Source organism: Paenibacillus sp. SJS-P3, assembly GCF_056711585.1.
Genome location: NZ_CM160043.1, coordinates 2,811,522 through 3,038,007 on the forward strand (window position 1 = coordinate 2,811,522; position 226,486 = coordinate 3,038,007).

General features: G+C 59.5%; 219 protein-coding genes, 4 tRNA genes, 3 pseudogenes and 1 riboswitch (2 of these 227 only partly in view). Of the genes and pseudogenes, 50 read left to right on the forward strand and 176 right to left on the reverse strand.

The window, feature by feature from the left end:
* Both AC06G8_RS12955 and AC06G8_RS12960 read left to right on the forward strand, forming a co-directional pair.
* Positions 1–1,076, forward strand: the 3' portion of a protein-coding gene (locus tag AC06G8_RS12955; protein WP_447661180.1) for a YifB family Mg chelatase-like AAA ATPase. Its footprint begins 475 nt before the window's first position; only the last 1,076 of its 1,551 coding nucleotides appear in the window; its start codon lies beyond the left edge, outside the window; its stop codon occupies positions 1,074–1,076.
* Between the two features lie 50 nt (positions 1,077–1,126).
* Positions 1,127–1,594 (forward strand): hypothetical protein, encoded by a 468-nt coding sequence (locus AC06G8_RS12960; RefSeq protein ID WP_447661181.1) that lies wholly within the window; start codon positions 1,127–1,129, stop codon positions 1,592–1,594.
* Between the two features lie 194 nt (positions 1,595–1,788).
* Here AC06G8_RS12960 and AC06G8_RS12965 read toward each other — a convergent pair whose 3' ends face one another.
* From AC06G8_RS12965 to AC06G8_RS13080, 24 genes are all read right to left on the reverse strand, one after another.
* The gene (locus tag AC06G8_RS12965) at positions 1,789–2,214 is read right to left on the reverse strand and encodes a YraN family protein (RefSeq protein ID WP_447661182.1); all 426 of its coding nucleotides are present in this window, start codon (positions 2,212–2,214) and stop codon (positions 1,789–1,791) included.
* Positions 2,211–2,531, reverse strand: coding sequence for an EscU/YscU/HrcU family type III secretion system export apparatus switch protein (locus tag AC06G8_RS12970; RefSeq protein WP_447661183.1), 321 nt, complete (start codon positions 2,529–2,531; stop codon positions 2,211–2,213). Before AC06G8_RS12970 ends, AC06G8_RS12965 begins: the two co-directional genes overlap by 4 nt.
* A complete protein-coding gene (locus tag AC06G8_RS12975; protein WP_447661184.1) occupies positions 2,528–4,822 on the reverse strand; it encodes a hypothetical protein in 2,295 nt (764 codons plus the stop codon). The genes AC06G8_RS12970 and AC06G8_RS12975 overlap by 4 nt, the downstream gene beginning before the upstream one ends.
* Before the next feature lie 579 nt (positions 4,823–5,401).
* Positions 5,402–6,016: a ribonuclease HII gene (locus AC06G8_RS12980; RefSeq protein WP_447661658.1), complete on the reverse strand. Its 615-nt coding sequence runs from the start codon at positions 6,014–6,016 to the stop codon at positions 5,402–5,404.
* A 110-nt stretch (positions 6,017–6,126) separates the two neighbouring features.
* The gene (ylqF, locus tag AC06G8_RS12985) at positions 6,127–7,002 is read right to left on the reverse strand and encodes a ribosome biogenesis GTPase YlqF (RefSeq protein WP_447661185.1); all 876 of its coding nucleotides are present in this window, start codon (positions 7,000–7,002) and stop codon (positions 6,127–6,129) included.
* Between the two features lie 55 nt (positions 7,003–7,057).
* Positions 7,058–7,675, reverse strand: coding sequence for a signal peptidase I (gene lepB, locus AC06G8_RS12990; RefSeq protein WP_447661186.1), 618 nt, complete (start codon positions 7,673–7,675; stop codon positions 7,058–7,060).
* 140 nt (positions 7,676–7,815) lie between these two features.
* Complete coding sequence (gene rplS, locus AC06G8_RS12995; RefSeq protein WP_447661187.1) at positions 7,816–8,160, reverse strand: 50S ribosomal protein L19; 345 nt, start codon at positions 8,158–8,160, stop codon at positions 7,816–7,818.
* Positions 8,161–8,327: 167 nt separating this feature from the next.
* Complete coding sequence (trmD, locus tag AC06G8_RS13000; RefSeq protein WP_447661188.1) at positions 8,328–9,116, reverse strand: tRNA (guanosine(37)-N1)-methyltransferase TrmD; 789 nt, start codon at positions 9,114–9,116, stop codon at positions 8,328–8,330.
* Between the two features lie 4 nt (positions 9,117–9,120).
* Entirely contained in the window at positions 9,121–9,639 is a 519-nt protein-coding gene (gene rimM / locus AC06G8_RS13005) for a ribosome maturation factor RimM (protein WP_447661189.1), read from the reverse strand.
* A 156-nt stretch (positions 9,640–9,795) separates the two neighbouring features.
* Positions 9,796–10,068, reverse strand: a complete 273-nt coding sequence (rpsP, locus tag AC06G8_RS13010) for a 30S ribosomal protein S16 (RefSeq protein WP_048748695.1) — start codon at positions 10,066–10,068, stop codon at positions 9,796–9,798.
* A 90-nt stretch (positions 10,069–10,158) separates the two neighbouring features.
* Positions 10,159–11,535 carry a signal recognition particle protein gene (gene ffh, locus AC06G8_RS13015; protein ID WP_447661190.1) on the reverse strand — a complete coding sequence of 459 codons (1,377 nt, stop codon included), beginning with the start codon at positions 11,533–11,535 and terminating at the stop codon, positions 10,159–10,161.
* Positions 11,536–11,605: 70 nt separating this feature from the next.
* A complete protein-coding gene (ylxM, locus tag AC06G8_RS13020; RefSeq protein WP_447661191.1) occupies positions 11,606–11,986 on the reverse strand; it encodes a YlxM family DNA-binding protein in 381 nt (126 codons plus the stop codon).
* A 119-nt stretch (positions 11,987–12,105) separates the two neighbouring features.
* Entirely contained in the window at positions 12,106–13,101 is a 996-nt protein-coding gene (gene ftsY / locus AC06G8_RS13025; RefSeq protein ID WP_447661192.1) for a signal recognition particle-docking protein FtsY, read from the reverse strand.
* Between the two features lie 75 nt (positions 13,102–13,176).
* The gene (gene smc / locus AC06G8_RS13030; RefSeq protein ID WP_447661193.1) at positions 13,177–16,755 is read right to left on the reverse strand and encodes a chromosome segregation protein SMC; all 3,579 of its coding nucleotides are present in this window, start codon (positions 16,753–16,755) and stop codon (positions 13,177–13,179) included.
* A 144-nt stretch (positions 16,756–16,899) separates the two neighbouring features.
* Entirely contained in the window at positions 16,900–17,604 is a 705-nt protein-coding gene (gene rnc / locus AC06G8_RS13035) for a ribonuclease III (protein WP_447661194.1), read from the reverse strand.
* Positions 17,594–18,835 carry a beta-ketoacyl-ACP synthase II gene (fabF, locus tag AC06G8_RS13040; protein WP_447661195.1) on the reverse strand — a complete coding sequence of 414 codons (1,242 nt, stop codon included), beginning with the start codon at positions 18,833–18,835 and terminating at the stop codon, positions 17,594–17,596. The genes rnc and fabF overlap by 11 nt, the downstream gene beginning before the upstream one ends.
* Positions 18,836–19,140: 305 nt before the next feature.
* Entirely contained in the window at positions 19,141–19,374 is a 234-nt protein-coding gene (gene acpP / locus AC06G8_RS13045) for an acyl carrier protein (RefSeq protein WP_021880976.1), read from the reverse strand.
* Between the two features lie 196 nt (positions 19,375–19,570).
* Positions 19,571–20,320, reverse strand: coding sequence for a 3-oxoacyl-[acyl-carrier-protein] reductase (gene fabG / locus AC06G8_RS13050; RefSeq protein ID WP_447661196.1), 750 nt, complete (start codon positions 20,318–20,320; stop codon positions 19,571–19,573).
* A 76-nt stretch (positions 20,321–20,396) separates the two neighbouring features.
* A complete protein-coding gene (gene fabD / locus AC06G8_RS13055) occupies positions 20,397–21,332 on the reverse strand; it encodes an ACP S-malonyltransferase (protein ID WP_447661197.1) in 936 nt (311 codons plus the stop codon).
* A gap of 54 nt (positions 21,333–21,386) precedes the next feature.
* Complete coding sequence (locus tag AC06G8_RS13060; RefSeq protein WP_480283053.1) at positions 21,387–22,373, reverse strand: beta-ketoacyl-ACP synthase III; 987 nt, start codon at positions 22,371–22,373, stop codon at positions 21,387–21,389.
* Positions 22,370–23,371 carry a phosphate acyltransferase PlsX gene (gene plsX / locus AC06G8_RS13065; RefSeq protein ID WP_480283054.1) on the reverse strand — a complete coding sequence of 334 codons (1,002 nt, stop codon included), beginning with the start codon at positions 23,369–23,371 and terminating at the stop codon, positions 22,370–22,372. Before plsX ends, AC06G8_RS13060 begins: the two co-directional genes overlap by 4 nt.
* A gap of 1 nt (position 23,372) precedes the next feature.
* Entirely contained in the window at positions 23,373–23,954 is a 582-nt protein-coding gene (fapR, locus tag AC06G8_RS13070; RefSeq protein ID WP_447661659.1) for a transcription factor FapR, read from the reverse strand.
* A gap of 215 nt (positions 23,955–24,169) precedes the next feature.
* Complete coding sequence (rpmF, locus tag AC06G8_RS13075; RefSeq protein ID WP_021880971.1) at positions 24,170–24,343, reverse strand: 50S ribosomal protein L32; 174 nt, start codon at positions 24,341–24,343, stop codon at positions 24,170–24,172.
* Positions 24,344–24,398: 55 nt separating this feature from the next.
* Positions 24,399–24,902 (reverse strand): YceD family protein, encoded by a 504-nt coding sequence (locus AC06G8_RS13080; RefSeq protein WP_480283055.1) that lies wholly within the window; start codon positions 24,900–24,902, stop codon positions 24,399–24,401.
* A 134-nt stretch (positions 24,903–25,036) separates the two neighbouring features.
* Here AC06G8_RS13080 and AC06G8_RS13085 point away from each other — a divergent pair, with 134 nt between their 5' ends.
* Positions 25,037–26,302, forward strand: coding sequence for a nucleotidyltransferase (locus AC06G8_RS13085; RefSeq protein ID WP_480283056.1), 1,266 nt, complete (start codon positions 25,037–25,039; stop codon positions 26,300–26,302).
* Positions 26,303–26,321: 19 nt separating this feature from the next.
* Here AC06G8_RS13085 and AC06G8_RS13090 read toward each other — a convergent pair whose 3' ends face one another.
* Complete coding sequence (locus AC06G8_RS13090; protein WP_480283057.1) at positions 26,322–27,452, reverse strand: S16 family serine protease; 1,131 nt, start codon at positions 27,450–27,452, stop codon at positions 26,322–26,324.
* Between the two features lie 185 nt (positions 27,453–27,637).
* Here AC06G8_RS13090 and AC06G8_RS13095 point away from each other — a divergent pair, with 185 nt between their 5' ends.
* Positions 27,638–28,834 (forward strand): hypothetical protein, encoded by a 1,197-nt coding sequence (locus AC06G8_RS13095; RefSeq protein ID WP_480283058.1) that lies wholly within the window; start codon positions 27,638–27,640, stop codon positions 28,832–28,834.
* A gap of 18 nt (positions 28,835–28,852) precedes the next feature.
* Here the strand turns inward: AC06G8_RS13095 and coaD are convergent, their stop codons facing one another.
* A complete protein-coding gene (coaD, locus tag AC06G8_RS13100; RefSeq protein WP_480283059.1) occupies positions 28,853–29,404 on the reverse strand; it encodes a pantetheine-phosphate adenylyltransferase in 552 nt (183 codons plus the stop codon).
* Entirely contained in the window at positions 29,394–29,981 is a 588-nt protein-coding gene (gene rsmD, locus AC06G8_RS13105) for a 16S rRNA (guanine(966)-N(2))-methyltransferase RsmD (RefSeq protein ID WP_480283060.1), read from the reverse strand. Before rsmD ends, coaD begins: the two co-directional genes overlap by 11 nt.
* Before the next feature lie 382 nt (positions 29,982–30,363).
* Here rsmD and AC06G8_RS13110 point away from each other — a divergent pair, with 382 nt between their 5' ends.
* Entirely contained in the window at positions 30,364–32,205 is a 1,842-nt protein-coding gene (locus tag AC06G8_RS13110) for a fibronectin type III domain-containing protein (protein WP_480283061.1), read from the forward strand.
* A gap of 148 nt (positions 32,206–32,353) precedes the next feature.
* Here the strand turns inward: AC06G8_RS13110 and pruA are convergent, their stop codons facing one another.
* Complete coding sequence (gene pruA / locus AC06G8_RS13115; RefSeq protein WP_447661205.1) at positions 32,354–33,901, reverse strand: L-glutamate gamma-semialdehyde dehydrogenase; 1,548 nt, start codon at positions 33,899–33,901, stop codon at positions 32,354–32,356.
* A 139-nt stretch (positions 33,902–34,040) separates the two neighbouring features.
* Between pruA and AC06G8_RS13120 the strand changes: the two genes are divergently transcribed.
* Both AC06G8_RS13120 and rocF read left to right on the forward strand, forming a co-directional pair.
* A complete protein-coding gene (locus AC06G8_RS13120; protein ID WP_447661206.1) occupies positions 34,041–34,973 on the forward strand; it encodes a proline dehydrogenase family protein in 933 nt (310 codons plus the stop codon).
* Between the two features lie 37 nt (positions 34,974–35,010).
* Entirely contained in the window at positions 35,011–35,913 is a 903-nt protein-coding gene (gene rocF, locus AC06G8_RS13125; protein ID WP_447661207.1) for an arginase, read from the forward strand.
* A gap of 10 nt (positions 35,914–35,923) precedes the next feature.
* Here rocF and AC06G8_RS13130 read toward each other — a convergent pair whose 3' ends face one another.
* The 4 genes from AC06G8_RS13130 to AC06G8_RS13145 all read right to left on the reverse strand — a co-directional run bounded on the left by AC06G8_RS13130 (position 35,924) and on the right by AC06G8_RS13145 (position 39,984).
* Positions 35,924–37,654 carry a ribonuclease J gene (locus tag AC06G8_RS13130; protein ID WP_447661208.1) on the reverse strand — a complete coding sequence of 577 codons (1,731 nt, stop codon included), beginning with the start codon at positions 37,652–37,654 and terminating at the stop codon, positions 35,924–35,926.
* Between the two features lie 324 nt (positions 37,655–37,978).
* Positions 37,979–38,461 (reverse strand): pyrophosphohydrolase domain-containing protein, encoded by a 483-nt coding sequence (locus AC06G8_RS13135; RefSeq protein WP_447661209.1) that lies wholly within the window; start codon positions 38,459–38,461, stop codon positions 37,979–37,981.
* A gap of 319 nt (positions 38,462–38,780) precedes the next feature.
* Positions 38,781–39,086: a hypothetical protein gene (locus tag AC06G8_RS13140; RefSeq protein ID WP_447661210.1), complete on the reverse strand. Its 306-nt coding sequence runs from the start codon at positions 39,084–39,086 to the stop codon at positions 38,781–38,783.
* A gap of 700 nt (positions 39,087–39,786) precedes the next feature.
* A complete protein-coding gene (locus tag AC06G8_RS13145) occupies positions 39,787–39,984 on the reverse strand; it encodes a helix-turn-helix domain-containing protein (protein ID WP_447661211.1) in 198 nt (65 codons plus the stop codon).
* Positions 39,985–40,138: 154 nt separating this feature from the next.
* Here AC06G8_RS13145 and AC06G8_RS13150 point away from each other — a divergent pair, with 154 nt between their 5' ends.
* The 4 genes and pseudogenes from AC06G8_RS13150 to AC06G8_RS13165 all read left to right on the forward strand — a co-directional run bounded on the left by AC06G8_RS13150 (position 40,139) and on the right by AC06G8_RS13165 (position 41,822).
* On the forward strand, positions 40,139–40,240 hold the full coding sequence (locus tag AC06G8_RS13150; protein WP_447661212.1) for a YjcZ family sporulation protein: 102 nt from the start codon (positions 40,139–40,141) through the stop codon (positions 40,238–40,240).
* 174 nt (positions 40,241–40,414) lie between these two features.
* Complete coding sequence (locus tag AC06G8_RS13155; RefSeq protein ID WP_447661213.1) at positions 40,415–40,528, forward strand: YjcZ family sporulation protein; 114 nt, start codon at positions 40,415–40,417, stop codon at positions 40,526–40,528.
* 234 nt (positions 40,529–40,762) lie between these two features.
* Positions 40,763–40,926: pseudogene (locus tag AC06G8_RS13160) on the forward strand (transposase); the annotation flags it as partial.
* A gap of 593 nt (positions 40,927–41,519) precedes the next feature.
* A complete protein-coding gene (locus AC06G8_RS13165; RefSeq protein ID WP_480285437.1) occupies positions 41,520–41,822 on the forward strand; it encodes a hypothetical protein in 303 nt (100 codons plus the stop codon).
* A gap of 217 nt (positions 41,823–42,039) precedes the next feature.
* On the opposite strand, the gene AC06G8_RS13170 is transcribed toward AC06G8_RS13165, so the two are convergent.
* Positions 42,040–42,861 (reverse strand): hypothetical protein, encoded by an 822-nt coding sequence (locus AC06G8_RS13170; protein ID WP_447661214.1) that lies wholly within the window; start codon positions 42,859–42,861, stop codon positions 42,040–42,042.
* Positions 42,862–43,052: 191 nt separating this feature from the next.
* On the opposite strand from AC06G8_RS13170, the gene AC06G8_RS13175 reads away from it, so the two are divergent.
* Positions 43,053–43,484, forward strand: coding sequence for a NucA/NucB deoxyribonuclease domain-containing protein (locus AC06G8_RS13175; RefSeq protein WP_447661215.1), 432 nt, complete (start codon positions 43,053–43,055; stop codon positions 43,482–43,484).
* A 64-nt stretch (positions 43,485–43,548) separates the two neighbouring features.
* On the opposite strand, the gene AC06G8_RS13180 is transcribed toward AC06G8_RS13175, so the two are convergent.
* The 3 genes from AC06G8_RS13180 to AC06G8_RS13190 all read right to left on the reverse strand — a co-directional run bounded on the left by AC06G8_RS13180 (position 43,549) and on the right by AC06G8_RS13190 (position 47,104).
* On the reverse strand, positions 43,549–44,277 hold the full coding sequence (locus AC06G8_RS13180) for an amino acid ABC transporter ATP-binding protein (RefSeq protein ID WP_447661216.1): 729 nt from the start codon (positions 44,275–44,277) through the stop codon (positions 43,549–43,551).
* On the reverse strand, positions 44,270–45,706 hold the full coding sequence (locus tag AC06G8_RS13185) for an amino acid ABC transporter substrate-binding protein/permease (protein WP_447661217.1): 1,437 nt from the start codon (positions 45,704–45,706) through the stop codon (positions 44,270–44,272). Before AC06G8_RS13185 ends, AC06G8_RS13180 begins: the two co-directional genes overlap by 8 nt.
* Positions 45,707–45,937: 231 nt before the next feature.
* Entirely contained in the window at positions 45,938–47,104 is a 1,167-nt protein-coding gene (locus AC06G8_RS13190) for a phosphodiester glycosidase family protein (RefSeq protein WP_447661218.1), read from the reverse strand.
* Between the two features lie 187 nt (positions 47,105–47,291).
* Between AC06G8_RS13190 and AC06G8_RS13195 the strand changes: the two genes are divergently transcribed.
* Positions 47,292–47,603, forward strand: a complete 312-nt coding sequence (locus AC06G8_RS13195) for a hypothetical protein (RefSeq protein WP_447661219.1) — start codon at positions 47,292–47,294, stop codon at positions 47,601–47,603.
* Between the two features lie 111 nt (positions 47,604–47,714).
* On the opposite strand, the gene AC06G8_RS13200 is transcribed toward AC06G8_RS13195, so the two are convergent.
* The 3 genes from AC06G8_RS13200 to AC06G8_RS13210 form a co-directional block, all read right to left on the reverse strand.
* Entirely contained in the window at positions 47,715–48,467 is a 753-nt protein-coding gene (locus AC06G8_RS13200) for a glycoside hydrolase domain-containing protein (protein ID WP_447661220.1), read from the reverse strand.
* 309 nt (positions 48,468–48,776) lie between these two features.
* Positions 48,777–50,270: a tRNA (N6-isopentenyl adenosine(37)-C2)-methylthiotransferase MiaB gene (gene miaB, locus AC06G8_RS13205; protein ID WP_447661661.1), complete on the reverse strand. Its 1,494-nt coding sequence runs from the start codon at positions 50,268–50,270 to the stop codon at positions 48,777–48,779.
* Between the two features lie 534 nt (positions 50,271–50,804).
* Positions 50,805–51,392 (reverse strand): hypothetical protein, encoded by a 588-nt coding sequence (locus AC06G8_RS13210; protein ID WP_480283062.1) that lies wholly within the window; start codon positions 51,390–51,392, stop codon positions 50,805–50,807.
* 619 nt (positions 51,393–52,011) lie between these two features.
* Here AC06G8_RS13210 and AC06G8_RS13215 point away from each other — a divergent pair.
* The gene (locus AC06G8_RS13215; RefSeq protein ID WP_447661222.1) at positions 52,012–53,283 is read left to right on the forward strand and encodes an IS110 family RNA-guided transposase; all 1,272 of its coding nucleotides are present in this window, start codon (positions 52,012–52,014) and stop codon (positions 53,281–53,283) included.
* A gap of 514 nt (positions 53,284–53,797) precedes the next feature.
* Here AC06G8_RS13215 and arr read toward each other — a convergent pair.
* The gene (gene arr, locus AC06G8_RS13220) at positions 53,798–54,244 is read right to left on the reverse strand and encodes an NAD(+)--rifampin ADP-ribosyltransferase (protein WP_447661223.1); all 447 of its coding nucleotides are present in this window, start codon (positions 54,242–54,244) and stop codon (positions 53,798–53,800) included.
* A 207-nt stretch (positions 54,245–54,451) separates the two neighbouring features.
* The gene (locus tag AC06G8_RS13225) at positions 54,452–55,882 is read right to left on the reverse strand and encodes a DHA2 family efflux MFS transporter permease subunit (RefSeq protein ID WP_447661662.1); all 1,431 of its coding nucleotides are present in this window, start codon (positions 55,880–55,882) and stop codon (positions 54,452–54,454) included.
* Positions 55,883–56,165: 283 nt separating this feature from the next.
* On the opposite strand from AC06G8_RS13225, the gene AC06G8_RS13230 reads away from it, so the two are divergent.
* Positions 56,166–56,765: a TetR/AcrR family transcriptional regulator gene (locus AC06G8_RS13230; RefSeq protein ID WP_447661224.1), complete on the forward strand. Its 600-nt coding sequence runs from the start codon at positions 56,166–56,168 to the stop codon at positions 56,763–56,765.
* A 68-nt stretch (positions 56,766–56,833) separates the two neighbouring features.
* Here the strand turns inward: AC06G8_RS13230 and def (AC06G8_RS13235) are convergent, their stop codons facing one another.
* From def (AC06G8_RS13235) to AC06G8_RS13250, 4 genes are all read right to left on the reverse strand, one after another.
* On the reverse strand, positions 56,834–57,349 hold the full coding sequence (gene def / locus AC06G8_RS13235; RefSeq protein WP_447661225.1) for a peptide deformylase: 516 nt from the start codon (positions 57,347–57,349) through the stop codon (positions 56,834–56,836).
* Between the two features lie 222 nt (positions 57,350–57,571).
* On the reverse strand, positions 57,572–57,886 hold the full coding sequence (locus tag AC06G8_RS13240) for a GrpB family protein (RefSeq protein ID WP_447661226.1): 315 nt from the start codon (positions 57,884–57,886) through the stop codon (positions 57,572–57,574).
* 36 nt (positions 57,887–57,922) lie between these two features.
* Positions 57,923–58,639 (reverse strand): class I SAM-dependent methyltransferase, encoded by a 717-nt coding sequence (locus AC06G8_RS13245; RefSeq protein ID WP_447661227.1) that lies wholly within the window; start codon positions 58,637–58,639, stop codon positions 57,923–57,925.
* A gap of 36 nt (positions 58,640–58,675) precedes the next feature.
* Positions 58,676–59,350: a TetR/AcrR family transcriptional regulator gene (locus AC06G8_RS13250; RefSeq protein WP_447661228.1), complete on the reverse strand. Its 675-nt coding sequence runs from the start codon at positions 59,348–59,350 to the stop codon at positions 58,676–58,678.
* Between the two features lie 175 nt (positions 59,351–59,525).
* Between AC06G8_RS13250 and AC06G8_RS13255 the strand changes: the two genes are divergently transcribed.
* From AC06G8_RS13255 to AC06G8_RS13265, 3 genes are all read left to right on the forward strand, one after another.
* A complete protein-coding gene (locus AC06G8_RS13255; protein WP_447661229.1) occupies positions 59,526–60,707 on the forward strand; it encodes a YhgE/Pip domain-containing protein in 1,182 nt (393 codons plus the stop codon).
* A gap of 269 nt (positions 60,708–60,976) precedes the next feature.
* Positions 60,977–61,714, forward strand: a complete 738-nt coding sequence (locus AC06G8_RS13260; RefSeq protein WP_447661230.1) for an MBL fold metallo-hydrolase — start codon at positions 60,977–60,979, stop codon at positions 61,712–61,714.
* Positions 61,692–62,261 (forward strand): TetR-like C-terminal domain-containing protein, encoded by a 570-nt coding sequence (locus tag AC06G8_RS13265; RefSeq protein WP_447661231.1) that lies wholly within the window; start codon positions 61,692–61,694, stop codon positions 62,259–62,261. Before AC06G8_RS13260 ends, AC06G8_RS13265 begins: the two co-directional genes overlap by 23 nt.
* Before the next feature lie 41 nt (positions 62,262–62,302).
* On the opposite strand, the gene AC06G8_RS13270 is transcribed toward AC06G8_RS13265, so the two are convergent.
* The 15 genes from AC06G8_RS13270 to AC06G8_RS13340 form a co-directional block, all read right to left on the reverse strand.
* Positions 62,303–63,256, reverse strand: coding sequence for a TatD family hydrolase (locus AC06G8_RS13270; RefSeq protein ID WP_447661232.1), 954 nt, complete (start codon positions 63,254–63,256; stop codon positions 62,303–62,305).
* Complete coding sequence (locus AC06G8_RS13275; RefSeq protein WP_447661233.1) at positions 63,253–64,032, reverse strand: ABC transporter ATP-binding protein; 780 nt, start codon at positions 64,030–64,032, stop codon at positions 63,253–63,255. The genes AC06G8_RS13270 and AC06G8_RS13275 overlap by 4 nt, the downstream gene beginning before the upstream one ends.
* On the reverse strand, positions 64,029–64,805 hold the full coding sequence (locus AC06G8_RS13280; RefSeq protein WP_447661234.1) for an ABC transporter permease: 777 nt from the start codon (positions 64,803–64,805) through the stop codon (positions 64,029–64,031). The genes AC06G8_RS13275 and AC06G8_RS13280 overlap by 4 nt, the downstream gene beginning before the upstream one ends.
* Positions 64,795–65,097 carry a thiamine-binding protein gene (locus AC06G8_RS13285; protein WP_447661235.1) on the reverse strand — a complete coding sequence of 101 codons (303 nt, stop codon included), beginning with the start codon at positions 65,095–65,097 and terminating at the stop codon, positions 64,795–64,797. The genes AC06G8_RS13280 and AC06G8_RS13285 overlap by 11 nt, the downstream gene beginning before the upstream one ends.
* Before the next feature lie 29 nt (positions 65,098–65,126).
* The gene (locus AC06G8_RS13290) at positions 65,127–66,203 is read right to left on the reverse strand and encodes an ABC transporter substrate-binding protein (protein WP_447661236.1); all 1,077 of its coding nucleotides are present in this window, start codon (positions 66,201–66,203) and stop codon (positions 65,127–65,129) included.
* 150 nt (positions 66,204–66,353) lie between these two features.
* Positions 66,354–66,462, reverse strand: a riboswitch (TPP riboswitch).
* Between the two features lie 249 nt (positions 66,463–66,711).
* Positions 66,712–68,007, reverse strand: a complete 1,296-nt coding sequence (locus AC06G8_RS13295) for a GerAB/ArcD/ProY family transporter (protein ID WP_447661237.1) — start codon at positions 68,005–68,007, stop codon at positions 66,712–66,714.
* Positions 68,008–68,011: 4 nt separating this feature from the next.
* A complete protein-coding gene (locus AC06G8_RS13300; protein ID WP_480283063.1) occupies positions 68,012–70,927 on the reverse strand; it encodes a Ger(x)C family spore germination protein in 2,916 nt (971 codons plus the stop codon).
* A gap of 268 nt (positions 70,928–71,195) precedes the next feature.
* Positions 71,196–71,384 carry a hypothetical protein gene (locus tag AC06G8_RS13305; RefSeq protein WP_447661240.1) on the reverse strand — a complete coding sequence of 63 codons (189 nt, stop codon included), beginning with the start codon at positions 71,382–71,384 and terminating at the stop codon, positions 71,196–71,198.
* A 50-nt stretch (positions 71,385–71,434) separates the two neighbouring features.
* Positions 71,435–71,656 carry a Gfo/Idh/MocA family protein gene (locus tag AC06G8_RS13310; RefSeq protein ID WP_447661241.1) on the reverse strand — a complete coding sequence of 74 codons (222 nt, stop codon included), beginning with the start codon at positions 71,654–71,656 and terminating at the stop codon, positions 71,435–71,437.
* 32 nt (positions 71,657–71,688) lie between these two features.
* A complete protein-coding gene (locus tag AC06G8_RS13315) occupies positions 71,689–71,856 on the reverse strand; it encodes a Gfo/Idh/MocA family oxidoreductase (protein WP_447661242.1) in 168 nt (55 codons plus the stop codon).
* 188 nt (positions 71,857–72,044) lie between these two features.
* On the reverse strand, positions 72,045–72,383 hold the full coding sequence (locus AC06G8_RS13320) for a cupin domain-containing protein (RefSeq protein WP_447661243.1): 339 nt from the start codon (positions 72,381–72,383) through the stop codon (positions 72,045–72,047).
* Between the two features lie 98 nt (positions 72,384–72,481).
* Positions 72,482–73,114: a pyroglutamyl-peptidase I gene (locus tag AC06G8_RS13325; RefSeq protein WP_447661244.1), complete on the reverse strand. Its 633-nt coding sequence runs from the start codon at positions 73,112–73,114 to the stop codon at positions 72,482–72,484.
* Positions 73,115–73,232: 118 nt separating this feature from the next.
* Positions 73,233–74,042: a phosphotransferase enzyme family protein gene (locus tag AC06G8_RS13330; protein ID WP_447661245.1), complete on the reverse strand. Its 810-nt coding sequence runs from the start codon at positions 74,040–74,042 to the stop codon at positions 73,233–73,235.
* 345 nt (positions 74,043–74,387) lie between these two features.
* Positions 74,388–74,864 carry a YhjD family protein gene (locus tag AC06G8_RS13335; RefSeq protein ID WP_447661246.1) on the reverse strand — a complete coding sequence of 159 codons (477 nt, stop codon included), beginning with the start codon at positions 74,862–74,864 and terminating at the stop codon, positions 74,388–74,390.
* On the reverse strand, positions 74,861–76,114 hold the full coding sequence (locus AC06G8_RS13340) for a DNA polymerase IV (protein WP_447661247.1): 1,254 nt from the start codon (positions 76,112–76,114) through the stop codon (positions 74,861–74,863). Before AC06G8_RS13340 ends, AC06G8_RS13335 begins: the two co-directional genes overlap by 4 nt.
* Positions 76,115–76,468: 354 nt before the next feature.
* On the opposite strand from AC06G8_RS13340, the gene AC06G8_RS13345 reads away from it, so the two are divergent.
* On the forward strand, positions 76,469–78,394 hold the full coding sequence (locus tag AC06G8_RS13345; protein WP_447661248.1) for a glycoside hydrolase family 13 protein: 1,926 nt from the start codon (positions 76,469–76,471) through the stop codon (positions 78,392–78,394).
* Between the two features lie 349 nt (positions 78,395–78,743).
* On the opposite strand, the gene AC06G8_RS13350 is transcribed toward AC06G8_RS13345, so the two are convergent.
* The 6 genes from AC06G8_RS13350 to AC06G8_RS13375 all read right to left on the reverse strand — a co-directional run bounded on the left by AC06G8_RS13350 (position 78,744) and on the right by AC06G8_RS13375 (position 86,107).
* Positions 78,744–79,259, reverse strand: a complete 516-nt coding sequence (locus AC06G8_RS13350; protein WP_447661249.1) for a hypothetical protein — start codon at positions 79,257–79,259, stop codon at positions 78,744–78,746.
* A gap of 256 nt (positions 79,260–79,515) precedes the next feature.
* Entirely contained in the window at positions 79,516–79,887 is a 372-nt protein-coding gene (locus AC06G8_RS13355; protein WP_447661250.1) for a hypothetical protein, read from the reverse strand.
* A gap of 146 nt (positions 79,888–80,033) precedes the next feature.
* Positions 80,034–82,460 carry a hypothetical protein gene (locus AC06G8_RS13360; protein ID WP_447661251.1) on the reverse strand — a complete coding sequence of 809 codons (2,427 nt, stop codon included), beginning with the start codon at positions 82,458–82,460 and terminating at the stop codon, positions 80,034–80,036.
* Positions 82,461–82,519: 59 nt separating this feature from the next.
* Positions 82,520–84,181 carry an extracellular solute-binding protein gene (locus AC06G8_RS13365; protein ID WP_447661252.1) on the reverse strand — a complete coding sequence of 554 codons (1,662 nt, stop codon included), beginning with the start codon at positions 84,179–84,181 and terminating at the stop codon, positions 82,520–82,522.
* Positions 84,182–84,272: 91 nt separating this feature from the next.
* Complete coding sequence (locus AC06G8_RS13370) at positions 84,273–85,169, reverse strand: carbohydrate ABC transporter permease (RefSeq protein ID WP_076355171.1); 897 nt, start codon at positions 85,167–85,169, stop codon at positions 84,273–84,275.
* A 20-nt stretch (positions 85,170–85,189) separates the two neighbouring features.
* Positions 85,190–86,107, reverse strand: coding sequence for an ABC transporter permease (locus AC06G8_RS13375; RefSeq protein ID WP_447661253.1), 918 nt, complete (start codon positions 86,105–86,107; stop codon positions 85,190–85,192).
* Between AC06G8_RS13375 and AC06G8_RS13380 the strand changes: the two genes are divergently transcribed.
* Entirely contained in the window at positions 86,106–86,300 is a 195-nt protein-coding gene (locus tag AC06G8_RS13380) for a hypothetical protein (RefSeq protein ID WP_447661254.1), read from the forward strand. The two genes, AC06G8_RS13375 and AC06G8_RS13380, sit on opposite strands and share 2 nt — an antisense overlap.
* On the opposite strand, the gene AC06G8_RS13385 is transcribed toward AC06G8_RS13380, so the two are convergent.
* A complete protein-coding gene (locus tag AC06G8_RS13385) occupies positions 86,278–89,400 on the reverse strand; it encodes an alpha-mannosidase (protein WP_447661255.1) in 3,123 nt (1,040 codons plus the stop codon). The two genes, AC06G8_RS13380 and AC06G8_RS13385, sit on opposite strands and share 23 nt — an antisense overlap.
* Before the next feature lie 266 nt (positions 89,401–89,666).
* Positions 89,667–90,827: a GntR family transcriptional regulator gene (locus AC06G8_RS13390; RefSeq protein WP_447661256.1), complete on the reverse strand. Its 1,161-nt coding sequence runs from the start codon at positions 90,825–90,827 to the stop codon at positions 89,667–89,669.
* 348 nt (positions 90,828–91,175) lie between these two features.
* Here AC06G8_RS13390 and AC06G8_RS13395 point away from each other — a divergent pair.
* Positions 91,176–91,700 (forward strand): annotated as a pseudogene (locus AC06G8_RS13395) (GxGYxYP domain-containing protein); the annotation flags it as partial.
* 26 nt (positions 91,701–91,726) lie between these two features.
* Here the strand turns inward: AC06G8_RS13395 and AC06G8_RS13400 are convergent.
* The gene (locus AC06G8_RS13400) at positions 91,727–91,888 is read right to left on the reverse strand and encodes a hypothetical protein (protein ID WP_480283064.1); all 162 of its coding nucleotides are present in this window, start codon (positions 91,886–91,888) and stop codon (positions 91,727–91,729) included.
* 95 nt (positions 91,889–91,983) lie between these two features.
* On the opposite strand from AC06G8_RS13400, the gene AC06G8_RS13405 reads away from it, so the two are divergent.
* Entirely contained in the window at positions 91,984–93,267 is a 1,284-nt protein-coding gene (locus tag AC06G8_RS13405) for a hypothetical protein (RefSeq protein ID WP_480283065.1), read from the forward strand.
* A gap of 643 nt (positions 93,268–93,910) precedes the next feature.
* Here the strand turns inward: AC06G8_RS13405 and AC06G8_RS13410 are convergent.
* The 6 genes from AC06G8_RS13410 to AC06G8_RS13435 all read right to left on the reverse strand — a co-directional run bounded on the left by AC06G8_RS13410 (position 93,911) and on the right by AC06G8_RS13435 (position 100,430).
* Entirely contained in the window at positions 93,911–94,720 is an 810-nt protein-coding gene (locus tag AC06G8_RS13410) for an ABC transporter ATP-binding protein (protein ID WP_447661258.1), read from the reverse strand.
* On the reverse strand, positions 94,701–95,762 hold the full coding sequence (locus AC06G8_RS13415) for an ABC transporter ATP-binding protein (RefSeq protein WP_447661259.1): 1,062 nt from the start codon (positions 95,760–95,762) through the stop codon (positions 94,701–94,703). Before AC06G8_RS13415 ends, AC06G8_RS13410 begins: the two co-directional genes overlap by 20 nt.
* Entirely contained in the window at positions 95,759–96,604 is an 846-nt protein-coding gene (locus AC06G8_RS13420) for an ABC transporter permease (RefSeq protein WP_447661260.1), read from the reverse strand. The genes AC06G8_RS13415 and AC06G8_RS13420 overlap by 4 nt, the downstream gene beginning before the upstream one ends.
* 1 nt (position 96,605) lies before the next feature.
* Entirely contained in the window at positions 96,606–97,616 is a 1,011-nt protein-coding gene (locus tag AC06G8_RS13425) for an ABC transporter permease (protein WP_447661261.1), read from the reverse strand.
* A gap of 603 nt (positions 97,617–98,219) precedes the next feature.
* Positions 98,220–100,064, reverse strand: a complete 1,845-nt coding sequence (locus AC06G8_RS13430; protein WP_447661262.1) for an ABC transporter substrate-binding protein — start codon at positions 100,062–100,064, stop codon at positions 98,220–98,222.
* An 18-nt stretch (positions 100,065–100,082) separates the two neighbouring features.
* Positions 100,083–100,430 carry a G1 family glutamic endopeptidase gene (locus AC06G8_RS13435; RefSeq protein ID WP_480283066.1) on the reverse strand — a complete coding sequence of 116 codons (348 nt, stop codon included), beginning with the start codon at positions 100,428–100,430 and terminating at the stop codon, positions 100,083–100,085.
* A gap of 748 nt (positions 100,431–101,178) precedes the next feature.
* On the opposite strand from AC06G8_RS13435, the gene AC06G8_RS13440 reads away from it, so the two are divergent.
* Positions 101,179–101,313 carry a YjcZ family sporulation protein gene (locus AC06G8_RS13440; protein WP_447661266.1) on the forward strand — a complete coding sequence of 45 codons (135 nt, stop codon included), beginning with the start codon at positions 101,179–101,181 and terminating at the stop codon, positions 101,311–101,313.
* A 110-nt stretch (positions 101,314–101,423) separates the two neighbouring features.
* Here the strand turns inward: AC06G8_RS13440 and AC06G8_RS13445 are convergent, their stop codons facing one another.
* From AC06G8_RS13445 to AC06G8_RS13465, 5 genes are all read right to left on the reverse strand, one after another.
* A complete protein-coding gene (locus AC06G8_RS13445) occupies positions 101,424–102,119 on the reverse strand; it encodes a GNAT family N-acetyltransferase (RefSeq protein WP_480283067.1) in 696 nt (231 codons plus the stop codon).
* A 24-nt stretch (positions 102,120–102,143) separates the two neighbouring features.
* A complete protein-coding gene (locus AC06G8_RS13450) occupies positions 102,144–103,496 on the reverse strand; it encodes an extracellular solute-binding protein (protein WP_480283068.1) in 1,353 nt (450 codons plus the stop codon).
* A 28-nt stretch (positions 103,497–103,524) separates the two neighbouring features.
* Entirely contained in the window at positions 103,525–104,865 is a 1,341-nt protein-coding gene (locus AC06G8_RS13455) for a response regulator (protein ID WP_480283069.1), read from the reverse strand.
* Positions 104,843–106,687, reverse strand: a complete 1,845-nt coding sequence (locus AC06G8_RS13460) for a sensor histidine kinase (protein ID WP_447661270.1) — start codon at positions 106,685–106,687, stop codon at positions 104,843–104,845. The genes AC06G8_RS13455 and AC06G8_RS13460 overlap by 23 nt, the downstream gene beginning before the upstream one ends.
* A gap of 132 nt (positions 106,688–106,819) precedes the next feature.
* A complete protein-coding gene (locus AC06G8_RS13465) occupies positions 106,820–108,397 on the reverse strand; it encodes a DUF2515 family protein (protein WP_480283070.1) in 1,578 nt (525 codons plus the stop codon).
* A gap of 300 nt (positions 108,398–108,697) precedes the next feature.
* Between AC06G8_RS13465 and AC06G8_RS13470 the strand changes: the two genes are divergently transcribed.
* Positions 108,698–109,372: an SOS response-associated peptidase gene (locus tag AC06G8_RS13470; RefSeq protein ID WP_480283071.1), complete on the forward strand. Its 675-nt coding sequence runs from the start codon at positions 108,698–108,700 to the stop codon at positions 109,370–109,372.
* A gap of 239 nt (positions 109,373–109,611) precedes the next feature.
* On the opposite strand, the gene AC06G8_RS13475 is transcribed toward AC06G8_RS13470, so the two are convergent.
* Both AC06G8_RS13475 and AC06G8_RS13480 read right to left on the reverse strand, forming a co-directional pair.
* The gene (locus tag AC06G8_RS13475) at positions 109,612–109,812 is read right to left on the reverse strand and encodes a DUF4177 domain-containing protein (RefSeq protein ID WP_447661273.1); all 201 of its coding nucleotides are present in this window, start codon (positions 109,810–109,812) and stop codon (positions 109,612–109,614) included.
* Positions 109,793–110,752 (reverse strand): GNAT family N-acetyltransferase, encoded by a 960-nt coding sequence (locus AC06G8_RS13480; protein ID WP_480283072.1) that lies wholly within the window; start codon positions 110,750–110,752, stop codon positions 109,793–109,795. Before AC06G8_RS13480 ends, AC06G8_RS13475 begins: the two co-directional genes overlap by 20 nt.
* A gap of 248 nt (positions 110,753–111,000) precedes the next feature.
* Between AC06G8_RS13480 and AC06G8_RS13485 the strand changes: the two genes are divergently transcribed.
* Positions 111,001–111,450, forward strand: coding sequence for a GNAT family N-acetyltransferase (locus tag AC06G8_RS13485; protein WP_480283073.1), 450 nt, complete (start codon positions 111,001–111,003; stop codon positions 111,448–111,450).
* A gap of 240 nt (positions 111,451–111,690) precedes the next feature.
* On the opposite strand, the gene AC06G8_RS13490 is transcribed toward AC06G8_RS13485, so the two are convergent.
* The 8 genes from AC06G8_RS13490 to AC06G8_RS13525 all read right to left on the reverse strand — a co-directional run bounded on the left by AC06G8_RS13490 (position 111,691) and on the right by AC06G8_RS13525 (position 119,866).
* Complete coding sequence (locus tag AC06G8_RS13490; protein WP_480283074.1) at positions 111,691–112,317, reverse strand: SGNH/GDSL hydrolase family protein; 627 nt, start codon at positions 112,315–112,317, stop codon at positions 111,691–111,693.
* Positions 112,318–112,486: 169 nt separating this feature from the next.
* Positions 112,487–113,521, reverse strand: coding sequence for a YeiH family protein (locus AC06G8_RS13495; RefSeq protein ID WP_480285438.1), 1,035 nt, complete (start codon positions 113,519–113,521; stop codon positions 112,487–112,489).
* A 313-nt stretch (positions 113,522–113,834) separates the two neighbouring features.
* Positions 113,835–114,068 carry a hypothetical protein gene (locus AC06G8_RS13500; protein WP_480283075.1) on the reverse strand — a complete coding sequence of 78 codons (234 nt, stop codon included), beginning with the start codon at positions 114,066–114,068 and terminating at the stop codon, positions 113,835–113,837.
* A gap of 55 nt (positions 114,069–114,123) precedes the next feature.
* Positions 114,124–114,411, reverse strand: coding sequence for a stage VI sporulation protein F (locus AC06G8_RS13505; protein WP_480283076.1), 288 nt, complete (start codon positions 114,409–114,411; stop codon positions 114,124–114,126).
* A gap of 268 nt (positions 114,412–114,679) precedes the next feature.
* The gene (gene recG / locus AC06G8_RS13510; RefSeq protein ID WP_480283077.1) at positions 114,680–116,746 is read right to left on the reverse strand and encodes an ATP-dependent DNA helicase RecG; all 2,067 of its coding nucleotides are present in this window, start codon (positions 116,744–116,746) and stop codon (positions 114,680–114,682) included.
* Positions 116,743–117,600 (reverse strand): DegV family protein, encoded by an 858-nt coding sequence (locus AC06G8_RS13515; RefSeq protein WP_447661279.1) that lies wholly within the window; start codon positions 117,598–117,600, stop codon positions 116,743–116,745. Before AC06G8_RS13515 ends, recG begins: the two co-directional genes overlap by 4 nt.
* Before the next feature lie 79 nt (positions 117,601–117,679).
* On the reverse strand, positions 117,680–119,488 hold the full coding sequence (locus tag AC06G8_RS13520) for a DAK2 domain-containing protein (RefSeq protein ID WP_480283078.1): 1,809 nt from the start codon (positions 119,486–119,488) through the stop codon (positions 117,680–117,682).
* A gap of 18 nt (positions 119,489–119,506) precedes the next feature.
* Entirely contained in the window at positions 119,507–119,866 is a 360-nt protein-coding gene (locus AC06G8_RS13525; protein ID WP_049867603.1) for an Asp23/Gls24 family envelope stress response protein, read from the reverse strand.
* Between the two features lie 300 nt (positions 119,867–120,166).
* On the opposite strand from AC06G8_RS13525, the gene rpmB reads away from it, so the two are divergent.
* The gene (gene rpmB / locus AC06G8_RS13530; protein ID WP_048748286.1) at positions 120,167–120,355 is read left to right on the forward strand and encodes a 50S ribosomal protein L28; all 189 of its coding nucleotides are present in this window, start codon (positions 120,167–120,169) and stop codon (positions 120,353–120,355) included.
* 133 nt (positions 120,356–120,488) lie between these two features.
* Here rpmB and spoVM read toward each other — a convergent pair whose 3' ends face one another.
* The 20 genes from spoVM to AC06G8_RS13630 form a co-directional block, all read right to left on the reverse strand.
* The gene (gene spoVM, locus AC06G8_RS13535; protein ID WP_040711006.1) at positions 120,489–120,569 is read right to left on the reverse strand and encodes a stage V sporulation protein SpoVM; all 81 of its coding nucleotides are present in this window, start codon (positions 120,567–120,569) and stop codon (positions 120,489–120,491) included.
* 219 nt (positions 120,570–120,788) lie between these two features.
* A complete protein-coding gene (locus tag AC06G8_RS13540) occupies positions 120,789–121,058 on the reverse strand; it encodes a hypothetical protein (protein ID WP_480283079.1) in 270 nt (89 codons plus the stop codon).
* 5 nt (positions 121,059–121,063) lie between these two features.
* Positions 121,064–121,708 (reverse strand): ribulose-phosphate 3-epimerase, encoded by a 645-nt coding sequence (rpe, locus tag AC06G8_RS13545; RefSeq protein WP_447661282.1) that lies wholly within the window; start codon positions 121,706–121,708, stop codon positions 121,064–121,066.
* 2 nt (positions 121,709–121,710) lie between these two features.
* The gene (gene rsgA / locus AC06G8_RS13550) at positions 121,711–122,658 is read right to left on the reverse strand and encodes a ribosome small subunit-dependent GTPase A (RefSeq protein WP_480283080.1); all 948 of its coding nucleotides are present in this window, start codon (positions 122,656–122,658) and stop codon (positions 121,711–121,713) included.
* A complete protein-coding gene (pknB, locus tag AC06G8_RS13555) occupies positions 122,655–124,853 on the reverse strand; it encodes a Stk1 family PASTA domain-containing Ser/Thr kinase (RefSeq protein ID WP_480283081.1) in 2,199 nt (732 codons plus the stop codon). Before pknB ends, rsgA begins: the two co-directional genes overlap by 4 nt.
* A 10-nt stretch (positions 124,854–124,863) precedes the next feature.
* Entirely contained in the window at positions 124,864–125,613 is a 750-nt protein-coding gene (locus AC06G8_RS13560) for a Stp1/IreP family PP2C-type Ser/Thr phosphatase (protein ID WP_447661285.1), read from the reverse strand.
* A 19-nt stretch (positions 125,614–125,632) separates the two neighbouring features.
* Positions 125,633–126,706, reverse strand: a complete 1,074-nt coding sequence (gene rlmN / locus AC06G8_RS13565; protein ID WP_480283082.1) for a dual-specificity RNA methyltransferase RlmN — start codon at positions 126,704–126,706, stop codon at positions 125,633–125,635.
* Positions 126,707–126,838: 132 nt separating this feature from the next.
* Positions 126,839–127,348 carry a hypothetical protein gene (locus AC06G8_RS13570; RefSeq protein ID WP_480283083.1) on the reverse strand — a complete coding sequence of 170 codons (510 nt, stop codon included), beginning with the start codon at positions 127,346–127,348 and terminating at the stop codon, positions 126,839–126,841.
* A 225-nt stretch (positions 127,349–127,573) separates the two neighbouring features.
* Complete coding sequence (locus tag AC06G8_RS13575; RefSeq protein WP_480283084.1) at positions 127,574–129,397, reverse strand: LTA synthase family protein; 1,824 nt, start codon at positions 129,395–129,397, stop codon at positions 127,574–127,576.
* A 366-nt stretch (positions 129,398–129,763) separates the two neighbouring features.
* Entirely contained in the window at positions 129,764–131,356 is a 1,593-nt protein-coding gene (rsmB, locus tag AC06G8_RS13580; protein ID WP_480285439.1) for a 16S rRNA (cytosine(967)-C(5))-methyltransferase RsmB, read from the reverse strand.
* A gap of 158 nt (positions 131,357–131,514) precedes the next feature.
* Positions 131,515–132,483 carry a methionyl-tRNA formyltransferase gene (gene fmt / locus AC06G8_RS13585; protein ID WP_480283085.1) on the reverse strand — a complete coding sequence of 323 codons (969 nt, stop codon included), beginning with the start codon at positions 132,481–132,483 and terminating at the stop codon, positions 131,515–131,517.
* 8 nt (positions 132,484–132,491) lie between these two features.
* Positions 132,492–132,980 (reverse strand): peptide deformylase, encoded by a 489-nt coding sequence (gene def, locus AC06G8_RS13590; RefSeq protein ID WP_076355101.1) that lies wholly within the window; start codon positions 132,978–132,980, stop codon positions 132,492–132,494.
* Positions 132,981–133,073: 93 nt separating this feature from the next.
* A complete protein-coding gene (gene priA, locus AC06G8_RS13595) occupies positions 133,074–135,707 on the reverse strand; it encodes a primosomal protein N' (RefSeq protein ID WP_480283086.1) in 2,634 nt (877 codons plus the stop codon).
* The gene (gene coaBC / locus AC06G8_RS13600) at positions 135,704–136,924 is read right to left on the reverse strand and encodes a bifunctional phosphopantothenoylcysteine decarboxylase/phosphopantothenate--cysteine ligase CoaBC (RefSeq protein WP_480283087.1); all 1,221 of its coding nucleotides are present in this window, start codon (positions 136,922–136,924) and stop codon (positions 135,704–135,706) included. The genes priA and coaBC overlap by 4 nt, the downstream gene beginning before the upstream one ends.
* 157 nt (positions 136,925–137,081) lie before the next feature.
* On the reverse strand, positions 137,082–137,285 hold the full coding sequence (gene rpoZ / locus AC06G8_RS13605; protein ID WP_048747187.1) for a DNA-directed RNA polymerase subunit omega: 204 nt from the start codon (positions 137,283–137,285) through the stop codon (positions 137,082–137,084).
* A gap of 15 nt (positions 137,286–137,300) precedes the next feature.
* Positions 137,301–137,921, reverse strand: coding sequence for a guanylate kinase (gene gmk, locus AC06G8_RS13610; protein ID WP_447661292.1), 621 nt, complete (start codon positions 137,919–137,921; stop codon positions 137,301–137,303).
* 14 nt (positions 137,922–137,935) lie between these two features.
* Complete coding sequence (gene remA / locus AC06G8_RS13615; RefSeq protein ID WP_006036475.1) at positions 137,936–138,196, reverse strand: extracellular matrix/biofilm regulator RemA; 261 nt, start codon at positions 138,194–138,196, stop codon at positions 137,936–137,938.
* A gap of 407 nt (positions 138,197–138,603) precedes the next feature.
* On the reverse strand, positions 138,604–139,434 hold the full coding sequence (dapF, locus tag AC06G8_RS13620; RefSeq protein ID WP_447661293.1) for a diaminopimelate epimerase: 831 nt from the start codon (positions 139,432–139,434) through the stop codon (positions 138,604–138,606).
* Between the two features lie 103 nt (positions 139,435–139,537).
* On the reverse strand, positions 139,538–139,684 hold the full coding sequence (locus tag AC06G8_RS13625; protein ID WP_480283088.1) for a hypothetical protein: 147 nt from the start codon (positions 139,682–139,684) through the stop codon (positions 139,538–139,540).
* A gap of 197 nt (positions 139,685–139,881) precedes the next feature.
* Positions 139,882–142,674, reverse strand: a complete 2,793-nt coding sequence (locus AC06G8_RS13630; RefSeq protein ID WP_480283089.1) for a calcium-translocating P-type ATPase, SERCA-type — start codon at positions 142,672–142,674, stop codon at positions 139,882–139,884.
* A 181-nt stretch (positions 142,675–142,855) separates the two neighbouring features.
* Here AC06G8_RS13630 and AC06G8_RS13635 point away from each other — a divergent pair, with 181 nt between their 5' ends.
* On the forward strand, positions 142,856–144,628 hold the full coding sequence (locus AC06G8_RS13635) for an Rqc2 family fibronectin-binding protein (RefSeq protein WP_480283090.1): 1,773 nt from the start codon (positions 142,856–142,858) through the stop codon (positions 144,626–144,628).
* A gap of 132 nt (positions 144,629–144,760) precedes the next feature.
* Complete coding sequence (locus AC06G8_RS13640) at positions 144,761–145,432, forward strand: phosphatase PAP2 family protein (RefSeq protein ID WP_480283091.1); 672 nt, start codon at positions 144,761–144,763, stop codon at positions 145,430–145,432.
* A 179-nt stretch (positions 145,433–145,611) separates the two neighbouring features.
* On the opposite strand, the gene AC06G8_RS13645 is transcribed toward AC06G8_RS13640, so the two are convergent.
* From AC06G8_RS13645 to AC06G8_RS13685, 9 genes are all read right to left on the reverse strand, one after another.
* Entirely contained in the window at positions 145,612–146,457 is an 846-nt protein-coding gene (locus AC06G8_RS13645) for a PHP domain-containing protein (RefSeq protein WP_480283092.1), read from the reverse strand.
* Positions 146,448–147,359 carry a selenium metabolism-associated LysR family transcriptional regulator gene (locus AC06G8_RS13650; protein ID WP_480285440.1) on the reverse strand — a complete coding sequence of 304 codons (912 nt, stop codon included), beginning with the start codon at positions 147,357–147,359 and terminating at the stop codon, positions 146,448–146,450. Before AC06G8_RS13650 ends, AC06G8_RS13645 begins: the two co-directional genes overlap by 10 nt.
* A gap of 207 nt (positions 147,360–147,566) precedes the next feature.
* Positions 147,567–148,004: a hypothetical protein gene (locus AC06G8_RS13655; RefSeq protein WP_447661298.1), complete on the reverse strand. Its 438-nt coding sequence runs from the start codon at positions 148,002–148,004 to the stop codon at positions 147,567–147,569.
* Positions 148,005–148,198: 194 nt separating this feature from the next.
* A complete protein-coding gene (locus AC06G8_RS13660; RefSeq protein WP_447661299.1) occupies positions 148,199–148,504 on the reverse strand; it encodes a YlbG family protein in 306 nt (101 codons plus the stop codon).
* On the reverse strand, positions 148,504–148,926 hold the full coding sequence (locus AC06G8_RS13665) for a YlbF/YmcA family competence regulator (protein WP_447661667.1): 423 nt from the start codon (positions 148,924–148,926) through the stop codon (positions 148,504–148,506). The genes AC06G8_RS13660 and AC06G8_RS13665 overlap by 1 nt, the downstream gene beginning before the upstream one ends.
* Before the next feature lie 124 nt (positions 148,927–149,050).
* On the reverse strand, positions 149,051–150,811 hold the full coding sequence (locus AC06G8_RS13670) for a hypothetical protein (RefSeq protein WP_480283093.1): 1,761 nt from the start codon (positions 150,809–150,811) through the stop codon (positions 149,051–149,053).
* Complete coding sequence (locus AC06G8_RS13675; RefSeq protein WP_480283094.1) at positions 150,808–152,466, reverse strand: DNA repair helicase XPB; 1,659 nt, start codon at positions 152,464–152,466, stop codon at positions 150,808–150,810. The genes AC06G8_RS13670 and AC06G8_RS13675 overlap by 4 nt, the downstream gene beginning before the upstream one ends.
* A 151-nt stretch (positions 152,467–152,617) precedes the next feature.
* The gene (locus tag AC06G8_RS13680; RefSeq protein ID WP_480283095.1) at positions 152,618–153,055 is read right to left on the reverse strand and encodes a CBS domain-containing protein; all 438 of its coding nucleotides are present in this window, start codon (positions 153,053–153,055) and stop codon (positions 152,618–152,620) included.
* A gap of 96 nt (positions 153,056–153,151) precedes the next feature.
* A complete protein-coding gene (locus AC06G8_RS13685) occupies positions 153,152–154,309 on the reverse strand; it encodes an amidohydrolase (RefSeq protein ID WP_480285441.1) in 1,158 nt (385 codons plus the stop codon).
* 268 nt (positions 154,310–154,577) lie between these two features.
* Between AC06G8_RS13685 and AC06G8_RS13690 the strand changes: the two genes are divergently transcribed.
* Entirely contained in the window at positions 154,578–154,925 is a 348-nt protein-coding gene (locus tag AC06G8_RS13690; RefSeq protein WP_447661303.1) for a YugN family protein, read from the forward strand.
* Between the two features lie 13 nt (positions 154,926–154,938).
* Positions 154,939–156,135: a putative lipid II flippase FtsW gene (gene ftsW / locus AC06G8_RS13695; protein ID WP_447661304.1), complete on the forward strand. Its 1,197-nt coding sequence runs from the start codon at positions 154,939–154,941 to the stop codon at positions 156,133–156,135.
* A gap of 56 nt (positions 156,136–156,191) precedes the next feature.
* On the opposite strand, the gene AC06G8_RS13700 is transcribed toward ftsW, so the two are convergent.
* Complete coding sequence (locus AC06G8_RS13700) at positions 156,192–156,581, reverse strand: Asp23/Gls24 family envelope stress response protein (protein WP_447661305.1); 390 nt, start codon at positions 156,579–156,581, stop codon at positions 156,192–156,194.
* A gap of 174 nt (positions 156,582–156,755) precedes the next feature.
* On the opposite strand from AC06G8_RS13700, the gene cax reads away from it, so the two are divergent.
* Entirely contained in the window at positions 156,756–157,832 is a 1,077-nt protein-coding gene (cax, locus tag AC06G8_RS13705) for a calcium/proton exchanger (protein WP_447661306.1), read from the forward strand.
* Positions 157,833–157,922: 90 nt separating this feature from the next.
* Here the strand turns inward: cax and AC06G8_RS13710 are convergent, their stop codons facing one another.
* From AC06G8_RS13710 to AC06G8_RS13725, 4 genes are all read right to left on the reverse strand, one after another.
* Complete coding sequence (locus AC06G8_RS13710; protein WP_076355061.1) at positions 157,923–158,219, reverse strand: Fpa/YlaN family protein; 297 nt, start codon at positions 158,217–158,219, stop codon at positions 157,923–157,925.
* Positions 158,220–158,382: 163 nt separating this feature from the next.
* Positions 158,383–158,625 (reverse strand): HPr family phosphocarrier protein, encoded by a 243-nt coding sequence (locus AC06G8_RS13715; protein ID WP_021878361.1) that lies wholly within the window; start codon positions 158,623–158,625, stop codon positions 158,383–158,385.
* Between the two features lie 126 nt (positions 158,626–158,751).
* Entirely contained in the window at positions 158,752–159,867 is a 1,116-nt protein-coding gene (locus AC06G8_RS13720; RefSeq protein WP_480283096.1) for an aminopeptidase, read from the reverse strand.
* A 93-nt stretch (positions 159,868–159,960) separates the two neighbouring features.
* Positions 159,961–160,707 carry a hypothetical protein gene (locus AC06G8_RS13725; protein WP_480283097.1) on the reverse strand — a complete coding sequence of 249 codons (747 nt, stop codon included), beginning with the start codon at positions 160,705–160,707 and terminating at the stop codon, positions 159,961–159,963.
* Positions 160,708–161,001: 294 nt separating this feature from the next.
* Between AC06G8_RS13725 and rpsD the strand changes: the two genes are divergently transcribed.
* The gene (rpsD, locus tag AC06G8_RS13730; RefSeq protein WP_447661309.1) at positions 161,002–161,607 is read left to right on the forward strand and encodes a 30S ribosomal protein S4; all 606 of its coding nucleotides are present in this window, start codon (positions 161,002–161,004) and stop codon (positions 161,605–161,607) included.
* 96 nt (positions 161,608–161,703) lie between these two features.
* On the opposite strand, the gene AC06G8_RS13735 is transcribed toward rpsD, so the two are convergent.
* The 3 genes and pseudogenes from AC06G8_RS13735 to tyrS all read right to left on the reverse strand — a co-directional run bounded on the left by AC06G8_RS13735 (position 161,704) and on the right by tyrS (position 165,205).
* On the reverse strand, positions 161,704–163,263 hold the full coding sequence (locus tag AC06G8_RS13735) for a flotillin family protein (protein WP_480283098.1): 1,560 nt from the start codon (positions 163,261–163,263) through the stop codon (positions 161,704–161,706).
* A gap of 10 nt (positions 163,264–163,273) precedes the next feature.
* Entirely contained in the window at positions 163,274–163,798 is a 525-nt protein-coding gene (locus tag AC06G8_RS13740) for an NfeD family membrane protein (protein ID WP_447661311.1), read from the reverse strand.
* A 113-nt stretch (positions 163,799–163,911) separates the two neighbouring features.
* Positions 163,912–165,205 (reverse strand): annotated as a pseudogene (gene tyrS, locus AC06G8_RS13745) (tyrosine--tRNA ligase).
* Positions 165,206–165,748: 543 nt separating this feature from the next.
* Here tyrS and AC06G8_RS13750 point away from each other — a divergent pair.
* Entirely contained in the window at positions 165,749–168,868 is a 3,120-nt protein-coding gene (locus AC06G8_RS13750) for a transglycosylase domain-containing protein (RefSeq protein WP_480283099.1), read from the forward strand.
* Positions 168,869–169,002: 134 nt separating this feature from the next.
* Here the strand turns inward: AC06G8_RS13750 and acsA are convergent, their stop codons facing one another.
* Entirely contained in the window at positions 169,003–170,724 is a 1,722-nt protein-coding gene (gene acsA, locus AC06G8_RS13755; protein WP_480283100.1) for an acetate--CoA ligase, read from the reverse strand.
* Positions 170,725–170,995: 271 nt separating this feature from the next.
* Here acsA and AC06G8_RS13760 point away from each other — a divergent pair, with 271 nt between their 5' ends.
* On the forward strand, positions 170,996–171,628 hold the full coding sequence (locus tag AC06G8_RS13760) for a GNAT family N-acetyltransferase (protein WP_480283101.1): 633 nt from the start codon (positions 170,996–170,998) through the stop codon (positions 171,626–171,628).
* A gap of 19 nt (positions 171,629–171,647) precedes the next feature.
* Positions 171,648–172,829: an acetoin utilization protein AcuC gene (locus tag AC06G8_RS13765; protein WP_480283102.1), complete on the forward strand. Its 1,182-nt coding sequence runs from the start codon at positions 171,648–171,650 to the stop codon at positions 172,827–172,829.
* 130 nt (positions 172,830–172,959) lie between these two features.
* Here AC06G8_RS13765 and AC06G8_RS13770 read toward each other — a convergent pair whose 3' ends face one another.
* The 4 genes from AC06G8_RS13770 to AC06G8_RS13785 form a co-directional block, all read right to left on the reverse strand.
* Complete coding sequence (locus AC06G8_RS13770) at positions 172,960–173,670, reverse strand: 5'-methylthioadenosine/adenosylhomocysteine nucleosidase (protein ID WP_447661317.1); 711 nt, start codon at positions 173,668–173,670, stop codon at positions 172,960–172,962.
* A complete protein-coding gene (gene ccpA / locus AC06G8_RS13775; RefSeq protein WP_447661318.1) occupies positions 173,667–174,677 on the reverse strand; it encodes a catabolite control protein A in 1,011 nt (336 codons plus the stop codon). The genes AC06G8_RS13770 and ccpA overlap by 4 nt, the downstream gene beginning before the upstream one ends.
* Before the next feature lie 92 nt (positions 174,678–174,769).
* Positions 174,770–175,108 carry a bacillithiol system redox-active protein YtxJ gene (ytxJ, locus tag AC06G8_RS13780; RefSeq protein ID WP_447661319.1) on the reverse strand — a complete coding sequence of 113 codons (339 nt, stop codon included), beginning with the start codon at positions 175,106–175,108 and terminating at the stop codon, positions 174,770–174,772.
* Between the two features lie 55 nt (positions 175,109–175,163).
* Positions 175,164–175,547 (reverse strand): hypothetical protein, encoded by a 384-nt coding sequence (locus AC06G8_RS13785; protein WP_447661320.1) that lies wholly within the window; start codon positions 175,545–175,547, stop codon positions 175,164–175,166.
* A gap of 330 nt (positions 175,548–175,877) precedes the next feature.
* Here AC06G8_RS13785 and AC06G8_RS13790 point away from each other — a divergent pair, with 330 nt between their 5' ends.
* Positions 175,878–176,405 (forward strand): type 1 glutamine amidotransferase domain-containing protein, encoded by a 528-nt coding sequence (locus AC06G8_RS13790; protein WP_447661321.1) that lies wholly within the window; start codon positions 175,878–175,880, stop codon positions 176,403–176,405.
* 132 nt (positions 176,406–176,537) lie between these two features.
* Here the strand turns inward: AC06G8_RS13790 and ptsP are convergent, their stop codons facing one another.
* The 5 genes from ptsP to AC06G8_RS13815 all read right to left on the reverse strand — a co-directional run bounded on the left by ptsP (position 176,538) and on the right by AC06G8_RS13815 (position 182,732).
* Entirely contained in the window at positions 176,538–178,295 is a 1,758-nt protein-coding gene (gene ptsP, locus AC06G8_RS13795) for a phosphoenolpyruvate--protein phosphotransferase (protein WP_447661322.1), read from the reverse strand.
* Positions 178,292–180,187, reverse strand: coding sequence for a glucose PTS transporter subunit IIA (locus tag AC06G8_RS13800; protein WP_447661323.1), 1,896 nt, complete (start codon positions 180,185–180,187; stop codon positions 178,292–178,294). Before AC06G8_RS13800 ends, ptsP begins: the two co-directional genes overlap by 4 nt.
* Before the next feature lie 182 nt (positions 180,188–180,369).
* Complete coding sequence (locus tag AC06G8_RS13805; protein WP_447661324.1) at positions 180,370–180,798, reverse strand: CoA-binding protein; 429 nt, start codon at positions 180,796–180,798, stop codon at positions 180,370–180,372.
* A gap of 44 nt (positions 180,799–180,842) precedes the next feature.
* On the reverse strand, positions 180,843–182,141 hold the full coding sequence (aroA, locus tag AC06G8_RS13810) for a 3-phosphoshikimate 1-carboxyvinyltransferase (RefSeq protein ID WP_447661325.1): 1,299 nt from the start codon (positions 182,139–182,141) through the stop codon (positions 180,843–180,845).
* A 36-nt stretch (positions 182,142–182,177) separates the two neighbouring features.
* On the reverse strand, positions 182,178–182,732 hold the full coding sequence (locus tag AC06G8_RS13815; protein WP_447661326.1) for a shikimate kinase: 555 nt from the start codon (positions 182,730–182,732) through the stop codon (positions 182,178–182,180).
* Positions 182,733–182,868: 136 nt separating this feature from the next.
* Between AC06G8_RS13815 and AC06G8_RS13820 the strand changes: the two genes are divergently transcribed.
* Positions 182,869–183,168 carry a hypothetical protein gene (locus tag AC06G8_RS13820; RefSeq protein WP_447661327.1) on the forward strand — a complete coding sequence of 100 codons (300 nt, stop codon included), beginning with the start codon at positions 182,869–182,871 and terminating at the stop codon, positions 183,166–183,168.
* Between the two features lie 48 nt (positions 183,169–183,216).
* Here the strand turns inward: AC06G8_RS13820 and gndA are convergent, their stop codons facing one another.
* Positions 183,217–184,638 carry an NADP-dependent phosphogluconate dehydrogenase gene (gene gndA / locus AC06G8_RS13825; RefSeq protein WP_076356906.1) on the reverse strand — a complete coding sequence of 474 codons (1,422 nt, stop codon included), beginning with the start codon at positions 184,636–184,638 and terminating at the stop codon, positions 183,217–183,219.
* 336 nt (positions 184,639–184,974) lie between these two features.
* On the reverse strand, positions 184,975–185,571 hold the full coding sequence (locus AC06G8_RS13830; RefSeq protein ID WP_447661328.1) for a hypothetical protein: 597 nt from the start codon (positions 185,569–185,571) through the stop codon (positions 184,975–184,977).
* Positions 185,572–185,852: 281 nt separating this feature from the next.
* On the opposite strand from AC06G8_RS13830, the gene AC06G8_RS13835 reads away from it, so the two are divergent.
* A complete protein-coding gene (locus tag AC06G8_RS13835) occupies positions 185,853–186,539 on the forward strand; it encodes a YktB family protein (RefSeq protein ID WP_447661329.1) in 687 nt (228 codons plus the stop codon).
* A 69-nt stretch (positions 186,540–186,608) separates the two neighbouring features.
* Here the strand turns inward: AC06G8_RS13835 and AC06G8_RS13840 are convergent, their stop codons facing one another.
* Positions 186,609–187,976 (reverse strand): MFS transporter, encoded by a 1,368-nt coding sequence (locus AC06G8_RS13840; RefSeq protein WP_447661669.1) that lies wholly within the window; start codon positions 187,974–187,976, stop codon positions 186,609–186,611.
* A 4-nt stretch (positions 187,977–187,980) separates the two neighbouring features.
* Between AC06G8_RS13840 and AC06G8_RS13845 the strand changes: the two genes are divergently transcribed.
* A complete protein-coding gene (locus AC06G8_RS13845) occupies positions 187,981–189,450 on the forward strand; it encodes an aminotransferase class I/II-fold pyridoxal phosphate-dependent enzyme (protein ID WP_447661330.1) in 1,470 nt (489 codons plus the stop codon).
* A 63-nt stretch (positions 189,451–189,513) separates the two neighbouring features.
* Here AC06G8_RS13845 and AC06G8_RS13850 read toward each other — a convergent pair whose 3' ends face one another.
* The 4 genes from AC06G8_RS13850 to AC06G8_RS13865 all read right to left on the reverse strand — a co-directional run bounded on the left by AC06G8_RS13850 (position 189,514) and on the right by AC06G8_RS13865 (position 191,271).
* The gene (locus AC06G8_RS13850; RefSeq protein WP_076355017.1) at positions 189,514–189,822 is read right to left on the reverse strand and encodes a DUF1292 domain-containing protein; all 309 of its coding nucleotides are present in this window, start codon (positions 189,820–189,822) and stop codon (positions 189,514–189,516) included.
* A gap of 75 nt (positions 189,823–189,897) precedes the next feature.
* On the reverse strand, positions 189,898–190,458 hold the full coding sequence (locus AC06G8_RS13855; RefSeq protein ID WP_447661331.1) for a stalk domain-containing protein: 561 nt from the start codon (positions 190,456–190,458) through the stop codon (positions 189,898–189,900).
* Between the two features lie 206 nt (positions 190,459–190,664).
* Positions 190,665–190,877, reverse strand: coding sequence for a hypothetical protein (locus tag AC06G8_RS13860; RefSeq protein WP_447661332.1), 213 nt, complete (start codon positions 190,875–190,877; stop codon positions 190,665–190,667).
* Positions 190,878–191,019: 142 nt separating this feature from the next.
* Positions 191,020–191,271, reverse strand: coding sequence for a DUF3892 domain-containing protein (locus tag AC06G8_RS13865; protein WP_447661333.1), 252 nt, complete (start codon positions 191,269–191,271; stop codon positions 191,020–191,022).
* Between the two features lie 109 nt (positions 191,272–191,380).
* Between AC06G8_RS13865 and AC06G8_RS13870 the strand changes: the two genes are divergently transcribed.
* Positions 191,381–191,536, forward strand: coding sequence for a hypothetical protein (locus AC06G8_RS13870; protein WP_447661334.1), 156 nt, complete (start codon positions 191,381–191,383; stop codon positions 191,534–191,536).
* Positions 191,537–191,560: 24 nt separating this feature from the next.
* Here AC06G8_RS13870 and AC06G8_RS13875 read toward each other — a convergent pair whose 3' ends face one another.
* The 6 genes from AC06G8_RS13875 to AC06G8_RS13900 form a co-directional block, all read right to left on the reverse strand.
* On the reverse strand, positions 191,561–191,848 hold the full coding sequence (locus AC06G8_RS13875) for a hypothetical protein (protein WP_447661335.1): 288 nt from the start codon (positions 191,846–191,848) through the stop codon (positions 191,561–191,563).
* A gap of 77 nt (positions 191,849–191,925) precedes the next feature.
* A complete protein-coding gene (locus tag AC06G8_RS13880) occupies positions 191,926–192,093 on the reverse strand; it encodes a hypothetical protein (protein WP_447661336.1) in 168 nt (55 codons plus the stop codon).
* Between the two features lie 6 nt (positions 192,094–192,099).
* Positions 192,100–192,381 (reverse strand): phage holin family protein, encoded by a 282-nt coding sequence (locus tag AC06G8_RS13885; protein WP_447661337.1) that lies wholly within the window; start codon positions 192,379–192,381, stop codon positions 192,100–192,102.
* 140 nt (positions 192,382–192,521) lie between these two features.
* Positions 192,522–192,812 carry a hypothetical protein gene (locus AC06G8_RS13890; protein ID WP_447661338.1) on the reverse strand — a complete coding sequence of 97 codons (291 nt, stop codon included), beginning with the start codon at positions 192,810–192,812 and terminating at the stop codon, positions 192,522–192,524.
* 80 nt (positions 192,813–192,892) lie between these two features.
* On the reverse strand, positions 192,893–193,498 hold the full coding sequence (locus tag AC06G8_RS13895) for a TetR/AcrR family transcriptional regulator (protein WP_447661339.1): 606 nt from the start codon (positions 193,496–193,498) through the stop codon (positions 192,893–192,895).
* 65 nt (positions 193,499–193,563) lie between these two features.
* A complete protein-coding gene (locus AC06G8_RS13900) occupies positions 193,564–194,724 on the reverse strand; it encodes a YhgE/Pip domain-containing protein (protein WP_447661340.1) in 1,161 nt (386 codons plus the stop codon).
* A 690-nt stretch (positions 194,725–195,414) separates the two neighbouring features.
* Between AC06G8_RS13900 and AC06G8_RS13905 the strand changes: the two genes are divergently transcribed.
* Positions 195,415–196,749, forward strand: a complete 1,335-nt coding sequence (locus AC06G8_RS13905) for a cytochrome ubiquinol oxidase subunit I (protein WP_447661341.1) — start codon at positions 195,415–195,417, stop codon at positions 196,747–196,749.
* A gap of 6 nt (positions 196,750–196,755) precedes the next feature.
* A complete protein-coding gene (locus AC06G8_RS13910) occupies positions 196,756–197,778 on the forward strand; it encodes a cytochrome d ubiquinol oxidase subunit II (protein ID WP_447661342.1) in 1,023 nt (340 codons plus the stop codon).
* A gap of 67 nt (positions 197,779–197,845) precedes the next feature.
* Here the strand turns inward: AC06G8_RS13910 and AC06G8_RS13915 are convergent, their stop codons facing one another.
* The 7 genes from AC06G8_RS13915 to AC06G8_RS13945 all read right to left on the reverse strand — a co-directional run bounded on the left by AC06G8_RS13915 (position 197,846) and on the right by AC06G8_RS13945 (position 203,450).
* Positions 197,846–198,331 carry a Ger(x)C family spore germination C-terminal domain-containing protein gene (locus tag AC06G8_RS13915; protein ID WP_447661343.1) on the reverse strand — a complete coding sequence of 162 codons (486 nt, stop codon included), beginning with the start codon at positions 198,329–198,331 and terminating at the stop codon, positions 197,846–197,848.
* Positions 198,301–198,927 (reverse strand): Ger(x)C family spore germination protein, encoded by a 627-nt coding sequence (locus AC06G8_RS13920; protein ID WP_447661344.1) that lies wholly within the window; start codon positions 198,925–198,927, stop codon positions 198,301–198,303. Before AC06G8_RS13920 ends, AC06G8_RS13915 begins: the two co-directional genes overlap by 31 nt.
* The gene (locus tag AC06G8_RS13925) at positions 198,924–199,994 is read right to left on the reverse strand and encodes a GerAB/ArcD/ProY family transporter (RefSeq protein ID WP_447661345.1); all 1,071 of its coding nucleotides are present in this window, start codon (positions 199,992–199,994) and stop codon (positions 198,924–198,926) included. Before AC06G8_RS13925 ends, AC06G8_RS13920 begins: the two co-directional genes overlap by 4 nt.
* Positions 199,987–201,333: a spore germination protein gene (locus AC06G8_RS13930; protein WP_480283103.1), complete on the reverse strand. Its 1,347-nt coding sequence runs from the start codon at positions 201,331–201,333 to the stop codon at positions 199,987–199,989. Before AC06G8_RS13930 ends, AC06G8_RS13925 begins: the two co-directional genes overlap by 8 nt.
* Positions 201,334–201,607: 274 nt before the next feature.
* Positions 201,608–201,958 carry a WGxxGxxG family protein gene (locus AC06G8_RS13935; protein ID WP_447661347.1) on the reverse strand — a complete coding sequence of 117 codons (351 nt, stop codon included), beginning with the start codon at positions 201,956–201,958 and terminating at the stop codon, positions 201,608–201,610.
* 29 nt (positions 201,959–201,987) lie between these two features.
* Positions 201,988–202,494 (reverse strand): DUF3231 family protein, encoded by a 507-nt coding sequence (locus tag AC06G8_RS13940; RefSeq protein WP_447661670.1) that lies wholly within the window; start codon positions 202,492–202,494, stop codon positions 201,988–201,990.
* A gap of 883 nt (positions 202,495–203,377) precedes the next feature.
* Positions 203,378–203,450 (reverse strand) — tRNA-Val (locus tag AC06G8_RS13945).
* A gap of 209 nt (positions 203,451–203,659) precedes the next feature.
* Between AC06G8_RS13945 and AC06G8_RS13950 the strand changes: the two genes are divergently transcribed.
* The 3 genes from AC06G8_RS13950 to AC06G8_RS13960 all read left to right on the forward strand — a co-directional run bounded on the left by AC06G8_RS13950 (position 203,660) and on the right by AC06G8_RS13960 (position 204,736).
* Complete coding sequence (locus tag AC06G8_RS13950; protein WP_447661352.1) at positions 203,660–204,103, forward strand: VanZ family protein; 444 nt, start codon at positions 203,660–203,662, stop codon at positions 204,101–204,103.
* Between the two features lie 156 nt (positions 204,104–204,259).
* A complete protein-coding gene (locus AC06G8_RS13955) occupies positions 204,260–204,382 on the forward strand; it encodes an aspartyl-phosphate phosphatase Spo0E family protein (RefSeq protein ID WP_447661672.1) in 123 nt (40 codons plus the stop codon).
* Positions 204,383–204,502: 120 nt separating this feature from the next.
* Positions 204,503–204,736 (forward strand): hypothetical protein, encoded by a 234-nt coding sequence (locus tag AC06G8_RS13960; protein WP_076354981.1) that lies wholly within the window; start codon positions 204,503–204,505, stop codon positions 204,734–204,736.
* A gap of 57 nt (positions 204,737–204,793) precedes the next feature.
* Here the strand turns inward: AC06G8_RS13960 and pstA are convergent, their stop codons facing one another.
* The 4 genes from pstA to AC06G8_RS13980 all read right to left on the reverse strand — a co-directional run bounded on the left by pstA (position 204,794) and on the right by AC06G8_RS13980 (position 209,012).
* Entirely contained in the window at positions 204,794–205,687 is an 894-nt protein-coding gene (gene pstA / locus AC06G8_RS13965; RefSeq protein ID WP_447661353.1) for a phosphate ABC transporter permease PstA, read from the reverse strand.
* Position 205,688: 1 nt separating this feature from the next.
* Positions 205,689–206,621, reverse strand: coding sequence for a phosphate ABC transporter permease subunit PstC (pstC, locus tag AC06G8_RS13970; protein WP_049867633.1), 933 nt, complete (start codon positions 206,619–206,621; stop codon positions 205,689–205,691).
* Positions 206,622–206,719: 98 nt separating this feature from the next.
* Complete coding sequence (locus AC06G8_RS13975) at positions 206,720–207,580, reverse strand: phosphate ABC transporter substrate-binding protein (RefSeq protein WP_480283104.1); 861 nt, start codon at positions 207,578–207,580, stop codon at positions 206,720–206,722.
* Between the two features lie 61 nt (positions 207,581–207,641).
* Positions 207,642–209,012: a hypothetical protein gene (locus AC06G8_RS13980; RefSeq protein WP_480283105.1), complete on the reverse strand. Its 1,371-nt coding sequence runs from the start codon at positions 209,010–209,012 to the stop codon at positions 207,642–207,644.
* Between the two features lie 249 nt (positions 209,013–209,261).
* Here AC06G8_RS13980 and AC06G8_RS13985 point away from each other — a divergent pair, with 249 nt between their 5' ends.
* Together AC06G8_RS13985 and AC06G8_RS13990 are read left to right on the forward strand one after the other, a co-directional pair.
* The gene (locus AC06G8_RS13985) at positions 209,262–209,600 is read left to right on the forward strand and encodes a L,D-transpeptidase (RefSeq protein WP_480283106.1); all 339 of its coding nucleotides are present in this window, start codon (positions 209,262–209,264) and stop codon (positions 209,598–209,600) included.
* Between the two features lie 240 nt (positions 209,601–209,840).
* Complete coding sequence (locus AC06G8_RS13990; protein WP_480283107.1) at positions 209,841–210,767, forward strand: S-layer homology domain-containing protein; 927 nt, start codon at positions 209,841–209,843, stop codon at positions 210,765–210,767.
* Here AC06G8_RS13990 and AC06G8_RS13995 read toward each other — a convergent pair.
* Positions 210,730–211,545 (reverse strand): SPL family radical SAM protein, encoded by an 816-nt coding sequence (locus AC06G8_RS13995; RefSeq protein ID WP_480283108.1) that lies wholly within the window; start codon positions 211,543–211,545, stop codon positions 210,730–210,732. The two genes, AC06G8_RS13990 and AC06G8_RS13995, sit on opposite strands and share 38 nt — an antisense overlap.
* Positions 211,535–212,320 carry a uracil-DNA glycosylase gene (locus AC06G8_RS14000; RefSeq protein ID WP_480283109.1) on the reverse strand — a complete coding sequence of 262 codons (786 nt, stop codon included), beginning with the start codon at positions 212,318–212,320 and terminating at the stop codon, positions 211,535–211,537. Before AC06G8_RS14000 ends, AC06G8_RS13995 begins: the two co-directional genes overlap by 11 nt.
* 111 nt (positions 212,321–212,431) lie before the next feature.
* Here AC06G8_RS14000 and AC06G8_RS14005 point away from each other — a divergent pair, with 111 nt between their 5' ends.
* Positions 212,432–212,701: a hypothetical protein gene (locus tag AC06G8_RS14005; RefSeq protein WP_447661360.1), complete on the forward strand. Its 270-nt coding sequence runs from the start codon at positions 212,432–212,434 to the stop codon at positions 212,699–212,701.
* 181 nt (positions 212,702–212,882) lie between these two features.
* A complete protein-coding gene (locus tag AC06G8_RS14010; RefSeq protein WP_480283110.1) occupies positions 212,883–213,140 on the forward strand; it encodes a hypothetical protein in 258 nt (85 codons plus the stop codon).
* Positions 213,141–213,220: 80 nt separating this feature from the next.
* Here AC06G8_RS14010 and pdxR read toward each other — a convergent pair whose 3' ends face one another.
* Positions 213,221–214,651, reverse strand: coding sequence for a MocR-like pyridoxine biosynthesis transcription factor PdxR (pdxR, locus tag AC06G8_RS14015; protein ID WP_480283111.1), 1,431 nt, complete (start codon positions 214,649–214,651; stop codon positions 213,221–213,223).
* Positions 214,652–214,764: 113 nt separating this feature from the next.
* On the opposite strand from pdxR, the gene AC06G8_RS14020 reads away from it, so the two are divergent.
* Complete coding sequence (locus AC06G8_RS14020) at positions 214,765–215,718, forward strand: DMT family transporter (RefSeq protein ID WP_480283112.1); 954 nt, start codon at positions 214,765–214,767, stop codon at positions 215,716–215,718.
* Positions 215,719–215,849: 131 nt separating this feature from the next.
* On the opposite strand, the gene AC06G8_RS14025 is transcribed toward AC06G8_RS14020, so the two are convergent.
* The 12 genes from AC06G8_RS14025 to AC06G8_RS14080 form a co-directional block, all read right to left on the reverse strand.
* Positions 215,850–216,086 carry a DUF2642 domain-containing protein gene (locus AC06G8_RS14025; protein WP_480285442.1) on the reverse strand — a complete coding sequence of 79 codons (237 nt, stop codon included), beginning with the start codon at positions 216,084–216,086 and terminating at the stop codon, positions 215,850–215,852.
* A gap of 317 nt (positions 216,087–216,403) precedes the next feature.
* Positions 216,404–216,489 (reverse strand) — tRNA-Leu (locus AC06G8_RS14030).
* A gap of 247 nt (positions 216,490–216,736) precedes the next feature.
* A tRNA-Ile gene (locus tag AC06G8_RS14035) sits at positions 216,737–216,813 on the reverse strand.
* A 43-nt stretch (positions 216,814–216,856) separates the two neighbouring features.
* A tRNA-Met gene (locus AC06G8_RS14040) sits at positions 216,857–216,930 on the reverse strand.
* A gap of 75 nt (positions 216,931–217,005) precedes the next feature.
* Positions 217,006–217,170 (reverse strand): hypothetical protein, encoded by a 165-nt coding sequence (locus AC06G8_RS14045; protein ID WP_165895337.1) that lies wholly within the window; start codon positions 217,168–217,170, stop codon positions 217,006–217,008.
* A gap of 149 nt (positions 217,171–217,319) precedes the next feature.
* Positions 217,320–218,903: an extracellular solute-binding protein gene (locus AC06G8_RS14050; RefSeq protein WP_480283113.1), complete on the reverse strand. Its 1,584-nt coding sequence runs from the start codon at positions 218,901–218,903 to the stop codon at positions 217,320–217,322.
* Entirely contained in the window at positions 218,900–219,784 is an 885-nt protein-coding gene (locus AC06G8_RS14055) for an ABC transporter ATP-binding protein (protein ID WP_447661382.1), read from the reverse strand. The genes AC06G8_RS14050 and AC06G8_RS14055 overlap by 4 nt, the downstream gene beginning before the upstream one ends.
* 7 nt (positions 219,785–219,791) lie before the next feature.
* Positions 219,792–222,719 carry an ABC transporter permease gene (locus AC06G8_RS14060; RefSeq protein WP_480285443.1) on the reverse strand — a complete coding sequence of 976 codons (2,928 nt, stop codon included), beginning with the start codon at positions 222,717–222,719 and terminating at the stop codon, positions 219,792–219,794.
* A gap of 4 nt (positions 222,720–222,723) precedes the next feature.
* On the reverse strand, positions 222,724–223,806 hold the full coding sequence (locus AC06G8_RS14065; protein ID WP_447661383.1) for an efflux RND transporter periplasmic adaptor subunit: 1,083 nt from the start codon (positions 223,804–223,806) through the stop codon (positions 222,724–222,726).
* Positions 223,772–224,548 carry an ABC transporter ATP-binding protein gene (locus AC06G8_RS14070; protein WP_480283114.1) on the reverse strand — a complete coding sequence of 259 codons (777 nt, stop codon included), beginning with the start codon at positions 224,546–224,548 and terminating at the stop codon, positions 223,772–223,774. Before AC06G8_RS14070 ends, AC06G8_RS14065 begins: the two co-directional genes overlap by 35 nt.
* A 326-nt stretch (positions 224,549–224,874) precedes the next feature.
* Positions 224,875–225,867, reverse strand: a complete 993-nt coding sequence (locus AC06G8_RS14075; protein WP_480283115.1) for a Gfo/Idh/MocA family protein — start codon at positions 225,865–225,867, stop codon at positions 224,875–224,877.
* A gap of 153 nt (positions 225,868–226,020) precedes the next feature.
* Positions 226,021–226,486: the 3' end of a preprotein translocase subunit SecA gene (locus AC06G8_RS14080; protein WP_480283116.1), read on the reverse strand. It continues 1,826 nt past the right edge of the window; the window shows 466 of its 2,292 coding nt (coding positions 1,827–2,292); its start codon lies beyond the right edge, outside the window; it ends in the stop codon at positions 226,021–226,023.

The following is a 226,486-nucleotide window of genomic DNA, read 5'->3' on the forward strand; positions in this document are numbered from 1 at the left end:
CCGACCTTGCTTCCCTGGCTGGCTGCGGAGGAAGCGGAGAAGGCTGGAATCGGCTTGCCTGGCATCCTTCAGCCGGAAATCCATCGCCTGGAGAGACTGCCTCCAGCGGCGAAGGGACAGCAGCTCCTGACTACGCCGACGTATTCGGTCAGCATCATGCCAAGCGCGCGCTGATGATCGCCGCCGCCGGCAGGCACAATCTGCTGCTGAGCGGACCGCCTGGAACCGGCAAGACGATGCTCATCCGCCGTCTGCCCGGCATTCTCCCTCCCATGAGCGAGGAAGAGGCGCTTGAAGTGACCAAAATCTTCAGCGTCTCCGGCAAGCTCGCCGCCTCAGGCTCCCTCATTGCGGAGCGTCCATTCCGCACTCCGCATCATACGATTTCCACCGGCGGCCTTATCGGCGGCGGCTCCATCCCCCGTCCCGGCGAGGCGACGCTCGCCCATCGAGGCGTCCTCTTTCTCGACGAGCTGCCGGAGTTCCCCCGCTCCGTGCTCGAGGTGCTGCGCCAGCCGCTCGAGGATCGGGAAGTGACCATAGCCAGAGCACGAGCGGTGTTCCGCTTCCCGGCTCATTTTCAGCTGGCCGCCTCGATGAATCCCTGCCCGTGCGGACAGCATGGCTCCGACGTTCCGGGGCAGCGCGGCTGCATCTGTTCTCCGGTGCAGATCGCCCGCTACCGCTCGCGGATATCAGGCCCGCTGCTCGACCGGATCGACCTGCTCGTCGAGGTTCCTCGGCCGCAGCATGCCGATGCCATGCAGGCCGGCATGAGCACCGCGGACATGAAAAACTTGATCGCTGGCGCTGTTAGACGCCAGAAGGATAGAGAGCAGGAGACGGGCGTAGCGTGGAACGGCGATCTGGCGGGCAAAGCGCTGAAGCATGCCGCCCCCCTTCAAGCCGAAGGAGCCCGCCTGCTTCAGCAAGCCTACGACCGGCTCGGAATCAGCCTGCGCGCCCATGAGCGGATCTTGAAGCTCGCGCGCACGATCGCTGACGTGGAAGGCTCATCGCAAATCCTAACGGCTCATGTCGCTGAAGCGATTCAATACCGCAGGCTGGAGCTATGAGGACTCTCACCCCATTGGCAGGCTTCGGAGCCAGGAGGACTCCCAACCCATTGGCATGCTTCAAAAGGAACAGGTATAATCAGTTCATATTGGAGGGGATAGGTATCATCAACACGGAAACGATTCATTCCAGCAGCCGCCGCTTCCGCTCCGCCCTGGATTCTGTTCGGAGGCATGAGTTCAAAAGCGCGCAGCTGGGAAGCAACGACTATCCCAGAGGCGCATCGAGCGACGCGTCGCTGCTGCTCGGCATCTACCTGCTGAACGAACACGGGGTCGATTGCGACTATGTGGCCGCATCCGACAGCAGCGGCTCCAGCCATGCCTGGCTGGAGCATGAGGGCCTCTTCATCGACATTACGGCCGACCAGCTGCCGGGCATGCAAGGCAAGGTCGTTGTCGGAGAGGACCATCCCGTACATAGCCTTTTCATCGAAGCGGGCCGAAGCCGCATCAGCGAAAATGACCTCAGCGACCTCGCCGATGATTATGATATCGTGATGGCGGGAATGATCTAAAGCCATCAAGGCCTGGAAAAGCCGGTCCGATGGTCATGAAACCGCAAGGCAAATCCGATGAGCCTTGAAACAGCAAGGCGAGTCCGATTAAGCTTGAAACAGAGAGGCAAATCCGATGAACCTTGAAGCAGACAGCAAGGCCGATCCTGATGCCAGGATCGGCCTTTTTCGTTTAGAATTGCAGCCAGGCCAAGTCAAAAGGCATTTCGTACATAAGTGACCTCGATCGGCCTTATGCCGGCAGGATCAAGCGTAACGGCAGCCGCATCAAAGCGGACCGTCTTCTCCTGCCACCCCTTTTGACTCAAATACTGGCGGGCGATCTTACGTACCTTAAGCTGCTTGCGGGCGTCGATCGATTCCAGCGCGGTTCCGAACCGGCTTCCCTGCCGCAGAGAACGGACTTCCGTCACGACGAGGGATCCGCCTTCAACGGCAATAATATCCAGCTCCCCCTCCCGGCAGCGCCAATTGCGCTCCAGCAGCCTGAAGCCGCCGGCTTCCATCCATTGAGCGGCTGCATCCTCTCCGATCCTTCCAGAGAGGCTCCTCGCAGCTCCGATGCGCGTGCCCGCCTTTCGGGACTTGTCCGGCTCGGCGTTTCCGGGTCCGTTCTTCATGCGCTGTCCCCCGCCTCGCGGTCAGCCCGATAGAGAAAGCTGAGAATTTCGGCGACCAGGCCGTACAGCTCGGGGGGAATCTGCTGGTCCAGATCCAGCTTGGACAGTACCTCCACGAGCGAGCGGTCCTCCTGCACCGGCACTCCGTTCTCCCGAGCCCGCTGCAGGATTTCGTCGGCCAAATGTCCGGTTCCCTTCGCCACGATGACCGGGGCTCCGCCTTCCAGCGGATCGTACTTGAGCGCGACAGCCTTTTTCTTCTCTTGCACGGGCTCTTCCGTTCCCGGACTTCCATATTTGCGCTCATCCTCGCTCATACCCTTAGATCAACTCCCTTGTACGGCTCTGCAGATGCAAGAGCCGCATCGGAAAGATTCATCTTCTTCTCCGCTACCTTGCGCTCTTCCGGATGGACGACTTTCATGCCGAGAAGACGATAGCCCGAAGCACGCAGCAGCTCGGCCAACGCCGTCTTTCCGGCATCGGCCAGCAGCGGAACGGCAGGATGGCCGTTGAACACCGTCAGGCTGACGACTTTGTCCGCGACTGCCACGTCAACGACCGTGTCCCCGATCACATCCATTCTCAGGTCGAAAAGGAGCCGGCAGTTGGATGCATCCAAACCGCCCTTTGCATTTCGTCTCGACTGCACATGCACGGAAGCAGTCTGACCGCCGTTAGCCGTTTGCAGAGGAATCTGTAACGTGAGCTGCGAGAAAAACGTTCCGCTGCGCTCCGGCGACAGCATCAGCTGCTGCCCGGTAATATGCTGCAGCAGCTGCTGGGCCGGGTCCTTTACCGCCGGCGGCAAGTCCGCCGACTGCAGCAGCGAGAGCAGCGCGGACTTGATTGTCGCCGTTTCCGGAACCGCCGCCTCCCTGGCGCCGGGCGCCAAGGCCGGAAGGCCTGGTTCTCCGTGAACGGGACCGGCAAGCAGTCTCGCCGGCCCTTCCGCTGCAGGCTTTCCATTCGCCGGGGAAACATCCGTTTCGGCAGCAGCCCGTTCGCTTCCATGCACACCTTGCGCGCCCGATTTCAACTGATTCGCTTTGGCGTCGGCTGGTTCCACGGCTGATGCGGCGTTCATCGATATGGCAGCCTTCGGACCGCCAGCTTTCTCCCGGCTATCCACGGCATCCAGCATACCGGATGCAGACGGCCCCTGCTTTCCCTCTGGTGGAGCAGCAGCAGACGGCCCCTGCTTTCCCTCTGGAGGAGCAGCAGCAGACGGCCCCTGCTTTCCCTCTGGAGGAGCAGCAGCAGACGGCGCCTGCTTTCCCTCTGAAGGAGCAGCAGCAGTTTCCTTGCCGCCGCCTGCTGCTCCCACTCCCTTGTCCACCATATCTGATGGGATCTGCGGCGCTCCTCCTGAAGCTGTTGATGTCATGGAAGCTGAGCTATGCGGAGCAAGGGCAGAGCTGCGCTCCATGAGTCCCGTCTGGACGTCCACGCTTCCGGCCAGCGGCGTACGGACCGTGCTTCCGGCAGACCGCTCCGCCGACAGCTGGTTCCGCAGCTGATTCTCGTGGCCTGCTCCCAGCCAATCCAGCATTTTACGCGCCCAGTTCCGGGCCGGTTCGGCTGGTTGGTTTTCTTGCTCCATCAGAGCCGAATCGGCATCGGTTCCGTTGATTTGTTCTGCATGCGGTCTTGCTCCCTCAGCTTGGAGCAGCTTCCCTTCGACATTCGCCGTCTTGGCGGGTTGAATGAGCTCTTCGGCCTGTGCATGCACACCTTGTTGATCTCCTGCTGCAGGTTTTATCGGGCTTATATCTGCGGTATCCGCCGTTGTTTCCTGAGCCGCTTTCACGTCCGGGGACAAAGCGGCTTTCAAATCAGCGGGCAGGTTGGATTTCATGCTGCCGCTGTCCGCCGGCAGGTTGGATTTCATGCTGCCGCTGTCCGTCGGCAGGTTGGCAAGTTCATTGGCATCCGGCCAGCTTCCGCTGCCGCCCAGCAGCTCCAGCAAGCGGGTGGCGTTGAGCTTAGCGGCCCCGTCCTCTCCGGATGCATGTTCGGTCATTGCTTTTAATGCCGATGACAATTGCTCCAAAAGCTCGTGCACAGACGGACCGGATTGGATCTGCCGCAGCGACGATACCGTCGCTTCCGTCATCGGCAACCCCCGCTGAATGGCGACCGCGGCAGCTTTCAGCCATAACTGCGGATTCTCGCCTTCCGGCATGAATTCGGCCGCTTCAGCCAGCGAGCCGGCAGTCGCGCCGTCGATCGCTAGGCCCATCGCCTTCAATTCGCGCACAAGAGCTTGCCCGGCCTGTTCTTTGCCGCCAACACCGAACTTGAGCCCGAGCGACTTCCAGACTTCATCGGTCGGTTCAGAGGCCGTTTTGCCCGGCTCCTGACGTTTCAAAACCAGCTTGCCGTCCGCCGTTTCCGACTGTACCTGCAGGACAGCCGTCTGTCCTTGCTTCAAAGGCGTCTCCAACTTGGCGACGAGCTGCGTGCCGCCGATCTGCAATAGCGCTTCATTGTCCCCCATCAGCTCCACGACCTGAGCCCGGACCGTCTGGCCGGGACGCAGCTCCAGCGTGCGGCTGGCGGCTGGCTGCACGTCGCCGATCAGTTTGATGAGACTTCCGATATTCATCGTCGTTACGGCCTCCGCTCGCTTAAGTCCTAATTTCTCTGTAGTCCTTTATCGACATTTACGCGGTAAAACATAATGGTTGTAAGAGGGGAACATTTGTTCTATTCTTATTTCAAGCCAACCATTTCATCGGCCCGTCTCTATATTTCCACTTTGCATCGGTATCTGACGCATGGGAGGCTCAAGCTCCCGATCTGCGCCTTTACGGCTGCAATTTCTCTAAAGGTATCCACAGTCATCTATTCAGACAACCGAACCCGTATCAGTCGCCGCCCTGACCATCCTTACAGACGGCTGATGATCCTGGCGAAGCAGATGGACGTCTCCTAGCGAGCTGCTGATGCAGGAACCATCTGAGCTTCGGGAACCCGACGTCATCCGAAGCATCGCACAGAAGCTGATACGGGAGATTTCCTCTCGGACGGTGTTAGTTCGGACGGCCGAATGCGGACTGAATGGCCGAATTCCTGCTCCTTCGCCGGATAGAACCTTATCTGGCGTTATCGGCAAATATGAAAGCAAATCATGCCGACTCAAAAAATCAAAAAACCCTTGCGTTCCCGCAAGGGTCGGATCGGTCTAAAACAGCGCCAGCTGCTCCTCCGGCAAAATCTTGCCGAGGAAAGAACGCCGGTGGAGCGGGCTTGGTCCGTGCTCGATCAGCATGGAGCGGTGATGCCTGGTCGCGTAGCCTTTATGTACGGCAATCCCGTAAGCCGGATAATGCAGGTCCCATATCTCCTTGCAGAGACGGTCGCGTGTCACTTTGGCCAGGATGGATGCCGCCCCGATGCTCTGGCTCACCGCATCGCCATGAATAATGGCCGTTTGCGGAAAGTCCAGATCGACGGTCTCCGCATCGACCAGCAGATGGCAAGGCCGTACGCCGAGCGACTCCACCGCCTGCTTCATCGCCAGACGCGATGCTTGGCGGATGTTGATGCGGTCGATCGTCTCGGAATCGATCCTTGCGACCGCCCAGGCAACAGCCGAGTCGAGGATGACATCGTAGAGCTTTTCGCGCTTCTTCTCCGAGAGCTTCTTGGAATCGTCGACTCCGTCGAGAACGAGCCCTCGCGGCAGGATGACCGCCGCAGCGACGACATCGCCGAACAGGCAGCCCCGCCCGACTTCGTCCACGCCGCAGACATGCTCGACCCCCGACTCCCAGAGCGGCCGCTCGTAGGAGAGCAGATCACCCGGCTCGCCCGAGCCGGAAGCAGCGGATTCACCGGATTCTGTTCCTTCCTCCCATAATGAAGGGGAAGCTTCCGGATTCGGCTGATCCGCTTTGCGGCGCGGCGTCACGGCCTTGCCGGAGGCGCTGCTTCCAGCGTGAGACGTCCGAGCTTGCCGGCACGAAGCTCCCGCAGGATGATTCCGGATACCTTCTCGAGATCGATGCGGCCGCCGCTGAGCAGGCAGCCGCGGTTGCGGCCGATCTGTTCCATGACCGCGACGATCTGCATGTTGTCATCGAAATCCTCAGGCTGTTCTTCCAGACCGAATCGTTCCTGCATCTCGGGCCAGTATCTCTCTACGAGCACGCGCACGGCAAAGTACGCCACGTCTTCGATATTGAGCACCTGCTCCTTGATCGCGCCGGTCATGGCGAGCTTGTAGCCTACAAGCTGATCCTCGAACTTCGGCCACAGAATGCCCGGTGTGTCGAGAAGCTCCATCTCCGAGCCGACCTTGATCCATTGCTGCCCCTTGGTCACGCCGGGACGGTCTCCGGTGGCGGCGATATGCCTGCCGGCCAGCCGGTTGGTCAGGGTGGACTTGCCGACGTTGGGAATGCCGACAATAAGCGCGCGCATCGCACGCGGGTTCATGCCCCTGTCCAGCATGCGCTGGATTTTTTCGTGAAGGATTTCCCTGACCTTGACGGGAATCTCATTCACCCTGGATCCGGTCGAGGAATCGACGGCCAGGCTCACATACCCTTTGGAAGCAAAGTATTGCATCCACCGTTCCGTTTCGCGGGAATCGGCCAGGTCTGCCTTGTTCAGCAGGATGAGACGTGGTTTGCCCCTCAGGATGTCGTCGACCATAGGGTTGCGGCTGGACATGGGAACGCGGGCGTCGAGCAGCTCGATCGCGATGTCAATCAGCTTGAGCTTGTCTTCTATCTGCCTTCTTGCCCGCGTCATATGTCCGGGGAACCACTGAATCGTCATGCCAGCACCTCATTTGCTCTATCGTCGGTACCTTGGAAGCTTAGCTCCCTTTAGGCTAACCGTGTTTGATGATTTTCATGTCGGAAGGCGGCCAGAAAATGACGTCGGCGCGTCCGATCAGCTGCTTGTAGGGAATATAGCCGATTCTGCGGCTGTCCTCGCTGTTGCTGCGGTTGTCGCCCATCGCGAGGAAGGAGTCGGCGGGAACCGTGCCTTCGGTTACATTCTCATTAGGGAAGTTCAGTCCCGTCTGGTTCCACAGCTCGCCTTTTTTGTTCGCTTCCTCAATGGCTTGCTTCAGGTAAGGCTCGTCCTGCTTGACATCGTTGACGAAGACGTCGTCGCCCTCGACCTTGACCTTGTCGCCCGGGAGCGCGATGACCCGCTTGATGAAATCCCTTCCCTCCTGGGGAACATGGAACACGACCACTTCACCGCGATGCGGCTGCCTGATGTCGAAGATGATCTTGTTGACGATCAGCCGTTCACCCGTGTGGAAGTTAGGCTGCATGGAAGGTCCGTCGACAGCGAACGGAGCGAAGAGGAACCAGCGGATCAGCCATACGAGAATGGCCGCGATCGCCAGCGCCTTGACCCATTCAAACACTTCCTTGCGGGCTTTGCCGCCGCGCGTTGCCGCATTCTGCTCTTCTGGAAACTGCTCTTCAGCCATCTGCAGTTCAGCCTTCTTTCGTCACACGAATAGGGTAATGGTTTATGAAAAGAATCATCGAGGCGCAGAGGCCTTCAGAAAATAGCTTAAAATAACGAAAAGGGGCTTGTTTGCGGCAAGCCCCTCTTGACGTTCCATTCTTAGCGGCGAATTTCCTTGATACGGGCCGCTTTTCCGCGCAGTTCGCGCAGGTAGTACAGTTTCGCGCGACGTACTTTGCCGCGACGGGTAACTTCGATGCGGTCAATCTTAGGCGAGTTGATCGGGAACGTACGCTCCACGCCAACGCCGTAAGAAATTTTGCGGACAGTGAAAGTCTCGCTGATTCCGCCGCCGCGACGTTTGATAACAACGCCCTCGAACAGCTGAACCCGCTCACGGGAACCCTCGATAACCTTTACGTACACCTTCAGCGTGTCGCCTGGACGGAAGCTAGGCATGTCCGTGCGAAGCTGCTCTTGAGCAATCGTTTGTAAAAGATTCATGAGTTTAGTCACTCCTTCCACCATAGACGTTCATATAAGCTAACCGGCTCGCCTTGTGAGCCGGATCATGGCCGATAGAGGACCGTCCGAGTCATTAAAACAACATTTCAAATCATACCATACCCGAGCCCAGAAAACAACCTTATCTCCATGAATCGGGCCGTCAGTCAGGAAAAAGATTCCGGATCCGCTGCATTGGACTGTTGCTCCCGCAGCCATTTCCGCTCTTTGTCGGTCAGCTCCGCCGTTTCCAGCAGATCAGGCCTGCGCTGGAGTGTCCTGTGCAGCGATTGCTGGCGCCTCCAGACGTCGATGTTGCGGTGATGTCCGGAGATCAGCACCTCGGGCACATCCCAGCCGCGGAAGCTGGCCGGACGTGTATAGTGGGGGTATTCAAGCAGTCCGGTGCTGTAGGAGTCCGTAACGGCGGACGATTCGTTGCCGAGCACGCCAGGCAGCAGCCGCACGACGCTGTCGATCATGACCATCGCCGGCAGCTCGCCTCCGGTCAGCACGTAGTCGCCGATCGACAGCTCGTCGGTCACGAGATGCTCCCGGATGCGCTCGTCGTAGCCTTCGTAATGGCCGCAAATGAAAATCAAGCGATCCTCGCGCGACAGTTCTTCCGCCTTGCGCTGGCTGAACGGCTCCCCTTGCGGACACATCAGAATGACGCGCGGAGGCTTGCTCTCCGCCGCCTGAGACTCGCCGGCGTCGGCACTGGAGCCCGCGAGCAGATCCTCGACAGCCGAGAATACCGGCTCGGCCTTCAGCACCATGCCGCCGCCTCCGCCGTAAGGATAGTCATCGACGGTATTGTGCTTGTTGTTGGCATAATTCCGAAAGTTGACTGCCTGCAGCGAAACGATGCCTTTGTCCCTGGCCTTGCCGAGTATGCTCGCTCCGAACACGCCGTCGAACATTTCCGGAAACAGCGTCAAAACGTCGATGCGCATCTCCTTACATCAATCCTTCCATGAGCCGTACCGTTACTCGCTTCGCGCGCACATTCACGTCAAGCACGACGTCGTCGATGTAAGGAAGCAGCAGCTCTTTGCCGTCCTTCAGCTCAACCGCCCAGACATCATTGGCGCCGGGACGGAGAATCTCGGTCACGAGTCCGAGACTTTCTCCCTCTTCCGTGACGACTTCGGAGCCGATGATGTCCGTGTAGTAGAATTCGCCCTTTGCAAGCGGCTCGCGCTGGGAATCGGACACCTTCATCAGATATCCCTTGAACTTCTCGACCTCATTGATGTTTTCGTAGCCTTTCAGCTTGACGATGTACACGTTCTTATGGGATCTGGAGCTTTGAACCTCAACCTGAAAGCTACCGGGAGTTCCTTCCTTCTGCAAGGAAAGCCTGCTTCCCGGGGCAAAGCGCTGATCGGCAAAGTCCGTATGCGGCACGACCTTAAGCTCGCCGCGGATGCCTTGCGTATTCACGATCTCGCCGACTGTAAACCACTGATCCGCCATGCTCAGTTCCTCCTTGGATAATGACGCCGATGCGAATGATCACGACGTTCGCTCCTGGCGCCGTCAAGAAATAAATTCGGAAGCAAAAGGGCTAGGATATTCATCCTAACCCTTTTCCGAGCTTATATTCGGGAAATCCCCTTGCGGGTGAAATCCTTACTTTTGAAGTTTCTGCTCGTGGAATTTCTTGAGCACGCCTGCTTTGGAAAGCAGGTTGCGGACGGTGTCGGATGCTTGAGCTCCGGTTTGCAGCCATTTGAGGGCTTTTTCTTCGTCGATGTTCACTTGAGCCGGTTGTGCAACCGGGTTATAAGTGCCGATTTCTTCGATGAAACGGCCGTCACGCGGCGAACGGGAATCAGAAACTACCAGACGGTAGAACGGGGCTTTGTGGGCACCAATGCGTTTAAGACGGATACGTACTGCCATTATACTTCACCTCCTTGAAAGAATAAGACGTCTTCGGCTTTTCCTGGAAAGGAATCGCGCCCTGGACGTTATCGCAGGCTGAAGATCAGATCAGCCGAACGGGAATTTCATGTTTTTGCCGAGCAAGCCTTTGAGGCCTTTCATGCCGCCTTTTGGACCTTTCGGACCCATCATGGAGGAGAATTGCTTCATCATCTTGCGCATGTCGTCGAACTGCTTGATCAGCCGGTTGACTTCCGCCACCGATGTGCCGCTGCCTGCGGCGATCCGCTTGCGGCGGCTGTGGTTGAGAAGCTCAGGCTTGCGCTTCTCTTCTGTCGTCATCGACTTCACGATCGCTTCGACCCGGCCGACCTGCTTGTCGTCCACTTTGAGATCCTTCATGCCCTTCATCTTGTTCATGCCGGGCAGCATATCCATGATCTGATCCAGCGGGCCCATGCTGCGGACCTGCTCCATCTGCTCCAGAAAATCCTCGAAGGTGAACTCGGCGTTGCGCATCTTGCGCTCCATCTCGGCAGCCTTGTCGGCGTCGATGCTCGACTGCGCCTTCTCGATGAGGGAAAGCATGTCGCCCATGCCGAGAATCCGGGAAGCCATCCGTTCCGGATGGAACGGCTCCAGCGGCTCGATCTTCTCGCCGGTAGCGGCGAACTTGATCGGACAGCCCGTGACGGCTTTGACCGAGAGGGCCGCGCCGCCGCGGGTATCGCCGTCGAGCTTCGTCAGCACGACGCCGGTGAGGGCGAGCTGATCATGGAAGCTCTGAGCGACGTTGACCGCTTCCTGGCCGGTCATCGCATCCACGACTAGAAGCACTTCATCGGGCTTCGTCACTTCATGGATCTGCTTCAGCTCGTCCATGAGCGCTTCGTCGATATGAAGGCGGCCTGCGGTATCGATGATGACATAGTCCAGACCGTTCTCCTTGGCATGCTCGACGCCCTGGCGGGCGATCTCGACCGGGGAGGTCTGGTCGCCGAGACTGAACACCGGCACGCCGATGCCTCCGCCCACGACCTGCAGCTGCTTGATCGCCGCCGGGCGATAGATGTCGCCCGCCACGAGCAGCGGCTTGTGGTTGGACTTCTTCAGCATCAGGGCGAGCTTGCCGGAAGTCGTCGTCTTGCCGGCGCCTTGCAGGCCCGCCATCATGATGACCGTCGGAGGACGGTTCGCCTTGGCCAGCTTGCTCTGCGTGCCGCCCATCAGCTCCGTCAATTCCTTGTTGACGATGTCGATGATGACCATGCCCGGCGTGAAGCTCTTCTGCAGCTCCTGGCCGAGGGCGCGCTCCTTCACCTTGGCGATGAATTCCTTGACGACCTTGAAGTTGACGTCGGCTTCCAGCAGTGCGAGCCTGACCTCGCGCATGGCTTCGTTCACATCGTCTTCCGTTACCTTGCCTTTGCCCCGCAGCTTGCCGAATACGTTCTGCAGCCGGCTAGACAACCCTTCAAAAGCCATTCCCGCCACCTCCTGTCCGCTTCCATGCTTATCATGTATTTATTCCAAACCGCTCCAAGGCGGTCCTTCGTCAGTTCTCATGCTCTCCCGGCATCAACGACTCCCGGAGAGCCTCCGCGAGCTCGGCGAGCTTGGCGCCGGCGGGCGTGAGAGCGATCTCTCCAAGTCCTGCCTGCAGCTCGTCCAGCAGCCTGGACGCCGAGAGCGAGCGGGACAGCAGTCCGAGCTTCGCCTCGTAATCCTCCAGCAGCGCCGCGCCGCGCTTGACATGCTCATACACCGCTTGGCGGCTGACGCCGAGCTCGGCAGCGATCTCTCCGAGCGAGAAATCGTCGAGGAAATAATAAGTCAGGATGGAGACCTGCTTCTCCGTAAGCAGCAGACCGTACAGATCGAACAGCATGTTGATCCGCGTCGTCTTCTCCAGCGCGTCGCGCTGATCGGCAGCCATCGGCAGCAGCTCCTTCCAGATCCTGCAGGCCGGCCGCCGCCGGTCATCCTGCGTTAGCGAAGCTTATCATAACCTACGCCGGAGCAGGTGTCAAGCTTTTGACCTTGTCAGCAATCAGGCTATTGCTCCGGACCGGACTCCTGATCCCGGATAAGCCCCGCGAACAACGCATGCACGAACTGCTCGGAGTCGAATTGCTGGAGGTCCTCCATCTTCTCGCCGAGGCCGACGAATTTGACGGGAAGGTCCAGCTCATGGCGGATCGCGATGACGATCCCGCCCTTGGCCGTGCTGTCGAGCTTCGTCAGCACGAGGCCGGTCACGCCGCTCTTCTCGCCGAACATCTTGGCCTGGCTGAGCGCGTTCTGCCCCGTATTGGCGTCAAGAACGAGCAGCACCTCATGCGGAGCTCCCGGAATCTCGCGCTGGATGACGCGGAAGATCTTGTTCAGCTCTTCCATCAGGTTGCTCTTGTTCTGCAGCCTGCCCGCCGTGTCGCACAGAAGCACGTCCGCCTTGCGCTGCTTGGCCGCCTGGACGGCGTCATACATGACCGCAGCCGGATCGGAGCCCGCCTGCTGGCGGATGACGTCCACGCCGACGCGCTGGCCCCACACTTCCAGCTGCTCGATCGCGCCGGCCCGGAATGTGTCGCCGGCCGCCATCAGAACCGATTTCCCTTCGCTCTTGAACTTATGGGCGAGCTTGCCGATCGTCGTCGTTTTGCCGACGCCGTTGACCCCGACGAACAGAATGACCGTAATCCCTTCGTCCGCCATGCGCAGCTCGCTGCCGTTGTCGCTGCCGAGCAGTCCGATCAGCTTCTCCGACAGCACCGGCTGCAGCTGTGCGGCATCCTCGATCTTGCGCTTCTTCACCTCGGAGCGCAGGTCGTCGATCAATTCCATGACGGTATTGACGCCGACATCCGCGCTGATGAGTATTTCCTCCAGCTCCTCGTAGAAATCCTCGTCGATCTTTTTCCTGCGGGTGATGAGCTCCTCCACCCGTTCCACAAGAGCTGTGCGGGTTTTGGACAGCCCGTCCTTGAATATCGTCGTGACCGACTCCGTCTTGGAGGCGATGCTTTCTCTAAGCTTCTTGAAAAATCCCATGCCGTCTCCTCCGGTCCTTCATCATTCTATAGTCGAGGCGGGCAGCCATGCGGCTGCCGACCTTTCTTGGGCCATTCAGGCCGATACGGCCGCATCCTCGTCCTCAAGCCGCACCGATACGAGCTTGGAGACGCCGCCCTCCTCCATCGTGACGCCGTAAAGCACGTCCGCTTCCTCCATCGTGCCTTTGCGGTGGGTGACGACGATGAACTGGGTCAGCTCCGAGAACTCCCGCAAATACTGGGCGAAGCGGGCGACGTTGGCCTCGTCGAGCGCCGCCTCCACCTCATCGAGCACGCAGAACGGAACGGGCTTGACCTGAAGGATGGCGAACAGCAGCGCGATCGCGGTAAGCGCCCTCTCGCCGCCGGAGAGCAGCTGCAGGTTCTGCAGCTTCTTGCCCGGAGGCTGGGCTACGATGTCGATGCCGGTCTCGAGCACCCGTTCAGGATCGACGAGCACCAGATCGGCGCGTCCTCCTCCGAACAGCTTGGAGAATACGACGACGAAGTGGCGGCGAATCTCCTCGAAGGTGATTCGGAAGCGCTTCGACATCTCCTCGTCCATCTCTCGGATGACTTCATAGAGAGTCGCCTTCGCCTCGACCAGATCCAGCCTCTGGGCATCCAGAAATTCATAGCGTTCCCGAACCCGCTGGTACTCTTCGATGGCGCCGAGGTTGACTTCGCCGAGCGAGGCGATGCGCCGCTTCAAGTCGCGCACCGCCGTCTGCACTTCGGCGGCTTCTCCCGCCATGGAATAGCGGGTTTTGGCCAACTCGTAGCTGAGGCCGTATTCCTCGCTCAGCTTGCGGAGAAGGTTGTCCAGCTCCACATCGAGCCGGTTGACGGCGATTTCCGTCTGCCGGAGCTGCTCCTCGACGCGCTTCAGTCCGCTGCGCTGCTCGCGGGTTTCGCTTTCGCCCAGCTCAAGCTCCTTGCTCTTGTCCGCGCGCGCCGATCGCTTGAGATCCGTCTGCGCGGAGCATTCCTCCTTGCGCAGCCGCAACCGGTTGAGCTCCTCGATCTGCTTCACCGACTCGGCTTCGAGAGACTCCTGCTCTTGAAGCCGGTCGCGCAGGGCAGCCTCCAGGGAGGCCGCTTCCGACCGCGCCCTTCCGCTGTCGCCCTTGATCCGGTTCAGCACATCCTGCACGGCAAGCCGCTCCTGGTCCGCCTTCGCGACCTGGATCTTGAGATCGGTCAGCTGCCCCTGCAGCTCCTCCTTGGCCGACTCGCTCGCCTTGCGCCGCTGCTCCGCCATCGCGATCGCTTCCTGCAGGCCCGCTTCGCGTATGCCCAGCTCATCCAGCCGGCTCGCGGCTTCCGCTGCGGCCTGGTCCAGCTGGCGCAGCTCCTCTTCATTGCCGCTGCGGTCGGAACTGAAGACCGCGCCTTGTTCGGCAAGCGCTGCAGCCTCGCTCGTGACATGCTGCAGCTCCGTGCGCCGCTGCTGCTCCTGCACGTTCAGCCGCTCCGCCGTCTCCCGATGCTCGTCCCGAGTTTGGGCGGCGATCGACGCTTCCTTGCGCAAGTCCGACTGTTCCCCCCGAAGCCGATCGATCTGCTTCTGCATGTCGGAGGCTTCCATGTCCAGCTGCTCGATCTGCCGCTGGCGGCCGAGCAGGCTTGCGCCTTTCTTCTGGAGACTGCCCCCGGTCATGGAACCGCCGGCATTGACGACGTCGCCTTCCAGCGTCACGACGCGGAAGCGGTAGCCGCAGCGGGCTGCGATCCGGTTCGCACATTCCAGATTCTCGGCCAGAAGCACGTTGCCGAGCAGATTGTTCACGATATTCTCGTATCGCGGCTCGCAGCCGACCAGCTCGGCGGCAACGCCGATGTAGCCTTCCATCGATGCGGCCTGGCGCTTGTCCTGCTCGGGCACCGATCTCCCCTTGATCACATCGAGGGGAAGGAACGTCGCCCTTCCAAGCTGACGCTGCTTCAGGAATGTGATAGCCGCGCGCGCCGTCCGTTCGTCCTGCATGACGACATGCTGCAGCGCTCCGCCCAGAGCCGTCTCGACGGCGGTCTCGATCCGCTGCGGCACCCGGACGAGCTCGGCTACGGCACCGTGCACGCCTTCGAGTCCTCCGGAAGAGCGCCGCGCAGCCTTGAGCACCTCGCGGACGCCGTGCATGAAGCCGTCGAGCGCATCCTGCATTTCCTTCATCGTATCCCGGCGCGAGGTGAGCGCCTCCAGCCGCTGCTCCCATTTGCGCAAGGCGGAACCGGCTTCCTCCTGCAGACGCTGGATTTCCTGGACCCGCTGGGATTGCTGTATGTATTGGTTCCGAACGGACTCCAGCTCCTGCACCGTCCCCTTGAGCGAGAGCTCCAGCTCGGCCCTGCGGCTCTCCAGCCGCTCCGAACTCTCCTGCCATTTGCCCTCTTCGCCGCCAAGACGATCCATTCGGCGCTGGAGCGATTCCTTCTGCTGCTCGGAATAGCGGATTTCGTTGCGCAGCTGGGCCATCGTGCTCAGCACTTCCAGCAATTCGCCCTTGAGCGATTCGCCCGCTTCGGTCGACGTGCCCCCGGCGACTCCCGCCAGGCGGCCTTCTTCTCCCTGCATGCGGCTGCGGAGATCGATGAGGACAGCCTCCAAGGCGCTTGCCTTGGCCCGGATCTCCTCTTCCTCCGCGGCCATCTGCTCTTGGCGGCCGCGCAGCGATTCCAGCGATTGCTCCAGCTGGACCCTGTTGCCGTCCAGATTGCGGCGGCGCTCCTTGAGCACCTCGCCATACCCTTCGCATTTCTCGTAATCCTCGCTGTACTGCAGCATCGCCGCATGCAGCTCCTCCAGCTGCGATTCCAGCTCCCGCAGCTGCATGCGGTCCTTCTCGAGCAATGCATCATGCTTGCTGACGACAGAGGACAGCTCCAGCTCCTCCTTGCGGAGAACTTCGAGCTTCGCATTGTTCTCGTTCCAGCCTTGATGCACCTGGTCGATCTGATGGACATACAAGCCGATCTCGCTGCTCTTGAGCTCTTCCTTGAGAGCCTTGAACTGGATCGCCCGCTCCGACTGCTCCCGCAGCGGCTCGACCTGATCCTCCAGCTCCGAGACGAGGTCGTAGATGCGCAGCAGGTTGCTCTCGGTGTCGTCCAGCTTGCGCTGGGCTTCCCGCTTGCGGGATTTGTACTTCACGATGCCGGAGGCTTCCTCGAAGATGCCGCGCCGGTCCTCCGAACGGGTGCTGAGGATTTCCTCGATGCGGCCCTGGCCGATGATGGAATAGGCTTCCTTGCCGATGCCCGTATCCATGAACAGTTCCGTAATATCCTTGAGCCGGCAGGACTGGCGGTTGATCATGTATTCGCTGTCGCCGCTCCGGTGCACGCGCCTGGTCACCGTCACTTCCTGATGCTCGAGCGACAGCGTGCCGTCCGAGTTGTCCAGCGTAAGCGAGACCTCGCCGTAATTGACCGCCTTGCGGGCATCGCTTCCGGCGAAGATGATGTCCTCCATCTTGCCGCCGCGCAGGCTTTTGGCGCTCTGCTCGCCGAGCACCCACCGGATGCCGTCGGAAATATTGCTCTTGCCGCTGCCGTTAGGACCGACGACGGCGGTAATGCCGCGCACAAACTCCATTTCGGTTTTGTCCGCAAAGGATTTGAAGCCCGATAATTCAATCCGTTTCAACAACATGGATAGCGGTTCACCTCTTGTGGCTATTGTACCATACGGCAGGGCGGCTGGTCAGCGTGCTTGATGCATGGGCGCCTTCCATAGACAATAAAAAAAGCCCGGGCACCTGAAATGACGGTGCCGGGCCCTGGATGGCTGGCGGTGCTAATCGGCCTGCGGCTCCGAAACAGCCTGCCAAGCCTCCTCAGCGGCCTTTTGCTCCGCTTCCTTCTTGGTGCGTCCGATGCCCCGCCCGCGAATCTCCTCGCCGACAAGGACATGAACGACGAACTCCCGGTCATGGGCCGGACCGCGCTCCTCGGCAACGCGATACTCAACGCCGCCAAGGGAAAGGTTCTGCACGCGCTCCTGCAGCTTGGACTTGTAATCCTTGCCGGAGAGGCCCTCATTGCCTTCCAGCCTGGCGAACATCACCCGGCGGAGAAAGTCCCTGACCGCGTCGACCCCGGCGTCCAAATAAAGCGAGCCGACAAACGCTTCGAACAGATCGGCCAGCAGCGCAGGGCGCTGCCTGCCGCCAAGCTGCTCTTCGCCTTTGCCCAGACGGACGAACGAGCCGAAATCAAGCCGCTCGGCGAATCTGGCCAGCGAAGGCTCGCAGACGATCGCCGCCCGCATCCGGGTGAGATCCCCTTCCGGGCGCTCGGGATAAGTCTGGAACAGATGCTCGGACACGAGCAGCTGAAGCACGGCGTCGCCTAGAAACTCGAGCCTTTCATTATCTTCGGTTACGGTATCGCGATGTTCGTTCACGTAAGAAGTATGCGTGAAGGCCTGTCTGAGCAGCTGGGGTTTGGCGAAGGCGAGGCCTAGCTGGCGCTGCAGGTCCTGGAATCGCTCACGCTTCATATTTCTTCATGATGATCGTCGCGTTGTGGCCTCCGAATCCGAAGGAGTTGGACAGCGCCGTGCGGACATCCGCCTGGCGCGGAACGTTGGGCACGTAGTCCAGATCGCATTCCGGATCCTGATTGTCGAGGTTGATCGTCGGAGCGATGACTCCGTTCTGCAGCGTCAGCGCCAGGATGACCGCCTCAACGCCGCCTGCGGCGCCGAGCAGATGTCCCGTCATCGACTTGGTGGAGCTGACGGCGACTTTGTAGGCATGCTCTCCGAACGTATTCTTGATCGCCGTCGTCTCGGATTTGTCGCCGACCGGCGTCGACGTGCCGTGCGCATTGATATAATCGATGCTCTCCGGCTCCAGCTTGGCGTCGCGCAGCGCCATCTTCATGCAGCGGGCCGCTCCGTCCGGATCCGGCTCCGTCATATGATGGGCGTCTCCGCTCATGCCGTAGCCGATCACTTCCGCATAGATATGGGCTCCTCGCGCCTCGGCATGCTCCATGGATTCCAGGATCAGGACGCCTGCGCCTTCGCCCATGACGAATCCGTCGCGGTCGACATCGAATGGACGGCTTGCCTTCTGCGGCTCGTCATTGCGTACCGACATGGCGCGCATGGAGCAGAAGCCGGCCATCGCCATCGGGCGGATCGTGGATTCCGCGCCGCCGCAGATCATGACATCGGCGTCGCCGCGCTGGATCATCTTGAACGAATCCCCGATCGTATGGGTACCCGTCGCGCATGCCGTTACCACGGTCGTATTGGGACCCTTGGCGCCGGTTGCCATCGATACTTGGCCGGAAGCCATGTTCGCGATCATCATCGGAATGAAGAACGGGCTGACGCGCTTAGGCCCTTTCTCCAGCAGCACGCTGTGCTGGTCTTCCCAAGTGCCGAGGCCCCCGATGCCGGAGCCGACCATGACCCCTGTGCGCTCGGCATCGCTGTTCTCGCCGATGCGCAGGCCGGAGTCTTCGACAGCCTTGAGGCTCGCCACGACAGCCAGCTGGACGAAGCGGTCCATGCGGCGCGCTTCTTTCCGGTCGAGACCGTAGCTCTCCGGGTCGAAGCCTTTGATTTCGGCCGCGATCTTGGTCGGGTATTCGGAAATATCGAATGATTCGATTTCCGATACGCCGGATTTGCCTTCCATCAGGCTGCTCCAGAACTGCTCTTTGTTGTCGCCAAGGGCAGTCAATACGCCCAAGCCTGTTACTACCACTCGTTTATTCATTCAATTCACCTCGGAGAACGGCAATGTGGACGGCTCGTCTTGCGCCGTCTTGCAACTATATCTATCCATCAGCATACGGGCCGTGCGCCGCTTCGTAGCGGGCTTGACCATCGCAGCTGCAGCATGCAGGTTAGTGAGTTCGGATATGGCGCCTCGGTCCCGATCCGGGACGAGCGCATGTGCGGATAACGTTTGGAGAATCAGGGAGAGAATGGCCGCCGATCAAACGGCTTGAAGGGGCCGCGGGATAATCATGCGGTGATGAAGAGAGAAGTCCCGTCGTGAAACGGGACTCTCGTGGACAATTACGTATGAGATTGTATGTAATTGACTACTTCTCCCACCGTCGTGATCTTCTCCGCATCTTCATCAGAGATTTCCAGGTCGAATTCATCTTCAAGCTCCATGACGAGTTCAACGACGTCTAACGAGTCAGCGCCGAGGTCATCCTTGAAAGAAGCTTCGAGGGTAACTTCCGCCTCGTCTACGCCAAGACGATCCACTACGATGCGTTTGACGCGATCCACTACTTCGGACATCCGGTTCACCTCCTCCATGGTATTATACGAGAATCCAATTTAAAATGCCAGACCGCAAACGTTTCCTTGCCGCCGGCGGCCGCTTTCCGCCCGGAAGGCCAGGACAGCCCCGGTCTGTCGGCTTGCCCCGTCCCGCCAGGCGCGTGGAATGCCCGCCGATCGCCGGCAGCGACTTATCATTGCCCGAATGCTGTCATTACATGTACATGCCGCCGTCGACATGCACCGTCTGGCCGGTCATATAAGAAGCCTCCGACGACGCCAGGAAACGGACGGCAGCCGCGATATCCTCCGGCTTGCCGAGACGGGCGAGCGGAATGCCGCCCATCATGGAGCCTTTGACGTCCTCGGGAAGCTTGTCCGTCATTTCCGTCTCGATGAAGCCCGGAGCGATGCAGTTCACCGTAATTCCGCGCGAGCTCAGCTCGCGGGCGGCGGACTTGGTGAGGCCGATGACGCCGGCCTTGGCGGCGACGTAGTTGGCCTGACCCGGATTTCCCATCGCTCCGACAACGGAAGAAATGTTGATGATCCGGCCCGAACGCTGCTTCATCATCGGACGGGTAACGGCTTTGATGCCGTTGAAGACGCCCTTCAGATTCGTTTCGATGACCTGGTCGAACTCCTCTTCCTTCATCCGCATGATCAGGTTGTCGCGCGTGATGCCGGCGTTGTTGACGAGGATGTCGAGCTTCCCGAAGGCGTCCAGGACGGACTTGACCATTTCGTCGAACTCGGCGGCCTTGCCTACGTTGGCTTTGAGGATCACCGCTTTGCGGCCGAGGGCTTCGATAGCGGCTGCCGTTTCCGCAGCCGCCGCCTCGCTGCCGGAATAATTGACCGCGACGTCGGCGCCGGCCTCTGCCAGAGCGATCGCGATCGCGCGGCCGATGCCGCGGGAAGCGCCTGTCACGAGGGCCGTGCGGCCCGTCAAATCTGCAAACATGGCGTGTTCCTCCTATCTAAATGACTGCTGATGCTGCCGACGCAGGCATGAGCCTGACGCCGCTGCAAGCTGTATTCTAGGCAAGCTCCTGAATCGCGGCCGCAAGCGAATCGGCGCCGTTCACGTTGATGACGCGAGCTCCGCGGTCCGTCTTCTTGATGAGCCCCGCCAGGACGGTGCCCGATCCGATCTCGACGAATGTGTCCACACCCTCGGCGATCAGCATCCGGACCGTATCTTCCCACAGCACGGGAGAATAGACCTGCTCCACCAGCAGCCTGCGGATGTCGACGGCCGCCTGCACGGCTGCCGCGTTCACATTGGCGACGACAGGATACTGCGCGTCCTTGAACTCCACCTGCTCCAAAACCTCGGCCAGCCGCACGGCTGCAGGCTTCATCAGGGAGGAATGGAAGGGGCCGCTCACTTCGAGCGGAATCGCCCGCTTGGCTCCGGCCTCCTTGACCCTCTCTACAGCTGCCGCAACGCCCTCTGCGCTGCCCGACACGACGATCTGTCCCGGACAGTTGACGTTGGCCAGCTCCACCGGCTTGCCTTCGGCCGTGATCGAAGCGCACAGCTCCGCAAGCGGTCCGCGCTCGGCGCCGAGGACGGCCGCCATGGCTCCCTGTCCTCCAGGAACGGCCTGCTCCATGAACTCGCCTCTGGCGCGAACGGTGCGGACCGCATCGGCGAAGCCGAGCGAGCCTGCGGCCACCAGCGCACTGTATTCGCCAAGGCTGTGGCCCGCGGCATAAGCCGGCATAATGCCGGACTCCCGAAATGCTTCCAGAAACGCCACGCTCGTCGTCAGCAGCGCGGGCTGCGTGTTGGCCGTCTGCTTGAGAGCCTCGTCAGGGCCGTTGAATATGATATCGGACAGCGGGAAGCCCAGTGCCGCGTCGGCTTCGTCGAATACGGCTTTGGCGCGGGCATTGGACTCGTACAGATCCCGTCCCATGCCGACTGCCTGAGCTCCCTGCCCCGGAAATACAAACGCGATTTTGCTCAAAGATGCTCCTCCGATCAAATGGTTTCCTTCACGGAAATTCGCTGAAAGGCTTGCTTACCAGACCAGGACCGCCGCTCCCCAAGTAAGGCCGCCGCCGAAGCCCACCATGAGCAGCGTGTCTCCCTCGGATACTCTGCCTTGCTCGACGGCGTCGCAAAGGGCGAGCGGAATCGATGCGGCGGACACGTTGCCGTAGCGGTCGAGGTTGATGACGGCCTTCTCCTCCGGCAGGTCGAGCCGGTTCAGCGCCGCCTGGATGATGCGGATGTTGGCCTGATGCGGAATGAGCAGGTCGATGTCCTGCTTGGTCAGGCCGGCTTTGCGCAGAGCGTCGTCGGCTGCGGCGCCCATGACCCGGACTGCGAACTTGAAGACGTCGTTTCCGGCCATCTTGAGGAAATGATGCTTCTCCTCGACCGACTCCGCCGTGGACGGAATGCGCGATCCGCCTCCGGGAATCTTGAGCAGATGCCCGCCGGAGCCGTCCGAGCCGAGATCGAAGGACTTGAAGCCGCGGCCGGCCGGCACTTCGCCGAGCACGACAGCGCCCGCTCCGTCGCCGAACAGGATGCATGTATTGCGGTCCGTGTAATCCGTAATCCGCGAGAGGCATTCGGCCCCGACGACCAGCACTTTCCTGTACATTCCGGTCGCCACCATGTTGGCTGCCGTCGCCAGGCCGTAGATGAAGCCCGAGCATGCGGCGGACAGGTCGAAAGCGGCTGCGCGCTTGGCGCCGAGCCGATCCTGGAGCAGGCTGGCCGTGGACGGGAAGAACATGTCCGGGGTGACCGTCGCCACCACGATCAAGTCCAAGTCCTCGGCCGTGATGCCGGCGCTGTCAAGCGCCTTGATGGAAGCCTCGTAGGCGAGATCGGAGGTCGCCTGGTCCGGCGCCGCGATGCGGCGTTCCCGCATGCCGGTGCGGGTGACGATCCACTCGTCGTTCGTTTCCACCATCTGTTCGAGATCTTTATTGGTCAACACTCGTTCCGGAACGTATTTGCCCGTACCGATAATACCGACTGGGATTAGATTCATGATAAGTCCTCTTTTCCGCTGATTTCCGCGGCTACCGTCTCGATAAGGCCGGCTTGCAGCGCGGTCCGGGCTATCCGGACCGCGTTCTTGACGGCGGCCGCATTGGAGGAGCCGTGGCATTTGACGACAAGGCCGTTCAAGCCGAGAAGCGGAGCCCCCCCGTGATGGGAGTAGTCCATCTTGTCGCGAAGGCCCTTGAGCCCCGGCATCATGATGGCTGCGGCAAGCTTCGTCATCAGGGACTTCGTGAAGGCTCCCTTGATCTCCTTCATGACGGCGCCTGCCGTGCCCTCCATCGTCTTGAGCAATATATTGCCGGCGAATCCGTCGCAGACCAGGACGTCGCAGTTGCGCTGCATGACTTCCCTGGATTCCACGTTGCCGATGAAATGCACGGGCGCCGCCTCGATCAAGCCGTAGGCAGCCTTCGTCAGCTCGTTGCCCTTGGAAGCTTCGGTGCCGACGCTCAGCAAGCCGACGCGCGGCCGCTCGATGCCTTCGACCTTGGAGCGGTAAATGCTCCCCATCACCGCATACTGCATCAGATGCTCCGGCTTGGCATCCATATTGGCGCCGAGATCCAGAGCGAGCACGCCCTTATTGTCCATCGTCGGCAGCACGGTCGCCAGCGCAGGCCGCTCGATTCCGGGCATGCGGCCGACGACAAGCAGGCCGGTTGTCATCAAGGCGCCCGTATTGCCGGCCGACAGCATGGCATCGACGGATTTTTCCTTCAGCATCCGTCCGGCCACCACCATCGAGGCGTCCTTCTTGCGGCGGACCGCTCTTACCGGCTCTTCGTCGCTTCCTATCTTCTCGGATGCATGCTGAACCGTCAGATTGGCCGCCGACTGCCCCCCAAGGGCAGCCTCGATCGCAGCCTCATCCCCCACCAGCAGGATTTCCGTATCCGGCCACTGGCGGGCCGCTTCCAGCGCGCCAAGCACGATCTGGCCGGGCGCATGGTCGCCTCCCATCGCATCGATGGCAATTCTCACGCTATTCTCCTCCTTCTGGCGCGGCCGCTTCTCCCCCCGAACGATGGATGACGAAATGGCCTTCGAAAACCATCTCGTCTCCGACATAGGAGAATACTTCCACCTTCGCCTTGCTCCGCTGCCCTGTATTGGAGCGGACGTACGCTTTGGCGATGCACTTCTCCCCCAGCCGGACGGACCGGAGAAAACGGATATCGGCGGTAGCCGTCAAAGCGATCTCGTCGTTGATCACGGCGACGGCAAGCGAGTTGGCCTGGGCGAAAATATGATGGCCCCTTGCAATGCCGGTCCGAGAGAACGAATGCTCCTCGCCGATTTCGAACAGGGAAATTCCGCTTTTGTCGAGCTGCAGGTCCACGATCTCGCCGATGACCTCGTCCAGCGGAAGCGAACGCACGGAATCGTAGGAACGCTCGGCCATCAGCTTCATCCGCTCGCGCAGCTCCGGAATGCCGAGCTCCATCCGGTCCAGCCGGATCGTCTGTATGCTTACTCTAAGCAGCCTGGTCAGCTCCCGGTCCGTGGCGAACGGGTTGTCGTTCAACAGGCCCAGCAGCTGCTGGTGCCGCTGCTTCTTCGGCAGGCGCTCGATACCGCCACCACCTTCGACCGTCTCATTTTTAACACCTGGTACCAATTCAGTATATAGAAAATCGCCGATGGCCGCAATGGACTCCCCGCACCCTGCCGCCAGACGGCATTGCAAGGCGCACAGCGCCTGCCCCCGGGCAATAAAAAACGCTCCGCCACAGAGGCGGAGCGCTTCGAGAATGTCCCCGTGACGGGAACGGCAAGAGACTACTGGGAAATAACCTCTTTGGTTTTGTAGTATCCGCATACTTTGCAAACATGGTGAGCCAGCTTGAGCTCTCCGCACTGCTCGCATTTCACCATGCCCGGCACTGCAAGCTTGAAGTGCGTGCGGCGTTTGTCGCGGCGGGTTTTGGACGTTCTACGTTGTGGTACTGCCATTGTCTAACACCTCCTTAAAAGAATGGGCGGCTTCCGCCGACAATCATGCCAAGTCCTACTCCAGAAGCTTCTTAAGCGCCTCGAACCTCGGATCGATCTTATCCTGGGAACAGCCGCATGATTGCTCGTTGAGATTGATCCCGCAATCCGGACAAAGCCCCTTGCAGTCGTCGCTGCACAGCGGAGACATCGGAAGATAGAGAAGCATGGTGCCCTCGACATAAGGCTCCAGGTCGACCTTGTCCTCACTTACGATGATCAGATCTTCGTCCTCGTTGATGTCCTTCACCGCGGAAACATGGGCAAACCGTTCTTCGATCGGAATGACGATATGCTCCTCGGTCGGCTCCAGGCATCGGGAACAAGCCATTGTGAGATCGGCGCTCAGCTCTCCGCTTACCTGCGCGGTCCCGTCGAAAGGACGGACGGCAAGGCTGGCGCGAAGCGGACTAGCGGACAGGACGTCCTTGCGGTCGCCCAAAAGCTCCTGCATGTCCAGCTCTTCGTTGAAGCTGTGCTCGACCCCTTTGGAAACAACTTCCATAACACGAAATTCCATAAGATCACTCCAAACAAACAAAATTTATTATATCGAGCGCGGGAACCATTTGTCAACCAAAAGCCCACCGATTACCGCTCGGGACATTTCATGCTATAGTAAAGCGGAAATCTGCCGATTTGTCGAGGTGTATTATGCGCACAACTGGTCTTATCGTCGAGTATAACCCTTTTCACAACGGCCATGCCTATCATTTGCAAAAATCCGTAGAGGCCGCGGGCGCCGATGCCGTCGTCGCCGTCATGAGCGGCCATTTCCTGCAGCGCGGCGAACCCGCGCTCATGGACAAGTGGGCGCGTGCGCGCACCGCTCTGCTCGGAGGCTGCGACCTCGTGCTGGAGCTTCCGCTCGCCTATTCCGTGCAGCCTGCCGAATGGTTCGCGCACGGCGCCGTCGCGGTGCTGGAGTCGACCGGCGTCGTCGACGCGTTCTGCTTCGGCAGCGAGAGCGGAAGGCTTGAGCCGCTGAGCCGCGCAGCCGGCCTGCTGGCGGACGAGCCGGCCGAATTCCGCTCCCTGCTGCGCCATCGTCTCGGAGAAGGCGCGCCTTATCCATCCGCGTATTCCTCCGCCCTGATGGACTATATGGCCCTATCCGGAGACGCCGCCGATCTGGGCCTGGCTCCGGAGGAGCTTGCGCTTCCGAATCAGACGCTCGGCCTTCACTACCTGATCGCCTTGCGGCGGCTGAAGGGACGAATGGAGCCGCTTACGATCCGCCGCGAAGGAGCCGGCTACCACGATCCGGTAGCGGAATCCGGCTCCATCGCAAGCGCGACCGCCCTCAGGAAAAAGCTCTCCGCAGGAAGCAGCCTCTCCTCGCTTGCGCCGTTCGTGCCTCCCGGCACGATCGAGGTGCTGGAGCGCGAATGGCAGGACGGAAACGCTCCGCGCTCCTGGGACGATTATTTCCCCCAGCTGCTGCATCGAATCCTGACCGGAACGCCGGCTTCGCTCGCAGGCATCCTCGGCATGGGCGAGGGACTCGAGCATCGCCTGCTGTCAAGCCTTCGGCAGCTGCCAACCGCCGGCATGGAGGCGCTGCTGCAGGCGATGAAAACGAAGCGCTACACGAGAACCAGGCTCCAGCGCGCCCTGCTCGGCGTGCTGCTGGACCTGCGCAAGGACGAGCTGTCTCCCGAACGGCTGAGCGGGGGGCCGGGCTACATCCGCGTGCTCGGCTTCACCCCCAAAGGCCGGGAGCTGCTGGCGCGGATGAGGCGCTCCGCTTCGGCGCCCGTTCTGCTCAGCGCCGCGAGAGCTCCGCAAGGGCTCCCCATGCTGGAGCTGGACGTGCGGGCGACAGCCGTGTACGCTTCCGCCGGCCGCGGCGGAATGGCCCCGCCAGGGCCGAAAGAGCTGTTCCGCGACTATTACGAGCCTCCCGTCCGTCTGGAGTGATCTGCTTTGGGAAAAACGGCTACTCCCGCAGCCCCGCCCGCGCGGCGACAGCCTCCGCCGCAGCCTCCAGCGTCGCGGCCGCGGCGATCTTCATCGGCGTATGCAGCTGCATCGCCGATGCCTCCGCCTCTCGCCTTTCCTGCGGAGGGACGAGGAACAGCTCCGCTCCGGCAGCCGCTGCGGCTGCGACCTTCTGGACGACGCCGCCGACAGCTCCGACCGAGCCGTCCGGAGACATCGTTCCGGTTCCGGCAACCTTCAGGCCGCCGGTGCCGTCTCCCGCAGTCAAGCGATCGTACACGGCCAGCGCCATCATCAATCCTGCGGACGGTCCGCCTGCGGAGGCTTCCTTCCATTCCAGCGGGAGTCCGGTCTTCTCGTCTTTGATGACTCGCACTTCTCCCCATGTCGGAGCGCCCGCCGCAAGAGCAGCGGGCGCTTTTTCGGCCTCCGTTCCGACCTCCCCCTCCCTTCCGGCAGCCATTCCCCGCAGCCCTTCGGCATACGCTCTCAGCTCGTCCCGGTTCATATCCACATGAACGGTGATTGTCCGCGAACCACGCGCAAGCTCCAAGCCGGCGCCTCCGCGAGCGGCGGCAGCGTCCAGGCAAGCCGCCAGACCGGACAAGGATTCGACGGGACTTCCGGCGCAGCTCGTGACGAGATCACCCGCCGCGAGCTCCGCTCCTTTTCCCAAGCGGCCCCCCTCCAGAACGACGACCTTCTCCGGAATGCGGAGATAAGAAGTCCCGGACAGCCGGTAGGCAGCCTCGGCTGCGTCGGCTTGGGAAGCTTCCATGACCAGCTTCATGCCGGCCATGTAATCAGCCTCGGACTCGCCCCTCAGCAAAGCCCTCTTCTCCATCACCTGACGGCCTTTGAAAAGCCATGCGGCCGCCGCTTCGGCGGCGCTGGCATCGTCAACCCGGATGGCCGTATACAGCCAGCTTCCCTTGCCGCTTCCTGCCTGGCCCGGCGGGAGCAGCCCGGCCGCATCCAGCGCAAAGCCCGGCTTCACGATGTAATAGGGACGCGGCACGGCGCAAAGAAGCAGGACCGCGCCTAAAGCGGCGAGCGGCAGCAGCCTGCGGGCGGCTCCCGATTGTCGCCGGGACCTGGCGGCCGGCAAACCGGTTGAATGGGAACGCATGGAGCAAAGCCTCCTTCTTGTTGATCGCAGCTGCGGGCAGCGAGGCGGCCGACCCTGAGCGGACCGACTCTTCCAAGACATGAGCACGGGCGTTCTAACCTGTCCGCGCGAGGCGTATAGTTAGGTACCGTTTGTCCGCGGACAACCATCGGCCGACCATTCCATCCCGCTAGGAGGCTTCCCTCATGCTGCGTACTCTGCTAACCGCCTGCGCCGCCGTCCTGCTCGTCGCAGCCATCGTCGGAGGAACGTCCGAAGCGTTTCAAGCGTCGCTATCCGGCCTGTCCCTCTGGTGGAACTTCGTCTTCCCCTCGCTGCTGCCCTTCCTCGTGCTTGCCGAGCTGATGCTCGCCTTCGGCCTCGTCGACGCTATCGGAGCTATGCTGGCTCCGCTGACGACAAGGCTGCTGCGGCTTCCCGGAGCGGCAGGCTGGGGCCTCGTCCAAGGCTGGACAGGAGGCTTCCCTGCCGGAGCCCAGGCAGCCGCCTCGCTTGTATCCAGCGGACGCTTGACTCGCTCGGAAGGACAGCGGCTGCTCGCTGCGGCCCATCTCCCCAATCCGATCTTTGTCATCGTCGTCGTCGGCGCCGGCTTCCTCCATCAGCCTCAGTTCGGGCTCATGCTCATGCCCTTGCTGTGGCTGTCCAGTCTCATCTCCGGCATGATCGTAAGCATCCTGAGCCGGAAGCCTGCGGAGGTCCCTCGCTTGGAGGAGCAAGCAGCGGCTGAGGCCGGAAAAGGAGCGGCTTGGCGCATTGTGCTCGCCATGGAAGAAGGCAGGAAACGGGACGGCCGCTCCTTCGGCAAAGCTTTAGGCGACGGCGTCACCGGCGCCGTGCAGCAGCTCATGAACGCCGGCGGACTCATCATCCTGGCCGCCGTCGTCATCCGGCTGCTGCAGCCGTTTCTTCCCGAGGCTGTTCAAGGGCCGCTCATGATCTCGCTCGCGGAAGTCCATCTCGGCATGAACGCCCTCGCAAGCTGGCACGCTCCAGAGCCGTCCTCGCTGCTGCAGGCGGCAGCCATCGCCGCTGCGCTCTCATGGGGCGGGCTCTGCTCCTTGCTCCAGGCGGCCGGAGCGTCGTCGGGAACCGGACTGCGGCTGCTCCCGCTGGCCGGGGCCAGGCTGCTCGCCTCCGTTATTGCCGCCGGCCTGACGCTCGTTCTATGGAGACCGCTGAGCGCGTTGGCCTCCTTCGTTGAGACAGCCGCTTCCGCCGCGCGTCCAGCCTTTCTTTCTCCCGGCATGTCCGGCTGGGAGCAAGCTCTGCCGGCCTCTCTCTGGCCATCCCTTCCTTATTCCGCCGCAGCCTGGGCCGTCATTCTGGCAGCGCTGCTCCTGATCTCGGCTGCCGTCCGCGGACTGCGCCGACGAGCCTAGCGACAACAGACCGGCTGCTCATGGCTGCCGGTCTGCGTATTTGCGTTCGAGCCCCCTCTCCACTTCAGGCGGAACGAGATCCTTGACGCTTCCATGGAAGCGGGCGATCTCCTTGACGATGCTGGAGCTGAGGTAAGAGTATTTGGGATTCGTCATCATGAAGATCGTCTCGATGTCGCCGTCGAGCTGATGGTTCATCGACGCCAGCTGCAGCTCGTATTCGAAGTCCGTCACCGACCGGATGCCCCGTACGATCGTGCGCGCTCCGCGCGAGCGCATGAAGCGGACGGTCAGGTCGCGGAAGCTGTCGATCTCCACGTTGGGGATGTCCCGGGCAATCTCCGCCAGCAGCTCGAGACGCTCCTCGACGGAGAACAGCGGGTTTTTGCTCGTGTTGTTCAGAACGGCCACGATAACCGTATCGAATTGCCTGGCCGCCCGCTGGATGATGTCGAGATGCCCGCATGTGACGGGGTCGAAGCTTCCCGGGTAGACAGCCACCCTGCCGCTTAGGATCAATCCGTCCTCTTCCTTCAAGCCGTCCTGTGTTCCGCCCGAATTAGTTCCCATCTGCATCCGCTACCTCCGTCTGTTGAAGCCGATACCGATATACGGTCACGGCCGTCTCGCCATATTGCACTCTTCTCGTCTGCTCGCAGCCGCCGATGACTTCGGGGTATGCATGCCCTGCGTCGTGCTCCACCACAATCACCGCATCGTCAGCGAGCAGCAGCCGCTCCTGCAGCTCCATGATCTGCGCATCCATATGGGTCAGCCGGTAGGGCGGATCAAGGAATACGGCCGCAAACGATATTTCCCGCTTCGCGAGCGCCTTGACCGCCCTTCCGGCGTCGTTCGTATATATTTCGGCGCGCCCGGACATGCCTGCCGCCTCTACATTGGCCTTGACGACCGCAATGCTCGTCCTATCCTGATCGACGAAGACCGCCTTCTCCATGCCGCGGCTCAGCGCCTCGATGCCGAGGCCTCCCGTGCCGGCGAACAGGTCCAGCGCCCATCCACCTTCAAAATAAGGGCCGATCATGCTGAACACGGCTTCCTTCACCTTGTCGGTCGTCGGACGCGTATTCATGCCCGGTACCGCCTTCAGCGGCCTGCCCTTGGCCTCGCCCGCGATTACTCTCATTCGTGCCTGCCCCTCCTGCTTCTAGCGGCTTCCGCCGCCCATTTGCCCTGCTATCGTACCACAACCGCCGATGCGTTTGGAAGCGTGCCCGACAGCCCGATCCAGCCTGTCCCCTAGGCCGCATCGGCGCCTCGCCATGCAGCTCAAGAGGAAATTATCCCCTGCACGATCGTAACTTCTCCCTTCTGCCGGCAGCCAGCGCCCCTGATAATAGAATCAGCGTCAAGGACTCTGCGCTGAAGACGCATCGTCTCCCCTTGTTCCATTCCTTCGAAAGGAGGCATGATCCGACAGCCCGAACAGGCAGCCCGCGAGCAGGTTCAGCCGCTTGACAGAAGCGGCGCAAAGCCCGAATTCCGAATCCTTTTGAGGAGGCTTCATTATGTACGCTTATCCATCTTCCATGGCGCGAAGATCCCTGCTGGCCGCCTGGCTCAGCCTGGCCGTCCTGGCTGCGTCGATCCTGAGCATGGCCGCTTTTCCGTCCCGCGCCTCGGCCGCTCCTGCAGGCGGATACAAAATCGTCGGCTATTGGCACAACTTCGACAACGGCTCCGGCTTCATCCGCCTGCGCGACGTCTCGCCCGACTTCGACGTCGTCAACGTTTCCTTCGCGGAGCCGGTCGGAGGCAGCACGACGGGCAGCATCGGTTTCGTTCCATTCAACTATACCGATACGGACTTCAAGGCGGATGTCGCTTACTTGAAAAGCAAAGGCAAAAAAGTGCTTATCTCCATCGGAGGCGCCAACGGGCAGGTTCAGCTTGCGACCGCCGCGGCAAGAGACGCCTTTGTATCCTCTGTAACCGGAATCATCGATAAATACGGCTTCGACGGCCTCGACGTCGACTTCGAGGGACATTCCCTCTATCTGAACGCCGGCGATTCGGACTTCCGCAATCCGACGACGCCGGTCATCGTCAACCTGATCAGCGCCCTGAAGTCGATCAACGGAAAATACGGGACCGGCAGCTTCATTCTGACGATGGCTCCGGAAACGTTTTTCGTCCAGCTCGGCTATTCGTTCTATGGCGGCAGCTGCATCAGCTGCGACTCGCGCGCCGGCGCCTATTTGCCCGTCATCCACGCCACCCGGGACATCCTCGACTGGCTGCAGGTGCAGAATTACAATTCCGGCCCGATCACCGGCCTTGACGACCAATACCACACGATGGGCAACGCCGACTTCCATGTCGCGATGGCCGATATGCTGCTGACCGGCTTCCCCGTCGCCAAAAACGCCAGCCAGGTATTCCCTGCGCTCAAGCAGGAGCAGGTCATTCTCGGATTGCCGGCCAACGGCAATGCCGGCGGCGGATTCACATCCGTAGCGGATGTGCAGACGGCACTCGACGCCCTCATCAAGGGCAAGCAGCTGTCCTCGTACAAAACGAGAGGCAGCTCGACCGGCTATCCGAACTTCGGCGGACTGATGACCTGGTCGATCAATTGGGATAAATTCAACAGCTTCGAGTTCTCCACCAAGCACCGGGCCTATCTGAACGCGATCGCTCCCCAGGCGCCGGATACGCAGCCGCCATCCGCCCCGGCCAATCTGGCGTCGACAGGCGTGTCCTCCACCAGCGTGTCGCTGTCCTGGACCGCTTCGACCGACAACGTCGGCGTGGCCGGCTACGTCGTGAGCTACGGCTCCACCCAGCTCAATGCGTCCGGGACTTCCGCCGTCATCACCGGCCTCGTTCCGGATACAAGCTATTCGTTTACCGTCAAGGCGAAGGATGCCGCCGGCAATCTATCCGCCGCCAGCGCGGCGCTGAATGTGCGCACGAGCGCGGCTTCGGGCGACACGTCGCCTCCGACCGCCCCTGGGGGATTGGCCGTCGCAGGCAAGACCTCCTCCTCCATATCGCTGTCCTGGACCGCATCGACCGACAATGTCGGCGTGACCGGATACACCGTCGCCTACGGCAGCCAGCAGCTGGCCGTATCCGGCACGAGCGTCACCGTATCGGGCTTGGCCGCCGGAACCTCCTATACGTTCACGGTCAAGGCCAAGGACGCCGCCGGCAACGTCTCTCCCGCCGCTGCCGTGACGGCGTCCACCGATGCCGCAGGCGCGCAGGCTTGGGCTGCGGGCGTCGCCTACAAAACCGGCGATCTCGCCACCTACGGCGGCAAAACGTATTCATGCCGCCAGCCGCATACTTCGCTTCAAGGCTGGGAGCCTCCGAATGTCCCCGCTCTTTGGCTGCTCCAAGCCTAGAGCCAGAGACATCCATGGAGGCCTGAAACGTGGATAAGTCCGGACGCCGTCGGCTCTTCCGCTGACGGTCCGGACTTTTTTGCCATGCCCGCTGCTTCGACTGCTCTTTATTTCTGCTTTGGATGTGCCGCAGCGACCCTTCCGCTCCCTACAGCTTCTCCGATATCGCCTTCGCCTGCGTGAACTGCAGCAGATAATCGCTGCCGCCAGCCTTGGAATCGGTGCCGGACAGATTGAAGCCTCCGAACGGATGCACGCCGACGAGAGCGCCGGTGCATTTGCGGTTCAAGTACAGATTCCCGACATGGAAGGAGCGCCGTGCCTCTTCCAGATGCGCCCGCTTGCCTGAAAATACCGAGCCGGTAAGGCCGTAAGCCGTATCATTGGCGATGTCCAGCGCATCTCCATAATCGTCCGCCTGGATGAACGCCAGAACAGGCCCGAAAATTTCCTCCTGGGCTACTCTCGCCTTGCGGTCCACCCCCTCGATGATCGTCGGCTGGGCGAAATAGCCGAAGCTGTCGTCGGTGCCGCCGCCCCAGACGATCTTGCCTTCGCCGCTGCCGATCTCCACATAGTCCGCGATCTTGCGGAGCGCCGCCTTGTCGATGACCGGCCCCATGTCGGTGCCGTATTCGGCCGGGTCACCGACCCGCAGCCCCGAGGCGCGCCGCACCACATCCTCCAGCACCCGGTCATAGACGTCGGCATGGATGATCGCGCGGGAGCAGGCGCTGCATTTCTGCCCCGAAAAGCCGAAGGCCGATGCTGCGATCGCCTCCGCGGCCGCCTCGAGATCGGCGCTTTTGTCGACGACGATCGCATCCTTGCCGCCAAGCTCCGCGATGACTCGCTTCATCCAGCGCTGGCCTTTGGCCAGCCGCGATGCTCTCTCATGGATTCGCAGTCCCGTCTCCAGCGATCCCGTAAAGCTGATGAACCGGGCGAGGGGATGATCCACCAGCGCGTCGCCGATGACCGATCCCGGTCCCGGCACGAACTGGATGACCTGCTCCGGCAGTCCCGCTTCCAGCAGCAGCGCGACGAACCTCGCTGCGATTACCGCTGTCGGGCTGGCCGGCTTGAGCACGACCGGATTGCCGCAGACGAGCGCGGCCGCCGTCATGCCGGCCATGATCGCGAGCGGGAAATTCCACGGCGGAATGACGACCCCGGTGCCGAGCGGGATGTAGAGAAGCTCGTTGTCTTCCCCCTGCAGGCGGATCAGCGGCTGCGGCGCGCCGATGCGCTCGGCCTCGCGGCCGTAATAGTCCAGGAAGTCGATCGCCTCCGCCGTATCGGCGTCGGCTTCCCCCCAGGGCTTGCCCGCCTCCAGCACCATGAGCGCGGAAAATTCGTGCTTGCGCCTCCTGAGCAGCGCCGCCGCGCGGTATAGAATCCGCGCCCTCACGGCGAACGGCTCCCGCGCCCAGCCGGCTGCGGCTGCATGGGCCGATTCCACCGCTTCCGCCGCCTGCCGCAGGTCCGCCTGGACGACCCGTCCGATCACATCTCCATAGCGTGCCGGGTTTAGGGAATCTGCCGCCGCTCCTTCAAACTTCTCCCGGCCTCCGATCAGAAGCGGATAGGTCTGGCCCTGGCGTCCGCGCTCTTCATCGAGCGCCGCATGAAACAGCGAGCGGTTGCGGTCGTCGCGGAAATCGGTGAGCGGCTCGTTGCGGAACGGTTCCAACATATCGTTCGCCTCCGTATGTCCTTTTGGCTTGCAGTCATGGGTGTCAGGCACTCTGCCTATATATAATCATGACCGGCCTTGAACATGACTTGGAGCCGCTCGCGCCACAAGCGCCGGCGGAGGGGAGGGTGAGGGCTCGATGGAATTGGGCAACAAAATTTACCGTTCGGTGCTGCTTGGACTCGCCGGCAACGGCGCTGTAGAGGCTGCAGCCCATAAAGTCGGCATGAAGCTCGGAGCTTCCCGCTTCGTTGCTGGAACGACGCTGGACGAAGCGGTTGCAGCCGCGTGCCGATTGCGGGATAAAGGCATCCAAGTGTCGATGGATCATCTCGGGGAAGGAATCAAGACGCTGGACGAAGCGGATGCCTACCGGGACGCCTATATTTTGCTGCTGCAGCGGCTGCATCTGGAAGGGCTGTCCGGCAACGTGTCGCTGAAGCCGACTCAGATGGGGCTTGCCCTGGATGAAGCCTCCTGCCTGGAGCGGATCACGGCGATCGCCAGGGAAGCCAAGGCTAGAGGGGCATTCGTGCGGCTGGACATGGAGGACAGTCCCTATACGGGACGCACCATCGAGCTCGTGCGCCAGCTGTATAAGGAAGGGCTGACCAATACCGGAACGGTCATCCAGGCCTATTTGTACCGAAGCGCCGAGGATGTGCGCAAGCTCAGCAACGCCCGCATCAATCTGAGGCTCGTAAAGGGGGCGTACAAGGAAAGCCGGGCCATCGCGTTCGCCAAGCCGGACACCGTCTCGGCCAGCTTCAAGCGGCTGATCCGGATGCGGCTGGACAGCGGCGTGTACACCGCCGTGGCCACGCATGACGACGAGATCATCCGCTGGACCAAGGCTTACGCGGCCCGGCGCGGAGTCTCGAGGGGAGCCTTCGAGTTCCAGATGCTGTACGGAATGAGGATGTCCATGCAGGAACGGCTTGCCGCCGAAGGATATACCGTCCGCTGCTATGTGCCCTACGGAGAGCGGTGGTATCCGTATTTCGTAAGGAGGCTTGCGGAGCGCCCCGAAAATGTCGGCTTTGTCCTGAGGAACCTGTTCAAGCGGAGCTGAAGGCACGCTGCCCTGCTTCGACGAGAGGAGAATGTCGATGAATCCAACTGTGCCCGTCAGCATCCTGCCCGTGGCGTTCGATTACGGCGCCGGGCGCGGTGGCGCCGCATCCGGCCCCGAAGCGCTGCTCCAGGCAGGCCTTGCCGATCGGCTTGCCGGCCTGGGCCGGCAAGCCGTTCTGCTCCCCCGCGTCCCGGCGGCGAACCTGCAGGCCGATTTCCGAAGCGCTCCCGGCATGAAGCATTGGGGCCGGGTGCTGGCAATGGCCGAAGAAACGGCTGCGGCAGCCGCTACCGCAGCCGACAGGGGCTTCCCCCTCATACTCGGCGGCGACCACAGCATCGCCATCGGGACGATAGCCGGCCTCGCCTCCCGCCGTGAGAGGCTGGGTGTCCTGTGGATCGACGCCCATTCCGATCTCAATACTCCTTCGACCACCCCGTCCGGCAATCTTCACGGCATGTCGCTCGCGGCTTGCCTCGGTCTCGGAGATCCGGACCTGGCCGCCGTCGGGGGTTATTCCCCGAAGCTCCAACCGGAGCGCATCGCGCTTGTCGGCGCCCGTTCCCTCGACGAGGGGGAGCGGGAAATCATCGGCCGTCTCGGCATCGCCTGCTTCACCATGCATGACATCGACCGCAGGGGCATGGCCGACGTCATGAAGGAGGCGATCGCGATTGTCTCGAACGGATCGGACGGCGTCCATCTCAGCTTCGACATCGACAGCGTCGATCCCGGAGAGGCTCCCGGCACCGGCACGCCGGTGCGCGGCGGCCTGTCATACCGTGAAGCCCATTTGGCCATGGAACTGCTGCATGAAACCGGCCTGCTCACCTCGGCGGAGCTGGTGGAGGTCAACCCTCGGCTCGACAGGGGGAACCGGACGGCCCGCCTGGCGGTCGAGCTGCTGGCTTCCCTTTTCGGGGAGAAGATCCTCTAGCTGACCGGCTCTATACCTCGATGACGATCGGCAGGATCATCGGCCTTCTTCTCGTCCGGGCGTAAATATAGCGGGCCAGATCATCCTTGAGCGAACGCTTGACGAGACTCCACCTGCCCGGCCGCTCTTCTTCCAAGCCGTTCACCGTCTTCAGCACGAGCTCCTGGATGCCGGCCATCAGCTCCTCGTTGTCCCGGACGAACACGAAGCCGCGGGAGATGATCTCCGGCTTGGCCAGCATGCGCCCGTCGTACTCGCTCAGCGTCACCACGACGACGAGCATGCCGTCGCCGGACAGCTGCCTGCGGTCCCGCAGCACGATCTGGCCTACATCCCGTCCGAGGCCGTCGACCAGGCTGCTTCCGGCCGGAATCGATTTTCCCTTGCTCGCCTCGCCGTCAGCCAGCTCCACCGTATCGCCGTTGTTCAGGATGAAGACGCGCTCCTGCGGAATGCCGACCGCTTCCGCCAGCAAGCGGTGCTGATGCAGCATCCGGAACTCTCCGTGGACCGGTATGAGATATCGCGGCTTCATCAAGGTCAGCATGAGCTTCAGCTCCTCCTGGCTGCCATGTCCAGATACATGCATGCCGGTCGCGCTTCCCGCTCCATAAATGACGTTCGCTCCGATCTGATACAAATGGTCGATGATCCGGGAGACGCTCCGCTCGTTGCCCGGAATCGCGCCTGCCGCGATGATTACGGTGTCCCCGGGAGCTACGGCCATCTGGCGGTGGCTCCCTGCGGCCAGCCTGGCAAGCGCCGCCATCGGCTCTCCCTGGCTGCCGGTGCACAGCACGGCAATCCGCTCAGGCGCATAATCCTCTGCTTCGCCGGCGTCGATGATCAGCTCCTCCGGCACGTTCAAGTACCCGAGAGAGGCTGCGACATCCACCACATTCACCATGCTTCTCCCGAGCAGCACCAGCTTGCGTCCTGTCGCGGCCGAGGCGTCGACGACCTGCTGCACCCGGTTGACATTGGAGGCGAAGGTGGACAGGAACACTCTCTGCTTCGCCTTGGAGAAGGCATCCAGAATATGGCCTCCGACGACCCTCTCCGATGGCGTGAAGCCCGGCCTTTCGGCGTTGGTGCTCTCGGAGAGGAGCAGCTGGACTCCCTTGCTGCCGATGTCGGCCATCCGGTGCAGATCGGGATAAGGACCGCTGACCGGAGACATGTCGAACTTGAAATCCCCCGTATGCACGATCGTTCCCTGAGGGGTATCAAAGACGATTCCGAGGCAGTCCGGGATGCTGTGGCTGATCGTGAAAAAAGCCGCCCTGAAGCAGCTGCCGAGCTCGACGGCCGAGTCCGCGTCAATGACATGAAGCTGCGCTCCGCCCATCAGGCCATGCTCCTTCAGCTTGATCTCGATCAGCCCCATCGTCAGCCTCGTCGCGTACACCGGCACAGGCAGCTGCTTCAATAAATACGGAATGCCTCCGATATGGTCCTCATGCCCGTGGGTGACAAGCAGCGCCCTCACCTGCTCCTTGCGCTCGATCAGATAGGACAGATCCGGCACGATCAGATCGACGCCGGGCTGGCTTTCGTCCGGAAACTTGGAGCCGCAGTCGATCAGGACGATATCGTCTCCGCACTGAAGCATATACATGTTCTTGCCGATTTCGTTGACGCCTCCGAGAGCTGCCGCGAGCAGCTTGGAAGGCCGTGCCTGCCCCTCGGATCCCTCTATTTCCGGCAGATGCCCGCGCCGTTCATCCTTGACTCCATCCATCCCGATTCCTCCGATTCGCTTCCAGCCGATGATGATATTGGGATTCCCGATTGTGCCGGACGAAATGCGCTTGGACGGAAAAAAGTCAGAGCCGTCGGCTTTGTCTTTTTTTGCCTTTTCTGCTTGAAGGGAAGAGTGCCTTAATGGATCAAGCACGCTTCCGCTGCGGTCTCAAAGTATTCAGCAGGCTGCATGGATTTTGCCCCCCGATCTGTCCGTTATGGCCCATTCAAACAGACCATTAAAAAACACGAACCCCCTCCAGTTCGGAGAGGGTTCGATGCTATCGTTTCAGCCAAGCTGAAAGCAGCTTTTTTTCAGCGGCTAGACTTTCGCCGTCTGCTTCTGCCGCTCGATCTCCGCGATCAGCTGCGGCTCCGGCGCCTGCCAGCCGGCCGGCTTGGCGACTTTGCCCTGCTCGTTGTAGATCGGCTTGCCGTCCGGCCCGAGCTTGGCCATATTGGCGGAATGCACGATCTCGAACAGCCTCTCCGGCTCCACGCCCATCTCGACGAAGGTCCCGAGCGCGAAGTACATCAGGTCGATCAGCGCGTCGGCCTGATCCTCGACCGTCTCCGCCGCCAGAAACTCGTCGATCTCCTCGGTCATCCAGGATGCTCTCGCCAGCGCCCTTCCTCCTTGCCCTTGAAGGGAGGCGGCTTTCATCCGGCCTGCCAGCTCCTCGGTCGCCCGCCCGGCTTCGGCGACGGCCTCCCCTTCTCCTCTGAAAGCCATCGTCGGAGCTTCCGCGACCGGAGCGCCGAAGGCGGCGTGGAATTGCTTCACCTGCTCGTAATGCTTGTTCATCGTTCCCCTAACCCCTTCGCGAATGAGTTCAACGTTCCTCATTGTACCATCGCGAGTATGTCATGAGAATGGCTCGTCATAGAAGCCCCCTGACCAGTGTCATGATTGATGCCTGCACCATTTGCTCCTACGGTTTTAAGATATCCGGTCCCACTGTATACTAATTAACTTTTGCCTTCTTGTCCCATAAGAAAAACTGACCCATAGCCTGATCCGCCTTCCCCTTCTTCCACGTATTAAGAACAAGTTTCTTAATACGTGGAAGAATATTGATCATCCTCAACAATGCAGCTTATCTGCTCGGGAAGAGTAATATGTATTAATTAGGCCAAAAACCTGTCATCTTAGCCGCGAAATACATGAACAACACAAGAAGAATAAGGATCGTTACACATCCTGGCGCACTCATAAACAAGGCAAGTACAAAAGGAGCTGCGATAAGAATGCCCACCCACAAATCACTGCCATGATGTATGGCTATCGGAATGCCAACTGCCCACAGCAAGATCCATAAGAAACAGCCGCAACCGCCTCCGTCATTCCTTTCTTCTCGACGAACGCCGAACAGCTTCTTAAGCCCGAGTTTATATGCCTCGCCTAACATCATCTCTAAAAACTTGTCCAAATCGCTTCACCCCAACTGAACTTATCGGACAAATTGGAAGTATAAATTAGCGGGAACTCTTGAATCAAGATCAGGAGCCAACCAGTCGTAACTCACTGCTGGGTAGTCCTTGCTTAGAGGAAGAAATGAAGGACAGCATAGGTTGTGAATGAACGTAGGACGGATACAATCACAATCCACCTCGTCGGCCGGCGCTGGGATCAGCATTAGTACGACTGCCAAGCGGATCTACTGCAAGCAGGTATTACCACAGGCGATCCATGGTCCGGCAAAAAAGGCTCTGACCGCTATTCCTTGAAAATAAATCCACTCAACGAATTGCCTGCCCTATGTGTACAATCATATTCGAGTCAGCAGATCAAGCAGTAACTGGTGTATTCGACGATATCGTTGTGACATTCAACAAGAAAAAGGCCTGAGGGGGCGCCTTTTGCGTACCCAATGGCTTCAGTACGTAGAATTTGAGCCCGTTTATTGAAACTGGTCCTATTATTGCTAGACAGGTCACTCAGAAACCCTTGATATTACAGTGATTCCAACAAAAATCAGGCGCCCCTTGCGGGGGAGCCCTTATCATGGGAGAAATCCTTGTATATTGCGGGTTTTCTCATTTACCCATAATGTAGAATTGTGCTTTTTGGGTACGGATATATGAATTGGGTGCCCAATTAGTGCCCAATTAGTGCCCAACTCTTCCCCATCATTCCTCATCCCCATTTAGCCAACTTAAGAATACTTCCCGAGGTACTTTGATCATTCGTCCAGTGCGAACGACATGAAATTTCCCAGAGTTCAAGAGCTCGTATGTCTGTTTTAAACCTATACCCATGATCTCCTGAATGTCGGCCGCATTCAACACCAAGGGCAGAAAAATGGCGGCGGCTATAATGTGGAGCATCCCCGGCTCTTTTTTTCATATCAAGAAGCTAACGAACTCCGGAGATGATCTGCTAGAGCAGACCCTAGCATAAGCACAAATATACCGCCCGTCCAAACATCTCAATATTCCGAAGCATAAAGTAGGGCAGACTCAAAGAAAGGGGGTTTGAAAAATGTCCGAATTCGAACACCGCAATCTGTTCTCCAACACAGGCGCCATTCTGGTCCTGTTCATTCTACTGGTCATCATCGTTAGCGCATTCTGTCACTACTAATCCAGGTTCCCTCATGCAAAGAAGAGACGCGGAACGATAGGTTCTTCGTCTTTTCTTTTACGATCCCAGGTTAGACGACTCCAAAACCCAAATAAGGTCGAAGAGGTAAACGTCCAATCCGGCTCTGCTTCAGCAGCATAGGATGCTGAAGTCTAATCGAAGGGAGGAATGACAATGTCTTACGGAGTTGGCGGAGAAGTTGGAGGCTATGGTGGCGGCATGAGCACGGCTGCAATCCTGGTTCTGTTCATTTTGCTGGTCATCATTTCGCGTGCATTCTTTCTTTAGTTATTAAACTTCTTCTTCATGGTTTTGAAGAATAGAGGGCCCTCTTCCGAGGCCACTGAAAAAGTCCGTTTACTAGAAAAGGTGCAGTCCCCCAAGAAATTGAGGAGGCTGCACCTCTTTTCGTTTATACTAAAAGCATCATGGAGAGCAGGTGAACGGATGATTCGGCAACAACAATCCCTCATGTTAAGTCCATACGCGAAGCTGTACAACATCCTTATACCCAGGGACAATATGCTTCGTCAGATCAACGACTTGGTGGACTTTCAGTTCATTTACGATGAACTCAAACATAACTACAGCTTGGACAACGGCAGGAACGCTATAGATGCAACTGCATGTTCAAATACTTGCTCTTGAAAGCCATTTTCGAGCTGTCGGATGTCGACATCGTGGAACGCTCGCGGTACGATCTGTCGTTCAAGTACTTCCTCGGCATGGCGCCCGAAGATGACGTCAATCGACTCGAGTTCGTTGACGAAATTCCGCAAGCTGCGGTTGAAAGGCACGAATCTCTTGGACCTGCTGATCGCAAGACTGTCGAACTGGCCCTAGAGAAAAAGATCCTGAAAAGCACCTCCATCATCATGGATGCGACGCATACGAAAGCGCGTTACAATCAGAAGACACCGCGGGAGATCCTGCAAGATCAGGCGCGGAAGCTGCGGAAGGCTGTTTACGCCATGGACGAAGCGGTCAAAGTCCGCATGCCCGCCAAGAACGCCATTGACACCATTGGGGACGAGATTGCCTACTGCCAGAAGCTCATCGCCTTCATCGAGACGGAGTCCGGCATCGCCCAAGTACCGAAAGTGCTGCAGCCGCTCAACCTGCTTAAAGAAACGGTCCAGGATGACATCGAACAGCTTGCCCTGGCGGCGGACCCCGATGCGCGAGTGGGACACAAGAGCGCAGACTCCGCCTTTTTTGGATATAAGACGCATCTGGCCATGACCGAGGAACTCATCATCACGGCATCACGGCAGCTGTCATCACGACAGGCGAAAAGAATGACGGCAAGCAATTGCAGATGCTCATCAAGAAGAGCCAAGCAGCGGGGATGGACGTCAAGACGGTCATTGGCGATACGGCTTATTCGGAGAAGGAAAACCTTATTTACACCAACGAGAACGGCATGGAGCTAGTCGCGAAACTTAATCCGAATATTACGCAGGGAAGTCGGAAAAAGGAGGATGAATTCCTCTTCAACAAGAAAAAAAGCCTGATGGGTGCCCTTTACGGTGCCCAACGGCCTCAGTGTGTAGAATTTGGTGCCCAATCGGTGCCCAATTAACAGATATCACCCAAAATATAAATCCCAAAAACTCTAAAATCCCTTGATATTACTGGATTTATAACATTAAAATCGGAGCCCCTTTGCAGGGGCCCCTATCATGGGAGAGGAGAAACCGGACGAAGAGCTTATGGGGAAACGTAAGCCTTCTCCGCGGTGTCTACGGCATCTCTCGACGCCGATATCCTCATGATGCCCGGTTTCCGGACATTTATACCTAATCGCCCACGAATTTCTGGACCAGCCCCTCTTCGAAAGAATCGCCTTCCTCGCCATGCCATTGTTCCTTCGGTTCGGCGGCGGCAAGCAGGCCCGAGCACTCCCGGAGCAGCCTCGACAGCAGGACCGCTGCCGCAGCAAGCGACGCATCCACGAATGCCAGCACGGCAAATGGATGGTCTCCGAGCGACATGTAGCCCATCATGCCTCCCATCAGTCCGCCCATGAGCCCGGCAAGGGCTCCTTCAAGAGAAGGCAAGACTCCGTGCGGGCTGCCCGCCATATATCCGGCTGCTGCGCAGGCAGCAGCTGCGGCCATCGCAGAGAGCGAAAAGCTGGCCGTGACGAGAGCGAGCAGCGTTCCGCCCGTCAGCCCCGCCGCCATCGCGAGCGTCATGCAGGCCATCATGAGATGCATGCGCGGCGCGCTCCTCATCCATCGAATTCGAAGCGTATAGTAGAAGACGGCGATCCCGGCCGCCAGCAAGGACAATACTTTGGCAGCCGCATATCCGAACGTCTCAGCCCCGCCAGCAGGTTGGCCATGGTCCATGCCGGACATGCCGGCATCCGCTGCGGCATGACCTGTATCGCCGGAATCCGCAACTTCGCTGGATAGTCGACGATTACCGCTGTCCGCCCTCTCCGAAGACATCGACACGAAATTCGAGGTCAACGACATCGCTGCCGGCATCCCCCGCTCTCCCGCTTCCGCAATCAGCCCGCCTTCAGCAGCGGCAGCTGTCCCCGTGCTCAACGTCAAAAAAATCAGCACCGCTGTCAGCGCTCTCGCCGCCACTCCGATCTTCAGCTTGCCCATGCCTCCTCCTCCAAGCGGATCCGCATCTGCCCAAAAAGGCCGTTTCTACAGTTTATAGAAGCCTGGAGCCGCTTAGACTAGCCCTTTCGGGCCTGTCGGGACAATTCAAGTCTTTTCTTCCTCCTCCGCGCTGGTATACTTTTCTAGTACATACATGCGGCGAAGCCACGGAAAGGAACAGGATCGACAACATGAAGAAACTTTTGCCGTTATGGAGCCTGGCCCTGCTGCTCCTGCTGGCCGCCTTCGCAGGCGGCTGCAGCATCGAATGGGAGCAGTCGCCTTCCGCTCCTGCGGGCCACGACGTCACGATCTATTTTCCGTCCGACCGCTATCCGGAGACGGCGGAGCATATCCGCAGCGCCGTCTCCAAAGGCGCCTCCCCCATCTGCACGATTGAACGGGAAGGAGCGGAGGAGAACCGCAAGCTGTCGCTCAAAGGCATTCCGACCAAAAAGAAATACGACCGGGACGAATGGCCGATGGCGATGTGTCGCGAAGGAGGCAGCGGCGCCGATGTCGCTTATGTCAAATCCTCCGACAACCGGGGCGCCGGCTCCTGGATCGGCAACCAGCTGAGCGAATATCCGGACGGGACGAGAGTCCGGATCGTCGTTCGCTGAGAAGCCCTCTCGCACAAAAAAAGCGTTCCGCCCGATCGAACAGGGGCGGAACGCTTTTTTTACTCTACAATACCTTGTCCAGGAAGCTGATCGTACGCTCATGCTTCGGACTGCCGAACACCTGCTCCGGCGAGCCTTCCTCAACGATGTAGCCGCCGTCCATGAAGATGACGCGGTCGGCCACCTCGCGGGCGAAGCCCATCTCGTGGGTGACGATGACCATCGTCATGCCTTCGCGGGCGAGATCCTTCATGACGCCGAGCACCTCGCCGACCATTTCCGGGTCGAGAGCCGAGGTCGGCTCGTCGAACAGCATGATGTCGGGGTTCATCGCCAGCGCGCGGGCGATCGCGACACGCTGCTTCTGCCCGCCGGACAGCGAGGCCGGATAGGCATTCGCCTTGTCCGCCAGTCCGACCCGGTCGAGCAGCTTCAAAGCGGCGGCCCTGGCTTCCTCCGTCTTCAGCTTGTTCAGCTCCACGGGAGCGAACATGATGTTTTTCAGCACCGTCATATTGGGAAACAGGTTGAAATGCTGGAATACCATGCCGATATTCTCGCGAACCTTGTTGATGTCCGTGCGGCGGTCGTTGATGTCCATCTCGTCCACGATGACCGTGCCTTCCGTGATGTCCTCCAGCCGGTTCAGGCAGCGCAGCAAGGTGCTCTTGCCGGAGCCGGAAGGTCCGATGACGCAGACGACTTCGCCTTCCTGGACCTTCAGGTCGATGCCTTTGAGGACATGGTTCGTGCCGAAGCTCTTTTTAAGTCCGGTGACGCTGATTTTACCCATTCTTGATCTTCCTTTCCATCCCGTCGGCAATCTTCGTCAGCACCGTGATGACGATGAGGTACATGACCGCTACCGTGGCCCAGATGTTGAACGACTCGAACGTGCGGGCGATGACGATCTTGCCCGACTGGGTCAGCTCCACGAGTCCAATGACGGACAGAATCGACGTATCCTTGAGCGTGATGACCATCTGGTTGATGAAGGATGGGATCATGACCTTCACTGCCTGCGGGATGACAATTTTGATCATCGACTTGCGGTAGGACAAGCCCAGCGAGCGCGCCGCTTCCATCTGGCCGCGGTCGATGGACTGGATGCCGCCGCGGATGATTTCCGTCATATATGCGCCGGCGTTGAGCGAGAGCGTCAGGACGGCCGCCAGGAAGAGCGGCATCTTGAAGTCGAGCGCCTGCGGAATGCCGAAATAAATGAAGAACGCCAGGACGATCAGCGGTATGCCGCGGAAAATATCCACGAATACCGTGGCGATGCCGCGCAGCCAGCGATTGCGGCCGACCTTCATGAAGCCGAAGATCAGGCCCAGAATGAAGGCGAAGAAGAGCGATACGATCGTGTACAGCAGCGTTTTGCCGAGTCCCTTTAGCAGCGCCGGCAGCGATTCGACGACGAGCGCCCAGCCGGTTTTGTTCTCGGAAGCTACCAAGTATTTGTTTTTAATTTCGTCCAGCTTGCCGTTCTGTTCCAGATTCGCAAAGCCTTGGTTGAATTTTTCCAGCAGCTCGGCATTTTGGCCTTTCCCTACCGCAAACCCATAGGAAGCCCCTTCGGTCCGCTCTCCGACCGTTTTCAGGCCGTTGTTCTGCTTGACGCCATACTCCAGCACGGGATAATCGTCGAAGCAGGCGGCCGAATTGCCGCCCTTGACCTCGTCGTACATCTGGGCGGAGTCATCGAAGGGCACGAGCGTGAAGCCGTATTGGGCGCTGATGGATTCCGCATACGAATATCCTTCCGTACCGGTTTTGACGGCTACCCGCTTGCCCTTGAGGTCCTCATAACTCTTGATGGAGTCGTTGTCGGCCTTGACAGCCATGATGACCCCGGACGTGAAGTACGGAGTAGAGAAGTCGAACTTCGCCTTGCGCTCGTCGGTGATGCTCATGCCGGCGATGACGCCGTCCACCTGCTTCGCCTCCAGCGCCTGCACAGCCGCGTTGAAGCCGAGCGGCTTGATGTTGACCTTGAAGTTCTGATCCTCGGCGATCGCCCGGATCAGATCCATGTCGATGCCGACATACTGTCCGCTCACGTCCTGGAACTCGAACGGAGCGAACGTGACATCCGTGGCGATGTCATACGTTTTGACGGCCTGCTCGGCCGCCGACGCCGGCTGGGCATGCCCGGCCAGTCCCGTCGCGGCAAACAGCATGACTGCAATTGTAAACCATAAAGTGCGCAATGATTTCATACAGACCTCCGCATTCTTTTTCAAACAGTACAAATGTTTATAAACGAGTACCCCTCGATTTACGCACTCGGGGATTTTTCATTGTACCAAATTTCGCAGCCGTTTGCGAAATGTCTCACGATTAGCATGCCAAAAAGCCCCGGCGGAATACCGGGGCCCGCTTCATTCTGGTCCAGCCGTTATAAAGGCTTTTATCCTTGCGGAGCTGCGGATCGAAGGCATCCGCCAGGATCATTTCACCAGACGCACCATTAAGGCGTTGCTCAGAAGACGGCCCGGCCTCGTCAAGTACTTGCCGTCGTAATAAAGGCCGCTCGATGCGCCGCCGTCGAGGTTCATCGCCTGCCAGGCGCCAAGGCTTTTCATCACGGCCGCCAGCTGCGGAATGGTCGCGCCTCCGGTCGTGACGATGATCAGCTTGTGGTCGCGGGTCAAGCCCAGCGCGCTGCGGGAACCGCCGCCCGTCAAAATCTTCGGATCGCGGAAGCCTTCCGTCTTGGGATCAATCGCCGCTGCTCCATCCTTTAGCAGCCTTGGTCCTGCCTGCACCGCTCCGTCCACGCCGCCGTCCGGATAGCGGGCTTCGAACTCGGCGCCGGACAGCAGCTCGGTCAGCATATTGGAATCGAAGGTGACGACTGTCTTTTTGTCGCCGGAGCTCTTGTAGAGAATCTGCCCTCCATTGAACAGATATCCGTATGGATTTTTGACGCTGGAATCAGTATACGCATCGAAGAAAGCTCCGTTGACGGCGAGAACCGCCCCTCCGCGCTTCGCCATCGCCGCCAGCTCTTCGGTACGGCCCGCCTTGCCTCCGGCGACAGCCACCTCCAGGTCGACGCGGGGGTCCATCAGCGACACCGTCGCCGTCTGGACGGAGAAGCTTCTGCCTGCCGCCTTGACCGACTTGCTTTCGATGACGATCGGCTTTCTCGCCACGCTGAAGGCGCCTCTCGGCACGAGCGGCAGCCTGAGCTTCCCGCCGTCCAGGGACAGGGACACGGCATTAGCCGACAGGAGCCGTTCCGTCCCGATGCCGAATTGCTTGCTCATAAAGGAAAGAGGCACATAAGCAGCCCCGTTTTCCAGAAAAGGAGCTCTATTCAACGAGGCCTTCTCCCCGTTTGCGACGGCTTCTTTTTTGCCGATCGTCAGAACAGCCTTGCTGCCGTCCCGCACAATTTCGGCCTTCCCTTGGCCTGCGTCCCAGGACACGCTGATTCCGGGCAGCTGCTTGAGCGCGCGGAGCGGCACGAACGACGCGTCGGCGTCCGTGTATCCGTATGTTTTCTCCGCCGCATGAGCCGGCACGGCTCCCAGCGCCAGGCCTGGAAGCAGCGATGCTGCCGCCAGCAGCAGCATCCCCCTCGATTTTCGGCTTGCAGATGCTTTCTTCATTGCATGACTCCCTTTCGTTCCAGCCTTGCTGTAGTCGCGGACCAACCGCAATGAAATCGCGGTCCAACCGCCTTATCTATGTCGACCTCAAGGCTTGCCGCTGTTAGTCTTTTTCCAGAAGAAAGGGAGGATTTGGAAGGATCGGAGCAGAAACTATCTTTCTGACGCTCATGAAATGGGGGGTCCAATGAACCGATTCAATGCCATCGTTCTCTTTGTGGCGGCTCTATCCTTGGTCATGCTGATCGTTGGCGGCATCCATCTGGATCATTCCGTCCAGTGGGGCTCCGAGCAGGCCGGGCTCTATCTGGCCAACAACGGCGGCAGCATGGATACGGCCCAGTTCCATATCGTGCTCGTGCTGCAGAACTTCATCCTGCAGATCCGCTGGAAAGGCATCCTGCTTGCGGGCATGGGAGGCTTGACGTTTTTTGTCTCCGTCCTCCTGCTGCTTGTCAAAAACATTCCTGCTTTCATCAGGATTGAAAACAGGGCATAACAAAAAGCTCCCCTCGCAATAGCAGGCTTTTTATCCTTTCACCTGTCTACCGTATGGGGAGCATATCAACTTCCGGCTGCCGCTTGCTCTTCTCTTCGCCTCCCGACGGAATCAGCCCCTGTCGAGCAGACGGGACAGAATGACCGCCATTTCCGCACGCGTAAGCGGCTGATCCGGCTTGAAGGTTCCGTCCGGGTAACCTGCCATCAGATTTTCTTTTACCGCTCTCTCGATCGCCGAGCTCGCCCAGTAGCTGTCCGGAACATCCTTGAATGCCGATGCCATTGTATTCCACCATCCTTCTCCTCCGAATGATTCGTTGAAATCCACCGTCATGCCCGCAAGCTTCTGATCGTTGCTGTACTGGTGGATATTGGCGCGGCTGCTGAGCTTGCCCCGGCTCCAGGAATACGTCTGCCAGTACGACTGGGCCGCTCCTCGCCTGGCCATCTCCTCCACGACGGCATAGGAGCCGTACACGCCGATCCGATAAGCCGGAATTTGCGCCCGGGCCGCTTTCAAATAAGCCTCGATAGCGTCAAAATCCGATGCCTGGGCATCATAGTCGACGGCGAAATAGATGACGCTGCCGGCCGGCTGCCCGACGGCTTGCGCCTCCAGAAGCGCCGCCGCTCCGTCGGCCTTGCCGGCCGCCGCTCCCGATGCCGCGCGGTTGTTCGCCGTCTCGTATACGGAGACGATCATCATGCCCGCTCCCGTAATGGCCTCGGCCTCGGCGCGCGTCAGCCTCTTCCAGGCATACGCCGCAGGCACGAGGTAGCGGCAGGCGAAAACATAACCGGCCGCGGCCGCCGCCTTGGCCGTTGAAACGGTCAACGGAACCGCGCAATCGATTCCTTTCATTTCCCTCTCCTCCTTTCATACGAGCTCTCCCTATCAGTCTATGATCGGATTTTCGGATTCTCTCGGGCTGACGCCGCTCGTCCTTCAAAAATATCTCGCTGACGGCCGCTCTACTTCAAGTTGATAGGGAAATCGCCGTGAAGAGAAGACGCATATTGCCCTGCCTGAGGACAGGCAGCCGGCGTCCAGGCTGGACGGGCGTGAACCTTTTGTTTTATACCAAATGGCGTCCAGACTGTACGAGCGTAAACCCGGCTTATGTCTCATACCAAAAAAGCAGGCTGCCGCGCAGCCTGCTCCCAATGGATTTCAACCCGCCTCGCTCGTCTCCGCCGCGATCTCGCCCTTGATGTACCAGGTGTGGGCATCGACGATCCTCGCCTGGACGAACTGTCCGATCAGCGACTTCGGCCCTTCCAGATGAACGAGCTTGTTGCTGCGCGTGCGCCCGGACAGCACATCCGGCCGGTTCTTGCTTTCGCTCTCGACCAGCACTTCAACCGTCCGCCCGAGAAGCGCCTCATGGGCTTCCCGGCCGATCTCCGCGAGCAAGGCATTCAGCCTCGTCAGCCGGGCTTTCTTGACTTCTTCCGGCACGTCGTTGTCCATGCCTGCAGCCGGAGTTCCCTCCCGCGGCGAGTAGATGAACGTATAGGCGAAGTCGAACCTGACCTCGCGAACGAGCGACAGCGTCTCTTCGAACTGCTCCTCCGTCTCGCCGGGAAACCCGACGATGATGTCGCTGGTCAGAACCGCGTCCGGAATCGCCGCCCGGATTTTGCCGGCCAGCTCCAGATACGCCTCCCTCGTATACTTGCGGCTCATCCTCTTCAGCACCTCCGTGCTGCCCGACTGGACGGGCAGGTGGATATGCTCCACGAGATTGCCGCGCTGCGCGAGAACCGAAATCAGCTGATCATCGAAGTCGCGCGGATGGGAGGTCGTGAACCGGACCCGCGGGACGGCGATGCCGGACATATCCCGCATCAGATCTCCGAAGCGGTAGTCTATATCCTCGAAATCCTTGCCGTAAGCATTGACGTTCTGGCCGAGCAGCGTCACTTCCTTGAAGCCTTGCGCAGCCAGCTCCCGGACCTCGGCCAGCACATCCTCCGGACGGCGGCTGCGTTCCTTGCCGCGCGTATACGGAACGATGCAGTACGTGCAGAACTTGTCGCAGCCGTACATGATGTTCACCCATGCCCGAAGCCCCTCGCGCTTCTTGGGCATGTTCTCGATGATGTCGCCTTCCTTGGACCATACCTCGACGACCATTTCCTTGCTCAGCGCCGCTTCCTCGAGCAGATGGGGCAGCCGATGGATGTTGTGGGTTCCGAAGACCATGTCGACGAAGCCATGCTTCTGGAGAATGCGGCCGACGACCGTCTCCTCCTGCGGCATGCAGCCGCAAATGCCGAGCAGCAGGCCGGGCCGTTCGGTCTTGAGCTTTTTAAGATGCCCCAGCTCGCCGAACACCTTGTCTTCCGCATTCTCGCGGATCGCGCAAGTATTGAGCAGGATGACGTCCGACAGGGCGTACTCGTCCGTCGCCTCATACCCCATCTGCTCGAGTATTCCCCGCATCGCCTCGGTGTCATGCTCGTTCATCTGGCAGCCGTAGGTGCGGATCAGATAGCGCTTGCCCTGGCCGAAATCCTTCATCCGCTCGGGAATGCGGAATCCCCGGTGGATCTCCACCTCTTCCTTGCCGCGCCTCTTCTCCTCCTTGTAGGATGGAGCCGAGCCGATCTGGATCGTGCGGCCGTTGATCCGGTAGGCCGTCTTGCCGTCCTCCTGGCGCATAAGCTTGGCGTTCGAAAAATCAAAATACTTGGAGTAGTCCTTGGACAAAATGGTTTCCTCCTCTTATGTACCGGCATCGGCCGAAAAGATGCTTGCCCTGCTCTATTCTATGTTCCGAATGGCTTCATCTTACCATGCTCCGCATGCCGCAGTAAGGAGGGGCTCCCAGAGATCGCTGCCCGTCCCGAAGCCCATGCATGCTGATGCCCGATGAAAATAAAGATTTAGACTGGATTTGTTGGTCCTACGCTGATTTTGAATTGCTAAATCGTCAGACTCGGAATAATTAGTTCTAGACTGTTCAAATATAAAACCAGCGGCAGATTAGGACCTGAAAATAAGTCCTAGACTGCTGCTGGTTCATTGAACTAACGTTCCCCGTTAGCTCAATGATCAATGTCCAACATACCATTTATAATACGGATCACCGTATCGTATCTAAGCACAAAGTAAAGTTCAACCACAAAATATATCTACTTATAATGAAAAAGCCACTCCTGACAATGGAGTGGCTTTTTTGGATAGAACTTCCCTTTATAAAGTGATTCCTCTGTTATGTAGCAACCAATTCGTAAAATCATCTTCGTTATAAACGCTGTCTTCAATAACCGCATTGTATATATCTACACTATAAAATTTCTTTCGATACAAAGGATGACTATATAATCTGTTCTTCAACTTCAAAATTGCCTTCCTTTGCATCACATCAATTTTGGATTTCAATTCATGTATCTCCAACTCTCTTCGAGCAAAATCTTCGGAAGAAATCACCCAAACATCAACTTTCCAATCATTTGAATATATAAATGTGTAGCAACCCCAGTAATATCCTAGAGGTAAGTGTTCTGTATGTCCAATTAACTCATTACGATAATTCATCTTGGATGGTTTAATACACAGAGCAAGTTCCTTTCCTAATTCAAAAAAGCTATTTACATCCATTTCATCATCGGCTAGATATATATCTAAGTCCCTCCATGTCATTAATTCCAAGAAGTAACTTCCACTTACTAATGCTTTTCCAAATTTATTGAATACGTGCATTAGACCATTCTCATATAAAATTCCATCCGCTTCACTTTTAATAATGGAATTAAGTTCTTCTAGATCAGCAATCATCATTTCCCTCCAAATTTATAGAACTTGTATATAAAATCATTCTTTCAAGTCCAAAGAACCAACACTCACATTATACCATATATTGTAAATTTCATTATTATCGTATCGCTTCAAATTTCACTAAGAGTCGGTCGCTGGAAGTGCATACGGCATATCTGAAAACAATAAACACGAAAAAGATGTAAACCATGCCCCCACTCCTTACACCTCATCAGAACAACTAGAATCCATTCTGACGGCTTGTAAGCTTTCACATGACAGTTTATAGGTCAGAGAACCGAAGTCCGTTTACTCCCGCTTCCGCCATCCTCACAATGTCAAAAACTATATTTATTGAAATGTTGTTTGAAGGAAGAACATCAACTTGCAAAATCTTAAATTTGTGGTTTGAAATGTTTCAAATTTAAATCAACGTATTTTGAAATATAAAATTAGCCAACAAACCAGTAAGGTTGTAGGCTAAATTACGGTGAACCTTATCATAAATGTCACCACGCTATCCTGCCCGTTAGGATTCCTGTAGAGCGTTAATTTTGCACTTTGCACAAAAACGAGCGACTCCGGTACGATGGGGTAGTCACGGGTCATAGCCCTTTAGCCATCATAAGGAGGTCGCTCTATCTTGAAGTTTAAAGCGCAAACCAAACAAAATCAACTGCTCGAACGCATTTCAACCCAGCACCTTGTCGTCGGTATCGACATTGCCCAGCAAACCCACGTTGCACGCGCCGTCAACTTCCGTGGAATTCTGCTCGGCACTACGCTTCACTTCTCCAACGACGCCGCCGGCTTCAGCCTACTGCTGCAGTGGATGAAAGATTTGCAGGAAACGCACCAACTAAACGACACCATAATCGGCATGGAACCAACCGGCCACTACTGGCTCAGCCTCGCGGCCTGGCTCAAAGACCGCAGCCTCGAGGTCGTGTTGGTGAATCCTCATCTCGTCAAAAAGAACAAGGAAAACCGCGACAATACACCATCTAAAAGCGACATCAAGGATGCCTTCGTTATCGCCGACATGGTGAAAAACGGCTACTACACATTTATCAAAGAATCCAGCGAAGTATTCATGGAACTGCGCGTTCTCATGGCAAACCGGGAGACAATCGTCCATCGTCTCGTCAGCGTCAAGAACCAGATCCACCGCTGGGTCGACATTGTGTTCCCCGAGCTGCGGCAGGTATACAAACACCTCATTGGCTCCGGATCGCTTGCAACCCTGCGTCTCTTTCCTACGCCTGCCGATCTTCAAAAGCTCACCGTTCGCCAGTTAGTCGACGGCTGGAAAACGGTCATGAAGCGGCACAGTGGTGAACGAAGAGCTGGCGAACTACTGGCTCTGGCAGCGCGCTCAGTCGGCGCCAAGCATGCCGAGAAAGCCTACAAGCTTCATCTGCAACAGCTGCTGGCCGAATACGATCTGGCTACGGAGCAGCTGCAGGTAATCGAGGATGAAGTGGCGGCTGCGCTGGCCCGGATCCCACTGGCCAAGCCGCTGCTGGCCATTAAGGGCATGAGCATCTTGTCTGTCGCCGGCATTCTGGGTGAAGCTGGCGACCTCAGCGGCTATGCACATGGCAATGCGTTGCTGCGGCATGCCGGCCTCAACCTAGCTGAAGCGAGCTCTGGCAAATGGAAGGGCCAGATGTCCATCAGCAAACGTGGCCGACCAAGGCTTCGGCATGCCCTGTTCATGGCAACCATGGCCCTCATCATGAACGATGTATCGTTTAAACGACAGCATGAAGTGAATGTGAAGACGAAAAGCATGAAGCCAATGCGCTCAGTGATGAAGCTTTGCGGCAAGCTAGCTCGCCTTATAGTTGCCATGGCACAGAGCGGCGAAGCTTACGAACCGGATCGTGCTCATCCTATGAAACAAGCTGCTTAATCGCTTCTCAATTAGCACGAATACTGGCTTATTCGCGGGATCTCAAGACTGCACGGAGTACCGGATTGCGTTCAACAAAAGGGCACAGACCCGTACCGTTAGGATAACCGGCCTCCACCCACCGGATAGGCGTAACGAAGGAATGAAAGGGCATCGACCCGTCGAGAAATGGGAGTGAGAGCCTCCGGAGGTACGTGGAGCAGCGTGCAACAGAGCAGTAAAAAAGGAGCGAAAACTCGCCCCTTCTGTTCCCGCATGCGCTTCGGTTGCCGAATTGGACGGTACATCCCCTCTTCTATCCGGACAGCGATTTATCCTTTGGGGAGATCCTGCGAATAAGCGAGCATTCGTGAGAAAACTACATTTTACCGAGGGAGTTGAGCGAAGGCTGCGGATCAATTGCGATCGGCAGCCTTCATTTTTGTTGATGTTATCGTTTCACGATAGCTCAATGGCGGACATCAGTATCAAATATAGCGTTTAATAGATGTCTACTGACCATTAAACAATTAGGCTAATTTAGAATTTCGCCTTTATCTATTTTCGCCAAACGTTCTCTCCAAACTGCGAGTTGTTCAGGCGTTTGTCGCACCCAATCTTTCACTTCGCCAACAATTTTTAGTGGGGCTGTGCTGCGATATGATCGCGTCGGATTGCCTGGAAATTTCTTGTCCGTCACATTTGGATCATTTTCCCAGTCGCCAGTCGGCTCAACGAGATACACGCGCGGTACACCATTGCCTTTTGCCAACTCAGCAGCTAACCCAGCCCCATCACGCAAAGCTGTAAAATAAATGTGATTCATCACAACATCGGGATTGTAATTTGAGCGAAAGCCAGCTGTGAGCAAGTCTCCAATCTGCAAATCTGCTCGTGTCCCATGATAATAAGGACCTTTGTCAAGACTTTCAGCCATCTCTCCACCACCCCTAAATTCAGTCAGATAATCTAATTTTATCATGAAATCTTGCCCGTCACCTTAATGCCAACTGCCAGTCTACAACTTCATTTTCACGGTCTAAACCTTTATTTTTCAGTCTAACACTTTATTTTCACAGAACAGCTGGGCCTTGAGGCCCGGACAGAAAAAAAGACGCCTTCCTTCGCGAAAAGGAAAGCCGTCTTGATAGGCTGCTTGCGGAGGCCGGCAGCAGCTGCCGCGGGCTCGTTAAGCTTCTTGTACGGCCGACTTCGTCGCCGTGCTTGTGGACTCTACTTCTGTCACTTGCTTGACTTTCTTGATGAAGAAGGAAAGGACCAGCGCGACAACGCCGATGCAGACGATGACGAGGTAGGCATCGTTGATGCCTTGGATGGAAGCTTGCATCGCCAGCTGCTCTTTTGTCTGGGCCGCGCCCGATGCCATCATCTCCTGAGCATGCGTTTTGGCGCGGCTGGACATGACGGTAATGAGCAGGGAAGTGCCTACGGCGCCGGCTACCTGCCGCACCGTGTTGGAGATGGCCGTGCCATGCGCATTAAGCCGGTTCGGCAGCTGGTTCAAGCCTGCGGTCTGCACCGGCATCAGCAGCAGCGCCATCCCGATCCTGCGGCCTGTAGACATGAGGACCAGATACGTATAGCTGGTGGAGTCCGTCAGGTCCGTGAAGCCGATTGTCGTCACGATGGTGATGATCATGCCTGCGACAGCCAGCCACTTGGCGCCGAAGCGGTCGAACAGCTTGCCGGCGACCGGCATCATGAAGCCCATGACAAGCGCGCCGGGAAGCAGCAGCAGGCCGGATTCGAGAGCCGTGTAGCCGCGGGCATTTTGGAGATAGAGCGGAAGCAGCATCATATCCGCGTACATGACCATCGTAATCGCGACATTGATGACCGTCGTCAAGGAGAACATATTGTACTTGAACGCCCGCAGGTCAAGCAGCGGGCTTTTGGAGGTCAGCTGCCGCACCGAGAACAGGACGAGAGCCAGCACGCCGGCAACGATGGTCGCGATGACTTCCGAGCTCGACCAGCCTTTGCCGGCGGCCCGGCTGAAGCCGTAGAGCAAAGCGCCGAAGCCGACGGTGGACAGCAGAACGCTGAGCATGTCGATCTTCGCTTGGCCCCGCTCCGATACATTCCGCAAGAAGATGAATCCGCAGACGATGACGATAAGAGTAAAGGGAATCATTCCGTAGAACAGCGTTTCCCAAGCGTAGTTTTCCAGAATGTAGCCGGCGAGAGTCGGGCCGATAGCCGGGGCGAAAATGATGGCCAGACCCATCATCCCCATGGCGGCCCCCCGCTTCTCCGGAGGGAACAGCGTCAGGATGACATTCATGAGCAGCGGCATGATGATGCCTGCGCCTGCCGCCTGGATCATCCGTCCGGTCAACAGGACAGGGAAGCTATGCGAGAGAGCCGATACGATCGTTCCGACAAGGAAGATCATCATGGAGGCCTGGAACAGCTGCCTCGTCGTGAACCGCTGCATGAAGAAAGCCGTGATCGGGATCAGCACCCCGTTGACGAGCATATAACCCGTCGTCAGCCACTGCGCGGTCGCAGCCGTAATGTTGAAATCGTTCATCAGTTCCGGAGTGGCGACGCTCATGATCGTTTGATTCAGCGTCGCTAAAAAGGCTCCCAAAATCATGATGAACAAGATCGGTCCCTTTTTTATGTTACTGGCGTTCAATTCCTTGCTTGTGCTCAACTTGCTCCATCCTCTCCAAACCTATAATCTAGACTTAATTTACAATGTGTAAGATAATCGACACTGTATAAATTAGATTATATTCAGAAAGCAGTATCTTACAAGTAACGCATCGGGGCAAAATGTAAACTAGTCATCACATTGTGGATATATGTCGTCCAATTCGCACATTACAGACATAAAACGAATTATTGTAAAGTATCTGATGAAGGAGCCAAAAACCATGACAGATCCCGCCAAGCCTCGTGTCGATCCCCGAGTGCTCCGTACTCGGCAGCTGTTGAAGGATGCTTTGATCGATCTCCTGCAAGAAATGGATCTCGAAAAAATATCCGTCAACCGGATCGCGGAGCGCGCAACGATCAACCGCGTCACCTTTTATTTGCACTATCGCGATATACCCGACATGCTGGAGAAGATGGCGGACGATATGGTGGATGATATCCAGCGGGTATTGAACCAATCCGCGGTAAACGACCGATCGCCGGAAGAAGCCGAATCGCTCAAGCTGGTCAATCTTCTCCAGCATATCGCGGAGCATGCCAAATTCTATAAGATCGTTCTCGGCTCGAAACGGACGCCGGTGTTTACCGAACGCTTGCTCAAGATGCTGTCGGAATCGATCGCCCTGCGGATCGAACGGTCGGGCGGCGATTCTGTCCTCTCGAAATCGGGCACCCCAAAGGATATTGCGATCTGGTACGGATCCGCGGCCCTGATCGGAACGATCGTAGCTTGGGTGAGGAACGACATGCCCTATTCGCCGGCCTTTCTGGCCAAGCATTTCTCGATCATGTCAAAAACGAACGACGCGATGGAATAAAAACGCCAGGCTCCCGAACGGATCCCGGATTCCGAACGGATCCAGATCCGCTCAGGCCAGCCCAGATCTCAAGTCTTCCGGCTCAGCTGCAGGATCGGAAGGAGATCGGCCCTTCGTCCCGTGCGCTCCTCGGTCAGCCAGTTCTCGCGGACGTGGTCGACATATAGGATTCCGTCCAAATGATCGATCTCATGCTGCATGCAGCGGGCCAGATAGCCTTCTCCGTGCAGCACGGCAGTCTCGCCCGACCGGGTCAGCGTTTTGACCCGGACCTTCTGCGAGCGGGTCACATTGCCGTAATACCCTGGCAAGGAGAGACAGCCCTCCGCTCCCGTCTGCTCGCCTTCCCGGTGGATGATCTCCGGATTGATGAGCTCGATCAAGCCCTCTCCGCAGTCCATGACGATGAGGCGCCGCAGGATGCCGACCTGAGGAGCGGCAAGTCCCGCCCTGCCCTCCCGGGCGTACAGCGTCTCGGCGAGGCTGTCGAGGTAGCGGATCGTGCGCTCATCGACACTGTCGACCTCGCGGGCCCTGCGGCGGAGAATGGGGTCTCCGAACGGCAAAATTTCTTTTACGGCCATCACTCAGGCTCCCTTCGATGCATGCGGCGCGGCGTGCTTCCCGCCAAGTTCCCCGGCAGGGACGCCAGCGCCGAGCAGATCAACTTCAGCTGCTGTTAAAGTACGGTGAACATGGCAATCCGGCAAGCCGATTGTTTGTTTGGATCCAACCTTGCGATGCCCTGGAATGAAGCTGCCGCTCCTTCAGCTATGTGCGAGGCGGCTCCACGCTGGATCTCCGCATCAAGCCTGAGCCTCCTTGCCCTGGTTCTGCCTCCCGGCACTCTCCATCACGGCTGTGATGAACAGCCCCTTATGAACCGTATAAGCGGCCCGGTCATCCCGGTACCGGCTGGCCAGCTCAGCCTTCAGCCCGGCATACTGAGCCAGCAGATCCGGATCGCTGCGCAGGCAGTCGCGGAACCGCAGATTGCCGTTCCACCTCCTACTATATATATGCCGGGATTGGCCGCGCTCCACTCCGAGGGTCCTGCTCAGGCCGTCCGAGCGGATGAAACCGAGGGCAGCCGGATAACCGAGGCCTTTCGCCGCTTGCACCTGCCATCCCCATAACAGACATCCGTTCCTGTCTGCCTATCCTGTTTCCGATCTTTTTCTGGCCGCCCAGGTCACGACGTCGCTGCTCAGGGAGACCGGCACTCCGTCGCGCTCGATTTCCAGCTCGTAAGGCTTCACGGCGTGACGCAGCAGCTCCCAGCCCCGGTACTTCTCCGCCAGCAAGGATCCCAGCTCCTCCGCATCCAGCAGCAGCTCGAACTTCGGATCCAGCTCCTCCCCCGTCGCCAGGCTGACTTCCCTGACGCCTGCATTGACGATGAGAGCGTGGATGCCTCCCGTTCGCGTCCCTGCCTCCATGTCATCGAGCACTCTTCCCAATGAGTCCATGGAATCCAGATGCTCCAGGCTGGAGACGGAAAAGATGTAGTCGTACAGGTCGGGCTCGATGTGAAAGGCTGCGATATCGGATCGATGAAGCTCCAGCATCTCCGCCACCCCATGCTCGCGGCCGTACTTCTCCAGCTGGCGGATGGCGGATTCCAGCAGATCGACGCAGACGACCTTGCCTCCGGTGCCGGCCAGCCGCGAAGCCAGCGGTATGCTGTTGCGGCCGACCCCGCAGCCCAGATCGAGCAGGCGCAGACCGCTCCGGCGCTCCAGCTGCCCGAACAGGTCGATAACGGTCCGCACCGGCTTTTCCAGCCAGGAGCCGCTTTGAAACAGAATCCTATTTTCGTAGCAGTCGTCATGGTATCTCTTTTCGTAATCGCGGATGAGCTGCAATCGATTCATAGTAGTACCTCCCGGACTGTCCAACGATCTGGATATTCAGGACGGATTCGACGGCCCATCCCCATTCATTCCTTCCCCGCCTACCCGCGTCCCGCCGCCGGGAGCCTCCTTCAAGCCGAGCGCGACGAGCGGCCCATAATGCATGGTGCGGATCATGATTCTCGCCATCTCTTCGGAGGTCAGGTTCATTCCCGACCCGATCCAATGCATAAGGAGGCCGAAGTTCGCCGACGTCACATACGCGACGAAATAATCCGGCGGCATGGTCGATTTGCGCTCCGGCATGTCTTTGGCCTTTTCGTAGATATGCTCCGTGAACAGCTGGCGGAACCGCAGGGCATAGGACATGTCGCCTTGCGTCCCGAACATCGCGCGGAGAAAGTCGGCATGCGCCGCCAGCGTGTCGAAGATGGCAACGCTCTGGGGATAAGCCTCATCCCGATCGGCATACGCCCACGCTTCCGCCTTATCCAGCTTCTCCACCTCGGTCCGGATCCGGATGAACACCTCGTCCTTCAGCTGCTGGAGCATGTCCGGCACGTCCCGGTAATGCAAATAGAACGTTCCCCGGTTGACGTCGGCGCGTCCGGCGATATCGGTCACGGTCACGTTCTCCGCTCCCTTTTCCCGGACGAGGCTCATAAGGGCTTCATAAAGCAGCTGTTTCGTGCGGGCTCGTCTCCGATCCGGCTTTCCTGTGTTTGAATGCATGTCTATTCCTCCCGGATCAAGTTGTTGCTGAACACTTCCGCCGATCATGACGAATACTCGACATTCCGTTGAAATGTGATGATTGTGCTTTTTGCTCCCCTCATTATAATTAACAACGTGCTTTGTATTCAACAAAGTGTTCATTTACACATAGAGAAGGAGTGGATAGGGAATTATGGCCATCTTCAAGCAAAAAATGGTATGGATCGGAATGATCGTCGTTCTGGCCGTTCTCGCCGTGTTCGGAGCCGCAATGATGGGGTCCGTGCTCGGCACGAAGCCGAAGGAGGTGCCTGCTGCTCTGGTGATCCTCGACCAGCCGGCGGATCTTCCCGGCGGAGGCTCGCTTGCGGTCGGCGAGAAGCTGAAGGAGCAGCTGCTCTCCAATGACAAGCTGCCGATCAAATGGACCGTCCTCGATTCGGAGCAAGCCGCCCGCCAGGCTTTGGACGCCAGAGAATACTATGGAGCGCTCATCCTCCCCGCCGATCTCAGCTCCGGCATCGCCTCGATATCCGGCGCCGCGCCGCAGCAGCCGACCGTGCGGATTCTCGTCAGCGAAGGCTTGAATGCGCAAGCCTCCACTGTCGTCCGGCAAGGACTGGGGCAGGTCATGAGCATGGCGGGAGCAGAGCTGTCCAGATCGATGCTCGCCGGAATCGCCCAGAACTCGCAGCAGCTTCCGGTCGCCGCCGCTCAGGCGCTTCTGGCCCCGATTCAGGTGCAGGAAGAAACCGTTCATCCGGTCGGCGCCAACAACGCTTCCGGCAGCGCGCCCGGCCTGCTTACCCAGATCATGTGGATGGGCAGCCTGGTCAGCGCCATGATGCTCTTCCTGGCCGGCGGCAAAGCCGTCCAGGACGGAGCGGCGAGGCCGGCGGCAATCGCTTGGCAGCCGGTCATCGGCATCGTGATTGCAGGCATCGCGTCGGGATTCCTCGTGTGGACCGCCTCCTCCTGGTATGGCATGGAGCTCGCGCACTCGCTGGACACCTGGCTGTTCCTCTGGCTTGCCGCCGCCGCCTTCTATATGCTGCAGTCCGCGCTGCTCAACTGGATCGGATACCCCGCGATGGCGATCCTCGTCCTGCTCATGTTCTTCTCCATGCCGCTGCTCAACATGGCCCCGGAATTCCTGACGGAGACATCCCATTTCTGGATCTACTCCTGGACTCCGCTGCGGTTCGCCGCTTACGGCTTGCGGGAAGTGATGTACTTCGGCGGCCTGGACTCGGCCGGCGGCAGCGCCTCCGTGCTGGCATGCATCGCCGGCGGATGCCTTCTGGCGCTGCTGGGATCGGGATGGAAGAAATCCCGGACCGGCAGCAAGGCCGACACGGTCCCGGCGTCGGCGTGATGGCCGGGCTTCTTTTCCGAGCCGGCTTCGGGTATCCTGACAGGACAGACAGCGGCAGAACCGGGCTCGACGCCCATGCGGTTCTGCCGCTGTTTTTTTGCCGGCGGCATCCGCCGACAGGGACGGACCGTTTGCCGCTTCCGTCCGCCCTCGGCAAGGAAGGAAAGCAGTCCAGTACAGAGCTTGCGAAAAAAGGGCTTGCAAAAACTAATTGCATTAGTTTATATTAAAGCTAATTAGATTAGTTTTAGTGAAGGAGCGGATTCTGTATGAAAACGGTTCGGAATCAAACGGTTCACCAGCTGGCCTTTCTCCCCCGCCTGTTCCCGGTCAATGCTTATTTCGTCGAAGAAGAAGACGGGCTGACGCTGATCGACGCCGCGCTTCCGTACAGCTCGAAGGGCATCCTGGAGGCGGCCGCATCGATCGGCAAGCCGATCGCCCGCATCGTGCTGACGCATGCACACGGCGACCATGTCGGAGCGCTGGACGCCCTCAAGGCGGCGCTGCCTCATGCTACCGTCCATCTGTCGGCCCGCGACGCAAGGCTGCTGGACGGAGATCTGTCCCTCGACGAAGGGGAACCGTCCACTCCGATCCGCGGCGATATTCCGAAAAACCTGAAAACCCGCCCAGACGCGCTGCTGCGGGACGGCGACGTGATCGGCTCGCTGACCGCCATCGCCGCTCCCGGACACACTCCCGGCTCGATGGCGTTCCTCGATGGCCGCAACGGGGCGCTGCTTGTCGGGGATGCGTTCCAAGTCCGCGGCGGCTTCGCCGTCAGCGGCCAGATGCGGATTCTGTTCCCGTTTCCCGCCATGGCTACCTGGAACGCGGATGTCGCGCTGGAGTCTGCCCGCAAGCTTGCCGCGCTGAAGCCGACGCTCCTCGCAGCCGGCCACGGACGCATGATGCGGCAGCCCGGAGCCGCTCTGCAACAGGCCATCCGGCAAGCCGAATTCCGCCAAGGAGTCAAAAGCCATGTCGCCGCGAATCGGTCTTGACCAAGCAGCGCTGCTGGGAGCTGCAGCCGAGCTTGCCGACGCCCAAGGCTTCGAGGCCGTGACGCTGGCGTCGCTGGCCCACAAGCTGAACGTCCGCTCTCCATCTCTCTACAATCATGTGGCCGGCCTGCCCGAGCTCCGGCGGCTGCTCGCCCTGAACGCGCTGGAGCGGCTGAACGGCCGCCTCGTGCTGGCGCTCGACGGCAAGCAAGGCGACGAGGCCATGCGTTCGTTCTGCGCCGCTTATCTGGAGTTCGCGCGGAATCATCCGGGACTGTACGAAGCGGTCCAGAGGGCTCCCGAGCCGGAAGACGAGCAGCTTCAGCAGGCCGGCGGAACCGTCGTGCGGCTTACGCTCGAGGCGATGTCCGGCTTCGGGCTGCAGGGCGATGCCGCCATCCATGCGGTTCGCGGCATCCGCAGCCTGCTGCATGGCTTCGCCTCGCTGGAGAGGATCGGCGGCTTCGGCATGCCGCTTGACCTCGACGTCACGTTTCGCATGCTGGTGGATACGTTTATGGAAGGCCTCCGGCAATTGGCAAAATAATCGAAGCGGCGCCCGGAGATGATCCGGGCGCCGCTTCGTGTTCAGGTATAATAAAGCCGGCGCGCGTTCGCGGCCAGCGCAGAGGCAGCCTCTCTCTCGTCCATCCCTCTGAGACGGGCGATTTCCCTGACCGACTCCCTCATCATGAGCGGATGGGTCGCCTGCCCGGCGAACGGCCCTTCGAACGGCCACGGACCGTCCGTCTCCGTCATGAGGCGCTCCAGCGGGTACGAGACGGCCAGCAGACGGATTTCCTCCTCGTAGAGCACATCCGGAGTGAGCGAAATGTAGAATCCGGCATCCGCGAGCATTCGCGTCACGGCCTCGTCTCCCTTGTACCAGTGGAAATGCGCGCGGGTAACGCCGTATTCCCTCAGCAGCTCCAGCGCCTTGGCGGCGTCCTCGTAGACGGCATGCAGGATGATCGCTCGTCTGGTATCGGCGGCAAGGGAGACGAATTCCCGCAGGATGCGCAAGTACCCCGCTTCGTCGAATTTCCGTCCCGCCGCTTCCGCCTCCGTCCGCATGTAGTAAGGGAGGCCGACCTCGCCGATCGCCAACGCCTCCCCGGCTTCATGGCGCTCCCGGATCCAGGCCAGCAGCGCCTGCATCTCTGCCTCGTCCGGAAGCTCCTGCTCCGGATGCCAGCCGTAAGCCGGCATGATCCGGCCCGGATGCGCCCGGGCGAGCTCCCGCGTCCGCTTGGCTGAATCCAGATCCATGGATACGGCGACCGCAGCCGTCAAGCCGCCGCTGAACGACTGCTCCAGCATGCTCTGCAGCTCATCCGCAGCATACTGCTCCAAATGAATGTGGGCGTCGATGAGCGGAAGCTGGGCCTCGCTCATCGACGCAGCTTCATTCCAGCAGTCCGAGGCATCGCTCCGGCTCTGCGGCGTCTGCGGAGAAGCCCCAGCTCCGGGGCGTTCCAAGGCAGCTCCAGCCGGCGGGGATGCCGGCTTTCCAGCTCCGGCGGCGATTCCCATCGGGTTCATAACGGCATATCCCCCTCTTCCAGGCTTCCGAGCGATTCATAGAGAGACTCCTTCAGCTCGCCGAACCGCGGATCGCTTCCCAGCTGTCCGCTGCGCGGCCGCGCAAACGGCACCTGGAGCTCCTGAACGACGACGGCCGGCGATGCCGACAGGACGAGCACGCGGTCGGACAGCAGCAGCGCCTCCTCGATGGAATGCGTGACGAACAGCACCGAGCGGCGCTCCTCCTCCCACAGCGACAGCAGCCAGCGCTGCATCCGCTGCCGCGTCAGCGCGTCAAGCGCTCCGAAAGGCTCGTCGAGCAGCATGAGCGGCTGCGGGGACAGCAGGGCGCGCAAAAACGAGACGCGCTGCTGCATGCCGCCGGACAGCACATGCGGATACGAGCGGGCATAGCGTTCCAGACCGAGCCTGCGCAGTCCTTCTCCGGCAAGACGCTTCGCCTCGGCCCGTTCTCTGCCCGCGATGCGCAGCGCCAGCTCGATGTTGCCCTGGACCGTCCTCCAGGGCAGAAGCGCAGCCTGCTGCGGCATGTACGCGGCGCGGCCGGCTCCCTCCGAAGCCGGCTTCCCGGCGAGCATGATCTCGCCCGAGTCCGACCGCTCGAGCCCCCCGATTAGGCTGAGCAGCGTCGTTTTGCCGCTGCCGGAAGGGCCGATGAGCGAGACGAACTCGCCTTCGCCCACAGTCAGGGACAGTCCGCCAAGCACTTCAATGACGCCGCCGCCGCGGCCGGCGAACGACTTGCGCAGATTCCGGATTTCAAGCACGTTCATCGTCCCCCCTCCTTGCGCGGACGCCAGGACAGCGCCAGCTTCTCCGCCCCTGCGACGGCTGTGAACAGCAGCAGGCTGAGCAGCACGACAAGCGCGACTCCGGCGAATACGAGCGAAGTCTTGAAGCCCTTGGAGGACAGCAGCATGAAGTAGCCGAGCCCCCGGTCGGACCCGATCCATTCCGCCACGACCGCGCTCGTGACGCTGTACGAAGCTGCGATCTTGAGGCCGGAGAACAGCTGCGGCAGAGAGCCCGGCAGCTCCAGGCTGAGGAAGCGGCGCCAGCGCCCCGCTCCGATCATCCGCATGTACCGCTCCAGGCCCGGATCCGCTCCCTGCAGGCCGCCGAGCATCGCGACGCAGACGGGGAAAAAGCAGACGAGCATGACGAGCAGCAGCTTGGGCAGCAGCCCGAAGCCGAACCAGATGACGAGCAGAGGCCCGATCGCGATGACGGGAATGTTCTGCGACAGGACGAGCAGCGGATAGAAGCCCGATCGCACGAGCGGCAGCAAATGCAGGACAGCTCCCAGCAGCAGGCCGGCGGCCGAGCCGCCGGCGAAGCCGAGCAGCGTCAGGCTCAAGGTCGCGCCTGTGTGCTGTGCCAGTCTCTGGCGCGCCGCCCAGGCATCGCGGGCGATATCGCTCGGGGCGGGCAGCAGCCACGCCTCCGTCCCGGACAGACGCACGGCCGCCTCCCACATCAGCAGGAAGGCGGCCATGACGACGACCGGAGGCAGCAGAGCCTCCCATCGGATCGTTCTACTGTCCATCCGGGTATTTCTCCAGCAGCCGGTCCATCGAAGCGCCGTTCTCCGGGTTGTAGTAAATCTTCACCTGAGAGATGACGGACGGGCAGCCCATCGCCGCCATCTCCTCGCTCATCTCCGCGACGACGGCGAGCAAGTGCGACAGTTCTCCCTCCATCGTCGTCTCGAGCGGCGCGACACGGTACGGCACGCCGGCCTCCTTGATGATCTCGATCGCCCGGTCCACGTACGGAAGCACGCTTTCCCCGCCGGGCGTCGTCGGCAAAATCTGAATGCTCACAAGTGCATTGGCCATATCCGGTTCCCTCTCCCCGTCAGCCGGCATCAGGATGCCGGCAAGTAATCGTTCGTGAACGCCTTGGACAGATCCGGCAAGGTATCGAGCAGCTTGTGCTCATGCATCCATTCGGCATAGTTCGTCCAGACTTCCGCCTTCTGCTCGCCCCAGCGCGGAGCGTCATCCTGATATTTGGGGCTCAGCCATTTCTGGCTGGCGCGCACCAGCTCCGGATTGAGGTCCGGAACGGCCTTGATCAGGATGTCCGCGGCGGCGTCGGGCTCGGAGATCGCGTAGGCGTAACCCTCGGAAGCTCCGGCCATGAACGCCTTCACCACATCGGGGCTGTCCTGGATCAGCTTCTCGCTCGTTTCCAGCACCGGCGTGTAGTAATCCAGCTTTTTGCTGTAGTCGGTCAAGTACACCATGTTCAGCTTCTCCCCGCGCAGCTCCGCCTCTACCCCTGTCCAGGCGTAATAGATCCAGGCGAAGTCGATATTCCGCTTCACGGCGGTGAAGAAGTCCGCGTTGCCCATGTTGACGATCTTGACCTTGCCGACATCGGCGCCCTGCTCCTGCATGAGCGAGGAGATGATCTCCTGCTCGACCGGGGCTCCCCAGCCGCCGTAGGTTTTGCCCTCGAATGCTTTCGGGTCCTTGATGCCTTTGGCCTCAGGCGAAGCAAAGCCGGAAGTGTTGTGCTGGATGACGGCAGCCAGCGACACGAGCGGCAAGCCCTCGCTGCGGGCGAGCGTGATGTTCTCCTGGTAGCCGACGCCGAACTCAGCCTCTCCCTTGGCGACCAGCGTATCGGCGGCCGTCCCCTCCGGCGGCTGCACGATCTCGACGTCGAGGCCGTGGTTCAGGAAAAAGCCTTTGTCCCGAGCGACATACAGGCCGGTATGATTCGTGTTCGGCGTCCAGTCGAGGACGACCTTCACTTTCTTGACCGGTGCGGCCGTGGCGCCGACTCCCGCGCTGCCGGAAGGCGCCGGCGTCGCCGTGCCGCTGCTCCCGTCATTCCCGCTGCCGGCTCCGTTCCCGTTGCCGCAGCCTGTCAGCAGCGTCGCCAGAACAAGCGCGGCCAGCCCCGCTTTTTTGCCCATCTTGCTTGAAATGCCCATGTTGCTTCCCCTTCTTTCTCTCGCAGCCGTGAGCCCGGCCGGGCCTTGTCCGGAGCGCCAGCGCCAGCATGAGAGGGACAATAAAAAAAGACGCCTCCCAAGGAAGACGTCTTCGTCACGTGAATCCCGTTGCGCCCGAGGGCGGCAAAAGGCTCGGCTGACATGCGGTTCCTACGCTGGCATTATCCAGATCAGGTTTAACGGGTCGGGATGCTTCTCCCCTCTCAGCCGGCGTACGCCAGCTCCCCAGGCTCATTCGGTTGTCAATAGAGCCATTATAGCAGAGGAGCCTTTTATTGCAACCTTCCGTGTCGAAATTTGCGGGCGCGGCATCATGTAGAGCCGGCTTCCGGACTTTCCGAGCCTGAAGACGGCCGCCGCTTGGCGCCAGAGTCGGCCGGGCTTCGCCAGCTTTGTTTTGTTCGCCGTCTCCGCTGCCAGAGCCTTGACTCTCCTCCCGCTGTCCTTTTTGGCTGCCGCCGGCTTGCGAGCCTTGATCGGCGCCTGCCTATCCGTCCTGGTTTCCAGCCTTTTCGGCGCTCCCATCGGCGCCTGCCTGTCCGTCCCCCGGCTGTCCGCCTCGGCCCGTCTCGGCGCCGCCGGCTGCCTTTCCGGCACCGCTTTGGCTGCCGCCGCCGCTCTGACCGCCGGCCCCGCGGCCCTTGGCCTGGCCGCCGGCTCCCGCCTTTTCGCCGCCTTGCCCCGCTTGCCGCTGCGCTTTCTTTTTGACCCAGCCGATCCCCATGACAAGCATGAGCAGCGGAAGCGCGATCTGGTAATAGGGACTGAATTTCAGATAGACGGTCATGCCGGCCCATAAATGCTGCGACAAGGCAGGCTCCAGGAGGCTCGCCGTGAATATGAGCGGAGCCATGACGAGGGCGCCGGCCCGATAGGGAACTCCCCAGGCTGTCTGCAAAGCGATGACCGAACCGAAAAACAGTCCGGTCGCCTTGACGTACAGCCCGATGTACAGCAGCAGCGTCACGAGAATATCGAGCCTCTCGAGAAAGTTGAACAGCCGGATCTGCTCCACCGCCTCCAGCGTCGGAAGCTCGGCGAGCCGGTACAGCTCCGGACCGAGCACCATGATCAGCACCATGTTGACCGCGATCAGGAACAGCGAGACGCCGGCATAGGCGCCATAGGACGCGGCGCCCGTGGACGGAGACCGCCTCGCGTAGTTCCAGAACATCATCAGCACGATGACCTGTCCGAACGGAAACGACAGGATATCGGGAAACGCCGCATGCAGGACAGGTCCGAAGCCGTTCTCCAGCACGGGCCGCAGACGGTTGAAGTCGAGCAGGCCTGCCGCCAAAAACAACCCCAAAAGGGAAATGTAGCTTACGGCCAGCACCGGAATCAGCACTTGGTTGACCCGGAAGAAAGCCTCGACCCCCTGCTTGGCGGTGTAATAGACGATTCCCGTCAAGACCAGCATCGTGCACCACATCGGCGTCTGCGGCAGCAAGGTGGCGGAGATCAGCTCCCCGAAGTCGCGCACGTTGCGCATCGATTCCAGGGCGAAGACGACAGCCAGCGCCGCGCCGAGCAAGCCGCCGAGCAGCTTGCCGAAATGCAGCTTGTACAGCCCGACCAGATTCGTGTCGGGGGCCCGGTTGTAGAGCGCGCGGTAGACGAGCAGCAGGCAGAAGCCCGCGGCGGCAGCGATGCTGATCGCAATCCAGGAATCCTGTCCCGCCTCGGATCCGAGCTCGTACATCGGCGTGCTGCCGATGGTGAACAGCACGAGGAAGACGGCGATCTGCCCCGCGCTTACGCTTGCTTCCTTGGCTTTCATGCCCTCACTTCCTCTCCCGGCTGTCCTCGCTCGCCTGCTCGTAGGAACGGTTGCTCCGGCCTGTCTTGATCAGTCCGACATCGACCCCGATTTCGGCTTTCATCTCGGGGTAGAGCCTGCTGTTCCACTCCGAAGCGATTCCTTTCCATGTACGCGGGTACTTCCGCCGCACCGCTTCTCCGATGCCGGCCACATCCGCCTTCAGTCTCTGGGAAGCTTTGAGTCCGTCCTCGATGTCGGATCGGACCTGCTGCCCAAGAATCCGCTCGATGCCGGCAACCGCAGCCGGGTCATGAAGATTTCCACCGCATGTATACTCGAACAAGGTTGCGTCCGCCTCCACATTCGCCTGAAGCAGCCAGCCGTCTCCGCTCCTCGCAGGCTTCATCTTCGTCTTGAGCCCGGTGATCCTGGCGCTGTTGACCTTGGGCCCTCCCTCGCGGCACGGAAAGGAAATCGTCGTCCCGGACACTTCGCTGCGCAGCCAGAGCAGGCCCCGGCTCTCATTCGTGCGGATCCAGCCGATCATATGGTCGTCCCGGAACAAGGCCAGCTTCTGCAGCCTCACCTTCGAAGGCGTCGACGTGTTCTTGTTCGCGTCCACATTGCGCACGCCTTCGCCCGATCCGCTGATCGCGATGCCGGGGGCGGCCGAAGCGTGAAGGGGGCCCAGCAGCTGCAGCAGCATCGAATAGACGGTCTGGGGCCGGAAGTTGCCCCCGCTCTCTTTTTCCAGCGCGATCAGCTTCGTCAAGGCGTTGCCCGATATTCTCTCCATCGGAAGCAGCTGCTCCAGGATGGGCCGGGCTTCGCCATCGGTCACGAACACCATGACCGTCTCCCGGGAATTGCCGTTGCGGAGATAGACGTCCAGCAAGCCGCCGATGCCCTTGCGGGCGGCACGCTCGCCGATGACGACGACTTGGTTGTGCCCGAAGTAGAGGCTTCGGGACATTTCCTGCGTCGCCCGGGCTACGGCGCCCCGTACGCTCTCTCCTTCCGTAGAGAAGACGTTGACCGGAGATTCCGTCGTGCTGGCAAAGCCGTTCTGGGAGGAAATGGCGCTTGGAATGACCAGCTGATAGCTGATTTTCCATTTCCCCTCCTCGGTGACGTCGATACCGGTCGCCGCGATGATGCCGAGCTCGTTGAGCTCCTTCCGGTCCCAGCAGCCCGCAAGCGGAAGGAACACCAGCGCCGCCGCCAGCAGCAGCGCCCAACGGCCGAAGATGCCCCGGCTCATGAATGCTGGCGCTTGGGCTTGCCTCCGGGCTGCCTGCGCCTGCCTCCCTTCTGCGCGATGACCGGCCGTCTGACGAGGCTCCAGCGCGGCGCCCGGACGAACGTATCCTTCCATTCGCCCTTGACATACGGAGCGACCGGCTTGAGGTAAGGCACGCCGAAGGAATACAGGCCGGCGAGGTGGATGATGACGAACAGATCGACCGAGATGATGCCGACAAAACCGAGAATTCCCGCGCTGATCATGAGCAGGAAGCGGATCAGCCGCGCGGCGATGGCGATGTTGATCTGCGGCACGACGAAGTTGGAGATCGCCGTGAAGGCGACGATGATGACCATCGCCGCGGACACGAGCCCCGCCTGCACGGCGGCCTGTGCCGAGCACGAGCGCTCCTACGATGGAGATCGCCGGTCCGATGGCGCGCGGCATGCGCGCCCCCGCCTCGCGCAGCACCTCGAAGGTCAGCTCCATCAGGAATGCTTCCACCAAGGCCGGGAACGGGACGCCCTCGCGCTGCGCGGACAAGCCGATGAGCAGATTGCTCGGAAGCATCTCCTGATGGAAGGTCGTGATGGCGATGTAGAGAGCCGGCAGATGCATGGATATGAAAAAGGCCGCGATCCGGATCAGCCGCAGGAAGCTGGCGATGTCGAAGCGCTGATAATGATCCTCCGGCGACTGGAAGAAGCGGAAGAACGTCACCGGACCGAGCAGCACATAAGGGCTGCCGTCGACCACGACAGCGAAATGCCCCTCCAGCAGCCCGGCCGCCGCCTGGTCGGGACGCTCCGTATTGAGCACGGTCGGAAACGGCGTGAACGTGGAGTCCTGGATGAATTCCTCGATGTAGCCGCTGTCCAGGACGCTGTCGATATCGATGTCATCCAGGCGCCTGCGCGCTTCCTGCACGATGCCGGAATCCATGATGCCGCTCATGTACAGCAGCGACACCTCCGTGCATGTCTCCCGCCCGATGCGCCGCGACTCCACCGTCAGCCGCTCCGAGCGGATGATTCTGCGGATGAGTCCGATATTCGTCTGGGCCGACTCCGTGAACGCATGCTGGGGTCCCCGGATGACCGTCTGGGCCGTCGGTTCGCCGACATGGCGGGTTTCCCCGCCCGCCGCCTCCGCCGCCACGGCTTCGCCGCTGCCATCGACGAGCAGCAGGCAGCAGCCGAGCAGCAGCGCGTCGAGCGCCCCTTCCAGCGTCCGCACCGGCTCTGTCAGGCCGGTGGAGATTGCGTTCAAGCGCAGCTGCTCGATGCGCTCCTTGAGCCGGCCTCTCCCCTTGACGCTGCCGGGCTCCGCTTCCTCCGCCGCCTGCAGCGGCTCAAGGACGTTCTTGCTGATCCCTTCCTCGTCTACGATCCCCTGCAAATACAGCACCGCCAGCTGGACGCCGGGCAGAGCCCCGCTGGACAGCAGCCGCAGCCGCAGGTCTCCGCTGTGATGGAACTGCATGCGGATCGCATGGGCGTTGGCGGCCAGCGACGGGCTCAGCGCGGTGGCCGTCCTCCTCCTTCCGAGAGGAGGGGGCTTCGCTGCGCCGCCGTTGCCGCCGTTTCCGCTGTTGGCTCTTCCTTTGCCGCCGTTGCTGCCGCTGGCGCCCCCGTGGCTTTGGCTGCCGCTTGCGCTGTTTTCCGCCGAGCCGTTTCCGCTTTGGGCTGCAGACAAAACAAACCCCTCCCTTATCCAGAATGACCTTATTCTGGGCATGGGAGAGGTTTTTTATCCAGCTTATGTTAATCGTCCCGGCAGCGTCGCCCTTCAGGGATGAGCTGAATCGCATTTCCTTGCCTGGATGACTCCGCCGTCGCCAAGAGGGCGGCAAGCGTGCGTATATTGTCCGCGCCTGAGATTTTCGGCTCCCGCTGCTCTCGGATGGAAGCTGCGAATTCAACCAGGACGCCATGAATGCTTTCCAGCTCTTGCGCTTGAGATTCTATCTTGTTCTTCGTGCGGCCGTCTCAATATAGACGCCATAGCCATCGCCCAGATCATCCAGATGAACCGATCCGCCCTCGAACTGGAATCTCCATACGCCTTCCCATGGCGTCGCAGCGCCTTTCGCCAACAGGCTCCCCAGGTAGAAGACGTTTACGCCTGATTCCGTTTGGTAAACGGCATGCACATGCGGATCTCCTGCATAGCCGCTGCCGGGGGTATTCCACGTCTTTCCTGTCACTGCGCGATATCGGAATCCAATAGAAACCGAATCATATCGACATGATGGACGCTCATCTCCAGCAGAACGTAATTGTCCATCGTCTTCTGATAAGGCTTGCCCTGATGCTCATAAAAGAACTCCGATTGAACAAACGACAATCTCCCCAGATTCGCGCTCTGCAAGGCTTTCTTCAAGGCGATCACGGTCGCAAAATAACGGTAGTTCTGATTGATCATCACATTCAGCTTGTTGCGGGCTGCCAGCTCATTCAGTTCTTCCGCTTCCTCCAGGACAGCACGAACGGCTTTTCGATCAGCACATGGAGCTTATGCTCCAATGCGGACCTGGCTATGGCATAATGCACCGGAGAGAAGGCGGAGATGAACACGGCATCCGCGTCCGCTTCGCGAAACGCCTGCTCGTGTCCGTGTAGCATAAGCTTTCCGGCAGATCATTTTTCCGCGCGTATTCGATCACGGCGCTGCGATTGATATCCACCAGCCCTGCGCAAGCAAAATCTTTGGACGGCAGGACAAAATGCTTCCCCACCCCCTGGCCATGATTGCCCAGACCGACTTGGATCAGTTTCAAACGCATTCCCTGTTCCCCCTCCGAAATTCCTTCTCAACCCTCATCCGGCCTTTCCCGGTATAAGTAGCCTAACCGACAGCCTGGAGCAAGAATGCCGTACATATAAACAGCCGTCATCTCCTCCGTTACAAGGAGCGAATGCTCTTCGCCCTTTCTGGTCAGCACGAGATCCCCGGGACCGATTGCGTATTCATCCCCCTCGGTCGTGCAGATCCCTCTGCCGCTGACAATGATCCAATATTCATTGCAGTCATGGTAATGCAACGGAACCTCTTGTCCGACTTTCAGTCGATTGATTCCGTAATGGTTGATCTCGCTCCAATCCGGAAATAAGGTTAACTCCTGCGCCTGCTCCTTGCGAATGACCGGCATTTGAAAACCTCCTGCAGCTGGGATATCGGTTCAACCTATCCAATATAGCTCAAACAAGGCATGTACCGTGGAGATAGAAGGCGGAAGCTCGTCAAGTCCTACCTCGCCTGCAGGGCCGATACGGATACGCCAATAATCGCTCGCAGCCCTTCCAGCATCATCGCCTGCGGCATGAAGGGAACCGAAGGCTGCAGCGCGGCCATCTCCGCCGAGGCGGGGAAATGCACGAAGCCGGCCAAGACCGGCAGCTCGAGGCTGCGGATGTGATGGAGCACCCGGTACATCGTGTTGTTGCATATGTAGGTTCCGGCTGTATTGGAAATTTCGCAGGGGATGCCGAGCTCCGCCAGACGCTGCGTCATGGCGCGGACCGGCAGCGTGGAGAACAGTCCGTCCGGTCCCTCCTCGGCAATCGGCTCGTCGGACGGCCGGGCGCCCCGGTTGTCGCCATGCGAACGGACCGGGACATCCTTGACGTTCACCGCGATCCGCTCCGGCGTGATCGCCGTCCGGCCCTTGGCCAGTCCGCATGCGATGACGGCGTCAGGCTTGAACTTGTCCATCTCCTCGATGAGCCGGTCGGCGCATTCGTCGAAATGAACCGGAAGCAGCACGGCGCGGAGCTCCACGCCCTCGAGTCGCTCCTCCTTCAGCTTCTCCATCAGCCAGCCGGTCGGATTGACGTCATCGCCTCCGAACGGCTCGAAGCCGGATACCAGCACCTTGACCATATGTCCTCACTCTCCTTGTCTTTCCATAGTAAAACAAGCGGGCTGCGCAGGGAACCCGCTCGACCTTTATTCATAGCCGCCCTTGCGCGCATGCCCGATATGCGGCGCTCTTTGGCAGCTAATTCTTTATCCAGCGTTCCACATGATCTTCTACAAAGCGAATTTCGCTCTCATAGTGCGCCAAGTGTCCCTCATCGACCATTTTTTGAAAGGCCGGATTCCCTTCGGCGGCACCGGTCTTCAGCGTATCGCATAGTGCTGTCAGGCGTTGAATGATCCACCTCGGCAAATCATCGGGTACAGGCATTCCATAGGATTCGAAAAACAACCGAATTCTTCGGCGGCGTTCTTCCGCATGCAGATCGGATCGGTATGCCGTCGTAGCGGCCGAAGAAAGGTCCGGCGCGAAACTCGCAAGCGGAACCGATGTGTAAAGGGTATACGCAATATCCCACATGCGCGGACCAGGACCTGCCATATCAAAATCAATCAGCGCTGCTGGCGCCCCATGTTGAAAGACCACATTGTACAACGCAGCATCATTGTGGCAGATCACTTCGTGCTCGCGAGCCTCTGCATAGCTGAGCTGCCATCGGTCCTCCGGATGGAATGGGAAGCCTTGGGCAGCATCATGGCAGCTGCGCAGAAGGCGTGCCACACCCGCAAGCGCTTCGTCCGACCACATGTACGGTTGAAGGTCGGGATAGTCGTTTCCTGGAACCTCTCCAGAAATAAAGGTCAATATTTCACGGCCGGAGGGATCGATTCCCCTAAATCTTGGCGCTCCCTCGAATCCTTGCTGCTCCAAATGTCTTAGAAGTCGATGAACGGAAGGACTCCAATAACCTGTAGGGCGACGAACTGTGTTCGCCATGCGGACAATGTGATTGATATTGCCGCCTTTTAAGACTTCCTCGTCTTGAGCCACGACGCTTCACCTCCCGCTTTTCACCAAGCAAATGTATTGCGGCTGGCTTCATGATACACTAAATTCCAATGGTTATGATATCGGCCTGATGAAAGAGCAAACGGATGGGGCCGGGTGTCGATGCCGCGATTGATTCTGTCGGCGGAATTCATTCAACGAACAAAAACGGTCGTTCATCGGAAACGAACAAGCAATTCGAATCGTTTTCTTCCGCGGGAAGAACAAGTGCGGATTTTGCAAGAGAGCCATCTTGACTCTTATACAAATCAGCCCAACAGCAAGGAGCCGTCTGCCTTAGGCAAACGGCTCCTTGCTCGTATTTTCATTTGCGCGCCTGATTCGGCTTCACTTGGGCGCTCCGCCCTTCAGCAGCTCGCCGATCTCCGTTGTATAACGGGACAGCTGCCAGCTGATCTCCGAGCGCATGACCTCCCGCGTCATGCCGAAGTGCTCCTCGTAGCCCCGGCAATAATAGCGGTGGTACACGACCGAGTTCGACTGCTCCTCCGCGAGGATGCGGATGTTGCGCGCCTTGAGCTCCCGGCGCAGGGCGTACAGGTCGTGCATGATCCGGTCCAGCACCCGGTGGCCCGCCATCCCGTACAGGCGCCGCATCAGATTGGATGAGTTCTCGAGCTCGGACAGGCTCTTCTGGACCATCTTCTCCATATGGGGCAGCAAGATATAGTCCCGGATCATGACGCGCTCCTCCGCCGTCGTCACCTTGGCCTCCCGGGCCGTATGCTGCCCGTCGTACTGCTCCACATGCTCCGTCAGCAGCATCTTGGACTTCCAGCGCTCGTTGCCGTCCAGCTTGCTCATTTGTAATGCCCCCCAATTTGTTCGGCCCGCTCGCGGGCCACGCCGGATTCCAGCAGCGAGGAAGCCCGCATGATGGCATCGGACCCGAACCGCTGCTTGATCCGGTCGATCGTCTTCTCCTTGCTGTACGCCCGGGTACGGTCCTCGAACAGCGTCAGCTGCATGACGCTGTCATCCGTCAGCCCGGAGAGGGAGATGTTCATCCGGCCGACCGGCAGGCCGCTCCAATGCCGGACGAACAGCTCCCGCACCGCCGCGGCGACCTCATGCGTCAGCGAGGTCGGCTGGGGCAGCGTAAGCTGGCGGCTGAACCAGGACGAGCGCTCGCCGTCCGTCTCCATGGCGGCGACCGAGACGACCGAGCCCATGCAGCCATGCCGCCTCGTGCGCTGGCATACCTCCACGACGAGCTCCAGCAGCACGACCTCGATGTCCGGCAGATGGCGGTACAGCCGCCAGCGCAGCGCCTTGCCGTGGCTGACCGACTTGAGCTGATGGCGGATGCCGGTGACGACCGGGCTGGGATCGATCCCTCTCGCCGTCTGCCAATAATAGCCTGCCTGGATGTCGCTCTGCTTGCCCATCTCCAGCCGCATCCGCCGCTTGAACTCCGAGAAGTCCAGCCGCGCGATGTCCCCGATCGTATTCAGCCCCATCCGCGTGAAGTGCCGCGTCATCCGCGAGGCCACCATGAACATCTGGTGCACGGGCAGCGTCCACAGCGTCGACTCCAGCTTGCCGGGGTTCAGCTCGAAGACGCCCTCCGGGCTTTTCTTGGCGTAATTGTCCGTCGCCATCTTGGCGAGAATCTTGGTGGGACCGATGCCGACCCTCGACCAGATGCCCGTGGACAGCTGGATATGGTTCTGGATATTGCGCGCCATCTCGTCCGGCGAGCCGTAGTAGCCTGCCGAGCCGGTGACGTCGAGGAACTGCTCGTCGATGCTGTAAGGCTCCACGAGATCGGTGTACGTCTCGAATATCTTCGTGATGAACAAGGACACTTCGATGTACATGGCCATCCGGGGCCGGATGACGACCAGCTCCGGGCAATGGGCCAGCGCCTCGCCGACCCGCGAGGCCGTCGTCACGCCGCGGGCCTTGGCCATCGGACAGGCGGCCAGCACGATGCCGTTCATCCGGGACGGGTCGCCCACGGCAACCGGCTTGTCGTGATATTCGGGATGCGCCGCCTTCTCTACTGAAGCATAGAACGACTGGCAATCTGCCAGCATGATCACTCTCTCCACCGGGCACCTCCTGTTCTGCGGGAGCGGGCTCGCGGAGACTTTCCCTCTCCCTGTTGTCGAATGTATGTTCGTATATCACTCTAGACGTATTATATACCGAATGTATGTTCCCTATGCAAGGAGAAAAATCATCCAGCTGCCGAAGCCGCGCGGCGGCTGGGAGGACGACGTCCGGCGGCCTTGGGAGGCGGAGGCTCCCGGCCGTTCCAGCCTCGCGCTTCCGCTTGCCGGAATCGCGGCCTCTCCCTTGTTTGGAAGGCGGATCCGGATGGTATTTTATGTGAGAAGCCGGATGTCCGCTTGCCTGTCGAGGCCGGTCTCCGGCGCAACCAGAATGATCAAGGAGAGATGACGATGCTGCGGGAAGCGGTCTATCACCGGCCCAAGCTGAATTGGGCCTATGCGTATGACAGGGAAACAGTGCATCTGCGCCTGCGCACGAAGCGCGGCGACATCGACCGGGTGCAGGCGGTAGCCGGCGACAAGTACGGATGGGAGCAGACCGTAACGGATATCGAGCTGCGCATATTCGCCAGCGACGCCATGTTCGATTACTGGGAAGCGGCGGTCATCCCCGCGTTCCGCCGCCTCCGCTACGCGTTCAGGCTCTATTCCGGCGGTCAGACGCTCTATATGACCGAAGCAGGATTCGTCGAGGAGCTTCCCGACAATCCGCCGGCGCTGTTCGAGTTCCCCTATTTGAACCCCGCGGATGTGTTCGAGCCCCCCGCCTGGGTGAAGGACGCGGTGTTCTACCAGATCTTCCCCGAACGGTTCGCGAACGGCGACCCGTCCCTCAACCCGGAAGGAACGCTGCCCTGGGGAGGGGAGCCTACCGAGGAAAGCTTTTTCGGAGGAGACCTTCAGGGAGTGATGGACCGTCTGGACCATCTGACGGAGCTCGGCGTGAACGCGATTTATTTCACGCCGGTGTTCGAAGCCGAGACCAATCATAAATACGACACGCAGGATTACATGCGGGTCGACCGCCACTTCGGCACCAACGCCAAGCTGAAGGAGCTCGTGGACCTCTGCCATGAGCGAGGGATACGCGTGCTGCTGGACGCCGTCTTCAACCACTGCGGGCAATCGTTCGCGCCGTTCGCGGACGCGCTGGAGAACGGAGAACGCTCCCGTTATGCCGGGTGGTTCCACAGGCGTCCATGGCCGAGCGGCAGCGGCGGGCTCTCTCCTTACGAGACCTACGCTTTCGAGCCGCTCATGCCCAAGCTGAACACGGCCCATCCCGAGGTCAAGAAGTACCTGCTGGAGGTCGCGCGGTACTGGATCGAGGAGATCGGCATCGACGGCTGGCGCCTGGACGTGGCCAACGAGGTCGATCACCAGTTCTGGCGCGAATTCCGCCTGACCGTTAAGGAGGCCAGACCCGATGCGTACATTCTCGGCGAAATCTGGCATGATTCCATGATGTGGCTGCAGGGCGACCAGTTCGACGCCGTCATGAACTACCCGTTTTCCAGCGCCGTGCTGGAATTCTTCGCCCAGGAGGACATCGGGGCTGGCGAATTCGCCGATGCGATCGGCCGCCAGCTGGCCGCCTATCCGCGCCAGGCGACCGAGGCGGCGTTCAATCTGCTCGGCAGCCACGACACGCCGCGCCTGCTGACGATATGCGGCGGCAGCGTCTCCAGGATGAAGCTGGCCGCCCTTTTCCTGCTCGCTTATCCCGGCGCTCCATGCATCTACTACGGCGACGAGGTCGGCCTCGACGGCGATGGAGATCCCGGCTGCCGCAAATGCATGGAATGGGATGCCGGCCGGCAAAACGCGGACCTGCTCGCCTTTTACAAGGCCGCCATCGCCCTGCGCCGCTCCTCTCCCGCGCTGCGGAGCGCCGGACTCCGCTTCCTGCAGGCGGATCCGGGAGAAGGCGCGCTCGCCTACGAGCGCACGGGCGGCGGACAGCGCCTGCTCATCGCGATGAACGCCCGCGGCGAGACGGCGAGCCTGCGGTTCGGCGCGGCGCCTCCGCACGGCAGCGATGCCGCTCAGCCCCTCTCCTTCCGCGGGTTCGGCGAGGAGGGCGAATCCGCGTCTACGAGCCTTTCGCCCGGACAAGCCGTCCGGCCTGAAGCCGCCTCGCCGGCGCTCCCGGCAGCTCCGTCGAGGACCGATTCCGCCGGGCGGAGTCCCGCTTGGAGGACGCTCCTCTCCAGCTTCGAGGAACGCGGTTCCGTCCGGACGGAAGCCGACGGCCTGCTTGCTGTCGAGCTTCCGCCCTATGGCTTTGTCGTCCTCGAGGCAGCGGAGGCCGGTTGAGGAGCGGGCTTCTCCCCGGCTCCGGCGCGGCCGGATGCCGCGGGCATCGATTCCAATGGCGCCGGCAAGGAGCTCGGCGCCATCGAGCGCGCCGGCCATCCGGAGTACAAGAACAAAGCCATCCTCCCGATTGACGGGGAGGAGCGCACCGACGGAAAATAAAATCAAAAAAGATCGCCATCCCTTCCGAAGAAGGAATGGCGATCTTTTCCACTTTTCGGCCAGGCTGCCGAGGAAAGCCTCCAGCGTGCCCTCCGAGACGCTCCGCCTGCCCATGACCCCGGCCTCTTCGGAGCTGCAGGCCAAGCTGGAGCCGCATGTCTGATTCCTGCTTTCACTTCTTCCGGAACTACCGGCGCCCCTCTTCTCCGCCGCAATCGATCACGGTGCTGTACGGATCAGGCTGCTCCGCGCTCCGGAAGGGGACCTTGCGGCCGCCCCAGCGGGTGTTCAGAATGACGAGATGCAGCATGACGAGCCCGATGAAGAAATGATAGGCGTTGGCATAGATCGTATTGGTGTAAATATTCAAAGCTCCGAATTCCGGAATCAAATCCAGATGAGCGGTCTTGCGGCGGATATAAGCCGCGTCGAGCAGGAGCAGGACGATCAGCGCCAATCCTGCCAGCGCATTTTGCGCGGACCGGCCCCGGGTCGCCGCGGCGCTGCCGCGCAGGAGCCGGGCGGTCTGCAGCAGCAGCAAAGGATAGAACAAGAGGACGAAGAAGAGCGGAATCAAGCCCGGATTGCCGTTGCCCGACAGGCCTCTGCCCGGCTCCAGCCTCAATGTGAAGAGATGAACGAACACGACGGCTGCCAGCGCAAGCACGAATACGATTCCGGTCCAAGCCGCTCTTGCTTTCACAGCATCCCCTCCCGCCCTATCATGCCATAAATTTTTCCAGGCGGGTAGACTGCGCATGCCTTCTGCTCCCGCGCCGCTGCCACTGGACTGTACTCAGCCTTCCGGCAATGCGATCATCGCCTTCCGTCTCAGCCAGGAACATAAAACAGGCCCGAGGCGCTCCATAGAGCGAACGGGCCTGTTACGAATATTACTTTCGCCATCCGCCGATCCGAGCCTGGATCCCCCGCAAGGGCTGCTTGGCCTTTGCCGGCGATCAGGCTTTTTCAGTCAAATACTGCAGCGCTTCTTCATAGGAGGACCAATGCGTTTCGGTCGAATGCTGCGATTCCGCAGCCGCGCGGCGCAGCTGAAGCTCGGTGATCTTGCTGGCGACGACGACAGCCGCCGCGCTCAGGCCCGCGGCCTTGATATCGCGTTGATGCTCCACCAGCCGCTCCCTCGCCGCCGGAGTAAACGCCTTCATCTCCCGCATGTCGACGACAAGGCTGAAATCGTCCATGCCCTCGTCCTTCACCATTTGCAGCAGCTCCGAATTGATGGCGTCGACTTCGCCGGGAGCGACGCTGCCGTCCCAGACGAGTTCCAGAATGCGCTTGGCCTTGTGAATGATTTTGACGGAACTCATGATCCATCCACCTCTTGAATGAATTTAATCTACCGACTTCTTTATTAACGGAAGATCCGGCTCAAATTCTTAGGTCTTTTTGCCTATAGAATTAAAAAAAAAACGAAAGCCGCCTTCCCGAGGAAAGGCGGCTTCTCGTCATCCATTCAACTCCATGCCATCGTGATCCGGACGCCGGACGGACGGCCGGGATGCCGCAGAAGCAGCGTGGACGATGCCGAATCGAATACGGTCTCCACGGAGAGCTCATCGGCGGTTCCGGCCGCATCCAGGCCGGATAATCCGGCTGCCGAGCCGGACGCTTCCCCGGATGCTCCGGCGGCAGCCGGCTCAGCCGATACCCGGGCGGGCCTGGCAGGGACCCGCAGCCTTGTGCTCACCAAGATGCCGGCAGGCGACTCCGACACATAGGAGAAGCCGGAGCCCTCCCGGCGTTCGTCCCGGATGCGCGACGAGCTGACGAGCAGTGCCGCCGCGGAGCCGCCGGCCTCGCCGGCATCACGGCCTGCTCCCTCCGGCGCAGAGCCCGCAGCAGCTTCCGGGGAGATCTTCTCTCCGGAGCTTGCTCCGGCATAGCTCAGGTCATAGAGCAGGCAGTCCTCGCCCGGCGCCAGCTCGACCCGCTGCAGAACGGGCAGATCGGCTTCGAACAGATCGATGAAGCAGCCTTGAAGCACCGTCTGCGCGCCCTTCTTCTCCGTCGCCGAGGCGGCAGCCGCTCCATCCGCTTCCGCTTCGTCCAGCGCATGCGCGATCACATACGGGCCGCGCTGGATGCGCAGAACGCCGCTTTCCCTGTACTCATCCGCTTCTCCGCGCAGCTCCAGCGCGCGCCGGATAGAGGCGAGCACCTTCTCTGCCCCTTCCGGGGAACGGGACAGCTCGGCGGGATGGCGGTTCAGATGCAGTACCGCTCCATCCCCGACGGCATGCTCGCCTTCCTCCGGGTTTCGTCCGAGCCCCATCGATTCGAACAGATGCTCCTCCGGACGCTGATATACCCGGCTGCCTGCGCCGCGGTTCCACCATTCGCTGACGCCGTGATAGGGATCCGAGCCGTCGCCGACGTAGATCAGCACGCCGCCCTCGCGAACCCACTGGCCAAGCGCCTGATGGATGCCGGGATGCTCCGGCTTCATGAACTCGTAGCTGAGCAGCAGCACGCGATAGCCCTCCAGATAACCGGGGAAGGTCAGCATGTTGTCCAGCTGGACAGGGCGAAGAGGAATGCCCTTCTTCACCGGCGGCAGCGCCAGCCCGTAGAACGCCGACCAGTCGAGCAGCTCCTGCTGCCGCTCCGTCAGGCCGCCTGCCGCTGCGGTGCCGTCATAGTTGAACCCCTCTTCTTCTTCCCCCTCCGCCAGAACGTCTCCGCGCTGGTACATGGCCGAGTTGGCGAGGCAAAGCCCGATGCCGCCCGGCCGCGCAGCCTCTCCGCCGGCAGCCCCGGAAACTTCCTCATGGTTATGCATGTCGCGCAGCATATTCATGACCGTCAGCAGAACGGTGGCGTACCCGCCGGGAATCGTCTCCTTGCCCTTCCCGTCCTCGGTCGGGTAGGGAAGCTCGAACACCCGCCAAGGCCAAGGACAGACCTCGTACCGGCTGACCCCGGGATGCAGCAGCGATGCGGCTACCGTCGCCCGGTAATTGCGGCGGTAGTCGCTCCAGCTGTAGCGCGGGTTGTCCTCGATCGGATCATGCAGGAACCACATCTCCCGTCCCGTCCCGCGCGTAAGCTCCTGCATGATGCCGTACTCCAGGTACGCCGTCTCGAACGTCCGCTCGCGGCGGACTCCCTTGTAGACGTTGGCCGTGCGCGCCGTTCCGGTCCAGATCTGGGCGATGAAGCCGTCGCAGGCCGGCATCGAAACGAGCAGCGCCTCGGGGCTGACGATCCGCCACTGCGTGTAGTTGATCAGGCTGTGCGTCGGCACGTAGAACCGGACCCTTCGTCCATAGGCGACGAGGGAGTATTCCTTCATTTCGCTGCAGATCCGGTCGAGAGCGCGGTAATACATCGCCGCCTTCAGCTTGGAGGCCCGGTATTGGGCATCCGGCGAGGAATGCGGCTCCTGCCACTGCGTTCCGTAATAGTTCAGCCACTCCCGCTTGAACGCCTCCTCGTAGCCCGCCTGCGCCCAGAACTCCGGCTCCTCCAGATGGATCGCCTCGACGCCGCAGTCGATCGCCTTCTTGATATGCGCGGCCAGGTAATCGGCGAACGAGATCGTCGGCACCATGTACGGCACATCCTTGCCATGCAGCAGATGGCCGCCGGAGCGCTCCGTCTGCGCTTCATCCCAATGCTCCCGGCCGTCGAAGCGGCCGTACAGATAATCCTGGTACTCTCCCCAAGAGACGCCGGTCATGAGATGGATGCTGTAGCCGGCTTTCTTCCACCCTTCGATTCGCCTCGGCAGATCCTCCGAGATGCCGTACACCATGACGAAATCGGTACGCAGATCGTACTTCGGCCCGTAGGGACGGGATTCCTGGAATCCCGTCCATTCCTGCCTTTCCTGCCCGTTCCGGTTCAAATTCGTCCGTCCCCTTTCCAGCTGCGGTTTCATGCTCGCCCGCAGCCTTTCCCGTACGGCTCCGGCTTCCCCGCATCCTTGCGGACTCAGGGTCAGTTCGGCATTCCCAGCGTGACGACTTCCTTGCCCTTCAGGTTGTCGTTCACGTACTTGATTGCATCCGGATACCCGGTCTTGTTCATCTGGTCGCGCAGCGCGCCGATGACCTTGAGCGCCGCATCGTCGGACTTGGCGAAGATCGCTTCCTTCCATACGTCCCCGATCTTATCCATGGACGGCTTGAGCGCCTCCCACTGCGGCGACTTGGCCATGACATCGCCGGGGTTGTAGGCCGAGATGACCGAGATGCCGTTCGGGCGCAGAATCTTGCGCGCGTTGTCCATCTTGGCGATCCGGTCCTGATCTGCCCAGATGTCGCCTCCAAGAGAATTCAAGCGGTCCTGGCCGGTCATATCCTCATAGCCGATGCTGAAGCCTTCGTTCTTCTTGGCCTTGCCCGTCGTATCGCTCGCGAACTTGTCGAAGAACTCCTTTTTGGCGACGGGCTTGCCGTCCACCATATCGTAATGGACGCCCTCAACGCCGTAGCGGACCAGCTTGAAGCCTTCGTCCGACGCGAGGAAATCGAGCAGCTTCAGCGCGGCGTCCACGTTTTTGCATGCCTTCGTGATGACGGTCACGTTGTTGCCCTGGATGCCGAGATCGACCGGCCGGTCCGGCTCGGCGCCGGCGCGCTCCAGCGGGCCTACCGGCACGTAGTCGCTTCCCGGATGCGATTTCACATAATCCTTGGAAGCATCGATGATCGCCGGCAGATGCGCGGCCAGGACGGCGATGCGGCCCTGCTTGATCTTCTCCTGCGCGATCGGGTCGGTCTGCGTGAACGTCTCCGGATCGAGCAGCCCTTCCGAGATGAGCTTGCGGTAGTAAAGCGTGTAATCCTCGTAGGGCTTGGTGAAGAAGACATGCTCAAGCGTGCCGTCGCCCTTGTCGACGTAGTCGGAACCGTAGAACATCGTATTGCCGATGCCGACGGCCCAGCCGTTGGAGAAGCCGCCAAGCGGGAAGACCGGCATGCCGCTCTCCTTCAGTCCCGCGTCCTTGATCTTTTTGAGGAAATTGTACATGTCGTCTTTCGTCTTGACCGACTGAGGATCGATTCCGATCTTCTCCGCGATGTCCTTGCGCACATAGAAGCCGTAGAGCCAATCCATGGCGTCCTTGTCCGTGGACGGCTGGTTCTGGTACATCATGAACTTTTTGTCGCCGAACGCCCCGATCGCCTTGTCGTAGAGAGCCGGGGGCACGTTTTCCTTGGCGATCGCCTTGGCGAGGTTCGGGTACTGGTCCAGCTTGCCGGAGATGTCGACGAGCTGATCCTCCTTGGCCGCCTTGATGATTCCGTCCAGCTCTCCGCCCCAGGCCGGTCCCGTGTAGATGTCCGGCAGATCCTGCGTCGCGAAGATCTGGTTCACCTTCTCGACCTCGCTGCCCTTGGTGTAATCCATCTGCACCTTGACGCCGGTCTTCTCCTCGATCGCCTTGGCGACAGGAGTCAAGTCTACATCCCCGGCGCCGGAGCCGTTCCAGTTGTGCAAAATCTTCAGCGTCACTTCCTTGCCCGTGCCGCCGTCCCCGCCGCCATTTCCCGCTCCCGCATCGTTGCCTCCGCCGTTGCTGCAGCCGATGAGCGTGCCGCCCATCATCGCCGCGGCGAGCAGCGCCGCCGCAGCCTTGGTCCGCTTGTTCCTCATGGTAACCCCTCCGATATTCGTAAGTGGTATATGATAAAGTCCCTTCGCAGCCGCCGGCCGAAAGCCCGCCGACGACCGCAGGACGTTTACCCTAGCCTTTGACCGAGCCCATCATGACGCCCTTGACGAAGTATTTCTGCAGGAACGGATAGATGCACAGGATCGGAAACACAGTGATGACCAGCAGCGCCATCCGCAGCGATTCCGGCGTCGCTCCCGCCACGTTGACGTTCATCGTCTGGCCGCCCTGCTGGGCCGCCCGCTGCATGGAGGATGACAGCGCTTCCGCTTCGGTGAGCATCTGCTGAAGCAGCGTCTGGACGGGAATGAGGCTCTTGTCGGAGACGTAGTAAGCCCCGCTGAACCAGTCGTTCCAGTGGGAGACGCCGATGAAGAGCGAGATCGTCGCCAGCACCGGCCCCGACAGAGGGAGAATGATCCTCAGGAAAATCTGGAAATCGCCGTAGCCGTCGATGCGGGCCGATTCCTCCAGCTCCTCCGGAATTCCTTGCAGGAACGTGCGGATGATGACGATGTGGAAGAAGCTGAACAGCATCGGAATGACATAAACCCAGAAGCTGTTGATGAGATGAAGCTTCTGGAGCGTGATGAAGTAGGGAATGAAGCCCGCGCTGAAGATGGTCGGCAGGAAAATATAGAAGGTGAAGAACGTCCGGCCGGGCAGCGTCTTCTTGGACAGCGCGTAGGCCATCAGCGTGCACAGCGTCACATGCAGGAACGTGCCGAGCAGCGTCCGCAGCAGCGTGATCTTGTAGGCCTGCCAGATCTTGGCGTTGTCGAAGATCTGCGCGTAGTTGTCGAGCGTGAACTGGCGGGGGTAGAAGTAGAGCGCCCCCATCATGGAATCTTTGCCGTCGTTCAGCGAGTAGACGAGGATATAGATGAACGGGTAGATCATCGACAGCCCGAACAGCGTCAGGACGGTGTAATTGAACACGCTGAAGAGGGAGAATTTGCGCCTTCCCATGAATGGAGCCTCCTTTCGGATTAGAAAAGGGATACGTCGCTGACCTTGCGGGCGATCCGGTTGACGGTCAGGATCAGCACGAGCGCGATGAAGCTCTGGAACAGGCCGACTGCGGCCGCATAGCTGAGCCGCCCTTCGCCGATGCCGGAGCTGATGACATGCACGTCGAGCACGCTGCCGATGGCGGCGGTGGCCGGCCCGTTCAGCAGCAGCAGCTGCTCGTAGCCCGCGCTCATGAGGCTGCCGGTGGCGAGGATGAACAGGATGACCGCGATGTTGCGGACGCCCGGCAGCGTGACATGCCAGATCTGGCGGAACCGGCCCGCGCCGTCGATCTTCGCCGCCTCGTACAGCTGCTGGTCGATGCCGGCGATGGCGGCCATGTAGATGATGGAGTTCCACCCGATGTTCTTCCAGACGTCGGAGCCGACGATGATCTGGTAGAACCAGGTGGTGTTGTTGAGGAACTGGACAGGGTCCTTCAAGGCGCCGGAGGAGAGGAGCAGATCGTTGACCGGACCGCCGTACGGAGTGAGCAGGCGCTGCATGAGCGTCACGACGACGACCCAGGAGACGAAGTAAGGCAAGTAAGAAAGCGTTTGCAAAGTTTTCTTGAATTTAAGGATCCGAACCTCGTTGAGCAGAATGGCCAGCAGGATCGGCATCGCGAATCCGATCAGCAGCTTGAGGCCGCTGATGAGCAGCGTGTTGCGGATGAGCTGGCTGGACTGGTAATAATCGAAAAATTGATGGAAGTATTTCAGGCCGGCCCACGGGCTGCCGGTAAAGCCGCCGGAAAACCGGAAATCGCGGAAGGCGACTTGAATGCCGTAGAGGGGAACGTAGGAGAACAGGAAAAACCAGACGATGCCGGGCAGCATGAACAGATAGAACAGCTTGTGCCGCCAGATCCGCTTCAGCAGCGGGTTAGCCATCATGGGATTCAACCTCCTTGTCGGTTGTGGAACGGCCGGATCGGACGGCGCCCGCTGTCGTTCGGCAGGCGCCGCGTCTCCGGATGAATCGGTCCGCAAAGGCAAAGCCGCGGCTTCGCAGAACGGCGGTCAAATAATCGGCGGCCAGCCGAAAGGCGCGGTCGGCCGGACGGTTACGGCTGGAGAGACAGCTTGAGCGTCTTGACCTCGAACGGATCGAAGGCAAGCTCGACCGCTCCGCCGGTTATTTCCAGCGGGTGCTGCTTCTGCTCCATCAGATCGGCCAGCCACGCTTCCGAGAGAGCGAAGCCCGCTTGCAGCGTAGTCCTCAGCCGAGTGCCGGCCGTCTCGTACAGCCGGACGACGAGATCTCCGTCATCCTCGGCGCGCTTCACCGCCTCCACCATCACGTGCGGATGGTCCGGCAGCAGGAACGAGCGTCCCTCCTGCCAGCCGGATGCCGCTCCCGCCGAAGGCCCATCCGCCGCTGCCGCTGTCTCGGCTGCGGCGGCGCCTGCGGACACCGCCGCAGCTTGCACCGTTGTCAGCTCGGCACCGTCCTGAGAGGACCGGACGGACGGCGATGCCGCAGCCACAGTCCGCAGAGGCACGTTCAGCTCGTAGCCGCGCCGGTAGATGCCCGCCTGGACATGGTCGCCGGAATGCGGATACAGGGAATAGGTGAACTCATGCTCGGCCCTGTCGGCTTCCGGATCGGGATAGGACGGACTGCGCAGCAGGTTGAGATCCAGCTCGCCGCCCTCGGCGCGGTGGCCGTACTTGCAGTCGTTGAGCAGCGCCACGCCGTAATCGGGCTCGGACAGATCCGCGTAGTGATGGGCGCAGATCTCGTCCTTGGCGTAATCCCACATCGTGTTGCGATGCGTCGGCCGCTTGAGATAGCCGAACTGGATGTCGCAGCTGACGGAATCGCAGCGGATGCCGAGCGGGAACGACGTGCGGAGCATCTTGCCCGATTCCTTCCAGTCGACCTTCGTCTCGAAGTCGATCCGGCGGCTGCCGTCCGTCAGCATCACCCGCTGGAGAAGGGTCGAGCTGCCGAAAGCATACCGCATGATCAGGCCGGCCTTCGGCCCGTCGGCGAACGCTTCGATCTCCTCAAGCCGCAGCGCCATTCCTCCTGCAGCCCGGTAATCCTGGCGGAAGTCCCAGGCGTCTCCGTCATCGGAGTAGACGCGCAGCGCGTTGGCGCCCCGTCCCGGCTGCACGAGCTCGCGGCCGGCTTCCTTGTCGACGATGGAGACCATGCCGCCCTCCGCATCGAAGGCCAGCGCCAGCAGCCCGTTCTCGATGACCCGGCTCTCGGCCGAAGCCCGCAGGTCAGGGAAGCCGGCGGCATCTTCCGCCCCGGAAGCGGCTCCCTCCACCGAGACGAAGCCCATCGCAGGCACGCGCACGAGCTGCCAGCGGCCGTCCAGCCGGAGCCATTCCTCCCGCTCCCAAGGGAGCGAGTTGAAGACGGCCGTGCCGGATGCGCCGCCGGATGCGCTGGCGTAAGCCGCCTCTGTCATTCGTTCCGTTTTGTCCAGAAGCACGGCGTACCGTTCCAACGATTCGTCGTAGACCCGCTTGATCGAGGAGCCCGGCAGAATATCGTGGAATTGATAGAGAAGCACTTCCTTCCAGATCTCCTCCAGCTCCCGGGCCGGATACGGACTGCCGTCCGCCATCTCGGCGAGCACGGCGGCGAATTCCAGCTCGCGCAGCGCCTTCTCCAGCTTGCGGTTGTAGCGCTTGCTCCGGCCCTGGCTCGTCAGCGTCCCCTGATGCTTCTCCAGGTACAGCTCTCCGCGCCACGTCTCGTAACGCTCCGAGCCCTCGGCGAGCCGCTCGAAAAAGCGCGAGGACGGCTCCTGCTCGACCGGGCTCAGCCCGAGCAGATCCTGCTCCCGGGCGAGCCGCTCGAGATGCTCTTCTCCAGGCCCCCCGCCGCCGTCGCCGATGCCGAACAGCATGAGCGCGCGGTCGGATATGCCTTTGTCCAAATACTCCTGCTCCGCCTTCACGATCGAGCGCGGCGCCGCCGGGCTGTTGTACGTATCCTCGGGAGGCATATGCGTCAGCACCTGCGAGCCGTCGATCCCCTCCCACAGGAACGTGTGGTGCGGATGGCGGTTGTACACGCTCCAGCTCAGCTTCTGCGTCATCATGTAATCGACGCCGGCTTTCTTCAGCAGCTGCGGCAGGCTGGCCGTGTAGCCGAACACATCCGGCATCCAGAGCGACTTCATCTCCTGGCCGAACTCCTGCTGGAAATACCGCTTGCCGTAGAGCAGCTGGCGCACGAGCGATTCTCCGCCCGGAACGTTCGTGTCCGACTCGACCCACATCGCGCCCTGCGGCTCCCAGCGGCCCTCAGCTACGCGTTCCTTGATCCGTCCGTACAGCTTCGGATAATGGATCTTCATCCACTCGTACAGCTGCGGCTGGCTCGCTCCGAACACATAATCCGGATAGCGCTCCATCATGGACAGCGCCGTCGAGAACGTCCGGGCTCCCTTGCGGATCGTCTCCCGGATCGGCCAGAGCCACGCCAGATCGATATGCGCATGGCCGACGGCGCTGATCGTCAGCACGGGATCGCCGCCGCGCTTGGCGAGCTGCTCGCCGAGCAGGCTCCGCGCCTGCGCGATCTCCTCGTCCGTCAAGCCCGCGAGCCGATGCGAGGCGTCATGCAGCGTGCGGAATATCCGCTCCTTGCGAGCGGAGCCGGCAGGCAGGCGCTCCGCCGTCTCCAGCAGCACCTCGAAATCGTAGTACAGCTGCCGCAGCTCCTCCCGGCAGACGGCGACGACCGCTTCCTTGAGCGTGCCGCTGCGGTAGCGGCCGAACAGGTCGTTGCAGCCCGCATCGCCCCACAGGTCGATGGCTTCCGTTCCGCTGCAGCGCTCGCTCACATGCACGACCCGCTTGCCGGGCAAGCCGAGCGAAAGGTCGAACTCAGAATTGATGTTGGTCAGTCCCTGGACCGGCGACCCGTCCTCGTCCACCAGGCAAAGCTCGCCGTTCACGTCGATGAGCAGCACGACTTTCCCGCCCTTGGCCGACTCCGGCACGGAACCGGAGAAATGGAACCAGGCGCAGTCCCACAGCTCTCCCCAGCGCTCTCCCGGCTGAAGCTGGACGAGCCGGCCCGACCGGCGCTCCTCGTACGGCACCGGCTCGGGCGTTATCCAAGCCGATACGGCAAGCTCGGCGACCGGCTCGTATATGCTCGCCTGCAGGCGTCCCAGCACGCCTCTCAATTGTTCAGGCCGGATGACTTCGTATGGCATGCTTTAACCGACTCCTTTATGCAGACTTAGCCTTTAGTTCTTTCCCCAAGCTCAAACCAACTATAATATATCTATTGTATATGTTCAATATGTTTTTAGAAATTAAAGGAATAAAAAAACCGGTCCCTTGAAGGAACCGGAATCTGCAAAGCAGCGCAATCAAAAAACGGCTCCGCCGCCTTGAAGGCGAGGAGCCGTCTGCGGGGAGCGCGCGGCATGCGTCGGAACATGCGTCGGAACGGTCCATGGTAAAACGTCCGGCATCCCTAAAGCGGCGGGCCCGATGTCTGGCGGATGACGAGCTCGGGCTCCAGCAGCGTTTTCGTGTAGCCGCCTCCCGCCTCGCCCTTGCGGATGACCTCCAGCAGCTTATCCGCCGCCCGGCTGCCCATATCGAATTCGAACTGCCGGATATGCGTGAACATGCTGAATTCCTCCACGATCGAGGTCGGATCGTCGAAGCTGACGATCGACAGATCCTCCGGCACGCGCAGCCCCGCCTGCAGGGCCATCTGGTAGATCTGCACCGCGAGCCGCCCGTTCAGCGTGATATAAGCGGTCGCCATCCGGTTGCGGATATACCGGAACAACGGATGTGTCTCCGCTTTTTTGAGGCTTTCTACCCGGAAACCGGTAATCATATGGGCGGGATTGATAAGCGCCCCTTTGTTTTTCAGCTCGTTCATATAGCCTTCGAGACGCTCCTGGACCGTAACGGTCTGCATCGGCGAGTCGGAGCAGATGGCGATCTCGCGATGCCCGAGCTCCCATAGATGGTCCACCGCCAGACTCGTGCCCATCCTTCCGTCGGCGGCGATGTAATTCGTCTCCACCCCGGGCAGATAGCGGTCGATCAGAACGAACGGAAATCCGGAGAACTTCATCGCGAGAATCTCTTCATTGTACTGTTCCTCGTCCACGGGAAAGATCAGCAGCCCCTCGGCCCCGATTTCCTTCAGCGTCTTGATCGCTTCCTTCTCCTTGTCCACCTGGCCACCGGAGAGCAGGATCACGCTCCGGTAGCCCTTGTCCTCGAGCGCCATGCGCACGCCGTCGATAAGCCGGATGGCGAAATAGTCGTCGATGGAAGGCATGACGAGGCCGATCAGGCCCGTCCGGCGGCCGCCGGCACCCCGCTCCGGAGCCGGCGCGGCTGCGCCCGGCTGCAGCGGCGCGGCATCCGCGGCGCTCTCTTCCGGCGACCGGCTGCTCACGAAGCTGCCGCGTCCGGGCACCCGGGTGATCAGCTTCTCGTTGGCCAAGCCGGACAAGGCATTGACGACCGTGATCTTGCTCACGTTGAACCGGTCCATCAGCTCTTTTTCCGTCGGGATCCGGTCGCCTTCCTTCAGCTCGTTCGAATCGATAAGATCACGGATGTAATCCTGAATTTTCTGATACAGCGGAGTTCGATCTGTCGAGCTCATTTTCCATCACCAGTTTCGGTTCGATATTTGTATATATAATATATTCTTGCTTATCGTTGCGCAACCGTTTTCCTTTCCTCCTTCCTGGGTACAGAGCCGCAAGTTCCTCTCCAGCCCTTTGCTTCGCTGGAACTAAACCTCAGCCTTTCGGAGCATTTTCCGAACAATCTTTGTCGAAGATCTTGAATTATATATGTATAATATATTTAATATAAATGCAAGCGCATTCAAATCGCTGACGCGTTTCGCCACTCCCTCTCAAGGAGGTGAGCCTCGGGGAGCGCAGGGACCGATCTCCCGAACAAGGCTTGGAAAGCAACCTATTCTAATCAAAAGAGGTGTTTCGTGATGATTCGAAAGCTTGCGGCAGCCAGTCTTGCGCTGGCCTGCACATTGTCTTTCTCCTTCGCCGTTTCCGCCGAGCCGGATGCTCGGAAGGAAGATCGCTTACCGTCCGGTTCCATTTCCTGGCCCCAGCAGCAGCAGCTCCCGCGCTTCGCCAATGCCAGGCAGCTTGAAGTGGCGGATATCTATGACGCTCCCGGCGATGTGAAGCTGCTTCTGGCCACGCTCCAGGGCCTCGTCAACCGCAGCGAGCCGCGCATTTATTTGCTCGAGAGCAAGGAAGAAGGCAAGTTCGCCTGGCTGAACGATCTCGACGTCCCCTACAAAGTCCGCGACAACGAATGGTCGCTGCTGGACAAGTTCAAAAGCGAGGTCAAGGGCATTATCGTTTATGACCCTGAAGTACCCGATTCCATCAACGTGGCGACCACCATGGCGGGAATCAAGGATGCCGTCGTCGCGAGTCCCGAGCTGGCTAAAAAGCTGACGGCTTCTCCTTATTCCTTCAAGGTGCTCGACGATCTGCAGGGGCGCTTCAAGGACCGGCTCGATGCTTACACCTGGCAGTACGAGCAGCTATGGAGCCAGACGACCCATCGGATGCTGGTCGGCCTCAGTCCCGATACGTCCATCCGCCTGCCGTCCACCGGCATCCCAGCCTCGTACAAGACGGTCGCGCAGGAGACGTCGCAGGAGCGGGACGCGGGCAACCGCAAGGTATATGACCTCGACCTGTCGCCTTTCCTCGGCCAGCAATCGGTCTATCTCCGCTTCGACGACGCCTTCCCTGAGGACGGATGGGGACCCGGCCGTGCACGAGGTCACCGTCAAGGCCGACGGGCAGACGATCGCGAGCTTCGTTCCCGGCACTCCCGAGGAGGAGCCGTTCCTGTACGACGCCCAGAGCTCCCAGGTATCGGCCGGCAGCGGCGGCCACCGCTTCGCCGACAACGGACGTTACTTCGTCTACCGCTTCACGCCTCCGGCAGGCGCCAAGCAATTGACGACATCCATCGAGATGTGGAACCAGTTCAAGGTCAGCGCCGGCAGCGAGCAGCCGGCATCCTCCGAGCAGAAGGAGCCTTACGGCTACCTGCGCGACTACGCCGTCGCGAACAAGGCGATGGTATTCTGGCTCGACTCCAATGTGCCGGCGCAGCGGGAGCTGTTCGAGCGCATCCTGTCGGATGTGCAGCCCGGCACCCCTTATCTCGGCTGGTTCAGCAACGATACCGTCGGCGAATTCAGCTCCGTGGAGATCACCTCCAGACACAGCGTGTACGTGCTTGCCGCCGACTGGTTCAGCAACATGACCGTATTCTCGGGCGGCAGATCGGCGGCGGCGCCGCTCAAGGCGGCCAAAGCCCCGAAACTGCAGAACAAAATCTACGTCACCTATACGTTCAGCGAAGGCGACAACTTCCAGTACAACCAGCATCGGATGCGCGTCCTGTGGGATGATCCTTCACGCGGCAAGGTGCCGCTCAACTGGACGTCCAGCCCGCTGCTGTACGACGGCGCTCCGGCCATTCTGGACTACTACCTGAAGACGGCGACGCCAAGCGACCAGCTCATCTCCGGTCCTTCCGGAGCCGGCTACTTCTACGCGAACGCCTGGCCGGACAGCACCTTCCCGTCCTATTTGAAGGCAACCTATCCATACCTGAAAAAAACCGGCATGACGATTCCGTATGTGCTGAACCGCATCGACAGCGAAAACGTTCCGCTCAGCGACGCAAAGGCCAACGCCTATGCCGACGAGTATCACGCCCCCGGCCTGTTCCTCAGCTGGGAGGATCGCTATGGTGTCGAGCTGGCGAAGAACAAGCTGCCGATCTCCACGATCCAGGGCATCGGCACGGTCAAGGATGGCCAGCGCGTCCTGGCGGAAGCCAAGGCGAAGTGGGACGGCAAGTCGCCTCTCTTCATCTCGCTCGGCCTCCTGGCCTGGAACATGACCCCGACGGACGTCGCCGCCTTGAACGGCTCTCTCGGGCCTGAATTCGAAGCCGTCCGGGCGGATCAGTATTTCTCGCTTGTCCGCGAGGCGAACGGGCTGCGGCCGTTGTCCGGCACGTCGGAGCAGGAGCAGTAGGAGCAATAGGCGGAATAGGAGCAATAGGAGAAGCTTGGACTGTGCGCTTCAAGCTCCATGAGAACCGTCTCGGATCTAGAACGATCATTTGGCAACCAGAAAAAAGCCTTTGTCCCCGACAAAGGCTTTTTTTCGCGCCCCATGCAAGCGGATGAAGCAGAAGCCGAGATGAAGCAGAAGCAGCCTTTCACGGCTGGAACAGCTTACGCTATGCGGCTAGCAAGAGTTGAATCTTACCTCAACGACAGCCTGACGCTCCGGCAACTTTTCCAACAGCTATCCCGTCGGCACCGCTTACTTCGAAATCCAGGGCGTCGATCCAAAGCTTGCCCTAGCCGTCCGGAACGGCGGCGGCCTTTATTTGAAGGCGGATTATCAAGCGAAATATGACGGCAGCAAAAATGAAGAGGACGCCTCTGCAAAATCAGGCGCGGGACATCTCTCGAGCTCCCGTCCCTATGCCCTTCTGACCGCAGGCATTTTTGCGCTGCTCGTCGCATCAGCGGCCGCCTATGTGTCCCTTCAGCGGAAAAGACACCGGCAGCAATAAACGGAAGCCGCCAGGGGCGCTCATGCTGCAGCAAACAAGCCATTCCGACCTGTTCGGGCCGAAATGGCTTGTTCGCTTATTCCCGGCTTCTTTTCAAGCCAGATTCCACTCCTCATGGATTTTCGGCACATCCGCGATGAGCTGCTGCGTGTAGGCATGCTGCGGCTGCAGGATGACCCTCTCCGCCGGCCCCTTTTCCACGATGCGCCCCTTTTCCATAATATAGAGCGTATCGCTCACATAGTAGGCCAGCCCGACGTCATGCGTGATGAAGATGATCGTCATCCCGTTCTCCTCCCGCAGCTTCATGAGCATATCGAGAATGGTGGAGCGGGAGCAGGCGTCGATCATCGAGGTTGGCTCGTCGGCGATCAGGATGCGCGGCCGCATCATGAAGATGCGCGCGATCATGAGCCGCTGCATTTGCCCGCCGGACAGCTCGAACGGGTACTTGTTGTACAGCTCGTCGAACTTCAGGTTGACGAACGAGCAGGCGTCGATCATCCGCCTTCGCTCTTCCTCCTTGGTCAGCTGCAGATTCTGCAGGGCGATGCAGTCGCGCAGCAGCTTCTCGACCCGGTGGAACATATTGAACGAGGAGAACGGGTCCTGGAAAATCGCCTGGATGTCCTTCCAATAGTTCCGGCGCTCCTTATGCCCCTTCAGCCGTCTCGGCGCTCCTTCGTATTCGATCCTGCCGCTCGTTTCCTTGAGCAGGCCGAGCAGCATCTTGGCGAGCGTCGTCTTGCCGCTGCCGCTCTCCCCGACGATGGAGATGATCTCGCCCTTGTGGAAGGCGAAGTCCACCTCGCGCACGGCCGTCTTCTTCTTTTTGCCGTAGCCGAATACCTTGGTGACGCTGACCCCGGCGAGCAGAATGTCCTTATCGCTGAACTTCTTCATCCGCATACCACTCCTTCAAGGTATCCACGCCGAATATGCAGCGGTACGTCCTGCCGGCCTCCTCGCGCATCGGAATGCTGCCCCTGCGGCATTCTTCCCGGGCGAAATCGCAGCGCTCCGCGAAGCGGCAGCCTTCCGGCACGTTCTTGAGGTTGGGAGGGGCTCCGGGGATGGCGGACAGCTTGTGGTCCTTCATGCCTTCCTCGGGGACGATGATGGAGCCCATCAGCCGCTTGGTGTAAGGATGGACAGGATCGAACACCATCTGCTGCGCCGTGCCCCGCTCGACGATCTCGCCCGCATACATGACCATGATGTCGTCCGTCACATGGTAGAGCAGCGGCAGCTCATGCGTGATGAAGATGAGGGATCGGATGAATTTCTTCTCCAGCAGCTCCTTGAGCAGGCGGATGACCGCCTTCTGCGAGGTGACGTCGAGCGCTGAGGTCGGCTCGTCGGCGACGAGCACCTTCGGATTGAGAATGGTCGAGATGGCGATGACGGTCCGCTGCTTCATGCCGCCCGACAGCTCGCTCGGATAGGCGTCCAGCACCTCCGGAGCGAGATGCAGCGTGCGGAACCTCTCCTCCGCCATCGCCCTCACCTGCGGCTTCGTCAGCTTGGGCTGATGCTCCTTCATGAGATCCTCGATGAAGCGGATGATCTTCAGCGTCGGATTGAGCGCGTTCATCGCCGCCTGCGGAATGTAGGCGATTTCCCGGCCGAGAATCTGCCTGCGCAGCCGCTCCTTGCCGAGCTTCATGATATCGATGCCGTCTATGGAGATGGAGCCTTCCCCGTAATAAAGAGGCGGAAAATAAAAGCCCATCAGGCTCATCGACAGCGTCGACTTGCCGCAGCCGGACTCGCCGGCGATGCCGAGTGCCTTGCCCTCCTCGAGCGCGAAGTCGACGCCGTCGACGGCGAACACCTTTTCGTTCAGGCGCGTCCGGTAATACGTCTTGAGCCCTTCGACCTCCAATACGCGCCGCAGGGGCTCGGGGACAAGTTCGGGTTGCAGATCCGCCAGCTTCCGGCTCATGCGCGCTCACTCCTGATTTTCGGATTGAAGATCTCGTCCATGCCGGTGTTGATCATGTACAGCGAGAAGGTGATGACGGCGATCGAGAAGGCCGCCGGGATGAATGCCCACCACGCCCCGGCGACCGGAGCCTCGAAGACGAGCGCCCAGTTCATGATGATGCCGAGCGAGATCGTATTGTACGGCCCCAGGCCGAGCATCGAGATGGAAGCCTCCGACAGGATGCCGGATGCGACCTGCAGGATGAAGGCCATGACGACGTAGGAAGCGATATAGGGCAGGATTTCGAAGACGATGATCTTCGGCGTGCTGTGCCCCGATATTTTAGCCAGATTGACATGGTCCCGGTTCCTCAGCGAGCTCGTCTGCGCGCGTACCGCCCGCGCGGTCCACGGCCAGCTCGTCAGGCCGATGATGACGGCGACGAGCAGCGAACTGCGGGAGTTGATGCTGACGGAGATGAGGATCAGGATGATGAATGACGGGATGACGATGAACATGTTCGTGACCGCGGTCAGGATATTGTCCAGGAGACCCCCGGCGTATCCGCACAGCAGCCCGATCGCCAGGCCGATGATCGTGGCGAAGATGCCCGCGACGAGGCCGACCATGATGGAGGTGCGGATGCCGTAGACGAGCTCCAGGAACAGGTCGCGGCCGAAGTTGTCGGAGCCGAGCAGCAGCCCCCCGCCCGGAGGCTGGAACGCCAGCGCCTCCATCGACAGCGGGTCGGCCCGGTTGATCAGCGGCACGATGATGACAAGAGCGACCATCAGCAGCAGCATGATGGCGCCGAACATGAACTTGGGCGAACGGATCAGAATGCCTACGGAATGCTTCATCTCAGTTCTCCTCCATTTGGGACGCCTTGATGCGGGGATCGACGATGCCATAGACGATCTCGATCGTGAAGTTCGCCAGCAGCACCGTCAGCGCGATCAGCAGCGTGCAGCCGGAGATGAGCGGATAATCCAGCTGCCGGATGGCCGTGAACAGCCAGGTGCCGATGCCGGGGTAGCTGAAGACGATCTCGCAGATGAGCGAGCCGCCGACCATCGTGCCGATGGACAGGGCAAGGCCCGTAATTTGCGGCAGCATGGCGTTCTTGAACACATAACGCGCCACTCGGGAATCGCGGATGCCGAGCAGCTTGCTGTACAGCACATAGTCGGAGTTGAGCTCGTAGATGCTCATCTCCCTCATGCCGATCGCCTGGCCGCCGATCGTGACGAGCACGATCGAGAGGAACGGCAGCGTGTGGTGGCGGAGCACCGAGAGGATGAAGTCGAGGCTGAAATGCGGCACCATCTGATAATCATAGCCTCCCGACATCGGGAACCATTTCAGCGTGATCGCGAGCAGGTACAGCATGATGATGGCGAGGGTGAAGAACGGGATCGAGTTGACGAACAGCGCCGCCGGGAACAGCACCTTGTCGAAGACGCCCTTGCGGTAAGCGGCTACCGCGCCGAGCACGTTGCCGATGATCCAGCCGACGAGGATGGCGGGAAGCTGGAGCGCGACCGTCCAGGGGACGGCGGCCATCAGGATGTCGGACACCTTGCGCGGGTACAGGCCGAAGGACGTTCCGAGATCGCCGGTGACGAGCTTCTGGAGATAGATGCCGAACTGCGCGAGGAGCGGTTTGTCCACCCCGAACTCCTTCATGAAGTTGTCGTACACCTTCTTGATGGAATCGCTGTCCGTCATTCCCTGCGACACCTGGGAGGCGATCGTGCTGACCGGGTTGCCCTCGATGAGCCTCGGCAGCAGGAAATTAAGAATCAGCGCGATCAGCAGCGTGACGAGATACCATCCGGACTTCTTCAGGAAATAGCGGGTATAGGCATTCAAGAGCTTCACCTTCCTTTAAGGGAAAGGGCCGGCCGCATTTGCGGCGGCCCTGTGGTTGCGAGGCAATGATTGCGGTCGAGGCTCAGCCATACGGAGCATCCAAGTTCAACCGCGATCGGAAGAGAGATCGGCACGCGCAGCGACGGTTCAGTTCGGCTGCAAGCGGAGCGGGCCGCGCAGCTTCTATTCGTTTCCACTGCCCGGAGCGGAGCGGGCCGAATCTCTCTGGAGAAGCAACGCGTTCGCCTTTGAACGAGGATGCTTACCCTGGCAGGGGTCAGCAATCAGAGCATCCGAGTTCAACCGCGATCGGAAGAGAGATCGGCACGCGCAGCGACGGTTCAGTTCGGCTGCAAGCGGAGCGGGCCGCGCAGCTTCTATTCGTTTCCACTGCCCGGAGCGGAGCGGGCCGAATCTCTCTGGAGAAGCAACGCGTTCGCCTTTGAACGAGGATGCTTACCCTGGCAGGGGTCAGCAATCAAAGCATCCGAGTTCAACCGCGATCGGAAGAGAGATCGGCACGCGCAGCGGCGGTTATGTTCGAACGCCAGGAAGCGGAGATCGGCACGCGCAGCGGCTCAGGCTCGGAGGAACTGAATTCCGTCAGTTCGTAATCTTATACAGAGCCTTGATGCCCGCCCCGTCTATCGCGATCTGCGGCGGAGTGTTGCTGCCGTCCCCGTCGACCGGGAAGCCCTTCCAAACCGTCTCGTTCACAGTGTAGAACACCCAAGGACGGTACATCAGCGGAATGGACGGGACGTCCTTCAGCCAGATTTGCGTCAGCTCCGTGTACATCGACTTGGCGTCGGCTTCGGATGCGGTCGGGATCTTGTCGATCAGCTCATCAGCCTTGTCGTTTTTATAGCGGCCCCAGTTCCAGAACGCCATCTCGCCTGCCGGCGCTACGCCTTTGGAATACATGATCGTGCGGGCGCGGCTCCACGGGTTGCTCGGCGTCACATTGCCGGCCGGCGTGTTCATGATGATGTCGAACTTGCCGGTCTGCAGGTCGTTCGTCCATACCGGTGCTTCAGGGAATTTCGTGCGGATCTCGATGCCGATCGCCTTGGCGCTCTGTGCGACGATCTCCAGCGCGGCGTTCCAGTCGGACCAGCCGTACGGGCACTCGACTTCGTACGGACCGAGACGCTGACCGTTCAGCACGCGGATGCCGTCCTTGCCCTTCTTCGCTCCGATGCTGTCGAGCAGAGCGTTCGCGGCTTTGGTGTCCGTCGTCCACTGCAGCGACTTGATGGCGTCCTGGTCGACGAACTTGGACTCCGATGGCGTATCGAGCGTCAGCGAAGGCTTCATGTCGCCCGAATAGCCGCTCATGGCTAGCTGCGACACTTTCTTGTAGTCGATGGACATCGCGATCGCTTTGCGGACTTCCGGCGAATCGAGGCCCTTTTTCGACATATTGAAGAAGATGGATGGCATCGATCCCGGCAAATAGTAAGGCGCATCCTTCAAGAACGTCTTGATCGGAGCATTCTCCTGCATCTTCCACACCTGCGGCGTGAACTGCTGCGAGACGTCCACCTGGCCGCTCTTGAACGCCAGGTCTCCAGCCGCGTTGTCCTTGTAGATGACATGCGTGATATATTTCGGAGCAGGCAGCTTGCCGAACAGCTTCTGGCCCCAGTAGTTGTCGTCGCGGATGAGCGAGATTTTCTGGTCGTTGTAGAACATGAGCTTGTAAGGACCGGTGCCGACCGGATCGGCGTTCATTTCCTTGCGGATCGTCGCCAGGTCATTGTTCGACTTCGTCTCGATCGCTTCCCAAATATGCTTCGGCAGCATCGGCATCAGCTCGATGCTCTCGGTTACGGTCAGTTTGTTGGCGTTGGCAGGATTCAGGCTGATGACGACCGCATTCGCTCCGTCCGCCTTGACGTCCTGGATGTAATCCCAGTAGCTGGACCAGTTGAGCTCGTATTTTTTGCCGAGGCCATAGGTGTACACGACATCATCGGAAGTAAAAGGCTGGCCGTCGCTCCACTTGGCGTCCGGGTTCAGCTCGATGCGCAGCGTCTTGTCATCCGTCCAGCTGTACGACTTGCCGAGGAGAGGCTCGAGCTTTCCGTCGATCATGTTGATCATGAACAGAGTTTCATACACGAGCTCGCGGGAATTGCCGTAGTTGATCGGAAAAGCCGGGTTGCCGCTCAGCAGGTTGAAGTTCGTCGGCGCTCCCCACTGCAGGCCGTTGATATAGAGCGTCTCGTTGCGCGGCGTTTCCTTGGCTCCGCCGGAGCTGTCGGTGCTCGCGGTCGGCTGCGGGCTGGCCGAAGGATCGGCGCTGGCTGCCGGCTCCTTGGTTGCCGCCGTCCCTCCGGTGTTCGTCGCGCTCGTCGGCGGCGGCGTGGAATTGCTGCATGCGGCCAGCAGAGACCCCGTCATCATGACAGAGGCGAACGTTAAGGCTAGCGCTTTACGCTTCATGCTTCCTCTCCCCATTCCTCAACTAAATTGGATGCATTTCTCTTGAAGTAAGCGTTTACATAAACAAGTATAAAACGGCCTCGAAGGACCGTAAATGGTGGCAGTTTTGGGATTATATCCACTTTTTTGGGGTAGGGCTTCCGTTCTGCGGCTGAGCCATTTGGACAGGCTCAGCTTGACGATGGAAGCCTCGACGAGGTCTCCGGGATATACCGGCAGCTTGATCCTCGTCTCGGCCTTGGGCAGAATTTCCAACCAGGCGTAATAGTTCGCTTTGCCGTTCACGTATTCATGCTCGGTTCCGGTCTGGATCAGGCTGCTGTTGTTGTAGCAAGACATTCGTAAAGAGGACTCGATCCCCTGCATTCGTTCTCGGCGAACCTGAATAACTCCATCTGCCGAGTTGTGGCAAGAAACGAGATCAAGATCGGAACCAAATCAAAGAGACGCAGAATCTAGCATTCCGCGCCTCTTCCTTTGAAACATGTTTTGAAACGGGTACATGAAAGAACTAACGACGATGACCAGCAGAATGAACAGGACCAGGATGGCGCCTGTGCTGAGTTTGCCATGACCAGATTCAGACATCTTCCAGTTCCCCTTTCATTCTTGCTACTCTACCTTATGTATCTCCCATGCGAGATGTTTGGATGGGAGGAGTAGTTGTGCTTATGCTAAGGTATTCCGAATTTTCATAGACAGCTGCCGGGGAATTGGGACGCTGCCACCGCCATGCCGAAACAAAAAATGGAAAAAAGAAAAAACGCGGAAACTTTCGTTCCGCGTCTTCATGTGCGAAGCTGATTTTACTGCATTAGTTCAGGAAAGAGGCGCTTATGATGACCAGCAGAATGAACAGGACCAGAACGACGGCTGTGCTGATCGATTTGACGCGCCCGACTTCAGACATCTTCCATTTCCCCTTTCACTTGAGTCTACCCTACCTTATGTATCTACAGGCAGCGATGTTTGGACGGGAGGTATAGTTGTGCTTATGCTAGGGTCAGCCTAATCTCCTCCAGCGGAATTTTTCAGGCCCATTTCTCCCGGAGTCCAGCCATAACCGGAACGGCCGGCATAGGATATCTCAGTCTACCGAAAGGAGAAATGACAAATGTCTTATGGAGTCGGCGGAGTAGCCGGAGAAGGCGTAGGCTGCGGATATGGCGGATTCGGCATGAGCACGGCAGCGATCCTGGTCCTCTTCATTCTGCTCGTCATCATTACGCGCGCTTTCCTTTGTTACTAGTGATGAATGTCATTTTCTAATGGCAAAAGAGGACCCCGACGGGTCCTCTTTTTTGAATTTTTTTCATTATTATTTGAAAAAAGAGAGCTTTAGGACCTTCGGCTGTTCTCCTAACGAACGTGGAGATCCATGCCGTATGCATGAAGGCCCAGCTTGCGGGCGATCGACTGCGAAGCGAAGTTGTCCCATGAGGTGCTGTAGAGCGGCAGCAGGCCGTCGGCCTGCAGCGCCTGGGCCCATGCTTCCGCGCACCGGATCGCAAGCCCCCGGCCTCGATGGCCCGGCAGCGTTTCCAGCCCGGCCTCCGCTCCGAGAGAGCTTTTTCTTGCGCTGAAGCATACCGACACGGCCAGCCCGTCTTCGACGACGGCAAAAACCGGATGCCTGTCTTCCAGCCCTTCGGCCAAGCCCGGAAATCCGGGAGCAAGCAGGCGCATGTTGTCGCGCGCAATGCGGATGGCTCCGCCGGCTGCCTGAACCGGATTTTTGAACAGGTAGGCCGGTCCCAACCAGATCGACTTCAATTCACGAATTCCGTTCCATCTTCGAATCAGTTCCGCCAGCTCCAACCCGGTCCGGCCTCTCCCCGCCGCATGCTCAAATGCCTCCAGCTGATCGTCGGGAAAATCTTCGCCGAAGCGGATCACATCTCCCTCGCTCGTCCTCCCGAGAAAAAAGAGCGGCGCCGCCGAACCGGACGGCTCATTGACCGCGGTCATCCTGCCCCTGCGACCGCTCTGGAACAAAATATCCGCTTGAATCGTCATCAGCTCATAGTCGCCGATGCTGCCCGCCCTTCCCATCATCGCCGCTTCTTCTCCCTTCCGCATTCATCGTCCTGACTCTGCATCTGCGGCTGATTGAATCCTTGCCGCCAGCGCCTCCGGCGTCAGCTCCGAATCCGGCCGCAGCAGCTCCTGAATCCCGGCATACATCGCCTCGGTGACAGCGGCGGGCAGCCGGACATCGAACACCGGCGTCAGGCGCACCTGCCGCATCAACGACAGATAATCCCTGAACAGAGGCGTCGACGCGCCCTCATTGTAATCGGTCGGATACGAGCTGGACAAGTCGCCGCTTTCGGCGGCCCGATTGGCCTGCTCCGAGCCGGTGAGCAGCTTCACAAGCTCCAAGGCGGCCTCAAGGCGTTCCCCGCTCAAGCCTGCCTTGAGGGCGATGCCCCAGCCGGAACCGCCGGATACCGTCAGGCCGCCGCCTTCTTGCCCATCCTGTGCGGCGGCTGGCGCAGGGAGCAGCGCCAGCTTGGTATGCGCGGCTACAAGCGGAGGCGCATCCGCGGCGAACGACGATACGGCCCAGCCTCCCTCCAGCACGACCGCCGCTTTGCCCTGATAGTACAGCTCCCGCTGCTGCACGTTGTCGAGCGTTCCCCGATCGGCGTTCAGCAGCCCTTTGTCGGCCAGGCTGCGCACGGCGCGAAGCGCCTCCACGAACGGGGCGTCCGTATACTTGGCCGTTCCGGCGACGGCATCGTTCATCCACGCTTCCCCGACATAACGTTCCGCCAGCGTGCTGAACAGGCACGAGCCGCCTACCCAGGCATCCCTATTGCCGAACGAGATCGGCGTATAGCCAAGCTTCTTGATCTTCTCCAGCGCCTGGAGAAGCTCCTCCCAGCTGCCCGGAAACCGTTCGTAGCCCGCTTCGCGGAACATGGCGCTGTTGTAGAATACGAGCGAGGTCGCCGTAATCTGCATCGGGAAGGCTGCCCGCCTGCCGCCGAAAGTGAAATCGTCGAATGCCTCGGGCCTGAATCCGCCTCCCCAGGAAGGATCGGCCGCCAGAACGCCGTCCACCGGTTGGATCAAGCCGTTGCCGAGCAGCATCCGGGCATCCGAGCCGAGCACCATGAAGACGTCGGGCAGCGCGTTGCCTGCTGCGAGCGTCTTGATCTTCAGCTTCAAGGCGTTGTTGTCCAGCACATCCTCCGCCAGCTCCAAGCCGGGATGCTCCCTCCGGAACTGGTCCACCAGCTCGCGATGGACGACATCGACGGCGGCGGTAGAGGTGGGCAGCCAGGAATCCGTGAGCGTGATCCGCATCGGTTCTCCAGTCCCCGCTGCAGGCGCTGCTGCCGGCTTTGGCTCCGGATCGCTCCTGCAGCCGGCAGCGGCCGCGATCAGAACCGCAAGCAGCAGCGCCGCCGAAATCCGCTTGATCATGAACGATTCTCCCCCTGCCTCCCGCCGGCTATCGATTGCGGTAGTCCCGTGGGGACATTCCCGCATGTTTCTTGAACATCAGCGAGAAGTACTTATAGTCCAGGTAGCCGACCTTGCAGGCGATATCCGCCGTCCTCAGGCGGCTGCCCCGCAGCAGCCGCTGGGCTTCCTCCATCCGATGCCTCGTCAGCCACTTGATGAAGGTCGTTCCCGTCTCTTCCTTGAACACCTTGCTCAGATGAGCCGCCGTCACTCCCGCATGGTCGGCCGCTTCCGCTAGTCCGATCGGCTTGTCGCCGTTCTCGGCGGCGAAACGGATGACTTCCTTGACGAGGCGGCTAGCGGCGCTAGGCTTGCGGACAGCCTCCTCCGCGCATGCCCGTCCATCCGCCTCTTCAGCATGCGCAGCCGGCTCATCCTCCGGAAGCCGGCTATCGGGATTCGCGCTCATGTACACGACGGCACCTTCCCTGGCCGGAACAGCCTTCTGGCGAAGGGCAGCCAGCGCTTCAGCAAAGCCTCGTCCCGCATCCTCGAGACCGGGGACCGGAAGAGAGACGCCGACACCAATGGAAACGCCCAGGCAAGCATGGACATTTTCCGCGACCCGTTCCAAAGCTTCCAAAGGGAGCTTCCCGCTCGGCACAGGGATGATCCCTGCCAGCCTGCCGGGGCGGATCGCCGTTATGCAGACCGGGTTCCCGGGGGCGGCGGCGAGCGTTTCCTCGGCGATGTTCAGCAAGGCATATCCGTATGCATCCAGCTCCGAGGGCGTGAGACGCTCCTGCAGCTGCCGGTAGCCGTCCACTTCGGCCGCGAATGCGGCATAGGGAGGAGCTCCCAGCTCCATGCCCAGCAGCCGCGCCTGCTCGAGAAGCTCCTTCCGGCCGATCCTGCCTTCCAGCATCCCCGCGACCAGCCTCGACTTGAGCAGAGGAGCGCTCGCCCGGAACAGCTGTCCTCTCAGCTGCTCTCCTTGCCGCCGGAGCCTGCGCTCCTTCTCCTCGTCGCGAAGTCCAGACACAGTCTCCACCAGACTGTCGGCCAGCACCGGCTTGAGCAGGTAATGCCGGATGCCGAGCGCCATCGCCTCCTTGGCGCAGCCGAAGTCTTCATAGCCGCTCAGCAGCACCATTTCCACGTCGGGATACTGCTGCTTGACCGTGCGCGCCAGCTCGATGCCCGACATGACCGGCATCCGGATATCCGAGAGGATGAGATCGACCGGCTCTTCCCGCAGCTTCTCCAAAGCTTCCGCCCCGTTGCGTGCTTCGGATGCGATCTCGACGCCGTAACGCTGCCAATCGATGGACATCCGTATTCCTTTGCGCACCATCTTCTCATCGTCAACCAGCATGACCTTGAACATGGACAGCCTCCCCCTCTGTGCATGGCTGGCGCACGGTAACGACCGTGCCTTCGCCCGGAATGCTCCTGAATTCGAGACCGTAGCCCGGGCCGTAGTTCAGCCGGATCCGATCCCGTATATTCGGCAAGCCAAGGCCCCCCTCCTTCCGGCTTCCCTGGCCGGCCTCGCCTGCTTCCAGCCGGGTCCGGATCTCCCGCTCATCCGCTCCGGCGCCGTCGTCGGCGACCTCGTAGAGAAGATCGCCTCCCTGGCGGTAGATCCGCAGCCGGATCCCGCCTTCCCCGCCGCCCGCCTCGATGCCGTGGCGAACCGCATTTTCCACGATCGGCTGCAGCACGATCTTCGTCACCTTGCAGGAAAGGACGGATGGATCGATCTCTTCCAGAAATCGGATTCCCCCGTCATGCCGCTTCTGCTGGATCGCCATGTAATGGCGGATATGCTCGACTTCCTTCTCGACTGTCGTGAAGCGGCTTCCGCTGTTCAGGCCGATCCGGAACAGCTGGGACAGGGAATTGATCATCAGCGAAGTCTCGAAGGCGCGCTCCATCCGGCACATCCAATAGATCATATCCAGCGTATTGTAGAGAAAATGGGGATTGATCTGCTCCTCGAGCGCCTTCAGCTCGGCATCCTTCTGCTTCATCCGCGACACATGGACCTCGTTGATCAATTCATCCAGCTTGCGCGACATCCGGTTGAAGCCATGCGACAGCAGCGCGATCTCGTCGCTGCCCTTCACCTCCATCTGCCCGCCGAAGTTCTCTCGCTCCACATGGCGCATGAGCTCCCGGATCTTCTTCAGCGGCTTCAGCACCTTGGAGGCGAAGATGAGGATGAAGGCCAGGCAGACGGCCAAGCTGGCCAGCATGGAGGCATAAGCGAAACGCCGGATCACCGCTGCAGGCTCGGCTATTTGCCGCAGCGGCGTCAGCTCCACGATATGCCAATCCGGGCGGCTCATCCGGTAGTAGACCGCCAGGTAGCTCGCTCCGTCCAGCTCTGCGGCGTACTGGCCCTCGCCCGCGGAGCCGAGCCCGCCGGCAGGCAGCGGCGGAGGCTCGCCGCCTCCGTCCGGACCGGTCTTCTCCGAGGTAAGCACGATCCGATTGCCGTCCAGCAAGTAGAAGGGACTCTCTCCCGGCATGCTGCTTCGATACAGCTCCAGGATGCTGCTTTGCGGAATATTGATTTTAAGGACGCCCAGCGAGCGGCCGACATTGTTGATATCCCGGATGTCCCGGATCATGGTGATGACCTTGATCTCCTTGTTCTGGACGTAGACGCTGTCGGGGTACCAGCTGTCGCCTCCTTTCAGCTCCTTGGCCCGCAGCAGGCGGTCGGGAGGGATGGCATTGAGCGCGCCTCGCGTGTCGATGCCCTTCTCGCCGAGATCCTGCAAATAAATCGAGAACAGATAAGGCTTGTTGAAGGCTTGCTCGTTGCAGATGGACAGGATGCGCGAGAGCTGCTTTTGCTTGGCGTCGGGATCATTGGAGGACAGATAGGCGGACACATCCCGATTCTGAATGAGATTGAGGGAGATGGTATTGACGTCGTTCATCATCATGTCGAGATGGCTGGATACGGCACGCGCGCTTTCCAGCTTCAGTTGGGCGACTTGGCTCTGAATGAGCTTCGTCGATTCAAATGTCGAGAAACCGCTTACAATTACAAGCGGAATAACCGCCACCGCCACGGTGAACAGCAGAACTTTGGATCTGAGGCTGAAAAACCGTCTGCTTCCCATCGTCTCACCGCCCGAAGCTGGAATGGATGGCAGAGCGAGCTTGATCTTGGCTGTGCTCTTATCATACGCCATCGCCCTCCGGTCGCCAAGCGAACAAGTGATTGCTTCGGCTGCGGCTGCTCGGGCGGCCGTTCGTCGGATGCACGGCAAGCCGGCATGACAAAAAAAGCCGGTCCGGACGGGATCCGGAGCCGGCTGGACTCGCTAGTCCATGCTTTCTTCCTCTGCTGGCGGGGCCGGCCATGGAGCCGGCTTGGCCGCGGCGCCGGCTGCTTGCGCGGCAAGCACGGCAAGCTCCACCTTGCCGAGCGCGATGCGGTAGTCGGCCGTCATCTCGAATGGATGCGGCAGCGGAAAGCCGCGGAAATAAGGCAGGACGGAAGCGGTGCCAGCAAACCAGTCCCCCGGCTCCGGGCCATCGACGGGTCGGTCCGACCACGCCGCTTGGAGCGGCGGGCTGTAGAGGGGCTCCGCTCCGTGACGCAGCCGTCCGCCGGAGAGGCGTTCCCGGTAGGCGGCGGTCGGCGGGGAACGGCGTACAGCTGCGTACATCGCAGGGGCATAGTCGCTGCGCGACCCTGTATGACGGTTTTTTTTGGCGAACTCAAGGACGCCCTTCGATACCCCCGGCACTCCGAACAGCAGCGCGTACAGCCGCTTGCCGAACTCGATCCGCTCCTTGAGATCGGAGAAGTCCTCGAGGATAAGCCCTGCGAGCAGCGGTTCTCCGTTCTCATCCCGGCCGTATGGAAACACGACCTGGTTCAGCTGCAGCACCGACTGCATGCCGAAGTAGAACGTGCCGAGCACCTTGCGCCGATAGTAGCCGTTCTCGACGACCCGGCTCTCGATGAAGTTCTGCTCGTTGACGATCAGCCCGATCGTCAGCGGCACCGCATCGCCCGTGCGGAGGAACTGCTGCCAGACAGGCCGCATGAAGGCCGACACTCCGAGCGCCGGCAGCAGATGCAGCAGGCTGCGCCCGCTTCGCCTGCTTTCCTCGTATAGAAGCAGCTGTGCATAAGCGTCATGGAAAATAAGCGCGTTGGCTCTCTCCAGCATCCCGAAGCATGCCCTCCGCTTGGCGGTGTCGAGCAGCCGGGGCAGCCATTCGCCTTGCAGATCGGTCATGTTCCAGCCGCCGTTGCGGCTCACCATATGGGCCAGCAGCGCCCAGTGAACCTCCGGGCGCCGCAGATAGAACTGGCGGTAGGCTTCCGTCCGGGTCAAGTTGTTGCGGTTCATACGCGCGGTCTCGGCGCGGATGCCCTGCACGAGGACGGCGTCGCCGGCAGGACCGCCAGCTTGAGGCGGCGTTCCCGGCGCGGCCGCGGCTTCGATCGCCCATGCCGGATCGGGCGACGGCAAGCCGGCTTGCTTGCCGAAGACGGCTTGAGGATGCGCCAACCAGACCGGGGCAGGGAAGGAGGCTTTCTTGGCGGCAGCCCGCTCCAGCTTCTGCCAGGCGGCGCGCAGCTCCGCGACGGACGGAGCGGTCAGCGTCAGCGGAGCCGCCCGCTCCGCCAGCTCGCGGGAAGCCCGGCGGCTGCGCCGCTTGGCGGCCGCATAGGCTGCGGCCGCCAGAGGCAGCGCCGCCGGCAGCAGGAGCAGCCTCAACAGCGGATGCTTCCGGGGGGCAGGAGCGTTTTTGACGTCAGGCGCGGCTTCGATGCCGCCATCCGCGCCCCCTCCATCCGCCGCTTCCCGGATATCGGCCGCATCGTCCCGCTTTCCGGGCCGATGCCGTTGTCCGTTCTCGTTTCCGGCCTTGCTTTCCTTCATATGCCCGTCTTCCTCCCGCACCGAATCAGTCTGTTCCCAGTATAGTCTGAAAGCTTCCCGCTTAATCCTCCGGACAACCGTTCATCGGCGACAGGGCGGAGACGGGCGGCTGAAGCTTGAAGCCCAGCCCAGCGCGGCGACCTGCGCCATATTGGAGGCGCACATGACCGGCAGCCTGCTGCCGGCTGACCAGCTGATCGGCGATTTGCCGAAAGTCAGCAGACATACTATGCTTATGGAAGTTGGAGGGCTGCGAACATCCTGCTTTCAAAGCCATTCCTTTCTTGAGGAGGGACAACCATGTGCGGACGTTATACGCTGACCGTCACGCTGGAAGAGCTCATGCTCCGTTTTTTGATCGGGGAAACGACGATCCCGCAGCTGGAACCTCGCTACAACGTCGCTCCGGGCCAGATGGTCATGGCCGTCGTCAGCGACGGCAAGCACAATCGGCTGGGCGAGCTGAAGTGGGGACTGGTGCCGCCATGGGCCGACGATCCGAAGATCGGCAGCCGCATGCTCAACGCCAGAGCCGAAACGGCCGCTGCCAAACCGGCGTTCCGGGATGCGCTTCGCCGCAAGCGCTGCCTCATTCCTGCCGACGGCTTCTACGAGTGGCAGCGCACGGAATCAGGCAAGCAGCCGATGCGCATTACGCTTCGCAGCCGGGAGCCCTTTGCCATGGCCGGTCTCTATGAGACGTGGGTGTCGCCGGCTGGCGACCGCTTGTCCACCTGTACGGTGCTGACGACATCCCCGAACGGGCTGATGGCCTCCATTCACGACCGGATGCCGGTCATCCTCCGGCGGGAGGACGAGCCTCTGTGGCTTGACCGCGGCATACAGGATGCGGCCCGCCTGTCGCCGCTGCTCGTCCCCTATCCGGAGGAAGAGATGGCCGCCTATCCGGTCGGCGCCGGCGTCGGCAGCGTCAAGAACGACACGCGGGACTGCATCGAGCCGCTGGTGGATTGACCTCGAAAAGCCTTTCGGACATCCGAAAGGCTTTTGGCTTTTTCGAGAGGCGTCCATGACAGCTCCCAAGGATATTCCAGGGCCGCGAGCTCCGCCAGCCATTTCTTCTGTTTCTGCCCGCCGCAGCCTCATGCCGGCTTGGCTGCCGCAAGCACGAATCGATGGCAAGTGACGTCCATCCAGCCCCGCCTCTCGTTTTCATCATGGATCTCAGCCGAATCGGGTTTCCTCCCTGCCGGTCATGCTTCCACCCATCGCTTGAAGATCATCACGATTCCCGTCGAAGCTCCCTCGTAACGGCTCGTATCGAAGGATGAGGCCAGCTCCCACCCTTCGGCTCCAAGCAGGTTCAGCCGTTCGTCAAGATCTTCAATGTTGATTTTCGTGCCCGTCCAGCCCCCGAATTGATGCTTGAGCGTTCTATATTCCCAGCGTCCCATTTCCATCATCCTTTCGATCGTTATCCTTTCCATGCTGCGCCAGTTGCTTCCTCATACGAACGGCCGCGATCGGCGTTCCAGCCGGCCCCTCCATCTTGCGGATGTCCCAAGGCACCCACCCTGCGCCGGCATAAAACAACAGAGCCCTTCCATTCGGGCCGTGGCAGGTCAGATGCAGCTCCCGCACCCGCTCCGCGGCTGCCGCTTCCATCGCTTCCAGGAGCGCTGCCGCGGCTCCCTGGCCGCGGTAATCCGGACTGACGATGACATTGCCTAGCCATAGCTTGCCTTCCGACTCGTACAGATTCGCATAAGCGGCGGGCGTCCCGTCCACGGCTTCGGTCAGCAGCGTCGGACAGATGCGTTCAGCCGCCGCAGCCTCCAGCTCGTCGGCACGCAATGGATATCCGCCCCTTGGGAACATATAAAACGCCTCGCTGCGGCTGGCCGGCCATGCGGAGACAACGGAGAAGTCCCCGCTATGCGCCTTCCTCGGGACATAACGGCGGAGCGTGCAATCGAAACGCTCTACTCCAGGATACTTCTCTCCCAAGCTGCGGATATCGAAGCCGAGCTTCCGATAAAATCCGACTGCATCGGCGTCGGTCTCAGCCCGCAAAACGCCATTCCTCGCCGCCTGCAGACAGCGGGAAACGAGCCGCCTGCCCGTCCCGCCGCCCCTCAGCTCCGGACTCACCGCAAGATGCAGCAGCATGGCGTCGCTATGGGATGGGGCCCGATAACCGGCAATGCCGATCAGCCTGCCGCCCGCGCCGAGGCCGGCCAAGTGAAGCTCCCCGTCCTCGCGGTACTGCTGCAGGACACGATGCGGCTTCTCCGCGTCGCCTCCTGCATACATGCATTGGGCCAGGAGCCGGGCGGGCTCTTCCGTGTCCCGCAGCGCCAGTGGATCCATCCATTCATGCAGAGATCCGCTCACGGCATCTTCTCCTCTCTATGCATCAGAGCTTATTGGATCAGGGTCAATTTCTCTTCACATCGGTGCTCAAGGTTCGGGGCCAGCCTCCGTCTGGAGATGCCACAACGCTCATGAACTCCATGTTCCCTTCTCGTTCCCATTCTCTTCTATTCGGCTTGGAGCCGCTTCTTCCTTCGGGACAAGACGGATAAAGCCATTTTTGGTATGCTGTAGAAAAGATTCAACGGAGAAAGGTGGCCTGGACAACGATGTCGAATCCGATTGAACTGCGCGGCGCCATGCCTGCGGATGCCTCGTCCTTGGCGGAATTGCTGCTGGAGCTGACCGGGACGGATACCGATCCGGCGGCTCTGGCCGAGCGGCTGGACAACATGGCCGGCAACGACGGCATCCGTGTTGCCGTTGCCTCCGACGGAGAGCGGCTCGTCGGCACGGCGATGGGCATACTCTGCCCGGATCTCGTCGGCGGCCTCCGCCCCTATTTGCTGATCGAGAACGTCGTTGTATCGGCTCATTGCCGGGGCCGCGGCGTCGGAAAAAAGCTGATGGCGGATCTAGAAAGCTTCGCGAACGCGCACCAATGCACGTATATGATTCTCGTGTCCGGCGCCCACCGCAGCGAAGCGCATGCCTTCTATGAATCGGTCGGATTCACCCGCGAAGCCGGCTTCAAGAAGAAGCTGCGTCCGCTTGCCTGATACAGGCTTGCCGCAGAAACGGCCTTGACCGCCGACCTTTGTGCAGGCAGAAAAGGCCGAAGCAAAGGCAGAAGCCCGCCTCCTCCGGCGGGCTTCTGTTCGTTGTTGAGCGATCCGCCAGCTGAGTCCAGCTCCGCTATCAAGCCGGAATGCCTGCCGCTTGTCGCCTATCTTTGCCTGTGCATGCGGCAGTTGCCGCTCGAATGTCTGCCTTTTCTTTTCAGCATGTGAAAAAATCGGTTAAGCCTTCACCGCGTTCAGCCAAGCCTCGGCGATCAGCGCGTTGCCCGCCGGAGACGGATGGACGCCGTCCGGAGCCCAGTAGGCAGGTCCTGTCGTTGCCGCCGCTTGGGCGAACAGGCCGTCGAGCGGAACATAAAGAGCCTTGTATTCTCCTGCAAGCTCGCGCACGGCCTGGATTTTAGGATCCAAATCCTCGCGCCATGCCTTCTGTCCCTCATTCACCGGCAGCACGAACGGCTCCACGAGAATGAGCTTCGGTGCGCTCTTCTCCAGCGCTCGTTCCAGAATGGAACGATACGTGTCCCGGTACGCTTCCGCGCTCAGCGGCATGCCGCTGTCGAAGCGTCTCCAGGTATCGTTGATGCCGATATAGACCGACAGCCAGGACGGACGCAGCTCCAAGCAGTCCTCCTCCCACCGGCTGGCCAGGTCGACGACGCGATCTCCCCCGATGCCTCTGTTGAGGAACTTCACGTCCTTAAGCGGGTGCTTTCTTCCGAACTGAGCGGCTGCCATCAGAGCGTAGCCGGAACCGAGGCTGTCTCCCTGGCTGCGGTCGCGCCCGGCGTCGGTAATGCTGTCGCCCTGAAACAATACGACGGCTCCATCTTCAATATAAGTCATGCATGTACACCTCCATCGCCCATTATACACCTTGACGCGTTAAATGGAGACGCATTCATACGTTGAAAATCATGCGGATAATCAGATCAAAAAGGCGGCCCCGGAACCGAAGCCGCCCCTCTCTCCATCCAACTGCGAATGCCGCCCCCAGCCGTAGAGCGGCGCAGGCTCAGCCCTGCGCAAGCCCGAGCACATGAACAAGGCCGAAACCGATCGCCGTCAGCAGCACCGAGCCGGCAAGCCCTGCCGCGAAAGCCTTTGGTCCTAGCCGCCTGAACATCTTGACGTCTACGCCCAGTCCGAGTCCCGCCATCGCCATGGCGATCAGCAGGTAAGCCGCCGTGACAAGCGCGGAAGCTGCTTCCTCCAGAACCAATCCTGTCGTATGGATGGCGCTGACGGCCAGAAATCCGAAAATAAACCAAGGTATCGTGACCGGAGTCTTTGTTTCGGCTCCGTTTCCGCTTTTGATGCGGCTTTTCCTGGCCGTCCACATGCCGAGCAGCAGCGCGACCGGGACCAGCATCGCCACGCGGCCAAGCTTGACGACGACGGCCATGTCGACCGCCTCGCGTCCGCCCGGCGCCGCCGCAGCCAGCACATGGGCAACCTCATGGAGCGTCGAGCCGGAGAAGATTCCGTATCCCGAAGCGCTCATTCCAAGCACCGGATAGAGCAGCGTGTAGATCAGCGTGAAGATGGTGCCGAGGATAGCGACGACGGCTGCAGCCGCAGCCGTCTCCTCCTCCTTGGCCTTGAGCTGCGGCGATATGGCCGCAACGGCCGCCGCGCCGCAGATCGCGGTTCCGCAGGCGGTGAGCAGTCCCAGATTCCGGCTCGTGCCCAGACGCGAGGCAATCCAGGCGACGAATGGAATCGTCACCGCGATGTGGATGACGTCGATGGCGAGCACACGGGGGCCGGCCGACACGATGTCGCCCAGATTCAGCCGCATGCCGAGCAGGACGATGCCCGCCCGCAGCAGCGTCTTCGAAGCGAACGAGATGCCCGCCCCTGCCGCCGCCGGCACTCCTCCCGCAAAATGCCGGTAGGCCATGCCAAGCACGATCGCCAGCACCAGCGGACCGAATACCTGGAATCCCGGCAGCTCGGCAATCATTTTCGCCGCAGCCGCCAGCATCGCCGTCAGGAACAGCCCGAGAGCGAACCCCTTGTTTCCGGGCAGCTGCTTGAATGCCGCCAGTACCTGTACCTGAACCTGTGTCAAACCCTTCACCTTCCGTCCTGTTGTTGACTTCACTATAGGACAGTTGGGGAGAGATGTTAAATTCAGATCCTCTATGCCTGTCATCAGGAATGCTTATGGGAGTTCGCGGGTCACAAAAAAGCGCAGAATGCCGGGTGTTCCGCCCGAAAATTCAACGCTTTTCCAGCTGCCGGCTGCCGGCGATAATCCGCACGGATATATCTATTTCCAACGCTCAAGCTGCATCCATGCATAGCTGAGCTGATTACATTCAAATGCTCAAGGTGCAGCCATGCCAAGTTGATTACATTCACATGTTAAAGATCCAGCCATGCAATCCAGTCGAGTGCTGAAGATCCAGCCATGCAAAATTGATCCCTTTCGAGTGCTGAAGGTTCATCCATGTAAAGTCGATCCCTTTCGAGTGATGAAGATTCATCCATGTAAAGTCGATCCCTTTCGAGTGCTGAAGATTCATCCCTGTAAAGTCGAAGTCGATCCCTTTCGATTGCTCGGCAGCACGGATGAGTATGCTCGGAATCATGGATAGGAATGCTTTCCTCCATGCACGCTAGAAGGATTCAGACGCTCCGTCCTGCTCAGCGAAACATCCCCCACAGCTTGATGAGGTGGAATGTATTGTTCGGATCGATCTTTTGGCTCAGTACGAACTGCACCAGCTGCTCCTCCTGGGTATCCGTCAGCTTTTCCTGCAGGATGCCGGCTCCGTTGCGGACCAGCTTTTTCACTTTGGCGCGGTCGGCCAGATCGTGCTTCGTAACTCCGTTCACAAGCAGCTTGATGCGATCCTTCACCGCCGGATTTTTCAGCTTCAGCTTGACGCGTTCCACGAATTCGGGCCGTATTCCGTACTTTTCGTAGCTCATGCAGCCAGGCACCTCCATCGATTTGGTCGGGCAACACCCCAAAACCACCGATGTTATCCTATGCCGGGCCCATCCGAGAGTTTCCTGAGAAAGGCGAATTAAGCGCACGGGACGCAAAAACGCCCCGCAGCCGGCAAGCAGCTGCGGGGCAGGAGCCAGATATTACGCGCAAGGCCCGACACGGTTGTCGATTTTCCGGCTTATAGCTGATCGCCATGAAAAATCGGAACCTTGGCAACTACCGTCCCAAGGACGGAGACGCCAAGGCTCAGTCGAGCTGGGCTCCCTGGAAGATCGGATCCTTGGCAAGCATCGCCCGCATGTCGGCATAAGCCGGCGCAGTCCAGAAATCAGGCTCGGCGGCGATGTCCGCCGCATCGTCCCGGGCAGCCTCCAGCACGGCGAAGTCAGCGGCCATATCGGCCAGCTTGAAGTCCGGCAGGCCGCTCTGCTTCGTGCCGAAGAAATCGCCGGGACCTCTCAGCTCCAGGTCGCGCCGCGCCACCTCGAAGCCGTCGTCGGTCTCCTGCATGACGGTCATCCGCTCGCGTCCGGTTTCGTTCTTCGGATCCGCGACGAGCACGCAGTAAGAGGCATGGGCGCCGCGCCCTACCCGGCCGCGCAGCTGATGCAGCTGCGAGAGGCCGAAGCGCTCAGCATCCATGATGATCATAAGCGTCGCGTTGGGAACGTCGACGCCGACCTCCACGACCGTCGTCGCGACGAGCACCTGCAGCTCGTTCTCGCCGAACGCCCGCATGACCTCGTCCTTCTCGGCCGTCGTCATCCTGCCATGCAGCAAGCCGACCTTCAGATCCGGGAAAGCCTGCTGCAGCTGCACGAACTGATCGATCGCATTCTGCACGTCCAGCTTCTCGGATTCCTCGATGAGCGGACAGATGACATATGCCTGTCGTCCTTCCGCCGTCTCCCGGCGGATGAACCCGAACACCCGGTCCATCATGACATGCTTGACCCAATAGGTTTTGATCGGGATGCGGCCCTTCGGGCGTTCCTTGATCGTGGACACGTCCATGTCTCCGAACGCGGTAATGGCGAGCGTGCGCGGAATCGGTGTCGCCGTCATCGTCAGCACGTCCGGACTCGGTCCCTTGCGCCTGAGCACGCTGCGCTGATTGACTCCGAACCGATGCTGCTCATCCGTGACGACAAGGCCAAGCGAGCGGAAGACGACGTCGTCCTGGATCAGCGCATGCGTCCCGATCAGCACGTCGATGAGCCCCATCTGCAGCCCGGCGAGCAGATCGCGGCGCTTGCGCTCCCCTACGCTGCCGGTAAGCAGCGCGGTCTGGACGCCGGCCGACTCGTACAGCCTCGTCAGAGACCTCATATGCTGCTCCGCCAATATTTCCGTCGGCACCATGAGCGCTCCCTGATGCCCGGCCTTGACGGCCGCGAGCAGAGCTATGGCGGCGACGACCGTCTTGCCCGCGCCGACATCGCCCTGCAGCAGGCGATTCATCGCATGGGGCTGGCGCATGTCGGCAAGAATCTCATTGACGACCTTCTTCTGGGCATCCGTCAGCTCGAACGGCAGCGAAGCCGCGAACTGGCGGATGACCTCCGGATCGACCCGGTGGACGATGCCGTCCGCGCGGCGGCGGTTCAGCATCCGGTATGCCTGCAGCTTGAGCTGGAAAAAGAACAGCTCCTCGTAGACGAGCCTTCTGCGCGCGCCTTGCCCGTCCTGTGGATGCTCGGGATGATGGATATGCAGCACCGCTTCGGACCTCGGCATCAGCTTGTACTTCGCCACGAGCCTCTCCGGGAGGTTCTCCTCCAGCAGGCTGCCGTATTGAGCCAGCGCTTGTCCGATCGTCTTGCGCATCCAAGCCTGCGTAATCCCGCCTCCGACCGAATAGACCGGCTGCAGCGTGCCTGTTTTGGCGACTCCCTTGTCGGGAAACTCCGAGTCGGTCACCGTCAGCTGCATCCGCCGGGCATCCCATTTGCCCGTGAGCGTTATTTCCCGGCTCAGCGTCAGCTGATCCTTGAGGAACATCCGGTTGAACCAGACGGCCGTCACCAGCTGTCCGTCCACTTCGGCTTTGCAGGTGATGCGGGCTTTTCCTTTGCCGAAGCGGGCGACCATCGGCAGCCCCCGGATGATGCCCTGAACGGTGATCTTCTCGCCGTCCTTCACCTCTCCGAGGGAACGGAGACGATAATCCTCGTAACGGAATGGAAAATAGTTCAACAGATCGGCTGCGTTATAGATGCCAAAGGCGTGAAGCTCCTGCTCCTTCGGAGCGCTCACGCCTTTGATCTGCCTCAGCGGAATTTCTTCCAGCCGGGCAAGAGGATTATGGGTCATGCTCTCTGCATGAACACCGCTGCGGTACCTGGGCCTACATGGGCGCCGATGACAGGACCGAGCGTCGTGGTGGTCGTATGGCGGATCTGGAACGAAGCGTTGATCGCTTCATACAGATCGAGCGCGGAGCCTCTTTGGTATCCCCAGGCGAAGTGGACCGCCACAGGATCGTCGCCGAACTTTTCCTTCAGCAGGTCAACGATGCGTTGCACCGCTTTTTTGGTGCCGCGGACTTTGTCCACGGGCGTGATGGAGCCTTCGTCATCGATGGACAGGATCGGCTTGATATTGAGGATGGATCCGAAAAATGCCGAAGCTTTGCCGATCCGTCCGCCTTTTTGAAGGTATTCCAGCGTATCCACGAGGAAATAGAGCCCTGTCTCCTTGCGCATCCGGTACACTTCGTCCAGGATATCCTCCTTGGACGCTCCGGCCTCGGCCATCTCGGCAGCCTTCACGACCAGCATGCCGTTGCCGTAGGAAGCCGACTTGGAGTCCACCGCCGTAATGTCGGCCTCTCTCTCGATCAGCGATTGGGCAAGCAGGGCGGATTGGAAGGTGCCGCTGAACTGGGAGGACAGATGGATGGAGATGATCGGCGCATCGGGAGATTCATCCAGAATCCGCTCGTATACGGCCATGAATTCGGACGGGGAAGGCTGTGATGTCGTCGGCAGCCCGCTGAACTTCTCCAGCTTCTCGTAGAATTCATCGGCCTGGAGCGTTACGGAATCCAGGTAGGATTCGGTTCCAAAAAGCACCTGAAGCGGCACCATCTCGATGTTCAGCCGCTCCCGGACTTCGCGCGGAATATCCGCTGTACTGTCGGTTACTATCCGAACCTTCGTCGTCATTTACGTCAACCTCCACGGACTGCTGCTGTTCGTCTGGAGGACGATTCGATTCCAACCTTCCTCCAGCCGGGTGTCCCCGTTATTCCAGGGCAAACAAATAAGGGTAAAGCGGTTGTCCGCCTTCATGCACTTCAAGCTCGACATCCGGATGGGCATCGGCGATCCAGGCCGCCAGCTCCTCCGTGCCTTCTTCCGTGGAGTCTTCTCCCGTAAGGATGGTCAGCAGGTCGCCGCCATCCGCCAGGAGGCGTCCGACAAGTCCCTTGCAGGACTCCAGAAGAGACGGCTCCGAGACGACGATCGCCTTCTCGAAGATGCCGATGTAATCGCCCTCGCGGACTTCCACGCCGTCGATCTCGGTATTGCGGACGGCTTGCGTGACGCTTCCCGACCGCACAGCCTTGGCCGCGCCGGCCATCAGGGCGTTGTTGCGCTCCGGCGTCTCGTTCTCCTTGAATGCGAGCACCGCCGCGAGGCCTTGCGGCACCGTACGGGTCGGGATGACGCTTACGCTGCGGCCGGACAGCTCGGCTGCCTGCTCCGCGGCGAGAATGATGTTGCTGTTGTTCGGGAGCAGGTAGATATGCTCGGCCGGCAGCGCTTCGATCGCGTTGACGAAATCCTCGGTGCTCGGATTCATCGTCTGTCCCCCGGACAGCACGACATCGACGTTGTTGTCGAGGAAGATGCCGGAGATGCCCTCTCCGATCGCGACGGCGATAATGCCGTAAGGAGCCCATTCATGAACGGATTCCGGAGGCGTCTGCAGGGCGGAAGCCGATCCCGCCAGCACTTCCGCCACGGCGAGCGCCTCGTCCGAAGCCATGTCCAGACCGCGCATCGCTTCGTTGAAGGCATCCTCGCCGAGCAGCTCCCGGTGCTGCTCCCTCATGTTGAGGATATGGAAATCCGTCAGCTCGCCGTATGGAAGAGACAGATTCAGCACGTCGCCGGGGCGGCGGGAGTGGACGTGGACCTTGATGAGGTCGTCTTCGGCGATGACCAGAATCGAGTCGCCGTCATTCGCCAGCTGCTGCCGATAGCCTTCTTCGTCGAAGGCAGGAGCTCCGGGCAGCGCAAGCTTGGGCTTGATGAAGAATTCCATGTCGTAGAAGAATTCGATCTCGCTCGTCGAAAGCCGTGCCTGGGCTTTGGCTCCAGCGCGGCTTGCCGGCTGCAGGCTTGCAGGATAGACCGGCAAAGGGTCGGAGGAGCGGCCAGGCTCGCGGAAGACCTCGACCGGGGCGGCTTCCGAAAGCACCGGCAGCCGATTCTCGACAAAGTAGGCCAAAAAGCCTTCGTAGATGAGCACCAGGCCTTGGCCGCCGGAATCGACGACTCCGACCTGCTTCAGCACCGGAAGCATCTCCTGCGTACGCCGCAGCGTCTCTTCCGCCTGAGAGAGCACCTCCCTCATCAGGGATTCCATATCGTCCGTGCGGCGGGCTGCCGTCTGGGCATGGCGGGCCGTCTCCCTGGCGACCGTCAGGATCGTGCCTTCGACCGGCTTCACGACGGCCTTGTAGGCCATGTCGACTCCTTGCTGCAGGGCGGCGGCGAATTGCACCGGCCCTGCCTCGTCCAGGCCGGCCAGCGCTTTTGCGGATCCGCGGAAAAGCTGGGACAGAATGACCCCGGAATTGCCTCGGGCGCCCATCAGCAGGCCTTTGGACAAAGCCTCAGCCGTACGGCCCACCGAGTCCGAATTCTTATTCTGCAGCTCCCGGACTCCGGAAGCCATCGTCAAGTTCATATTCGTACCCGTATCGCCGTCGGGAACGGGGAATACATTCAAAGCGTTGACGCGTTCCGCGCCCCGCTGCAAATTCTCCGCACCGAGCAAAACCATACCGGCGAAGTCCGAACCGTTAATAAAGCGCTTTCCCAAACGAAATTTCCCCTTCCACTAACTGATGACCCGCACGCCCTGGACAAAAATATGGACATGGTCGACCCTCAGGCCGATCACTTCGTTCAGCACGTATTTGACTTTGGTCTGGATATTATGGGCGACCTCGGAAATCCGGGTGCCGTAACTTACGATGATATGCAGGTCGATATGAAATTCTTCGTTTTCGCGCCGCACTTCCACTCCGCGGGAAAGGTTGTCCCTCTTGAGCAGCTCGGCGATGCCGTCCTTGAGCTGCTTGCGCGAGGCCATGCCGACAAGCCCGTAGCATTCGAGCGCCGCAGATCCCGCAATGACGGCGATGACATCGTCAGTCACAAAAATTTTACCTAATTCGGTCGATAGCTGCATGGGCATGGCAGGTTACACACTCCTTCGTATCGGGCAGAACTTGGCAAGCTGCACGCCCTACTATTCCCTGGGAACAAGGACTGACATCCATTGTACTATATTTCAGCCCGTTTATGAAGCCTGAAACGCTCTTCCCTTCGTTTTTCTCGCAAATGCGCCTGCTCTTGCCTGTTGCGAGGCCGCGTCCCGCCTGCCAAACGATGGTTGATCAAGAGCCTATTGTATGTTAAGATATCCAAGTATGTTTTCATGCGGACTTTGTTGTTCGCATAGGGCGACCTGCAAGCTGTAAAGGAGGTGTATCGCATGTCTCGCAAATGTTTCGTAACCGGCAAAGCTCCGGGCACCGGAAACCACGTTTCCCACGCGAATAACCGCAACCGCCGTACTTGGGGCGTCAACGTCCAAAAAGTGCGCATTCTCGTCGACGGCAAGCCTAAACGCGTATGGGTCAGCACCCGCGCGCTGAAATCCGGCAAGGTAACCCGCGTGTAGTGAACACGCCTTTGCGTCCAAGAAGGGACATGCCTGTACCTTCTTTTCCGACGACAAAAAGCACCTGGGCTTATGCCCAGGTGCTTTTTTGCGGGCTTTTCAGTTCGGAAGGGCCGGCAGCTGCTCACGGAAGTCAGCTTTTTTGGAAGGTGTTCAAGATGGCCTTGACAAATCCGCCCAGAAACTTAGGCAGCTTGATCGTGTAGAATTTCATGCTTCATCCCTCCTCGGAATCGCTGGTCGTGTATTCACTGCCGGGCCGCGCTTCCGCCCGAATGAGGCCGCCGGGCCGCCTCCAGCCGCGGAACATTCGCCCCTTATCTCTTCATGCACAACAAAAAAAGGCTACAAGAACCTGAAGTTCATGTAACCATCCTATGCGGGAAGAATTTGTCCTATTCCGCCTCTGCCTCAGCTTGGGCGGCAGCCTACCTTACGGAGCGGTGCCGTGCTTGACGAAGACGTACATCGTGTACGCGATGACGGACAGGATGAAGAAGAGAATGGCTAAGAAGACGAAGCCGACTCGCCTCCATACCGTCTCGTGGGTCCGGAAAAAACGCAGCCCCAGCCATAAAGCCAAAAGGGAAAAAACGAACCGGATGACGCCGGGCACCATGACGAACAAAGTCATCAGCAGGCCGCAGGCGATGCCGTAGAGCATCGCAGCGGCAAATCCTCTCCATCTGCTCTCCGTCTCCATGGCGCCTACCGCAGCGAGGCTATCGCCGCCGCCAGATCCTCCGCCCCGTATACGTAGCTGCCGGCAACGAACACATCCGCGCCCGCTTCACGCACGAGCGGCGCTGTCGCGGCATTGATGCCTCCGTCCACCTGCACATGAACGCCGCTGCGGCCGCGGTCGTGGAGCATGCCGCGGAGCGTCCGCAGCTTGTCGAGCGAGTAAGGGATGAAGGATTGGCCGCCGAAGCCCGGATTCACTGTCATGATGAGCACGAGGTCGACATCGTCCAGAACCGGCTCCAGCAGTTGCACCGGAGTGCCGGGATTGATCGCCACGCCCGCAGGCAGCCCCAGCTCCTTGATCTGGTGGATGACCCGGTGCAGATGGGTGCAGGCTTCCAGATGCACGGTAATGCGGTCCGCTCCGGCTCTGGCGTAGTCTTCGATGTACTGCTGCGGCTGCTCGATCATGAGATGAACGTCGAACGGAAGCTTCGTCACATGGCGGACCGCCCCCATGATCGGAGGGCCGAAGGTCAGATTGGGGACGAAGTGGCCGTCCATGATGTCCACGTGGATCCAATCCGCTCCCGCCTTCTCGACGGCGGCGATCTCTTCCCCCAGCTTGGAAAAATCAGCGGATAAGATGGATGGCGCGATGATGGTCATGTTCAGTACCTCCGCTTCTTCTCTTTCATTTCTCCCAGGAACTGCACATAGCTGTCGTACCGGCTCTGAGCGACCGTTCCTTCCGCGAGCGCGGCCGTAACGGCGCAGCCCGGCTCATGGGTATGCGTGCAGCCGCGGAATTTGCAGTCCGGAGACAGCTCCCTCATTTCCTTGAAGCCGTAGGACAGATCCTCGATGCCGAGCTCCTGGAAGTCGAGCTGGCTGAATCCGGGCGTATCGGCGACATAGCCGTCTCCCGGCTCCGCGCCTGCCTCGACCAGCTCCACGTGGCGCGTCGTATGCTTGCCGCGGCCCAGCTTGGAGCTGATCTCGTTCGTCTCCAGCTTCAGCTCCGGAACGAGCGCGTTGAGCAGGGATGACTTGCCGACGCCCGACTGTCCCGCGAACAAGGCCAGCCGGCCCTTGAGCACGGCGCGGATCTCCTCCAGCCCGCTGCCTTGCCTGGAGCTTGTGCCGATGACCCGATAGCCGATCGCCCGGTAGACCCTCTCCACCGTATCGATCGCTTCGCTTGCTTCCTCCGCGTCCGGGCCATCCTCGGACAAGTCCTGCTTGCTCAGGCATAACACCGCTTCGAGGCCCGAATGCTCGATATGGACAAGGAATTTGTCCAGCAGGGTCAAGCTGAGCGATGGCTCGGATACGGAAAACACAAGCACCGCCAGATCGGCGTTAGCCACAGGCGGCCGGACGAGCTCCGTGCTGCGCGGAAGAATCTCCTCTACCGTGCCTTCCCCCGTCACGCTCGCGCTGTAGACGACGCGGTCGCCGACAAGCGGGGACTCTCCCCGCTTCTTGAAGATTCCGCGCGCCCTGCATTGCAGCGGCTTGCCGCTGGCGCCGTCCGGAATGACGTAATAGAATCCGCTAAGCGCCTTGACGATCAGGCCTTGGCCCGTTGTGCCGGAGTAATCAGTCATTTCCGTCATGGTCGCCCGTCCTTGTCTTTGTCTTTGTCTTTGTCTTTATCTTTGTCTTTGCCTTGCTTGCCGTCCTGATCCATCGAAGCGTTCTCTCCATCCGGAGGCGCGACAGCTCCAAGATCCGGCGTCGGGGTCGCTTCAGGCGTTGGCGACGGGGTCGGATCCGTTCCCGGCACGGCCATCGGCCCCGAGTCCCTGCCTGCCTTCTCGTCCTCGTAGGAGCGCGAGAACGTATCGGCCAGCTGGCCGTCGCGGTAGATCTTCACGAGAGCTTCCGTATTGGGAGCGAGCACGACTTTGACGTCGAAGCTTCTGGTCTCCTTGATGCTGGTCTTCCGCATTTCGATGTCGTTGCCCGTCGCGTCGCTGTAGACGATCCGGATCTCGCTTGACTTGCCCGCCCGCGAAGGAGAGATGAGCAGGTTGAACGTATAGTCCAAAGCATCCTTAGGGAAGCCTCCGCTGACCGTCAGCGAAATCTGGGTGCCCTTGGAGACTTGCGAGCCGGGGCCGTAAGGATCCTGCGACAGTACGATTCCTTCCTTCTCGTAGCTGTCTTGCTTCAGAATGTTCTCGTCGCGGACTTCAAGTCCGGCATCGCGAATCATCTTCTTGGCATCGTCGACCGACTTGCCGACCAGATCCGGCATCGGCACCGTTTCCTGGCCCTTGCTGACGGTGAGCGTCACCGTCGCCGTTGTCGGGTCCAGTTCGGTATCGGGCGGCGGATTCTGGCTGATGACCGTTCCCGGCTCCGCCGATGCGTCGAACACTTCGGTCTGCTTGATCTGTCCGGAATCCAGGCCGAGATCCTGCAGGGCCGCGACGACGTCCTGGACTTTCTGGCCGACATAGCTGCCCAGCTTCTTCAGCTCCGGTCCGTCGCTGACCGACAGCTGGACACGCGAGCCCTTTTTCACCCGCATGTTGGACTTGGACTGGGCAAAGACCTGGTCCTTCGGAATATCCGCCTTGAAGGCGCGGATGGAAGGCTCGGCGATCATAAGCCCCCTGTCCTCCAGCATCGTGCGGGCCTGCTGCTCGGTCTGTCCGACCACATAAGGCACCTCGACCTCCGCTACGTCAAGGGATCCCGATACGACGCGGAAAACGCCATATACGGCTCCGATGACAGCGAGCGTGATCAGGATGATGACGAGAGGCTTGACCCAGCCTCTGCGGCGGGGAAGCTCCTCCTCCTCTTCTTCCTCCTCGGCGGACGCCATGCGCACGGTGTCCTTCGCCGCGGCTCCCGGCCCGCTGGCCGGATATTCGAATGAAAGCTTGCCTTCATTCGCAAGCATGCCGGGACGTATCGCCGGCATGACCCTGGTTTCGTCCATGTCGCCGGCCGCAAACGTAATCTTGGGCTCCCGGATTCTTTCCGGCCTCAAGGACGTCTCCAGATCCTCCAGCATCTCGCCTGCCGTCCGGTACCGTTCGGAAGGATTTTTGCGCGTCGCCTTGATGATGATGTTCTCCACGCTTTGCGGAATGAGCGGATTGACCGACTTCGGATCCTCAAGCGGCTCCTGCAGATGCTTGAGCGCGACGCTGATCGGGCTTTCGCCGAGGAAAGGAAGCCTGCCCGTCACCATCTGATAGAGGACGATGCCGAGCGAATAGATATCCGACTTTTCTCCCGTGCTGACGCCTTTGGCATGCTCCGGCGAGAAATAATGCACGGAGCCGATCACCGAGCCCGTCTGGGTGATCGTCGAGGACGTCACCGCGCGGGCGATGCCGAAATCCGTCACCTTGACCCGGCCGTTGCGGCCGATCAGAATATTGTGCGGCTTGATGTCGCGGTGGATGATATGGTTCTGATGCGCGTGGTCCAGAGCGTCTGCGATCTGCGAGGATATCCGCACCGCCTCGTCCGCCTGGAGCGGCGCCCGCTCCTGAATGATTTCATTGAGATTATGGCCTTCTACATATTCCATGACGATGTAATGGACTTCTTCTTCCTGCCCTACATCATAGATGCTGACGACGTTGGGATGGGACAGGGCGGCGGCGGATTGCGCCTCGCGGCGGAACCGCCGGATGAACTCCTCGTCATGGACATACTGGGAACGAAGCACTTTCACCGCGACGTTGCGGCTGAGCAGCACGTCGTGGGCTTTGTATACGAGCGCCATGCCTCCCCCGCCTATGCGGGACAGGATTTCATAGCGTCCACCTAATTCTCTGCCGATCATGCGCTTACGCTCACTCCTCTCCGTCCGTGCCGGAGCCGGATTGCAGCAGCACTACCGTAATATTGTCGTCCCCGCCTGCTGCCAGCGCCTGCTGGATCAGAGACTCGGCCTTTTCCTCCAGGGAGGATCCTTCGGCGGATACTGTCATGCGGATGTCCTCGTCGCCGACCATTCCGCTCAGGCCGTCGCTGCACAGCAGCAGAATATCGCCTGCCGCCCAAGGCAGCGCCTGAAGCTCCAGCTCCGTCTCGGAATCCGTGCCCAGCGCGCGCGTCAGCACGTTGCGGCGGGGATGATGCGCCGCCTCCTCGCAGCTGATCTGCCCGGAGCGGACAAGCTCGTTGACAAGCGTGTGATCCTCGGTCAGCAGCGTGATGCCGCCTTCCGAGATGCGGTATGCCCTGCTGTCTCCGATATGGCCGACGATCAGCCGCTGCTCCTCGACAAACAGGGCAGCGACGACCGTCGTGCCCATGTTGTGGTACTGTTCGTTGCGCGAAGCCATGTCGAATACGACCTCATTGGCTTTGCGGATCGCTCGGCGCAGAAGCTCATGGGCTTCTTCCTCCGTCATGCCGGCGGCCGCGGATTCCACTTCCTCGCGGAAGGCGTCGACGGCAAGCTGGCTCGCCACGTCTCCGGCCTGATGGCCGCCCATGCCGTCGGCCACGATGGCGACGGTCAGGCCTCCGTCCGTCACGCCCGCCCAGGAGCGGTCTTCGTTGGCCATCCGGATCCGGCCGATATCACTGCGGTTCACTCTTATCAATCCCGTCACCTCACTGCGTAAGTTCCATATGCTTGGCGCGAAGCTGGCCGCAGGCTGCCGCGATGTCGTGGCCCTGCTCGCGGCGGATCGTCGCGTTGATGCCGTTCTTCTCCAGAATTCTCTGGAATTCGAAAATATCCTCCCGCGGCGTGCGCACATACTTGCGCTCCGGCACATGGTTGACCGGAATCAGGTTGACGTGGCAGAGCATGCCTTTGAGCACCTCGGCAAGCTCCTGCGCATGCTCCGGCCGGTCGTTGGTGCCCCCGATCAGGGCATACTCGAATGTGATCCTGCGGCCCGTCTTGGCGATATAGTTGCGGCAGGCGTCGATGACCTCCTGGAACGGATAGCGGCGGTTGACCGGCATCAGCTTGGAGCGCAGCTCATCGTTCGGCGCATGGATCGAGATCGCCAGATTGATCTGCGTGTTCTCGTCCGTGAACTTGTACATGCTCGGCACAATGCCGCTCGTGGATACCGTAATGTGGCGCTGTCCGATGTTGAGCCCCTTCTCGTGGATCATCGTGCGCAGGAAGCCCATCGTCGCCTCATAGTTCTCGAACGGCTCGCCGGAGCCCATGATGACGATGCTGGAGACGCGCTCTCCGCTCGGGTCAAGCATCTGCTGAGCCTTGACGACCTGCGCGATGATCTCGCCGGCGGTCAGATTGCGCTTGAGGCCGCCCAGCGTGGAGGCGCAGAACGTGCAGCCGATGCGGCAGCCGACCTGGGTCGTCACGCAGACGCTGTTGCCGTAGTTGTGGCGCATGATGACCGTCTCGATGGCATGATTGTCATGGAGGCCGAACAGGAATTTGACCGTCCCGTCCTTCGATTCAAAACGGGTGATCTCGGTCAGCGTGACGAACTGGAACGATTCCGCCAGCTTGTCCCGGAGCTCCTTGGGCAGGTTGGTCATCTCCTCGAACGAGGCGACGCGCTTCACGTACAGCCAGTCGAACAGCTGGCCCGCGCGGAAGGCAGGCTGGCCCTGCTCCTTCATCCATCCCTGGAGCTGATCAAGAGAATAATCATATATAAAAGGCGTTTCCACAATGTAGGGCTGATCAAATGCTTTCATTTCGTTGCTTCACTCATTTCATTATCATTCAATCCGTCATCCGGCTGCCGGTATCCGTTGCCGCAGGACGCTAGTCGCTCTAGTTTACCACAAACGTCCCTCGCAAGACCACAGCCTGCCGGCGCGCGGCTGTCAAGGATCGATTGCAACGACTAGCGGACTTCCCGCATACTCGGTCCCGACGATCGGCTCCTCCGTGCGGGCGAAACCGCTCAAGCCGGTGAAGTCAAGATCCATCCGGGATAAGGCTACGTCCGCCGTCACACGGCTTCCTTTGGCGAATACGAGCCTATGCATCCCTTCGTCGCACATCGTGCACGTATCGGGAAGCATCCGCAGGAGCACGTAGCCCGGATAAGTCCTGGCGTCCGTCCATTCAGCCCCGGCGATCGCCTCCATCTGTTCCCAGTTCAAATAAGGAGGAATGACGGCCATCCGATCCCAGTCGAACTCCGTCAGTTCCGACAGCTTGACCTGCTTTCCTTGTCCGACCGTCTCCAGCAGCCGCGTCCGGAAGGCTTCTGCGCCGCTTCCGGCAACCCGATGCGCATAGTAGCCGTTCATATCCGCCAGCAGCGCCAGGACCAATACGGCCGCCGCAATCGACGCCGCCTGCCGCAGCCGTTTTCTCCGCCTGTTCATCCTTCAGTCGCCCCCATCGTCATCCTTTCCCCGCACATGGACAGACGAGCATGGGACGGCAATTGTTTCCTTTTGTTCCTGCTGCGAAGACGGAAAGCGGCGCCGGCTCCTCCCGGTTGGAAAAAATACGTGGCGGAAGGATGGATTCCGCTCCCTGACAAATAGGAAGCCGGCGCATGGAGCGCCGGCTTGGAGGCTTCCGGCTTCGAAAAGCCGGCCTCGAAATTAGCTGAACATGATTTCCTTGGCATACCCTTTGCCCTCCAGCAGGTCGTACTGGATCATCTTGTAGTCGTCGAGCAGAGCCTGCTGCTCCGCCGTGGGCTTCTCGACCTTCCCGTCCGGACCGAGCAGCACTTTCTTGTTCAATCCCGGCATGGCCGTCTTGACCTCATGAAGCAGCTTGTAGTAGGCTGGCAGCTTCTGACCTGCGTAGGAGAAGATCTCGGGTCCGATGAAAGACGGGCTCAACGTGCCGAGCGGCTTGCTGCCCACCTCGTAATTGGAAAGCACGAGCAGCGGCGTTTCGTGGCGGAGCCTTTCGTCCGTCCAGCCTGCATCGTCATACACTTTGGCCGGAAGGCCGGGCAGATGATCCCCCCAAAGGATGACGACCGTAGGCCTGCCGAGCTGCTGGATGGCCGAGGACAAATACGAAAGGGCGCCGTCGGTATGCTTGATTCCTTCGGCGTACGTCTCCACCTGATCACTATATTCAGGAGTGACGCCAGCCGCGCGGACCGTGTTCATGCCGTGGATGGTCTTGTTCGTATACGGGAAGTGGTTCTGCATCGTGACCAGATGAAGGAACGCCGGCTTGCCAGTCTTCTCTTGCTCCTTCAGCTCGCGCACCGCTTCCTTCATCGCGGCCATGTCGGAGACATAGCTGCGGGAGGACAGGTACTCCCGGTTCGGCATTTCCTTGGAGCTGGTGAATTTCTCGAAGCCGAGCATCGGGTAGACGGTGTTTCGGCTGTAGAAGGTTTTATCGAAAGGATGGAGCGCCAGCGCCGCATATCCGCGCTGCTTCAAAATGCTGACAATCGAGGGCAGGTCCGTCTGCTTGGTCAGATTTTGCTGGAACGGCACGGAGCCGTCGTTCAGAAAATAGTTGGTGAGGCCGGTCAGCGCCTCGAATTCGACATTCGCCGTGCTGCCTCCGAATTCGGGCGAAAGCACGTAGCCGGACGGCTTCCCCTTGCTCGCTTCATGCAGGAACGGAAGCGGGTCCTCGCTCAGCTTGTAATCCGTCACCCGGGTCAGATCGAAGAATGCCTCGTTCATCACGAACACGATGTTGGGCGCCTCGGCCGGCGTGGCAGCCGGCTCCGCATCGGGAATGGACGCGTATTTGGCGGCGATCGCCTCGACAGCCTCCTTGCTGTAGCCGTCGGGCTCGGCCATCATGCTCCCCGTCAGGTTGGAAGCGAATGCGATGACAAATCCGTTGTACTGGTAGTTCTGCTTCTGGTCCCAGAAAATATCTTCGTAGCTGATCTTGCTCAGAAGCGAGCTGTCCTTGCTCTCCATGATATGGACGAAGAAGAAAATCCCCGTGATGGAGCACACGGCGAATACGACGCGCAGCACGAGCGGAAAACGCAGCTTCGGAAGCTTGAACACGAGCAAGCCGAAGCTGCCCACGACGGCGAGCGTGAGCACGATGACAAGCGGCGAGAACATTCCCCTGGTCATGGCGGCCATTTCGCCGGCGTTTTTCAGCTGCAGCAGATCCCAGGGGAAGAGCGGCTCTCCTGTCGCTTTCATTTTTTGATAGACGGCTGTGCCCGTAAGGGCGGTGACCGCAGTCACGAGCGCCGTGCCTCCGTACACATTGCGGACGATGGAAGCCGCAGCCAGGAGGAGGAAAAAGAAAATGAAGCTCCCCATGAAAAACAGCGGGTACTGGCCGGCAATCCACTGTCTCACCGCACTGTAATCCATCCCCATCGAAGCCGCCTGCATTCCCGCGTTCAGCAGCATGGCGACGAGATAAAGCGCCGTCATGGTCAAAACGATCTTTCGCGTAGGCTTGATCCAACTTCGCAAGTCCATCTACTCCCTGTCCGGTATTCTCCCATGTTCCTTTACTTTATTTTAATATACTAGAAAAGAGATGCCAACCTCAGCACCATGGATTTCGGGAAAGGAATGCCGAAAGGCTTATCGGAGGGTCCGAGATTCGGGACGATGGAATCCCGGCTCTATTGCGGCAGCCAGGCTTCAAATGACTGCCACTCTTCGGCAAGGGGCCAGCCATCGCAAGGCACCTCTTGCCGGCTCTACTTCAAAAGAAACAGAGCTGTCTGTCTGTGCAGATGCACTTGTTAGCGCTAGGCAATCCATGACTATCGATCTTCAACGCAAAAAACCCGCATCCCAGCGATGGGATGCGGGTTCTTCGGGTTCTTCGAGTTAATCGGCCTTTTTAGTCAGCCTGGCGATATAGAAGCCGTCGCTGCCGAAGTGCTGGGGCAGCAGCTGCAGGGAGCCGTCGAAGACAGCTTCCTCCGCCCCGGCAACGCCGGCCGCCCGCAGCGGCTCCAGCACCTTCTCCGGCCAGCCGCCGGGATCCAGCGCATATTCGGGATGGCGCCCCAGGAATGCGGCGACCTGTCCGGCGTTCTCCGAATGCTCGATCGTACAGGTGCTGTACAGCAGCACTCCTCCTGGCTGGACCAGGCCGGCCGCCGCTTCCAGCAGGCGGGTCTGGAGCGCGGCGATATCCTTGATGTCGCCCTCGGACTTCGTCCACTTGATTTCCGGCTTGCGGCGGATGACGCCGAGACCGGAACAAGGCGCGTCCAGCAGGACCAGATCGAACGACTCCGCCGGATACAGCCGGCCGAGCTCCGCGGCATCCCCGGTAACGGGATGCACGGCCCGGAGGCCGAGCCGCTTGGCGTTGTCTTCGATCAGCGCCAGCTTATGGGCATGCAGGTCGTTCGAGACGACCTCGCCGCGGTCGCCCATCAGCTCCGCCAGATGCGTCGACTTGCCGCCTGGCGCGGCGCAGCAGTCCAGGACGCGGCTGCCGGGCCGGGGATCCGCCGCAGCGGCGACAAGCATCGAGCTCTCGTCCTGTATGCTCCATAATCCTTTGGCGTAGCCGTCGGTCATGGCCAGATTGCCGCCGCGATCCACGACAATTCCGGAATCCGGCAAAGCCGATGCCGGCCGGGCGGCGAGTCCCGCTTCCTCGAGAAGGCGCAGCGCCTCGGACGGCGTCGTCCGCAGCGGATTGAGGCGCAGGCTGCCGTGCGGCGCCTCGTTGCCTGAGGCCATGACCGCTTCCGCAGCCTCCTCGCCGAGAGCGGAGATCCAGCGCTCAGCCAGCCACTGCGGATACGAATGCCGCAGCGACAAGCGGCGCGGCGCGTCCGCTTCGGCAGCGAAGGTTTCGGCCTTCAGCTGAGGCAGCTGCCGCACGGCGCTGCGAAGCACGCCGTTCACCATCCCGGAGATGCCGGAGTGGCCCCGGCGGCGGCCGATGTTGACGGCCTCGTTCACAGCCGCATGAGCGGGAACCCGGTCCAGGTAGACGAGCTGGTACAGGCTCATCCGCAGCAGGGACAGCACCCACGGCTCCAGCTTGTGCAGCCCCTTGGGAATGAAGCCCGCCAGCCAGTAGTCGAGCGTGAGCCTGCGCTGCAGCGTGCCGTACACAAGCTCGGTCGCAAGGCCGGCATCGGCGCGGGACAGGCCGGAATCCAGCAGCGCGCGGTTGAGCTGCAGATTGCTGTAGGCTCCATCCCGCTCGACGCGGATGAGAGCGTCGAGCGCGAGCTCGCGCGCGCTGCGCGGCTGCCTGGAGGCTGCGCTGCCGCGGTTTTGCTGTCCTTGCCCTGCAGGCTGACGCTCTTTGCCTTTGCCTGCGGCAGGCTTTGCACCCGTGCCGGCTTGTCCGGATGCGTTCCGGACCGGCGCCGAGCCTTGACGGCTGCGCTGGCCTGCTGCGGCCTGCGACTTCGCCGGCTTCAGCGAAGCCTGGCCGCCGGCCTTGGCCATGCCGCCGGCTTTGGCGCCGCTGCGGCCTGCGGTGCCAGCGCTGCCTGCGGCACTGCTTCGGCCTGCGGCGCTGCTCCGGCCTGCGGCGCTGCTCCGGCCTGCGGCGCCGGGGCTGCGGGAGCTGCCGGCTTGTCCGCCCGGCCTGGGCGTGCGGCCGCTCACAGGGCTTCTCCGCCGGCTTCGATGCCGAAGAAGGCGCCGCGCTGCAGCCTCGCGCCTTTCAGCCACTCGGCCGCGGCCATCGCGCGCTTGCCTGCGGGCTGAATCTCCGTCAGCAGCAGCCGGCCGCTGCCGCATTGCACGACGATGCCTTCTTCGCCGGCATCGATCACTTCGCCGGGCGCTCCGCTGCCGTCCTCAAGCACGACGCGGCAGGCGCGAACCTTGAAAGGCTCATCGCCCAGCAGCGTGAAGCCGCCCGCCATCGGCGAGAGGCCGCGCACCTGGTTGAACAGCTCGCGGGCCCCGCGGCTCCAGTCCAGACGCTCGTCGTCGCGGCTGAGATTGGGCGCGTACGTCGCCTCGCTGTCATCCTGCGGAACGCGGGGAGCCTCGCCGGCCAGCAGCTGCGGCAAGGTGTCGGCCAGCAGCCGGGCTCCGGCGTCGCTGAGCTTGGCGAACATCGTCCCGGAATCGTCACCGTCCGTGATCGGCACGACGACGCGACTGATCATGTCGCCGGTGTCGAGGCCTTCCGCCATATGCATGATCGTCACTCCGGTCTCCGTCTCGCCGTTCATGATGGAGCGCTGGATCGGAGCGCCGCCCCGATACTTCGGCAGCAGCGAGCCATGGACGTTGATGCAGCCGAACCGGGGCATTTCCAGCACCGCAACCGGCAGAATCTGCCCGAAGGCCGCTGTCACGATCAGCTCGGGAGCAAGCAGCTTCAGCTCCTCCACCGCTTCCGGCCGGCGCATCCGCTCCGGTTGAAGCACGGGCAAGCCGTGCTCCAAAGCGGCGGCTTTGACCGGGGGAGGGGTAAGCTCCCGCTTGCGGCCCTTCGGACGGTCCGGCTGAGTCACGACGCCGACCACCTCGCAGCCGAGGCTGCGGGCTTCAGGCCCTAGCAGCCAGAGCAGCGACGGAACCGCGAAGTCGGGCGTACCCATGAAAACAATGCGCATCGGCTTCCTCACTCCCCGTCTTCGCGGCGGTCGCGGGCGGACCCGTCGTACAGCTCTTCCGCCAGGTCGATGAACAGAATGCCGTTCAGATGGTCGACCTCATGCTGGAATGCGCGCGCCAGGAAGCCTTCCGCCTCCACCTCGAAGAATTCGCCGTCGCGGTTCTGGCCGCGCACCTTCACCTTTTCGGCTCGGCGCACATCCCCATTGAGATTGGCGATGCTGAGGCAGCCTTCCGGTCCGAACTGCTCACCCGAGCGCTCCAGAATTTCCGGATTGACCATCTCGATCAGGCCGTTCTCGTCGCCGACGTCGACGACGATGACACGCTTGGAAATGCCGACCTGCGGCGCGGCCAAACCGACGCCTTCCGCGTCGTACATCGTTTCCGCCATATCCTTCAGCAGCTTATGGAGATTGGAGTTGAACTTCGTGACTTCCTTGGCGACTTCGCGCAGGACGGAGTCGGGATTTTGAACGATAAGCCGAATGGCCATGATGGATGCACCTTCCTTGATTGCTTCGTAGTAGTAGACGCCTGGGCCGGATGTAGAAGGATATGTCGGGACAACAGGCGATAAGGCCTATTTCTATAAAATCATTTGGGGATCCACATCGACGCTGAACAGCACGCCGGAACGCGCCGCCTCCGCTTCGGTGCGGGTTATCGCTTCCTTGACGAGCATGGAAGCGTCGACAGCTCCCCTGTATTTGATCATGCACTGGAACCGGTATTTGTCCTTCATCCGCGATATCGGGGACGCGACAGGGCCGAGCAGGTCGAACGCCCGCTCCCCGCCGCTCTGCAGCGGCGCCAGCACGCCTCTCTCGGCGGCAAGAGCCCGCAGCTTGCTTGCGAAGCGGTCGCTTACCGAAGAGAGGGTGGCGAGCTGCTCATGGGACATCGTGACGAGGATCAGCCTGCAGAAAGGCGGGTAGCCCATCATGCGGCGATGCTTCATCTCCTCCTCCACGAAGCCCCCGTAATCATGGTGCTGAGCGGTAGTGACGGCGTAATGGCCGGGGTTGTACGTCTGGATGACGACCTCCCCCGGCAGATGATGGCGTCCGGCGCGGCCCGCGACCTGCGTCAGCAGCTGGAACGTCCGCTCGCCCGCCCGAAAATCGGGCAGGTTGAGCGACGTATCCGCCGCGATGACGCCGACAAGGGTCACGTAAGGGAAATCAAGCCCTTTGGCGACCATCTGGGTGCCGAGCAGCACATCCGCCTTGCGTTCGCCGAAGAGCGTCAGCCATTTCTCATGGGCGTTCTTCTCCGTCGTCGTGTCGACATCCATCCGGATGACCCGGATGCCGGGGAACAGCTTCGCCAGCTCCTCCTCCACCTTCTGCGTGCCCGCTCCGAAATAGCGGATCTGCTCGCTGGAGCAGGACGGGCATGTGCGGGGCGCAAGCTCCGCGTGGCCGCAGTAATGGCAGCGCATCGCGCGCGTCTTCTGGTGGTAGGTGAGCGAGATGTCGCAGTGCGGGCACACGGCCGTGTACCCGCAGGAGCGGCAGATGACGAAGGTTGAATAGCCCCGCCGGTTGAGCAGAAGGACGGATTGCTCTCCCCGTTCGAGCCGGGCTTGCAGCCCTTCATGAAGATCGCGGCTGAACATGGAGCGGTTCCCGCTTTTCAGCTCATCCCGCATATCGACAATCTTGACGGGCGGAAGCGGCCGCGCCCCTACCCGTTCGTTCAGCTCCAGCAAAGCCCCGTTGCCCCCCGCGCCTCCTCGGACGGCTGCCGCGTAACTCTCGAGCGACGGCGTCGCCGAGCCGAGCACGACGACGGCGCCTTGCTGCCGCGCGCGGCGCACGGCGACTTCGCGGGCATGATACTTCGGCGTTTCTTCCTGCTTGTAGCTGGATTCATGCTCCTCGTCGATGATGATCAGGCCGAGATTGCCGAACGGGGCGAACACGGCGGAGCGCGCGCCGATCGCCACCTTGGCGCCGCCGCGGCGGATCCGCCGCCACTCGTCGTAGCGCTCTCCGTTCGAGAGGCGGCTGTGCAGGACGGCGACCTCGTCTCCGAAGCGTCCCTTGAACCGCTCGACCATCTGAGGCGTCAAGGAAATCTCGGGCACGAGGACGATCGCCTCCATGCCGAGCTCGAGAGCCCGCTGGATGGACTGCATGTAAATCTCGGTCTTGCCGCTTCCCGTCACTCCATGCAGCAGGAACGTCGCCGGCTCGGAAGATTCCACCGCCGCCTTCAGCCGCACGTACACTGCCCGCTGCGCATCCGTCAGCGGCAGCGGCTCGCTGCGCCGGAACTCGCGGCCGGCATAAGGATCCCGCTGCTGCTCCGCCTCGCGGATCGCGATCAGGCCCTTGGCCTCGAGCGCCTTGGCGGAGGAGGCGCTGGCGCCCGTCTCCGACAGCATCGCCTGCAGCGTGACCGGCTCGCTGAGACCAAGAATATATTCCAGCAGCTCGCGCTGCCGGGCAGCCTGCTTCGACATCGCGGACAGCGCCGCCTCCGCGGCGGCGCGATCCTCGGGCGGATACACCGTCAGCTGCTTGCGGACGGCGAGCCGGTCCCGAATCGATGTCTCTTCGGCCAGCAATCCCGAAGCAAGCGCCCGCTTGATCGCCGCGCCGGCTTCCGGGTAACGCTGCGCGACGAGATCCAGACGCATGTCGACGGAGCGCTGCAGCTCTTGGACCAGACCTGGAGGCAGCTGCTCCAGAGGCAGCTGCTGCTGGGCGACCGCTGCCGGGCTCATGCCCTTGCCATCGCCCTCGCCCCAGCCGGCCGCGCCCGCGGCTAAGGAATGATCCTCCTGCCATCCGGCAGCCGATCCCGCCTTCCCGAACGACTGGGCGTCCAGGAGCTCGGACTTCCCGGCTCCGTCTTCCGCCAGGCGGATATACCGTTCGGCCTTGCCTTTGATCGCGGCAGGAATCATCGCCTGCAGCGCTGCCGTCCAGGTGCAGCAGTACTTGCCGCTCATCCACTGGGCGAGCTCGACCAGATCGGGCAGGAGCGGCGGCAGCGGATCCAGCAGCTCGGCGATCGGCTTGAGCTTCCCGGCGCTGTCGGCCGGGGTCTCGGCGGACAGGCTGACGACGAATCCTTGCACGGTCCGTCCGCCGAAAGGAACGCCGACACGGCTGCCCGGCTCGATCCACTCTTCCATGGCGGCCGGCACCTCATAGCTGAAGGGCCGGTCTGTCTGACGGCTCGGCACATCGACGATGACGCCGGCGATCATGATTCCGTTCCCTTCGGCTCCTTCGAGCCGATCCGCTCCGCGACAAGGCGCAGCAGCCGCTCGCCGGCATCGCGCTTGCTCATCACGGGCAGCGATTCAACCAAGCCGTCCTTGTCGAAGATCCGGACCGCATTGGTGTCGCCGTTGAAGCCGGCCCCTTCCATCGAGACGTCGTTGCCTACGATGAGATCGCAGTTTTTGCGGCGGAGCTTGTCCATCGCATACTCGTCCAGACGCTCCGTCTCGGCGGCAAAGCCGACCAGGAACTGGCCTTTCTTGCGCTCGCCCAGAGCGGTCAGAATGTCGGCCGTCTTCTCCAGCTCAAGGACAAGCGTGCCGCCCGTCTTCTTCAGCTTGGAGGCATGCCGTACGACGGGCCGGTAGTCGGCGACCGCCGCTGCCTTGACCACGATGTCGGCGTCGTCGAACACGCTGCCCGCCGCCTCCAGCATCTCCTGCGCGGACTCTACGCGCAGGATCTTCATGCCTCCGGGAAGCGGCTGCGACACGCGGCCGGCGATCAGCGTTACGTGCGCGCCCATATCGCGGGCGGCTTCCGCGATGGCAAAGCCCATTTTGCCCGACGAATCATTCGTCAGATAACGGACGGGATCGAAGCGCTCGACCGTGCCTCCCGCCGTCACGACAACCTTCTTTCCTTCCAGCAGCTTGCCCGAAGCGAAAAACCGCTCGACCGCCAGCACGATCTCCTCCGGCTCGGCCAAGCGGCCCTTGGCCACGTAACCGCAAGCGAGCTGTCCGGTTCCGGGATCGATGAAGCGGACTCCCCGGCTGCCGAGCAGCTCCATATTCGCGACCGTCGCCGGATGCTCGTACATGTGGACATTCATCGCCGGAGCCGCGATGACCGGAGACGTCGCGGCAAGCAGCGTCGCGCCAAGCATGTCGTCGGCCAGACCCGCCGCCAGCTTCGCGAGCGTGTTGGCCGTAGCCGGCGCGAGCAGGATCAGGTCGGCCTTGTCCGCCAGCTCGATATGGGACACGACGGAGGGATCGCGCTCGTCGAAGGTGTCCAGATATACAGGGTGGCGGGACAGCGTCTGCAGCGTCAGCGGCGTAATGAATTTGGCCGCCGATTCCGTCATGATGACATGCACCTCGGCGCCCGCCTGGACCAGCTTGCTGCATAGAGCGGTGCCCTTGTAGGCCGCGATGCCTCCCGTTATGCCAAGAACGATTCTTTTTCCCTGAAGCATGGGGTGTTCTCCTCCCTCATCGGCAAATACCCGCCGGCACCAGCCACTCCGCCGGGTTTGCTTCCGCTAAAAAAATAACAACCGCAGAGGGTTGTTAAGCGTACCGCTATGCTGCTATCTATCATCCGCTTCCGCAGCAGGCTGCGGCCGGCATGTCCTAGTCTTCGTTGCGCTGCTCCACTTGCACGAGATCGTGGTAGATCTCCTCGAGGGCGACGCCTACCTGCTTATGGGATTTCTGTCCACGCAGCTCGGTCTTCTCTCCGTCCCTCAGGGCACGCGCGCGGCGCGATGCCGCGACGACCAGGGAGTACTTGCTGTCGACTTTCTTCATCATCTCGTCAATGGATGGATACAACATGGCTAATCACTCCGTTCAGGCTTTTTCGGATGCGGTCTGCATATCGTGCGCGAGCCCCGCCAGATAACGTTCCTTGCGGCAATGCTCGGCGGTGACGATGCTCTGGATCCGGTGGCAGGCCGCGTCGATCTCGTCGTTGACGACGGCGTAGTCGTAATAGCGGATGAGGTTGATCTCCTCGGCGGCGACGGACATCCGGGAATCGATGATCTCCTGGGTTTCCGTGCCGCGTCCGGTGATGCGCTGCTTCAGGACGTCGAGCGAAGGAGGCATCAGAAAAATAAAGACGCCCTCGGGAAACGTTTCCTTGACCTTGAGCGCTCCCTGGACTTCGATCTCGAGAATGATATCCTTGCCGCTGTTGATGGTGCTCTCCACGAAATCGCGGGGAGTGCCGTAATAATTGCCTACGTACTCCGCATACTCCAGCATGGCTCCGCGAGCCATCATGTCCTGGAACTGCTCCCGCGACTTGAAGAAGTAATTGATGCCGTCCGTCTCTCCCTGTCTCGGGCTGCGGGTCGTCGCCGACACCGAGTAGACCAGCTCCGGCATCTTGTGGCGGAGCACGGAGCATACCGTGCCCTTGCCGACGCCGGAAGGTCCGGACAATACGATTAATAATCCCTTATTCATAATACTCCCCGCTATTATTCGTCGTGATCGTCATCCTTCGCGGACAACCGGTGCGCAACCGTCTCCGGCTGCACGGCCGACAAAATGACATGGTCGCTGTCCGTAATGATAACCGCCCGCGTGCGCCTGCCGTACGTGGCGTCGATAAGCATGTGGCGATCCCGCGCTTCCTGAATGATTCTCTTGATCGGCGCCGATTCCGGACTTACGATCGAGATGATCCGGTTAGCCGATACGATGTTGCCGAAGCCGATATTGATGAGCTTGATAGCCATGTCAGGTTCTCCCTCCGGACAGATTGGAACAGATAGCGGTCTTCTAGAAGGCCCTCCATCTGGCAATGGGCAGAACCATTGCAACTAGTGTTGACACAAAAAACACGGCGCAAACGTTCCGTCCGCCGCTCCGGCGGCCGTCCCAAGCGTCATCCCGTTCCGCACCCCGGGCATAAGCCCAGGCAGACAGTCGTGTACCTATTCTAATCGATATTCGCCAAACGAACAAGGTACAAAGCGATTTCGCGAGAAAAATAGAAATCGAGGCATCATTTGCCCCTTGAACGCCATCCCCTGCTCTTTGCAGGATGGCTGGCGCATGAACTCCGCCGCATGATTGCCTTTGTCCGGACAAAGCAAAGATCCGCCCTCGCGGGCGGATCTCCTCCATATGCTCGGACAGCTCCCTACACGGTTCCGCGGAATGATTCCGCCGCCGGTCCGGTCATGTACACATGATTATCTTCTTCGTTCCATTCGATCAGCAGATCCCCGCCCTTGAGGGAAACCGTCGCCTTGCGGTCGGTCAGCCCGTTCAGCACGGAAGAGACGACGGTCGCGCAGGCTCCCGTGCCGCATGCCAGCGTCGGACCCGCGCCGCGCTCCCATACGCGCATGTCGGCCTGGCTGCGGGTATTGACGGTCACGAACTCGACGTTCGTCTTGCGCGGGAACAGCGGATGCGTCTCCAGCTTGGGACCCCAAGCGGCAAGGTCGAATCCGGCCGCGTCGTCGACATAGATGACCGCATGGGGGTTGCCCATCGATACGGCCGTGAACCGGAACTCCCGTCCGTCCACTTCGACCGGGTGCCCGATGACCCGGTCGGCATCGACCGTCGTCGGAACCTGCAGCCCCTGCAGGATCGGCTCCCCCATGTCGACGCGGATGTACGCCGCCTTGCCGTCTTGTACGGTGATCTCGACCTGCTGCACGCCGGCTCCGAGCGTCTCGATCGTCAGCCGTTCCTTGTCCGTATGGCCGTTGTCGAAGACATACTTGGCTACGCAGCGGATCGCGTTGCCGCATTGCTCCGCCTCGGACCCGTCGGAATTGATGATGCGCATGCGGAAGTCCGCCCTTTCGGAAGGCAGGATATAGACGAGCCCGTCGGCTCCGATGCCGAAGAAGCGGTTGCACAGGGAGACCGCAAGCTCGTCCACCCCGGCCGGAAGGTCTTTCTCTCCGAATACGACGATAAAATCATTGCCTAGGCCGTGCATTTTGGTGAATTCCACGATAGATGCTCTCCTTTTGATATGCCGAAGCATTGATGGCCTGCTGGTCGCCGCCGCTGCGGGCGGCCGTCGTAATTAGGATAGCGCATCAAGCCGGGCAAGGCTATTCCCGATTGCGTCTAAGATTTGTACTTTTTCCCCGCGTCCATCCGATGACCGAGCCGAAAGCAGCCGGATACCGGACGATTCCGGCAATCCCTTCCAGCGCTCCCGCCAGCAGCTCGACGGCCATGAAGGCCTCATCGGGCACGGGAAAAGGGGCTTCTATTCCGGCCGGACGGGCAATTCTGTTCTTATTCTCATCCTGGCATGGCCTCCTTGGATGCTTCCCTGCTTCTTCTACTATAGACTCCTCGAACTTCCCGGGACAAACGCGGCAAGCCCCCCGGCGTCCAGCCGGGGGGCTTGCTTTGAATGCAGCGACTGTCGCCGCGCTCCGGAATCCGCTCAGCGGACGTTTGTCTGACCGCCCGAATAAGAGATGCGGGCTTTCGGCTTGCGCCGCTTGGACGATCCCAGCACGCTGCCGACTCCCATCAGGAACGTCGGGATGCTGCCGGCCACGAAGACGAGGCACCATTCGCGGAAGCCGATCGGAACCGTCTTGAAGATCGGCTGCAGGGCGGGAACATACACGACCGCCAGCATGAGGCCCAGCGAAGAAAGGACCGACAGGACAAGATACTTGTTCTGCAGCATGTTGCGGTGGAAGATCGACCGGGAGCTGCGGCAGTCGAACACATGGATCAGCTGCGCCATGACGAGCGTCACGAAGGCGACGGTCTGGGCGAGCACCAGTCCGTCCGCGTTTTGCGGAGCCGTCTTCAAGGTGATCCAGAACGCGCCAAGCGTGCAGACGCCGATCAGCACGCCGCGGCTGACAATCTTCCATCCGAGCCGGCGGGCAAAAATATTCTCCTTGGCGGACCTCGGCTTCTGCGTCATCAGGTCGCTCTCGGCCTGATCGACGCCGAGCGCCATCGCCGGCAGCCCGTCGGTCACAAGGTTGACCCACAGAATCTGGATCGGAAGCAGCGGCAGCGGCAGTCCGGCCATCATCGCCAGGAACATCGTCAGGATCTCCCCGACATTGGACGCCAGCAAGTAGCGGATGAACTTGCGGATATTCTCGTAAATGCCCCTGCCTTCCTCGATCGCGGCCACGATGCTCGAGAAGTTGTCGTCTCCAAGCACGAGCGAGGAAGCTTCCTTGGACACATCCGTGCCGGTGATGCCCATGGCGATGCCGATATCCGCCGCCTTGATGGCCGGAGCGTCGTTGACGCCGTCTCCCGTCATGGCGACGACATGACCTTTGCGCTGGAGCGACTTGACGATGCGCAGCTTATGCTCGGGCGAGACCCGCGCATAAACGTAGATGTTGTCGACCACCTTGTCCAGATCGTCGTCGGACAAGCCGGCAAGCTCGCGCCCGCTGATCGACAGCCCGCCGCGCGGCATGATGCCGAGCTGGGCGGCGATCGCTTCGGCGGTCAGCTGGTGGTCGCCCGTGATCATGACCGTCTTGATGCCGGCGCGGCGGCATGTCGCGATGGCGCCCTGGACTTCCCGGCGCGGAGGATCGATCATGCCGGTAAGGCCGGCGAATATGAGCTGGCACTCCGTGTCCTCGGCGCTCTCGCATTTGTCATGCGGACGAAGATCCCGGTAAGCGAGTCCGAGCACCCGCAGCGCCGACTGGGCCATGCCCTCCTGCGCCTGCTGCACCTTCTGCCGGAGCGTGCCGGTGAACGGCACGACCTTGCCTTCCCATAGAATATAGGAGCAGCGCTCCAGGAGCATATCCGGCGCGCCTTTGACACAGGCGATCCGGCCTCCTTGATGCGACACGACCACGGACATGCGCTTGCGCTCCGAGTCGAACGGGAATTCCTGCTCGCGCTTGTACAGGCCGCCGAGCGAGCTTTTGCTGAGCCCCATCTTGGCCGCCAGCACGACGAGCGCGCCTTCCGTCGGGTCGCCCTTGAGCGTCCATTCCTCCTTCGGCTCCGTCTGGCCGCCTTTGCTTTTGCGCTCTTCCCCTTCTTCGGCATGGATCAGCTCCGCATTGTTGCACAGCGCCGCGACCTGCAGCATGCGCCGCAGCGAAGCGTCGTCCTTGGCCTCTACCTGCTGGCCGTCCGCGAAGCAGCCTCCGGCGGGGGCATAGCCTTCTCCGGTGACTTCGAGCTGGCGGCCTCCGCTCCAGATGCGGGTGACCGTCATTTTGTTCTGCGTCAGCGTGCCGGTCTTATCCGAGCAGATGACGGAGGCGCAGCCAAGCGTTTCGACCGACGGCAGCTTGCGCACGATCGCCTTGCGCTTGATCATGCGCTGGACACCCAGAGCGAGCGCCACCGTCACGATTGCCGGCAGCCCCTCCGGAATGGCCGCCACCGCCAGGCTGACGCCCGCGAGGAACATTCCGTAGGCAGGCTGTCCGTGCAGGATGCCGGCCACGACGACCATGACCGTCAGGAAAAGCGCGACGACGATGAGGATTTTGCCCAGCTGCTCCAGCCTGCGCTGCAATGGCGTCTCCATCTCGTCCGTCTGCTGGATCAGATCGGCGATCTTGCCCATCTCCGTATTCATGCCTGTTCTCACGACAATGCCGGTGCCGGTGCCTCCGGTCAGCATCGTGCCCATGAAGCCCATATTCCGCATGTCCCCGAGCGGCAGCTCTTCCTCGGCGATCGCGAGGCAATGCTTGCTCACCGGTACGGATTCCCCGGTCAGCGCCGACTCCTCGGCCTGGCAGCTGTTGGCTGTCAAGAAACGCAGGTCGGCCGGAACGCGGTCGCCGCTCTGCAGCAGCACGATATCGCCCGGCACGAGCTCGCTGGCCGGAATCGCCTCCGATTTGCCGCCGCGCAGAACATGGGCAGTCGGAGCGGACAGCTCCTTGAGGGCGCGCAGCGACCGCTCCGCTCTGAACTCCTGCACGAATCCGAGAATCGAGTTGATGACAATGATGGCGATGATCGTAATCGCGTCGAGATATTCCCCCAGCAGACCCGATATCAGCGTCGCCCCGATCAGGACGAGCACCATGAAATCCTTGAACTGGTTCAAAAACAGCTTCACCGGCGACAGCTTCTTTCCTTCGGACAGCTCGTTGCGGCCATGCTCGGCCAGCCGCTTGGCAGCCTCCTCCGCCGATAGACCGTTGTCCGGAGAGCTGCCAAGCTGGCTGAGCAGCTGTTCCTCCGCCAGCTGGTGCCAATTCCTATTCTCCATTCGACTCTTCTCCCTCCCGCAGATGGAACGATAATGCTGCGGGCAGCACCCGCAAGGCTCTAGGACACTATATGAGGACAATCCCCGAAATATCCCTTGTCCTTGTGGTTATGGTAGAATAAGACGGCAAAACAACCTGCGCCGCAAGGACGACAAGGCGCGCACGAAAGGAACGACCCTCATGGCATTGGACGGCATCGTAACCCGCGCCGCCGTAAGCGAGCTCCAGCAGCTCGTCGGCGGACGCATTCATAAAATCCATCAACCGACCGCGCACGATCTCGTTGTTCAGACCCGCGGAGCAGGCGGGGGACGCAAGCTGCTGATCTCGGCCAACCCGACTTATCCAAGAATCCACTTCACGGAACGCAGCTACCAGAATCCGATGGAGCCGCCGATGTTCTGCATGCTGCTGCGCAAATACTGCGAAGGCGGCCAGATCGAAGCTGTCCGCCAGGTCGGCATGGAGCGCGTCATCGAGCTGGACATCCGCCAGCGCGACGAGCTTGGCGATCTGACGCTGAAGACGATCATCATCGAGCTCATGGGTCGCCACAGCAACATCATTCTGGTCGATACCGCGACGAGAACGATCCACGACGGCATCCATCACGTGACGCCGGCGATCAGCAGCTACCGCATCGTCATGCCGGGCACAGCCTATACGGCTCCGCCCGACCAGCACAAGACGGACCCGCTTCATTTGACGCAGGAAAATGATTTCGCCCGCATTCTGAGCGAGGCGGCTGGCAGCGAAGCCGCTGAGGAGCAGTCCGCCAAGCCGCTCGACAAGCTGCTCGTGGCGGCGCTGAGCGGCTTCAGTCCCTTGCTGGCGCGAGAGCTGGCATACCGCGCCAGCTCCATCGACGCCGGCGATGGCTCGGAGCTGCATCGGCTGTGGACCGTCTTTTCCTCCTTCATGGAGTCGGTGCGCGGCGGCAGCTACGCTCCCAACATCGTGGAGACGCCAGCCGGCAAAAGCTATTTCTCCATTATCGAGCTGACGCATCTGGAAGGAGAGCGCCGCGGCTTCGAGAGCATAAGCCAGTGCCTGGAAGCTTTCTATGGGGAAAAAGCGAGCCGCGACACCGTCAAGCAGCGGGTATCGGACATGATCCGCTTCCTCCAGAACGAGAAAGCCAAAAACGTCAAGAAAGTGGAAAAGCTGAACGAGACGCTGGAAGAAGCGAAAGGCGCCGACAAATACCGCATTCTCGGAGAGCTGCTGACGACTTATATGCATGCCTTCTCCAAAGGCGACCGTTCCGTGGAGCTGGAAAACTACTATGACGAGAATGCGGCAAGCGTCACCATCGAGCTGGATCCGCAGCTGTCCCCTTCGGACAATGCCCAGCGGTATTTCCGGCGCTACACGAAGTTCCGCAACAGCACCGAGGCGGTGAAAGAGCAAATGGCGCTCGCCGGCACCGAAATCGCCTATCTCGACTCCCTGCTGCAGCAGCTGGATACCGCTTCTCTGGAGGACATCGAGGAAATTCGCGAGGAGCTTGTAGCCGAGGGCTACCTGCGCGCGCGCGGGAAGCGGGGAGCGAAGCGCAAGAAGGCCGCAAGGCCCGCCCTGCTCTGCTACACGTCATCCGAGGGCATCGCCATCTATGTAGGCAAAAACAATACGCAGAATGAATATTTGACCAACCGGCTCGCCTCTCAAGGCGATACTTGGCTGCATACGAAGGATATTCCCGGCTCGCATGTCGTCATACGCTCTGCCGAGTTCGGGAACGCTACGCTCGAGGAGGCCGCGATGCTGGCCGCCCACTTCAGCCAGGCCCGCAGCTCCAGCATGGTTCCGGTCGACTACACGCAGATCCGCCATGTGCACAAGCCGAGCGGCTCCAAGCCGGGATTCGTCATCTACGACCGGCAGAAAACGCTCTTCATCACCCCGGATGAAGCCCGCTTGAAGGAGCTTCCATCCGTTGTCAAAGCTTGATTATCACGGCTTTTGCCGCTATTGCCGATCTGAAATCGTCCAGCCCGCAAAATCGAACCTGCCTTCGAATCTCATGCGAGGTTTTGGATAATGGGCCGGCTCCAGCCATCTTTCAAAGGGGAAAGAATGCCTATGCGCTTTTTGACAGCTGTATTGATTCGTCCCCTGGTGAGCTCGCTGCTCCTCCTCTGCTTGTTTGCAGCATTGGCTTTGCTGATCGGAAGGCAGCATACCGTCGTCTTTGACGAGCGGGTGTCCGATGCCGTCCAGGGAATCGCCTCCCAGTCTTTGACAGCTGTCATGAAGGGATTTACGACAGCAGGCTCCGGCCCTTGGGTCACAGGGATCATGATTGTGATCGTCGTCGCTTTGCTGCTCGTCGGCTATCGCAGGGAACTGATCTTCTTTGTCGGCGTGATCGTCGGATCAAGCCTGCTGAACCTTCTGCTCAAGCTTATCTTCCACCGCGCCAGGCCGGATGTCCACCGGATCATCGATGCGGCCGGCTACAGCTTTCCGAGCGGCCATTCCATGGCTGCCTTCACGCTTTACGGCATTACGATTTATTTCCTTTGGAAGCATCTTGAGCGCTCTTGGATGAAGGCCGCTGCCGTGTCGGCGGGAATCGTCATGATCCTCATGATCGGAATCAGCCGGATCTATCTGGGCGTCCACTACCCGAGCGACGTGCTGGGAGGCTACCTGATCAGCGCATCCTGGCTGACGGCCAGCATCGGATGGTATGAACGCTATCTCGAGGAGAGATGGAGATCGAAGAAGTCCCGTTCCGTCGGCCGCGGCTGAAAGCATGGGCTCGCGAGGGCTCAAGGACGGGCATACCCAGCCGAATGAATAAAAAGAAGCCAGCGCTGACTTGCAGCGCTGGCTTCTTTTTATTCGGGAAATGACCCGTCCTTTCTTTATCCCTTCATGCGAGAGCCTGTCCTCTGCACCTCTCAAGAACCCGGCCGACAGCCTCGACATCAGCCCTTCATCCGCTCCATGAGCGCCTGTGCATCCACGGTCCGGCTCCCCACGTCGCCATGGCGCATCTCGCCGCCGCGGCTGCCGTGGTAGTCGGAGCCGCCGGTTGCAAGAAGGCCGTGCCTCTCGGCAAGACGCAAATACTTGAGCTCCTCCTCCGGCGTATGGTCGGAGTGGAAGGCTTCGATTCCGGCCAGTCCTCCGGCTGAGGCAAGCCTTTCCACTTCAGCGTCGTCGCGGTACAGGCCGGGATGGGCCAGCACCGCCGCTCCGCCGGCCTCGGCGATCCAGCGTATGCCCTCCTCGGGCGTTATGCGCGGAATCGCCACATAGGCCGGAGCTCCTTCCGCGAGATAAAGCTCGAATGCTTCGCGTACGGTGGATACGACGCCTGCCTTCACAAGAGCGGCGGCGAAATGCGGACGTCCCAGGCTCGCCGGAACACCGCCGTCTCCATGCGCTGCGGCATCCAGCACTTGGCGCAGCGTCAAGGCGATGCCCAGTTGTCCAAGACGCTGAATCAGCAGCTCGTTGCGCCGTTCCCGGACTTTCCCTTGCGAGGAGAGGCGCTCCAGCCAGAGCGGATTGCTCTGGTCCGGGCCGTATCCGAGCACATGGATGTCCTTGCCGTCCCGAGCGGTGCTCAGCTCCACGCCCGGAATGACGATGACGCCGGAACGCTCTCCTTGAAGCTTCGCGTCTCCGATGCCATCCATCGTATCATGATCCGTCACGGCTATCGCGTCCAGACCCCGCGCGGCCGCCCTGGCAACGAGCTCGGCCGGTGAATCCATCCCGTCCGACGCCGTCGTATGCGTATGCAGATCCGCGCGTATTACAGCCATTGGGCAAGATCCCTGCCTCTCAGGAAGCTGAGGAACGATACGGCCGGTTTCGGCAGCAGCGCCGACTTCAAATAGATCGAATAAAACTCCCGGGTGAAATCGGCGTCCGTTATGGACACCGTCTCCAGCAGGCCGAGAGCCAGCTCATGCTTGATCGAGGAAGCGGAGATGAAGCTCATTCCGACTCCCGCCTCCACGGCCGACTTGACTGCGCCGGTGCTGCCGAGCTCCATGACGATGTTCAGGTCCTCGGCATCGATGGATTTCATCGCCAGCTGGTCCTCCATGACCTGCCTCGTGCCCGATCCTTGCTCGCGCAGGACGAGCGGGTACGTGATCGCTTCTGCAAGGGTGACTTCGCCTCGTCCCGACAGCGGATGGCCGGGACCTATGATCAGCTGCAGCTCGTCGCTCAGCACCGGCTCGGTATGCACATCCGGGTGGCTGACCGGAGCTTCGAGCAAGCCGAAGTCGAGCTGATGGTTCAGGATATGCTCGAGAATCTGAGTCGTGTTCATGATCTTCATGCGGATGGAAATATCGGGATGCTCTTTGTTGAACGGTCCAAGCAGCCGCGGCAGGATGTACTCGCCGATCGTCAGGCTCGAGCCGAGCTGAAGACGCCCCTTGAGCCCTTTTGCGTACCGCGCCATGGCCGCATCGGCATCCCGGATCAAGTCCATGCTGCGCTTGGCATAGGGCAGCAGGACGCTCCCCGCGTCCGTCAGCTCGATTCTCTTCGTGGACCGGAGCAGCAGCTTCGCGCCGAGCTGGTCCTCGAGAGACTGGACCTGCATCGTTACGGCCGGCTGAGTCATGTGGAGCGCCTGCGCTGCCGCGGAAAAGCTGCCTTTTTCAGCGACCGTATAAAAAATATGCAGCTGATGGAAGTTGATGGCCACCTTGTCGTCATCCTTTCGGGCGGCATCCGCCTGATCCGGCTTCGGTTGCCAGCCGGACATGCCCGCTCATTTTTCTGTCCATTATAACGTACCGGCGCATAAAACATAACTATCGGAATAAATAGAAAAAAACAGGCCTCGCCGCCAAGGAGCAGGAAACCCGTTTCCACTATTGTCATTCTCATCCATATTATTTGTTATAATATGTCATTTCCTTTTGCGGCTGTTTTTGATCAATGTCATGCGCCGGGAATGCCGCAGCCAGGAGTAATAGGACTTTAAGTCCCTAAGCTCGATCGTTTCCGACATTCTTCCTAAAAATGTGACGACAATCATTTTCTGAAGCGGCGTTCCGGCAAGATCGAATTCATTCTCCGAATCGGTGAATTCCGCCACGAAAACCAGATCGTCGTCAATGAGATAGACGTCCTCTTCGTTCCGGTAGTAGGATTCGATCCGTCCTTGCTTGAGGCATTGCCAGATATAATCCGCGATGTCGTCGAAACCGGTCTTGACGCTCTCTACCCGGTCCGCCCAGCGGAGCTTCGCATGATGAGTGATGATGACATCCGCCACTCGCTTTTCGCCCAGTTCAACATGGAACGTCTCATACGTGTTCCAGCGTTCCGTCGTTCTATCCTTCATCTTGTCCACTCCTCCCTGGGAAGCAGGCCTTTATATCTAGTTTATGATTAGGTTTATTCTACCATGTCTATTTCCAATTTCAAATTAAAAAATAGGACTCTCCATTATTGTCACATTTTGGGTTTTATATAAGAAAAAAGACCCCCACCCGCCAGAGGTCGAAGGTCTTGAGCCGCCGATGCCGGACGATGCATCTACATGCTGTAGAAACGCGTTTTGTCCGGATTTTCCTTGGTGTATTCCGTCTTGATCTCGTTCCGGAGGGAGCGTTCCGTCTTCTTGACGTACGGCAGGCGGTGAATGTTGCGCAGCGTCTCTTCCTCGCGCCCCGAATCGATATAAATAACGGCATAGTGCAGCCGCCGCGAAATATAATGCACGTTTCCGTATTTCTCCAAGCTGCGGGCCGACTTGGCGTCGCTCACCCAGACGATGTAGCCCGTGCGCCGTTCAGGGAAGGCAGCCGCTTCGACGGCTGCCATCGACTCGGAATGTTCCATCAGCCGCAACCCCCGCTTCCGCAGCTGCAGGAGCCGCCTCCGCCGCAGCCGCCGGACGGCAGCGGATTGTTGCCCGGCACCTTGATGGAGCCGGATACCGATTCGGCGATCATCAGGGATACGTCATAGAGCAGCGTATCCACGATCTCCTCGGCTTCCTTGTAGCGGCGGATGCATTCCACCTGCGCCATCTCGGCTTCGACAGCCTTCACCTTATCCTTGGCCGCATGATAGTCGGGATGGAACCTTCCGAAGCGCTCGCATTCGGAGAAGAATTCCTTCGCTCGGTTGAATCTCGCCCTCAGCGAGGCGACTTCCGGGTTGTGTTCGACTTCGTTCTTCCAATATAAATAATCCGCCACTTCGGCCGATTGGTTGATGTAATCGCCTAGTTCATAGGCGCAGAGCACGACTGGCGCCATATCCAGCGGCGTCTGCTCCGCAATCTCAAGCTGCTGCAAGATCAGTCCACTCCTTCCTGCCGGGGAGGGTCTCCTTCCGGCTTCCTCCTATCATAGCATACCCGATCGAGCTTCGGTAGACCCTTCAGCGGGCGGCCGCATTTCCGGGAATGTGCAGCCGGATGCGGCCGACTTGGCCGGGAATCAGCATGGCCGGCACTCTGGCTTCATTGTCTTTCCGGTAGAAGCCTTCCGCAGCCCAGCCATCCCCATCTCCCTCTACTTGGAGCGGAACGAATATGCCGGCGCTTTCCCCGTCGTGAAGCTCCACGGGAATACGCAGCCGGACCGCGCTCTCCAGCAGCTGGCGGCAAGTGGACAGGCGATAGCTGCGCGGGGCGCCTGTCCAGGCAGCGGGCAGCTTCTCCGCTTGCAGGACAAGCCAAGGCTGAACCTCGGCCGGCGGCGCCGGTTCGAGCGAGGCAAAGGTCGAGGCAGGATCCGACGACTGCCAGGACGGCCTGCCGCTGCTTCCTGCAACGGCCTCTCCGCTCTCCTCGACGGCAAAAAGGGCGCTGCGGCTCTCCGTCCCGGGCAAGCATTGCGCCAGAAGCGTTTCCACCGGCGGAGGCACTGCCATTCCCGACGCCCCGGACAGCCATTCCCGCAGCTGGCCCGCCCCAAGGCCGAGCGCCGCCGACCTTTTCAGAGATTTATCTGTAAGCCGGTATGCGGTGAGCTCCCTCACTTCTCCCCGTTCGGCAGCCAGCTCGAGCGGCCAGAGCTGACGATACGAAGTCCATGCCCCCGCCCATATATCTCCGTCAGGCTGCAGCAGAAGAGGCTCGTCCCCCTCTGAATCCTCCTCCTCCCCGCAGCCCTCAGCAGATAGCAGCAGCCGGAAGCAGGACTCTCCCTGCTCCGTTTCGCCCCATTCGGCCCAGCCGCATCCCGCCAGCCATTCCAGCAGCCCGGAGCCTGCCGGGCTTTCCCGGACCGGGCGGCCGGCAGGCCAGCCCGAGCGGGACAGGCATAGAAGCTCCAGCCTGGGTACGCTGTACCAGACATCCTCCTTCAGACTGGAGATGACGGACGCAGCGGCGGCCGCTTCCGCCGAATGGCGGACAGCCCGATCCAATATCCATCGGAACAGCCCCCTTTCCCGCTGCATCAGAGGCTCGTCAAGCCATGTCCGCAGCCTCTGCACCTCCCAGCTCCAGGCTACTCCAGGACGCAAAATGCCGCTGCTGAAACACCAGTCGAGCACGAGCGCGACCGATCCGGGATAGTCCAGCCTCAAGGAAGGATCCAGCTGGATAAAGGATTCGGGGTTCAAGCCCGCTGCCTGCTCCAGGGCTTTAACGGTGCTCATGTGAAGCCTTCCTTTCACGGTCAGGACCGGTCCGCTGCGGGCAAGCTCCGCTAGAGCCCCCAGCAGAACGCGGCTGTACAGAGCGCCGCCTCCGCTCACTGCCGAGGCGGCGCTGCGGCGCGCCAGCTCTTCTTCCGCGGAAGTCCATGGCCAGACAACAGCCGCCCATTTCAAGTACGAGCCAGCCGTCACGGCGACGGGGCGCTCGCCCCAGAAGCGCAGCCTCGCCTGCACGGCTCCGGCTGCTTGCAGGCCGGACAGGCCGGCGCGCAGCTCCAGTCCCGACCAGCAGCCTGCGGCGGCTTCTTCCAGCAGCCGCTCTTCCTCGACGGGATGGACGCCGAATCTCGCCAGCAGACAGCGGAGCACATCCTTCGCGGCCGGGCTCAAGCGGCTCCAGCTCTCCGCTTCCGAATCCGCTCCGGAGCATGGTCCGGCAGAGCCCGGCAGCTCCGGCATAAGCGCCAAATCGCTGCGTCTCTGGCTGGGACGGACGGCTTTGCTCCTCTCCCAAGGCTTGTCCGAACCCATCATAATGACCCCTTTTCCGTGATCTCGTACGAATAGCCTTGCTCGATCATGAACAGCTGCCGCTTCAAGGCGAATTCCGTTTCCCTCGTCCCTTCCGTCACGACCGTATAGAAATAGGCCCGGTTATCATCCTTGGGGCGCAGCAGCCTGCCTATCCGCTGCGCTTCCTCCTGGCGGGAGCCGTAGCTGCCCGATACTTGGATGGCGACGGCCGCATCGGGCATATCGATCGCGAAATTCGCGACTTTGGATACAACCAGCACAGGCAAGCTTCCGGAATTGAAGCGGCTGTACAGCTCCTCCCGCTCCTCGGGCGGCGTGCTGCCCGACAGCACGGGAGCTTCGAGCTCCCTCCCGAGGCTGGACAGCTGCCGCAAATACTGGCCGATGACGAGCGCCGGCTTCCCCGGATGCCTCTCCAGAAGCCGGCGCACCGCCTCCGCCTTGCGGGGATTTTCTCCGGCGAGCCGCAGCTGAGCGCGTGCTCCCACCGCATCGTATGTTTCCCCGTCTTCCTCCGCCAGCGGCACCCTCACTTCCCGGCAGCTGACCGCGGCGATCCAGCCCTCGCGCTCAAGCGCTTTCCACGGCAGCTCGAACAACTTGGGGCCGATCAGAGAAAATACATCCTCCGCGCGCCCGTCCTCGCGGACGAGCGTCGCTGTCAGACCCAGCCTCCGCGTCGCCTGCAGCTCGGCGGTCAGCCGGAATACGGGAGCCGGAAGCAGATGCACCTCGTCATAAATGATGAGGCCCCAATCCCTGCGGCTGAACAGATCCATATGGCCTCCGCTGCCCCGGCGCCCCATAATCTGATACGAGGCGATGGTGACCGGCCGCACTTCCTTCTTCTCCCCTGTATATTCGCCGATGTCATCTTCTGCGATCGTCGTCTTCTCCAGCAGCTCGCGCCGCCACTGCCGCACGGAGGTCGAGCCCGATGTCAGGATCAGCGTCGCGCAGCCGAGCCTGGCCAAAGCCGCGGCGCCAACGACGGTCTTGCCCGCTCCGCAAGGCAGCACGATGACGCCGCTGCCGCCCTCTCCCTGGACGCCGTCCCGGCAAAACCGCTCCACCGCTTGCCGCTGGTAGTCCCTCAGCCGGAACGGCTTGCCCGAGGGCAGCTCGCCGCGCAGGCCGATGCTGAGCGCCTCGCCTTCCCGGTAGCCGGCATGGTCGACGACCGGCATGCCCATCCGCAGCAGCTCTCTCTTCAGATCTCCCCGGCGTTCGCCCGGAACGGCGATGCCATCGGCTGCGCGGGCCGCTCCCCATGAAGCGATGCACTCGTCCGTAATTTCCCGCAGCCTTGCGGCGGGTCCGGACAGCAGCAGCGCGCCGCCCCCGATCGCGATCAACTCCAGCTCCCCGTACCTGCTGAGCCACTGCTTCACTTTGCCTGCGGCCGCTCCCGGCACCCCGTACCGCGCATTGGCTTCAAGGCAGTCCAGTATTTCTTCCGCCGGCTTGCCCTGGGAAGCAGCATTCCATACGCTCAGCGGGGTCATTCGGTAGGTATGCATCGTGCCGGGACGCTTGACGAGTTCGGCAAAGCCCGCGAGCGCTTCCCTGGCCTTTTCGGCTCCGGGATGGGCATCGTCCAGCAGCACCGTGCCGTCCTCCAGCACGACAAGCGGGCCGCTCTTCCGCTTCAGCATGTTAGCCAGCCTCCTTCTATCCGTTGCCAATGCTGACAGTATGGGGCAAAACCCCGCCTTTTTATGCCGCCTGGGCCGCCGACAGGAGGGCCATGAGCCAAAAAAGGCCGGCAGTCCCCGAAGGGACGCCGGCTTTCCTTTCATCTGCCTGTCAATGAACGAACGGGGACGGAGCCGCCTCGGATATGGAGCTCAGCGCATGTCCCGCTTCATCCGCGTACTTGTCGCGGACGGCAAGATCCCCGATCGCGACGACGCCGACCAAGCGGCCGTCTTCCACGACGGGCAGCCTGCGGATTTCCTTTTCCGCGAACAGACGGCCCGCTTCCTCGGCAGTGTCATCCGGGCTCAGCGTGACCGGGCTAGGCGTCATGACTTCGATTACGGCGGTGGAGCCGGAATGCTTGCCGGCGTATCCCCGCACGACAAGATCCCGGTCCGTCACGACTCCGATCAGCCTGTCTCCCTCGACGATCGGTACGAAGCCGATGCCATGGTCCTTCATCAGCACGGCTAGTTCATACACATTGTCCTTCAGCGTAGCAGTGATGCAAGGCTTGCTCATGATCTGTGATACCGCTAGTGGCATGCGCTTGACCTCCCAGGAATTGGCCGGTTCGTTCCGTCCTGCTTTCCAGCACCGGAAGTCCGGTTATTTCCTTATCGTGCGCTTGCCGCCATAAAGTCATTCAAGGGAGAATGTGGCCGCATATTTTTCCGCGCAGCCGATCATCAGACGGGCGGATTGAAGCATCGAGCTTTCGTCGAGGTCGAATCTCGGATGATGATGCGGATGCACGGCGCCCGCCTCCGGGTTGCCTGCGCCTACGAACATGAAGCAGCCCGGCACCTGGTCGAGATAATACGCGAAGTCCTCGCCTGCCGTAATCAGCTCCGACTCGCGGACATTCCCGTCTCCGAACAGCTCGGCTGCCGCGGCCAGGCAGCGGGCCGCCTCCAGCTCGTCATTGATGACCGGCGGGTAGCCCTCCCGGTAATCCAGCTCCCCTTCGGTGCCGAATCCGGCGCATACGAGCCGGACGAGCTCGGAGATGCGCTGACGCATCAGGTCCCGCACGCCTTTGTCGAAGGTGCGCACCGTACCTTTCAGCCGGCAATGGCCGGCAATGACATTGCTCGCCTCTCCGGCCTGGAAAGAGCCGATGGAAAGAACCGCCGTGTCGAGAGGGCTGACATTGCGGCTAACGACCGACTGCAGAGCCTGGACGAGCGCAGACCCGGCGACGATCGTGTCGCGAGTATGCTCCGGCATGCCTCCATGCCCGCCTTTGCCGGTGATCTCGATCGTGAACTCGTCCACGCCGGCCATGAATGCGCCGGCGCGGATGCTGACCGTACCGGCCTGAACCGGCGTCCACAGATGCACGCCGTAGATGACGTCGACGCCTTCAAGCGCTCCATCGCGAATCATCGGCAGCGCGCCGCCTGGAGTAAGCTCCTCCGCGGGCTGGAAGAGCAGCCTGCGGGTGCCGCTGAAGTCTCCGTCAAGCGAATGATAGTACTCTGCGATCGCCAGCAGCGAGGACGTATGGGCGTCGTGCCCGCAAGCATGCATGACGCCCGGTGTTTGGGAGCGGTATTCCACTTCTTTTAGATCCTGGAGCGGCAAAGCGTCCATGTCCGCTCTCAGCGCGATTAAGGGACCCGGATGCTTGCCTTTCAGATCGACGATTAGTCCGTAGCCTCCGACTCCCTTGCGGACGGCGGTGCAGCCGATCTCTGCCAGACGATCCCCGATCCAGGCGGATGTATGCTCTTCCTGGAAGCTTATTTCAGGATGCCGGTGCAGATGGCGGCGGTCGCTTACCATGCGCGGATACATTTCCAAAAGCTTGTCCGCCGCGGTTGTCTGGTCTCGATTCAAGCTGTTGCCCTCCTTGCCGCATGCCGGGACGCTCGATGCGGCTCCCGGAGCGGCCGATTATAATCTTCCTGCTATTATTGTAGTGTACCAGATGCAGGCACAGCCGCGGTAGACGTCCCTGCCGCGGCGCTCGGGACGAGAGGCCGCAGGGTTGCACTGGCTATGGAAACATACTAATATGAAAGGGAATACAGTCTTTGCCATGCTGCTGAGGAGGATTTCCCCCATGTTAATTGAAAATTCAGGCTTGAACGGGTTGAAAAGCGATCTTGCCCACCTTGACGAAAGCGCCGAGAGCCTCGGATTCGTCCGCTGGCAATGGGAATACTACCGCGCTACATACGATCTGAAATTCGTGGACCGCGGCACGAACGACGAATATTTCCTGCGGATCAGCACGCGAGCCGTCGAAGGCAAGCTGGAAAACCCGGCAGCCGTGCTCGCCGTTGAATCCGTCTATATGGGACGAGCTACTTTCCCGCACGGCCTCGATTACGAGTCCGCCGTGCCCCAGCCTATTCTGAGCGCTGCCAAGCAGAAGCTCGCCGACCTCAAAAATAAGCTTTCCGAGTAGGTGACAGCCAACCATGAAGGTCAATCCGGAGGGCCGCCGCGGCAGGCCGGACTTCCTGCTCCTGATTCTGACGCTGGCGCTTGTCGGCTTCGGGCTCGTCATGGTGTTCAGCTCCAGCTCCAGCACGGCCGCCGTCAGCCGGGCTGCAGGAAATGATCCTCTTTATTACTTGAAGAAACAATTCCTGTTCGCCGCTCTCGGGACCGTCATCATGCTGGTTGTGATGAATTTCCGCTATCAGGTGTTCAAGCGCGGGTTCATGCTGTTCTTTCTTCCCGTCTTCTTCATGCTCATGATCGTTCCGTTCGTGGCAAGAGAGATCAACGGGGCAAGAAGCTGGTTCAATGTGATGGGATTCGCGGTACAGCCGACGGAATTCGCGAAGCTGGCGCTTATCCTCTATCTCGGCACTCTGATCGCCAAGAAAGGGGAACGGTTCCGCAGCTTCAAAAAAGGGCTCGTGCCGGTCATCGTCATCGTCGGCATCGTATGCGGAATGATCATGCTGCAGCCGGATCTCGGCTCCTGCCTCGTCATATCGGCCTGCGCGTTCCTGATGATCGTCGCAGGAGGAGCCAACCTGCGCCAGCTGGCGGCATCCGCCTTTTTCGGAGGCATCGTCCTGACCGCTGTCGGAGCCGTAGCCTTCCTCATCTCCCCGACCAAGTGGGAATACCGGATCAGCCGGTTCACGAGCTATCAGGATCCGCTGGCCGACTCCTTGGGAGACGGCTATCAGGTCGCCCGTTCGTTGATGGCGCTCGGCCATGGCGGATTCAGCGGAGCCGGCCTCGGACACGGCATCCAGAAGGTCCAGTACTTGCCGTTCGCCTACAACGACTTCATTTTCGCCGTCATCGGAGAAGAGCTCGGCTTCGTCGGAAGCACTTTGTTCCTGGTCGTATTCCTGCTCTTCCTCTGGCGCGGACTGATTGTCGCCCTTCGCTGTCCCGATATATACGGCACGGTTGTCGGGGCCGGCATCGTCTCCCTGTTCGCGGTACAGGCATTCATCAACATCGGCGGCGTCACCAATGCGATTCCGCTGACCGGCGTCACGCTTCCGTTCATCAGCTATGGAGGCTCTTCCCTGCTGGCCAGCCTGATGTCCGTCGGCGTGCTGCTCAGCATCAGCCGCGAAGCCAATCGTCAGCCTGCATCGGCGAAGCGCGCGACCGATCGCTCAGTCGGCCGGCAGGTGAATTCGTAGCTGCCATTCCTGCGCCGGCAAATGAAAGGAGCCGCTCTCACGAGCGGCTCCTTTCTTCATTTCAGCCTTGCCGTACCGGTTCCGGCTTCCTCCACCGGTTCATCCCGGAACAGGACGCCATCCACCTTGACGTTGATCTCGACCACGTTGAGCCCGGTCATATTCTCTACGGCTTCCCGGACGTTCAGCTGCAGCTGCCTGCATACTTCCTGGATCGGAATGCCGTATTGGACGATTACCCTGAGATCGACGGCCGCTTCCAGCTGGCCGACTTCGACGGATACGCCCTTCTGGGCGTTCTTTCCGCTGAGCCTCTTGGCGAGACCTTCGGATATGCCGCCCGACATCGCAGCGATTCCGGGGGTCTCAAGCGCTGCCAGACCGGCGATGGTAGCGACAACGTCATCCGAAATCCGGATCATGCCTGTTTGAAGGTCTTCCGCCATCACGTTCAACTCCTTCAATAAATCCACTCTTTGGTTCCATTGTAAGGGATGTTCTCTTCCAAATGCAAGACAAGCACGACCCATTCCGAGCGTTTACTTTTCCCTGCAGGATGGGTATATTAAGATACAGATTTTGCCGTAATACATATTCCAAAATGATCGAGGTGCCGCTTCTTGAGTCGTCGTCAACTGTTTTTCGCCGGGCTGATCATCAGCTTCGTATTGAGCGGAATCGCCCATTACGCCCACTGGAACGAAATGTTCCAATTCGTCGTCTCCGCCATCTCCGTCATCTTCGTGGCAGGGTTTCTCGGGCAGGCCACAGAATCCGTGGCGCATTATGCGGGACAGCGTCTCGGAGGCTTTCTCAATGCCACCTTCGGCAACGCAGCCGAGCTGATCATCGCGATTTTCCTCGTTCGGGCTGGCTCCTTCGAGACCGTCAAAGCGAGCTTGACCGGTTCGATCATCGGCAACCTGCTGCTGGTGCTCGGCCTCAGCATTTTCCTGGGCGGACTCAAGTACAAGGAGCAGCGCTACAACGTCCAGCTGGCCACCCACAACTCGACGCTCATGGTGATGGCCGTCATCGCCCTCATCGTGCCGGCCATCTTCGTCGCAGGGGAACATTTTACCGTGCAGGCGGACAAGGTGCTCAGCATTACGGTCGCGATCATTCTGATCGTCAGCTATTTGCTCTGGCTGGTCTTCTCCATGGTCACGCACAAAAACATGCTCTCCGACATGGAAGAAAAAGCCGATGCATCGGCGGACAGCCACCACGAAGAACCCGCCTGGAGCAAAGGCCGCTCCATCCTCTATCTGATCGTGGCCACCGTCATGGTCGCCTTCGTCAGCGAATGGCTTGTCGGAACGCTGCATGAGGTGTCGGCCCGCTTCGGCCTCTCCGAGCTGTTCATCGGCGCCTTCGTCGTCGCGATTGTCGGCAATGCCGCCGAGCACAGCGCGGCCATCATGCTTGCGCTCAAAAACAAGATGGGCGCAGCGGTGGAAATCGCCGTCGGCAGCAGCCTGCAGATCGCGCTCTTCGTCGCCCCGGTGCTCGTTCTGATCAGCGGCCTGTTCGGGCCGACGATGGATATCGTCTTCACCCCGATCGAGCTGGCATCCATTGCGGTCGCGGTATTTATCGCCAAAGCGGTTTCCAGCGACGGAAGGACCAACTGGTATGAAGGCTTTCTGCTGATTATGGTTTATATCATTCTAGGCTTCGCCTTCTTCCTCGTCTAGGAAGCACGCAGCAAAAAGGCGCATCTCCCGCAGATCGCGGGGAATGCGCCTTTTTGCTGCGGATGGCCGGGAAGCCACCGTTGCTGGCTGCTATAGGAGCTGAGACTTTTGGTCCAGCGCTTCATACAGTTGGGCAAGGTTGCGCTCGAGCCTGCTGATGATCGCTTTGCCAGCCGCCTCTTCGATAAGCCCAGCCCTTACGGCAAAGTCAACTTCCCGCGAGAAGCCGTACATCTGGGTATCAAGGACCTCTTCGTACAGAGGGCACTTGCGGGTAGCAAGATTCTCCATCTGAACCTCAATCAGCTTCTCGATTTTGTTCGCGTCATCCTGCAGCAGTTGAACCGCCTTCTGATGCAGATGGACCAGGACTTCCGGTGAAGACATAGTTTCCCCCCCTGTGCGGATGTCTCGCCGTCTTCATGTTACGATAGTACCTTTAATATTAGACGATCTCTGTCCAATACACAAGGTCATCGCAGGAACCCGCCTTATGAAAATAAGCCCGGCCGCATGCGCGTCCGGGCCTATCGGTTGCTGCTGAATGAAGTTACTCGCCGATGACTTTCACGTCGAGGTTATGCTTCGAAAAAGCCTCGGAAAGGGCTGCTTTCGCTTCGTCTGCATCAGGCCCGTGAACGTGAAGCTCATAGGAATGGCCTCCGACCAACGTCGTGAACAAGCCCAGGATGCTCTTCACATCGATGTACTTGTTGTCGGCCTGAAGGACGATCGATGAGCGGAACCGGCTTGCAATTTGAGAAATTTCTACGATAGCCGCATTGTTGGACATAGGGATTCCTCCTTGTAAGAAGTCGATAAAGAAAACGTTTCCTTCATCATAACTGAATCAGGATGCCCATTCAAGATGGAACATGTAAAATTTAACCTCAATTACAGCCCCGCAAACGCAGCCGGTTTATTTCAAGCTGTCCGGATTCAGGCCTTCCAGTTCCGGCAGGACGAAGATGCCGTCCTTGCGGATCAGCACATCATCGAAATAAACTTCTCCGCCGCCGTATTCCGGACGCTGGATGAGGACGAGATCCCAGTGGACGGCGGAACGGTTGCCGTTGTCGGCTTCCTCGTAGGCTTGTCCCGGCGTGAAGTGCAGCGAGCCCGCGATCTTCTCGTCGAACAGGGTATCGTTCATCGGATGCAGGATGTACGGATTGAAGCCGAGGCTGAACTCGCCGATATAACGCGCTCCTTCGTCCGTATCGAGAATTTCGTTGATGCGGTCGGTATTGTTGGAGGTCGCCTTGACGATGCGGCCGTTCTCGAACGTGAAGGAGATGTTGTCGAAGGTCACGCCGGAATTCACGCTAGGCGTATTGTACGTAATCGTGCCTTGCACGGAATCTCGGATCGGAGCTGTGTACAGCTCTCCGTCGGGAATGTTGCGCTCGCCCGCGCACTTCACGGATCCGATTCCCTTGATGGAGAAGCTGAGATCCGTACCCGGGCCGGTGATGCGCACGCGGTCGGTGCGGTCCATGAGCTGCTTGAGCGGCGTCATCGCTTCTTCCATCTTGCTGTAGTCCAGATTGCAGACATCGAAGTAGAAATCCTCGAACGCCTCGGTGCTCATCTTGGCCAGCTGCGCCATCGATGCGCTCGGATAGCGAAGCACGACCCATTTCGTGCGCTTCACCCGAATTTCGGAGTGGACCGGATGAGAGTAGAGCTGCTGGTACATCCTCATGCTTTCTTCCGGCACATCGGCCAGCTCGTTGACATTCTCTCCGGACCGGACGCCTATGTAGCCTTGCATCAGGCTCATCCTTTCCTGGTCGAGCTTGGACCACAGCTCGATCTGCTCCTTGGAGGCATTTTGCAGCAGGGAGCGCAGGATGGAACGGTCGCTTGTTTCCACGAATGGACGGCCGCCGCGCTTGACCACTTCCTCTATGAGGCACTTGCCGAGCTCAAGCTCGCTTCCGATCAAGTCGATAAGGATGTTTTCGCCAGGCTGCACTTGGACAGAGTGGCTAACCAGGTTCGCGGCGAGTTTTTGAAGTCTAGGATCACGCATGAACGGTTTAATCTCCCTTCGGTCTAAAAAACTTTTTACGCGAACCATCCTATCATGAACCCTGCTTCTGTTGCACGGTTATGCGTTATTGTGCTAATGATCCAAATGGAACAGGAACTCCGTCTTTCTCTGCTCACCGGCTTTGTTCCCGCCCGATTTATAATGAAGATCCGCATTTTCGGCCAATTTCAAAGGCACGAGCAGGCTGCGGTCGACGACGAGAGTATAGGTGGAATCCGCGGATAAGGAATGCATCATTTCCTGCCACTGTCCGGCGCTGCGCAGAAGCTCCTGGTTCCATTCCCGCTTCAGCTCCGCCCGCCGGGAGTCGTCCAGCTGCCCCCAGACCTCGCTGTCTTCCGGGGAGCTGTTCTCGATGCGGCTCCATTGCTCCTGAAGCCGGCTGCGCCATATCGTTCCGGCTTCCGCCGGGTTCGGACGGATGATGAGCACAGCGCGGCCTCCCTCCGATTTCGCAGCATCCAGCCCGACAGCCGCCTTGCTGTCCAGCAGCCGGCCCAGCAGCCATGCCGGATCGTATCCGGCCGGAATTCCTCCTTCGGTTTCCAGCACGCCTTTTTCTCCCTCTCTGCTCTCCAGCAGCCGGACCCCTTCATGCCGCTGCACCTCTCCTTTGAAGTGCGTCTTAGGCGCGGAGCTGCCAGCCGACGTGGAGAAGCCGCTGAACCTGTAGCTGTCCTGAGCAGCCAGCCCCGATACGGCTAGGCTGAACAGCTCCTCCGGCGTACGGTCTGCCTGCACCGCCGCGCAGCCACTCAACGCTATGGCCAGAATAACACCCGCTCCGGCGGCAAGAATACCCTTCCGCTTCCATTCCATGTCATTCCAGCCTCCCGCTCGTTTTTCAGTAGCATCTCCAATCCGAGACAGTTATTATGCGGATCCAAGCTCTCTGCAACGGGTTCCCGCTTGACACTGGATGCCTGGTTCCTATAAAATTAGTTGTTGAATATAGGCCAACGTTTTTGTGACACCCTCATAGGGTGCTGCAGCTGGAGGACCAGCGGCTGAACTAGTCCTTCGGGGTCATGGCTTGTCCATGTCCATGTAGTATCCGGCGAAATCATTGGACCCTTTTCAAACATTCCATTTGAAGAAGGAGCTACACCCAATATGTCACGTTATACAGGTCCCAAGTTTAAACTCAGCCGTCGTCTCGGAATTTCCCTGAGCGGCACAGGCAAAGAACTCGCTAAGCGCGCTTTCCCTCCAGGCCAGCATGGCCAGAGCAGCCAACGCAAAAAAGTGAGCGGCTACGGCCTTCAACTGGCTGAGAAGCAAAAACTGCGCCACATGTACGGCGTTAACGAAAAACAATTCCGCAACCTGTTCGACAAGGCTAACAAGCTGAAAGGCATCTCCGGCGAGAACTTCATGTTCCTGCTCGAAAGCCGCCTGGACAACCTGGTATACCGCCTTGCATTCGCGAACTCCCGCCCGGGCGCTCGCCAGCTCGTTGCCCACGGCCACATCACGGTCAACGGCAAAAAAGTCGACATCGCTTCCTACCAAGTACTGCCTGGCGATGTTATCGGCCTGCGCGAGCGCAGCCGCAGCCTGAAATCGGTTAAAGAAGCTATCGAAGGCCGTCATCACCTTCCTAGCTACATCGAATTCAACGAAACGGCTTTGGAAGGCAAATACGTTCGTCTGCCAGAGCGCAGCGAGCTGAGCTCCGACATCGACGAGAAGCAAATCGTCGAGTTCTACAGCCGTTAATACCGGCTTCTCTTCTTCGGAAGAGACCCAAAAAAACCCCTTGCGATTGCCGCAAGGGGTTTTTTCTATCCACATGACTTCTGTAACCAGCGCTTCTTATTTCTTGCCGGCTGCATCCGATGCGGCCGCAGCCATTGCAGCTGCCGCATCGGACGGCAGCGCCGGAATGTCTGCAGCCGCCGACTTCACGCCTGCTGCAGGAACGCGGGAAGTGAGGCTTTTCATCAGCGCGTTGACGTCGATTCCGGCGACGCTCTTCAGCATTTCCGGCGCTGTCGCCATCAGATCCGTCACGTAGTTGCTGAGACGGGCCGCCCCGGCTCCATTGCCCGTATCGACGACCGTCAGCTTATCGATGGCCTTGATCGGCTCGGCTACCTTGCCGGCCAGCTCCGGCAGCATCTTGACGATAATGTCGAGCACGGCCGCTTCGCCGAACTTCTCGAACGCCTGCGCCAGCTTTTCCTTGGCTTCCGCTTCGGCCAGGCCGCGCAGCCGGATGACTTCGGCTTCAGCCGTACCTTTGGCCCGCTGGGCGTCGGCTTCGGCCTGGCCCGCCAGCCGTTTCTGCTCCGCATTCGCGCGAGCCTCGGCCTCGATCCGATACTTCGTGGCATCCGCAGCGTTGATCTGCTTGGCCTTTTCCGCTTCGGCAGCCTGCTCGACCGCATAACGATCGGCGTCGGCTTTTTTCTTCACTTCGGAATCGTACTGCTTCTCGCGGCGAAGGATTTCCTTCGTCTCGAGATCGATTTCGCGTTCCTTGCGGACGAGCTCGACCTTCATCTGCTCCTCCACGACCTGCTGTTTGATCCGCGCTTCCTGGATCGTATATGCCTGGTCGGCATCGGCCTTGGCCGTATCCTGGTCCTTCTTGAAGGAAGCGACCTTGAGCTGATTCTCCTTGGAAGCCTCTGCGATATTCGTATCGCGCAGCAGCTCCGCCTTCTGCCCTTCCTCTTCGGCTTGAGCTTTCTGGATTCGAGCGTCGCGCACCGCTTGCGCCTCGGCGATTTCCGCATCTCTCTTGACCGCGGCGATCCGCGGCTTGCCGAGCGCATCGAGGTAGCCATGCTTGTCGCGAAGATCCTTGATCGTGAAGGAGACGATCTGCAGCCCCATCTTCTTCAGGTCCTTGGCCGCTACGGATTGAACCTCCTGGGCGAACCGGTCCCGGTTGCGGTACACTTCCTCCACCGTCATGGAGCCGAGAATCGCCCGCAGATGGCCTTCGAGAACTTCCTGGGCCTCCGACTTCAGAGCTTCAACCGGCTTGCCCATGAACTGTTCGGCTGCCGTCGCCACATCCTCGATCGAGCCGCCGATCTTGATGATGGCGACTCCGTCCGCCATGACCGGAACGCCCTGCTCCGTATAGACCTCGGGAGTGGATACGTCAAGCTTCATGGACAGGAGGGACAAGAACTCCGCCCGCTGGAATACCGGCAGGATGAAGGCGCCTCCGCCGCGGACGATCTTGATCTTGCGGCCTGACTCGTCGGACGCGACATTGCTCGATCCGAGGAACGTACCCGTGACGATCATCGCCTCATCCGGGCTGACCGTCTTGTACCGTGCCCAGAAGGCAAGACCCAGTACAACAATGACACCGACAACGATAGCAGGAATAACCAAATAATCTGGAATCAAACCCATTTCCCCTCTCTCATTTCAAAATGGATACCGCCAAGGCATCCGGCTTCACCTCGACGACGACGACCTTGCTTCCGGTTGGAATATCGGTCCCGTCGAAGCTTTCGGCCGTATGGTTCGTCACTCCCGCTCCGATCCGCACCAGCACTTCGCCGCAGCCGTGGGCCGGAATGGCCGTCAGCACCTCGCCGATCGATCCGCCCAGCTCCTGCATGGAGTACCCCGAAGTTGATTCGGAGTTGTGCATGGGCCTCACATACAGGAAGAACACGAGCAAGGAGCATGCCGCCGCAGCGAGGATGGACAGGAGCGCAATGCCGGAGGCCGGGAGGCTCGAATACTTCTCCAGCATTAGTCCCGCTCCGCCAAATGCCGTAATGGCGCCGGCAGCGGCAGCCGGCTGGAAAATATGATGTCCGTCCACGGACAGGAAATCGAGCGCCCCGTCCAGGAAAGAACCGAGTATATCCCCCAGCACCACGCTTACGACGGCAAAAAGGACGCCGAAGGCTAGGCATGACAGGTAAACCGTTTCCATCCCGTACCTCCCCATATTTGGTATCTAATGTTAACTTCCCGGTACTCTATACGCTGCAACCGGCCATTTGTTTCACAACTTAGACATTTTCTTGTCGAAAATTTCGGACCGCCTCACAATTGGATCCGTATCCGGGCCATGCGCCGTTTGCCGGCTTGCAAGACATCTCCTTCGCGCGGCTCCACGACCGCTGAGACATCCTCCAGCTTCACCCCGTTGAGCTTGACGGCTCCTTGCTGAACGCTTCGGCGGGCTTCGCTGCCCGACGGCAGCAGATCCAGCACGGTGAGAAGCTTTACGAGCCGGATCTTGCCCGCTTCCAGCTCTGCCGCATGCAGGACGGCTTCCTCGATATCATCCGGCAGGGCGCCTTCCGAGAATATCGCGCGAAAACGCGATTCGGCCGAGTCAGCCGCTTCCAATCCATGGAACAGGCGAACGAGCGCGCGAGCCAGCATCAGCTTGGCATCCCTTGGATGCAAAGTGCCGTCCGCCAATCCGGATGCCACGGGCGGCCAAGCGATCCGAGTCCATATCCGTGGCCAGCTCGAAATATTTGGGCATGAGGCCATCCGGTATGCTCATCGCTTTGCCGAAGATCTGATCCGGCTCCTCCTGGATGCCGATGTAATTGCCGAGGCTCTTGCTCATTTTCTGAACGCCGTCGAGCCCTTCGAGGATCGGCATCGTGATGGCGGTCTGCTGCCGCTTGCCGTATTCCTTCTGCAGACTCCGGCCCATGAGCAGATTGAACTTCTGATCCGTCCCGCCCAGCTCGATGTCCGTCTCGAGGGCGACCGAATCGTATCCCTGCATAAGAGGGTAGAAGAACTCGTGGATGCTGATCGGCAGGTTGGATTTGTACCGCTTCGTGAAGTCGTCCCGTTCCAGCATGCGCGCAACCGTCGACTTGGCCGCGAGGCCGATGACATCGTTGAAGGTGAGCGGCGACAGCCATTCGGAGTTGAAGCAGACCGTCGTCCGCTCCGGATCGAGCACCTTGTAGATCTGGTCCTTGTACGTCTGGGCGTTATGCCGGACATCCTCTTCGGACAACGCCTTGCGGGTCTCCGACTTGCCCGACGGATCGCCGATCCGGCCGGTGAAGTCCCCGATGAGCAGCTGGACCTCATGTCCGCATTCCTGGAACTGCCGCAGCTTCTGGAGCACGACGGTATGGCCGATATGAATATCCGGAGCCGAGGGATCCAGTCCCAGCTTCACCTTCAAAGGAATGCCCGACGCCACCGACTCCTCCAGCTTCTCCCGGAGACCGCTTTCCGGAATGATCTCAGCCGTTCCCCTCGCAAGGATCGCCAGCTGCCGCGCAACCTCCTGCTGCTGCTCCGAGGTCAGCTTCGATCCGGGCCGCTGTCCATTCTGATCCCTGCTCTCCTGCTGGTTCATTTTTCTTTGTTCCCCTTTCTCTGATTGGCGCCCATGGCGCGGAAAACGCAAAAAATCCTTCTCGTCCGAAGGGACGAGAAGGATTAGCTCGCGGTACCACCCTTGTTGGAATTCGCGCCGCCTGCGCATGCTATGCCAGGCAAAGCCAAATGAATTCCCACTTCGTTGAACATAACGGAAGGCTGCTTCCGGGACCGGGCTACGCGCCGGGCTGACAGCCCGAGGTTCCCCCGGCCGGCTCAGGGCTGTAATTCACGCGGACGGGGCGTCCCGGTTCGCACCTGCCACCGGGTCTCTGTGGACGCCTGCCGTCCGGCTACTGGATGCCCATCCACGCCGTTGGCCGTATGGTCCGCCGGCTCCTCCGAGCCGTGCGGAATCGTTTTGCAAGTTATATCATGCCCCGCGAAGAGTGTCAACTTCCAAGCTTCGGCAGCAACAGCCGGAAAGGGGGAGATTTCATCGATGGAAACGACATCTGATGCCGGGTTCCGGCGACATGTGCTATAATAGCTGTGCTTACTTGGAGGAGGAAAGGTACATATGGCTCAAGAGCATGAACAAGCTCCCAGGCGCAGCGGCTGGAGGACGTTCGGTCTTGTCGTGTGGATCACGGCGAAATGGCTGATCATCTTCGGCATTACCGGCGCACTGTTTGCCGGCGGCATCGCGACCGGATATGTGGCCGCCCTGGTCAAGGACGATCCCGTCCGGCCCGGCAGCGAGCTGGAAGCCATGGTCAACGAGAATGCCCTGACCGGCTTCGTTTATTTCAACGACGGGACAACCCCCGTAGGACAGCTCAGGACAGACGAGGACAGGCGTCTCGTCGACCTGCAGAACATCCCGCAATCCGTCATCGACGCTCTGTTGTCGACGGAAGACAGCAATTTTTATTCCCATATCGGAATCGACTACATGGGCTTCGGCCGCGCCGTCAAGCAGAAGCTGCTCAATGAAAGCAGCCAGACCGGCGGCAGCACGCTCACCCAGCAGGTAGCAAGAAGGGTATTTCTCAGCCTCGACCGCACCGATGCGCGCAAGGTCAAGGAAATCCTGCTCTCCATCCGGATGGAGCGATATTTGACGAAGGACCAGATCCTCGCGGCTTACTTGAACAAAATGCCGTTCGGCAACGGTTCTTCCGGCTACAATCTGTACGGAATCAAATCCGCGGCGATCGGAATCTTCAACATCTCCGATCTCAGCAAGCTCAATCTGGCTCAATCCGCTTATCTGGCAGGCCTTCCGCAGCTGCCGTCGTCCTATTCGGCCTTCAACGGCAAGGGCGTGTTCAACCCGGACGGATTCCGGAGAGCCACGGCAAGGCAGAAGACCGTCCTGTCCCGCATGCTCGTCACCGGCCGCATTACCCAGGCCCAATACGACGAGGCGATCGCCTTCGATCTCAAGAGCACGCTCGCCCCGCACAAGGAGAAGGCCTATAACACCTTCCCTTATCTGATGCTTGAGACGGAGCGGGAAGCGGCAACGATTCTCGCCATGAAGCAGAACCCGAATCTCAAGAAGGGCGATCTGGCCAAGACGGAAAATGCCGAAATTCTGGCCAGCGCGCGCGAGCAGCTGCTCCGTTCCGGCTACCGGGTGTTCACGACGATCGACAAGGTGATCTACAACAACATGCGCGAAGTCGCGAGCAACCCGGACAACTTCGGACCGGCCAGCAAGACCAAAGGCCCCGAGCAAGCCGCCGCGATCATGATCGACCACCGCAGCGGCGCCGTTCTCGGCATGATGGAAGGGCGCGACTTCAACATCGAGCAAATGAACTATGCGACGCAGATGACGCGCCAGCCAGGTTCCGCAATGAAGCCGATCGGCGCCTATCTGCCGGCGCTCGAAGCCGGGCTGGTCCAGCCGGCCAGCGTCATCGACGACTCGCCGATCATTCTCAAGGACGGCCAGAAGGGCTTCCATATCCCGATGAACGCGAACAAGAAGTTCAACGGTCTCGTTACGGCACGGGAAGCTCTCAACCGCTCGTTGAACACGCCAGCCCTCAAGCTGTTCCTGGACAAGGTGACCATTCCGAAAGCTTGGGACTTTGCCCGCTCTCTCGGCATTTCTACCCTGCAGCCTAGCGACGACAACGCTCAAACGGGTGTCATCGGAGGCCTGAGCAAGGGCGTGACCGTCGAAGAACTGACCGATGCCTATGCGACAATCCCGAACGGCGGCGTCTACAATGAGCCGTTCATGATCAGCAAGATCGTGGATTCGGAAGGCCATATCGTCTATCAGCACGAGATCAAGCCGAAGCGCGTTTATTCCGAGCAGACCGCTTTCCTGATGACGGACATGCTGCGCACGGTCATCTCGGACGCAAGCGGCACGGCTCACAGTCTGACAAGCGGCTTCAAATCCTACGGAAAGATTCCGATCGCGGGCAAGACCGGCTCCACCCAGAGCTATGGCGACGTCTGGTTCATGGGCTTCACGCCGGACATCACGCTGGGCGTATGGGCCGGCTACAAGGAGCAGAAGAACGTGCTCCTCAAGGACTCCCATTCCAGGGCGCGCTCGCTCTGGACCGAGATCATGAACCAGACGGTCGCCGACAGGCCCGAGCTGTTCAAGACGGAGGCATTCCCGAAACCGGACGGGCTCGTCAAAGCGACCGTCTCTACCGTCAGCGGGATGCTGCCGAGCGATCTGATCCGCTCCCGCGGCCTGCTCGTCACCGACTGGTTCAACAAGAAATACGTCCCGACCAAAGTGGACAACGTTCTCGGCAGCATGTCCTTCATTACCTACAACGGCGTCAATTATATCGCCCAGGACACGACTCCATCCGACTTCGTCTTCACGAAGACCGTCATCAAGAGGGAAAAGCCGCTTGGCGAACTGATGGATGAAATCAACAAAGCCCAGCAAGCTATGCCGGACGAATATCGCAGGCCGCTGTCGGCCTTCATCCCCAAGGATGCGACCGACGACGCGCCGTCCATGGTAGATCCGCGCCAAGATGACGGCGCCGCTCCTTCCGCTCCTTCGAACGTTTCGCTGGAAGCGGTGAACGGCGCTTACCGGATTTCATTCGCGGCAAGCCCTGAGAAGGATGTCGTCGGCTATCGGCTGTACCGCTCGCAAGGACGCGGCTTCAGCAAGCACGGGGAATCCATTCTGACGGGCAGCACGCTGTCCTTCTCCGATCGCTCCGGCTCCCTGCTGTCGTCCTATTATGTGACCGCAGTGGACGTAGGCGGCCATGAGTCGGCGCCAAGCACGACTGTAAGCCCGTTTGGCGCGGTCCTTCCCGGAGTTCCCGGCGATACCGGCCAAGGCGGCGACAACGGCGGTGTCGGCACCGATAACCCCGGAGGCGTGACGCCTCCGGACCCGGGAGCGACAGTTCCAGAAGCGACCCCTCCCTCCGCTCCCTCCGCTCCTGCCGGTCTGAATGTATCCGTCGACGGCCAGACCGTCAAGCTGAGCTGGACCTTGAATGCCGATACCGAGGGCGTAACCCGCTATGAGGTGTACTACAGCCCCAACAATGACGGGAACTATCAAAGCATCGGCTCCGCTACGACCAACAGCTTCTCGGCTATGATGGCCAGCACGGCAGGCACGTACCGGATCAATGCGGTCAACGCCGCCGGAGCTTCTCCTTACTCTTCAGCCGTCGTTTACGGCTACTGATCGACAAGGAAGGTTTCGCAACCTGTCCGACTCGACAAAAAAACGCCCCTCAAGGGCGTTTTTTTGTTGCAGCCCTACCAGGTCTGCGAAATAAACAGCCTCCCGGCAATCCGCCGAGAGGCTGTTGAGCTTGCTTAGTCTTCAATGGTGGAAAGATCGCCTGTCGGCAGGTTCAATTCCCATGCCTTGAGCACGCGCCTCATGATCTTGCCGCTGCGCGTCTTGGGAAGCTTATCCTTGAATTCGATCTCGCGCGGGGAGGCATGCGCCGACAGACCGATTTTGACGAAGCGGGCGATATCCGCCTTCAGCTCGTCGGAAGGCTCGAAGCCTTCGCGCAGCGAGATGAACGCCTTGATGATCTCGCCGCGCATCGGGTCGGGCTTGCCGATGACGCCGGCTTCGGCGACCGCCGGATGCTCCACGAGCTTGCTCTCCACCTCGAACGGGCCGACGCGCTCGCCGGAGGTGTTGATGACATCGTCGATCCGGCCCTGGAACCAGAAGTAGCCTTCATCGTCCCGATAAGCCGAATCTCCGGAAATGTACCAGCCCGGAATGTGGAAGTATTCCTCGTACTTGGAAGGATTGTTCCAGATTGCGCGCATCAAGGACGGCCATGGCGTGCGGATCGCCAGATTGCCCATCTGGAACGGCGGCAGCTCGTTGCCGGAATCGTCGATGATCGCCGCTTGGACGCCCGGCAGAGGACGGCCCATGGAGCCCGGCTTGATCTCCATCGCCGGATAGTTGCAGATCAGCTGGCCGCCGGTTTCGGTCATCCACCATGTATCATGGATGCGCTGGCCGTACACCTTGAGGCCCCAGCGGACCACTTCCGGGTTCAGCGGCTCGCCGACGCTGAGCACATGGCGCAGGGAGGACAAGTCGAACTGGGTCGACACGTCGTCTCCTGCCCCCATCAGCATCCGGAATGCAGTCGGGGCGCTGTACCATACCGTGACGCCGTAGCGCTGGATCGTCGTGTACCAGTCCTGAGGACTGAACCGGCCGCCGCGGATGACGTTACTCGCTCCGTTGAGCCACGGCGCGAAAATGCCGTAGGACGTTCCCGTCACCCAGCCCGGGTCGGCCGTGCACCAGTAGACGTCGTCTTCCTTGAGGTCAAGGACGACCCGGCCGGTGTGGTAATGCTGGATCATGGCGTTGTGGACATGGTAGACGCCTTTCGGCTTGCCTGTAGAACCGGAAGTATAGTGGAGAAGAAGTCCGTCCTCGCGGTCCACCCATTCGATCTCGGCTTCGTCGGAAGCGGCCTTCATTTCCTCATGGTAGGAAATGGTGCCCTCCGGGTTCTCCGACGGGCTGACGACGAAGATATGCTTGAGCTCGGGAAGCTCGTCGCGCTTGATGCGCGGAAGAAGCGCGGGCGTCGTCACGATCGCCGCCGCTCCGCTGTCCGCGAGCCTGTCCTTGACCGCTGTCTCCATGAAGGCCTCGAAAAGAGGTCCTACGACGACTCCGGTCTTGAGCGAGCCGAGAAGGGCTACGTACAGTTCCGGAGTGCGCGGCATGAAAATGAAAAGCCGGTCTCCCTTGGCCAGGCCGTACTTGCGGAGAACGTTGGAAAAGCGGTTCGACAGCAGGCTGAGCTCCTCGAATGTATACGATTCATCCCGCTCCGGGTCGCTGTAATGCAGAGCGGTCTTCTGCCCTCTGCCTTCTCCGATATGGCGGTCGATAGCCTCATGAGCCATGTTGACCTTGCCGGTCTCGTGCCAGGTGAAATGCTTCTCCACCTCGCTCCAGTCAGAGTCCCGGTACGATTGCTCGTAATCGGCCATATTGGGAGATTTCGCGGTTACAGCCAGCTTTTCCTGATGGTCAATCGACATGCTAATCACCTTCCATAGTCGTCGTCTTTTTAGGGCGGATGGAAATCGGATGCGCTTTCAAACATAGGGTAAAACGCAGTCCATGTCGCCAACTAGTATAGCATAATGGAAATGTATGCGCCTACTTCTATCGAAATTTCCCCCTTTAGCTTGAAAAATCCCCCTCTTGCGGAAGGACCGTCCTTTTCATCCCTACTTTTTTCTGCTATAAGTGATAAGAGGCTAAGGCGGCTTGCCGCTTTGCCACTAGAAGCTTGAAGGAGCGATAACGTTGGAACATATCAAGCGTTACCATTCCCAAACGATACCTTTTCAAGGCAGAAGCTTGGATATAGAGGGTCCCGTCGAGCCCGGACGCCTGGCGGACTGGACGATGCATCCGGGACTGAACGCATTCCGCCGGCCGACCGAGCAGCAGACCGCCCTGGTGGAGATCGCAGGCCTGCCGGAAGGCCGCATCATTGTAGCGCGAGACGGCAAAGTCGTCGTCGGATATGTGACCTTCCACTATCCGGACAAGCTCGAGCGCTGGTCGGAAGGCGGCATGGACGATCTGATCGAGCTTGGGGCGGTTGAAGTCGCAGCCGAATACCGCTCGGTCGGGCTTGGCAAAAAAATGATCCAGCTCGCCTTCATGGAAGATCAGCTGGAGAACAGCATTATTTATACGACCGAATATTATTGGCATTGGGATCTGGAGGGAACGGGACTCGGCATCTGGGAATACCGCTCCATGATGGAGAAGCTGATGAAGTCCGTAGGCATGGTCTGGTACGCGACGGACGATCCCGAAATCTGCTCGCATCCGGCCAACTGCCTGATGGTCCGCATCGGCAAGCAGGTTCCGCTCGATTCCGTGGAGCAGTTCGACCGGGTCCGGTTCAGGCAGCGGTTCATGTACTGACGCGCTCAGGAGGAAGATCATGAAGGATACAGCCCTATTCATCCGTTCATCCGGCGCGAGCCGGTATAAATTCAATGATGAGCATCCCTTCAATCCGATTCGTCTGGAGCTCGCCAGCTCCTTGCTGGAAACGGCCGGCGCTCTTTCTCCCGACATGATTATGGAAGCGCCTTCCGCGCAGAACCTCGAGCTTGAGCGGATCCACCGCGCCGATTACATGGATGCGGTCCGCAAGCTCAGTGTTCCGGCTCCGCATCCCGATTCCCTCGCCTTGGCTGCCCGGTACGGATTGACTACGGAGGATACGCCTTATTTCGAAGGCATGCATGAGGCCGCCGCTGCCTTATGCGGCGGCTCCATCCTTGCGGCCGAATCCGTCATGTCGGGACGGGCCGTGCATGCTTACCATATGGGAGGCGGCCTGCATCATGCGTTTCCGGGTCATGGCTCCGGCTTCTGCGTCTATAACGATGCTGCCGTGGCCATCGCGGCCGTGAAGGATAAATACAAGGCGCGGATTCTATATATCGATACGGACGTCCACCATGGGGACGGGGTCCAATACGCTTTCTACGAAGATCCCGATGTGTTCACGTATTCCATTCATGAGACCGGCAAGTACTTGTTCCCCGGAACCGGCTTCACGCATGAGAAGGGCATCGACAAAGGATATGGAGCCTGCTGCAACGTCCCTCTACAGCCTTACACGGAGGATGAATCGTGGCTGGAGGCGTTCTCGGAGTCGATCACTCGCGTCGCGAAGGCGTTCAAGCCGGATCTCATCATCAGCCAGCACGGCTGCGACGCGCATGCCTTCGATCCGCTCTCTCATATTCATTGCAGCATGAGGATCTACCTGGATATGCCCCGCATCATCCATGAGCTCGCCCACGAGCATTGCGGCGGACGCTGGGTCGCTCTCGGCGGAGGCGGATACGATCTGTGGAAGGTCGTTCCAAGAGCCTGGTCTCTCGTCTGGATGGCGATGTCCGGCCATGAGTTGTCGAACCGGCTCGCTGCCGCTCCTTCCTCCCCCGCTCCGCTCCCGGAGCAATGGCTGCGCCGCTGGCAGCCGCTTTGTCCGGAGCCGTTGCCGGAACATTGGCTCGATCCACTCGACATCTGGGAGCCTATGCCGAGGCGCGAAGAAATCCGCCTTCAGAACCGCGCCGCCTGGGAACTGGCCGTGCAGGACTTTTAGCGGCCGCGTCCTCCTGGCAGGAACGAAGCTCTCGTCCGATAGCAGGTTGCCGCCACCCTCCAAGGATCGTCTGCGCAATTGAAAAAAGCCCCATCCTTCCAAAGGGAAGAATGAGGCTGCCGAACGAAGATCAAGCCTGCTGCAGACTGCGTACCATGCCTTCGACGACGGCATAGGACTGGCCAGCGGCCAGCACGGTGAATTCGGCGAAATTCATATGGGCGCTGCCGTCAGCCTGATCCGACATGGAACGGACCACGACATAGGGAATGCCGTTCATATGCGCGACTTGAGCAACGGCAGCGCCTTCCATCTCGGCGCAGGCGCCTTGGAAGACGTCGCGAAGGCTTTGGACCTTGTCGCGGCTCGCGATGAACTGGTCGCCCGACAGGACGATTCCTTCGAGCACGCGGCCCTTCACCGCATCGCGGCTCGCTTGGACAGCAAGCCTGCGCAGATCCTCATCCGCCGGAAAGACGGAGATTTCCTGGTAAGGGATCGCCCCCGGAGCGAAGCCGAGTGCCGTAACGTCCATATCATGCTGGACGCAAGCCGTGGACACGACGATGTCTCCGATAGTCAGGCTGGAATCGACCGCGCCTGCCACACCCGTGAACAGGATGCATTCCGCCCCGAGATCGATGAGCGCCTGCGTGCATACGGCGGCATTGACCTTGCCGACGCCGGACTTGACCGCGATGATGTTCATGCCATGGAGCGTCCCGCGATAAAACACGAGGCCGGCCTTGACCGTCTCCGATTCCATCTGCGCATGGCGATGAAGGAGCTCCAGCTCCTCCGCCATCGCTCCGATGATGCCGATCGTGCGGTAGGTTCTCATTGCTTCGGAGCTCCTACCGACTGCCGTTTGACGAACTCATGAGGGAGGATCACCTTGGACTGCTCGACCGGCTCCTTTTTCATCAGCTTGGTCAGCAGGCGCATCGACACGGCGCCGATATCATACATCGGCTGGGCAACCGCAGACAGCTGCGGACGCACCATGGAAGCCATGCGGCTGTTGTCCACGCTGATGACGGAGATGTCCTGCGGCACTTTGAGCCCTCTGTCCTGAATGGCATGGATAGCCCCGATAGCCATCTCGTCCGTTGCCGCGAATACAGCTGTCGGAAGCTTGTCCTTGGCGAGGAAGTGGTTCATCGCTTCCACTCCGGACTCGTACCGGTAGTTCCCGATGCGGACCTTGTCCTCGTTGTAGGCGATGCCGTTCTCTTCCAAAGCGCGTTTGTAGCCGTGGAACCTCGCATATCCGTTCGACGGATCCTGCAGCGTGCCGCCGATCATAGCGATGTCGGCATGCCCTTGGTCAAGAAGATGCTTGACCGCATCATGCGCGGCATCTTCATGGTTGATGTCCACCGACGCGATGGTTCCCTGCTCGTCCGTCGTCGCACAAAGCACGACAGGCACGTTCGCCGTCTTGAACGCCTGAAGATGCTCCTCCGTCACGGCGCCTCCCATGAACAGCAAGCCGTCGACCTGCTTCTCGAGAAGCGTATTGATGACGCGGATCTCCTTGTCCTTGCGCTTGTCCGCATTGCAGAGAATGATATTGTAATGGTACATGTTCGCGATGTCTTCGATGCCGCGGGCCACCTCGGCAAAGTTGGAATTGGAGATGTCAGGAATGACGACACCGACCGTCGTCGTCTTTTTGCTCGCAAGTCCCCTGGCTACGGCATTCGGGCGGTATCCGAGCCGTTCGATCGCCTCATAGACCTTCTTGCGGGTCTGCGGCTTGACATTGGGATTGTTGTTGACGACCCGGGATACCGTAGCCATCGACACTCCCGCTTCTCTTGCTACATCGTAAATGGTTACAGTCACGGTTCCTTCTCTCCATTGTAAACGAATTTATTGGCAGGCTTTACCCCTTTACATTACGGTAATCATACGACAAATACCGTGCTTATGCAATGTCAGCGAGCATTCTCGGACAGCGCCGTTTCCGTGATATTCCAATGGGAAGCGTTCCATTCCGCCTTGCCGTCCCGGATCAGGATCGCTTGCGGAGAAGCATGCTTCACCTCGAGCTCTTCGGCGATGGCATTGGATACCGGACGCTCCTCGATGACGCGGACGAGAGCCGTCTCGACTCCTTCTCCCTTGGTTCCTTCATGCCAGCGGGTCCATTCCTCGATGGCGCCTGCGCTCACCGAACAGCTTGTGCTGTGCTTGAATACGAGCACCGGCTTCTCGTGGGAAAGCTCCAAAATCCGTTTCCAATCTTCCATCGTGTGCAATTGCTTGCTGCTCATACGCCACACTCCTTATTGTCGTCTATCTGGCTGGGGTCTTTCGGGCTTCCATCGGCTATGTATGCATCATGCAGCGGCTCAGCTGGCCGAGCCTCTTCTCGATTTCCTGCCTCCATGCCTCGTCTCCGACCGAACCCGCGATAAGCAGCAGCTCCAGCAAGGAATCGATCCGTTCGCCGACGATCTGCTGCACAGCCGCGGGATCCGGACTCCTTCGCTTCGAAGAAGCTTCTACCAGTAAATCTGCCCACTCGTTAAGCTCGTTAAACAAGAAGGTCTGCTTGCCCGGCTCTTCGCCAAGCTGGCCGATCAAGCCGGTCAGATCCGGCTTCACCTCGGGAAGCACCTCGCTGCGGCCGCAGCCGGCGCACGAATAAATGGGAACATTGTCGATTTCCACTTTATTCGAGTAGATAACCGTCCTTAATTTCATGTTCATTTTATGGCCGCAAGAACAGGTTTTATGCATCGGAAAGTCCGCTCCTTCGTCAACGCGCCTGCTCATATCCGCTTCAAGCCCCTGATGGGGCGGGGAGGAAATCAGCACGGGCGCAGTGTCGCTCGCCTCCTTACTTCGACCTTTTTCGCCTGTTTTCCTGCCTGAAGGGCACATGCAATTTCTGTAAAATAAAATCGGCTGCCATGACTTCCCTATCGCCCGCGGAGCGGCAGGATCAGGAAGCCGTTTGCGCCTCCGGGCAGGCTGCCTTACAATGAACCGAGAACCTGGCCTATCCCGAAACAGGCCCTTACAGAGGAGGAATGCAAGTTGACCTTGCAAGGAAAGCGCGTCATCTGCCTGATCGACGATGAATTCGAGGATCTCGAGCTGTGGTATCCCGTGTACCGCGTACGCGAAGAAGGAGCGGAGGTTCTGTTCGCCGGTCCGGAAAAAGGAAAGGTCCATATCGGCAAATACGGCGTGCCGGCAACGGCCGATCTGTCCTATGGCGAGATCGACGCCGGCGGCATCGACGGTCTTCTCGTCCCGGGAGGATGGGCGCCCGACAAAATCCGGCGGTACCCCGAAGTGCTGAAGCTCGTGCAGGACATGGACGCCAGCGGCAAGCCGATCGGCCAGATCTGCCATGCGGGCTGGGTGCTCGTTTCCGCCAAAATCCTGCAAGGCCGCACGGTGACCTCGACTCCCGGCATCCGGGACGACATGGAGAATGCAGGAGCACGCTGGGTGGATGAAGCGGTCGTCGTCGACGGAAACCTGATCTCCGCTCGCCGTCCGCCTGACCTGCCGCCTTATGCGAAGGCATTTGTGGAGGCGCTGAAGCAGCGCAGCTGACAAGATCCTGTTCCTAGCGAATGGAATGCCAAAGAACCCTTGCCGATGCAAGGGTTCTTCGTCATCTGCCGCCATTTTGCTTCCCGCTGCGGTTATTCGCTTCCCGCTGCGGTCATTTGCTTCCAGCTGCCGTCACTCGCTTCCCGCAGCAGTCCTGACTTTGGAGCCGTCTGCGTTATCCCTGCTTTGCTCCAGCAGCCGCTTGACCTCGGAGGTCGTGCCGCAAGCCATCACTTCCGCATATACGTTCCGGCTGTCCCGCTGTGTGGTCTGCAGCAGCCGCTCCTTGACATGGAGAATGGAATGGGATGACATGCTCAGCTCGTCGACATCCATGCCGAGCCAGACGGGAAGCGCCCTGGCGTCTCCGGCCAGCTCGCCGCATACGCCGACATGGATGCCCGCCGCCCGGGCAGCCTCCACCGTCGTCCGCAGCATGCGCAGAACGGCTGGATGGAGCGGTTCGTACAGATGCGAGATTTTATCGTTCATGCGGTCGACAGCCAGCGTGAACTGGACGAGGTCATTCGTCCCGATGCTGAAGAAATCGACTTCCCGGGCCAGCAGGTCGGCGATCATGACAGCAGCCGGAAGCTCGATCATGATTCCTGCAGGTATCGCCTTGTTATAGGGCTTTCCCTCCGCCTCGAGCTCCTGCATCGACTCGCGGAGCAGAGCGTTGGCAGCCCTGACCTCCTCCACGGAAGAGATCAACGGGTACATCACCTTCACATTCCCGTAATGGGATGCCCTCAGGATCGCCCGCAGCTGGGTCTTGAACAGATCCTTGCGGTCGAGGCTGATCCGGATCGCCCGGTAGCCGAGGAACGGATTCTCTTCCTCCGGAAGCTCGAAGTAGTCGAGATGCTTGTCGCCCCCGATATCGAGCGTGCGGATAATCAAAGGCTTTCCGTCCAGCTTCTCCGCTACGCTCCGGTAAACCTCGTACTGCTCCTCTTCCTTGGGGAAGCGGGTGCGGTCCATATACAGGAACTCGGTCCGGAACAAGCCGACGCCATGCGCTCCGCTCGTGAGGGCGACTTCAAGCTCCTTGAGCGAGCTGATATTGGCCGACAGCTCCAGATGCTTGCCGTCCGGAGTCGACGTGTCGAGATGGGCGATGCCGAGCAGCCGGTCATGCTCTTCGGTCTGACGGCTGCGCAGAGCCGCGAACGCCTGGACAGCTTCCTCGCTCGGATTGAGCTCCACATGCCCCGTAGATCCGTCGATGATCAGGAAATCACCGGTCGCGATGCTCTCCTCCAGCCTGCTGTCGAGCCCCACGATGAGCGGAATGCCGAGCGCCCGCGCCATGATCGCGGAATGCGAGGTTGTGCTGCCGCCGAAAGTAGCGATGCCGAGCACGTTCTGCGGATTGATATGGGCAAGCTGCGAAGGAGACAGCTCCTTGGCCACGAGGATGTACGGCTGCGTGTCCGAAGGCAGCGTGATCTCGGGCGCGCCGAGCAGATGCTTGAGGAGGCGGTTGCCGACATCCTTGATGTCCAGCGCCCGCTCCTTCATGTATTCGTCATCCAGCAAGTCGAACATCGTGACGAAATGGTCGATCGCTTCCTTGACCGCCACCTCGGCCGCTTTGTACTGCCGCTCGATCATCCCCTGGATCTCGTTCATGAAGACGGGATCGTCGAGTATCGCGAGATGCGCATCGAAAATGCTTCGCTCATCCGGACCGACAACTTCCCGCAGCTCATCCTTCATCTGCTCGATCTCGACCTTGGAGGTGCGGATGCCTTCGTACAGCCGCTCGAATTCACGGGCGAGATCCGCAACGTCGATTCTTTGCTCCGGCAAATCCCATTCCCAGTTCGGCAGGACAAAACATTTCCCGATCGCGATCCCGGAAGAAGCTCCGATTCCTTGCATCATGGCCTAATCCCTCCAACATGACTATCCTTGCGTTCTTTCAGCATCACGGACATGACCGACGACTGCCCCTTCTTCACCGACTTGAAGGCTCCGAAGCCCCAGGAGCGGACCAGCTGGGAATTCGTGATGACCATCGGAGTGGCCAGCGACTTGCATTGCGCACGCAGCTTCTGCAAATCAAAGGAAATGAGCAGCTGGCCCGGCGCAACGTCGTCGCCTTCCTTCACGGCTGCCTGGAAATAGCTGCCGTCCTTGAGCGAGGAAGTATCGATTCCGATATGGAGCAGCACCTCCAGACCTTCCTCGGTGCGGAGGCCGATGGCGTGCATCGTCGGATATAAAATGATGACCTTGCCGCGCACCGGCGCAACCAGCTCGCCCCGATCCGGCAGGAAGGCGACTCCGTCTCCGACAAGCTTGCCGGAGAAGATCGGATCCGGAACCTCCTCCAGCGGAATCATCCTGCCTTGAACCGGAGAGCTGAATAAAACCTGGGCGGAATCCCGCTGCATCGTCTTGACGATTTCTTCCCGGATCAGCTCCGAGAACGTGCCGAATACGATCTGCACGTTGCCTCCGCCGAGCCGGATGACGCCGGCGGCTCCAAGATCCCGCAGCGCCGTATTGTCCAGCAGGCGATCGTTCTTGAGCTTCAACCTCAGGCGCGTAATGCAGGCTTCCATCGTATCGAGGTTTGCTTTGCCTCCGATCGCCTGGAGGATGAGCGGCGCCCTGGACGGGATATCCTCGGCCCAGTCGTCGAGAGCCGATCCTTCCTCGCGGCCCGGCGTAGGGATCCGGAAGCGCCGGATCGCCCAGCGGAACAATCCATAGTACAGAATGAACACGATTACGCCGATCGGAAGCAGCAGCCATCCCTTCGTTGCCAGGTGCATGTTCAGGATGTAATCGATGGCTCCGGCCGAGAAAGAGAATCCGTGCAGGATGCCCAGCTCGTATACGAGCCACATGATGACGCCGGACAGCAGCGCATGGATGACGAACAGGTAGGGCGCGACGAATAGAAAGGCGAATTCGACCGGCTCGGAGACGCCGGTCAGGAACGACGCGAGCGCAGCCGTCAGGAACGTCTTGCGGATCTTCGGCTTGAGGTCCTCCCTTGCTTCCTGGATGATGGCGATGGCGATGGCCGGGAGCGCGAACATCATCGTCGGGTACAAGCCCGCCATGAACGCTCCGGCTGTCGGGTCTCCCGCAAAAAAGCGCGGCAGATCCCCGTTCACCATCTCGCCTGACGGCAGCCGGTAGCCGCCGACCTGGAACCAGAAAACGTGGTTGAGCAGATGATGAAGCCCGAACACGACAAGAATGCGGTGCAGGAAGCCATACAGGAATACCCCGAAGCCTCCCGCCGAGGATACGACGTCTCCGAGCAGCAGCAGCCCTTTGCCGAGCAGCGGAGCGATTCCGATCATCGCGACCGAGAACAGCACGGAGACGAAGCTGACGAAGAGAGGGACGAAACGAGGCCCTCCGAAAAATTGTATGTATTCGGGCAGCCGGATAGATTTGAATCGTTCATAGCTGTATCCCGAAAGCATGCCGATGAGCGCTCCGATCAGGACGGTCGGCTCGATATCGTAGTGGCTGTACTTGACGATGCCCGTATAGATGAACATGCCCGCCAGCGCCGACAAGGCCGATGCTCCCCCATTGCTGGAGGTTCCCCAGGCAACGCCGGCAGCGAACAAATACGGCAGGAAGGCGAACAGCGAATAGCCGGCAACGGATAAATATTCCCCTAGCGACGGCAGTCCGACCGTTTCCCATGGAAGCGTGCTTAAGCTCAGGCAGATGGCTGCGGCAGGCAGAATGATCATCGGCAGCATGACCGCACGGCCGAGCTGCTGCAGATTGCCCATGAATTTCATGCTGGACCTCCTATTCCGATCGCTCGCGCGTCCGCATATGACGGCTCCGCCCGAGGTCTATGAGTATGGTAAGCGTTTCATTTCCCTTTGTCAAAAGCAAAAAGGCAGGCCCTCAAGGTCCTGCCCCATGCCGGCACATTCGAGAAAGGCAGCGTCGCGAGGCAGACGCTCCTCCAGTCAGGCTAGCCGCCGATCGCCGGCCGGAGAATGGAATCCTCGACCTTGATGCAGCGGTCCATGATGACCGTCAAGCCGCCCGCTTGGGCGATGTCGGCCGCTTCCTCGCTGTAGACGCCGAGCTGCAGCCAGAGCACCTTGGCGCCGGCTTGCACCGCTTCGCGGGCGATCGCAGGCGTGAACTCGCTGCGCCTGAAGACGTTCACGATGCCGATCGGTTCCGGCACGTCCAGCAGCGAGGCGTAGCTGGTTTCGCCGAGTATGGCGGGAGCGGCGGGGTTGACCGGAATGATCCGGTAGCCCCGCTCCTTCATGGCGGCGGATACGGAATGGGATGTCCGCTGCGGGTTGTCGGACAATCCGACTACGGCAACGACGGGATTCTGTTCGAGAAGCTTCTTGATTTCGTCCCTGGCGGGATTTTCAAAAGCCATTGCAAGCCCTCCTTTCAAGTTAACTTAACCATGCAAGAGGATATTTACTTGGATTCCGTCCATTCCACCTGCGCGCCGAGCGCCTGCAGATGATCGAAATAGATCGGATAGGACTTCGCGACATGATGCGCATCCTTGATCCGCAGCGGCTTGCGGCAGCGCAGGCCGACGACAGTCAGCGCCATGATGACCCGGTGGTCGTAATGGGCGTTGATCTCGACGCCGCCCTCGAGCCCTTCCGGCTTGCCATGCACGATGATCTCGTCGCGCTTCTCCTCGACGTCGGCTCCGGCCTTGCGAAGCTCCGCCAAGTAGTCGGTGATGCGGTCGCATTCCTTGTAGCGGAGATTCTCGACATTGTAGAACCGGGAGGTGCCTTCGGCGTGGACGGCTGCCGCGACCATGGCCAGCACCGCGTCGGTCGCCGCATCCCCGTCGAATTCAACCGCCTTGAGGCGTCCGTTGCCGCGGACCCGGATGTCGCCGTCCTTATGCTCCAGAGGCACCTCCATCATGCGGAGCACGTCGACGACCGCGCGCTCGCCCTGGCGGCTCTTCTCCGGCAATCCATGGATGACGATATCCGAGCGGGTGACGGCGGCCGCCGCGAGCACTGCAGCCGATCCGGGATAATCCCCCTGAACCCGGTATGTCCGCGCGGCATAGCGCTGTCCTCCAGGAATTCGGTAGCTCATGAGATCTTCGGACGCTTCGATGACGATTCCCGCCTCCTCCAGCACTTCGAGCGTCTGCCCGATCACGACTTTGGACTTGAGGTCGTGCAGCACCTCGATCTCGCTGTCCTCCTCCAGGAGCGGCGTCAGGAACAGCAGCGCGCTCAGGAACTGCGAGCTGACGCTGCCCGATACGGTGATGCGGCCGCCCTTGGCGCTGCCGCCGCGGATCGTGATCGGCAGCTTGCCTTCATGATCGTCCACCTCGACGCCCATCTGGCGCAGAGAGTCGATCAGGTCATGATGCGGGCGCTTGCCGAGCGAGTCGGGATATGCGTTCACGAACGTCACCTCCGGGCTGAGAGCGGCAATGCCCATCAGGAAGCGGAGCACCGCTCCAGCGTTGCCTACATCCAGCTCCTTCACGTCGCGCGGACGGCTGCCGAAGCCCTTGATGACGATCTTCTCGTCATCTTCCTGCAGCTCGGCCCCAAGGTCGCGGATGCAGCGGCGCATGGCGTCGCTGTCCTCGCTATGCGCCGGATAGTAGATCGTGCTGGTTCCTTCGGCCAGGGCGGCGACAAGCAAATACCGCGTCGTGTAGTTTTTGGATGAAAGCGCCTGGATGCTGCCCTTGAGCTCCGGCGTAGGCGTTACGATCACGTCCATTGGAGTGTATTCCCCTTTATGCTGGATTGAATGGAATTATTCTGAAACGCGGTAAAGCCCTGAAGTCCCGAGATAGCCCGACAACACGGATTCGGCGACGGCATCGGGATCCAGGCCGTCCGTATCCACGCTCAGCTGGGCGAAGTCGTAGGCTCCGCTGCGGGCTTTCATAAGCTCGCGCACTTTGGCTGCCGGGTCTCCGGCAAGCAGAGGTCTGGCCGTGTCGCCGGCGACCCTCTCCACGATGACGGCTTCGCTTGCGCGCAGCGCGGCCACGAAGCCATGCCGCAGCATCAGCTCGCGGTTCGCTTCCGACAGCACCGTTCCTCCGCCCGTGGCGATGACGAGGGGCGTGTCCGCTGTCAGCAGCCGGGTCAATGCCCGGGTTTCCGCTTCGCGGAAATAAGGCTCGCCATGCCGGGCGAACAGCTCCGCGATGGAGCAGCCTTCCTCGGCGACCACTTCGGAATCCGTGTCGGTCCAGCCATATCCAAGCCGTCCGGCAAGCTGTCCCGCGACGGTGGATTTGCCGGTTCCCATGAAGCCCACGAGAACGATTTTGCTGCGCGAAGGCTGATCTTCTCCGACCACCGATGCTCACACCTTCCCATGCGATGTCAATCTTTCAAATATCATATCATCAATTGCTAGAGACGGGGTATAAAATTCTTATTTTACCATAAGGATAGAGAAGATCATTCTACCTCTTGAAGGAGGGCGGCCAGCCATGCCGATGGAACAGGGACCGCAGGCGCAATCGGAGCGCAAGCTTCGCCACATCCTCGATCCGGGATCGTCGTTATGCCGGGAAGATGTCGTATGGGCGCTGGATTATATCAAAAAAAAGGTGGCCGACGAAGATTCCGCCCTAGCGGAATTATCGCAGCCACGCTTGCTCAAAAACTATCGGGGATTCGCCGAAGCGGCCATGAGCCTGCTGGCTTCGCCTCGCACCGGCCCGCTTGAGGCGGATCGGCTCCGGGGCATGCTTCGCGAAGCTCTGCACGGCTTGGAGAGGCAAGGCTGACGTCCGGCCTTGCCGGCCTCTTCCTCGGCTCTTCCCCCGCAATTGCAATCAGCCCTCGCTGGATTCCATCCACTCGAAGTGGAACGTGCCTTCCTTGTCCACACGCTCGAACGTGTGGGCGCCGAAGTAGTCGCGCTGTGCCTGAAGCAGGTTGGCCGGCAGGCGCTCCGTGCGATAGCTGTCGAAGTAGGCCAGCGCGCTGGAGAAGCCTGGAACCGGAATGCCGCTCGCTACGGCAGCCGTTACGACTTCGCGCCATGCGCCTTGATACTCCTCTACGACACCTTTGAAGTAATCGTCAAGCAGCAGGTTTTTGAGTCCCGCGTCACGATCGTACGCATCCTTGATCTTCTGCAGGAAGCGGGCGCGGATGATGCAGCCGCCGCGGAAGATCATGGCGATGTCGCCGTAGCGCAGGTTCCAGTCGAACTCATCCGAAGCTGCGCGCATTTGGGCGAAGCCTTGGGCGTAGGAGCAGATCTTGCTCGCAAACAAGGCTTTGCGGACCGCTTCGATGAAAGCGGCTTTGTCGCCCTGGTACGGCGCGGCTTGCGGTCCGCTCAGCACTTTGCTGGCATGGACGCGCTCTTCCTTCATCGCGGAGAGGAAGCGGGAGAAGACGGACTGCGTGATGATGGACAGCGGCACGCCGAGATCCAGAGCGCTTTGGCTCGTCCATTTGCCCGTGCCCTTTTGGCCGGCGGAGTCGAGAATGACGTCGACCATCGCTTTGCCCGTCTCCGGATCCTTCTTGGAGAAGATGTCGGCCGTGATCTCGATCAGGTAGCTGTCGAGCTCGCCCTTGTTCCACTCCGTGAAAATCTCGTGCAGCTCGTCCGTGGACAGGCCCAGCACGGAGCTCAGAAGGTGGTAGGCTTCGGTGATCAGCTGCATGTCGCCGTACTCGATGCCGTTATGGACCATCTTGACGTAATGGCCGGCGCCGCCAGGTCCGATGTACGTGCAGCAAGGGTCGCCGTTCACTTTGGCGGAAATGCCGGTCAGGATCGGCTCGACGAGCTTGTAGGCCGATTCAGGGCCGCCAGGCATGATCGCAGGGCCTTTCAAAGCGCCCTCTTCGCCGCCGGATACGCCGGCGCCGACGAAGCGGAAGCCTTTGGCCTCGAGATCCTTGCTGCGGCGTTCCGTGTCAGGGAAGTAGGCGTTGCCGCCGTCGATGATGATGTCGCCTTCGCTCAGATGGGGAACGAGCTCGTCGATGACGGCGTCCGTAGGACGGCCGGCCTTGACCATGATGAGGATTTTGCGCGGCACTTCAAGGGAAGCGACGAATTCTTCGATCGTGTAGGCAGGGAACAGGTTTTTGCCGGCGGATTCCGCGACAAGCTCGTCCGTCTTTTCGCGGGAACGGTTGTATACCGATACCGTGAAGCCTTTGCTCTCAATGTTAAGCGCGAGGTTCTTGCCCATGACGGCAAGGCCTACGACGCCGATCTGCTGTTTCGACATATTGACCATTCCTTTGCTAAGTTATACAAGCGGTACGCACTTCCACTAGTGTACCCTTTTTGTTCCGTTATGCAAGTCATTGTACCATGAACGGTTCCCGAAACGAATCCGGAGCAGATGAATATTGCATGAACCCTAAGCACCGGAAATGCCGCAGCAAGTTCCATTTCGAACGATCGGCGCGAAACGGCCCCCTGTGCCGGCAGTCCGGCTGCGGCAAAAAAGCCGGGAGCACAAGGCTCTCCGGCGGGTATCGGTTTTTGCGTCTCGACGACGAATTCCGTCTCGGTCTTACAACTCTAGCCGAAGACCTCGACGACGAATTCCGTCTCGGTCTTACAGCTCTAGCTGAAGCATTTCGCTTCTCATGACGACCAGGCGCTCACGGCTCTTATCGGCCGCTGCCTCGTCGCCGCTTTTGAGAGCATCATGCAGCACGCACAGCTCGTAATCCAGCTCGTAGCGGAGAACGGCAGCCCGTTCCTCGGCCCGAGTGGACTGGAACGACTTGAGAATCTCCTCCAGCGTGACGACTGGACGCTTTTGATAAATGATGCGGTGCTCCATTCCCGACACCTCCACCAATCGGATGATTTCGCCGAACATGATATTTTCAATGACGATCTGACGGTCCTTCATCCGCTTCACGACAGCATGGCCCCGGGTATCGCCAATCAGCTTCTCGATCAATTCAGACAGCTTCTCATCCTTAATGATATAATCCCCCACGATTTTGTAGCGGCTCTTCATTTTCTGGAAGCGCAGCTTGACGAGCTTTCTTCCCGTGCGGATGGAGATCAGGAACTGCGCCTCGGTCTCGCTCCAATACAGGGAATACCCCTCATGAATCAAATCGCGAATGAGATTTTGGATTTGCCGGCGGTCAAATCGCAGCTCCAAATTGCAATATTCCACTTCGTAGCTTTTGTTCACGGCAAGCCCTCCCTGTCTGGATAATGATGACCAAATGTTCTGACAATTTGTTCTTACCTGTAGTTTATACTCCATCTTATGTGCTGGCAACTTGGTTTATTGACTAATTTTGAAGAAAAGGGCTGCCGCCCCCTCTCGATTGGAAGCGGTTACCTGACCTGCGCCCCCGCCTTGTCCATATCGGCCTTGCCCTGTGGTATACTATATGGACAAGATAGCCCCGGCATGACCGCTGGAGCGGAATGCGGGGCTCATTATTTACTCCGAAGGGACGACACTCTATGACAACCTCCGCCACAGCGCCGCTAACCGCTCCTGCCCGTCAGGCTGACGGCCGCAACGCTCCGTTTCCCGGATTTTTCCAAAGCGACTTCGACGTATTCGCTATCCAGGGTCTCGAGCCGCGAATGGAAGCGCTCATCGGCAGCATTCGCCCGAAGCTGGAAGAGCTGGGCAGCCGCATCACTCCGCTGCTGAGCGTGCTCGCCGGGACCGAATTCTACCCGCATGTGGCCAAGCATGCCAGAAGAACCGTGAATCCCCCCAGCGACACCTGGGTCGCTTTTGCCGCCAACAAGCGCGGTTACAAGGCTCATCCCCATTTCCAGATCGGCCTGTGGGAAAGCCATGTCTTCATCCAGTTCGCCGTCATCTATGAGGCTGCCGGCAAGGCTGCATTCGCCGCCGACGCCCTGAGGCAGCTGGACAACATCCAGTCCGGCATCCCGGATTCCTACGTCTGGTCGGGAGATCATACGGTTCCCGGCGCCGTCGCCGGGTCCGCCATGGCTCCCGGAGAGCTCGCTTCCTTGTTCGAGCGCCTGCAGAACGTCAAGGCTGCAGAAATCCTTTGCGGCATCCATATCGACCGGCATGACCCTCTCCTGGAGGACGGCGAAGCTTTCGTCGCCCGCGCGGAGCAAGTCATCGAGACCCTCATGCCCCTGTACAGGCTGGCCGTACAATAACCGAACGACAAAGCCCCCCTGCAGGTCTGTCAAGGACCTGCAGGGGGGCTTGCTTGTCTCTTCCAGCAGCTAAGCCAAGGAAATCCGGCCGCGGCGGATGATCAGCAGATGAAGGACGAACAGGACGACGAGCGAGCCGCCGCTGATGAGGAACGGCGCATGGGAACCGTAGCTGTCCCACAGCCGCCCGGACATGATGGAGCCGAGCACCATGCCGAGGCCTTCGATGGTGAGGAAGAAGCCCCATACCGCCCCGCGCTCCTCCTTGGGGATCGCTTTGGCGATCAAGGCGTTCCAGGCCGGAATGATGCACGCATACCCCAGTCCGACGAGAGCGACAACGAACAAGACAAGCGTCAGCTGCCGGGTATAGCCGAGCAGAGGCAGCGCCACGGCAGCGACGAGGAAGCCTACATGCAGGAACCAGCGGGTGCCGTAGCGGTCCACCCATTTGCCGACCGGAATCAGGCCCAGCACCGTAACGGCTCCGCCGGCTACCAGATAGGCGCTGTACTGCTGCGGGGTCAAATGCAGCACCGTCCTCGCATATTGCGTCAGGACGGGCGTAAGCAGGCCGAGCGCGAAGTTCTGGATGAACATCGCCGGATAGAGCAGCTTGCTCGCATGCAGGGATTCCCCGACCTTCTTGAAGTAGCGGCGCATCCGCGGAACCAGCGGTCCGCGCGAAGCGTGAGGCGCCTGCTCCTCGAGCTTGCCCTCGATTTCCCTGGATCCCCTGCGGCCGGGCAGCGTCAAGGTGACGATCAGGATGAGGACCAGGATAGCGCCCATCAGCCAGAAGGCGGGCTCATAGCTCTTGATGATGAAGAAATTGATGACGATCGGCCCCATGCCGACTCCGATCAGCCAGCTCATATAGATGACGCTCATCATGCTGCCGCCGGCTTCGTCCCCGGCCACGGCCGTCGCCCCCGTAATGACGCAAGGCCACAGGGGGGAGGTCCCGACGCCGAGCAGCACGCAGGCGGCAATGATCCAGCCCGTGCCCGAGGTGAGGGCGATGATCCCGACGGACGTGCAGGTGAACAGCACGCCGAGCAGCATGACCGTGCGGTAGCCGATCCGGTCGATGATCCAGCCGAGCGGGCTGCGGAAGGCGTTGTCGCCGATATATTGGGCCGCGAGCGCCCAGCCCACGGCGTAGGCGGACAGCCCGAGGGCATCGCGCATATACACCGGCAGCACCGATACGAGCACAGCTCCTTTGACAAATTCGACTCCGAACATAATAAGAAGAAGTTTAATGACGAACGGCGAGCGAATGATCTTTTTCCCGTTCGCGGGCATCTTCAGTTCCAAGCAGCGACAAACCCCTTTCCGATCTGAGTCGGCGAGGGTTTGCAGGCTTGCATTCCCCCCCGTACATGCTATACTCATTTTTGTTTGTATACCTGAATCTGAAAGGCTGTGGATCATAGCGATGGACCATACACGCACGCCTCTCTTCAGCGCGCTTCGCCGCCACGCAGAGAACAATCCCCTGCAGTTCCATATTCCCGGGCACAAGAAGGGAGTAGGCACCGATTCCGAATTCCGAGCCTTCATCGGCGACAACGCCTTGTCGATCGATTTGATCAATATAGCTCCTTTGGATGACCTTCACCAGCCGACAGGCGTAATCGAGGAATCCCAAAAATTGGCCGCCGATGCATTCGGAGCCGATTATACCTTTTTTTCCGTACAAGGCACAAGCGGCGCCATCATGACGATGATTCTGTCCGTCTGCGCGCCAGGGGACAAAATCATCGTGCCGCGAAATGTCCACAAGTCGATCATGTCGGCCATCATCTTCGCCGGCGCGCGCCCGGTGTTCATATCGCCTGCCCGCGATGCCGAGCTCGGCATCGACCACGGCATCACGACGCGCTCGGTGCGTCGCGCCCTTGAGCGCCACCCGGACGCGAAGGCCGTGCTGGTCATCAACCCGACCTACTTCGGCATTTGCGCCAATCTGAAGGAAATCGTCGATCTCGTCCACAGCTACGACATTCCGGTTCTCGTCGACGAGGCGCATGGAGTGCTGATCCACTTCAACGACAAGCTTCCAATGAGCGCGATGCAGGCAGGAGCGGACATGGCTGCGACGAGCGTGCATAAGCTCGGCGGCTCCATGACCCAGAGCTCCGTGCTGAACATGAAAGCAGGCCGCATCAATCCGCATCGGGTGCAGACGATCATCAGCATGCTGACGACGACGTCGACTTCCTATATCCTGCTCGCCTCGCTGGATACTTCCCGCCGCAACCTCGCGGTGAACGGCTTCGAGATGGCGGACAAGGCCATCGAGCTGGCCCAGAAGGCGCGGGCGGAGATCAACGGGATCGACGGCCTCTATTGCTTCGGCAAGGAGATCCTTGGCGGCGAAGCGACATTCGACTACGATCCGACGAAATTGACCATTCATGTCCGCCACCTCGGCATTACAGGTTACGACGCGGAGAACTGGCTGCGGGACAACTTCAATCTTGAAGTCGAAATGTCGGATATGTACAACATTCTCTGCCTCATTACTCCGGGCGACAGCGAAGACACCACCCGCCAGCTGGTCGAAGCGCTGCGCGCCATGGTCGTCCATTATCCGCGCGTGGACGAAGTGCAGGAGCTGATCGTGAAGATTCCGGAAATCCCGCAGCTGTCCCTGACGCCGCGCGAGGCTTTCTACGGCGAGACGGAAGTCGTTCCGTTCAAGGAATCCGCAGGCCGTATCATCGCCGAATTCATTTATGTCTATCCTCCCGGCATTCCGATCCTGCTTCCGGGAGAAGTCATTTCCCAGTCCAACATCGACTATATCATCGACCATGTGGAAGTCGGGCTTCCGGTAAAAGGTCCCGAGGACCGCAGCATCCAATATGTGAAAGTCATCGTGGAGGAATCCGCGATCTTCTAAGGAAATCATTCCTGCTCCCAAAAGCAAAAGCCCGGCTGGCCGCCGGGCTTTTGCTTTTGCTGCTTATTTGCCTTCGTTCTGTTCCTTGGCGATCTGCTCGTAGATAGCCGTCACGCGCTCCCACTCCGCATCGTCCTCGATGCCGACGAGGAAGGCTTCCTCGTCCTCTTCTTCGATGCGGAAGATGACGCCGTCCTCCTCCGGATCGTTGCGGTCGAGAAGCACGGCATAAGCCTGGTTCTCGGATTCGAACGTATATACCATCACCATCTCGCGGTCATTGCCCTCTTCATCCGTCACGAGAAAGACATGTTCTTCATGGTCATGGTCTTGGCCGCAGCCGCAGTTGTCGTCATGCTGATGCTCAGTCATCGATATCCCTCACAATTCTGTCTGCCTTAAAGTACCTTCCGTATCGTATCACTTGTCCCGCTCCGGGTCAAACAGCTATCCGACGGTAATGTTCTTCTCCGAAACGACGCTCCAGTCATCGTTCGGACTCAAGCGCAGCGAGAAGCGGATCGCATAGGTTCCGGAGCTGTCGAAGCCGTATTTGATCTCCTTGGAGAGGTAGAAGAAATTGTCTTTCTTCGTCGCGCTTGTCGCGAGGGCCGTCTCCTTGCCGGCAGGATCCGTGATCGTAATCCGGAACGAATCCACTTCCGCCGCAAGGCTGTCCACCTGGGCGAGCAGGCTGAACGAGGTGGTGCCTTTGTTTTTGACATAGCCGAACGGGCTGTTGTCTTTGTCGAACAGCACCATATGTACGTTGGGCCTGATGATGCTGGCCTTCTTGCTGCTGTCATCCCATACAACGAGAGCCTGCATCTTTTGCGCCACCTGACGCAGCGGCAGGTAAGTCTTGCCGTCCGACATGATTCCCGTCTCTTGAAGCTCGCTGCCGTTGAACATGACTTTCACGGCTTGGGTGGCCGAATCCGCAAAAATCATCGTGCCTCCCCAGAGAGCCATGGCAAGCGTAAGCACAAGGACTTTTTTTCCTTTCATTCGATCCCTCTTCCCGATTGTTCGTTACAGCTTTATACTCAGCCCGCAGGTCAAAGTTGCGCGGGTTCAAGACTCCCATGCCGATTCGGGACTATGGTCCCGAATCGCGAACGAAGCGGTCGCGACAAGCGAAAACCCGCCTGCCGCAAACTGTCGCAACATGTAGAACCATGCGCTTCCCCGGGAAATGATCGGTCTATTTCCACTCAGCCGTACGTTCGCGTGAGCACGCATGGAACGCCTTTGCCAAGCGCCCCCGGCTGGCGCATCCGTTCCAGGTAGCGCATGCCTCGAGCGCAAGGGGTTTTGCATACGGCGCATGTATCGGACAGCACCAGCTTCATATTGACCTGCCTGCGGTCGCTTGCCGGCACTTTCTTTTTTGCCGCCTTCGATGAGCCGCCTTTGCCTTTGCTCATGATGTCATTCTCCTTCCGGGCGCCCTGGGCGGACGCTTCCCTGCTATCGTATGCAGGAGCCGGATGGTTGGCTCTCCTGGAGCCTTACTCTGCGCAGCAGAAAAAACCGTCCAATAAGGACGGCTCCAATCGGTCGAAAAGATCAGAAAACGGGCAAATTGTCCAGGTTGTTGGTCGGATCCCCATCGGCATCGCCGCGCAGGTAATGGCCTCCGTCCCGCCCTTTGAACACATTCACTCCGGCAAGCTTGCCCTGCTCCGCTTCGGCAATCGCCTCGTCATAAGCGAGGATGCGACCGTTCTCGGTTTTGAACGACGTCAGATCGCCATCTCCGTTCTTTTGGACGGCCACAATCCGTTCCCTTGCCTGCTGTCCGCTGCTGTTGATTTCCATACTGGACACCGTTCCTTTCCGTTAGGTGATCTTCGGCATGCCATCCTAGCTTGCCCAGGGAGGGACCGCTTTATAAAAGGGTGGCATTCCGAAGAAGGCATAAGGTATCATGGAAGCATGCAGCAGGAAGCTGTCCAACTACGAACGGAGGATGAAACGCGTGGTCGTTGTCTATATTCTATCCGCATTGATGGTCGTCCTCATGGTATGGCTCCTACTGGCCGTCACCAAGAAGGCCTATTCAAAAAAATGGGACGAGGAATAAAGATCCTCGTCCCTTATCCTATCCTCATGACTTCTTCCAATCGCGTCCCCGGTCATGGGCATGAGGCGCAGCAAGCCGAGGCCTGTCCTCATCTCCATAGATCGAAGCGCGCACGGAATCGGGATACAGGGAGGCCCTCACGGAAGCAGCGAGAGGATCAAGCTCTTCGGCGGCGGATCGGCTGCCTCCCGCATCCTCTCCTGCGTAATGGATTCCGCTGCAGCCTGCCGACGCAGCCAAAAGCAGCGCGGCTCCAAGCTGCATGAGCAGCTTCTTCCCTATTTGTCCGCTGCGATATGTCCTCGTTGCCATGTCCAGCCTCCTCGGTGTTTCCTTCCTATAAGGAAAGTATGCACCGGGAATGGAGCCTTCAACCGCTGTCCGCCGCTTTACTTGTCCTCCCGCGGAGGTCCGTCCAGCTTGCGCAGCCAGACATAGACTTCATCATAACGGGTAGAATCATGGCGGATGAGCCTGGCAAGCGGAACGACGGCAGCCGCGATCAACGCCCCCAGCCCAAGCAGCCATACCGCCAGGTGAGCCGTCCAGATGGCCATCTCCCCTCACTCCTTTCCCGAAACGGATTGAACCGCTTCCCGCGCCTGCTTGAACAGCTGATGGCCGTATATCGCCAAAGCGCCAGCGACAATCCCTTCCAGGGCGTTATGCAGCGTCCAGCCCTGCAAAGCCATGGCCAGAATGACGGCAAGCGCCGTCACGACGTAAACGATCGTCCAGTTGGGGATTTTCGGCGTCCCCTTGAGAATCATGCCGATGACCCAGCATGCGGCAACGACAATGGCCAAGCCCGGGTCAAGAACCTCCGACAGCGATTCCAAAGACATGGCGGTCACCCCCTATTTTTTCTACAGCTACTATATGAAGCGTCGAGCCTGTTCATGACTTCAAATTGAAGCGGAACAAGCACAAAAAAAGCCAGCCGCTTGGCATGCGGCTGGCATAATCGATATTCTAGGCGCGTCGCTTAACGCCGGCCCGCCGCCCGAAGCGCTGCGGCGATTCCGCTCCAGAACTCGCTCGTGCGCTGGATATCGGCCGGGTTATCCTCGGACTGCAAGGCAGCAGGCCCGAATTCGGCCATGAACCAGTCCGGAGCCGCCAGCATGGCGGTCAACGCATCAAGCTTCTCGTTTTGGGAGCGGATGACGGCGGCCTGCTCCAGGCTGATGCGGCGCAGCACGTCCCTGCTATGTTCAAGTTCGACGACTTTCAGCTGCAGATGCTGCAGCGCATGGCGATCATCTGTACTCATCATCTCTCTCAACCTCCTGTCAAATATTAATAAACAGGAGGCTGGACCTAGAAGCATGCTTCAAGCCCCCGGGCCAGAGCCCGTCACGGGCGGGGACGATTGGGATCGTAGTCGAGTCCTCTGAAAATGAACGCCGTCATATCCTCCACCAAAGCTTCCCTTTCTTCCGTCTCGTAAGAAAACAGGTCCTTGCAATACGGGGATGAGCTGAAGTTCAGAAGCAGCGCCTGCACGCAGGTGAGCGCCGTATCCAGGGAACGATACCGGAACATGCCATGCCTGCCGCCTTCTTCGATGAAAGAACGAAGGTTTCTCCAGATCGGCATGCTCCATTCCTTGATCAGATGGCTCCGCTCGCTTTCCGTCCATTTCTCGATCTGGATCATGCGGGAAATATCCGGATTGTCCAGCCTGTGCGCGATCATCTCGCGGATGAATATCCTCAGGCCTTCATCCGGCGCTTGTTCGGGCTGCGAGAGCAAGGAAGCGAGCGCCGGAGATATTTCCAGACTCCGGAACACTTCCTCGAACATCGCTTCCTTCCCCCCGAAATAATAAGATACGAGAGCCGGGTTCGCCCCTGCGCCTTCGCAGATCTGACGGACGGATGTCCCTTCATAGCCTTGCCTGGCGAACAGGCGGCGGGCGGAGGCAAGCAGTCTTTCCCGGATGGACGTCTCCTCGCTCACGGCTCTCATCTCCTCTTTATCCTTGATCCTTCATCGAAGCTGAAGCCGATAGCGGCTCCGCTGCCTCATGAAGCGGTCGCCGGCGATGCTTCGGCTTGACGCGCGGTTTCCTTGCGCAAGGCGACTCCCGTTACACTGATGACGATCGCGGCGGCGCCGATCGCGACGAGCAGCCACGAAGCCTTGCCGGTTCCTGTGCCGCCGAACAGCAGGTTCATGCAGCCCTGTACAGCATAGGTTGCCGGCAGGAAATCACCGAGGCGACCGTAGAATCCGGACAACAGCTCGCGCGGAACCATGGCGCCGGACGTGACGAGCTGCACGGACAACAGCAGGATATTGAACAGCATGCCGGGCATTCCGAGCACGACTAGGAACATCTGGGATACGAACATGAAGACCGCGACGAACAGAGCCTGAAAGCCCCATTGTGCCAGGAAGCCGTGACCATGCTGGCCTCCGAGAGAGAACAGCATGATTGTTCCGATCAGGGATACGAGAACGGCGGCTGCGAAATTGAGGGCGAATCGGGATTGCAGACGCTGCCACTTGCCCATTCCCTCCCTGCGAAGCATCATCGATGCCTGCTCGAAGTTCATGCCCATGATCATCGCTCCGACGTAGGAAGCCAGTACGAGCATCATCGGAACCATCTGGTTGTTCATGCCTTTGACGGGATTGACCGACTGGATATCGGCGACAACCCGCTGCCCCAGCCCGGCCGCTGCGGCTTCCGACAGTTCTCCAGGCGCATTCAACTGCTCTAGCAGGGCGGCAGTTCCCATCTGAACGGCCTGTCCATTGACAGCTCCGGCAATTCCGCCTGCCGCCGAGGTCATGATGCTTTTGATGAGGGCGGGGTTCGATTCGTTGACCGTGAATTTCAGCTCGGCCTTGTCTTGAAGCGATGTCGCTTTTTTTGTAAAATCATCCGGAATGGTGACGAGCATCTGCAGTTCGCGGGTGTTCAGCCGCTCCATGCCCTCTGCGGCCGATCCCAGCCGGATCAGATGGAAGGTCGACTGAGCTTCCAGCGACTCGACCACTTTGGCGCCGAGGCCGCTGTCCTCGTTGACGATGCCGACGCTGAGATTGCCCGCCCGGTCATTGACGCCTTTGTAGGCCGTCATCCAGATGCTTGAGAATATGACTTGAAACAGAACAGCCGTCACGATTCCGACGATTGTCATCGGCTTTTTTAAAAACAGGGTGATCCCTCTCCACATACCTATTTGCCCTCCCAGGCTATCTATATTTAAACACTCGTTTAAAACAAATGTTTAAATGAAGTTTATCTCCTTTATATTTAAGTTGTCAATAATTTTCAAGGCAACTCAATTAGACCGGATATACGGCCGACATGGAAAAAGGCGCCTCCTCCTGGCTTCCGCATGATGGAAGACTGGCGCAGGCGCCTTCTCGGCGTGCTGTGTTGCTGTAATCAGCGTTGTGGACGAGATTAGTCGCTTACGAGGATGCCCTGGAAGCTTTCGGGACCGACGCGCACCGTGCCGAGCAGGCTGGTGGAGACAAATGCGATGTAAGTAAGCTGAGGGGTAATGGGAGGAAGATAATCCGCGGCCGTGAAGGTAATGATTTGCGGAGCGAGAATGCTCAGTTCGAATATGGAAGTGGCGGAGAAGATGACCGGATCCGTGGTCTCGGTTCCGCGTACGACCGTAATCGTGATGTCGACCAGCGCGAGCGACCGGAAGTGCTGGCGTTCTGGGATGTTCGTGCATCAAGGAAAGTAGACATGTTCGTGCACCTCCTTTCTCCGACGAAGAATACGATCCTATATTCGCAGATTGATAGATTGTGAGAGGGAATGAGCCTTTAATAGAAGAGACAGGCTTACATAATCCTGGATGTCCCTGCCAATAATACCCTCATCAATTCAAAAGGGAGTTTTTGGTATGGATCATGTTCAGCTCGCCCGTTCTCTATTCGGCTCTTCCATGGCCTTCCACATCATCTTTGCGACGCTTGGCGTCGGCCTTCCGATGATGATCATCGCGGCAGAGGTGCTGTTTCAGCTCCGCAAGGATTCGGATTATGCCACCATGGCCCGGAGATGGACCAAAGGCTTTGCCATCCTGCTCGGCGTCGCGATCCCTTCGGGAACGATTGTCGGCGTCATGCTGGGCTTGCTCTGGCCCGGCTTCATGGAAATCGTGGGGCAAGTGATCTCGCTGCCTTTCCAGATCGAGATCTGGGCATTCTTCCTGGAAGCCTTGTTCATGTCCATTTACGTTTATGCCGCAGACAGGCTGAGTCCATGGATGAGAATCGTCAGCGTTATTTTCGTGGCTGTCGGAGCTACGGGCTCCGCCGTCCTCATCACCGATGCGCATGCCTGGATGAATACGCCGCGAGGATTCACGATTGCAGACGGCAAAATTACGGATGTGCATCCTTGGGCAGCGGTTTTCAACCCCAGCTTTTTCAACACGGCGCTCCATGTTTCCCTTTCCGGCTACATGACAGGCGCATTCGCGATCGCTTCGATCGCAGCCTGGAAGCTGCTCTCCCGGAACCGGGAGCCGCGCGAGACGGCTTATCACCGCAAAGGCCTCATGCTTGCCCTCGTCATCGGGTGCGTAATGTCGCTTGCCACGGCATTGAACGGCCATAGTACGGCTCAGATGCTTCATGAATACGAGCCCGAGAAGCTGGCCGCGGCGGAGGGGCTGTTCGAAACGCAGGCATATGCGCCTCTAGCCATCGGGGGAATCGTCGACAAGGAGAGCCGAGAGATCAAAGGCGCCATCGAGATTCCCGGAGCGCTCAGCTTTTTGGCCGGCAACCGCTTCGATACGGTGGTCAAAGGCTTGAATGAGTTTCCGGTGGAAAATTGGCCTCCGCTTTTCGTGCACACCCTGTTCAATCTGATGGTCATGCTCGGATCGTTGCTGATCGTGATTTCCTTCGGCGCGCTGTTCTACCGATGGAGAAAAAAACGGCCCCTCCCCGGCTGGATGCTGAGGGTGCTCGTCCTGACCGGGCCGATGTCGCTGATCGGCATCGAAACCGGCTGGATCTTCAGCTGCAGCGCCCGGCAGCCATGGACGATCTATCACATCCAGCGTACGGCCGAAGCCGCGACCGCATCCCAGAATCTCGGCACGCTGTTCATCCTCTTCATCGGACTGTATGTGATGCTGATGTGCATCACCATTCTGGTGCTGTGGCATTATTTCAAGCGCAATCCGGTCCATGCCGAGCTGGCGCTCAAGCATGAGGGGGCGTAGCGGCCGATGAGCGATTCCAGCCTGGGCATCCTGCTGATCTGGATATTCGTATTCGCGTATTCTATCCTCGGCTCGATCGATTTCGGCGCCGGCTTCTGGTCGATGGTGTTTGCCGGCCGGCAAGGCAGCACTGCGGCGGATATCGCCAACCGCTATCTGTCCCCGACCTGGAAGGTAACCAACGTCTTCCTCGTCCTGCTTGTCGTCGCATTCGTCGGGTTTTTCCCGTTCGCGATGCCCATGCTCAGCTCCCTGCTCGTCGTGCCGGTCTGCCTCGTGCTGCTGCTGCTTGCGCTGCGGAGCACCTTCATGGTCTACTCGCAAATGTCGGCCAACTATGTGGCCCAGCTCCGGATCGTCTCGGGGGTGACGGGCCTGCTCATTCCCGGCCTGCTCATCACGGTGCTGCCGGTCACACTCGGCGGTTTGGTGGAGCTGCGGGCCGGCCACCTGCAGGTTCTGACCGACAAGCTGCTGACCAGCCGGACCTTGTATGCCCATCTCGGCTTCGGGATCGCGAGCGAGCTGTTCCTATCCGCCGTGTTTCTGGCCGACTATGCCCGGGAATCGGAGGACCGCCAAGCGTACGGCATCTACCGCAGCATCGCGATGACGATCGGGCCGTTGACCCTTCTGACCGGCATGCTGGCCGCTGTCGCCATGAATCCGGAGGCCCAGTGGATCGTGGAGAGAATGAAGGCGCAATGGATCTGGTTCGCGTTGTCCGCGCTGTTCTTCGTCGCCGGGTACAGCGCATTATGGTGGAGAGGAAGAGGCGGCTGGACCGGGGTTCCGCGCGCGGCCGTCGTGCTGGTCATCATCCAATACGCCATGGCCAGCTTCGGCTACGGCAGCGCCCATCTTCCTTACTTGATCTACCCGCATATGACGGTGGAGCAAGGCTTCACGAACCACGCCATGTTCGTGTCGCTGCTGGCAGGCTATAGCGTAAGCACGCTGGTTCTCGTACCGGTATTCATTTGGTTCTGGCTGCTGTTCCTCAAGGACAAGCGTTACTTGAAGCCTTGAAAACGGAAGATAAGGAAAAGAGGCTTGCGTCATGCAAGCCTCTTTTCTATGCAGCCTCGCACTCCGATCAACTTCGAAGCAATGGATCAGGGGGAGCTTCATCTTTGATTAAGATGTCATTGATGACGTTCACATGTACATCGATTTTCTGCTCCAGCTTAGGAAACCATTCTGATTTCCACTTCTTGATCTGCTCTTGAGACAGCTGCGGACGAAAAATAACCCCGATGCCCAGAACATCCGACCGGTAGCCTTTTATTTTTTTCACGGTCATTTCAAAATTCCGATTCAATTGCTCGCGAACCTCTTTTTCGATTTCCGTATTGCTTTTTCCGCTGGGGCTTTCAGCAATGACGATGTCAAGGTTCATATCCGTCGATAAAGACGGCCCTTTTTCAGACCAGCGGCGATGATGTTTCAGGGTCGATTTTTTGATGAGGACGCTTGTATTTTCCGCTACCTCAATCGTTCCGCCCGTATAGTTGCCTTTGAATAAATTGTACAAAAATGTGTCTTTCTGATTCAGCTTCCCGACCATGCGGTCCTCGCGCATGACAGCCGTTCCTTTAAAAGCATATAGGGTGCGGTCGCCATTCTGGAGCATAGGAATGGCCATATCTTCGGAGTAGGAATTCTGACTGCGATAAGCCTCCATATCCTGACGAGCGATACGTTGGGCGTCCACCCTGCTTCTTTGTTAAAGAAGTCATAGGTTGAAATTTCAGGTGTCGGGGAAATAACATGATAAAGCGTCTTGTCGAAATCTCCATCCACGACGGCCACCATGCCTTTAATGGAGATATCGTTTGCTCTTACGGCATAGTCAATGATATCGCGAATCCCTTCTTGAGCAATGGAGCGGTCGAACAGCATCAGCCTTAAATGCACCATATTGATGCTTTTTTCTGCATCGGTCCGGATCAGGTCGATCGCTTTGCTGATGGAAATGGCTTCCTTTTCCAAAAACTGATCTTTTCCTGACGCATTCGGGATTTCCAGAATAATCTTGTATTTTTCTTTGCTTCCCTTTCCGACCCCCATAACGACAGGAAGATATTGCTTATTGATGTCTTTTGTATCCCAGCACCCTTCCAGCAGGACCGTCATCCCAACAACGAGAACGACCAGCTTCACCCTCAGGCTGTTCATGCATGAGCCTCCTTTTTGCGCCGCAATGTCGACAGGTATATCAGGATGGGAAAACCGACGGTGGAGTACAGGCATAAGTACGAGCTGATATACAAATATTTATCGAGAGTTTTTGCATTGGGTATCCACTGGCAGGCAAAATACAGAACGATACCGATAAAGATCAACAGCCAAAGGCTTTTTATTTTAGGCAAGTAAAGCTGTCTCAATAGGGTCAGGAGCATCCAGAGCAAAACAGACACCTTTATCAAGCCCAGCCCGCTGGAAGACACGACATAAAAACTCGGCAGCCAGTCAAAGACGACCCATTCCAAATCGACGGTGTCGGAAGCCATCAGCATGGGATATTGGAAATGGACCGCTGTTTCATGGCCGAAAATGAGCAAGGGGATATAGACAGAGGTTAGAGCGAACAGAAAGATAAGCCCGATCAACGCAGACGCTGTGCCAAAACCGATTCTCAAACGGGATGGAGTCATCCCCAGGAACAAAAAGCCTGAGAAAATGATTGTCCCCACATAAAAATCCTGCTTCCAGATAAAGGAGAATTTCGCATCCCAAACAGGAAAGATATAGTCGAAATTGAAATTTCCTATGCTGATCAGCATGGAAAAAAGGATAAATGGCATTAACAAAACAAACCAACCCATACTTGCCCGAATCAATACGGAAAGCCCCTTCCAAACCCCGTACATGCAGATGGAGACAAAAATAGCCGACGTAGCGTAGATCGGCGTCTTCGGGAGCAGCACCGTTCTTATCTCTACGGTAAGGTAACACGTTAAAAGGATGACTTGAAGAAACAAAAAAACAAGCAAGGGAAGCAGCATGAATCCGGCTCCCCATTTCCCGAACGTATCACAGCAAAGATCTAGAATCGATTTGCCGGGAAACTTCGACATGGCTTTTAAATAAAGCCACACGACCAGCAGCTCAGCCAAAAAAATGATTGCCACCGGCATCCACTGTGCTTTGGTGGCGGCAGCCATCATTCGTTCGGGGAAAATGGCGAATATAGAAGCCATATGCAATAGAAAAAAAAGGATGATCGACTGGAATTTATTCATCAGCAATCTTTCCCTTCAAGGTGTAGCTCAAGTACGGTACAGAACAGGTCGTCAACGATGCAAAATAAAGCGTAAGCCAAATCAATGCAGCCTCTAGACCCCAAATGCCGAAAAAGGCGCTGGCAATGAGAACGACATACCTATACAGTCTCATCCCGACCGCATTCATATAGCTCGTCAATGCAAAATTGGATATCGCAGAGGCAACCATTATAATAATGAGCAGATTGCTGACCAGCTTGGCCTGTACGATTGCCTGTCCCAGCAGGATGCCGCCGATCATCGTAATGGTCGGACCGATGCTTTTGGGCAGCCTTATCGTGGCCTCTATGATTATCTCCAGAAGCAATAAAACCATCAGCGCTTCAATGAGCGATGGATACGGCACGCCCTCCCTGCTCTTGGCAACAGTGATGGCCAGCTGGATGCGGAGGAGCTCGGGATTAACGGAGTTGAGAACAACATATAGACCTGGAAGCGTGAGAGATAACAACAAGGATGCTCCGCGAATGGCACGGAGAAACAGTTGCAGCAACAGCGGGTATTGGACATCCAGGGTAGTCGACCACAAATCGGAGACGATCGCGGGAAAAGCGAAAGCAAAGGAAAATTGGTCCATTAGAATAACCACTTTTCCATTGAGTAGATTTTGTACCGTCTCCTCGGGTAATTCGGAGGAAATATAGGTTGGACTAAGAGTGATTTTAGGATGTCCCAGAATCCGGGTCAAATCCCGTACCGTGGTAAGGTTCTGATGGGCATTTTCATCTAGTTTTTTTTCAATCGATTCAATCACTTCTTGACGCGCTGTTCCTTTTATGTAAACAATGGCAAGCTTCTTTATGGATTGGTCGCCAACGAATCGAGTTTCAATCATCAATTGGTCCGAAATCATTTTTTTTCGGATCAGCCCGATATTTATATCCAAATCCTCTGTAAAGGCATCAAATGCCGATTGCAGGGGATTTTCGCTGTTGGGAATCATGACCGACCTGGAGAGCTCCGCTCGTTCAGGTTCAATGATGGCGACAAATCCCTCCTTGCCAAGAAGGATAAGCTTTCCATGCAGCACATGATCGTACAAAGCATTCAACGATACGGCAGCATCGACTTCCATCGAATGGAGCGCTTCCCATTTCAAGTCATTAGTCGTATCGATTCCGATTTGATTTATGATCGACAACGTCATCGGGAGGTTTACTAGTGTACGGAGATAGTATGCCTTGAATTTCTCTCCTGCAATGACAATGTGCTTGCATAGAAAGTCCGATCTTTTTTGAAAACGCTCCTGCAGCTGGCTTTCCAAGCCTTGAACATAATCTTCATCGAAATTCTGCACTTCATACCACCTCTTTCGAGGTATTATGCCGGTTTTCTAAATTGTTTATACCATAATTGAGGCTTGCTTATTCAGCGCCTGCAAGCTGCTCCATCCAGGAATAGGCATCGCCTTCCTATGTTCGTGTCTCTGACCTTAATTCCACATCCTCCCCATTCATGCCGGAAGATCGGGTGCAGGCTAAGGACAACCATGAGTCCTCACTTCATTAGAAGTATATGTGATTAAAAAGAATAAAGGCCGCAGTATTGGCTGCGGCCTCGATAAACCTATATTAGTGACGCTCAGGATCGCGGTTGCGGTTCCTCGCGCCGGCTAAGCCAAGGAGGCCAAGAAGGCCAAGCCAGCCCCAATTGCTTCTTCGACCATTATCTGTTGCTTTAGCCGTGTAGCGATTCGCATTCATCGAAGAATTGGTGCTATTAGCTGTTGAGTAAGAGCTTAGACCGTTGTTTGCATAGCTGGAATTCATTTGTCCATCCCTATAGTTGGAGACTCCGCTGGAATAGTTTGAATACACTCCGCTATTTGTTCCAGGCGACATGCTCCCATTTGCGAATGCGGGAACAGCCAGAATAAATGCCATGCTCGAGATCGCTACAAAGGACAAAACTTGTTTTTTCATTCTAATTCCCTCCGTTTAATTAGCATCAACTATTCTGGACGTTTAATTTGAAGAGGCGGCGGAATCAACCAACCCTTTTCCTTATTCATTTCCAAGATTTTCACACCGTCGGCAGCCTTTGCAGTGTGATATTTCAAGAACAATGCTCCTACGTCTTCACGGATTGACATCCCCATCGCCTGGCTGCAGCTTATTAAGCCTGCTGCGATATCCAATGACAGTGCAGCTGCAATCTCTGGATCCGTAAATCTTGCCCCGATCGGGATATCCTCAAGTGCTACTGGAGGGCGTTCAGGAAGTGCAGGTGCAGGTGCGATGCCGTTCTCTGTAAGCAGGGCATCGACTTCTTTGATCTCTTTCTTTGCCTGGTCAATTAGATTTTCTAGAAGTTTTTTCAGGTCTTTGTCGCCAGCATGCGAAAGGAATGCTTGATATGCCGAGACCATTCCCTTAGCCCCTACAGAGTAAGTCCATATGCTGAATATCTCTCCGTAATGTAGTGGCTCGTCCTTTGGGTTGCCGCCTAAAATAGACATTTTATGCTCCTTTTCAGCAAAATTGATTTCGACGTTTAGTAAGATTCCCTCTGGAAGGACCATATATGCATTGATTCTCACACCGGACCATTTGACAACGATACTGCCGAACGGCGCTCAGCTGAGCTACTCAGCACTCCTGCTGGGCAGCACTCTTCTTGGCTGGGGCGCTCAACATCATCGATAAGAATGTAACGATTATTGAGCTCAGGAAAACAGCCATCCGAAGCCGATGCTTCAACTGCTCAATAAGCTCTGACCGACTACCTATGCCGCTGCACTAGGACATCTGAAGATCGGCAAGATCGGATCGAGTGACTTCCAGGATCTTTACAACAAACTGCATGATACCGGTCAACTCTGCGACATCAACAAATTCTTAAAGAAAGGGCTTCGCTGGAAGGATGTCGACTTCGATCGACGAATCGTATCGATTACTCAAATTCTCTTTCATCACGGAAGGAAATTCAGGCCGGCGCCAAGACGGGTTCCGGCAGCCGCCGGTCAAAAAAAAGAGCCGCCATCAATGGCAGCTCTCAAGACACACCGGACTCGCATACCTGAACGAGAATGGAGCACAACTACAAGGACAAGGATCTTGTCGTGGCCATGCAGTTAAGCAAGCCAGTATTGCCCAGGAACATCTCCCCGTCCTCGATCGGCCAAAGATTCGTTTCCATGACATGGGTCATTCACACGTCACCTTGCTGATTAAAAACCGAGTGTCTCCATAGCAAACGCATATGTGTGGAAGGGCCGATATTCGCATGGTCATGGCCCACTCGTATCAATTTCGTATCAGAGGCCAATTCACTTCGAATTCATGGCCGCATTTTCCCATAGAAAAAGCAAAAAACCCTTGCTCCGCAAGGGTTTTTCAGTATGATCTGTAGTGGGCTCGAACCACTGACCCCCACCCTGTCAAGATGGTGCTCTCCCAGCTGAGCTAACAGATCATATTAAGTATTTTTCTTTTGTTTTTCATACCTCGTCTCGAGGACAGTTATTAATATATCAAAACCCCAGATCCGAGTCAACACTTTTTCTAGATTTTTTTGTTTTTCTATTGGGGAGCGTTTACATCTTCCTTCGACCGAAACCAAAGCCTCTTCCGTGTCGTCAGCATTTACAATATGGAAATGGTTTCATAGGAGGCTTGTTCGATATGATTTCGAAACGTACAAAGGCGGCCGCTGTCCTGCTCTGGGCTCTCGTGCTGCTGGTCTTTACCTGCACCGAAAACCTCAACAACCTGCTCTTGCACAAGCAGCTCGTCTTTGTTTTCAATCCCGAGCCTAATTTTGCCGAATTTTTCAACTGGGCTGACGTTACCCGCATTCATCATGTCTGGGTCATCGTCAAGCTGGGCCATTTCATCGGCTTCGGAATTCTTGATCTGCTGGTTTTCAACTGGCTGCGCAATCGGCCCGTCTCGCTTCTGGTGTCCGTCTTATTCGCCCTAGCGACTGAAATCCTGCAGCTTTATCTGAACCGCGACGGACGCCTTTACGATGTACTCATTGATTCCTTTGGATCCCTGACAGCCGCCCTCGTCTTCCATTCTCTATTCCGTCTGCATCCGATTTCTGCACCTACAAAAAAACAATAGTGTTATTAAATCCATATTCTGTTTCAAAGCAATTAGATCGGTTAATATTGAATATCCGATATGTAAATTTTAGTTATAAATCTCTCGAGTAAGTTCGACAACTTATCGATCATTTAATGAATAGGAGAATGAACAATGTCGAATAAACATGAAATTATGAGAAATATCGAAATTTTGAGAGAAATTTTAAACAAATCCGCCACGGGAAAATCCGGATACAATCTGGAGCTTAGTCAGCGACTGGATGAATTGATCGTTTCGTACTACAGAGCCGGGTAAACATCCCCGTTATCGTCATATAGTTGAAATTTTATCAGCAGCAGGCAAAGAACTCTTCTATCTAGGCGCTATTTATGATACGATTTGTATCATTAATAGATCCTTTCTTAGGAGCTGCCCATGCTGCTGTTTCGTATGCTCACCACTCTTGCCCATTTTGAAGCGGCCCTAGCGGCCAAAGCTTCCGTCGCCGTATACCGAAGCGGCCGACTTCTGGAGCCCGGCGCTCCTCTGCAGCTGTTCAACGAGCATACCGTCAAGATCCGGGGGAACTATTATTTCCGGGACGAATGCCAGTTCGAAAGCTGCCAGCAGGTGCGGCCCGCTTCCTCGGAGGCCTCCGAAACAGGTTGAGCTTCCGGCCAACACAATTAACCGCCTCCTGCCGGAGGCGGTTATTATCGTTCAAACTCAAGCCTGCTTCTTCCTGTCGACAAGCCACAGCGGAATTCTCAGCGCCATGTTGATGAGCAGCACTACGATGAGCAGGACGGCGGCAGACTTGCTTGCGATCTCGGCCGCATCCGGAACGATAGCCTCCGACTGCACATACCACAGATGCACGGCAAGAGTCGCTCCCGGAGACAATGGATCGAAATCCCACATGATGCCGGAGGTCGATACGCCCGCCACGAGGACAATTACGGCGCTTTCGCCGAATGCCCTGCCGGCCGTCAGGCAAATGCCGGTCATGATGCCGTTCAGAGCGACCGGAAGGCATACCTTGAAGATCGTCTGGGTATGCGTCGCCCCGAGTGCGAGCGAGCCCTGCTTGTATTCCGGCGGAACGGAGCGCATCGCTTCTTCCGTCACCCTCGTCAGGAGCGGCAGATTGAGCAGCGCCAGGCTGATCGCTCCGCCAAGGATGGTCAGACCGATTTCCATTCCCTCGACGAACAGAGCGATGCCGAAAAGCCCGAAAATCAACGAAGGCACGGAGGCAAGTCCCTCCACGCAAATCCGCACGAATCCGATCAGCTTGTTGTCCGGAGCGAACTCGGCCAGATAGATGCCTGCCGCCAGCCCGAGCGGGATGGAGATAGCGAGCGACAAAATCAGAATATAGAAGGAGTTGAACAGCGCCGGTCCGATCCCGCCTCCGGCATCGATTTCGCTCGGCAGCCCGAAGATGAAGCTCCAGCTGAGGCCGGGCATGCCCTTTTCCAGGATCATCCCGATCAGAGCAAGCGTAAACAGCGTGCAGCCGATGCCGACCGCCCACACGAGAGCGGTGAACATCCGGTCCGATCTGCGCTTGCGCCTGACCTGCCTGCGGTCCGACATTCCAGTTGCGGCCATGCTCATCCTAATTCTCCCCTTTCTTCTGAAGCAGGCGCACGACCGCGATCATCAGCAGCGAGATCGCCAGCAGCAGGAAGCCCATCATGTAGAGGGCGTTGTTCCAGGTCGAATCGAAGGGCACGTTCGGCATCTGCATGACGATGTTGCTCGTCAGCACGGATGTCGGCTTCAGCAGGCTGTCGGCCAGCTGCGGCGTGTTGCCGATGACCATGACGACGGCCATCGTCTCCCCGATGGCGCGGGCCATGCCAAGGATGCAGGCCTGGACGATGCCGCGGCTCGCAGCCGGCAGGATGACGCCGGTCACGGTCTGGAAGCGGGTCGCTCCCAGAGCGTACGAGCCTTGGATATATTTGCGGGGAACGGTGCGGATCGCATCGTCGCTGATGCGGGTTATGGTCGGCAGGATCATGATGGCCAGCACCAGCGAGGCCGCCAGCACCCCGTCCCCGAGATTGCTGCCCGTCACGGTGCGCAGCGCCGGAATGAGCAGCGTAAGTCCCATGTATCCGTAGACGACGGATGGTATGCCGACGAGCAGATCCAGGATCGGACGGATTACCCGGGCCAGTCTGGACGGAGCGAGCTCGGCAAGGAACAATGCCGCCAGAATAGATATCGGCACCGCAATCGCTAGCGTTAGGGCGGTAACCATGAAGGTGCCCGCGATGAAGACGAGCGCTCCGTACTTGTCGTTCTCCGGTTCCCACTCAGCGGAAAGGAAAAACTCCCGCAAGGAGACGCTTTGGAAGGTCAGCACGCCAGTGCGGAACATGAAGAAGAGCATCGTCAGCAGAACGCCGCTTACGAGAACAGCAGCTGCCGCGCACAGAATGCGGAAGGAGCGATGGGCAAGCCGCAGACGCATCCGGCGGCCGATGCCTGCAGGCACTCCGCCGGATTGCTGCCGGGCGGGTGCGGAAATGGATTTGCTCATTGGAAGGGCCGGTCCTTTCTGGCCGTATAATGGATGCCCAAAAGCCGAGCTTCAGCTCGGCTCCGGACTTTGTTCAAGAATCGAAGAGAGGATGAATCTTATTTCATTGCCGTAAGCGGAATGAATTTAAGCTTTTTCAGCGAGCCGTTCTGGAACTTCGCGCTTTGGATGTACTCGATGAATGCTTTCGTTGCGCCTGTAGGCTGGCCTTTGGTCATGAAGTAGCCGTAGCTCCATACTTTGTAGCTTCCGTTGATGACGTTGTCGGTCGTAGGAGCGACGTTGTCGATTTTCAGAGCCGTCATTTTGTCCGTCACGTAGACAAGATCGATGTATCCGATGGAGTTAGGAGTCGTTTCGATGGCGGTTTTCATATCGCCGCTCGATTTGACTTCTTTGTAGTTGTCGCCTTTGGTGATGAAGTCCGATCCTTGCAGGGCTTTCATCTGGAAGTTGACGCGTGTGCCGGAACCGAATGCACGGTTGACGACGACGATATCGGCATCCTTGCCGCCTACGTCTTTCCAGTTTTTCACTTTGCCGGAGAAGATGTCCTGCAGCTGCTTGGTCGTCAGGCCGCTTACGCCTGCGCTTTTGTTGGCGATCGCTGCGAAAGGAATGACCGCTACCTTGTTCGCTACTTGGCCGTCGAATTTGCTGAAGCCCGGCACGTTCGTGGAAGCGTCCCAGTCGCAGGCGCCGATGTCGGCGATGCCTTTGCGCACGGCTTGTGGACCCGTTACGGAGCCTGCAGCCGATGCGGAGATGCGGACTTTCGGATTCAGCTTCTTGAATTCATTGGAAGCTTGAAGCGTCAGCGGAAGCAGGGCGGAAGAGCCGTTGACGACGATCTTGCCGCTCAGCTTGGAGGCTGCGGCCGTAGCCGCGCCGCCGCCTACCGCGCCCAGCAGAAGTGTTGCCGCGAGTGTAAGAGTCGTAAGTTTACCGTACCATTTCATTGTGTAAAATCTCCTCTCGAATTGGGGAAGTTCCGAATGAGGCCTCTTGAGACCGAAAGATTTATTTCGTCAGGGAAATCCACTTGCCGTTGCTCAGCACTTGCAGCTTGCCGTCCGCGATAAGAGCCGCCTTGCTGCCGTCTTTGGAGAGAGCAAGGTTGCTCGCGCCTTCCGGAGCGTCGGCGAGCTTGCTCACGCTGCCCGACTCCTCATTCAGCACATAGACAGAACGGTCTGTCAGGATGCCGACATAGGAACCGGCCTGCACGGCTTCCTGCACGTCTTCCTTGTCGAACGCGACGGCTTGCCCTGCTGCCGTGGCGGAAGCCAGCTTGGAATTCGAACCTTCGTCTCCAGCTTGCACATAGAAGACTTTGCCGGCGGCGGAACGCTGGATGAACAGCTTGCCGTCGTCGGACTTGGTCACTTGCACCGGCTTCGCATCGGTTTTGCCGAGGTCGAGATCGAACAGCTGCGGGTTCGTCTGGGAATCGTCGATAGCCACGTCATCAAGCTCGACCGCTTTGGCCGCGTCAGCCGTCACCGTGCCGGCCTTGACGACGGAGTAGGACAGGCCGCCAGCCGTTACGGACAGATCGCCTTTGTAATCGACTTTGTCGTCCAGCACTTTGCTGACGGCTCCCGTTGCCACGTCGGCTGCCGCGATGACATTCGTCTTGTCGCCTTGCAGGAAGTAGATCGTCTTGCCGTCAGCAGACCATTGCAGATTGCTTTTGATCGAAGTGTCCGTTCCGATCTTGGCCATGCGGAGGGTGTTCAGGTCGACCGTATGGAGCGTGCCGTCCGTTTCGGAGAAGGCGACATGTCCTCCGTCCGGGGATACGACGAGATCCGAAGCGCCGCTCGAGCTCAGCAGCTGGCTGTATGCGCCCGTGGCGGCATCGACCAAGTAGTCCGTGCGTCCGCTTTCGTCCGATACGGAGACGATCAGGCGGCCGTCGCCGGCCCATTGAGCCGTTTCCGCGCCTTCAAGCAGCTGCAGCGTCTGGATGCTGATGCCGCTGCCGTCGAGCAGCGAATAGCTTCCGCCGAGAGCTTGCACATACGATGCTCCGTCGACGTAGTTCGCTTGCTTCCACGACTGCACCACTTGCCCGAAAGCCGTTCCGTCTTCATTCAGAGGCTTGGAGCCGGCTTTGACCAGAACGGAATGCTCGCCCAGCGTGATGCGGATTCCTGCACCCTCTGGCATGATTTCCACTTCGGCGCCGAGCGCCTTGGCTGCGTCCGATACCGATACGAGCTGCTGGCCGTTCAGGACGAGCGTGCGGATTTCGGAGGATTGGCCGTTGACGGTCCAATGAAGCTTTCCCGTGCTTGGTTGCGATGCGGCAGCTTGAACGGCTCCTGCGGATGCTGTGCCGAGCACAGCGGTAAGTACGACTGCGGCTAACTTGGATCCCGTGGACATAGTTCGATGCTCACCCTTCTTCACGACGATTGTCGCCTGTAATGTATGACCGACGGCCCAGTCGGCTTGTTGTTCGGGCCTGTCACACCTCTGGCTGTTGAAGCCGTATGTATGACTAATGTCCTGTACAACCTCATCCTAACAAGGGATTGTTTAGGGAATATTTTGGCAATGTGGATCTATTGTAAAGAAAACTCCGTACAGAGACTTGCCGGAGCCGAATATACTGGTTCTAAAGGAGTGAATGTCATGGCAAGCTACCGCATCATCGTGGACCTGTCCGACCGCGCCTTGTATCTGCTCGACGGGGATACCGTCGTCCGCCAATACCCCATCGCCGTCGGCAAGGTGCTCACCTCCACTCCCGAGGGGGAATACCAGATCATCAATAAGCAGGAAAATCCCGGCGGTCCGTTCGGGGTGCTCTGGATGGGGCTGTCCCGGCCGCATTACGGCATCCACGGCACGAACGATCCCTCCTCCATCGGAAAAGCCGTGTCGCACGGCTGCATCCGGATGCACAATGAGGATGTGCTCGCCCTGTCCGCGATGGCGCCTATAGGGACTCGCGTGACGATTCGTTCCTGAGCGGAAGATCGCAACATCCATTCTGATTTCTGCGTCTGTATGGGTGAGTGTGGGAATACTTCCCTTATGGAGGCGATGGAATTGAGAAGGCACCGCAAAACGACTTCGCCGGCTCAACCGGCGAATGCAGATTCCGTAAAATATAGTGGCGATGCCCATGAAAACAGCCTGCGGATGTCAAAAAGGCCGCTTTTAATCGGCGGCCTTGCCTGTGCTTTGCTGCTTGGATGCGTGCCTATTGTGTCTGCATTCACAGATATCGACCATGATCCCCATGCGGCGGCGATTCGGCAGCTGGAGCAATCCGGCGTTGTCGGAGGATCGGGCAGCGGGCAGTTCAAGCCGCAGGAGAAACTCAGCTACGCCGAAGGAGTGTCGCTCGTCGTCAAGGCTTTCGGATTCAATCTGGACAGGCTGCGTTTCATCCGCGAGCCGCTGGCCAGCCAGTATTTCCCCGGCATGAACGATAAGGCCTGGTACGCCTCTTCGTTTCTGGCCGCAGCCGCGAACGGCGTCCAGTTCCCCAAGGACATGAGTCCGGGAGCAACAGCAACTCGCGAGCAGTTCGCCGATCTGGTCGCCCAAGGCATCCATCATTCGGGCGACTACTCCTTCACCCAGCAAGCGGTTGTGTTCAAGGACGAGGGCGCCGTAGCTCAGCCTTACCGGGCAAGCGTGCAAATGCTTCTCAAGCTCGGCATCGCCAAGCTGGATGAAGGCAAGGAATTCAAGCCGAAAACGGCCGTTACTCGAAGCGAGGCGGCCGCATGGATCAATGGAGGGGTGACTTTCGTGGACAAAATGAATGAAGACAATGGAAGCGTGCAGAACCCTGCTCCTTCGGTATCGCCGCTGCAGGAGGTGGCCTTGACGGCCAGCAAGCTCAGCGACAAGGTGCAGGAGGTGAAAGTCACGGCGCAGGCGCCCAATCCGGGTTACAGCCTCGTCATTACCGGCATTGAATTTTCAGGTTCCAAAGCCATCATCGCCGTGGAGGTCGTCCCGCCTAAGCCGGGGCAAATGAATCCGCAAGTCATTACCGAGGTATCGGCGGTTACGTACATCAGCTCCTCCTATACGGCGGAGCTTCGGCAGACGCAAGATGAAGGCGGCATAACGGCCCGTCCGTTCAAGGGAGGAATCCTTCCTGGGAAAAATGCGCGTTGACGCCGGGATATCGGCTTAGCAGCTCGTCATAGAACCGGTCCGCGGCGGCCGGCGCATAATCGGATTCCAGCCCCAGGCTGCGGTACAGCTCCCGCATGCCGAGCTGCTCCGAGCGCCGGCCGCCGCTGCCGTCCCCGCGGTGGAAATCGTCGACGACGATTCTGGCGCCGGATTCGGCCAGCCTGCGCCCGAAATCGGACGTGTGCGGCAGCAGCGGAGACACGGCCGCCTGTACGGGCACGCCGGCTTCCCGCAGGCCATGCAGCGCCTTCCACCTCGCGGCAAGCGGCGGAGCCGAGGGAGAGAAGCGCCGCCGCATCGCCTCGTCATCCGTTTCGATCGTCAGGCTGACTCGGATCCCATCGCCGAATGCGGCGAACAGAGCGGAATCCCTCGTCACAAGAGGGCTCCGGGTTTGCAGCAGCAAGAACCCGGGCGGCCGCTCAAGCATCAGCTCAAGCAGCCGCCTGGTGAGCTTGTGCTCGGCCTCTGCAGGCTGATAGGGATCTGTCGCCGAGCCGAAAAAGACGCTGACCGCTCCCTTGGCGGACTCTCTTGCCCACTCCCGGCGGAATGCCGCTTCGTCCAGCTGCTTGACGTCCACCCAGCTGCCCCACGGCTCGCCGCGGAACAGCCCGACCGGCATGCGGCGGACGTAACAGTAGCTGCATGCGAAGCTGCAGCCGCTGTACGGATTCAAGGTATGGCTGTAGCCGGCGAGGTAACCGCCTGCGGGATTAAGCCAGCGCGAGGGCTTGCGCCCCTGACTATCGGCCATCCTGCGCTCCCCCCCGCGTTGAGGCCTCTGCCTTCCGCTCCGATCCGGAGGCGCCAAGCGTTGCCGAAGGCATCCCGTCGCCGAGATCGACAGAATCCAGGGAAGATGTCCGGCACCAGTCGATCGGCGTCATGCCGTTTTGAAGCAGGAAGTCGTTCGCCCTCGAGAAAGGCCGGCTGCCCAGGAACCCCCTGTGCGCCGAAAACGGGCTCGGATGCGGAGAAGCGATCAGCAGATGGTGGCTTCTGTCAAGGAAGGAAGCTTTCTCCTGGGCATGCTTGCCCCACAGCATGAAGACGGCCGGACGCTCCCTCTCTCCGATCAGGCGGACGATGCGGTCGGTGAACCTTTCCCATCCGAGCCCCTGATGCGAGGCGGCTTGTCCGCGCCGGACGGTCAATACGTTGTTCAGCAGCAGCACTCCCTGGCTCGCCCAGCCCCGAAGATCGCCGGATTCCGGCACGGGACAGCCGACATCCTCCTGCAGCTCCTTGTAGATGTTTTTCAAGGAAGGCGGAATGCGGACGCCCGGCTGGACCGAGAAGCTCAGGCCGTGAGCCTGTCCGGGACCATGATAGGGGTCCTGGCCAAGAATCACCACCTTGACCTCCTCCAAGGAGGTATAATGAAGCGAATTGAAAATATCGTGCTGGTCCGGGTACACGGTCTCCGAACGGTATTCTTCTGCCAGCTTGCTGCGCAGCTCCTTATAATAGGGAAGAGACATCTCATCCTGCAGCAGTCCGTCCCAATCGTTGCTGAAATATGCGGCCATGCCAGCCCCTCCTCCATGACGGGATCGACCCGCTGTAATTTGACAATGATAGCTGTAGAAAGTAAGATAAATCAAGCGTATATATGAAAGAAAGAAGCAGGTGATTGTACCTTGAGTTACCGTCCGATCGTTACCGGCAGCAAGCTTGCGGAGCGCAATGACTCCACCGGTCTCTACCAGGTTGTCGTGAAGCTCAAAGACGGGGGCGAATGCCGTCTGTTCTACAGTCCGCTTGGAACCAAAATCAACCGTCTGCAAACGACGCCTTGTCCGGTATGCCGCAGGGATTACTACTGCAACTGCATGGACAGCTTCGTCGAAGAAATCTCCAGCCAAGTCGACCTGGAAGAACTCAAAGCCGCACAGCCGGCATCCAAGTAAAGAGCCCCTCGGTGGCTCTTTTTTCTTTCTCTTTTTTCTCCATCCCTTTCCGAAAAAGCGGCATGGACACCTTACCCCGATGGCGGTTCTTTGAAAACATCGTTTCCATTTTCGGGAAATGGTTTAATTCAATTAAAAACTTGCCGATATAGGAAGAAAGGGAACGAAAGGAGAGCGGAAAATGCGCGCGATGATGGTTGCGGGCTGGATCGTGGCTCCATTTCTCATGCTGCCGGCACTATGGAAGAAGCTTTCCGGAACGGCAAAAGCTTGGGGCGGCCTTTGGACGGCCGTGCTTCTAGCTGTTCTCGCCGCCACTCTCTTATCTGCCTCTTCCGGAGGCAATCCGGCTCAGAAAGTGCAGGCCAAGGCCATACGCGCCCAAGCGGAGCAAGCCGAGCCCAGCAGCGCCGTTCCGGTGAAGGACGGCAGCAAATGATTGTGGAGCCCGTGATCGTCTTCCTCCGCGGAAAACGACCATGGGCTTTTTTCAACTGGAAGCCATATTGAAATCCTCGCCTACCCGCTCATCCACCGAGCCAGAAAAGCATGCAAGGAACGTACTTGCTCCTCGATCCGAGCCGGATCCAAATGTCCGTACCCGAGCAGCAGCTTGTTCCGGAAGCCGTTATCTCCATCCTCCCAGGCATGGCAATAATCGATCAAAGGATACGCCCGCACGCCTGCCTCCAGGCTCTCCGCCGCAAACGTCTTCCCACATTCCAATCCCGCAACCTCCAGAACGAGATGCAGGCCCGAGGCGTCGCCCTGACAGCTTGCGCCGCTGCCGAAAACCTTATCAATCGCGCTCAAGAGAAGACGGCGCTTCTCCGCGTACGCCCGCCGCATCAGACGCATATGCTTGTCCATCCTTCTGCTGCGCAGGAACTCGGCCAGCGCGGCTTGTTCGAGCATCGGATTCTGGACGCCGGCGAAGGTGCGCCTCCTGCTCCACTCCTCGTGAAGAGGCTCCGGCAGGATGACGAAGCCGATCCGCAGGGCGGGAAACAGCGTTTTGCTGAATGTGCCCGCATAGATCGTCCTGGAGCCATCCATGGAATAGATCGGGCTCACAGGAGCTCCCGAATAACGGAACTCGCTGTCGTAGTCGTCTTCGATGATGTAGAAGCCATGCTCCTCGGCCATCCGGATCAGAGCCGCTCTGCGGCTTGCCGGCAGGATGCCTCCCAGCGGAAACTGATGCGACGGGGTCACGCAGACCGCCGATACCAACCGTCCATTCAGAGAGTCGACATCCGCTCCCGCCCCGTCCGCCTTCAGCCAGCGGCAAGGATATCCCTTATCCGCTATGATCGTCGAGGTCGATGGATGGGACGGATTCTCCACGACGAAGCTGCAGCCGTCCTTATGAAGCAGATCCGCCAGAATATGAAGCGCTTGAGTCGTTCCAGCAGTGATGAAAATATGACGAGGATCCACCTTCACTCCCCTGCTGCGGAGCATCCAGGCGGCAATCTCCGCACAGAGCGGCTCATGCCCCTTAGGCCCGCTGTAGCCGAGCAGCTCCGGTGTCATGCCTTCGGCGGCCTGCCGGAGCAGCTGATTCCACGCCGTCCAAGGAAATCGGGACAGATCCGGCTGGCCGGTTTTGAAGTCGGCCTGGAGAGGCGGGACTATAGGCCTGATTCTGCCGCCCTCAGCCTGCCGCTCGCCGGATGGAGGATCGGCGGCGGCCGGGCTCAGCCGCAGCCCGGCCGCCACTCGTGTGGCAGCTCCGGGACGGCTCACGACGAATCCTTCGGTCAGAAGCATATCATACCCTTCCGTTACGGTATTGCGGGAAACCCCGAGCTGCCTCGCCATTTCCCTCGTCGAGGGCAGCTCCTCCCCTTGCGCGATCTCTCCCGTCAGAATTCGATCCTTGAGCGCCAGGAACAGCTGCCTGGACATCGCTACCTCTTGACCCGGCTGCAGCTGGATTCCCCACATCGACAATCGCCCCCAACTGGATCTCTATCATTGCCTTCGAACTGGATCTTCCATAAGTCCAGTTTACTCTTATACTTGATTTCATGGCAATCGACAGGAAAGGATCGTGGAGCGTGGGCATTCATATCGGTAAAATGTATTTGTTTTTCGCTTTTGCCTTGGCGGGCACATCGGTCGTCACCGCCCGGCTGCTGTCGGCTTCGCTCGGCATGTTCACCATCTCCTCGGTGAGCCTGTCCATTTTGCTCGCGGGATTGACTCCTTTTTATGCCGCCCCGGCCTTGCGGACGATTCGTTCCATGAATAAGCAAGATTGGAAAGCGGTCTGGCTCCAGGCGGTTTTCGGCATTTTCGGGTTTCGCATGTTTTTGCTGCTGGGGCTGCCGATGACGAGCGCCGGCGAAGCAGGGATTTTGACCGGCGCCGCTCCGGCTCTGACCGCATGCCTCGCTTATTTCGTCCTCCGGGAACCGCTGACAGCCAAGACCGGACTTGGAGTCGGCTGCACCGCGGCAGGAATCGCGCTGCTGCAGGGCATGAGCTTGGGACGCAACGGCTTCCTGCTGGAGCATTTGGCCGGCAACCTGCTCATCCTCTGCGCCGTCGCCTGCGAGGCCATCTTCAATGTGCTGTCCCGCAAATCCCGTTGTAATGAAGGCTCGACCGGAGCGACGGTAGACGTCCATCCCATGGTTCAGACGATGCTGGTGGGCGCCGCCGCGCTGGCCTTGTGCGCCGTCCCCGCCATGCTGGAGCATCCGGTGCTGTCGCTTGGAGCCGTCGGACTTCGGGAATGGCTGGCGCTCGCATGGTATGGACTGGCCATAACCGCCTTGTCCTACGGCTGCTTCTATGCAGGCATCAAGCGCTGCGACGCGTATACCACTGCCGCTTTTGCCGGCTGGATGCCTCTGACCTCCCTGCTCCTGTCCATGCTTCTATTGGACGAGAAGCCGCCGCTCGTCCAGTGGCTGGGCGGAGCGCTCGTCATCGGAGGCATGCTGCTGATCGGAAGCAGGGCTGCTCGAGCCGCGGACAGCAAGGAACCGATTGTCCAGCAGCTGTAATACAAGCAGGCCGGCGTGAATCCGCCGGCCTGCTTCAGTTGTTTGCGTATAGGCTTGCTTCGCTGATCGGCGCCAGCTCGGGGAGGCGCCAATCTGCACCTCGACGTATCGGACCGTCTTCGCGGCGGACGTTACTCCGGCATGATCCAGACGATTTCGGCAATCCGGACGAAGGCCATTTTTTCGTGGAGCTGCAGGATGACATGATCGGGCTTGACACCTGCGACCGTTCCTTCAATCCTTCCCCTAGTCGTCTCCAGAATGACGCATTTCCCTTTGATGGACATAAGCGTTTCCACGACATAGGGATTAACTGGAAATACTGTGTACATAGGGTTTGTGGCTTGAGGGGAAACCTGCTGAGGCATTTGATAATACACACTCTTCACTCCCATTAGGTTGATACGGCAGTATATGCAGCAGCCTAGCGGAGGTTAACGATTCCTTGGGATTACGGAAACAGTCGCAAGCGATCCCTTACAGCCATTGTCCCATTCCCAGGCGAACTCGCCGACAGCCTTTTTCGCCAGTCGGCATAACAAAAAACTCCTCTCGCAAGGGGGAGGAGTCATTAAACGAGTTCCGTTCTTCGCATCTGATGTGCAGGATCCGAAGCGCTCGAGCAGTCCTTATAGGCATCCGTATCATGGATAAAAATATGATCTTGGCTGGAATCATCAAGAAGTGCCGAGGACGGGGATCGAACCCGTATGGTAGTCACCTACCGCAGGATTTTAAGTCCTGTGCGTCTGCCAGTTCCGCCACCTCGGCTTGATGGAGCAATGCCTGTTTCAAACATTGACGAAGCGTAGCATAACATATTTAGCCAGCGAACGTCAATAAAAGAATCCTCTAGATGCTCATTCAATGAAAAGCAAGCATCAATAGCAGCAAATGATCTATATCCGACAGATCGGATGCGGGATATTAGAAAGGAGAATGGCATAAAAAGCCGCTCCAAGCTTATTTATGGCCTATAAATAAAAAAAGCCTTGCTTCGCAAGGATTCAAGTTACATTGGTGGGCCCTGCAGGACTCGAACCTGCGACCAATCGGTTATGAGCCGACCGCTCTAACCAACTGAGCTAAGGGCCCTTTTTGTGTCAAAAAGGTAAGATGCCGATCAGGACTAAGTAAGTTGCGGGGGCAGGATTTGAACCTGCGGCCTTCGGGTTATGAGCCCGACGAGCTACCGGACTGCTCCACCCCGCGTCGTCCAAAAAAGGATAGGTTCCGTTTGGAACACAAGGATAAATATACAATAAAAGCTTCCCGAAAGTCAACTTCCTAAGGCAAATACCTGACGCCGTATTTCCCCTTCTTCGACTGGAACACTTCGATCTCGCGCGGACACTCATATCCGTAGATCCACCAGTCGTTCTCCATCCGCTTGACCAGGCAGCCGGCTTGGAATTTGCTCTCGTACAGCCTTCCCCAATAAATCCAGTTCATCAGCAAGCCCCTTCCTTTCTCTCTGCTCCTAGTTTACCCCAGCGGACTAGGAAAACATTCCAGCGTCGAGGCAAAAATGCGGGAGAGCTTGCAGCTTGGAACCGAATAAAAAAAGCGGTCCCGAAGGACCGCCCTTGATGGCTTGATGCTTAGCCGTTGCCGGCCGCCGCGTCTACTTTTTCCTGTTCTGTCGTAGCTCCGCCTTCCGTCGTCGCTCCGCCCTCGTCCGTTCCCTTCGGATTGGCTTTGACCTTCTTGAGCAAGGCATTGCCCTTGACGGCCCATTCCTTGACGACTTCCTCCGGCGTCTTCTTGCCGGTCGCCGCTTCCTGGAACAGCTGCTGGCTGATCGAATACATTTCGTTCAGTCCCGGATACTTCGTGTACATATCCTGAGCGTTGCTCGTGTCCGGCGGAATCGGCTTCAGCGTATAGAACGCCTTGATGTTGTACTGCATGCCGTCGATCGGCTTGATGAATTCCGCCCGAGCCGGAATCTCATAAGTGCTGCGGGACTTCAGCTTCGCCCACTCCTTGCTGTTCAGGAACTTGATGAAGTCCCAGGCGTCATCCGCATTCTGAGCCTTGTTGTTGATGCCGAGCGGCTGGCTGAGATAGGAGCTGCCTCCGATGCCGGGCTTCTCCTCGAATACCGGCGGCGTCACGACATCCCAGTCCACTGGCGTGAAGTCCTTGCTTTGCGAAGAGTAGCTGTTGTTGCTCTTCATCTGGGAGATATAGCCGTAGTCCGCGATGGTCATGGCTATGTTGCCGCTGCCGAACAGATCGCCTTGGAACGGGTTGTAATTGTTGGAGCCTTCCTTGCTGGCCTTCTCGTATTTCTTGTTCAACGCTTCGCTGAGCTTCTGGTAGCCTTCCTGGTTCGGGATGGCCTTGACCTTGTACAGATCGAGAATCGTCTTGATCGCGTTGGACCAGGACGAGCCGCTGTCCACGAGCATCTTTTCGGCTTTGTCGTCGAAAATCTTCAGCTGAAGCGGCTGCACGTAGGTCGAGACGTCGCTGTACAGATCCGATCCGCCCCAGCGGTTGATCGTCATGCCGTAGATCTGGTCCGCTCCTTCGCCTCCGCTGACTTTGCGGGCAAGGTCGAACACCTGCTGCCAGGTCATGTTGTCCGTCGGCGGCTGCACGCCGGCCTTCTGGAAGATCTTCTTGTTATAGAAGAGCGCCGAGCTGGAGAATGTCGGAGACAGGACGAAGATTTTGTTGTCTCCGACCGCTTTGATGCCGTCGATCACGGTCGGCACGTAGTCGCTGATATCGAATTTGTCCTTCGTAATCAGCGGATCGAGTTCCTTGAGCAGGCCGTCCTGAGTCATGCGCGGCAGATTGCTGTAATCGGCGATGACGACGTCGACGGGGTTCTTGCCCGTCAGCAACTCCTTGAACTTCTCGTACGGATCGGGCTGCTCCTCGCCGTTCTGGCCCCGCATGTCATTGTAGTTGATCGCATACTCGAACTGCAGCTCGATATTCTGATGCGTGAATTCGTACGTATCCGTGTACTGCTGGCGGAGCCACTGCTCCTGATCCGGCGAGCCGTACATCATGCCGATCCGCAGCACGCGGTTCTCCGGCTTATCCGCCGTTCCCCCGCTGCATGCGCTGAGCACGGCCGATGCCATGACGAGCGACAAGCCGATGGCTGCCGTGCGGCGGATCTTGCGTCCGGCCTCTTTCTTTGTTGATTGACCCACTTTCATACTCATGCTTGTTCCCCCTCTAAAGGCTTTGGTTTCGTAATGATGATGCGCTCCCCGTCGAACTCCATGGAAGCCTTGTTGCTGATGCCCAGAGCGGCCAAATATTCCTTCGGCACCTGCAGCCTGCCGGCGCGGTCGACGACCGCGTAAGCTTCGTGCACCTCCTGCAGCCCTCCCGCGCCGAATGCCGACTCGTCGTCGAGATTCGGGTTGCGGCGAAGGAACTCCGTGCTCGTCAGTCCGTCCCGGATCGCGACGACCCGGTCCACCTTGCCGGCCAGCGACAGGTCATGGGTGACGATGACGATGGTCAGGCCCAGCTCGCGGTTGAGCCGCCGGAAAATGTCCATGATGAGGTCGGAGGTGCGGCTGTCGACGGAGCCGGTCGGCTCGTCGGCGAGCAGCATCTGCGGCCTGTTGGACAGCGAGATGGCGATCGCCACCCGCTGCTGCTCGCCGCCCGAGAGCTGATGCAGCTTGTTGTGCATCCGCTCCTTCAGCCCGACCCATTCCAGCAGCTGCCTGGCATAGGGCCGGTCGACCTTGCCGGAGAGCATCATCGGCATCTCGACATTTTCCAGAGCGGACAAATAAGGCAGCAGGTTGCGGGCGTTGTTCTGCCAGATGAAGCCGACCGTATCCCGCTTGTATTTGACGAGCTGGTCGTCCGTCACCTGGAGCAGATCCCAGGGACCGACCTTGACGCTGCCCGCCGAAGGGCGGTCGAGCCCGCCCAGAATGTTGAGCAGGGTCGACTTGCCGCTGCCGCTGTTGCCGATGATCGCCATGAGCTCGCCGTCCTGAACGCTTAAGTTCAAGCCTTGCAGGGCGACGACCTCGAGATCGTCCGTTTTGTAGATTTTGACCAGGCCTTCGCATTCGATCATGATGCCATCACCGCTCCTCTCCCATCTTGACCGCCTGATGGACGCGCAGCCTGCGGATATGAAGCAGCAGCAGCAGAGCTCCCGTCAGCATCATGAAGCCGACGACTCCGTACAGCTGCGCCGTATCCTGGCTGTTGAACACGACTCGGAACGGCGGCACGTTGCCGCTGGAGCCGTCTGTCGTCTCCAGGAAGGGCAGGAACAGGATGCTCGCGATCTTGCCGATGAGGACGCCCAGGCCGATGCTGAGGCCGGCCGTGAACAGCTGCTCCAGAAGCAGCATGCCCGTCAGCTGTCCTCGCGAGAGTCCCATCGCCCTCAGCACGCCGAACTGGACGACGCGTCCCGACAGGTTGAAGAACCAGTACAGAATATAGCCGGTCAGCGTCACGATGACGGAGACGAGGAACCCGAGGCTGAGGATGCCGAACACCCCGCCGCGCGTCGGCAGCTTGCTCTGCGTCACGAGCTCGGTGCGCACGTCCTTCACGGAAGCGAGCTCGACGCCTTGCTCCGCCAGCTTGCTCATGAGCGGGCCGACCTTCGCTCCTGGTTTCATCTTGAGCCAGACATCGTAAGGAATGATCGGCACCTGGTCGTAGATGTAATCCAGGTTGGCGATGATGAACGGCGACTGGTCCGGATACTGGGACGGCCAGTAAGGAAGAATGCCGACGACGGAGAAATCGATCATGCCGTCCGACAGTCCGACCGAGACGGTGTCTCCCAGCTTCAGCTGGTACTTCTCCGCCATCGAGGTCGGAATGATCGCTCCCATGCCTTCCGCGTACACTCCCAGATTGTTGAGGTAGTTGAACGGATGGACCGGATACAGGTCGTTGCGGAACCAGCCTACTTTGGCAAAGTCGACATTGTCGATCCCCATCAGCGTCCCTTGGCCGATGGAACGTCCCGATACAACGATGCTCCCTTTCGTCTGGAGCACCCGCGCCGCAGCCTCGACTCCGTCCAAAGTGCGGAACAGCTCGAACGGCGGCTCGCTGTAACGGATCGTGGCCGGCACCGGGTTGCCGCCGCCTTGGCCGCCGCCTTGGCCGCCGCCCGCTCCTCCGCCGCCTCCGCCTGCTCCGCCCCCGGAACCGCTGCCTCCGGAGCCGTTGCCTCCAGAGCCATTGCCGCCAGAACCGTTGCCGCCTCCTTGCGTCGGAGGAAGCTCGGGCGATCCCGGCCATACCGTCTGCATGACCACGTCGGTGCCGTATTGGTACAGCGTCCGTTCCGTGGAATTGAGATCGATCGTCCGGGCCGCGGAGGCGTTGTACACGCCTAGCCCCAAGGTAAGGATAAGCAGGATCATAAGCGGGTAATAACCTTTGGACGAACGCGACAGCTGCGTCAGCGTCAAGTACAGCGGAACCGGAAGCAGCTTGCGTCCGAGCCAGTTGAACAGGCGCAGCAGCCACGGGAACAGCCGCAGGAAGAACAGTCCGAGCGAAAAGATCGCCAGCGCCGGCACGAAGAACAGGAACGGCTGCACGTTGAGCTGATCCGTCGTCATGCCGGTCTGGAACGTCAGCATCTGCCGCTGGTTGAACAGATACCAGCCGTAGCCGGTCGCTCCGAGCAGCAGGATGTCGAGAAACCACCGCTGCCATACGGGAGCCCGGTCCGAGCGGGCCAGCTGCTGCTTGTAGCCGACGATCGAAGCGCGGGCGTACATGACCGCCGGGATGACCGTCGCCATCATGGCCAGCAGCACGGCGGCGCATCCGGCGATGATCGCGTCGGTGGTGAAGCCGACCGGAATCGACTTGCGGTCGACGAACTGCAGGAACCCGTTCGCCGAGCCGATGCTCTTGGCCATGAACCAGCCGAGCATCGGTCCAAGCACGAGCGCCGCGCCTCCGAGCAGCACACTCTCCAGCAAGTACAGCCAGACGATCTGCCTCGTTCCGGCTCCGCGGCTGCGGAGAACCGCGATGTCGCTGCGCTGCTTGTCGAGCGCCTGGCGGGCGTTCATGGCGATGAAGTAGAACACCATCGCGATCATCGGTGCCGCCAGGGTGAACAGCAGCGTCTGCAGCTGCACGCTCATCTTGCGGAATTCCTGCAACGTCGCAGCGAAGCTGATCTCGACTTTCGTGTCGGTGAGCTTCTGGTACAGGTCGATGTTCAGCCTCTCGAGCGTCTGGCTGAGCGGAGAAAGCTCGCTCGTGCGGATGTTGCGGAGATCGAACGAGTAGTACCAGCTGCTGCTGTGCACCGGAATCTTGTTCCCCGTAAGGAGGGAATCCTCCATGGCGGAATCGCTGGTCAGGAAGGTGCTCATCAGCCCTTCCAGCCCTTGATACCAGTACGGATCCGTGCTTTTCTTCGGCTTGAAGGTGCCGACGACGACGACGCGGATCGATTGATTGGAACCGTTCGCGTAGACGGGATAATCGAACGCATCTCCCACATGCATATCCGCCCGGTACAAGGCATCGTCGAGAACGACGGCCTCCACCGTCCTGCCGTCTCCTTTGCCTCCCGCGAACCAGCGGCCCTGCGCAAGGTCGGCTTGGGCTTCGAGTCCGGACAGCGATTGCAGGGAGAACTGCCTCATGATGCTGGCGTCGACCTTGGTAGGATCCTCGGGCGTGATCGCGGCGCTGCGGATCGCGATGTTCTTCACCGCGGTCTCGACCGGGAAGCCGATCATGTCCGGCACTTCCTCGCGGATATAGGCATCCACGTTCTTCAGCGAGGCGAGATCCGTAGGACCGCCCGAGGCGGAATAGCGCATCAGCAGGGAACCGGCCGGAAGGCCTTCGCTCTTCTCCTGAAGCGATTGGGTGACGACGCGCTTCAGCGCGCCGTCCGCATACATGGGTATGCTGACCGCGAACGCGACGGCAAGCACGAGGCCCGCCAGGGAACTGAGCGTCAGCCAGCGCGTGTTCCACATTTTGCGGAACAGGAATCGAATGAGCATCACCTTACTTGCCCACCACTTTCATCCCGGGCTCGAGGCCCTTGAGGATTTCAATCGCCGTTGCGGTGCGCTCGCCTACCTCGACATCCACCTCCCGCTTCGTCTCGCCCTCGGCAACCTGCACATAGGTCCGCGAGCCGATGCTCCGGAGCGCGGAAGGCGGAATGACGACGGCGTTCGGCTTGCTTTTGACGATGATGCTGACCGAAAGCCTCGTGCCCCGGGTAACTCCGGCAGGCATTTTGTCCAGCTGGACCGTCAGGAAATCCTCGGGGCGCTCCGGCTTCGTTCCGGTGCCGCCGCCGTTGCCGCTGCCGTTGCTTCCGCCCGATTCGTCATCGGTGGATTTGACGGGCAGCGTCTTGACCTTGCCGTTGATCGTGCCGGCGTTGTTGATATCCACGACGGCCTTCATGCCGACCGACACCTTCTCGAGGTCGCTGGAATCGAGCTGAATGCCGGGAACCAGCTGCGAGGTGTCCGCTATGACGCAGACGGGATCGTAGGCTTTGACGGCATCGCCCTTCTGCAGCGTCAGCTGCACGATCGTGCCGGAGAACGGCGCGGTCAGCGTCGCCTTGGCGATCTGCTGCTCCAGATCGGCTATGGCCTGCTTCTTCTCCTCGAAGGCGATGACGGCCGCTTCGAAATCGACGGGAGGCATCTCATCCTTCTTGCGGAGCGTCTCCTTCATGCCCACCTCGTCCTTGCGGAACTGAAGCTTCTGGTCGCGGACCTGCTTCTGCAGGTCCTCGACGTCCAGCGATGCGATGGGATCGCCGGCTTTGACTTTCTGGCCTGCCTTTATGTATAAGTCCTTCAACCGCTTGCCGTCCAACGTGTAATAGAGCGTTTCCTCCCGCAATGAAATCAGTTTCCCCGTCGTATCCACCGTCGTCGTCAGCGTTTCGGTCGTCACCTCGTACTCGGGCTTCTTGGAAATTTGCGGCGGAGCGATGGACGGGAGCACCTCCTCCGACTGCTCGGCAGGCAGCAGCGCGCAGCCCCCGGACATAATCAGCGAACAGCCCAGCAGCACGGCCGCGGCGCTTTTAGATGAACGTACCGTCCACCATTTCGTAAACATGATCGGCAACCTCCAGAATCGTAGGATCGTGAGTGGTCATGCATATCGTGACCTGCTCGGATTTGATGATCGTGCGGAATACATTCATGATCTGAGCGGACATCTGGGAATCCAGCTCCGCCGTCGGCTCGTCGGCCAGCAGCAGCCTCGGCCGATGTGCGATCGCCTTGGCGATGGCGACCCGCTGCTGCTCGCCTCCGGACATCTCGAAGGGACGATGCTTCATCCGCTTCTCGAGCCCGACCAGCTCCAGGCAGTGCGCGACCCGCTCTTTCCACTCGCCGCGCGGGGTTCCCGCCATCCGGAGCGACAGCTCCACATTTTCCCAGGCCGACAGCAGCGGCATGAGGGCGAACGCCTGGAAGATGAATCCCATCCGCTCCCTGCGCGCCACGGTCCGCCGATCGTCTCCCAGCTCATGGAAAGGCAGTCCGTCGAACCATATCTTCCCTTGGGAAGGAGTGTCCAGACCTCCGATCAGATTGAGCAGCGTCGTCTTGCCGGAGCCGGACCGGCCTTTGAGCATGACAAGCTGCAGCGGATCGACCTTCATGTCGATCCCCTTCAGCACATGCACGTCGGCGCCCGAGGAATGGAACATGCGATGCACGCCGATGACCTGCAGGATCGGCTCTGCCTGGCCTTGCGGCTGGCGAAGCTCCTCGCCCGCAGCTTCGGCGGCGGCGTCTTGGCCCGTCTCTGCCGGCAGCTGTTCCCCCGGGCGTTTCCATTTCCAAACCATAGACCCTCTCCCTTTTCTCATCTTTCTCATTTTCGTTCTGACGATTGGAAATGCTTAAAGGTTACACCTTAATTTGGTTTTCATCGTTTTTTTTGCAAAAGAGTTCCACGGTATCGGGGTCAAGAGATACCGCTTGCTGCTGCCGACCTGTTTTTCGGTCAAATTTCGACATTCAAGCTTGTGGTCGAAGCCATCCAGCCTCATTGCGAAAACACGGAAAAAGAGGCTGTCCCAAGCCATGGACATGACTCGGGACAGCCCCTGCATTTTTTTAGCGCATTCGGTTCCAATGAATGATTCCATGCCTCCATTGGTCAAGCGATGCTTCAGTTCCGCCTGTCGGCAGGAAACTCCAGGCCGATCTGCCGCCTGGCCTCATCCATGATCTCCAGCACCGCGAGCGAGTTGTCGAACGTGTTGATTCCCGATTCCAGCCTGCCTTCGATGATCAGGTGAATGAATTCCTCGATCTCGTACTGCATCGTGTTGTCGGATTGAGGCCGGGTCAGATCCTCTTCGGGACGGCCGTCGCGATAGCGGATGACGACGCTGTCCGGCTGGCTGATGCGGGTGACGAGCATGACGCCGTCTTCGCCCTGGATTTCCGCCGGCAGCGAGGAATCCGATATTTTCGAATGGACGAGCACGGCATCCATCCCGTCATAGGATAGCGTCAGAGTGCCTTTGCCGTCTACCCCGGAATCCAGCATGACGGCGCTGGCCTGCACCGACAATGGCTTGCCGAACAGAGCGACGAGAGGATAGATGCAGTAGGTGCCGATATCCATGAGCGAGCCGTTCGACAGCTCCGGCTTGAAGGCGTTCAGCACCTCGCCTGCCTTGTAGCGGTCGTACCGGGACGAGTACTGGCAGAAGGAGGCGAAGTAATTCCGGATTTTGCCGAGCTTCGGGAGGTTGTCCCGGATCGCGGCGAAGTTCGGCACGAAGGTCGACTTCATCGCTTCCATCAGGAGCACGCCGTTCTCTTTGGCCGCGGCGATCATCTCCCGCAGCTCCCGCGCGTTGGACGCGATCGGCTTCTCGCAGAGGACATGCTTGCCCCGCTGCATGAAGGAGATCGCCTGCGGCGCATGCAGGGAGTTCGGGCTTGCGATGTAGACCGCGTCTACGGCGTCGCTGTCCGCCATTTGTTGCAGATCGGTGAAGCGCAGCGCGATATCATGCTTGTCGGCGAATTCCTTGCCCCGCTCCGCGGAGCGGGAATAATGGGCCGCCACGACCGCCTCCGGCACCCGCCTCGCCGCGTCGATGAATCTCTCTGTAATGAAATTGGATCCGATGATTCCGATTCTGACCATAATTAGCTCCTCCTGACATCGCTGTGGTTCTCTGATCCTCTTATTCTAGCACAGCGCATCCAATCGGAAAAAACAACGGAATTTCAAGTCCGTAGCTTTCGGCTGCATCTCTATCATCTTCATCCGTTGAAGCCGATTGCAACTGCAACGCGATCAGCCTTTGTTCAGCGCAGCGAATGCCCGGTCCAATACCGGCTTCATTAGCTTGCGAATATAAAAAGCGATTATTGTTTCCGCTCCCCATGAGCTGCGCTTGTTGTCCATGTATTGATCGTTGATGATATAAGTCCGCGTGGAAGCAGGACTCTTCAGCCCCAGCTCTTCCCACTTCGCCGGATCGTTCGCTCCGCCCAGCCTTGCGAGCATAGCAGCCGACTCTCTCTCTATTTCAGCCGGAATCCGCTCGTAGGCTCGGATGATTTGCGCATGAAATTCGACGATTGGATTGCGGTCGGCAAGGCTCTCCAAATGGATGCCTTCGCGAAGGTAAGAAACGTAAGCCAGATGGTCAGCCCAGAACTTGTCGATATAAAAAAGCCGTACCCGCCGCTCCAAAGGGCTCATCGGCGTCTCGCCTTTCAAAATGCCGAGCCGCTCCTCGTATAGAATAAGCCTCTGC

Bases quoted from the DNA above. Each gene is read 5' to 3' on its own strand.
- AC06G8_RS14045 (WP_165895337.1), bottom strand. From the start codon at position 217,170: ATGAACTGGATTTATTGGGGAAGGCTGTACGAGAGCAAATTCCAAGCC.
- AC06G8_RS13430 (WP_447661262.1), bottom strand. From the start codon at position 100,064: ATGAAGCGTAAAGCGCTAGCCTTAACGTTCGCCTCTGTCATGATGACG.
- AC06G8_RS13375 (WP_447661253.1), bottom strand. From the start codon at position 86,107: ATGATGGCTAACCCGCTGCTGAAGCGGATCTGGCGGCACAAGCTGTTC.
- trmD (WP_447661188.1), bottom strand. From the start codon at position 9,116: ATGCGCATCGACGTTTTGACGCTGTTTCCGGAAATGTTCGACGGCGTG.
- AC06G8_RS13310 (WP_447661241.1), bottom strand. From the start codon at position 71,656: ATGATCAATCAGAACTACCGTTATTTTGCGACCGTGATCGCCTTGAAG.
- rplS (WP_447661187.1), bottom strand. From the start codon at position 8,160: ATGAATCTTTTACAAACGATTGCTCAAGAGCAGCTTCGCACGGACATG.
- AC06G8_RS13435 (WP_480283066.1), bottom strand. From the start codon at position 100,430: ATGCAGGGGATCGAGTCCTCTTTACGAATGTCTTGCTACAACAACAGC.
- AC06G8_RS13820 (WP_447661327.1), top strand. From the start codon at position 182,869: ATGCCGATGGAACAGGGACCGCAGGCGCAATCGGAGCGCAAGCTTCGC.
- AC06G8_RS13355 (WP_447661250.1), bottom strand. From the start codon at position 79,887: ATGAGTTCCGTCAAAATCATTCACAAGGCCAAGCGCATTCTGGAACTC.
- AC06G8_RS13175 (WP_447661215.1), top strand. From the start codon at position 43,053: ATGAAGAAACTTTTGCCGTTATGGAGCCTGGCCCTGCTGCTCCTGCTG.
- AC06G8_RS13295 (WP_447661237.1), bottom strand. From the start codon at position 68,007: ATGAAAGCCAAGGAAGCAAGCGTAAGCGCGGGGCAGATCGCCGTCTTC.
- ptsP (WP_447661322.1), bottom strand. From the start codon at position 178,295: ATGATGCAAGGAATCGGAGCTTCTTCCGGGATCGCGATCGGGAAATGT.
- AC06G8_RS13420 (WP_447661260.1), bottom strand. From the start codon at position 96,604: ATGAAGCATTCCGTAGGCATTCTGATCCGTTCGCCCAAGTTCATGTTC.
- AC06G8_RS13245 (WP_447661227.1), bottom strand. From the start codon at position 58,639: ATGAATCGATTGCAGCTCATCCGCGATTACGAAAAGAGATACCATGAC.
- AC06G8_RS13085 (WP_480283056.1), top strand. From the start codon at position 25,037: ATGCGCACAACTGGTCTTATCGTCGAGTATAACCCTTTTCACAACGGC.
- coaBC (WP_480283087.1), bottom strand. From the start codon at position 136,924: ATGCTTCAGGGAAAAAGAATCGTTCTTGGCATAACGGGAGGCATCGCG.
- aroA (WP_447661325.1), bottom strand. From the start codon at position 182,141: ATGGACGTGATCGTAACGCCTACGCCGGAGCTCAAGGGCAGCATCCAG.
- AC06G8_RS13475 (WP_447661273.1), bottom strand. From the start codon at position 109,812: ATGGGACGCTGGGAATATAGAACGCTCAAGCATCAATTCGGGGGCTGG.
- rsmB (WP_480285439.1), bottom strand. From the start codon at position 131,356: ATGGCCAAGGCCGGCGGCCAGGCTTCGCTGAAGCCGGCGAAGTCGCAG.
- AC06G8_RS13280 (WP_447661234.1), bottom strand. From the start codon at position 64,805: ATGGACAGTAGAACGATCCGATGGGAGGCTCTGCTGCCTCCGGTCGTC.
- pknB (WP_480283081.1), bottom strand. From the start codon at position 124,853: ATGATCGGCAGAGAATTAGGTGGACGCTATGAAATCCTGTCCCGCATA.
- pstA (WP_447661353.1), bottom strand. From the start codon at position 205,687: ATGAGCATGGCCGCAACTGGAATGTCGGACCGCAGGCAGGTCAGGCGC.
- AC06G8_RS13360 (WP_447661251.1), bottom strand. From the start codon at position 82,460: ATGAAACCGCAGCTGGAAAGGGGACGGACGAATTTGAACCGGAACGGG.
- pruA (WP_447661205.1), bottom strand. From the start codon at position 33,901: ATGTTGGAACCGTTCCGCAACGAGCCGCTCACCGATTTCCGCGACGAC.
- gndA (WP_076356906.1), bottom strand. From the start codon at position 184,638: ATGTCGAAACAGCAGATCGGCGTCGTAGGCCTTGCCGTCATGGGCAAG.
- fmt (WP_480283085.1), bottom strand. From the start codon at position 132,483: ATGCGCATTGTTTTCATGGGTACGCCCGACTTCGCGGTTCCGTCGCTG.
- acpP (WP_021880976.1), bottom strand. From the start codon at position 19,374: ATGTCCGAAGTAGTGGATCGCGTCAAACGCATCGTAGTGGATCGTCTT.
- def (WP_076355101.1), bottom strand. From the start codon at position 132,980: ATGGCCATTCGGCTTATCGTTCAAAATCCCGACTCCGTCCTGCGCGAA.
- acsA (WP_480283100.1), bottom strand. From the start codon at position 170,724: ATGTCGATTGACCATCAGGAAAAGCTGGCTGTAACCGCGAAATCTCCC.
- AC06G8_RS13460 (WP_447661270.1), bottom strand. From the start codon at position 106,687: ATGGCGTATGATAAGAGCACAGCCAAGATCAAGCTCGCTCTGCCATCC.
- AC06G8_RS13370 (WP_076355171.1), bottom strand. From the start codon at position 85,169: ATGGGAAGGCGCAAATTCTCCCTCTTCAGCGTGTTCAATTACACCGTC.
- AC06G8_RS13890 (WP_447661338.1), bottom strand. From the start codon at position 192,812: ATGATGAGTACAGATGATCGCCATGCGCTGCAGCATCTGCAGCTGAAA.
- lepB (WP_447661186.1), bottom strand. From the start codon at position 7,675: ATGGCTGAAGAGCAGTTTCCAGAAGAGCAGAATGCGGCAACGCGCGGC.
- gmk (WP_447661292.1), bottom strand. From the start codon at position 137,921: ATGAATAAGGGATTATTAATCGTATTGTCCGGACCTTCCGGCGTCGGC.
- AC06G8_RS13260 (WP_447661230.1), top strand. From the start codon at position 60,977: ATGAAAACGGTTCGGAATCAAACGGTTCACCAGCTGGCCTTTCTCCCC.
- AC06G8_RS13455 (WP_480283069.1), bottom strand. From the start codon at position 104,865: ATGTTCAAGGTCATGCTGGTTGACGATGAGAAGATGGTGCGCAAAGGA.
- AC06G8_RS13440 (WP_447661266.1), top strand. From the start codon at position 101,179: ATGTCTTATGGAGTCGGCGGAGTAGCCGGAGAAGGCGTAGGCTGCGGA.
- AC06G8_RS13900 (WP_447661340.1), bottom strand. From the start codon at position 194,724: ATGTGGAGAGGGATCACCCTGTTTTTAAAAAAGCCGATGACAATCGTC.
- AC06G8_RS13955 (WP_447661672.1), top strand. From the start codon at position 204,260: ATGAGAAATATCGAAATTTTGAGAGAAATTTTAAACAAATCCGCCACG.
- AC06G8_RS13635 (WP_480283090.1), top strand. From the start codon at position 142,856: ATGGCATTGGACGGCATCGTAACCCGCGCCGCCGTAAGCGAGCTCCAG.
- AC06G8_RS13765 (WP_480283102.1), top strand. From the start codon at position 171,648: ATGAAGGATACAGCCCTATTCATCCGTTCATCCGGCGCGAGCCGGTAT.
- AC06G8_RS13170 (WP_447661214.1), bottom strand. From the start codon at position 42,861: ATGGGCAAGCTGAAGATCGGAGTGGCGGCGAGAGCGCTGACAGCGGTG.
- AC06G8_RS13445 (WP_480283067.1), bottom strand. From the start codon at position 102,119: ATGATGGGAAGGGCGGGCAGCATCGGCGACTATGAGCTGATGACGATT.
- AC06G8_RS13840 (WP_447661669.1), bottom strand. From the start codon at position 187,976: ATGATCCACAGCCTTTCAGATTCAGGTATACAAACAAAAATGAGTATA.
- AC06G8_RS13670 (WP_480283093.1), bottom strand. From the start codon at position 150,811: ATGATGGGTTCGGACAAGCCTTGGGAGAGGAGCAAAGCCGTCCGTCCC.
- AC06G8_RS13985 (WP_480283106.1), top strand. From the start codon at position 209,262: ATGGCAAGCTACCGCATCATCGTGGACCTGTCCGACCGCGCCTTGTAT.
- AC06G8_RS13315 (WP_447661242.1), bottom strand. From the start codon at position 71,856: ATGCTACACGGACACGAGCAGGCGTTTCGCGAAGCGGACGCGGATGCC.
- AC06G8_RS13700 (WP_447661305.1), bottom strand. From the start codon at position 156,581: ATGGCGGAAGACCTTCAAACAGGCATGATCCGGATTTCGGATGACGTT.
- AC06G8_RS13865 (WP_447661333.1), bottom strand. From the start codon at position 191,271: ATGGAAATCAACAGCAGCGGACAGCAGGCAAGGGAACGGATTGTGGCC.
- AC06G8_RS13800 (WP_447661323.1), bottom strand. From the start codon at position 180,187: ATGAAATTCATGGGCAATCTGCAGCAGCTCGGCCGTGCGGTCATGCTG.
- AC06G8_RS13915 (WP_447661343.1), bottom strand. From the start codon at position 198,331: ATGCGCGAGGACCGCATGGTCGGGAAGCTGAATCAGAAAGACACATTT.
- AC06G8_RS13960 (WP_076354981.1), top strand. From the start codon at position 204,503: ATGCTGCTGTTTCGTATGCTCACCACTCTTGCCCATTTTGAAGCGGCC.
- rpoZ (WP_048747187.1), bottom strand. From the start codon at position 137,285: ATGTTGTATCCATCCATTGACGAGATGATGAAGAAAGTCGACAGCAAG.
- AC06G8_RS13320 (WP_447661243.1), bottom strand. From the start codon at position 72,383: ATGCCGGTCATTCGCAAGGAGCAGGCGCAGGAGTTAACCTTATTTCCG.
- AC06G8_RS13735 (WP_480283098.1), bottom strand. From the start codon at position 163,263: ATGGGTTTGATTCCAGATTATTTGGTTATTCCTGCTATCGTTGTCGGT.
- AC06G8_RS12965 (WP_447661182.1), bottom strand. From the start codon at position 2,214: ATGAAGAACGGACCCGGAAACGCCGAGCCGGACAAGTCCCGAAAGGCG.
- pdxR (WP_480283111.1), bottom strand. From the start codon at position 214,651: ATGTGGGGAATCCAGCTGCAGCCGGGTCAAGAGGTAGCGATGTCCAGG.
- AC06G8_RS13905 (WP_447661341.1), top strand. From the start codon at position 195,415: ATGGATCATGTTCAGCTCGCCCGTTCTCTATTCGGCTCTTCCATGGCC.
- AC06G8_RS13850 (WP_076355017.1), bottom strand. From the start codon at position 189,822: ATGACTGAGCATCAGCATGACGACAACTGCGGCTGCGGCCAAGACCAT.
- AC06G8_RS13225 (WP_447661662.1), bottom strand. From the start codon at position 55,882: ATGATTTTGGGAGCCTTTTTAGCGACGCTGAATCAAACGATCATGAGC.
- def (WP_447661225.1), bottom strand. From the start codon at position 57,349: ATGGCCGTAAAAGAAATTTTGCCGTTCGGAGACCCCATTCTCCGCCGC.
- rpe (WP_447661282.1), bottom strand. From the start codon at position 121,708: ATGACCATCATCGCGCCATCCATCTTATCCGCTGATTTTTCCAAGCTG.
- AC06G8_RS13500 (WP_480283075.1), bottom strand. From the start codon at position 114,068: ATGATTCCGAGCATACTCATCCGTGCTGCCGAGCAATCGAAAGGGATC.
- AC06G8_RS14065 (WP_447661383.1), bottom strand. From the start codon at position 223,806: ATGTTTACGAAATGGTGGACGGTACGTTCATCTAAAAGCGCCGCGGCC.
- fabF (WP_447661195.1), bottom strand. From the start codon at position 18,835: ATGAATAAACGAGTGGTAGTAACAGGCTTGGGCGTATTGACTGCCCTT.
- AC06G8_RS13060 (WP_480283053.1), bottom strand. From the start codon at position 22,373: ATGAATCTAATCCCAGTCGGTATTATCGGTACGGGCAAATACGTTCCG.
- ffh (WP_447661190.1), bottom strand. From the start codon at position 11,535: ATGGCTTTTGAAGGGTTGTCTAGCCGGCTGCAGAACGTATTCGGCAAG.
- AC06G8_RS13845 (WP_447661330.1), top strand. From the start codon at position 187,981: ATGGACCATACACGCACGCCTCTCTTCAGCGCGCTTCGCCGCCACGCA.
- AC06G8_RS13145 (WP_447661211.1), bottom strand. From the start codon at position 39,984: ATGCTCCACATTATAGCCGCCGCCATTTTTCTGCCCTTGGTGTTGAAT.
- miaB (WP_447661661.1), bottom strand. From the start codon at position 50,270: ATGCGCCAGGAGGACGGCAAGACGGCCTACCGGATCAACGGCCGCACG.
- rpsP (WP_048748695.1), bottom strand. From the start codon at position 10,068: ATGGCAGTACGTATCCGTCTTAAACGCATTGGTGCCCACAAAGCCCCG.
- AC06G8_RS13740 (WP_447661311.1), bottom strand. From the start codon at position 163,798: ATGGAAACGGTTTACCTGTCATGCCTAGCCTTCGGCGTCCTTTTTGCC.
- ftsW (WP_447661304.1), top strand. From the start codon at position 154,939: ATGAAGGTCAATCCGGAGGGCCGCCGCGGCAGGCCGGACTTCCTGCTC.
- smc (WP_447661193.1), bottom strand. From the start codon at position 16,755: ATGTTGTTGAAACGGATTGAATTATCGGGCTTCAAATCCTTTGCGGAC.
- AC06G8_RS14055 (WP_447661382.1), bottom strand. From the start codon at position 219,784: ATGATCGAATGCGAAGGCCTGGTCAAAATCTACAAAACGGACGATCTC.
- AC06G8_RS13345 (WP_447661248.1), top strand. From the start codon at position 76,469: ATGCTGCGGGAAGCGGTCTATCACCGGCCCAAGCTGAATTGGGCCTAT.
- AC06G8_RS13750 (WP_480283099.1), top strand. From the start codon at position 165,749: ATGGCTCAAGAGCATGAACAAGCTCCCAGGCGCAGCGGCTGGAGGACG.
- recG (WP_480283077.1), bottom strand. From the start codon at position 116,746: ATGACCCATAATCCTCTTGCCCGGCTGGAAGAAATTCCGCTGAGGCAG.
- AC06G8_RS13365 (WP_447661252.1), bottom strand. From the start codon at position 84,181: ATGAGGAACAAGCGGACCAAGGCTGCGGCGGCGCTGCTCGCCGCGGCG.
- AC06G8_RS12970 (WP_447661183.1), bottom strand. From the start codon at position 2,531: ATGAGCGAGGATGAGCGCAAATATGGAAGTCCGGGAACGGAAGAGCCC.
- AC06G8_RS13325 (WP_447661244.1), bottom strand. From the start codon at position 73,114: ATGGTCAAGGTGCTGGTATCCGGCTTCGAGCCGTTCGGAGGCGATGAC.
- AC06G8_RS13120 (WP_447661206.1), top strand. From the start codon at position 34,041: ATGGAATTGGGCAACAAAATTTACCGTTCGGTGCTGCTTGGACTCGCC.
- AC06G8_RS14050 (WP_480283113.1), bottom strand. From the start codon at position 218,903: ATGAGTATGAAAGTGGGTCAATCAACAAAGAAAGAGGCCGGACGCAAG.
- rsmD (WP_480283060.1), bottom strand. From the start codon at position 29,981: ATGAGAGTAATCGCGGGCGAGGCCAAGGGCAGGCCGCTGAAGGCGGTA.
- AC06G8_RS13785 (WP_447661320.1), bottom strand. From the start codon at position 175,547: ATGAACATGAAATTAAGGACGGTTATCTACTCGAATAAAGTGGAAATC.
- rnc (WP_447661194.1), bottom strand. From the start codon at position 17,604: ATGAAGCGTGAGCGATTCCAGGACCTGCAGCGCCAGCTAGGCCTCGCC.
- AC06G8_RS13975 (WP_480283104.1), bottom strand. From the start codon at position 207,580: ATGAAATGGTACGGTAAACTTACGACTCTTACACTCGCGGCAACACTT.
- AC06G8_RS13155 (WP_447661213.1), top strand. From the start codon at position 40,415: ATGTCTTACGGAGTTGGCGGAGAAGTTGGAGGCTATGGTGGCGGCATG.
- AC06G8_RS13230 (WP_447661224.1), top strand. From the start codon at position 56,166: ATGACAGATCCCGCCAAGCCTCGTGTCGATCCCCGAGTGCTCCGTACT.
- AC06G8_RS14010 (WP_480283110.1), top strand. From the start codon at position 212,883: ATGCGCGCGATGATGGTTGCGGGCTGGATCGTGGCTCCATTTCTCATG.
- remA (WP_006036475.1), bottom strand. From the start codon at position 138,196: ATGGCTATCAAGCTCATCAATATCGGCTTCGGCAACATCGTATCGGCT.
- AC06G8_RS13095 (WP_480283058.1), top strand. From the start codon at position 27,638: ATGCTGCGTACTCTGCTAACCGCCTGCGCCGCCGTCCTGCTCGTCGCA.
- AC06G8_RS13720 (WP_480283096.1), bottom strand. From the start codon at position 159,867: ATGCGTGATCCTAGACTTCAAAAACTCGCCGCGAACCTGGTTAGCCAC.
- AC06G8_RS13665 (WP_447661667.1), bottom strand. From the start codon at position 148,926: ATGGCGCCAGTCGTGCTCTGCGCCTATGAACTAGGCGATTACATCAAC.
- AC06G8_RS14025 (WP_480285442.1), bottom strand. From the start codon at position 216,086: ATGCCTCAGCAGGTTTCCCCTCAAGCCACAAACCCTATGTACACAGTA.
- AC06G8_RS13515 (WP_447661279.1), bottom strand. From the start codon at position 117,600: ATGACGACGAAGGTTCGGATAGTAACCGACAGTACAGCGGATATTCCG.
- AC06G8_RS13525 (WP_049867603.1), bottom strand. From the start codon at position 119,866: ATGCCCATGCAGCTATCGACCGAATTAGGTAAAATTTTTGTGACTGAC.
- AC06G8_RS13885 (WP_447661337.1), bottom strand. From the start codon at position 192,381: ATGTCTTTGGAATCGCTGTCGGAGGTTCTTGACCCGGGCTTGGCCATT.
- AC06G8_RS13255 (WP_447661229.1), top strand. From the start codon at position 59,526: ATGGCCATCTTCAAGCAAAAAATGGTATGGATCGGAATGATCGTCGTT.
- AC06G8_RS13415 (WP_447661259.1), bottom strand. From the start codon at position 95,762: ATGAGCCGGAAGCTGGCGGATCTGCAACCCGAACTTGTCCCCGAGCCC.
- AC06G8_RS13935 (WP_447661347.1), bottom strand. From the start codon at position 201,958: ATGAAAAAACAAGTTTTGTCCTTTGTAGCGATCTCGAGCATGGCATTT.
- AC06G8_RS13675 (WP_480283094.1), bottom strand. From the start codon at position 152,466: ATGCTGAAGCGGAAGAGCGGCCCGCTTGTCGTGCTGGAGGACGGCACG.
- AC06G8_RS13285 (WP_447661235.1), bottom strand. From the start codon at position 65,097: ATGGCCAATGCACTTGTGAGCATTCAGATTTTGCCGACGACGCCCGGC.
- AC06G8_RS13870 (WP_447661334.1), top strand. From the start codon at position 191,381: ATGGAAGCATGCAGCAGGAAGCTGTCCAACTACGAACGGAGGATGAAA.
- AC06G8_RS13855 (WP_447661331.1), bottom strand. From the start codon at position 190,458: ATGAAAGGAAAAAAAGTCCTTGTGCTTACGCTTGCCATGGCTCTCTGG.
- AC06G8_RS14075 (WP_480283115.1), bottom strand. From the start codon at position 225,867: ATGGTCAGAATCGGAATCATCGGATCCAATTTCATTACAGAGAGATTC.
- AC06G8_RS13805 (WP_447661324.1), bottom strand. From the start codon at position 180,798: ATGGCTTTTGAAAATCCCGCCAGGGACGAAATCAAGAAGCTTCTCGAA.
- AC06G8_RS13185 (WP_447661217.1), bottom strand. From the start codon at position 45,706: ATGAAATCATTGCGCACTTTATGGTTTACAATTGCAGTCATGCTGTTT.
- AC06G8_RS13875 (WP_447661335.1), bottom strand. From the start codon at position 191,848: ATGGCAACGAGGACATATCGCAGCGGACAAATAGGGAAGAAGCTGCTC.
- AC06G8_RS13770 (WP_447661317.1), bottom strand. From the start codon at position 173,670: ATGAGAACCTACCGCACGATCGGCATCATCGGAGCGATGGCGGAGGAG.
- AC06G8_RS13090 (WP_480283057.1), bottom strand. From the start codon at position 27,452: ATGCGTTCCCATTCAACCGGTTTGCCGGCCGCCAGGTCCCGGCGACAA.
- rimM (WP_447661189.1), bottom strand. From the start codon at position 9,639: ATGGCGGATCAGTGGTTTACAGTCGGCGAGATCGTGAATACGCAAGGC.
- rlmN (WP_480283082.1), bottom strand. From the start codon at position 126,706: ATGAAAGCATTTGATCAGCCCTACATTGTGGAAACGCCTTTTATATAT.
- AC06G8_RS13630 (WP_480283089.1), bottom strand. From the start codon at position 142,674: ATGGAGAATAGGAATTGGCACCAGCTGGCGGAGGAACAGCTGCTCAGC.
- AC06G8_RS13250 (WP_447661228.1), bottom strand. From the start codon at position 59,350: ATGCATTCAAACACAGGAAAGCCGGATCGGAGACGAGCCCGCACGAAA.
- AC06G8_RS14000 (WP_480283109.1), bottom strand. From the start codon at position 212,320: ATGGCCGCATATTTCAGCAACGATTGGGACGGACTGCTGCAGGATGAG.
- ytxJ (WP_447661319.1), bottom strand. From the start codon at position 175,108: ATGAGCAGCAAGCAATTGCACACGATGGAAGATTGGAAACGGATTTTG.
- AC06G8_RS13835 (WP_447661329.1), top strand. From the start codon at position 185,853: ATGACAACCTCCGCCACAGCGCCGCTAACCGCTCCTGCCCGTCAGGCT.
- AC06G8_RS13210 (WP_480283062.1), bottom strand. From the start codon at position 51,392: ATGATGATTGCTGATCTAGAAGAACTTAATTCCATTATTAAAAGTGAA.
- fabG (WP_447661196.1), bottom strand. From the start codon at position 20,320: ATGTTTGCAGATTTGACGGGCCGCACGGCCCTCGTGACAGGCGCTTCC.
- AC06G8_RS13640 (WP_480283091.1), top strand. From the start codon at position 144,761: ATGCGCTTTTTGACAGCTGTATTGATTCGTCCCCTGGTGAGCTCGCTG.
- AC06G8_RS13110 (WP_480283061.1), top strand. From the start codon at position 30,364: ATGTACGCTTATCCATCTTCCATGGCGCGAAGATCCCTGCTGGCCGCC.
- AC06G8_RS13685 (WP_480285441.1), bottom strand. From the start codon at position 154,309: ATGTATCCGCGCATGGTAAGCGACCGCCGCCATCTGCACCGGCATCCT.
- AC06G8_RS13190 (WP_447661218.1), bottom strand. From the start codon at position 47,104: ATGAAGAAAGCATCTGCAAGCCGAAAATCGAGGGGGATGCTGCTGCTG.
- AC06G8_RS13725 (WP_480283097.1), bottom strand. From the start codon at position 160,707: ATGGAATGGAAGCGGAAGGGTATTCTTGCCGCCGGAGCGGGTGTTATT.
- AC06G8_RS13135 (WP_447661209.1), bottom strand. From the start codon at position 38,461: ATGAACAAGCATTACGAGCAGGTGAAGCAATTCCACGCCGCCTTCGGC.
- AC06G8_RS13275 (WP_447661233.1), bottom strand. From the start codon at position 64,032: ATGAACGTGCTTGAAATCCGGAATCTGCGCAAGTCGTTCGCCGGCCGC.
- AC06G8_RS13940 (WP_447661670.1), bottom strand. From the start codon at position 202,494: ATGTCTATTTTAGGCGGCAACCCAAAGGACGAGCCACTACATTACGGA.
- AC06G8_RS13380 (WP_447661254.1), top strand. From the start codon at position 86,106: ATGGGATTCAACCTCCTTGTCGGTTGTGGAACGGCCGGATCGGACGGC.
- ylxM (WP_447661191.1), bottom strand. From the start codon at position 11,986: ATGGCTGCCGATCAGCGCGACGCGCTGGAGAAGACGACGCGGATCAAC.
- AC06G8_RS14070 (WP_480283114.1), bottom strand. From the start codon at position 224,548: ATGGTTTGGAAATGGAAACGCCCGGGGGAACAGCTGCCGGCAGAGACG.
- rocF (WP_447661207.1), top strand. From the start codon at position 35,011: ATGAATCCAACTGTGCCCGTCAGCATCCTGCCCGTGGCGTTCGATTAC.
- AC06G8_RS13995 (WP_480283108.1), bottom strand. From the start codon at position 211,545: ATGGCCGATAGTCAGGGGCGCAAGCCCTCGCGCTGGCTTAATCCCGCA.
- AC06G8_RS13180 (WP_447661216.1), bottom strand. From the start codon at position 44,277: ATGGGTAAAATCAGCGTCACCGGACTTAAAAAGAGCTTCGGCACGAAC.
- AC06G8_RS13570 (WP_480283083.1), bottom strand. From the start codon at position 127,348: ATGAACAGGCGGAGAAAACGGCTGCGGCAGGCGGCGTCGATTGCGGCG.
- AC06G8_RS13335 (WP_447661246.1), bottom strand. From the start codon at position 74,864: ATGAGCAAGCTGGACGGCAACGAGCGCTGGAAGTCCAAGATGCTGCTG.
- AC06G8_RS13410 (WP_447661258.1), bottom strand. From the start codon at position 94,720: ATGAAGAAGTTCAGCGATAAGGACATTCTGCTCGCCGGGGTCAGCGTC.
- AC06G8_RS13390 (WP_447661256.1), bottom strand. From the start codon at position 90,827: ATGAGCTCGACAGATCGAACTCCGCTGTATCAGAAAATTCAGGATTAC.
- AC06G8_RS13920 (WP_447661344.1), bottom strand. From the start codon at position 198,927: ATGAACAGCCTGAGGGTGAAGCTGGTCGTTCTCGTTGTTGGGATGACG.
- AC06G8_RS13200 (WP_447661220.1), bottom strand. From the start codon at position 48,467: ATGAAAGGAATCGATTGCGCGGTTCCGTTGACCGTTTCAACGGCCAAG.
- AC06G8_RS12975 (WP_447661184.1), bottom strand. From the start codon at position 4,822: ATGAATATCGGAAGTCTCATCAAACTGATCGGCGACGTGCAGCCAGCC.
- AC06G8_RS13265 (WP_447661231.1), top strand. From the start codon at position 61,692: ATGTCGCCGCGAATCGGTCTTGACCAAGCAGCGCTGCTGGGAGCTGCA.
- AC06G8_RS13680 (WP_480283095.1), bottom strand. From the start codon at position 153,055: ATGCCACTAGCGGTATCACAGATCATGAGCAAGCCTTGCATCACTGCT.
- AC06G8_RS13490 (WP_480283074.1), bottom strand. From the start codon at position 112,317: ATGACTTATATTGAAGATGGAGCCGTCGTATTGTTTCAGGGCGACAGC.
- AC06G8_RS13655 (WP_447661298.1), bottom strand. From the start codon at position 148,004: ATGAAGGATAGAACGACGGAACGCTGGAACACGTATGAGACGTTCCAT.
- AC06G8_RS13150 (WP_447661212.1), top strand. From the start codon at position 40,139: ATGTCCGAATTCGAACACCGCAATCTGTTCTCCAACACAGGCGCCATT.
- AC06G8_RS13450 (WP_480283068.1), bottom strand. From the start codon at position 103,496: ATGATCAAGCGGATTTCGGCGGCGCTGCTGCTTGCGGTTCTGATCGCG.
- AC06G8_RS13715 (WP_021878361.1), bottom strand. From the start codon at position 158,625: ATGTCCAACAATGCGGCTATCGTAGAAATTTCTCAAATTGCAAGCCGG.
- AC06G8_RS13860 (WP_447661332.1), bottom strand. From the start codon at position 190,877: ATGAGCAAAGGCAAAGGCGGCTCATCGAAGGCGGCAAAAAAGAAAGTG.
- rpmB (WP_048748286.1), top strand. From the start codon at position 120,167: ATGTCTCGCAAATGTTTCGTAACCGGCAAAGCTCCGGGCACCGGAAAC.
- AC06G8_RS13470 (WP_480283071.1), top strand. From the start codon at position 108,698: ATGTGCGGACGTTATACGCTGACCGTCACGCTGGAAGAGCTCATGCTC.
- AC06G8_RS13950 (WP_447661352.1), top strand. From the start codon at position 203,660: ATGATTTCGAAACGTACAAAGGCGGCCGCTGTCCTGCTCTGGGCTCTC.
- spoVM (WP_040711006.1), bottom strand. From the start codon at position 120,569: ATGAAATTCTACACGATCAAGCTGCCTAAGTTTCTGGGCGGATTTGTC.
- AC06G8_RS13465 (WP_480283070.1), bottom strand. From the start codon at position 108,397: ATGAAGGAAAGCAAGGCCGGAAACGAGAACGGACAACGGCATCGGCCC.
- AC06G8_RS13540 (WP_480283079.1), bottom strand. From the start codon at position 121,058: ATGGAGACGGAGAGCAGATGGAGAGGATTTGCCGCTGCGATGCTCTAC.
- AC06G8_RS13485 (WP_480283073.1), top strand. From the start codon at position 111,001: ATGTCGAATCCGATTGAACTGCGCGGCGCCATGCCTGCGGATGCCTCG.
- ftsY (WP_447661192.1), bottom strand. From the start codon at position 13,101: ATGGGATTTTTCAAGAAGCTTAGAGAAAGCATCGCCTCCAAGACGGAG.
- AC06G8_RS13130 (WP_447661208.1), bottom strand. From the start codon at position 37,654: ATGGATGGAGTCAAGGATGAACGGCGCGGGCATCTGCCGGAAATAGAG.
- AC06G8_RS13195 (WP_447661219.1), top strand. From the start codon at position 47,292: ATGAACCGATTCAATGCCATCGTTCTCTTTGTGGCGGCTCTATCCTTG.
- AC06G8_RS13645 (WP_480283092.1), bottom strand. From the start codon at position 146,457: ATGGCTGTAATACGCGCGGATCTGCATACGCATACGACGGCGTCGGAC.
- AC06G8_RS13710 (WP_076355061.1), bottom strand. From the start codon at position 158,219: ATGTCTTCACCGGAAGTCCTGGTCCATCTGCATCAGAAGGCGGTTCAA.
- AC06G8_RS13270 (WP_447661232.1), bottom strand. From the start codon at position 63,256: ATGAACCCGATGGGAATCGCCGCCGGAGCTGGAAAGCCGGCATCCCCG.
- AC06G8_RS13690 (WP_447661303.1), top strand. From the start codon at position 154,578: ATGTTAATTGAAAATTCAGGCTTGAACGGGTTGAAAAGCGATCTTGCC.
- AC06G8_RS13505 (WP_480283076.1), bottom strand. From the start codon at position 114,411: ATGAGCTACGAAAAGTACGGAATACGGCCCGAATTCGTGGAACGCGTC.
- AC06G8_RS14060 (WP_480285443.1), bottom strand. From the start codon at position 222,719: ATGCTCATTCGATTCCTGTTCCGCAAAATGTGGAACACGCGCTGGCTG.
- pstC (WP_049867633.1), bottom strand. From the start codon at position 206,621: ATGAGCAAATCCATTTCCGCACCCGCCCGGCAGCAATCCGGCGGAGTG.
- AC06G8_RS13910 (WP_447661342.1), top strand. From the start codon at position 196,756: ATGAGCGATTCCAGCCTGGGCATCCTGCTGATCTGGATATTCGTATTC.
- AC06G8_RS13660 (WP_447661299.1), bottom strand. From the start codon at position 148,504: ATGGAACATTCCGAGTCGATGGCAGCCGTCGAAGCGGCTGCCTTCCCT.
- rsgA (WP_480283080.1), bottom strand. From the start codon at position 122,658: ATGACGGAAATGACTGATTACTCCGGCACAACGGGCCAAGGCCTGATC.
- AC06G8_RS13880 (WP_447661336.1), bottom strand. From the start codon at position 192,093: ATGGCCATCTGGACGGCTCACCTGGCGGTATGGCTGCTTGGGCTGGGG.
- ylqF (WP_447661185.1), bottom strand. From the start codon at position 7,002: ATGACGATTCAGTGGTTCCCCGGACATATGACGCGGGCAAGAAGGCAG.
- AC06G8_RS13290 (WP_447661236.1), bottom strand. From the start codon at position 66,203: ATGGGCATTTCAAGCAAGATGGGCAAAAAAGCGGGGCTGGCCGCGCTT.
- rpmF (WP_021880971.1), bottom strand. From the start codon at position 24,343: ATGGCAGTACCACAACGTAGAACGTCCAAAACCCGCCGCGACAAACGC.
- coaD (WP_480283059.1), bottom strand. From the start codon at position 29,404: ATGGGAACTAATTCGGGCGGAACACAGGACGGCTTGAAGGAAGAGGAC.
- rpsD (WP_447661309.1), top strand. From the start codon at position 161,002: ATGTCACGTTATACAGGTCCCAAGTTTAAACTCAGCCGTCGTCTCGGA.
- AC06G8_RS13385 (WP_447661255.1), bottom strand. From the start codon at position 89,400: ATGCCATACGAAGTCATCCGGCCTGAACAATTGAGAGGCGTGCTGGGA.
- priA (WP_480283086.1), bottom strand. From the start codon at position 135,707: ATGATCGCCGGCGTCATCGTCGATGTGCCGAGCCGTCAGACAGACCGG.
- AC06G8_RS13980 (WP_480283105.1), bottom strand. From the start codon at position 209,012: ATGTCCACGGGATCCAAGTTAGCCGCAGTCGTACTTACCGCTGTGCTC.
- arr (WP_447661223.1), bottom strand. From the start codon at position 54,244: ATGATAAAATTAGATTATCTGACTGAATTTAGGGGTGGTGGAGAGATG.
- AC06G8_RS13925 (WP_447661345.1), bottom strand. From the start codon at position 199,994: ATGAATAAATTCCAGTCGATCATCCTTTTTTTTCTATTGCATATGGCT.
- AC06G8_RS13080 (WP_480283055.1), bottom strand. From the start codon at position 24,902: ATGGAATTTCGTGTTATGGAAGTTGTTTCCAAAGGGGTCGAGCACAGC.